General features: G+C 69.9%; 211 protein-coding genes, 3 tRNA genes and 2 pseudogenes (2 of these 216 only partly in view). 114 read left to right on the forward strand and 102 right to left on the reverse strand.

Translation table 11 applies throughout. The features are described 5' to 3' along the window. Nucleotides 1-1,308, forward strand: partial view of an aminopeptidase P family protein gene (locus tag ACSHXC_RS19145; RefSeq protein WP_438292719.1) — the 3' portion only. Its footprint begins 159 nt before the window's first position; only the last 1,308 of its 1,467 coding nucleotides appear in the window; its start codon lies beyond the left edge, outside the window; the stop codon is at nt 1,306-1,308. 33 nt (nt 1,309-1,341) lie between these two features. On the opposite strand, the gene ACSHXC_RS19150 is transcribed toward ACSHXC_RS19145, so the two are convergent. Next, nucleotides 1,342-1,800: an ATP-binding protein gene (locus ACSHXC_RS19150; RefSeq protein ID WP_438292720.1), complete on the reverse strand. Its 459-nt coding sequence runs from the start codon at nt 1,798-1,800 to the stop codon at nt 1,342-1,344. Nucleotides 1,801-2,050: 250 nt separating this feature from the next. On the opposite strand from ACSHXC_RS19150, the gene ACSHXC_RS19155 reads away from it, so the two are divergent. From ACSHXC_RS19155 to ACSHXC_RS19195, 9 genes are all read left to right on the forward strand, one after another. Next, complete coding sequence (locus ACSHXC_RS19155) at nt 2,051-2,893, forward strand: hypothetical protein (protein ID WP_438292721.1); 843 nt, start codon at nt 2,051-2,053, stop codon at nt 2,891-2,893. 107 nt (nt 2,894-3,000) lie between these two features. Then, entirely contained in the window at nt 3,001-3,726 is a 726-nt protein-coding gene (locus ACSHXC_RS19160) for a YcnI family copper-binding membrane protein (protein ID WP_438292722.1), read from the forward strand. Nucleotides 3,727-3,773: 47 nt separating this feature from the next. Continuing rightward, the gene (locus ACSHXC_RS19165) at nt 3,774-4,433 is read left to right on the forward strand and encodes an SCO family protein (RefSeq protein WP_386151687.1); all 660 of its coding nucleotides are present in this window, start codon (nt 3,774-3,776) and stop codon (nt 4,431-4,433) included. Next, entirely contained in the window at nt 4,430-4,900 is a 471-nt protein-coding gene (locus ACSHXC_RS19170) for a copper chaperone PCu(A)C (protein ID WP_438292723.1), read from the forward strand. Before ACSHXC_RS19165 ends, ACSHXC_RS19170 begins: the two co-directional genes overlap by 4 nt. 28 nt (nt 4,901-4,928) lie before the next feature. Further along, on the forward strand, nt 4,929-6,845 hold the full coding sequence (locus ACSHXC_RS19175; RefSeq protein ID WP_438292724.1) for a copper resistance CopC/CopD family protein: 1,917 nt from the start codon (nt 4,929-4,931) through the stop codon (nt 6,843-6,845). A gap of 11 nt (nt 6,846-6,856) precedes the next feature. Beyond that, entirely contained in the window at nt 6,857-8,137 is a 1,281-nt protein-coding gene (efeB, locus tag ACSHXC_RS19180) for an iron uptake transporter deferrochelatase/peroxidase subunit (protein WP_438292725.1), read from the forward strand. Between the two features lie 104 nt (nt 8,138-8,241). Next, a complete protein-coding gene (gene pheA, locus ACSHXC_RS19185; protein ID WP_438292726.1) occupies nt 8,242-9,177 on the forward strand; it encodes a prephenate dehydratase in 936 nt (311 codons plus the stop codon). A gap of 610 nt (nt 9,178-9,787) precedes the next feature. Next, nucleotides 9,788-11,071 carry a serine--tRNA ligase gene (serS, locus tag ACSHXC_RS19190; RefSeq protein WP_438292727.1) on the forward strand — a complete coding sequence of 428 codons (1,284 nt, stop codon included), beginning with the start codon at nt 9,788-9,790 and terminating at the stop codon, nt 11,069-11,071. Nucleotides 11,072-11,095: 24 nt separating this feature from the next. After that, nucleotides 11,096-11,917 (forward strand): HAD family hydrolase, encoded by an 822-nt coding sequence (locus tag ACSHXC_RS19195; RefSeq protein ID WP_438292728.1) that lies wholly within the window; start codon nt 11,096-11,098, stop codon nt 11,915-11,917. A 357-nt stretch (nt 11,918-12,274) separates the two neighbouring features. Here the strand turns inward: ACSHXC_RS19195 and ACSHXC_RS19200 are convergent, their stop codons facing one another. After that, a complete protein-coding gene (locus tag ACSHXC_RS19200; RefSeq protein ID WP_438292729.1) occupies nt 12,275-12,949 on the reverse strand; it encodes a rhomboid-like protein in 675 nt (224 codons plus the stop codon). Nucleotides 12,950-13,070: 121 nt separating this feature from the next. Here ACSHXC_RS19200 and ACSHXC_RS19205 point away from each other — a divergent pair, with 121 nt between their 5' ends. The 3 genes from ACSHXC_RS19205 to ACSHXC_RS19215 all read left to right on the forward strand — a co-directional run bounded on the left by ACSHXC_RS19205 (nt 13,071) and on the right by ACSHXC_RS19215 (nt 16,325). Then, nucleotides 13,071-13,754, forward strand: a complete 684-nt coding sequence (locus ACSHXC_RS19205; protein ID WP_438292730.1) for a FadR/GntR family transcriptional regulator — start codon at nt 13,071-13,073, stop codon at nt 13,752-13,754. A 167-nt stretch (nt 13,755-13,921) separates the two neighbouring features. Beyond that, nucleotides 13,922-15,196, forward strand: a complete 1,275-nt coding sequence (locus ACSHXC_RS19210; RefSeq protein ID WP_438292731.1) for a CynX/NimT family MFS transporter — start codon at nt 13,922-13,924, stop codon at nt 15,194-15,196. Between the two features lie 316 nt (nt 15,197-15,512). Next, the gene (locus tag ACSHXC_RS19215) at nt 15,513-16,325 is read left to right on the forward strand and encodes a hypothetical protein (protein WP_438292732.1); all 813 of its coding nucleotides are present in this window, start codon (nt 15,513-15,515) and stop codon (nt 16,323-16,325) included. 88 nt (nt 16,326-16,413) lie between these two features. On the opposite strand, the gene ACSHXC_RS19220 is transcribed toward ACSHXC_RS19215, so the two are convergent. Genes ACSHXC_RS19220 through ACSHXC_RS19235 form a run of 4 tightly spaced genes read right to left on the reverse strand, consistent with a single transcriptional unit; the run spans nt 16,414 to nt 19,968 of the window. Next, complete coding sequence (locus ACSHXC_RS19220) at nt 16,414-17,133, reverse strand: ABC transporter permease (protein ID WP_399484674.1); 720 nt, start codon at nt 17,131-17,133, stop codon at nt 16,414-16,416. A gap of 30 nt (nt 17,134-17,163) precedes the next feature. Continuing rightward, complete coding sequence (locus ACSHXC_RS19225) at nt 17,164-18,075, reverse strand: ABC transporter ATP-binding protein (RefSeq protein WP_438292733.1); 912 nt, start codon at nt 18,073-18,075, stop codon at nt 17,164-17,166. Beyond that, nucleotides 18,072-18,959 carry an ABC transporter permease subunit gene (locus ACSHXC_RS19230; protein ID WP_438292734.1) on the reverse strand — a complete coding sequence of 296 codons (888 nt, stop codon included), beginning with the start codon at nt 18,957-18,959 and terminating at the stop codon, nt 18,072-18,074. Before ACSHXC_RS19230 ends, ACSHXC_RS19225 begins: the two co-directional genes overlap by 4 nt. After that, nucleotides 18,949-19,968 carry an ABC transporter ATP-binding protein gene (locus tag ACSHXC_RS19235; protein ID WP_438296695.1) on the reverse strand — a complete coding sequence of 340 codons (1,020 nt, stop codon included), beginning with the start codon at nt 19,966-19,968 and terminating at the stop codon, nt 18,949-18,951. Before ACSHXC_RS19235 ends, ACSHXC_RS19230 begins: the two co-directional genes overlap by 11 nt. Before the next feature lie 257 nt (nt 19,969-20,225). On the opposite strand from ACSHXC_RS19235, the gene ACSHXC_RS19240 reads away from it, so the two are divergent. The 4 genes from ACSHXC_RS19240 to ACSHXC_RS19255 are packed head-to-tail and all read left to right on the forward strand — an operon-like array spanning nt 20,226 to nt 24,731. Continuing rightward, complete coding sequence (locus ACSHXC_RS19240; RefSeq protein WP_438292735.1) at nt 20,226-21,074, forward strand: M24 family metallopeptidase; 849 nt, start codon at nt 20,226-20,228, stop codon at nt 21,072-21,074. Nucleotides 21,075-21,076: 2 nt separating this feature from the next. Further along, entirely contained in the window at nt 21,077-22,837 is a 1,761-nt protein-coding gene (locus ACSHXC_RS19245; protein ID WP_438296697.1) for an SDR family oxidoreductase, read from the forward strand. After that, nucleotides 22,834-23,766, forward strand: a complete 933-nt coding sequence (locus ACSHXC_RS19250; protein WP_438292736.1) for a metal-dependent hydrolase — start codon at nt 22,834-22,836, stop codon at nt 23,764-23,766. The genes ACSHXC_RS19245 and ACSHXC_RS19250 overlap by 4 nt, the downstream gene beginning before the upstream one ends. 5 nt (nt 23,767-23,771) lie before the next feature. After that, nucleotides 23,772-24,731 (forward strand): MerR family transcriptional regulator, encoded by a 960-nt coding sequence (locus tag ACSHXC_RS19255; RefSeq protein WP_438292737.1) that lies wholly within the window; start codon nt 23,772-23,774, stop codon nt 24,729-24,731. 175 nt (nt 24,732-24,906) lie between these two features. On the opposite strand, the gene ACSHXC_RS19260 is transcribed toward ACSHXC_RS19255, so the two are convergent. The 3 genes and pseudogenes from ACSHXC_RS19260 to ACSHXC_RS19270 all read right to left on the reverse strand — a co-directional run bounded on the left by ACSHXC_RS19260 (nt 24,907) and on the right by ACSHXC_RS19270 (nt 26,149). Continuing rightward, nucleotides 24,907-25,308 (reverse strand): carotenoid oxygenase family protein, encoded by a 402-nt coding sequence (locus tag ACSHXC_RS19260; RefSeq protein WP_438292738.1) that lies wholly within the window; start codon nt 25,306-25,308, stop codon nt 24,907-24,909. Between the two features lie 101 nt (nt 25,309-25,409). After that, nucleotides 25,410-25,589, reverse strand: a pseudogene (locus ACSHXC_RS19265) (carotenoid oxygenase family protein); the annotation flags it as partial. Nucleotides 25,590-25,591: 2 nt separating this feature from the next. Further along, nucleotides 25,592-26,149: a hypothetical protein gene (locus tag ACSHXC_RS19270; RefSeq protein ID WP_438292739.1), complete on the reverse strand. Its 558-nt coding sequence runs from the start codon at nt 26,147-26,149 to the stop codon at nt 25,592-25,594. 113 nt (nt 26,150-26,262) lie between these two features. Between ACSHXC_RS19270 and ACSHXC_RS19275 the strand changes: the two genes are divergently transcribed. From ACSHXC_RS19275 to ACSHXC_RS19285, 3 genes are all read left to right on the forward strand, one after another. Further along, nucleotides 26,263-26,778: a PadR family transcriptional regulator gene (locus ACSHXC_RS19275; RefSeq protein WP_438292740.1), complete on the forward strand. Its 516-nt coding sequence runs from the start codon at nt 26,263-26,265 to the stop codon at nt 26,776-26,778. 77 nt (nt 26,779-26,855) lie between these two features. Continuing rightward, entirely contained in the window at nt 26,856-27,446 is a 591-nt protein-coding gene (locus tag ACSHXC_RS19280) for an RNA 2'-phosphotransferase (RefSeq protein ID WP_438292741.1), read from the forward strand. Between the two features lie 25 nt (nt 27,447-27,471). Further along, entirely contained in the window at nt 27,472-27,933 is a 462-nt protein-coding gene (locus ACSHXC_RS19285) for a hypothetical protein (RefSeq protein ID WP_438292742.1), read from the forward strand. Here ACSHXC_RS19285 and ACSHXC_RS19290 read toward each other — a convergent pair. Further along, entirely contained in the window at nt 27,930-28,829 is a 900-nt protein-coding gene (locus ACSHXC_RS19290) for an LLM class flavin-dependent oxidoreductase (RefSeq protein WP_438292743.1), read from the reverse strand. The two genes, ACSHXC_RS19285 and ACSHXC_RS19290, sit on opposite strands and share 4 nt — an antisense overlap. A gap of 172 nt (nt 28,830-29,001) precedes the next feature. On the opposite strand from ACSHXC_RS19290, the gene ACSHXC_RS19295 reads away from it, so the two are divergent. Continuing rightward, entirely contained in the window at nt 29,002-29,889 is an 888-nt protein-coding gene (locus ACSHXC_RS19295; RefSeq protein ID WP_438296699.1) for a Cof-type HAD-IIB family hydrolase, read from the forward strand. 106 nt (nt 29,890-29,995) lie between these two features. Here ACSHXC_RS19295 and ACSHXC_RS19300 read toward each other — a convergent pair whose 3' ends face one another. The 4 genes from ACSHXC_RS19300 to ACSHXC_RS19315 form a co-directional block, all read right to left on the reverse strand. Next, nucleotides 29,996-31,753, reverse strand: a complete 1,758-nt coding sequence (locus ACSHXC_RS19300) for a GAF domain-containing sensor histidine kinase (RefSeq protein WP_438292744.1) — start codon at nt 31,751-31,753, stop codon at nt 29,996-29,998. Between the two features lie 19 nt (nt 31,754-31,772). After that, nucleotides 31,773-35,300: a thiol reductant ABC exporter subunit CydD gene (gene cydD, locus ACSHXC_RS19305; RefSeq protein ID WP_438292745.1), complete on the reverse strand. Its 3,528-nt coding sequence runs from the start codon at nt 35,298-35,300 to the stop codon at nt 31,773-31,775. A gap of 84 nt (nt 35,301-35,384) precedes the next feature. Continuing rightward, on the reverse strand, nt 35,385-36,386 hold the full coding sequence (gene cydB / locus ACSHXC_RS19310) for a cytochrome d ubiquinol oxidase subunit II (RefSeq protein ID WP_438292746.1): 1,002 nt from the start codon (nt 36,384-36,386) through the stop codon (nt 35,385-35,387). Between the two features lie 18 nt (nt 36,387-36,404). Beyond that, on the reverse strand, nt 36,405-37,913 hold the full coding sequence (locus ACSHXC_RS19315) for a cytochrome ubiquinol oxidase subunit I (RefSeq protein ID WP_438292747.1): 1,509 nt from the start codon (nt 37,911-37,913) through the stop codon (nt 36,405-36,407). Nucleotides 37,914-38,152: 239 nt separating this feature from the next. Between ACSHXC_RS19315 and ACSHXC_RS19320 the strand changes: the two genes are divergently transcribed. Then, nucleotides 38,153-38,533, forward strand: a complete 381-nt coding sequence (locus ACSHXC_RS19320; protein ID WP_438292748.1) for a cyclophilin-like fold protein — start codon at nt 38,153-38,155, stop codon at nt 38,531-38,533. Nucleotides 38,534-38,586: 53 nt separating this feature from the next. Here ACSHXC_RS19320 and hisC read toward each other — a convergent pair whose 3' ends face one another. Then, nucleotides 38,587-39,666, reverse strand: a complete 1,080-nt coding sequence (gene hisC, locus ACSHXC_RS19325; RefSeq protein WP_438292749.1) for a histidinol-phosphate transaminase — start codon at nt 39,664-39,666, stop codon at nt 38,587-38,589. A 408-nt stretch (nt 39,667-40,074) separates the two neighbouring features. Here hisC and ACSHXC_RS19330 point away from each other — a divergent pair, with 408 nt between their 5' ends. From ACSHXC_RS19330 to ACSHXC_RS19340, 3 genes are all read left to right on the forward strand, one after another. Next, complete coding sequence (locus ACSHXC_RS19330) at nt 40,075-41,205, forward strand: LacI family DNA-binding transcriptional regulator (protein WP_344370972.1); 1,131 nt, start codon at nt 40,075-40,077, stop codon at nt 41,203-41,205. A 254-nt stretch (nt 41,206-41,459) separates the two neighbouring features. Beyond that, on the forward strand, nt 41,460-42,614 hold the full coding sequence (locus ACSHXC_RS19335; protein ID WP_438292750.1) for a metallophosphoesterase: 1,155 nt from the start codon (nt 41,460-41,462) through the stop codon (nt 42,612-42,614). 173 nt (nt 42,615-42,787) lie between these two features. After that, nucleotides 42,788-43,636: a hypothetical protein gene (locus ACSHXC_RS19340; RefSeq protein ID WP_438292751.1), complete on the forward strand. Its 849-nt coding sequence runs from the start codon at nt 42,788-42,790 to the stop codon at nt 43,634-43,636. Between the two features lie 66 nt (nt 43,637-43,702). Here the strand turns inward: ACSHXC_RS19340 and thiC are convergent, their stop codons facing one another. Continuing rightward, nucleotides 43,703-45,481 (reverse strand): phosphomethylpyrimidine synthase ThiC, encoded by a 1,779-nt coding sequence (gene thiC / locus ACSHXC_RS19345; RefSeq protein ID WP_438292752.1) that lies wholly within the window; start codon nt 45,479-45,481, stop codon nt 43,703-43,705. 198 nt (nt 45,482-45,679) lie between these two features. On the opposite strand from thiC, the gene ACSHXC_RS19350 reads away from it, so the two are divergent. Then, a complete protein-coding gene (locus ACSHXC_RS19350) occupies nt 45,680-47,026 on the forward strand; it encodes a YibE/F family protein (protein WP_438292753.1) in 1,347 nt (448 codons plus the stop codon). 4 nt (nt 47,027-47,030) lie between these two features. Here the strand turns inward: ACSHXC_RS19350 and ACSHXC_RS19355 are convergent, their stop codons facing one another. The 4 genes from ACSHXC_RS19355 to ACSHXC_RS19370 all read right to left on the reverse strand — a co-directional run bounded on the left by ACSHXC_RS19355 (nt 47,031) and on the right by ACSHXC_RS19370 (nt 49,343). Then, nucleotides 47,031-47,465 (reverse strand): SsgA family sporulation/cell division regulator, encoded by a 435-nt coding sequence (locus tag ACSHXC_RS19355; RefSeq protein WP_438292754.1) that lies wholly within the window; start codon nt 47,463-47,465, stop codon nt 47,031-47,033. Nucleotides 47,466-47,566: 101 nt separating this feature from the next. After that, entirely contained in the window at nt 47,567-48,337 is a 771-nt protein-coding gene (locus ACSHXC_RS19360; RefSeq protein WP_438292755.1) for an IclR family transcriptional regulator, read from the reverse strand. Nucleotides 48,338-48,652: 315 nt separating this feature from the next. After that, nucleotides 48,653-48,874: a DUF5326 family protein gene (locus ACSHXC_RS19365; protein ID WP_189965742.1), complete on the reverse strand. Its 222-nt coding sequence runs from the start codon at nt 48,872-48,874 to the stop codon at nt 48,653-48,655. A 151-nt stretch (nt 48,875-49,025) separates the two neighbouring features. After that, complete coding sequence (locus tag ACSHXC_RS19370; protein WP_189965740.1) at nt 49,026-49,343, reverse strand: cupin domain-containing protein; 318 nt, start codon at nt 49,341-49,343, stop codon at nt 49,026-49,028. Between the two features lie 49 nt (nt 49,344-49,392). On the opposite strand from ACSHXC_RS19370, the gene ACSHXC_RS19375 reads away from it, so the two are divergent. The 5 genes from ACSHXC_RS19375 to ACSHXC_RS19395 all read left to right on the forward strand — a co-directional run bounded on the left by ACSHXC_RS19375 (nt 49,393) and on the right by ACSHXC_RS19395 (nt 53,100). After that, nucleotides 49,393-49,773: a phage holin family protein gene (locus ACSHXC_RS19375; protein ID WP_344370957.1), complete on the forward strand. Its 381-nt coding sequence runs from the start codon at nt 49,393-49,395 to the stop codon at nt 49,771-49,773. A 3-nt stretch (nt 49,774-49,776) separates the two neighbouring features. Then, nucleotides 49,777-50,271 (forward strand): low molecular weight protein-tyrosine-phosphatase, encoded by a 495-nt coding sequence (locus tag ACSHXC_RS19380; protein WP_438292756.1) that lies wholly within the window; start codon nt 49,777-49,779, stop codon nt 50,269-50,271. Then, entirely contained in the window at nt 50,196-51,392 is a 1,197-nt protein-coding gene (locus ACSHXC_RS19385; RefSeq protein ID WP_438292757.1) for a cystathionine gamma-lyase, read from the forward strand. The genes ACSHXC_RS19380 and ACSHXC_RS19385 overlap by 76 nt, the downstream gene beginning before the upstream one ends. 269 nt (nt 51,393-51,661) lie before the next feature. After that, nucleotides 51,662-52,558 (forward strand): LysR family transcriptional regulator, encoded by an 897-nt coding sequence (locus tag ACSHXC_RS19390; protein ID WP_438292758.1) that lies wholly within the window; start codon nt 51,662-51,664, stop codon nt 52,556-52,558. A gap of 59 nt (nt 52,559-52,617) precedes the next feature. Then, nucleotides 52,618-53,100 carry an NUDIX domain-containing protein gene (locus tag ACSHXC_RS19395; protein WP_438292759.1) on the forward strand — a complete coding sequence of 161 codons (483 nt, stop codon included), beginning with the start codon at nt 52,618-52,620 and terminating at the stop codon, nt 53,098-53,100. Between the two features lie 9 nt (nt 53,101-53,109). On the opposite strand, the gene ACSHXC_RS19400 is transcribed toward ACSHXC_RS19395, so the two are convergent. Continuing rightward, entirely contained in the window at nt 53,110-53,742 is a 633-nt protein-coding gene (locus ACSHXC_RS19400; protein ID WP_438292760.1) for an HAD family hydrolase, read from the reverse strand. A gap of 131 nt (nt 53,743-53,873) precedes the next feature. Between ACSHXC_RS19400 and ACSHXC_RS19405 the strand changes: the two genes are divergently transcribed. Then, nucleotides 53,874-54,395, forward strand: coding sequence for a DUF2269 domain-containing protein (locus tag ACSHXC_RS19405; protein WP_438296701.1), 522 nt, complete (start codon nt 53,874-53,876; stop codon nt 54,393-54,395). Between the two features lie 5 nt (nt 54,396-54,400). Beyond that, a complete protein-coding gene (locus ACSHXC_RS19410) occupies nt 54,401-55,255 on the forward strand; it encodes a GNAT family N-acetyltransferase (RefSeq protein ID WP_438292761.1) in 855 nt (284 codons plus the stop codon). A gap of 76 nt (nt 55,256-55,331) precedes the next feature. On the opposite strand, the gene ACSHXC_RS19415 is transcribed toward ACSHXC_RS19410, so the two are convergent. After that, nucleotides 55,332-55,763 (reverse strand): GlcG/HbpS family heme-binding protein, encoded by a 432-nt coding sequence (locus ACSHXC_RS19415; RefSeq protein WP_438292762.1) that lies wholly within the window; start codon nt 55,761-55,763, stop codon nt 55,332-55,334. 35 nt (nt 55,764-55,798) lie between these two features. Then, entirely contained in the window at nt 55,799-57,010 is a 1,212-nt protein-coding gene (locus tag ACSHXC_RS19420; protein ID WP_438292763.1) for an MFS transporter, read from the reverse strand. A gap of 137 nt (nt 57,011-57,147) precedes the next feature. Between ACSHXC_RS19420 and ACSHXC_RS19425 the strand changes: the two genes are divergently transcribed. Continuing rightward, nucleotides 57,148-57,606 carry a MarR family winged helix-turn-helix transcriptional regulator gene (locus ACSHXC_RS19425; protein WP_189965721.1) on the forward strand — a complete coding sequence of 153 codons (459 nt, stop codon included), beginning with the start codon at nt 57,148-57,150 and terminating at the stop codon, nt 57,604-57,606. A 25-nt stretch (nt 57,607-57,631) separates the two neighbouring features. After that, nucleotides 57,632-58,084: an N-acetyltransferase family protein gene (locus ACSHXC_RS19430; protein ID WP_438292764.1), complete on the forward strand. Its 453-nt coding sequence runs from the start codon at nt 57,632-57,634 to the stop codon at nt 58,082-58,084. A gap of 70 nt (nt 58,085-58,154) precedes the next feature. On the opposite strand, the gene ACSHXC_RS19435 is transcribed toward ACSHXC_RS19430, so the two are convergent. The 3 genes from ACSHXC_RS19435 to dnaB form a co-directional block, all read right to left on the reverse strand. Continuing rightward, a complete protein-coding gene (locus ACSHXC_RS19435) occupies nt 58,155-59,558 on the reverse strand; it encodes a serine hydrolase domain-containing protein (RefSeq protein ID WP_438292765.1) in 1,404 nt (467 codons plus the stop codon). Nucleotides 59,559-59,728: 170 nt separating this feature from the next. Beyond that, entirely contained in the window at nt 59,729-60,385 is a 657-nt protein-coding gene (locus ACSHXC_RS19440) for a class I SAM-dependent DNA methyltransferase (protein ID WP_438292766.1), read from the reverse strand. A gap of 63 nt (nt 60,386-60,448) precedes the next feature. Then, complete coding sequence (gene dnaB, locus ACSHXC_RS19445; RefSeq protein ID WP_345260633.1) at nt 60,449-61,942, reverse strand: replicative DNA helicase; 1,494 nt, start codon at nt 61,940-61,942, stop codon at nt 60,449-60,451. A gap of 423 nt (nt 61,943-62,365) precedes the next feature. Here dnaB and ACSHXC_RS19450 point away from each other — a divergent pair, with 423 nt between their 5' ends. Beyond that, the gene (locus tag ACSHXC_RS19450) at nt 62,366-63,715 is read left to right on the forward strand and encodes an MATE family efflux transporter (protein ID WP_438292767.1); all 1,350 of its coding nucleotides are present in this window, start codon (nt 62,366-62,368) and stop codon (nt 63,713-63,715) included. 144 nt (nt 63,716-63,859) lie between these two features. Here the strand turns inward: ACSHXC_RS19450 and rplI are convergent, their stop codons facing one another. From rplI to rpsF, 4 genes are all read right to left on the reverse strand, one after another. Then, nucleotides 63,860-64,306: a 50S ribosomal protein L9 gene (rplI, locus tag ACSHXC_RS19455; protein WP_114038679.1), complete on the reverse strand. Its 447-nt coding sequence runs from the start codon at nt 64,304-64,306 to the stop codon at nt 63,860-63,862. Nucleotides 64,307-64,324: 18 nt separating this feature from the next. Beyond that, complete coding sequence (gene rpsR, locus ACSHXC_RS19460; RefSeq protein ID WP_005315025.1) at nt 64,325-64,561, reverse strand: 30S ribosomal protein S18; 237 nt, start codon at nt 64,559-64,561, stop codon at nt 64,325-64,327. Between the two features lie 44 nt (nt 64,562-64,605). Beyond that, complete coding sequence (locus tag ACSHXC_RS19465) at nt 64,606-65,196, reverse strand: single-stranded DNA-binding protein (protein ID WP_189969913.1); 591 nt, start codon at nt 65,194-65,196, stop codon at nt 64,606-64,608. A 74-nt stretch (nt 65,197-65,270) separates the two neighbouring features. Next, nucleotides 65,271-65,561, reverse strand: a complete 291-nt coding sequence (gene rpsF / locus ACSHXC_RS19470; protein ID WP_053724701.1) for a 30S ribosomal protein S6 — start codon at nt 65,559-65,561, stop codon at nt 65,271-65,273. A gap of 265 nt (nt 65,562-65,826) precedes the next feature. On the opposite strand from rpsF, the gene ACSHXC_RS19475 reads away from it, so the two are divergent. The 3 genes from ACSHXC_RS19475 (at nt 65,827) to ACSHXC_RS19485 (ending at nt 68,504) form a co-directional block, all read left to right on the forward strand. Then, nucleotides 65,827-66,141 carry a hypothetical protein gene (locus tag ACSHXC_RS19475; protein ID WP_189969911.1) on the forward strand — a complete coding sequence of 105 codons (315 nt, stop codon included), beginning with the start codon at nt 65,827-65,829 and terminating at the stop codon, nt 66,139-66,141. A 146-nt stretch (nt 66,142-66,287) separates the two neighbouring features. Next, nucleotides 66,288-67,406 (forward strand): lipid II:glycine glycyltransferase FemX, encoded by a 1,119-nt coding sequence (locus tag ACSHXC_RS19480; RefSeq protein WP_114038676.1) that lies wholly within the window; start codon nt 66,288-66,290, stop codon nt 67,404-67,406. A 66-nt stretch (nt 67,407-67,472) separates the two neighbouring features. Then, nucleotides 67,473-68,504, forward strand: coding sequence for an alanine racemase (locus ACSHXC_RS19485; protein ID WP_189969906.1), 1,032 nt, complete (start codon nt 67,473-67,475; stop codon nt 68,502-68,504). A gap of 90 nt (nt 68,505-68,594) precedes the next feature. Here the strand turns inward: ACSHXC_RS19485 and ACSHXC_RS19490 are convergent, their stop codons facing one another. Both ACSHXC_RS19490 and ACSHXC_RS19495 read right to left on the reverse strand, forming a co-directional pair. Beyond that, nucleotides 68,595-70,103, reverse strand: a complete 1,509-nt coding sequence (locus ACSHXC_RS19490) for a glycosyltransferase family 87 protein (RefSeq protein WP_438292768.1) — start codon at nt 70,101-70,103, stop codon at nt 68,595-68,597. A 134-nt stretch (nt 70,104-70,237) separates the two neighbouring features. Next, nucleotides 70,238-72,901 carry a transglycosylase domain-containing protein gene (locus tag ACSHXC_RS19495; RefSeq protein ID WP_438292769.1) on the reverse strand — a complete coding sequence of 888 codons (2,664 nt, stop codon included), beginning with the start codon at nt 72,899-72,901 and terminating at the stop codon, nt 70,238-70,240. Nucleotides 72,902-73,276: 375 nt separating this feature from the next. Here ACSHXC_RS19495 and ACSHXC_RS19500 point away from each other — a divergent pair, with 375 nt between their 5' ends. From ACSHXC_RS19500 to ACSHXC_RS19515, 4 genes are all read left to right on the forward strand, one after another. Continuing rightward, nucleotides 73,277-73,960 carry a PadR family transcriptional regulator gene (locus ACSHXC_RS19500; protein ID WP_399484521.1) on the forward strand — a complete coding sequence of 228 codons (684 nt, stop codon included), beginning with the start codon at nt 73,277-73,279 and terminating at the stop codon, nt 73,958-73,960. A gap of 50 nt (nt 73,961-74,010) precedes the next feature. Further along, nucleotides 74,011-75,093: an inositol-3-phosphate synthase gene (locus ACSHXC_RS19505; protein WP_114038671.1), complete on the forward strand. Its 1,083-nt coding sequence runs from the start codon at nt 74,011-74,013 to the stop codon at nt 75,091-75,093. A gap of 83 nt (nt 75,094-75,176) precedes the next feature. Further along, entirely contained in the window at nt 75,177-76,445 is a 1,269-nt protein-coding gene (locus ACSHXC_RS19510) for an MFS transporter (protein WP_438292770.1), read from the forward strand. 105 nt (nt 76,446-76,550) lie between these two features. After that, complete coding sequence (locus tag ACSHXC_RS19515) at nt 76,551-77,009, forward strand: LppU/SCO3897 family protein (RefSeq protein ID WP_438292771.1); 459 nt, start codon at nt 76,551-76,553, stop codon at nt 77,007-77,009. Between the two features lie 88 nt (nt 77,010-77,097). Here the strand turns inward: ACSHXC_RS19515 and ACSHXC_RS19520 are convergent, their stop codons facing one another. Continuing rightward, a complete protein-coding gene (locus ACSHXC_RS19520) occupies nt 77,098-78,540 on the reverse strand; it encodes a CCA tRNA nucleotidyltransferase (RefSeq protein ID WP_438292772.1) in 1,443 nt (480 codons plus the stop codon). Nucleotides 78,541-78,733: 193 nt separating this feature from the next. Here ACSHXC_RS19520 and ACSHXC_RS19525 point away from each other — a divergent pair, with 193 nt between their 5' ends. The 7 genes from ACSHXC_RS19525 (at nt 78,734) to trxA (ending at nt 88,304) form a co-directional block, all read left to right on the forward strand. Next, entirely contained in the window at nt 78,734-81,052 is a 2,319-nt protein-coding gene (locus tag ACSHXC_RS19525; protein ID WP_438292773.1) for a DUF6049 family protein, read from the forward strand. Nucleotides 81,053-81,097: 45 nt separating this feature from the next. Further along, a complete protein-coding gene (murJ, locus tag ACSHXC_RS19530; protein WP_438292774.1) occupies nt 81,098-83,266 on the forward strand; it encodes a murein biosynthesis integral membrane protein MurJ in 2,169 nt (722 codons plus the stop codon). 128 nt (nt 83,267-83,394) lie between these two features. Then, nucleotides 83,395-85,134: a protein kinase family protein gene (locus ACSHXC_RS19535; RefSeq protein WP_438292775.1), complete on the forward strand. Its 1,740-nt coding sequence runs from the start codon at nt 83,395-83,397 to the stop codon at nt 85,132-85,134. Between the two features lie 24 nt (nt 85,135-85,158). Continuing rightward, complete coding sequence (sigM, locus tag ACSHXC_RS19540; protein ID WP_438292776.1) at nt 85,159-85,863, forward strand: RNA polymerase sigma factor SigM; 705 nt, start codon at nt 85,159-85,161, stop codon at nt 85,861-85,863. Continuing rightward, a complete protein-coding gene (locus ACSHXC_RS19545; protein ID WP_438292777.1) occupies nt 85,860-86,816 on the forward strand; it encodes an anti-sigma factor family protein in 957 nt (318 codons plus the stop codon). The genes sigM and ACSHXC_RS19545 overlap by 4 nt, the downstream gene beginning before the upstream one ends. A 139-nt stretch (nt 86,817-86,955) precedes the next feature. Continuing rightward, entirely contained in the window at nt 86,956-87,915 is a 960-nt protein-coding gene (gene trxB / locus ACSHXC_RS19550) for a thioredoxin-disulfide reductase (protein ID WP_438292778.1), read from the forward strand. 53 nt (nt 87,916-87,968) lie between these two features. After that, a complete protein-coding gene (trxA, locus tag ACSHXC_RS19555; RefSeq protein WP_386033426.1) occupies nt 87,969-88,304 on the forward strand; it encodes a thioredoxin in 336 nt (111 codons plus the stop codon). 79 nt (nt 88,305-88,383) lie between these two features. On the opposite strand, the gene ACSHXC_RS19560 is transcribed toward trxA, so the two are convergent. From ACSHXC_RS19560 to rpmH, 9 genes are all read right to left on the reverse strand, one after another. Further along, nucleotides 88,384-89,001 (reverse strand): GNAT family N-acetyltransferase, encoded by a 618-nt coding sequence (locus tag ACSHXC_RS19560; RefSeq protein WP_438292779.1) that lies wholly within the window; start codon nt 88,999-89,001, stop codon nt 88,384-88,386. 307 nt (nt 89,002-89,308) lie between these two features. Continuing rightward, nucleotides 89,309-90,406, reverse strand: coding sequence for a ParB/RepB/Spo0J family partition protein (locus tag ACSHXC_RS19565; protein ID WP_438292780.1), 1,098 nt, complete (start codon nt 90,404-90,406; stop codon nt 89,309-89,311). Further along, a complete protein-coding gene (locus ACSHXC_RS19570; protein ID WP_189969878.1) occupies nt 90,403-91,479 on the reverse strand; it encodes an AAA family ATPase in 1,077 nt (358 codons plus the stop codon). Before ACSHXC_RS19570 ends, ACSHXC_RS19565 begins: the two co-directional genes overlap by 4 nt. Nucleotides 91,480-91,772: 293 nt before the next feature. Next, nucleotides 91,773-92,498 (reverse strand): 16S rRNA (guanine(527)-N(7))-methyltransferase RsmG, encoded by a 726-nt coding sequence (gene rsmG, locus ACSHXC_RS19575; RefSeq protein ID WP_438292781.1) that lies wholly within the window; start codon nt 92,496-92,498, stop codon nt 91,773-91,775. Nucleotides 92,499-92,607: 109 nt separating this feature from the next. Continuing rightward, nucleotides 92,608-93,120 carry a protein jag gene (locus tag ACSHXC_RS19580; RefSeq protein ID WP_344370897.1) on the reverse strand — a complete coding sequence of 171 codons (513 nt, stop codon included), beginning with the start codon at nt 93,118-93,120 and terminating at the stop codon, nt 92,608-92,610. A 14-nt stretch (nt 93,121-93,134) separates the two neighbouring features. Next, the gene (yidC, locus tag ACSHXC_RS19585; protein WP_438292782.1) at nt 93,135-94,421 is read right to left on the reverse strand and encodes a membrane protein insertase YidC; all 1,287 of its coding nucleotides are present in this window, start codon (nt 94,419-94,421) and stop codon (nt 93,135-93,137) included. A gap of 3 nt (nt 94,422-94,424) precedes the next feature. Continuing rightward, nucleotides 94,425-94,760, reverse strand: a complete 336-nt coding sequence (yidD, locus tag ACSHXC_RS19590; RefSeq protein ID WP_078966182.1) for a membrane protein insertion efficiency factor YidD — start codon at nt 94,758-94,760, stop codon at nt 94,425-94,427. Beyond that, a complete protein-coding gene (gene rnpA / locus ACSHXC_RS19595) occupies nt 94,757-95,128 on the reverse strand; it encodes a ribonuclease P protein component (protein WP_078966183.1) in 372 nt (123 codons plus the stop codon). The genes yidD and rnpA overlap by 4 nt, the downstream gene beginning before the upstream one ends. A 19-nt stretch (nt 95,129-95,147) precedes the next feature. Beyond that, the gene (rpmH, locus tag ACSHXC_RS19600; protein WP_006381191.1) at nt 95,148-95,285 is read right to left on the reverse strand and encodes a 50S ribosomal protein L34; all 138 of its coding nucleotides are present in this window, start codon (nt 95,283-95,285) and stop codon (nt 95,148-95,150) included. A 381-nt stretch (nt 95,286-95,666) separates the two neighbouring features. On the opposite strand from rpmH, the gene dnaA reads away from it, so the two are divergent. The 9 genes from dnaA (at nt 95,667) to ACSHXC_RS19645 (ending at nt 108,298) form a co-directional block, all read left to right on the forward strand. Next, nucleotides 95,667-97,490 carry a chromosomal replication initiator protein DnaA gene (gene dnaA, locus ACSHXC_RS19605; RefSeq protein WP_438292783.1) on the forward strand — a complete coding sequence of 608 codons (1,824 nt, stop codon included), beginning with the start codon at nt 95,667-95,669 and terminating at the stop codon, nt 97,488-97,490. A 936-nt stretch (nt 97,491-98,426) separates the two neighbouring features. After that, complete coding sequence (gene dnaN / locus ACSHXC_RS19610) at nt 98,427-99,557, forward strand: DNA polymerase III subunit beta (protein WP_053724723.1); 1,131 nt, start codon at nt 98,427-98,429, stop codon at nt 99,555-99,557. 132 nt (nt 99,558-99,689) lie between these two features. Further along, entirely contained in the window at nt 99,690-100,565 is an 876-nt protein-coding gene (gene gnd / locus ACSHXC_RS19615) for a phosphogluconate dehydrogenase (NAD(+)-dependent, decarboxylating) (RefSeq protein ID WP_438292784.1), read from the forward strand. A 42-nt stretch (nt 100,566-100,607) separates the two neighbouring features. Beyond that, a complete protein-coding gene (gene recF / locus ACSHXC_RS19620) occupies nt 100,608-101,729 on the forward strand; it encodes a DNA replication/repair protein RecF (RefSeq protein ID WP_438292785.1) in 1,122 nt (373 codons plus the stop codon). Continuing rightward, nucleotides 101,726-102,265: a DUF721 domain-containing protein gene (locus tag ACSHXC_RS19625; RefSeq protein ID WP_438292786.1), complete on the forward strand. Its 540-nt coding sequence runs from the start codon at nt 101,726-101,728 to the stop codon at nt 102,263-102,265. Before recF ends, ACSHXC_RS19625 begins: the two co-directional genes overlap by 4 nt. Nucleotides 102,266-102,782: 517 nt before the next feature. After that, the gene (gene gyrB / locus ACSHXC_RS19630) at nt 102,783-104,846 is read left to right on the forward strand and encodes a DNA topoisomerase (ATP-hydrolyzing) subunit B (protein WP_438292787.1); all 2,064 of its coding nucleotides are present in this window, start codon (nt 102,783-102,785) and stop codon (nt 104,844-104,846) included. 44 nt (nt 104,847-104,890) lie between these two features. Next, nucleotides 104,891-107,488, forward strand: a complete 2,598-nt coding sequence (gene gyrA / locus ACSHXC_RS19635; RefSeq protein WP_438292788.1) for a DNA gyrase subunit A — start codon at nt 104,891-104,893, stop codon at nt 107,486-107,488. 87 nt (nt 107,489-107,575) lie between these two features. Then, on the forward strand, nt 107,576-108,127 hold the full coding sequence (locus ACSHXC_RS19640; protein WP_438292789.1) for a DUF3566 domain-containing protein: 552 nt from the start codon (nt 107,576-107,578) through the stop codon (nt 108,125-108,127). Nucleotides 108,128-108,224: 97 nt separating this feature from the next. Next, nucleotides 108,225-108,298 (forward strand) — tRNA-Ile (locus tag ACSHXC_RS19645). A 404-nt stretch (nt 108,299-108,702) separates the two neighbouring features. Here ACSHXC_RS19645 and ACSHXC_RS19650 read toward each other — a convergent pair. The 5 genes from ACSHXC_RS19650 to ACSHXC_RS19670 form a co-directional block, all read right to left on the reverse strand. Next, complete coding sequence (locus ACSHXC_RS19650) at nt 108,703-112,710, reverse strand: nSTAND1 domain-containing NTPase (protein WP_438292790.1); 4,008 nt, start codon at nt 112,708-112,710, stop codon at nt 108,703-108,705. 744 nt (nt 112,711-113,454) lie between these two features. Further along, nucleotides 113,455-113,910: a hypothetical protein gene (locus ACSHXC_RS19655; RefSeq protein WP_438292791.1), complete on the reverse strand. Its 456-nt coding sequence runs from the start codon at nt 113,908-113,910 to the stop codon at nt 113,455-113,457. 158 nt (nt 113,911-114,068) lie between these two features. Continuing rightward, complete coding sequence (locus tag ACSHXC_RS19660) at nt 114,069-115,016, reverse strand: sporulation-delaying protein SdpB family protein (protein WP_438292792.1); 948 nt, start codon at nt 115,014-115,016, stop codon at nt 114,069-114,071. Continuing rightward, the gene (locus ACSHXC_RS19665; protein WP_438292793.1) at nt 115,013-115,612 is read right to left on the reverse strand and encodes an SdpA family antimicrobial peptide system protein; all 600 of its coding nucleotides are present in this window, start codon (nt 115,610-115,612) and stop codon (nt 115,013-115,015) included. Before ACSHXC_RS19665 ends, ACSHXC_RS19660 begins: the two co-directional genes overlap by 4 nt. 121 nt (nt 115,613-115,733) lie before the next feature. Beyond that, nucleotides 115,734-116,405: a hypothetical protein gene (locus ACSHXC_RS19670; RefSeq protein WP_438292794.1), complete on the reverse strand. Its 672-nt coding sequence runs from the start codon at nt 116,403-116,405 to the stop codon at nt 115,734-115,736. A gap of 194 nt (nt 116,406-116,599) precedes the next feature. Here ACSHXC_RS19670 and ACSHXC_RS19675 point away from each other — a divergent pair, with 194 nt between their 5' ends. Genes ACSHXC_RS19675 through ACSHXC_RS19685 form a run of 3 tightly spaced genes read left to right on the forward strand, consistent with a single transcriptional unit; the run spans nt 116,600 to nt 117,955 of the window. Continuing rightward, on the forward strand, nt 116,600-117,124 hold the full coding sequence (locus ACSHXC_RS19675) for a DUF1648 domain-containing protein (RefSeq protein ID WP_438292795.1): 525 nt from the start codon (nt 116,600-116,602) through the stop codon (nt 117,122-117,124). Continuing rightward, nucleotides 117,121-117,606, forward strand: a complete 486-nt coding sequence (locus ACSHXC_RS19680; protein ID WP_438292796.1) for a hypothetical protein — start codon at nt 117,121-117,123, stop codon at nt 117,604-117,606. Before ACSHXC_RS19675 ends, ACSHXC_RS19680 begins: the two co-directional genes overlap by 4 nt. Before the next feature lies 1 nt (nt 117,607). Continuing rightward, a complete protein-coding gene (locus ACSHXC_RS19685) occupies nt 117,608-117,955 on the forward strand; it encodes a GntR family transcriptional regulator (RefSeq protein WP_438292797.1) in 348 nt (115 codons plus the stop codon). Nucleotides 117,956-118,126: 171 nt separating this feature from the next. On the opposite strand, the gene ACSHXC_RS19690 is transcribed toward ACSHXC_RS19685, so the two are convergent. The 3 genes from ACSHXC_RS19690 to ACSHXC_RS19700 form a co-directional block, all read right to left on the reverse strand. Then, the gene (locus tag ACSHXC_RS19690) at nt 118,127-118,717 is read right to left on the reverse strand and encodes a hypothetical protein (protein WP_438292798.1); all 591 of its coding nucleotides are present in this window, start codon (nt 118,715-118,717) and stop codon (nt 118,127-118,129) included. A gap of 164 nt (nt 118,718-118,881) precedes the next feature. Then, nucleotides 118,882-119,436 (reverse strand): hypothetical protein, encoded by a 555-nt coding sequence (locus ACSHXC_RS19695; RefSeq protein ID WP_438292799.1) that lies wholly within the window; start codon nt 119,434-119,436, stop codon nt 118,882-118,884. A gap of 518 nt (nt 119,437-119,954) precedes the next feature. Continuing rightward, complete coding sequence (locus ACSHXC_RS19700; protein ID WP_438292800.1) at nt 119,955-120,404, reverse strand: DoxX family protein; 450 nt, start codon at nt 120,402-120,404, stop codon at nt 119,955-119,957. 176 nt (nt 120,405-120,580) lie between these two features. On the opposite strand from ACSHXC_RS19700, the gene ACSHXC_RS19705 reads away from it, so the two are divergent. Next, nucleotides 120,581-121,804 (forward strand): amidohydrolase family protein, encoded by a 1,224-nt coding sequence (locus tag ACSHXC_RS19705; protein WP_438296703.1) that lies wholly within the window; start codon nt 120,581-120,583, stop codon nt 121,802-121,804. Between the two features lie 128 nt (nt 121,805-121,932). Next, nucleotides 121,933-122,877, forward strand: coding sequence for an FkbM family methyltransferase (locus ACSHXC_RS19710; protein WP_438292801.1), 945 nt, complete (start codon nt 121,933-121,935; stop codon nt 122,875-122,877). A gap of 112 nt (nt 122,878-122,989) precedes the next feature. Here ACSHXC_RS19710 and ACSHXC_RS19715 read toward each other — a convergent pair whose 3' ends face one another. Both ACSHXC_RS19715 and ACSHXC_RS19720 read right to left on the reverse strand, forming a co-directional pair. Next, nucleotides 122,990-123,232 (reverse strand): hypothetical protein, encoded by a 243-nt coding sequence (locus ACSHXC_RS19715; RefSeq protein WP_438292802.1) that lies wholly within the window; start codon nt 123,230-123,232, stop codon nt 122,990-122,992. 24 nt (nt 123,233-123,256) lie between these two features. Beyond that, nucleotides 123,257-123,511, reverse strand: a complete 255-nt coding sequence (locus ACSHXC_RS19720) for a hypothetical protein (RefSeq protein ID WP_438297109.1) — start codon at nt 123,509-123,511, stop codon at nt 123,257-123,259. On the opposite strand from ACSHXC_RS19720, the pseudogene ACSHXC_RS19725 reads away from it, so the two are divergent. Further along, a pseudogene (locus ACSHXC_RS19725) lies at nt 123,482-124,054 on the forward strand (UTRA domain-containing protein); the annotation flags it as partial. The gene ACSHXC_RS19720 and the pseudogene ACSHXC_RS19725 sit on opposite strands and share 30 nt — an antisense overlap. Here ACSHXC_RS19725 and ACSHXC_RS19730 read toward each other — a convergent pair. From ACSHXC_RS19730 to ACSHXC_RS19740, 3 genes are all read right to left on the reverse strand, one after another. Further along, a complete protein-coding gene (locus tag ACSHXC_RS19730) occupies nt 124,041-124,802 on the reverse strand; it encodes a glycosyltransferase family 2 protein (RefSeq protein WP_438292803.1) in 762 nt (253 codons plus the stop codon). The pseudogene ACSHXC_RS19725 and the gene ACSHXC_RS19730 sit on opposite strands and share 14 nt — an antisense overlap. Before the next feature lie 3 nt (nt 124,803-124,805). Further along, nucleotides 124,806-125,594, reverse strand: a complete 789-nt coding sequence (locus ACSHXC_RS19735) for a GntR family transcriptional regulator (RefSeq protein ID WP_438292804.1) — start codon at nt 125,592-125,594, stop codon at nt 124,806-124,808. Between the two features lie 807 nt (nt 125,595-126,401). Continuing rightward, nucleotides 126,402-126,833 carry a DUF6344 domain-containing protein gene (locus tag ACSHXC_RS19740; protein ID WP_438292805.1) on the reverse strand — a complete coding sequence of 144 codons (432 nt, stop codon included), beginning with the start codon at nt 126,831-126,833 and terminating at the stop codon, nt 126,402-126,404. Nucleotides 126,834-127,055: 222 nt separating this feature from the next. Here ACSHXC_RS19740 and ACSHXC_RS19745 point away from each other — a divergent pair, with 222 nt between their 5' ends. Both ACSHXC_RS19745 and ACSHXC_RS19750 read left to right on the forward strand, forming a co-directional pair. After that, nucleotides 127,056-127,190, forward strand: a complete 135-nt coding sequence (locus tag ACSHXC_RS19745; protein ID WP_003958712.1) for a DLW-39 family protein — start codon at nt 127,056-127,058, stop codon at nt 127,188-127,190. Nucleotides 127,191-127,327: 137 nt separating this feature from the next. After that, nucleotides 127,328-128,626: a hypothetical protein gene (locus ACSHXC_RS19750; RefSeq protein ID WP_438292806.1), complete on the forward strand. Its 1,299-nt coding sequence runs from the start codon at nt 127,328-127,330 to the stop codon at nt 128,624-128,626. Between the two features lie 8 nt (nt 128,627-128,634). Here the strand turns inward: ACSHXC_RS19750 and ACSHXC_RS19755 are convergent, their stop codons facing one another. Then, nucleotides 128,635-129,969 (reverse strand): serine/threonine-protein kinase, encoded by a 1,335-nt coding sequence (locus ACSHXC_RS19755; RefSeq protein WP_438292807.1) that lies wholly within the window; start codon nt 129,967-129,969, stop codon nt 128,635-128,637. Between the two features lie 30 nt (nt 129,970-129,999). Beyond that, nucleotides 130,000-130,548 carry a helix-turn-helix domain-containing protein gene (locus ACSHXC_RS19760; RefSeq protein WP_189969852.1) on the reverse strand — a complete coding sequence of 183 codons (549 nt, stop codon included), beginning with the start codon at nt 130,546-130,548 and terminating at the stop codon, nt 130,000-130,002. Between the two features lie 152 nt (nt 130,549-130,700). On the opposite strand from ACSHXC_RS19760, the gene ACSHXC_RS19765 reads away from it, so the two are divergent. Together ACSHXC_RS19765 and ACSHXC_RS19770 are read left to right on the forward strand one after the other, a co-directional pair. Next, nucleotides 130,701-130,773, forward strand: a tRNA-Ala gene (locus ACSHXC_RS19765). A gap of 146 nt (nt 130,774-130,919) precedes the next feature. Next, the gene (locus tag ACSHXC_RS19770) at nt 130,920-131,141 is read left to right on the forward strand and encodes a hypothetical protein (protein ID WP_438292808.1); all 222 of its coding nucleotides are present in this window, start codon (nt 130,920-130,922) and stop codon (nt 131,139-131,141) included. 83 nt (nt 131,142-131,224) lie between these two features. Here the strand turns inward: ACSHXC_RS19770 and ACSHXC_RS19775 are convergent, their stop codons facing one another. Then, a complete protein-coding gene (locus ACSHXC_RS19775; RefSeq protein WP_438292809.1) occupies nt 131,225-131,977 on the reverse strand; it encodes a DUF5324 family protein in 753 nt (250 codons plus the stop codon). 258 nt (nt 131,978-132,235) lie between these two features. Here ACSHXC_RS19775 and ACSHXC_RS19780 point away from each other — a divergent pair, with 258 nt between their 5' ends. Next, the gene (locus tag ACSHXC_RS19780) at nt 132,236-132,769 is read left to right on the forward strand and encodes a peptidylprolyl isomerase (protein ID WP_438292810.1); all 534 of its coding nucleotides are present in this window, start codon (nt 132,236-132,238) and stop codon (nt 132,767-132,769) included. A gap of 85 nt (nt 132,770-132,854) precedes the next feature. After that, complete coding sequence (locus ACSHXC_RS19785) at nt 132,855-133,742, forward strand: rhomboid family intramembrane serine protease (protein WP_438292811.1); 888 nt, start codon at nt 132,855-132,857, stop codon at nt 133,740-133,742. Between the two features lie 277 nt (nt 133,743-134,019). Here the strand turns inward: ACSHXC_RS19785 and crgA are convergent, their stop codons facing one another. After that, a complete protein-coding gene (gene crgA, locus ACSHXC_RS19790) occupies nt 134,020-134,274 on the reverse strand; it encodes a cell division protein CrgA (protein WP_053724735.1) in 255 nt (84 codons plus the stop codon). A gap of 137 nt (nt 134,275-134,411) precedes the next feature. On the opposite strand from crgA, the gene ACSHXC_RS19795 reads away from it, so the two are divergent. From ACSHXC_RS19795 to ACSHXC_RS19820, 6 genes are all read left to right on the forward strand, one after another. Continuing rightward, nucleotides 134,412-135,191, forward strand: coding sequence for a DUF881 domain-containing protein (locus tag ACSHXC_RS19795; RefSeq protein ID WP_344370848.1), 780 nt, complete (start codon nt 134,412-134,414; stop codon nt 135,189-135,191). Nucleotides 135,192-135,213: 22 nt separating this feature from the next. Next, a complete protein-coding gene (locus ACSHXC_RS19800; RefSeq protein WP_438292812.1) occupies nt 135,214-135,897 on the forward strand; it encodes a class E sortase in 684 nt (227 codons plus the stop codon). Nucleotides 135,898-135,965: 68 nt separating this feature from the next. Beyond that, nucleotides 135,966-136,145, forward strand: coding sequence for a hypothetical protein (locus ACSHXC_RS19805; RefSeq protein ID WP_438292813.1), 180 nt, complete (start codon nt 135,966-135,968; stop codon nt 136,143-136,145). Then, nucleotides 136,142-136,780 carry an aminodeoxychorismate/anthranilate synthase component II gene (locus ACSHXC_RS19810; RefSeq protein WP_438292814.1) on the forward strand — a complete coding sequence of 213 codons (639 nt, stop codon included), beginning with the start codon at nt 136,142-136,144 and terminating at the stop codon, nt 136,778-136,780. The genes ACSHXC_RS19805 and ACSHXC_RS19810 overlap by 4 nt, the downstream gene beginning before the upstream one ends. Further along, nucleotides 136,777-137,943, forward strand: a complete 1,167-nt coding sequence (locus ACSHXC_RS19815; protein ID WP_438292815.1) for a class E sortase — start codon at nt 136,777-136,779, stop codon at nt 137,941-137,943. Before ACSHXC_RS19810 ends, ACSHXC_RS19815 begins: the two co-directional genes overlap by 4 nt. Further along, complete coding sequence (locus ACSHXC_RS19820; protein ID WP_438292816.1) at nt 137,940-138,710, forward strand: class E sortase; 771 nt, start codon at nt 137,940-137,942, stop codon at nt 138,708-138,710. Before ACSHXC_RS19815 ends, ACSHXC_RS19820 begins: the two co-directional genes overlap by 4 nt. Before the next feature lie 110 nt (nt 138,711-138,820). Here the strand turns inward: ACSHXC_RS19820 and pknB are convergent, their stop codons facing one another. From pknB to ACSHXC_RS19850, 6 genes are all read right to left on the reverse strand, one after another. Next, nucleotides 138,821-140,836 carry a Stk1 family PASTA domain-containing Ser/Thr kinase gene (pknB, locus tag ACSHXC_RS19825; RefSeq protein ID WP_438292817.1) on the reverse strand — a complete coding sequence of 672 codons (2,016 nt, stop codon included), beginning with the start codon at nt 140,834-140,836 and terminating at the stop codon, nt 138,821-138,823. A 188-nt stretch (nt 140,837-141,024) separates the two neighbouring features. Continuing rightward, nucleotides 141,025-142,485 carry a penicillin-binding transpeptidase domain-containing protein gene (locus tag ACSHXC_RS19830; RefSeq protein WP_438292818.1) on the reverse strand — a complete coding sequence of 487 codons (1,461 nt, stop codon included), beginning with the start codon at nt 142,483-142,485 and terminating at the stop codon, nt 141,025-141,027. Next, entirely contained in the window at nt 142,482-143,903 is a 1,422-nt protein-coding gene (locus ACSHXC_RS19835; protein ID WP_438292819.1) for an FtsW/RodA/SpoVE family cell cycle protein, read from the reverse strand. Before ACSHXC_RS19835 ends, ACSHXC_RS19830 begins: the two co-directional genes overlap by 4 nt. A 26-nt stretch (nt 143,904-143,929) precedes the next feature. Next, entirely contained in the window at nt 143,930-145,411 is a 1,482-nt protein-coding gene (locus tag ACSHXC_RS19840; protein ID WP_438292820.1) for a Stp1/IreP family PP2C-type Ser/Thr phosphatase, read from the reverse strand. Between the two features lie 129 nt (nt 145,412-145,540). Continuing rightward, entirely contained in the window at nt 145,541-146,077 is a 537-nt protein-coding gene (locus ACSHXC_RS19845) for an FHA domain-containing protein FhaB/FipA (RefSeq protein ID WP_161248201.1), read from the reverse strand. A 10-nt stretch (nt 146,078-146,087) separates the two neighbouring features. Continuing rightward, nucleotides 146,088-146,948 (reverse strand): FhaA domain-containing protein, encoded by an 861-nt coding sequence (locus tag ACSHXC_RS19850; protein WP_438292821.1) that lies wholly within the window; start codon nt 146,946-146,948, stop codon nt 146,088-146,090. A gap of 378 nt (nt 146,949-147,326) precedes the next feature. Here ACSHXC_RS19850 and ACSHXC_RS19855 point away from each other — a divergent pair. The 6 genes from ACSHXC_RS19855 (at nt 147,327) to ACSHXC_RS19880 (ending at nt 153,400) form a co-directional block, all read left to right on the forward strand. Continuing rightward, nucleotides 147,327-147,409 (forward strand) — tRNA-Leu (locus tag ACSHXC_RS19855). A 269-nt stretch (nt 147,410-147,678) separates the two neighbouring features. After that, nucleotides 147,679-149,373, forward strand: a complete 1,695-nt coding sequence (locus ACSHXC_RS19860; RefSeq protein ID WP_438292822.1) for a sensor histidine kinase — start codon at nt 147,679-147,681, stop codon at nt 149,371-149,373. A gap of 91 nt (nt 149,374-149,464) precedes the next feature. Then, nucleotides 149,465-150,124, forward strand: a complete 660-nt coding sequence (locus tag ACSHXC_RS19865) for a response regulator transcription factor (protein WP_398874448.1) — start codon at nt 149,465-149,467, stop codon at nt 150,122-150,124. A 255-nt stretch (nt 150,125-150,379) separates the two neighbouring features. Continuing rightward, nucleotides 150,380-151,846 (forward strand): DUF2252 domain-containing protein, encoded by a 1,467-nt coding sequence (locus tag ACSHXC_RS19870; protein ID WP_438292823.1) that lies wholly within the window; start codon nt 150,380-150,382, stop codon nt 151,844-151,846. Nucleotides 151,847-152,093: 247 nt separating this feature from the next. Further along, on the forward strand, nt 152,094-153,011 hold the full coding sequence (locus ACSHXC_RS19875; protein WP_438292824.1) for a hypothetical protein: 918 nt from the start codon (nt 152,094-152,096) through the stop codon (nt 153,009-153,011). Between the two features lie 44 nt (nt 153,012-153,055). Then, complete coding sequence (locus ACSHXC_RS19880; protein ID WP_438292825.1) at nt 153,056-153,400, forward strand: rhodanese-like domain-containing protein; 345 nt, start codon at nt 153,056-153,058, stop codon at nt 153,398-153,400. Between the two features lie 114 nt (nt 153,401-153,514). Here ACSHXC_RS19880 and ACSHXC_RS19885 read toward each other — a convergent pair whose 3' ends face one another. The 6 genes from ACSHXC_RS19885 to paaA form a co-directional block, all read right to left on the reverse strand. After that, nucleotides 153,515-154,657, reverse strand: a complete 1,143-nt coding sequence (locus ACSHXC_RS19885; protein WP_438296705.1) for an acyl-CoA dehydrogenase family protein — start codon at nt 154,655-154,657, stop codon at nt 153,515-153,517. Between the two features lie 281 nt (nt 154,658-154,938). Beyond that, the gene (locus ACSHXC_RS19890) at nt 154,939-155,991 is read right to left on the reverse strand and encodes a 2Fe-2S iron-sulfur cluster-binding protein (protein ID WP_438292826.1); all 1,053 of its coding nucleotides are present in this window, start codon (nt 155,989-155,991) and stop codon (nt 154,939-154,941) included. Then, the gene (paaD, locus tag ACSHXC_RS19895) at nt 155,992-156,495 is read right to left on the reverse strand and encodes a 1,2-phenylacetyl-CoA epoxidase subunit PaaD (RefSeq protein WP_438292827.1); all 504 of its coding nucleotides are present in this window, start codon (nt 156,493-156,495) and stop codon (nt 155,992-155,994) included. Next, the gene (paaC, locus tag ACSHXC_RS19900; RefSeq protein WP_438292828.1) at nt 156,489-157,208 is read right to left on the reverse strand and encodes a 1,2-phenylacetyl-CoA epoxidase subunit PaaC; all 720 of its coding nucleotides are present in this window, start codon (nt 157,206-157,208) and stop codon (nt 156,489-156,491) included. Before paaC ends, paaD begins: the two co-directional genes overlap by 7 nt. Beyond that, nucleotides 157,205-157,492 (reverse strand): 1,2-phenylacetyl-CoA epoxidase subunit PaaB, encoded by a 288-nt coding sequence (gene paaB / locus ACSHXC_RS19905; protein WP_053729227.1) that lies wholly within the window; start codon nt 157,490-157,492, stop codon nt 157,205-157,207. Before paaB ends, paaC begins: the two co-directional genes overlap by 4 nt. After that, on the reverse strand, nt 157,489-158,538 hold the full coding sequence (paaA, locus tag ACSHXC_RS19910; protein WP_438292829.1) for a 1,2-phenylacetyl-CoA epoxidase subunit PaaA: 1,050 nt from the start codon (nt 158,536-158,538) through the stop codon (nt 157,489-157,491). The genes paaB and paaA overlap by 4 nt, the downstream gene beginning before the upstream one ends. Nucleotides 158,539-159,039: 501 nt before the next feature. On the opposite strand from paaA, the gene ACSHXC_RS19915 reads away from it, so the two are divergent. From ACSHXC_RS19915 to ACSHXC_RS19925, 3 genes are all read left to right on the forward strand, one after another. After that, the gene (locus tag ACSHXC_RS19915) at nt 159,040-159,729 is read left to right on the forward strand and encodes a DUF5819 family protein (RefSeq protein ID WP_438292830.1); all 690 of its coding nucleotides are present in this window, start codon (nt 159,040-159,042) and stop codon (nt 159,727-159,729) included. Between the two features lie 182 nt (nt 159,730-159,911). Then, on the forward strand, nt 159,912-161,060 hold the full coding sequence (locus tag ACSHXC_RS19920) for an HTTM domain-containing protein (protein WP_438296707.1): 1,149 nt from the start codon (nt 159,912-159,914) through the stop codon (nt 161,058-161,060). Further along, nucleotides 161,057-161,758 carry a TrmH family RNA methyltransferase gene (locus tag ACSHXC_RS19925; protein ID WP_438292831.1) on the forward strand — a complete coding sequence of 234 codons (702 nt, stop codon included), beginning with the start codon at nt 161,057-161,059 and terminating at the stop codon, nt 161,756-161,758. The genes ACSHXC_RS19920 and ACSHXC_RS19925 overlap by 4 nt, the downstream gene beginning before the upstream one ends. Nucleotides 161,759-161,784: 26 nt before the next feature. On the opposite strand, the gene paaN is transcribed toward ACSHXC_RS19925, so the two are convergent. Continuing rightward, on the reverse strand, nt 161,785-163,449 hold the full coding sequence (paaN, locus tag ACSHXC_RS19930; RefSeq protein WP_438292832.1) for a phenylacetic acid degradation protein PaaN: 1,665 nt from the start codon (nt 163,447-163,449) through the stop codon (nt 161,785-161,787). 200 nt (nt 163,450-163,649) lie between these two features. Between paaN and ACSHXC_RS19935 the strand changes: the two genes are divergently transcribed. The 3 genes from ACSHXC_RS19935 to ACSHXC_RS19945 are packed head-to-tail and all read left to right on the forward strand — an operon-like array spanning nt 163,650 to nt 166,655. Continuing rightward, complete coding sequence (locus ACSHXC_RS19935; protein ID WP_438292833.1) at nt 163,650-165,203, forward strand: 3-hydroxyacyl-CoA dehydrogenase; 1,554 nt, start codon at nt 163,650-163,652, stop codon at nt 165,201-165,203. After that, nucleotides 165,200-165,793 (forward strand): TetR/AcrR family transcriptional regulator, encoded by a 594-nt coding sequence (locus tag ACSHXC_RS19940; protein WP_438292834.1) that lies wholly within the window; start codon nt 165,200-165,202, stop codon nt 165,791-165,793. The genes ACSHXC_RS19935 and ACSHXC_RS19940 overlap by 4 nt, the downstream gene beginning before the upstream one ends. A gap of 49 nt (nt 165,794-165,842) precedes the next feature. After that, on the forward strand, nt 165,843-166,655 hold the full coding sequence (locus tag ACSHXC_RS19945; RefSeq protein WP_438292835.1) for an alpha/beta hydrolase family protein: 813 nt from the start codon (nt 165,843-165,845) through the stop codon (nt 166,653-166,655). A 27-nt stretch (nt 166,656-166,682) separates the two neighbouring features. Here ACSHXC_RS19945 and ACSHXC_RS19950 read toward each other — a convergent pair whose 3' ends face one another. Beyond that, nucleotides 166,683-167,171, reverse strand: a complete 489-nt coding sequence (locus ACSHXC_RS19950) for an Lrp/AsnC family transcriptional regulator (RefSeq protein WP_438292836.1) — start codon at nt 167,169-167,171, stop codon at nt 166,683-166,685. A gap of 181 nt (nt 167,172-167,352) precedes the next feature. On the opposite strand from ACSHXC_RS19950, the gene pdhA (ACSHXC_RS19955) reads away from it, so the two are divergent. The 7 genes from pdhA (ACSHXC_RS19955) to ACSHXC_RS19985 all read left to right on the forward strand — a co-directional run bounded on the left by pdhA (ACSHXC_RS19955) (nt 167,353) and on the right by ACSHXC_RS19985 (nt 175,211). Then, the gene (gene pdhA, locus ACSHXC_RS19955; RefSeq protein WP_438292837.1) at nt 167,353-168,477 is read left to right on the forward strand and encodes a pyruvate dehydrogenase (acetyl-transferring) E1 component subunit alpha; all 1,125 of its coding nucleotides are present in this window, start codon (nt 167,353-167,355) and stop codon (nt 168,475-168,477) included. Further along, nucleotides 168,477-169,484, forward strand: coding sequence for an alpha-ketoacid dehydrogenase subunit beta (locus ACSHXC_RS19960; RefSeq protein WP_438292838.1), 1,008 nt, complete (start codon nt 168,477-168,479; stop codon nt 169,482-169,484). Before pdhA (ACSHXC_RS19955) ends, ACSHXC_RS19960 begins: the two co-directional genes overlap by 1 nt. Next, nucleotides 169,484-170,767 carry a dihydrolipoamide acetyltransferase family protein gene (locus tag ACSHXC_RS19965; RefSeq protein ID WP_438292839.1) on the forward strand — a complete coding sequence of 428 codons (1,284 nt, stop codon included), beginning with the start codon at nt 169,484-169,486 and terminating at the stop codon, nt 170,765-170,767. The genes ACSHXC_RS19960 and ACSHXC_RS19965 overlap by 1 nt, the downstream gene beginning before the upstream one ends. 69 nt (nt 170,768-170,836) lie before the next feature. After that, entirely contained in the window at nt 170,837-171,745 is a 909-nt protein-coding gene (locus ACSHXC_RS19970; protein WP_438292840.1) for an NTP transferase domain-containing protein, read from the forward strand. Further along, a complete protein-coding gene (locus ACSHXC_RS19975) occupies nt 171,742-173,094 on the forward strand; it encodes a molybdopterin molybdotransferase MoeA (RefSeq protein ID WP_438292841.1) in 1,353 nt (450 codons plus the stop codon). Before ACSHXC_RS19970 ends, ACSHXC_RS19975 begins: the two co-directional genes overlap by 4 nt. A gap of 49 nt (nt 173,095-173,143) precedes the next feature. Further along, on the forward strand, nt 173,144-174,223 hold the full coding sequence (locus tag ACSHXC_RS19980) for a potassium channel family protein (protein ID WP_438292842.1): 1,080 nt from the start codon (nt 173,144-173,146) through the stop codon (nt 174,221-174,223). 10 nt (nt 174,224-174,233) lie between these two features. Then, nucleotides 174,234-175,211: an NAD(P)H-quinone oxidoreductase gene (locus ACSHXC_RS19985; protein ID WP_438292843.1), complete on the forward strand. Its 978-nt coding sequence runs from the start codon at nt 174,234-174,236 to the stop codon at nt 175,209-175,211. Nucleotides 175,212-175,300: 89 nt separating this feature from the next. On the opposite strand, the gene ACSHXC_RS19990 is transcribed toward ACSHXC_RS19985, so the two are convergent. From ACSHXC_RS19990 to ACSHXC_RS20000, 3 genes are all read right to left on the reverse strand, one after another. After that, nucleotides 175,301-175,840, reverse strand: a complete 540-nt coding sequence (locus ACSHXC_RS19990) for a bacterial proteasome activator family protein (RefSeq protein WP_438292844.1) — start codon at nt 175,838-175,840, stop codon at nt 175,301-175,303. A gap of 139 nt (nt 175,841-175,979) precedes the next feature. Next, entirely contained in the window at nt 175,980-176,537 is a 558-nt protein-coding gene (locus ACSHXC_RS19995; protein WP_438292845.1) for a hypothetical protein, read from the reverse strand. A 199-nt stretch (nt 176,538-176,736) separates the two neighbouring features. Beyond that, complete coding sequence (locus ACSHXC_RS20000; protein ID WP_438292846.1) at nt 176,737-178,344, reverse strand: protein kinase domain-containing protein; 1,608 nt, start codon at nt 178,342-178,344, stop codon at nt 176,737-176,739. 323 nt (nt 178,345-178,667) lie between these two features. Between ACSHXC_RS20000 and ACSHXC_RS20005 the strand changes: the two genes are divergently transcribed. After that, complete coding sequence (locus ACSHXC_RS20005; protein WP_438292847.1) at nt 178,668-180,377, forward strand: protein kinase domain-containing protein; 1,710 nt, start codon at nt 178,668-178,670, stop codon at nt 180,375-180,377. A 13-nt stretch (nt 180,378-180,390) separates the two neighbouring features. Here ACSHXC_RS20005 and ACSHXC_RS20010 read toward each other — a convergent pair whose 3' ends face one another. The 3 genes from ACSHXC_RS20010 to ACSHXC_RS20020 all read right to left on the reverse strand — a co-directional run bounded on the left by ACSHXC_RS20010 (nt 180,391) and on the right by ACSHXC_RS20020 (nt 182,627). Continuing rightward, nucleotides 180,391-181,404, reverse strand: a complete 1,014-nt coding sequence (locus ACSHXC_RS20010) for a phosphotransferase (RefSeq protein ID WP_438292848.1) — start codon at nt 181,402-181,404, stop codon at nt 180,391-180,393. Between the two features lie 15 nt (nt 181,405-181,419). Next, nucleotides 181,420-181,836 carry a pyridoxamine 5'-phosphate oxidase family protein gene (locus tag ACSHXC_RS20015; protein WP_438292849.1) on the reverse strand — a complete coding sequence of 139 codons (417 nt, stop codon included), beginning with the start codon at nt 181,834-181,836 and terminating at the stop codon, nt 181,420-181,422. 128 nt (nt 181,837-181,964) lie between these two features. Next, the gene (locus ACSHXC_RS20020; protein WP_100575501.1) at nt 181,965-182,627 is read right to left on the reverse strand and encodes a response regulator; all 663 of its coding nucleotides are present in this window, start codon (nt 182,625-182,627) and stop codon (nt 181,965-181,967) included. 385 nt (nt 182,628-183,012) lie between these two features. Here ACSHXC_RS20020 and pdhA (ACSHXC_RS20025) point away from each other — a divergent pair, with 385 nt between their 5' ends. The 6 genes from pdhA (ACSHXC_RS20025) to ACSHXC_RS20050 all read left to right on the forward strand — a co-directional run bounded on the left by pdhA (ACSHXC_RS20025) (nt 183,013) and on the right by ACSHXC_RS20050 (nt 189,286). Beyond that, nucleotides 183,013-184,167 (forward strand): pyruvate dehydrogenase (acetyl-transferring) E1 component subunit alpha, encoded by a 1,155-nt coding sequence (pdhA, locus tag ACSHXC_RS20025; RefSeq protein ID WP_438292850.1) that lies wholly within the window; start codon nt 183,013-183,015, stop codon nt 184,165-184,167. Between the two features lie 2 nt (nt 184,168-184,169). Beyond that, nucleotides 184,170-185,150: an alpha-ketoacid dehydrogenase subunit beta gene (locus ACSHXC_RS20030; RefSeq protein WP_438292851.1), complete on the forward strand. Its 981-nt coding sequence runs from the start codon at nt 184,170-184,172 to the stop codon at nt 185,148-185,150. Nucleotide 185,151: 1 nt separating this feature from the next. Further along, nucleotides 185,152-186,558 (forward strand): dihydrolipoamide acetyltransferase family protein, encoded by a 1,407-nt coding sequence (locus ACSHXC_RS20035; protein ID WP_438292852.1) that lies wholly within the window; start codon nt 185,152-185,154, stop codon nt 186,556-186,558. A gap of 190 nt (nt 186,559-186,748) precedes the next feature. Continuing rightward, nucleotides 186,749-187,198 carry a hypothetical protein gene (locus ACSHXC_RS20040; protein ID WP_438292853.1) on the forward strand — a complete coding sequence of 150 codons (450 nt, stop codon included), beginning with the start codon at nt 186,749-186,751 and terminating at the stop codon, nt 187,196-187,198. A 130-nt stretch (nt 187,199-187,328) separates the two neighbouring features. After that, on the forward strand, nt 187,329-187,991 hold the full coding sequence (locus ACSHXC_RS20045) for a GntR family transcriptional regulator (RefSeq protein ID WP_438292854.1): 663 nt from the start codon (nt 187,329-187,331) through the stop codon (nt 187,989-187,991). Continuing rightward, nucleotides 187,988-189,286: an MFS transporter gene (locus tag ACSHXC_RS20050; protein ID WP_438292855.1), complete on the forward strand. Its 1,299-nt coding sequence runs from the start codon at nt 187,988-187,990 to the stop codon at nt 189,284-189,286. Before ACSHXC_RS20045 ends, ACSHXC_RS20050 begins: the two co-directional genes overlap by 4 nt. 76 nt (nt 189,287-189,362) lie before the next feature. Here the strand turns inward: ACSHXC_RS20050 and ACSHXC_RS20055 are convergent, their stop codons facing one another. Further along, nucleotides 189,363-190,187, reverse strand: a complete 825-nt coding sequence (locus ACSHXC_RS20055; protein WP_438292856.1) for a maleylpyruvate isomerase family mycothiol-dependent enzyme — start codon at nt 190,185-190,187, stop codon at nt 189,363-189,365. 196 nt (nt 190,188-190,383) lie between these two features. On the opposite strand from ACSHXC_RS20055, the gene ACSHXC_RS20060 reads away from it, so the two are divergent. Continuing rightward, complete coding sequence (locus ACSHXC_RS20060) at nt 190,384-191,178, forward strand: carbon-nitrogen family hydrolase (protein WP_438292857.1); 795 nt, start codon at nt 190,384-190,386, stop codon at nt 191,176-191,178. A 16-nt stretch (nt 191,179-191,194) separates the two neighbouring features. On the opposite strand, the gene ACSHXC_RS20065 is transcribed toward ACSHXC_RS20060, so the two are convergent. Next, on the reverse strand, nt 191,195-191,692 hold the full coding sequence (locus ACSHXC_RS20065; protein ID WP_438292858.1) for an LURP-one-related/scramblase family protein: 498 nt from the start codon (nt 191,690-191,692) through the stop codon (nt 191,195-191,197). A gap of 77 nt (nt 191,693-191,769) precedes the next feature. Between ACSHXC_RS20065 and ACSHXC_RS20070 the strand changes: the two genes are divergently transcribed. Further along, a complete protein-coding gene (locus tag ACSHXC_RS20070) occupies nt 191,770-193,590 on the forward strand; it encodes an NHL domain-containing thioredoxin family protein (protein ID WP_438292859.1) in 1,821 nt (606 codons plus the stop codon). A 45-nt stretch (nt 193,591-193,635) separates the two neighbouring features. On the opposite strand, the gene ACSHXC_RS20075 is transcribed toward ACSHXC_RS20070, so the two are convergent. The 6 genes from ACSHXC_RS20075 to ACSHXC_RS20100 all read right to left on the reverse strand — a co-directional run bounded on the left by ACSHXC_RS20075 (nt 193,636) and on the right by ACSHXC_RS20100 (nt 201,782). Next, nucleotides 193,636-194,421: a DUF4232 domain-containing protein gene (locus ACSHXC_RS20075; protein WP_438292861.1), complete on the reverse strand. Its 786-nt coding sequence runs from the start codon at nt 194,419-194,421 to the stop codon at nt 193,636-193,638. A 175-nt stretch (nt 194,422-194,596) separates the two neighbouring features. Then, a complete protein-coding gene (locus tag ACSHXC_RS20080) occupies nt 194,597-197,302 on the reverse strand; it encodes a BTAD domain-containing putative transcriptional regulator (protein ID WP_438292863.1) in 2,706 nt (901 codons plus the stop codon). Between the two features lie 157 nt (nt 197,303-197,459). Continuing rightward, nucleotides 197,460-197,678: a DUF6458 family protein gene (locus tag ACSHXC_RS20085; protein ID WP_438292864.1), complete on the reverse strand. Its 219-nt coding sequence runs from the start codon at nt 197,676-197,678 to the stop codon at nt 197,460-197,462. An 81-nt stretch (nt 197,679-197,759) separates the two neighbouring features. Further along, entirely contained in the window at nt 197,760-199,055 is a 1,296-nt protein-coding gene (locus tag ACSHXC_RS20090) for a M18 family aminopeptidase (RefSeq protein ID WP_438292865.1), read from the reverse strand. Between the two features lie 546 nt (nt 199,056-199,601). Continuing rightward, a complete protein-coding gene (locus ACSHXC_RS20095; RefSeq protein WP_438292866.1) occupies nt 199,602-201,431 on the reverse strand; it encodes an acyl-CoA dehydrogenase in 1,830 nt (609 codons plus the stop codon). A gap of 114 nt (nt 201,432-201,545) precedes the next feature. Next, nucleotides 201,546-201,782 (reverse strand): hypothetical protein, encoded by a 237-nt coding sequence (locus ACSHXC_RS20100; protein WP_344370751.1) that lies wholly within the window; start codon nt 201,780-201,782, stop codon nt 201,546-201,548. A 118-nt stretch (nt 201,783-201,900) separates the two neighbouring features. On the opposite strand from ACSHXC_RS20100, the gene ACSHXC_RS20105 reads away from it, so the two are divergent. The 5 genes from ACSHXC_RS20105 to ACSHXC_RS20125 all read left to right on the forward strand — a co-directional run bounded on the left by ACSHXC_RS20105 (nt 201,901) and on the right by ACSHXC_RS20125 (nt 205,896). After that, nucleotides 201,901-202,752 (forward strand): helix-turn-helix domain-containing protein, encoded by an 852-nt coding sequence (locus ACSHXC_RS20105; protein WP_438292868.1) that lies wholly within the window; start codon nt 201,901-201,903, stop codon nt 202,750-202,752. 1 nt (nt 202,753) lies between these two features. Next, the gene (locus ACSHXC_RS20110; protein ID WP_438292869.1) at nt 202,754-203,104 is read left to right on the forward strand and encodes a DUF397 domain-containing protein; all 351 of its coding nucleotides are present in this window, start codon (nt 202,754-202,756) and stop codon (nt 203,102-203,104) included. Between the two features lie 44 nt (nt 203,105-203,148). After that, nucleotides 203,149-203,607: an SseB family protein gene (locus ACSHXC_RS20115; RefSeq protein ID WP_344370746.1), complete on the forward strand. Its 459-nt coding sequence runs from the start codon at nt 203,149-203,151 to the stop codon at nt 203,605-203,607. A gap of 153 nt (nt 203,608-203,760) precedes the next feature. Further along, nucleotides 203,761-204,717 carry a pirin family protein gene (locus tag ACSHXC_RS20120; RefSeq protein WP_438292870.1) on the forward strand — a complete coding sequence of 319 codons (957 nt, stop codon included), beginning with the start codon at nt 203,761-203,763 and terminating at the stop codon, nt 204,715-204,717. Nucleotides 204,718-204,798: 81 nt separating this feature from the next. Next, nucleotides 204,799-205,896, forward strand: a complete 1,098-nt coding sequence (locus ACSHXC_RS20125) for an AI-2E family transporter (protein WP_438292872.1) — start codon at nt 204,799-204,801, stop codon at nt 205,894-205,896. On the opposite strand, the gene ACSHXC_RS20130 is transcribed toward ACSHXC_RS20125, so the two are convergent. Next, a complete protein-coding gene (locus tag ACSHXC_RS20130) occupies nt 205,827-208,007 on the reverse strand; it encodes a SpoIIE family protein phosphatase (protein WP_438292873.1) in 2,181 nt (726 codons plus the stop codon). The two genes, ACSHXC_RS20125 and ACSHXC_RS20130, sit on opposite strands and share 70 nt — an antisense overlap. Before the next feature lie 178 nt (nt 208,008-208,185). Between ACSHXC_RS20130 and aspS the strand changes: the two genes are divergently transcribed. After that, nucleotides 208,186-209,952: an aspartate--tRNA ligase gene (aspS, locus tag ACSHXC_RS20135; protein ID WP_399484915.1), complete on the forward strand. Its 1,767-nt coding sequence runs from the start codon at nt 208,186-208,188 to the stop codon at nt 209,950-209,952. A 186-nt stretch (nt 209,953-210,138) separates the two neighbouring features. Here the strand turns inward: aspS and ACSHXC_RS20140 are convergent, their stop codons facing one another. The 13 genes from ACSHXC_RS20140 to ACSHXC_RS20200 all read right to left on the reverse strand — a co-directional run bounded on the left by ACSHXC_RS20140 (nt 210,139) and on the right by ACSHXC_RS20200 (nt 224,294). Beyond that, nucleotides 210,139-211,032, reverse strand: a complete 894-nt coding sequence (locus ACSHXC_RS20140) for an NADase-type glycan-binding domain-containing protein (protein ID WP_438292875.1) — start codon at nt 211,030-211,032, stop codon at nt 210,139-210,141. A 510-nt stretch (nt 211,033-211,542) separates the two neighbouring features. Then, entirely contained in the window at nt 211,543-212,109 is a 567-nt protein-coding gene (locus ACSHXC_RS20145) for a phage tail protein (RefSeq protein WP_438292876.1), read from the reverse strand. Further along, entirely contained in the window at nt 212,106-214,052 is a 1,947-nt protein-coding gene (locus ACSHXC_RS20150; RefSeq protein ID WP_438292878.1) for a putative baseplate assembly protein, read from the reverse strand. Before ACSHXC_RS20150 ends, ACSHXC_RS20145 begins: the two co-directional genes overlap by 4 nt. Continuing rightward, nucleotides 214,052-214,492 carry a GPW/gp25 family protein gene (locus tag ACSHXC_RS20155; RefSeq protein WP_053724991.1) on the reverse strand — a complete coding sequence of 147 codons (441 nt, stop codon included), beginning with the start codon at nt 214,490-214,492 and terminating at the stop codon, nt 214,052-214,054. Before ACSHXC_RS20155 ends, ACSHXC_RS20150 begins: the two co-directional genes overlap by 1 nt. 10 nt (nt 214,493-214,502) lie before the next feature. Further along, nucleotides 214,503-216,431, reverse strand: a complete 1,929-nt coding sequence (locus ACSHXC_RS20160) for a VgrG-related protein (protein WP_438292880.1) — start codon at nt 216,429-216,431, stop codon at nt 214,503-214,505. Next, a complete protein-coding gene (locus ACSHXC_RS20165) occupies nt 216,428-217,150 on the reverse strand; it encodes a CIS tube protein (protein WP_438292881.1) in 723 nt (240 codons plus the stop codon). The genes ACSHXC_RS20160 and ACSHXC_RS20165 overlap by 4 nt, the downstream gene beginning before the upstream one ends. Before the next feature lie 2 nt (nt 217,151-217,152). Then, complete coding sequence (locus ACSHXC_RS20170) at nt 217,153-217,590, reverse strand: phage tail protein (protein WP_053724988.1); 438 nt, start codon at nt 217,588-217,590, stop codon at nt 217,153-217,155. A gap of 69 nt (nt 217,591-217,659) precedes the next feature. Continuing rightward, complete coding sequence (locus tag ACSHXC_RS20175) at nt 217,660-218,832, reverse strand: hypothetical protein (protein WP_438292882.1); 1,173 nt, start codon at nt 218,830-218,832, stop codon at nt 217,660-217,662. Nucleotides 218,833-221,127: 2,295 nt separating this feature from the next. Continuing rightward, complete coding sequence (locus ACSHXC_RS20180) at nt 221,128-221,286, reverse strand: DUF6760 family protein (RefSeq protein ID WP_162952566.1); 159 nt, start codon at nt 221,284-221,286, stop codon at nt 221,128-221,130. After that, nucleotides 221,283-221,732 (reverse strand): hypothetical protein, encoded by a 450-nt coding sequence (locus tag ACSHXC_RS20185; RefSeq protein ID WP_438292884.1) that lies wholly within the window; start codon nt 221,730-221,732, stop codon nt 221,283-221,285. The genes ACSHXC_RS20180 and ACSHXC_RS20185 overlap by 4 nt, the downstream gene beginning before the upstream one ends. Then, on the reverse strand, nt 221,732-222,175 hold the full coding sequence (locus ACSHXC_RS20190; RefSeq protein ID WP_385998882.1) for a phage tail protein: 444 nt from the start codon (nt 222,173-222,175) through the stop codon (nt 221,732-221,734). Before ACSHXC_RS20190 ends, ACSHXC_RS20185 begins: the two co-directional genes overlap by 1 nt. A gap of 60 nt (nt 222,176-222,235) precedes the next feature. Then, nucleotides 222,236-223,816 (reverse strand): phage tail sheath family protein, encoded by a 1,581-nt coding sequence (locus ACSHXC_RS20195; protein ID WP_438292885.1) that lies wholly within the window; start codon nt 223,814-223,816, stop codon nt 222,236-222,238. A 322-nt stretch (nt 223,817-224,138) separates the two neighbouring features. Then, nucleotides 224,139-224,294 (reverse strand): hypothetical protein, encoded by a 156-nt coding sequence (locus tag ACSHXC_RS20200; RefSeq protein WP_438292887.1) that lies wholly within the window; start codon nt 224,292-224,294, stop codon nt 224,139-224,141. Between the two features lie 186 nt (nt 224,295-224,480). Here ACSHXC_RS20200 and ACSHXC_RS20205 point away from each other — a divergent pair, with 186 nt between their 5' ends. Together ACSHXC_RS20205 and ACSHXC_RS20210 are read left to right on the forward strand one after the other, a co-directional pair. Next, complete coding sequence (locus tag ACSHXC_RS20205) at nt 224,481-225,314, forward strand: helix-turn-helix domain-containing protein (protein ID WP_438292888.1); 834 nt, start codon at nt 224,481-224,483, stop codon at nt 225,312-225,314. Continuing rightward, the gene (locus ACSHXC_RS20210; protein ID WP_438292889.1) at nt 225,304-225,528 is read left to right on the forward strand and encodes a DUF397 domain-containing protein; all 225 of its coding nucleotides are present in this window, start codon (nt 225,304-225,306) and stop codon (nt 225,526-225,528) included. The genes ACSHXC_RS20205 and ACSHXC_RS20210 overlap by 11 nt, the downstream gene beginning before the upstream one ends. A 6-nt stretch (nt 225,529-225,534) precedes the next feature. Here the strand turns inward: ACSHXC_RS20210 and ACSHXC_RS20215 are convergent, their stop codons facing one another. Continuing rightward, the gene (locus ACSHXC_RS20215) at nt 225,535-225,717 is read right to left on the reverse strand and encodes a hypothetical protein (protein ID WP_438292890.1); all 183 of its coding nucleotides are present in this window, start codon (nt 225,715-225,717) and stop codon (nt 225,535-225,537) included. A 372-nt stretch (nt 225,718-226,089) separates the two neighbouring features. Between ACSHXC_RS20215 and ACSHXC_RS20220 the strand changes: the two genes are divergently transcribed. After that, nucleotides 226,090-226,600, forward strand: partial view of an AfsR/SARP family transcriptional regulator gene (locus tag ACSHXC_RS20220; protein WP_438292892.1) — the 5' end (the start) only. It continues 2,720 nt past the right edge of the window; the window shows 511 of its 3,231 coding nt (coding positions 1-511); the start codon lies at nt 226,090-226,092; its stop codon lies beyond the right edge, outside the window.

Here is a 226,600-nt window from a genome sequence, read left to right on the forward strand (position 1 = left end):
CAGGCCGGCCACACCGCCGACCGCCGCGTGGCGCTCTCCAAGCGCTTCCCGGGCGAGCGTCTGGTGATCCCCGCGGGCAACCTGAAGACCCGCTCGAACGACACCGAGTACAGCTTCCGCGCGTCCACCGAGTACGCCTACCTGACCGGTGACCAGACCGAGGACGGCGTGCTCGTACTGGAGCCCGAGGGCGACGGGCACGAGGCGACGCTCTACCTGCTTCCGCGTTCAAACCGCGAGAACGGGGAATTCTGGCTGTCCGGCACGGGCGAGCTGTGGGTCGGCCGCCGGCACTCCCTGGCCGAGGCCGAGCAGCTGCTCGGGCTGCCCGCCAAGGACGTCCGCGAGCTGGCCGCCGCCCTCGCCGAGGCGACCGGCCCGGTCCGCAACGTACGCGGTCACGACGCCTCCATCGAGGCCGCGCTGACCGACAAGGTCACCGCCGAGCGCGACGAAGAGCTGCGCGTGTACCTCTCCGAGGCGCGCCTGGTGAAGGACGCGTTTGAAATCGCGGAGCTGCAGAAGGCGTGCGACTCGACCGCCCGCGGCTTCGAGGACGTCGTCAAGGTGCTCGACAAGGCCGAGGCGACCAGCGAGCGCTACATCGAGGGCACGTTCTTCCTGCGCGCCCGCGTCGAGGGCAACGACATCGGCTACGGCTCGATCTGCGCCGCGGGTCCGCACGCCACCACGCTGCACTGGGTGCGCAACAACGGCGAGGTCCGCTCCGGCGACCTGCTGCTCCTCGACGCCGGCGTCGAGACCAACGAGCTCTACACCGCCGACATCACCCGCACCCTGCCGATCAACGGCACGTTCTCGCCGCTCCAGCGCAAGATCTACGACGCGGTGTACGAGGCCCAGGAGGCCGGCATCGCGGCGGTCAAGCCCGGTGCCCCCTACCGCGACTTCCACGACGCCGCCCAGCGCGTGCTCGCCGAGAAGCTCGTCGAGTGGGGTCTGCTCGGCGACCTGGACGTGGACAAGGTCCTGGAGCTCGGCCTGCAGCGCCGCTGGACCCTGCACGGCACCGGCCACATGCTCGGCATGGACGTCCACGACTGCGCCGCCGCCCGCACCGAGACGTACGTCGGCGGCGAACTGGAGCCGGGCATGTGCCTGACCGTCGAGCCCGGTCTGTACTTCCAGGCGGACGACCTGACCGTGCCCGAGGAGTACCGCGGCATCGGCGTCCGGATCGAGGACGACATCCTGGTCACCGAGGACGGCAACGAGAACCTCTCCGCCGCACTGCCGCGCCGCGCGGACGAGGTCGAGGCGTGGATGGCCCGGGTCAAGCAGGCCTGATCCAGCACCGCTCACGCGCCCGGGGCGCGCCGCTCAGGACACCTTGAGCAGCGCGTCCTCGCGCCATTTCAGGATCTTGTCGAAGCTGATCACCGCGCCCCGGCCGGGCCGGTTCCTGAAGTGCACATGGTCGGCGAGCTGTTCAATCAGGCCGAGGCCCCTGCCGTGTTCGGCCAGGACGCCGGTTCTGACCGGGACCGCGGCGCGCCGGCCGCGTCGTACGGGAAAGCCCGGCCCCGAGTCCGCGACCTCGATGCGGCACTTCTCGCCGTCGAGGTAGGCGGTCACCCGGTAGGCCGCCGACGCGCTGCCCGACACGGCGTCCCCGCCGTGCTCGACCGCGTTCGCGCAGGCTTCGCTCAGCGCGACCGACAGGTCGTAGGAGATGTCGGGGTCGACCCCGGCGGTCTCCATGGTGCCGAGCAGAAGACGACGGGCGAGCGGAACGCTCGCAGCCTCGCGCCGCAAGTGGAGAGACCACCAGATGCTCATGCTCCAGCCTCCTGGCTGCGGCTCGACAAGCCCTTCTCTCTACGGGCGCAGTATTGCCGCAAGTCCCGCTCCGTAAGCGCGCTCTTGACGTGATGGCGCCCATTCGGCGGATGTACGCGCCCCTCACGCCGGTGTAAAGCACCCCGGAACCTTCGCATCCGCTTCACCGGAACCCCCGCCCCGTATCCAAAGGCGACCTTCCGGACCTGCCGTATGGAGCGGGTAAGGGCAGTGCGATGATGGCCCCGCCATGTCTACCCCCCACGCCCCAGCAGGCGCCGGTCTCCGGCTGCTCAGGGCCGCGGTGTTCGCCGCGGTCTGCGTCGTGCTGTCCGCGATGGGGCACGTCATGGCGGCCTGCGCGACCGTCCCCTGGTGGACGCTGCTCGCCGGTTTCCTCGGGGTGTTCGCGGTCGTGGCGCCGCTCGCCGGACGCGAGCGCACGCTGCCGTCCATCGCCGGCGCCCTCGCGGCCGGACAGCTCGGCCTGCACACGCTCTTCGGCATCGGCCAGCACACGGCGGCCGCCTCCGGCAGCGGATCCACCGGAGACCTCCCGCTGATCCAGTTCGCCGCGAAGCTGATCTGCGGCAGCGGCGTCGCCCCGCTCACCGCGGCCGACGCCCAGCGGATAGTGACCGACGCGGGCATCGACCCGTCCAGGGTCACCGACACGGGCCACGCCTCCATGGCCGGCATGCCCGGGATGACCGACATGATGTCCGGCATGGCGGGCAGCGGCCCGGGCTCGGCTTCGCTGGCCGCCTCGCTGCTGCCCACGCTCCCCATGCTGCTCTGCCACCTCCTCGCGGCGCTCGCCACCGGATGGCTGCTGCGGCGTGGCGAGATCGCCCTGTTCCGCGTGGTGCGCCTGGCCGCCGAGTCCGTCACGGCAGCGGCCGAAGCCACGTCCGTACGCTCGCTGCGCCGCGCCCTGGCGTTCGTGGCGGCCCTGTGCGCCGGGCTCCTGGCGGACGCCGACCCGAGCGTCCCCCTCGCGGACCGCCGCGAGGCTCCTCCCCTGTCCGGAGCGGCACTTCAGCACTCGGTGATCAGGCGCGGGCCGCCCGCGGCGTACGCCCTCGCAGCCTGAACGCGGCCCACTCCCCACACGTACCGCAGGGGTGGTGTCGCGGGTCCCCGCGCACCCGTGGCGCGGTGGACGTCCCCACCCTTCCTGCTCACTGGAGTGTCTCTGCCATGAACGCTGCCCGTTCGCGCACCCGCCTCGCCATCGTCGGTTCTGTTGCCGCAGGGTCCGTCCTGCTGCTCTCGGGAACGGCCTTCGCCCACGTCACCGTGCAGCCGGAGGGCGCGGCCGCCAAGGGCGGTTACGCCGTCGTCGACTTCAAGGTCCCCAACGAGCGCGACAACGCCAAGACGGTCAAGCTCGAGGTCAACTTCCCGGCCGACCACCCGCTGGCGTCCGTCATGCCGCAGCCGGTGCCGGGCTGGAACGTCGAGGTCACCAAGTCCAAGCTGGACAAGCCGCTGACCGTGCACGGCAAGCAGATCAACGAGGCCGTCACCAAGGTGACCTGGAGCGGCGGGACGATCGAGGCGGGCCAGTTCCAGAAGTTCCCGCTGTCCATCGGCTCGCTGCCCACCGACACCGACCAGCTCGTCTTCAAGGCGCTCCAGACGTACGACAACAACGAGGTCGTGCGCTGGATCCAGGAGACGCAGAAGGGCCAGCCCGAGCCCGCGAACCCGGCGCCGACGCTCAAGCTGACCGCCGCCGCAGCCGGCGGGGACGACGATGACGCGGCGCCCTCCGCCAACGCGAGCGCGGACGGCAAGAAGACCGAGGCCGCGTCCTCGTCGGACACCGACACCACCGCACGCATCCTGGGCGTCGTGGGCATCGTCGTCGGCATCGCCGGAGTGGCCTTCGGCGTGTTCGCCGGGCGACGCCGCTCCGCGTAACCCGCCTCCTGCACACCTTCAACCGGAAAAGACCGGAAAATCACCCCATGCGCAACAAGACCGCGCTGACTGCCGCCGCTCTGGCGGCGGCAGCGGCGCTCACCCTGACCGCGTGCGGAAGCAGCGGCGACAGCGGCTCCAAGAGCCCTGTCGCCGATGTCTCCGCCTCGGCGAAGACCCAGGCCGCGACGCTGCTCGACCGGCCGTTCACCAAGCCCGACCTCGTCCTGACGGACACCAACGGCAAGAAGTTCGACTTCCGTGCCGAGACCAAGGGCAAGCCGACGCTCATCTACTTCGGCTACACCAACTGCCCGGACGTCTGCCCGCTGACCATGGGCAACATCGCCGTCGCCAAGAAGGCGCTGCCCAAGGCCGACCAGGACAAGCTCCAGGTCGTCTTCGTGACGACCGACCCCGAGCGCGACACCCCCGCCTCGCTCGGCAAGTGGCTCAAGGGCCAGGACCCGTCCTTCATCGGCCTGACCGGCGACTTCCCCACCATTCAGGCAGGCGCCCGCCAGCTGGGCATCGGCATCGACCCGGCCACCAAGGACAAGGACGGCAAGGTCGTCTCGATGCACGGGGCGCAGGTCATCGCCTTCTCCCCGAAGACGGACCAGGGCTACGTCCTGTACGGCGAGGACGCGACCGTCGCCGACTACACCAAGGACCTGCCGAAGATCATCAAGGGGGAGAACCCGTGAACCGCCGCACCACCCACGCCGTCCGCTCGACCGTCGCCACCGTCATAGCCCTGTCGGCGGGACTGGCCCTCGCGGGCTGTTCCGACAGTGCCGACGCCAAGCCGAAGCTCCAGGTGAGCGACGCGTTCATGCCGGTGCCGACCAGTGACATGGCCGGCGGCTTCCTCACCGTCAAGAACGACAGCAAAACCGCCGACAAACTCACCAAGGTCACCAGCGACCTGTCGGACAACGTCACGATCCACGAGACGAAGAACCAGAAGATGCAGGAGGTGGCTTCCTTCGACATCCCCGCCAATGGCGAGCTGGACCTCGAACGCGGCGGCAGCCACATCATGTTCATGGGTCTCAAGACGAAGCCGAAGCAGGGCGAGAAGGTCACCGTCGAGCTGCACTTCGAGAAGGCCGACCCCATCAAGGTCGACCTCCCGGTGAAGGAAGCCACCTACAACCCGAAGCACCACTGAGGTAACCAGAGGGACTTGAGGGACTGACATGACGGCCACCGCCCCACGCCTTCGAACCGCCACGAGCCGAAGCCTGACCCGGCTGATGCTCGTCACGGTGGCGCTGCTCGGCGCGCTCTTCGCGGGCGCCGAGCCCGCGTCGGCACACGCCGCACTGACCGGCAGCGACCCGAAGGAGGGGGCGGTGGTCGCCACCGCCCCGGCCCAGGTCTCCCTCACCTTCTCCGAGGGCGTCGCCCTGGACGCCAACTCCATCCGGGTCCTGGACCCCACGGGCAAGCGCTCCGACACCGCCGAACTCGTCAACCTGTGCAGCGGCGACATCGTCAAGTACGGCGTCCGGCTGCGCACCGGCATCCCCAACGGCACCTACACGGTGGCCTGGCAGGCGATCTCCGCCGACAGCCACCCCGTCTCCGGCGCCTTCACCTTCTCGATCGGCGCGCCCTCGGAGACCTCCGCGGTCGTGCCCACCCAGGCGGTCGGCGGCGGCCTCGTCGGCGCCCTCTACGGCATCGCGCGGTACGCGGCGTACGGCGGTTTCGTGCTGCTCACCGGCGGCGCGGCCTTCGTGCTGGCGTGCTGGCGGCGCGGGGCGACCGTGGGCCCGGTGCAGCGGGTCGTCGTCGGCGGCTGGCTCACCATGACCGCGGCCACCCTCGCGATGCTGCTGCTCCGCACGCCCTACACCGGCTCCGGGAAGCTCTCGGACGCCTTCGACCTGAACGGCCTGCGGGCGGTCCTGGAGACCAAGCCGGGCGCGGCGCTCATCTCCCGGCTGCTGCTGCTCGGCGCCGCCGCCCTGTTCGTGTCGGTCCTTTTCGGCGCGTACGCCAAGCGGGAGGACGAGGCCGAGAAGAAGGACCTCACCTTCGGCCTGGCCATCGGCGGGGCCGTGGTCGCCGCCGGTCTCGCCGCGACCTGGGCGCTCGCCGAGCACGCCTCGACCGGGCTCCAGCCCGGCATCGCCATGCCCGTCGACGTGCTGCACCTGCTGGCCGTGGCGACCTGGCTCGGCGGGCTCGTCACCCTCCTCGTCGTCCTGTACCGCTCCCCTGGCATCGAGCGCGCGGCCGTGCTGCGGTTCTCGCGGATCGCGTTCTGGAGCGTGGCGGTGCTCGCCGCGACCGGGGTCTACCAGTCCTGGCGGCAGGTCGGCACCTGGTCGGCCCTGGTCGACACCGCCTATGGGCAGCTGCTGCTCGTCAAGGTCGGCCTGGTCGCGGTGCTGGTCGGGGCCGCCTCAGTCTCGCGGCGCTGGACCGCGCGCCTGTCCGAGCACACCGCGCCGGAGGCCGACGCCGCCCTGGTCGTCGAGCGGCAGGCGAGCGAGCCGGAGCCCGTCACCGTCCCCGACGACGGCAAGGACGCCAAGCGGGCCGCCCAACTCGCCCGCCAGCAGGCCGCCCTGAGCACCGCCCGGGAGAAGCGGATCCGGGACGCCGACCCCGAGCGGACCGGGCTGCGCCGCACCGTCCTCGCCGAGACCGGCATCGCCGTGGTGCTGCTCGCCGTGACGACCGTGCTGACCTCGACCGAGCCCGCCCGCACCCAGGAGGCGGTGGACAGGGCGAAGGCCGGGTCCCAGGTCGCCGTCGCGGACCGGCCCGTCGACATCCGGCTGCCGTTCGACACCGGCGGCCAGAACGGCAAGGGCACCGTCGAGCTCACCCTCGACCCGGGCCGCACCGGCTCCAACGACCTGCGGATCTCCCTGGAGGACCCGGCGGGCAAGCCCAAGGACGCCCCCGAGGTGAAGGTCTCCTTCACCCTGGCCGCCAAGTCGGTGGGACCGCTGCCCGTCGTGCCCGACCGCGTCGCCGCCGGACAGTGGAAGGCGAGCGGCGTCCAGATCCCGATGGCGGGCGACTGGCAGATCTCGGTGACCGTACGCACCTCGGAGATCGACGAGACCACCGTGGACAAGAACGTCAAGATCGGCTGAGTAGAACTGACATGAGCGAGACCAAGAACTCCGATCGGGCTCCGGCCGCCGCCACCGAGGCGACCCTCGACATCTCCCGCCGCAAGCTGCTCGGCACCGTCGGCGGAGTCGGCGTGGCCGGCCTGGCGCTGGGCGCCGCGGGCGGGGCCGGGGTGTACGCGGCCGTCGAATCCCCGGACGGCACAAGCCCGTTGACGTCGGTCGGTTCCACGGAGGTGATGTTTCACGGGAAACATCAAGCGGGGATCTCCACTCCGCTTCAGTCCACCGGCCATCTGATCGCCTTCGACCTGGCCCCGGGCGCCGGGCGCAAGGAGGCGGCCGCACTGATGCGGCGCTGGTCGGCGACGGCCGAGTCCCTGATGGCGGGCGAGCCCGCGAGCAGCGGCGACACCGGCGTGGCCCTGGACGCGGGCCCCTCCTCGCTGACCGTCACCTTCGGCTTCGGCGCCAGCTTCTTCGACCGTACGCAGCTGGCCGACCGGCGCCCCGCACAGCTGGACCCGCTGCCCGACTTCTCCTCCGATCAGCTCGACCCCAAGCGCTCGAACGGCGACCTGTGGGTGCAGATCGGCTCGGACGACGCCCTGGTCGCCTTCCACGCGCTGCGCGCGATCCAGCAGGACGCGGGCTCCGCGGCGAAGGTGCGCTGGCAGATGAACGGCTTCAACCGCACCCCGGGTGCCACCCGGAAGCCGATGACCGCCCGCAATCTGATGGGCCAGATCGACGGCACCGGCAACCCCAAGCCCTCCGACGCCGACTTCGAGCAGCGCATCTTCGTGCCGGACACCGCGCAGCCCGCCTGGATGGCGGGCGGCTCGTACGCGGTCGTGCGCCGGATCCGGATGCTCCTGGACACCTGGGAGAAGCTGCCGCTCACCGAGCAGGAGCAGGTGATCGGCCGCAAGAAGTCGAACGGCGCCCCTCTTTCGGGGGGCACGGAGACGACGAAGATGCAGCTCGACAAGTTCGGCCCGGACGGCAAGCTGGTCATCCCGGAGAACGCCCACGCCCGCATCGCCGCCCCCGAGCAGAACGGCGGAGCGGCCATGCTGCGGCGCGCCTTCTCGTACCACGACGGCATCGCGGCGGACGGGACCCCGGACGCGGGCCTGCTCTTCGTCGCCTGGCAGGCCGACCCGGTCAAGGGCTTCGTACCGGTGCAGCGCAAGCTCGACCGGGGGGACGCGCTGTCCGCGTTCCTGCGGCACGAGGCGAGCGGCCTGTTCGCGGTGCCGGGCGGGCCGCGGGCCGGCGAGTACGTGGGGCAGCGGCTGCTGGAGTCGTGAGCCGGCCCGCCCGGCGGAACGGTTCGCCGGGAGCGGGCCGCAGGGTGGGCCCGGTCGCCCCGAGCGGTGGGTGCCGGTGACTTCGGGCCATTAGTGTGACGTGCATGTCCGCCACGCGATACACCTATCTGGGGCCCGAGGGCACGTTCACCGAGGCCGCCCTGCGCACGCTCCCCGAGGCCGCGACCCGTGAACTGGTCCCGATGGTGTCCGTGCCGGCCGCCCTGGACGCGGTGCGCAGCGGGGAGGCGGCCGCGGCCCTCGTCCCGATCGAGAACTCGGTGGAGGGCGGCATCACCACCACCCTGGACGAGCTGGTCTCGGGCGAGCCGCTGATGATCTACCGCGAGGTGCTGCTCTCCATCAAGTTCGCGCTGCTCGTGCGCCCGGGGACGGCGCTGGCGGACATCAAGACGGTGACCGCGCACCCGGCCGCCCAGCCCCAGGTCCGCAACTGGCTGAAGGCCAATCTGCCGGAGGCGCTCTGGGAGTCGTCCGCCTCCAACGCGGACGGCGCCCGCCTCGTCCAGGAGGGACGTTACGACGCGGCGTTCGCGGGCGAGTTCGCGGCGGCGACGTACGGCCTGGAACCGCTGATCACCGACATCCACGACGCGGTCAACGCGCAGACCCGCTTCGTGCTCGTCGGCCGCCCGGCCCGCCCGGCTGCGCCGACCGGTGCGGACAAGACCTCGGTGGTCCTGTGGCAGCGCGAGGACCACCCGGGTGCCCTGCTTGAACTGCTCCAGGAGTTCTCGGTGCGCGGGGTCAACCTGATGCTGCTCCAGTCCCGGCCGACCGGCCAGGGCATCGGCAACTACTGCTTCGCCATCGACGCCGAGGGCCACATCTCGGAGCGCCGGGTGGGGGAGGCGCTGATGGGCCTGCGACGGATCTGCCCCGAGGTGCGCTTCCTCGGCTCGTACCCGCGCGCCGAGGTGACGCTCGACGACGTACGGGCGCTGCGGGCGGGGACCTCGGACGCGGAGTTCGTCGAGGCGGCGGAGTGGCTGGCCCGCTGCCAGGACGGCCGCGTGTAAGTCAGAGCCGCAAGGGGGCATGCGAGGGCACTGTCCCCAGCCCTTCACCCGGCCCGGCGGCCGGTCCTACCTGCTGATTTTCGTTGTCCACAAAGTTATCCACAGGCCTGCTTCTCGACCTGTGGGTAAGTCGACAACACAACCGGACACAGTCGACAAATCCCTGTAGTGACGACACATCAGTCCACAGGCCGCCAGGGCATCCTCTGTCACCTCAATTCCATTGATCAACTCTTTAGAGCGAGCAATTCCCACCCGAATGAGTGTGTGGAACGGGTTTGAGAGGGGAAACCTCGGTCCCGCATGCGGCTTTCGGAACGATCCCTTCCGCAGTCCACAGATCCACCGCACAGCCTGTGGATAAGTTTCCGGGGGTGTGCATTTCTGTGGACAACTCCTGTGCACGGCAAGGGAGTCGGTCAACGGCGGTCCAGAAAGCGCCTCTTTTAGGGGGATAGGGGCAATTTCATTGACACCCGCCGGAAGCCCGCCGCGGAAATCCTCGGACCAGATTTCCCAATTCGGCCAATTGGGACAAAGCGCCACGCTGGTGGCGGGCGCGAGGGATATCCGGTGGGGTGCCGGGAGTCCGCACCGGTAGCCTGGAGGGGTGATTGACCTTCGCCTGCTCCGTGAGGACCCCGACCGTGTTCGCGCCTCCCAGCGCGCCCGTGGAGAGGACGTCGCCCTCGTCGACGCCCTGCTCTCCGCCGACGAGCTGCGCAGGTCCTCGGGCCTCCGCTTCGACGAGCTGCGCTCCGAGCAGAAGTCGCTCGGCAAGCTCATTCCCAAGGCCACGCCGGACGAGCGCGCCGAGCTCCTGAAGAAGGCCGAGCAGCTCAAGACCGACGTCAAGGCCGCGGAGGCCGCGCAGAACGAGGCCGACGAGCAGGCCAAGCAGCTGCTCCTCCAGCTCGGCAACATCGTCCACACGGACGTGCCGGTCGGCGGCGAGGAGGACTTCGTCGTCCTGGAGACGCACGGCACCATCCGCGACTTCGGCGCCGAGGGCTTCGAGCCCAAGGACCACCTGGAGCTCGGCGAGGCGCTGGGCGCCATCGATGTCGAGCGCGGCGCCAAGGTGTCGGGCTCGCGCTTCTACTACCTGACCGGTGTCGGCGCGCTCCTGGAGCTCGCCCTGGTCAACGCGGCGATCGCGCAGGCCACCGAGGCCGGGTTCATCCCGATGCTGACGCCGGCCCTGGTCCGCCCACGCGCCATGGAGGGCACCGGCTTCCTCGGCCAGGCCGCCGAGAACGTGTACCACCTGGAGAAGGACGACTACTACCTGGTCGGCACCTCCGAGGTCCCGCTCGCGGCGTACCACATGGACGAGATCATCGACGCGGACAAGCTGCCGCTGCGCTACGCCGGCTTCTCGCCGTGCTTCCGCCGCGAGGCCGGTACGTACGGCAAGGACACCCGGGGCATCTTCCGGGTGCACCAGTTCGACAAGGTCGAGATGTTCTCCTACGTCCACCCGGACGACGCCGAGAACGAGCACAAGCGCCTCCTGGACTGGGAGAAGCAGTGGCTGACCGGCCTTGAGCTGCCCTTCCAGGTGATCGACGTCGCCACCGGTGACCTCGGCGCCTCGGCCTCGCGCAAGTTCGACTGCGAGGCGTGGATCCCGACCCAGGGCAAGTACCGCGAGCTGACCTCGGCGTCCAACTGCGACGGCTTCCAGGCGCGACGCCTGTCGGTCCGCATGCGCGACACCACCGACGGCAAGAGCAAGGTCGCCCCGCTGTCCACCCTGAACGGCACGCTGTGCGCGGTCCCGCGCACCATCGTGGCGATCCTGGAGAACCACCAGCAGGCCGACGGCTCGGTGCGGGTCCCGGCCATGCTCCGTCCCTACCTCGGCGGCCGAGCCGTCTTGGAACCGAAGTAAATGCAGTCTGGAGCCGATCTCCAAGTGAGCACCACCGTGGGGCGCCCGTTCCCGTACAAGCTGATCGCGACCGACCTGGACGGGACGCTGCTGCGCTCCGACGAGTCGGTCTCGCAGCGCACCCGTGACGCGCTGGCCGCGGCCACCGAGGCGGGCGCCGCGCACATCGTGGTGACCGGCCGGTCGGTTCCCTGGACCCGGCACATCCTCGACGACCTCGGCTACGAGGGCCTCGCGGTGTGCGGGCAGGGCGCGCAGGTCTACCACGCGGGGGAGCACCGGCTCCTTACGTCGGTGACGCTCGACCGCCAGCTCGCCGGGCTCGCGCTGTCCAAGGTCGAGGCGGAGATCGGCCCGCTGGCGCTCGCCGCGAGCCGCGACGGCATCGACGGCGAGGTCCTGGTCGGCCCCGGCTATCAGGTCCAGGAGGGCCCGCTGCCGGTCCGGTCCTTCGAGGACCTCGCCGAGCTGTGGTCGGCTCCGCTGAACAAGGTCTACATCCAGCACCCCGGGTACGACGACGACGCGCTGGCGGAGATCACGCGGCAAGTGGTCGGCAGCCTGGTGGACGTGGTCATGGCGGGCGCGGGCGTCGTGGAGCTGCTGCCGCTCGGCCTCAGCAAGGCGACCGGGCTGTCGCTGGCCGCGCGCCGGCTCGGCTGCAAGGCCGCGGACACGATCGCGTTCGGCGACATGCCGAACGACATCCCGATGTTCGGCTGGGCCCAGCACGGCGTGGCGATGGCCAACGCCCACGACGAACTGAAGGCCGTGGCCCACGAGATCACCGCGTCGAACGAGGACGACGGCATCGCAGTCGTCCTGGAGCAGCTGCTTCAGCGCTGAGGCCTTGAGACTTCGAAACTTTGAGCCTTTGGGGCTTTGAGCCCGGGGCTCTGGACACACGCGGTAAACGCCGCCCCTGGGGCGCGAGTTGGACATGGGTAAGGGGCGTCCGCCATTGCGGGCGCCCCTTACCCATGTGGGAGGGGCGGCCTCGCGCTGATGCGCGCTCGAAGCGGCCGCCCCGGCAGCCGCGCGCGGGTGGCCCGTCGGAGTCGTCGGTGCTGCTCCGATGCCCCGCGTGGCCCTGCCGGAAGCGCGACGGACTCGTTCGTACGGTCCTCTTCGGACCTGTACGAACCAGCTTCGTCGCGCTCTTTCCCCCGTCCGGCGGGCCCGCGTCTGCCGCGCGCGGCTGCCTCAACCACTGTGCCCGGCACGGTCGTTGGCCGCCACTGGTTTTCGCGTGGGCACGCCGCGAGTCAGCGGATAGCAGGCGAAGCCGATGAGGAGCGCGGTCGCATGGCCGAGGTCGGTGAACGTGCCGCCGGTGGTGAGCGGGATGCCGAAGAACGCGACCACCCCTACGAGGTATAGCCAGCGCCAGGGGTACGGCAGCCTGTAGACGAGGATGCCGGCCGACGCGGCGAGCCCGTAGCTGACCCCGATGTCCACGACGTGCGCGAGCCGCTTGGGCAGGTGCTGGTTCTGGATCGACCACAGCACGTACTCCTGGCTGATCAAGGTCGCCACCACATGCCCGACGACGACCGTGCACAGCCAGCGCAGCGTGCCGAGCCAGCGCTCCACCGTGCCGTGGACGACTTCGAAGAGCACCAGGTAGAGCAGGAGCGAGGACGGGTTCTCGATCCAGAACGCGCTGGTGAAGAGGGACTGCACGGGGTGCCGGGTCAGCTCGTGGATGTTGCTGCTGTTGCGGTGCAGCAGGAAGCGCTCCAGGCCCTGGGTGGAGAGCTGGATGACGAGGCTGGTGATGGCGATGATCAGCAGCCAGATGTGCGTCCCGGGGGTGGAGCGCAGCCAGGACCGGACCGGCCGCGAGCGCTCGGTGCCGCGGTGGAGCAAGGTCGTCATCCTTAGATGATGTCGCGAAACTCTGAGGATCAAGTGAGCGGCAGTTCCAGGACGACTGCGGGTTGGCTGGGTGAAGCCAGTTGTAGGATGACTGGGCAACCGGGTGAATGGAGTGGGCGACGTGGCTCTTCGTACGGCAGGGCGGCAGTCTCTGGTGGACACCGTGGTCGATCAGCTGAAGGCCCAGCTGACCAACGGCGAGTGGGCGGTCGACGACCGCATTCCGACCGAGCACGAACTCGCCGAGCAGCTGGCCGTCGGGCGCAACACGGTCCGCGAGGCGGTACGCGTCCTGGTGCACGCAGGGCTGCTCGAATCACGCCAGGGCAACGGCACGTTCGTACGCTCCACGGCCGACCCCTCCGCGGTCCTCCAGGGAATCCGGGCCGCCGACGCCCTTGACGTACTCGAACTCCGCGTCGCATTGGAGGCCGAGGCCGCCCGGCTCGCCGCCGAACGCCGGGACACCGCCGACATGGTGGCCCTGCGCGGCGCACTCCAGACCCTGCGCGAACACGGCGACCGCGCCGCCGACGCCGACATGGCGTTCCACATGGGCGTCGTACAGGCCACGCACAACCCGGCGTTCATCGAGGTCTACCGGTTCTTCTCGGTGCAGGTGCACGAAAGCCTGATCACCTCGCTGCGCGACGAGGAGATGCCCCCGATCGACCTCGACACGCACGAGGCGCTGGTCGACGCGATCGAGAGCGGGGACCCCTCAGCGGCCGAGCAGGCGGTACGCGAACTGCTGCGCAAGCCGCTGGAGGTGGTACGGGCGGTGGCGGCCCGGCGGAGCGGGTGAGGTTCTTCCGGGTGGCCGGGCCGGCGCCCGAAATCCGAAACCGCCGAGAGCCGAGGCCGTCTGAACTCGTCGAGATCTGCAGCCGTCGAGATCCCGATCCAAAACCGTCCGAATTCGTTGAGATCTGAACTCGCTGAGATCTTGAGTCGCTGAGAAAGGTGCTTGTTTTGTCACGCCCGGATGCTGATCGCCTGCTGTTGCCCGATGCCGAGGCCGATGTACGGCCATCGCCACAGGGCGCCGCCGCGCGACGGGCGCTGCTCGCGCATCCGGTGGTGCTGCTGGTCGGAATCGTGCTGGCGTCCGTGAACATGCGGGCCGCGCTGGCCAGCGTGTCGCCGCTGGTGAGCGAGATCAGCCAGTCGTTCGGCCTGTCCTCGACGGCGAGCAGCCTGGTCACCTCCGTGCCGGTGCTCTTTCTGGGGCTCGGCGCGCTGGTGGCACCCTGGCTGGCCCGCCGCTTCGGGAGCGAGCCGGTGCTGCTGTTCGCCCTGCTGCTCCTGGCCGTCGGGATCCTGGTGCGCGTCGCCCCGTCGGCGGTGGCGCTGTACGGCGGAGGCGTGCTCGTCGGCACGGCGATAGCCCTGCTCAACGTGCTGATGCCGGGCCTGATCAAGCGGGACTTCCCGGACAGGGCGGCGTCGATGACGTCGGTCTACACCGGCGCGATGATCGCGGGCGCGACGCTGGTGGCAGCCTCGTCGGTGCCGCTGGAGAAGGCGTTCGGCGGCAGCTGGGAGGCTTCCTTGGCGGTGTGGTCGCTGCTCGCGGTCCTCGCGGCGGTGGCCTGGCTGCCGCAGGTCCTGATCGCCCGCGGCCGTACGGGCCACGAGGTACGGACAGCGACGTCCTCGGCCTCCTCTCCCGCCGGGAAGAGCGTGTGGCGCTCGCCCCTCGCCTGGCAGGTCACCCTCTTCATGGGGCTCCAGTCGCTCTGGTCGTACGTGCTGATCGCCTGGATGCCGACGATCTTCACGGACCACGGGATGAGCCGCTCCACGGCGGGCGTGATCTTCGCGTTCAACAACCTGATCCAGGTGGCCGGCGCGTTCGGCGTGCCGCTCCTGGCCGGCCGGATGCGCAGCCAGCGCCCGCTGATCGTCCTGGTCACCTCGCTGGTAGCGGCCGGATACGCGGGCTTGATGGTCGCTCCGGTGAGCGGCGCCTGGCTGTGGGCAGCGGTCCTCGGCATCGGACAGGGCGGCGCGGTGGGCCTGGCGCTCACGCTGATCGTGCTGCGCTCGGGCGACGCGCGGACGGCGGCCCAGCTGTCCGGCATGGCCCAGACGATCGGCTACCTGCTGGCCGCGGCCGGCCCGATCGCAGCGGGCGCGGTCCACCAGGCGACGGGCGGCTGGACCGTACCGATCGCCCTGGTCCTCGGCGTGTGCGCGGCGGCCCTCACGGTAGGGCTCTTCGCGGCGCGGGACCGGACGGTCTAGGTGGGCTGGGTGATCCGGGCGGGCCGGGGCGGGCCAACCCGCTTGGCTCGGCCAGGCCCGGACGGCCTGGCGAAACGTCAGTTCCCAACACATGTTCCCCGGATGCGTGACCTGTACGAAAGTCCGCTCGTTGTCCACCGTGCGTGGAGGCAACTGGGGTTAGTGGCGTCGTAGCTTTCGTGAATTTGGGGATTGCCGGTCGCGGTACGAGAACCGGTCATTGAGTCAGTGGCGTAGATGAGCGGACCTCCACCCCTGCAGCCCGGGGACAGGGCGTCCAGCTCATGCACCGACGACCATGAACGGAAGGCCGACCATGCCATCCGAAGTCGCTCTACTCGAATCGCGCACCCTGCGCGCCGACCATCTGGGGCGCGTCGACGTCCTGGAGAAGGTCAAAGCATTGCAGCTGCTACCCGATGGGCTGCACGTGACCACCGAGGGGGTCGCCCAGTACTTCGTTGTCCACAGGGACGCTGTGCATAGCGTCGTCAAGCGGCACCGCGAAGAGCTGTCCAGCAACGGAATGATCACTCTCAGTGGCGATGACCTGCGCAGCGATGACGTGGCCAAAACGGCCACGTCATCCGATGCATCCGATGGCACCCCTGAGAGTTATCCACAGGGGCGGTCGCGCCTCCGGGTTTTCACCCGCCGAGCCGTCCTCAACATAGCCATGCTTCTTCGCGACAGCGAAGTTGCTCGGTGTGTACGTACCTATCTCCTCGAAACCGAGGAGACGGCTCGGACCGTCATCGCGAGCGATCCCCGCTACGACGGGCTGGACCTCCGGGTCACCAACCTGGAGGGTTCCATGGCCCAGATCGGGCCCGCGCTCCAGGAGCTCGGTCCGGTGCTGAGCCGCATGTCGGTGCGGCTGGAGTCGATGGACCATCGGATGGCAGCGATGGATCACCGCATGGAGACGATGGACCGTCGGCTCGAAGCTGTGGACCATCGCGTCGAATCCATGGACCGGCGGCTGGAATCCGTGGACCGTCGGCTCGACGCCACCAACCGCGTGGTCGGCGCCATGAGCGTCCGGCTCACGGATCTCTCCGAGGACGTCGCCGACATCCAGCGGCGGCTCCCGCATCCCCCGCACCCGGGTCGCAAGCGCCGGAGGTAGCCGGAAGTAACCGCCCCCGGCACACAACAGGCCGTGCCCGGCGACGAGTTGATGTCGCTGGGCACGGCCCCTGTCCGGGAAACCCCCGTCACTCCTCCCCGGCCAGTTTCAGGGTGCGCAGCTTCTGGCCCGCGTACCAGGTGGCTGCCACGGTCACGCCCACCAGGAGGACCACCGCGAGCGGCAGGCCCACGTCGGACGAGATCACGTCGTTCTCGCCGATCTTCTGGGCCAGGGCGAGCGACCACTGCTGGACGCTCAAGGTGCGCGCGCCCGGTACCAGGTTGCCGAACAGCGACTCCCAGACCAGCGCGTACACCAGGCCGAAGACCACGGCGTGCCGGGTGACGGTGCCGAGCAGCAGGAAGACCGCGGCGTACGCGATGGAGGCAACCAGGGCCGCCACGGTGTAGGCGATCGCGATCTGCTGGCCGTTGCCGTTCAGGATGAACCCGGCGATCAGCGTCGGGATCGCGGAGAACGCCATCGTCACGGCGATCGCGACGATCAGCTTGGTGAAGATGATCGTCGAGCGCTTCACCGGCTTGGCCAGCAGGTAGACGATCGAGCCGTCGTCGATCTCGGGGCCGATCGCGCCGGTGCCGGCGATGACACCGATCAGCGGCACCATCGTGGCCAGCGCGAAACTGCCGAGGAGGTCGGCGGTGACCTGGTCGTCGGCTCCACTGAAGGACCGTACGGCCACCGAGATCACGATCAGCAGGGCGGGCAGGACGAAGAGAATGGCGGCCCGGCGGCGGCCGAGCAGAGCCCGGTAGGTGAGCCGGGCGACGGTCGGGTTGTACATGGGAACGTCACCGCTCCTTTCTGGAGGCGCTCAGGCCGCTACGAGGTAGGAGAAGACGGATTCGAGGGACTCGTCGGAGGGCGAGACCGTCAGCAGGCGGATGCCGTTCGCCTTGGCCACCTGCGGGAGCAGCGTGGTGAACCGGCCGAAGTCGACGGCCTGGATGCGCAGCGCGCCCTCCTTGAGGTCCACCTCGATCCCGGCGGTCGACGGGTCGGCGATGAGCGCCGCGGCCAGCGCGCGGTCGTCGCTGGAGCGGATCAGATAGCGGTGCGGGCGGTCCGTCATGAGGCGGCGGATCTTGCGGAAGTCGCCGCTGGCCGCGTGCCGTCCGGCGACGATGACCTCGATGTGCGAGGCGAGCTGCTCGACCTCTTCGAGGATGTGCGAGGAGAACAGGACCGTGCGCCCCTCGGCTCCCATCCGCCGCAGCAGCTCCATGAGTTGCATGCGCTGGCGCGGGTCCATGCCGTTGAACGGCTCGTCCAGGAGCAGCACCGACGGGTTGTGCACGAGGGCGGAGGCCATCTTGACGCGCTGGCGCATGCCCTTGCTGTACGTCTGGATCTTGCGGTCCTGGGCGTACTCCATCTCGACCGTGGCCAGGGCCTGGCCGGCCTCGCGGGCGCCGAGGCCGTGCAACTCGGCGTTGGCGACGACGAATTCGCGGCCCGTGAGGAAGTCGTACATGGCTTCCCGCTCGGGGACGATGCCGATCTTCTTGTAGACGGACTCGTTGCGCCAGATCTGCTCGCCGTCGAGCGTGACCGTTCCCGTGGAGGGGGCGAGGAAACCGCCCATCATGTTGATGAGGGTGGACTTTCCGGCGCCGTTGGGGCCGAGCAGTCCGGTAACGCCGGGGCCGATCGTCATGGTGACGTCGTTGACCGCCACCACGTTGCCGAACCAGCGTGAGGTGTGGTCGATGTCGATGGTGGTCACAGCCCGACCTTCCGGTAGCGGCGCATCAGCACGGCGTACGAGCCGTAGATCAGCGCGAGGACGACGAGCAGGTAGACCGCTCCGGCCCCGGATCCCGGGCCGTTCCCGCCGGGGAAGGAGGAGCTGGCGCCGAGGAACGCGCTCTGCACGCCGTCGATGAGCGTTACGGGGGAGAACAGGCCGAGCCACGGGATCGCTCCGGTGGAGCCCTGGTGGAAGGCGATGCCCTGGACCGCGGAGACGGCTCCGTAGGAGACGGTCAGTACGGCGATGACGGCGGCCACTCCGAAGCCGCGGCGCGGCGTCAACGCGGCGATGACCAGGCCGAGTCCGGCGAACAGGAGGGAGAGCAGTGCCACTGAGACCAGCCCCTGGGCGAACCCCTTGGTCTGGTCCGCGAAGTCGAGTTTGGCGAGCAGAGCGCCGACATAGAGGATCACCAGCGGTGCGCCGGTGATGATGAACAGGGCCGAGGCCATGGCGGCGAACTTGGCCAGGACGTAGTCGAGGCGCTCGATCGGCCGCGAGAAGTACAGCGGCACCGTCTTGAAGCGCAGGTCGCGCGAGACGGTCTGGGGTGCCTGGGCCGCGATGAACAGGCCGATGACGGCCTGGAGGAAGATCGCGTACCGCGTGTACTGCACCGGCAGGTCGTTGGCCTTGGTGGCGACGGCGACCGCGACCATGATGGCCGCGGGGACGCACATCACCGCGAACAGCAGCATCGGCAGGACCTTGGACTTCGCGCTGCGGCCCAGGCCGTACGCCCCGCGCAGGGACTGCGAGAAGAGCGAGCGGCGGGCGTAGGCCCGGCCCAGACGCGGCCCGTCGTAGTTGCGGTAGCCGATGTTGTGGATCTGGGTCTGGGCGCTGTCAGTTGCCATCGCGGCCGCCTCCCTTCTGCTCGGCGCCGGCCGCGGTGGCTGCCCATGCGGCGGCGCGTTCGGAGACCGGCTCCTGCGCCGGGGTCTGGAACACCTCGGCGATGTGGTGACGGCGCTGTTCCATCCGTACGAGACCGAGGCCGAGGTGGGCCACGGTGTCGCGGACCGTGTCGTAGGTGTCCTCGCCGGTGGCCTCGATGAGGAGGATGTGGCCGGCGCCCGGCAGCCCGTCCTCGACGCCCGCGTGCAGCGTGAGCCCGGCCGCGGCGAGCGCCTTGCGGACCGTCTCCGTGCCGTCGGGGTGGGTGTCGGAGTCGGTGACCTCGACCGCGAGGGTGGTGGTGGTCTGGGTGAAGTCGCTGGTGGAGCTGGAGCGGAGCAACTGGCCGCCGTCGATGACCACTACGTGGTCGCAGGTGCGCTCCAGCTCGCCCAGGAGGTGCGAGGTGACCAGGACCGAGATGCCGAAGTCGGTGTGGATGCGGCGGATCAGGCCGAGCATCTCGTCGCGGCCGACCGGGTCCAGGCCGTTGGTCGGCTCGTCGAGCAGGACCAGCTGGGGGTCGTGGACGAGCGCCTGGGCGAGCTTGACCCGCTGCTTCATGCCGGTCGAGTAGCCGCCGATGGGCCGGTAGCGCTCCTCGTAGAGGCCCACGTGGCGCAGCGTGTCGGCGGTTCGCTCGCGGGCCGCGGTGGCCGGCAGGCCCGACATGCGCGCCATGTGCACGACGAACTCGGTGGCCGAGACGTCGGGCGGCAGGCAGTCGTGCTCCGGCATGTAGCCCACCCGCTCCCGGATGGCACTGCCGCTGGTGGCAACGTCCAGGCCGAGCACGGCGGCGGTGCCTTCCGTGGCGGGCGAGAGACCCAGAAGGATCTTGATCAACGTGGACTTGCCGGCTCCGTTGGCGCCCACCAGCCCGGTCACGCCGGGGCCGATGTCCAACGAGAGCCGGTCAAGCGCGGTCACCCTGGGGAACCGCTTGCTCAGGCTTTCGGTCGCGATCACAGTCACGTCATCGACGGTAGTGGCGCAGGCCACACGAATCGTCAGCCCAGACGGCTGGATCCATGTCCGACTCCAGAGGTACGGCCCCGTAGGGGAACCCGTACGTGAGGCTGACGGGGTCGCTGCCGCGAGGGACGGAGTTGTCCACAACGGGCCCGTTGTCCACAGCCTCGTGCAGGACCCTTGACGCAGCCGCCGGGCATTGTCACATTCATCAGTGTCAAGTTACGCACGCGTAGGGCGACAGGGGTGGACGGATGCCATCGGCACTGAAGGCTGAACCCGACACGCGGCTGCGCGGGTTCAGGGAAGTACAGAGCCTCGCGTACGAGTGCGCGGAGGCGGTGGCCGCGCAGCTCAAGCCGGGGGTGACCGAGCGGGAGGCCGCGCGGATGCAGCGGGACTGGCTGCGCGAGCGGGGTGTGCGGGACTGGTTCCACCTGCCGTTCGCCTGGTTCGGCGACCGCACGGCGTTCGTCAACTTCCGCATCCCGCTGCAGTTCTTCCCCACCAACCGGCGTCTGGAGGCGGGGATGCCCTTCATCCTCGACATGGCCCCGGTCTACAAGGGCTTCACCGCGGACATCGGCTACTCGGGCTGTCTCGGGCTGAACCCGGTGCACAACCGGCTGCTCGCCGACTTGGAGGCGCACCGCGAGCTGATCCTGCGCGAGGTGCGCGAGAAACGGCCGCTGCGCGAGATCTACGAGGACGTGGACCGGCTCATGGTCCGCCAGGGCTATGCCAACCGGCACCGCGCCTATCCGTTCGGCGTGATCGCCCACAAGGTCGACCGGGTGAAGGAGCGCCGCTGGTCGCCGAACGTGTTCGGGTTCGGCACGCAGGCGCTGAAGGGCCTGGCGAGCGACGCGGTGCACGGCCACCGGGACGGCTGGTCACCGCTGTGGTCCCCGTACAAGTTCTCCGACCACCCGCCACAGCCGGGGCTGTGGGCGGTCGAGCCGCACCTCGGCTTCCGGGGTACGGGCGCGAAGTTCGAGGAGATCCTGGTCGTCACGGACTCCAGGGACCCGGAACAGAGCGCGTTCTGGCTGGACGACGACCTGCCGCATGTGCGGCGCTGGGCCGAGGAGAAGGCGGCGTGAGCGTGAACATCGAGGGAGCGCGCGAGCGCTGGGTGCGGACCGGCGGCGTGGAGCTGTGCGTGGCGGAACTGGGCGACGAGTCCCAGCCGACCGTGCTCCTGGTGCACGGCTACCCGGACAGCAAGGAGGTGTGGTCAAAGGTCGCCGAGCGGCTGGCCGAGCGCTTCCACGTGGTGCTCTACGACGTCCGGGGGCACGGCCGCTCCACGGCGCCGGCCCCGCTGCGCGGCGGGTTCACGCTGGAGAAGCTGACGGACGACTTCCTGGCGGTCGCGGACGCGGTCAGTCCGGACCGGCCGGTCCATCTGGTCGGCCACGACTGGGGTTCGGTGCAGGGCTGGGAGTTCGCGACCGTCGAGCGCACCGAGGGCCGCATAGCGTCCTTCACCTCGATGTCCGGCCCCTCGCTCGACCACTTCGGGCACTGGATCAAGAACCGGATGAGCCGCCCGACCCCGCGCAAGGTGGGCCAGCTCCTGGGCCAGGGCGCCAAGTCCTGGTACGTGTACATGCTGCACACCCCGGTCCTGCCCGAGCTGGCCTGGCGCGGCCCGCTCGGCAAGCAGTGGCCCAAGATCCTCCAGCGCGTCGAGAAGGTGCCCGCCGACGGCTACCCCACGGCCTCCCTCGCGCAGGACGCGGCGCACGGCGCCTGGCTCTACCGGGACAACGTCCGCGCCCGGCTGCGCCGCCCGCGCCCCGACGCGTACGCCCATGTGCCCGTCCAGCTGATCACGCCGCTCGACGACGCCTTCCTGTCGCCGAAGCTGTATGCCGAACTGGAGCACTGGGCACCCCAGTTGATCCGCCGCACCCTCCCCGCCAAGCACTGGATACCGCGCACCAGGCCGGACCAACTGGCCGCCTGGATAGGCGACTTCGTACGCACCAACGAGGACGGCACACCAGCCAAGGACACCGTCGCGACCGGCCGGTACGCCGACCGGTTCGGCGGCCGGCTGGTGCTGGTCACGGGGGCGGCGAGCGGCATCGGCCGGGCCACGGCCTTCGCGTTCGCCGAGGCCGGGGCGCGGATCGTCGCCGTGGACCGGGACGCCGAGGGCGCGACACGGACCGCGGAGATGTCCCGGCTGATCGGCTCGCCCGAGGCGTGGGGCGAGGCCGTCGACGTCAGCGACGAGCAGGCGATGGAGAAGCTCGCCGAGAAGGTCGCCACCGAGTACGGCGTCGTCGATGTCCTGGTCAACAACGCCGGGATCGGGCTCTCGGGCTCCTTCTTCGACACCACGGCCGAGGACTGGAAGAAGGTCCTCGACGTCAATCTGTGGGGCGTCATCCACGGCTGCCGCATCTTCGGCAGGCAGATGGCCGAGCGCGGCCAGGGCGGCCACATCGTCAACACCGCGTCCGCCGCTGCCTATCAGCCGTCCCGGGCGCTGCCCGCGTACAGCACGTCGAAGGCCGCGGTGCTGATGCTCAGCGAGTGCCTGCGTGCCGAACTGGCAGGTCAGGGCATCGGCGTCTCGGCGATCTGCCCCGGCCTCGTCAACACCAACATCACCTCGACGACGCACTTCGCGGGCACCGACGCCAAGGAGGAGAAGCGCCTCCAGAAGAAGACCTCGCGTCTGTACGGGCTGCGCAACTTCCCCCCGGAGAAGGTCGCCTCGGCGATCCTGCGCGCCGTGGTGAAGAACCAGGCCGTGGTGCCGGTGACGCCCGAGGCGCGCGGCGCCCACCTCATGTCGCGCTTCACGCCGAGGGCGCTGCGCGCGATCGCCCGATTGGAGCCGCCGCTGTGAGTACGGAGCGCCGAGAAGGCACGAAAGGCGAGGAGCACTACCGGATATCCCCGCGCCGGGTCTCGTTCGACTGGGACGAGACGCCGCTGCACTGGATACCGGACGAGCCCACCGCCACCCATGTCATCAATGTGCTGCACCTGCTGCTCCCGGCGGGCGAGCGCTGGTTCGTGAAGGTGTTCAAGGAGGCCCTGCCGCTGGTCGACGACCCGGTGCTGCTCAAGGACGTCAAGGGGTTCATGGGCCAGGAGGCCACCCACAGCGTCCAACATGCCTATGTACTGGACCACTTGGCGTACCAGCGGCTCGACACCGAGGCCTACACCCGGCACGTCGACTTCCTCTTCGAGAAGCTGCTCGGCGAGGCGCCGCCGTTCGGGGCGCCGATACCGACCCAGGAGTGGCTGCGCTTCCGGCTCTCGCTGATCGCCGCGATCGAGCAGTTCACTGCGGTCCTCGGCAACTGGGTGCTGCACGCCGAGGGCCTGGACCGGGCCGGCGCGGACCCGGTCATGCTCGATCTGCTGCGCTGGCACGGCGCCGAGGAGGTCGAGCACCGGGCGGTGGCCTTCGACATGTACCAGCACTGCGGCGGCACGGGCCTGCCCCGCTACGCCCGCCGCGTCGAGGGCATGGCGGTCGTCGCCCCGGTGCTGCTGTGGCTGTGGGCGTGGGGCGCCTCCTATCTGATCCGGCACGACCCCCGGCTCGCGGGACGGATGCGCTACTCGCTGCGTGAGCACAACCGGGCCGTACGCGCCGGCCTGCTGCCCACCTGGAAGGAGCTGGGCTCGGCCATACCCCGCTACTTCCGCCGGTCGTACCATCCCTCGCAGGAGGGCTCCCTGCGCAAGGCCGTCGAATACCTCGCGACCTCGCCGGCGGCCCGAGCGGCGGCGGGCGCGGTGGGCCGCGCCGCCCTGGGGTAGAGGGAGTGGGTTTGTCCGGGCAGTCAGCACTTCAGCAGGTGGCGCCGGCGGCGACGCCGGCCGAGTACCGGATCGAGGACCTGGCGCACGCCAGCGGCGCCACGGTCCGCACCATCCGCGCCTACCAGGACCGGGGCCTGCTGCCCCGGCCCGAGCGGCGCGGCCGGTCCAATGTGTACGGCGACACCCACCTGGCCCGGCTGCACCAGATCGCCGACCTCCTGGACCGGGGCTACACCCTGGCCTCCATCAAGGAACTCCTGGAGGCCTGGGACGCGGGGCGAGGGCTCGGCGGCGTGCTCGGCCTGGTCGCCGAGGTCAACGGACCCTGGACGGACGAGGAGGCCGCCCGCATCTCCCGCGCCGATCTCGACGAGACCTTCGGCGGCAAACCCGACGACAAGGCCGTCGCCGAAGCAGTGGAGCTCGGCATCCTCGTGCGCATCCCGGACAACGACGCCGAGTTCCTCGTACCCAGCCCCCAAGAACTGGCGGTGGCAGCCGAGTTGCACGCCGCCGGGGTGCCTCTCGACGCCATCTCCGGGCATCTGCGCGAGCTGCGCGGCCAGGTCGAGCACATCGCGGCCCGCTTCCTCGACTTCACCACGGAACACGTCTTCGCCCGCTACCTGGGCCACCGCCCCCCGACCGACACCGAGGCCGCTGAGGCGGCCGATCTGGTGCGCCGCCTGCGCCCGCTGGCCCAGCAGACCGTGGATGCCGAACTCGCCCGTGCCATGCGCCTGTTCGCGACCCGCCACCTCCAGAAGCACCTGGGCGCCCCGGCCACCGCTCCTGCCGCCCCGGCCCCCGGGCCGGTGTCCCTCCCCGCCGAGACGGTTCGGGCGGTTCAGGACCTGGTGGGCCCCGACAATGTCGCCGCGTTCATCACAGCGGCCACCGAACGGGAGGTACAGGCCCGCACCTTGGACGCCCTGTCCCGCTCAACTCGGCATAGGGACTGATCACCCACACCCCCAAATGCCCCATATGGCAACCACTTTACCCAAACCCCCCTTATCGGACGCAAGTTGTCCACAGTGTCGTCAAATTGCCTGTGGATAACACGACTTCACTGTGGAACAAACCCAACTGGAGTCCTCAATAAGGTGATTGCTGTCACGCCCCGCTCGGTTTCTGTTACCGATCGGCGAGCCAGTTGCCGTGGAAGCCGAACGGCACGCGCCTCGGAAGACGGACCGTCGCGACCGGCGGTGCCGCGAGGTTGTCCGCGTCCAGGATGACGAGATCGCTGGCGTCCCGGGCGGCGTCGTACACATAGCTGAGCAGCCACCCCGGGCCGCCCGGCCGGTCGTCCGCCGGGGCGAATGCTGCCTCCGCCGGGACCTGCCCCGCCCCGAAGTCGTGCCGTGCCACCGCCCCCGTCCTCAGGTCGTACCGGAGCAGCGCCCCCGATACCGGCCCCGAGGACGGCGTCCGCGCCACCGTGACGTGCCCGAACCCGGCATCCAGGCCGGCCAGCCGGTCGTCGACCCGGGGGAACTCGCACGCCTGGTCGTCGAGCTGCTCCTCCCTGACCACACCCGTCGACAGGTCCAGCGCCCACTTCCACAGGGTGGCCTCGCGCGGGCCCTGCCGCCTTCGAGCCGGACGCCGTGCACCATTCCGTCGCCAAAGAACCAGTGAGCGGAAGCGGCGTCCTGCGGATTGGGCCCGTTGCGTACGTACCAGCCGGTCAGCTCGGGCGGTATGGAGCCGGTCACCTCCAGCCCGTGAGTGGTCAGTTCCTCGGCGACCGGGGCGAAGTTGCCCGCGAGGTGGGGGGCCGGCGGGGTCGCTGCGGCGGTGGGTGTGGCGGTCATCGTCAGGCGCCCTTCTGGACGGCGGCGCGGCGGGCGCGCTCGGGGTACTGGGCGGTGATCACGGCCGGGATGGCGAAGCCGGCGACCTGCATGGCTATCGAAGCGGTGCTGCCCAGCGACTCGGCGTCGATGACGGCGAGCGCGGTGGCGGTCAGGGTGAAGGCCAGGGCCCACACCGAGGTGAGCACCACGTTGATCCGGATGAACACCGGGTTGGTCCACACCTCACGCGGCGCCTGGCGCTTGGCTATCCCGGTGGTGAAGGGCTTGCGGACGGCCAGCGTGGCCCAGGCCGTCAGGGCGAGCCAGCCGGTGGCCAGCGCGCCGCCGTAGTCACGCAGCCCGCTGTCGGGAGCGGCGAAGGCGATGACGCTCAGCACGGCGAAGAAGGCGATCGTGGACTGCTCCAGGATCAGGGAGTCGGCGGACAGTCCACGCTTGCGGTCCATCGAGAAGAGATAGGCGCCGGCGGCGAGGGCGGCGAGCGCGCCCCACTGCCAGTGCGCGCTGCCGACGGCGGCGAAGACGATCCACGGGATGAATCCGCGCAGGTAGTTCATGGGAGTCCCCTCTGTTCCGAGCCCTCCGGCTCGGCTCCACATTCCAACTTCGACATGTCGAATGTAGAGTTTCCTCCTTTGACATGTCAAGAGTGGAATGTAGAGTGGGGCGCATGAGCCTCCGCCATGCAGTCCTGGGCCTCCTCACCAACCGTCCGGCCAGCGGTTACGACCTGATGAAGCTGTTCGAGACCTCGCTCGCCCACGTCTGGTCGGCGACACAGAGCCAGGTCTACGGGGAACTGGGCAAACTCGCCGAAGGCGGTCTGGTCGAGGTGTCCGCCGAGGGACCGCGGGGGCGCAAGGAGTACGCGATCACCGAGGCGGGAAGATCCGAACTGCACCGCTGGCTCACCGAGGTCGAGCCGGTCCGCACCCGCCGCAGCGACTCCCTCCTGCGCGTCTTCTTCCTCGGCGAGCTCACCCGGGTCGAGGCGAAGGCGTACCTCCTTACAGAGGCCGAGCGCTCGGCCCAGCAGCTCGCGGGCCTCAAAGAGGCGGAGTCAGCCATCGACTGGGGCGACGACCCGATCTCGGTGCACGGCCGGCTCGCCCTGGAGTACGGCAAGCGGCTCAGCGCGATGCACGAGGAGTGGGCCCGGTGGGCGGCGGAGCAGCTGGCTCCCTGACTCCCGGTTCCCTGACGGGGCGCGCCACCGGGGGAATGGGGATGCCGGGACCCCGTCCGGCCCGGCACCCTGGCGGTGTGAGAGAAACCCCGCCGGAGCCACCGCGCGACAGCGAGCGACCGCTCCCCGACTGCAGACGCACCGTCAAGGTGTCCAAATACCTGTCGAAGCACCTGCGCCATCAGCCCGAACGAATCGGCATCGCCCTCGGCCCGAACGGCTGGGTGGAGATCGACGTGCTGCTGAGGGCCGCCGCCGCGCACCGCTTCCCCATCACCCGAGCCGAGCTCGACCATGTCGTCGCCACCAACGACAAGCGGCGTTTCGCCGTGGAGGGCGGCCTAATCCGGGCCAGCCAGGGCCACACCGTGGCCGTCGACCTTGGCCTGCCGCCCGCCGAACCGCCCGCGTACCTCTACCACGGCACCGTGGCCCGCAACCTGAAGGCGATCCACGCCGAGGGCCTGCGCCCCATGGACCGGCAGCACGTGCACCTCTCGCCCGACCGCGAGACCGCCACCCGGGTCGGCGCCCGCCGCGGCCGACCGGTGATCCTGGGCGTGGACGCCGGCGCCCTGCACCGGTCGGGCCATGTCTTCCACGTCAGCGCCAACGGCGTCTGGCTCACGGACTCCGTACCGCCGGAGTATCTGCGGCTGCCCGGCTGAGCCGGCGCTTGGCATGATCGGTCCCATGACCCATCCCCACCTGCCCACCACCGAGTCCGTGGTCGCCGCGATCCGCGCGATCGCCGACGAGCAGCGGCTGGAGGTCGAGGTCACCGACGACATCGGCGCCGACCGCACCTCCCGCCGCACCTCGTCCGGGGTGTTCGCGGTGGTTGATCCGGACGGTTCGCTGCCGCACGAGGCGTACGTCGAACTCGGCGGCTCGCCTTCCGTGACCGTCCGGGTCTATCCCGAGGACGACGCCCAGGTCACCGTCGACGGCGTGCAGTTCGACGACGTGCCGCGCGATGCCGTGCCCGCCTTCCTGCGCTCCGTCTACGGCGGACTCGCCCACGTCAAGGGCCGGTTCTTCCCGCCGGGATGGTGGCTGGTCGTGCCACTGCCCGGCGACGAGACGTACAAGGAACTGGTCCTTGTCGGGCTCACCCCTTGGATGAGCGCGCGCGTCCGCAGCAAGAGGGGTTAACGGCCGAGCTGCGCGAGCCCCTCGGTCGCGATCTGCTCGAAGACCTTCGGATCGGCCGCGAAATCGGAGTCCGGGATCGGCGCGTGCAGAACGATCTCGGTGAAGCCGAGCTCGAAGTGGCGGCCTGCGAAGTCCACGAACGCGTCCAGGGACTCCAGCGGACGGCCGGGCTGCGGGGTGAAGCCGGTGAGCAGGATCTTGTCCAGCTCGTCGACGTCGCGCCCGATCTCGTCGCAGGCGGCGCCCAGCTTCTTGACCTGCTCGCGGATCGCCTCGACGGACTGCTCGGGCGTGCCGGTCTCGAACAGCTTCGGGTCGCCCGTGGTCACCCACGCCTGCCCGTGCTTCGCCGCCAGCTTGAGCCCGCGCGGGCCGGTCGCGGCCACCGCGAAGGGGATCCTGGGCCGCTGGACGCAGCCCGGGATGGTGCGCGCCTCGACCGCCGAGTAGAAGGTGCCGTCGTAGGTCACCGAGTCCTCGGTGAGCAGCCGGTCGAGCAGCGACACGAACTCGCCGAACCGGTCGGCCCGTTCACGCGGCGTCCACGCCTCCTGGCCCAGCGCGGTGGCGTCGAAGCCGTTGCCGCCCGCGCCGATCCCGAGGGTGATCCGGCCGTTCGACACGTCGTCGAGGGTGATCAGGTCCTTGGCGAGGGTCACCGGGTGCCGGAAGTTCGGCGAGGTGACCAGGGTGCCGAGCCGCAGCCTGGTGGTGGCGGCAGCGGCGGCCGTGAGCGTCGGGACCGCCCCGAACCACGGGCCGTCCCGGAATGTCCGCCAGGACAGATGGTCATACGTGTACGCGGTGTGGAAGCCCAGCTCCTCGGCCCGCAGCCACTCGTCGCGACCGCCGTCGTGCCAGCGGCGTACCGGAAGAATCACAGTGCTCAGACGCATACCCCGACCCTACGTCGGATACATGGGCCCCCGCAGACACCCAGGCCCACCAAGGAACACCGCGCGCCATCCCGCCCGGAGCCGCACAGGTGCCGCGTGCCCCCCTCTCGTGCCGAAGGTGCACCGGTCCGCCCACTCAGATGTGCGCCCTCTCGCACGCCCGTGCGCTTGTATACGGGACAATGGGCCGGTGACCTCTGCTACGGATCCCGCCCCGGCCACCCGCCCCGTACCGACCGCGCCGCGGCTCATCGCGACCGATCTGGACGGCACCCTGCTGCGTGACGACAAGTCCGTGTCGGACCGTACGATCGCGGCTCTGGCCGCCGCCGAGGAGGCGGGCATCGAGGTCTTCTTCGTCACCGGGCGCCCGGCCCGCTGGATGGACGTCGTCAGCGCCCATGTGCACGGCCATGGCCTGGCGATCTGCGGCAACGGCGCGGCCGTCGTCGATCTGCACGGCGACAGCGACGGCCACCGTTTCGTGAAGGTGCGACCACTGGAGCGGACGGCCGCCCTCGATGTCGTCACCCTGCTACGGGCGGCCGTACCCGGCACGTCCTTCGCGGTCGAGCGCACCCGCGGCTTCCACCACGAACTCGCCTATCCGCCCATGCACATGGACCCGGCGGCGAGCATCGCGCCCGCCGAGAAGCTGCTGGCCGAGGACTCCGACTCGGCGGGCCAGCCCGTGCTCAAGGTGCTCGCGTTCCACCCCGAACTGGCCCCGGACGACTTCCTCGCGCTGGCCCGCACGGCGGTCGGGGCGCGCGCCGAGATCACCCGGTCCAGCCCGACCGCGCTCCTGGAGATCAGCGGCGCGGGCGTCTCGAAGGCCTCCACGCTGGCCCTGTGCTGCGCCGAGCGCGGCATCTCGCCCGCCGAGGTGGTGGCCTTCGGGGACATGCCGAACGACATGGAGATGCTGAGCTGGGCCGGCACGTCATACGCCATGGGCAACGCCCACCCCGACGTCCTGGCCACCGCCTCCGGACGTACGGTCGCCAACAACGAGGACGGCGTGGCGGTCGTGATCGAGCAGATCCTCAAGACGCTCTGAGGGACTTCGGGTACGAGCCGGACCGGCGCGGAAGGTGGGGTTTCACGTGAAACAACCGCCGGCTGCGCAACGATCCGGCCCTGCCCTGCCGGCCTACCCCGGCTGATCAGAGCGGCGCTTCCCAGACGACGGTCGTGCCGCCTCCGGCGTCACCGAGCCCGGGGCCGTACGAGCTCGATCCGCCCAGCGCCTCCGCACGTCGCTGAAGGTTGCGCAGTCCGCTGCGGCGGCCGCCCGGGGGGATCCCGACCCCGTTGTCCGCGACCGTCAGGCGCACACCCGCGCTGCCGTCCGGCAGTTGCGCCGTGGCGTCGACGACGACCTCGATCCGGGACGCCTCGGCATGCCGGAAGGCGTTCGAGAGCGCCTCGCGCAGCGCCGCGATCAGGTTCTTGCCGGTCAGCTCACCGACCAGAGTGTCGACGGCACCGAGGAAGCGGTGGGCCGGCTTGAAGCCGAGCGGCACGGCGGCCATGTTGATCTCCCGCAGGACGCGCGTGCGCAGCCCGGAGGGCGCCTCGGCCGGGCCCTGCTGGAGCGCGAAGATCGCGGTGCGGATCTCCTGGATGGTGACATCGAGTTCGTCGACCGCCTTGCCGATGCCGCCCTGCACCTCCGGCACAACGGACTTGCGCTGGGCGCCCTCCAGCATCATCCCAGTGGCGAAGAGGCGCTGGATGACCAGGTCGTGCAGGTCGCGGGCGATTCGGTCGCGGTCCTCGTACACCGCGAGCCGCTCCCGGTCCCGCTGGGCCTCGGCCATCATCAGGGCGAGCGCGGCCTGCGAGGCGAACTGGCTGGCCAGTGTCCGCTCCGCCTCGGTGAACGGGCGCCCGCCGCGCACCCGGGGCGTGGCAAGAGCGCCGAGGACCCGGCCGCCGCTCTGCAACGGAAGCAGCATGCTCGGCCCGTACCGCTCCGACAGCTTGGTGATCATGCGGGGGTCCGTGGCGGCGTCGTCCACGAAGACCGCCTCGCCTTCGAGGAGTGTCGAGACGACCGGGCTCTCCGGCGGGATCACCACGCCGAGCGAGACGCGCGGGTTGTCGGCGGAGACCGCGACGATCTCCAGGCCGCCCTCGTCGGCGGGCAGGAGCACTATGCCCGCGTCGGAGACGGCGAGGTGGCGGGCCTGTTCGGCGACGACCTCCAGGGCATCGTCCGCGTCGCCTCCCGAGAGGAGGGCCGTGGTGACGGCGACCGAGCCGTCGATCCAGCGTTCGCGCTGGCGCGCCGCCTCGTAGAGCCGCGCGTTGCCGATGGCGATCCCGGCCTCGGTGGCGAGCACCCGCACCATGTGCAGGTCGTAGTCGTTGAACTCGCCCCCGTTGTGCTTCTCGGTCAGATAGAGATTGCCGAAGATCTCGCCCTGGACGCGGATGGGGACGCCGAGGAAGGTGCGCATCGGCGGATGGTTCGGGGGGAGCCCGGCCGAGCGCGGATCGGCCGAGATCTCGGCGAGCCGCAGCGGCTCGGGGTGGTGGATCAGCCAGCCGAGCAGCCCGCGGTGGCCGTCGGGCCGGTGCCCGATCGCCCGGGCCTCTTCGTCGCTGACGCCGTACGTCACGAAATCCGAGAGCCCCCGGCCCTCCTCGTTGACGACGCCGATCGCCGCGTACCGGGCGTCGGCGAGCTCGGCCGCCGTCTCGCAGATCCGGTCCAGCGTGGAGTGCAGCTCAAGGCCCGTCCCCACCGAGCGCATCGCCTCGAGGAGCTGCGGCACCCGCGCGGTCAGCTCGGTGGACAGGCCCTGCAGGCTGCGCGTGGCCCGGGTCGCCGCTTCGAGCGGATCCTGGTCCTGGCGGTCCAGGTCCTTGACGTCCTGGCGGTCCGTCGGTCTCTTCGGCACTGGCGGCACTGGCATGCCTTGAGACTAGTTAGTCCTATTTGGCTAGGAAAGTCGGGTACTGCGTGGCCTCGGTCTCGCGCTCCCTCTCCAGCATGCGCCGCAGGGGTCCGTCGACGAGCGCCAGATCTTCGTACGCGCCACGCTGCACGGTGCGCCCCTCGTCGAGGACGACCACTTCGTCGACGGCTTCGAGGCCCCGCAACCGGTGCGTGATCAGAACGGTCGTACGGCCTTCGGTGGCATTGAGCAGGTCCTCGGTGAGCGCGTCGGCGGTCGCCAGGTCCAGGTGCTCGGCCGGTTCGTCCAGGACGAGGACCGGGAAGTCCGCGAGCAGGGCCCGGGCTAGCGCGAGCCGCTGGCGCTGGCCGCCGGACAGCCGGGCGCCGTGCTCACCCACGAGGGTGCCGAGGCCTTCGGGCAGCCTGTCGACCCAGTCCAGAAGCCGGGCCCGCTCCAGAGCGGCGCGCAGGTCGTCGTCGGTGGCGTCGGTGCGGGCGAGCCGCAGGTTCTCCCGTACGGAGCTGTCGAAGAGGTGCGCGTCCTGGGCGCACAGGCCGACGAGCCTGCGCACGTCGTCGCCGCTGTGCCGGTTCGCATCGCTCCCGGCGATCTCGTACGCACCCTCCTGGGCGTCCAGGAACCGGAGCAGCACCTGGGCGAGGGTGGTCTTGCCGGATCCGGAGGCTCCCACGACGGCGACCCGCATGCCCCGGGTGAGGCGCAGCCCGAAGTCGTGCAACGCGTCCCGCTCCTGCCCGGCGTACCGGGCGCTGAGCCCGCGAAGCTCCAGCGGGAACGGCGAGGTGGGCGCGGCGACGGGCGCTTCCGGCTCCTGTACGGGGGCGGGCGCGTCGAGCACCTCGTAGACGCGCTCGGCGCTGCGCCGGACCCGCTGGCGGGACTGCACGGCAAGCGGCAGCCCGGTCACGGCCTCGAAGGCGGCGAGCGGGACCAGCACGACCACCGCCAGCTCGACCCCGCCGAGGCGGCCTGCGACGACCGCCTGGACGCCGACCAGTGCGGCGGCGGCCACGGTGAGTCCGCAGGTCAGCGCGGAGAGGCCGCCGCCGAGCGCGGTGGCGGCGGCGCCCCGCGAGGCGATCCGAGTCAGTGCCGAGTCGGCGTCCTTCACCTCACGGGTGCGGCGGCCGAGGGCTCCCGCCACGGTCAGCTCGCCGGTTCCGGTGAGCAGATCGGCCACCCGGGTGGCGAGCACCCCGCGGGCCGGGGCGAGCTGGCGCTCGGCCCGCCGCGCCAAAGCCCCGCTGACGACCGGGACCACGACGCCGGCGACGATAAGGCCCGCGGCGAGCACGCCACCGGCCTCGGGCAGCAGCCATGCGGTGAACCCGGCGCTCAGCACGGACACGACGACGGCGACCCCGGCCGGGAGCGCCCAGCGCAGCCAGTAGTCCTGGAGTTCGTCCACATCGGCGACGAGGCGGGACAGCAGGTCTCCGCGCCGGGTCTCGCGCAGTCCGGCGGGGGCGATCCGCTCCAGCTGCCGGTACACCGCGACCCGCAGTTCGGCGAGCATCCGCAGCACGGCGTCGTGCGAGACGAGGCGTTCGGCGTAGCGGAACACCGCGCGGCCGATTCCGAAGGCGCGAGTCGCAGTGACGGCCACCATCAGATAGAGCACCGGCGGCTGTTGCGAGGCCCGCGAGATGAGCCAGCCGGAAGTGGCCATGAGGCCCACGGCCGAGCCGAGCGCCAGCGCGCCGAGCAGCAGCGCGAGCACGATGCGGCCGCGCAGCCCACGGGCCGCGGCACGGACCCGGGCGAGCGGATTCCGGGCGGCGGCGGGTCCGCCCGCCGTGACAGCCTTCGCAGCGACGGACTCAACAGGCGCCTCTGTCTTGCCAGTTGAGGCCGAGACAGGCGCTCCCTGCACCGGGACGCAGGGCTGTGTTTCGGCGGGCCGCAGCTCCACCACCCGGTCCGCGACGGCGAGCAGCGCCGGGCGGTGCACAACGAGCAGGACCGTACGGCCCACCACCAGCCTGCGCACCGCATCCACGATGCCGGCCTCGGTCTCGCCGTCGAGCGCGGCCGTCGGCTCGTCGAGCAGCAGCACCGGCCGGTCGGCCAGGAAGGCGCGGGCCAGGGCGAGGCGTTGGCGCTGTCCGGCCGAGAGGCCCGCGCCGCCCTCGCCCAGAACCGTGGCCATGCGGTCCGGCAGCGCGGCCACGAAGTCGTACGCGCCCGCATCCCGCAGCGCGTCGAGCACGGCCGCGTCGTCCGCGTCCGGCCGGGCGAGGCGGACGTTCTCCGCGATCGTCCCGGCGAAGAGGTGCGGCCGCTGCGGCACCCAGGCGATCCGCTCACGCCAGTCGGCCAGGGACAGCGTGGCGAGATCGGTGCCGGAGACCAGGACCCGGCCGCCGTCCTGCGGATTCACGAAGCCGAGCACCGCGTTGAGGAGCGTGGACTTTCCGACGCCGCTCGGCCCGGTCAGCGCCACGGTCTCGCCCGGCTCCACCACCAGAGAGGTGGCCGCCAGGGACGGTTCCGTGCGGCCGGGGTGGCGCACCGTCACGCCGTCGAACTCGATGCGGACCGGGCCTGCGGGCACCTTGTCCTTGCCGTCCTCGGGCAGCGGGGTCTCCAGGACGTCGAAGATCTCCTCCGCGGCCGAGAGCCCCTCCGCCGCCGCGTGGTACTGGGCGCCGACCTGGCGCAGCGGCAGATAGGCCTCGGGGGCCAGGATCAGGATGACCAGGCCGGTGTAGAGGTCGAGGTCGCCGTGGACCAGGCGCATGCCGATGCCGACCGCGACCAGCGCCACCGAGATCGTCGCGAGCAGTTCGAGGGCGAAGGACGAGATGAAGGCGATCCGCAGGGTCTTCAGCGTCGCTCGGCGGTAGTCCGAGGTGATCGTCCTGATCGACTCGGCCTGCGCCTTGGCCCGGCCGAACACCTTCAGCGTCGGCAGCCCGGCGACCACGTCGAGGAAGTGCCCCGAAAGCCGGGACAGCAGCCGCCACTGACGGTCCATCTGCGACTGGGTGGCCCAGCCGATGAGCACCATGAACAGGGGGATGAGCGGCAGGGTGACGACGATGGTCGCCGCCGACACCCAGTCCTCGGTGACGATCCGCGCCAGTACCGCAATCGGCACCACTATGGCGAGACCGAGTTGCGGCAGGTAACGCGCGAAGTAGTCGTCGAGGGCGTCGACCCCGCGGGTGGCGAGCGCGACGAGCGACCCCGTGCGCTGACCGCTCAGCCACTCAGGGCCGAGCCCTGCCGCCCGGTCCAGGAGCCGGCCCCGCAGCTCCGACTTGACCGCCGCGCTCGCCCGGTTCGCGGCGAGTTCGGTGAGCCAGGAGACCAGGCCCCGGCCGACCGCGACCGCCGCGAGGAACAGTAGCGGCGTCCGTAGTCCGGCCGCGTCGTGGCCGTGCTGGAACGCCCCCACGACGACGACGGCGATGAGCATCGCCTGGGCGACGATCAGCCCCGCCCCGACCAGACCGAGGGCCACCACCGCCGCCAGGAAGAAGCGGGTGGCGCGGGCGTACCGGAGCAGACGCGGGTCGATCGGTTTCACGTGAAACATCCCCCAACCGGAAGGATCAGAGCGGGGCCGGAGGGGTGTGTTTCACGTGAAACACACCCCCGTTGAACCATGAGGACCGCGGGGTCAGTGCGCGTCGGCGATGTTCTTGGTGCCGATCCGCTTGCGGAACACCCAGTACGTCCAGCTCTGGTAGAGCAGCACGATCGGGGTCGCGACCCCCGCACACCAGGTCATGATCTTCAGCGTGTACGGGCTGGACGAGGCGTTGGTGACCGTGAGGTTCCAGGCGTCGTTCAGCGAGGACGGCATGACGTTCGGGAAGAGCGTCAGGAAGAGCATCGCCACCGCGGCCGCGATCGTGATGCCCGACAGCGCGAACGACCAGCCCTCGCGCCCGATCTTGATGGCCGCGATCGCCCCGACCAGCGCGAGTACGGCGACAGCCATCGCGACCAGACTCTTCGTGTCACCGCGCGAGGCCTGGGTCCAGATCAGGAAGCCGAGCGCGAGCACGGCCGTCGCCAGACCCAGCTTGAGCGCCAGCGCCCTCGACCTCTCGCGGATGTCGCCGAGCGTCTTGAGCGAGGCGAACACCGCGCCGTGGAAGGTGAAGAGGAAGAGGGTGACCAAGCCGCCCAGGATCGCGTACGGGTTGAGCAGATCCCAGAAGTTGCCCACGTACTCCATGTGGGCGTCGATCTTCACTCCGCGCACGATGTTGGCGAAGGCCACACCCCAGAGGAACGCCGGGATGAGCGAGGTCCAGAAGATGGCCTGCTCCCAGTTGCGCTGCCACTTCTCCTCCGGCCGCTTCGCCCGGTATTCGAAGGCGACACCGCGGACGATCAGGCAGACCAGGATGATCAGCAGCGGCAGGTAGAAGCCGGAGAAGAGCGTCGCGTACCACTCGGGGAAGGCGGCGAAGGTCGCGCCGCCGGCCGTGAGCAGCCACACCTCGTTGCCGTCCCAGACGGGTCCGATGGTGTTGATCAGGACGCGCTTCTCGGTGCGGTCCCTGGCCAGCAGCTTGGTCAGAACGCCGATCCCGAAGTCGAATCCCTCCAGGAAGAAGTAGCCGATCCACAGGACGGCGATGAGTACGAACCAGACGTCGTGGAGTTCCATGCCTCGATCTCCTCAGCCTCAGTACGAGAAGGCCATCGGCCGGTCGGGGTCACGGTCGTCCCCGCCGATCTTGGTGGGCGGGTTGAGGTCGTCCTCGGTGAGCTCGGGCGGCCCGGCCTTGACGTACTTGACGAGCAGCTTGACCTCGACCACGGCGAGTACGGCGTACAGCAACGTGAAGACGATCATCGAGGTGAGGACCTCGCCCTGCGAGACGCTGGGGGAGACCGCGTCCTTGGTGCGCAGCACGCCGTACACGACCCAGGGCTGACGGCCCATCTCGGTGAAGATCCAGCCCCACGAGTTGGCGATCAGCGGGAAGCCGAGCGTCCAGACGGCGGCGAACCAGTACCACTTGGTCAGGCGGGTGCCGAGTGCCTTGCTCTTGAAGAGCACCAGGTTCGGCACTTCGTCCTCACCGGTCCGCATCGCCGGCGCCAGCATGAACTTCTTGCGGGTGAGCCAGAGTCCGACCAGTCCGATGACGAAGGACGTCATGCCGAAGCCGATCATCCAGCGGAAGCCCCAGAAGGTGACCGGGATGTTGGGCCGGTAGTCACCGGGCCCGAACTTCTGCTGCTCCGACTTGTTCACGTCGTTGATGCCGGGGACGTACGAGGAGAAGTTGCTGTCGGCGAGGAAGGACAGTATTCCGGGCACCGAGATCTCGACGTCGTTGTGGCCCTTGGCCACGTCGCCGACAGCGAAGATCGAGAACGGTGCGGAGTTCTGGCCGTCCCACAGGGCCTCGGCGGCGGCCATCTTCATCGGCTGCTGCTTGAACATGACCTTGCCGAGTGAGTCTCCGCTGACGGCGGTGAGCAGCCCTCCTATCACCAGCGTGACCAGGCCGAGCCGCAGCGACGTACGCATCACCGGGATGTGCTTCTTGCGGCGCAGGTGGATGGCGGCGACGCCGACCATGAACGCGCCACCGGTGAGGAAGGCCGCGGTCAGCGTGTGGAAGACGACAACGAGGGTGGTGTCCTGGGTCAGGACGTGCCAGAAGTCGGTGAGCTCCGCGCGCCCGGTGGCCTTGTTGAGCTTGTAGCCGACCGGGTGCTGCATCCAGGAGTTGGCCGCCAGGATGAAGTAGGCGGACAGCATGGTGCCGATGGACACCATCCAGATGCAGGCGCAGTGGATCTTCTTCGGCAACTTGTCCCAGCCGAAGATCCACAGTCCGATGAAGGTTGACTCGAAGAAGAAGGCGATGAGCGCTTCGAAAGCAAGCGGGGCACCGAAGATGTCGCCGACGAACCGCGAGTAGTCGGACCAGTTCATGCCGAACTGGAATTCCTGGACGATGCCCGTGACCACACCCATCGCGATGTTGATCAGGAAGAGCTTGCCCCAGAACTTGGTCGCCTTGAGGTACTTGTCCTTGCCCGTTCGTACCCAGGCGGTCTCCAGGCCCGCGACCAGCGCCGCGAGCGAGATCGTCAGGGGGACGAAAAGGAAGTGGTAGACGGTGGTGATACCGAACTGCCATCGCGCCAGGGTTTCCGGCGCCAGAGCCAGGTCCACGTCGGCACTCTCCTTACATCGCCGTGGTCACAGCCGCAGCTTGCCCCTTTAATCCCACCGATCTCGGGATGAAGCGGGACACGCTTGTGAACGCGTTCACATTCACAAGCATTATGTCGCACTGTCTGTCGACACTCTTCAGGGGGGTCCCCTTTAAAGCGGGGCGGGGCGCGGCGGGCAGGGAGCGGGCGTGGACACCCCCTTCCCAAGGCTTTCAACATATTGTTGAATTCGGCGCCATGGAGAACCAGCTGCGCATTCGCATCTCATGGCCCGCGGGCAGCCTCACCGCGACGCTCGAAGAAACCCCCACGAGCAAGGCGCTCGCGGGGGCACTCCCGATCACCTCCACCGCCCACACCTGGGGCGAGGAGGTCTACTTCGACACCCCCGTCTCCCCCGCCCGGGAGGCGGACGCCCGCCAGGTGGTGGAGCCGGGGACGGTGGCGTTCTGGACCGACGGCGACGCGCTCGCGCTCCCGTACGGCCCCACGCCGATCTCGCGCGGCGACGAATGCCGACTCGCGAGCCCGTGCAACGTCCTCGGCCGGCTCGACGGCGACCCCCGGCTGCTCGCCACGGTTCGCTCCGGCGACCCGATCCGGGTCGACGCCATCTGAGACGTCCACCGAGGCGCCTGCTCAGGCCTCTCCCGAGAGGCCTTCCGGACGCCTCAGGCCTGCTTGCGGAAGCCCTCCGCGACCTTGAGGAACAGGTCGTTGGCCTCGCTCTCGCCGATCGTGACGCGCACGCCCTCGCCCGCGAACGGCCGGACCACCACGCCCGCCGCCTCGCACGCCGAGGCGAACTCGACCGTGCGCTCCCCCAGGCGCAGCCAGACGAAGTTCGCCTGCGTCTCGGGCACGGTCCAGCCCTGCTGCACCAGCCCCTCGTACACACGCTCCCGCTCGCAGACCAACGAGCCGACGCGGCCCATCAGTTCGTCCTCGGCCCGCAGTGAGGCAACCGCCGCGTCCTGGGCCAGCTGGCTGACGCCGAACGGCACGGCCGTCTTGCGCAGCGCCGCCGCGACCGGCTCATGGGCCACCGCGAAGCCGACTCGCAGCCCGGCGAGCCCGTATGCCTTGGAGAAGGTGCGCAGCACGGCCACGTTCGGCCGGTCGCGGTAGATCTCGATGCCGTCCGGCACCTCGACGTCGCGGATGAACTCCCGGTACGCCTCGTCGAGCACCACCAGAACGTCGGAGGGCACCCGGTCCAGGAACCGCTCCAGCTCGGCCCGGCGCACCACGGTGCCGGTCGGGTTGTTCGGGTTGCAGACGAAGATCAGCCGGGTCCGGTCGGTGATCGCCTCGGCCATCGCGTCAAGGTCGTGCACCTCGCCGGAGGTCAGCGGTACCCGGACGGACGTGGCTCCACTGATCTGGGTGATGATCGGGTACGCCTCGAAGGAGCGCCAGGCGTAAATGACCTCGTCACCGGGGCCGGAGGTGGACTGGATCAGCGACTGGGCCACGCCCACCGAGCCCGTGCCGGTGGCCAGATGCGTCAGGGGAACCCCGAAACGCTCGGCCAGCTCGTTCATCAATCCGGTGCATGCCATGTCCGGATAGCGGTTGAAGTTCCCCGCGGCCGCCATCGCGCTCTCCATCACGCCGGGGAGCGGCGGGTACGGGTTCTCGTTCGAGGAGAGCTTGTAGGCGACCGGGCCGTCGGACGCCGCGGGCTTGCCGGGCTTGTAGGTGGGGATGCCGTCCAGCTCGGCGCGCAGCTTGGGGCTCGTCTCGCTCACCGCAGGTCCTCCTCGACCGTTCCGTGCCGGTGTGGTGTCCGCCGCGGCGGACAGCTCCGTACACATCCAATACTCCTCACCTTATGAGGATTCGGCTCCCCTGCGAATAGCGGACGGGGAGCGGTTCCCGGCGGGCGTACGGGAAGGGGGGAGCGCTCCTGTTCCGTCCGCGCGCCGGTGGCCCACGCCGTGGCGCGCATCACCCGTGAAGGTGAGTTGAGACCTCTTCGAGACATCGGACAGTTGTCAGCCGCCCACGGGTCGACAAGCGCCACCACAACACCCGATCGCCCAACTCCCTTGCATCGCAAGGCCACTGATGCTTTTCGATCATGCAGAAACGTGCCTGTCAACGCGTGCATATGCACCCGGGCCAACCGCCCGTCATCGCCCTACTATCGGCTCGCCATGACAGCAGCAGGGAAGCACCAGGTGAGCCGGTCGACCGGTCGCCGGCTGGGGCGGGCGGGCATTCGGGACGTGGCCGCCGCCGCCGGTGTCTCCATCACGACCGTCTCCGACGCGCTCAACGGCAAGGGCCGGCTCCCCGACGCCACCCGCCGCCACGTCCGCGAGGTCGCAGACCGGCTGGGCTACCGCCCATCCGCAGCGGCCCGCACGCTCCGTACCGGAAAGTCGGGCCTCATCGGCCTGACCGTGACGACCTACGGGGATGAACCTTTCACCTTCACCGAATTCGCGTACTTCGCCGAGATGGCCAGAGCCGCGACGTCGGCCGCGCTGGCCCGCGGCTATGCCCTCGTCATCCTGCCCGCCACCTCACGCCGCAGCCCGGCGGACGTCTGGTCGAACGTCGCCCTCGACGGCACCGTCGTCATCGACCCCTCCGACCAGGACCCCGTCGTCACCGAACTCGTACGCCAGGGCCTTCCGGTCGTCTCCGACGGCCGCCCGGCGGGCTCCCTGCCCGTCACGGCCTGGGTGGACAACGACCACGAGGCTGCCGTACTCAGCCTGCTCGACCATCTCGCCGCCGCCGGCGCCCGCCGGATCGGCCTGCTCACCGGCACCACCACCGACACCTACACCCGGCTGTCCACCGAGGCCTATCTGACCTGGTGCGAACGCGTCGGCCAGGATCCGGTGTACGAGTCCTACCCGGCCCACGACCCGTGTGCGGGTGCCGTCGCAGCCGACCGGCTGCTCGCCCGCCCGGACCGGCCCGACGCCGTGTACGGCCTCTTCGACCCCAATGGCACCGACCTGCTCGCGGCCGCGCGGCGCTACGGACTGCGGGTACCCGAGGACCTGCTCCTCGTGTGCTGCAGCGAGTCCACCGTGTACGCCACCACCGAACCGCCCATCACCACCCTCTCGCTCAAACCGCGGCGCATCGGCACGGCCGTCGTCCAGCTCCTGATCGACGCGATCGAAGGGATCGACAACGGTCACCCGATCGAGCAGGTAATACCGACCGAACTGATCGTGCGGACCTCGTCCCAGCGGCGCCCGCCGCGTACCACGGTCAGCCCGCCCCGCTCGCCGGCCAAGGACCAGACCGGCCCCAACAAGGAGTGAACCTCCGGCCGGGCGAGGCTCCCCGGCCGGTTCACGTTGGACTCAAGATCATCCGAGCGGCAGAATCAGCCTGCACCTGATCACCACATTGGGGACATAAACACCCGCGAACACCGCTCGCACCCGGATTGACCACCCCTGGTGCGTCACACAGCATGAGGCGCATTCCTATGATGGGCGCACGACACCACGGATCCCCGCCCGACCTGGCGGCTCCCACGGTGTACGGCGGTGCGACGGTGGTGGAGGGGTCGATGACTCAGGGGGCCGGTCAGGGACCCGTGCGGACGGAGACGTTGCGTGACTTCCGGGTGCCGCCGTACGCGCAACAGACCCCCGTGCCACCGCCCGAGGAACCTCTCGCGCGGCCGGAGCCGGTGGTGCACGTCTTCCGCCAGGAGCCGCCCGCCGGTCACCCGGAAGCACCCGCACCCTTCGCGTCCGCTCCGGAGCCCGGCGCGACCACCTATTCGGATGACGAGCCCCCCGAGGGCTACACGCCGACCGCACGCGACCTCCCGGTGATCCACCGGGGGGACACCGTGAAGCTGCCGACGGTCGAACCCGTCGCCCCCGCGGTGTCCGAGGGCCCCGGCCCGCTGTACGTCGTCGGCGACGTACACGGCTACCTCGACGAACTCCTGGCCGCCCTGCGTGAGCAGCGCCTCATCGACGAGTCCGGCAACTGGGCCGCGGGCACCGCCCGCCTCTGGTTCCTCGGTGACTTCACCGACCGGGGCCCCGACGGCATCGGCGTCATCGACCTGGTCATGCGGCTCTCCGCGGAGGCCGCGGCCGCCGGCGGCTACTGCAAGGCCCTCATGGGCAACCACGAGCTGCTCCTCATCGGCGCCAAGCGGTTCGCGGACACCCCGGTCAACTCCGGTGCGGGCACCGCCACCTTCCAGGCCGCCTGGCTGCTCAACGGCGGCCAGAAGGCCGACATGGACCGCCTCCAGGACGTACACCTGCAGTGGATGTCCCGGCTCGACGCGATCGAGCACGAGGACGACCACCTCCTCATGCACTCCGACACAACCGCCTATCTGGATTACGGCGACTCCATCGAGGCGGTCAACGACACCGTCCACGCCATCCTCAACCGCAACGACGCCGACGAGTGCTGGGACCTGTTCCGCAAGTTCACCAAGCGCTTCGCCTTCCGCGACGAATCGGGCCCGCAGGCCGCCCGCGAGCTGCTCTCGGCGTACGGCGGGCAGCGGGTCGTGCACGGCCACAGCCCGATTCCATATCTGCTCGGCGAGGTCGGGACGGAGGACGGCGAGGAGGATTCGCGCCCGGTGGTCGAAGGTCCGCATGTGTACGCCGACGGTCTTGCCATCGCCATGGACGGCGGCGTGACCATGGCCGGAAAACTGCTGGTCCAGCAGCTTCCGTTGCATGACTGACGGTTGACCGGGAAGGCGTTCTGCAAAGCGCCGGGTATGCCATTTCCGGAAACACCCTGTCACCCCGTGCCGTAGCGGCTCTACCATCGGGTTATCCGTAGCAGGCTCTCCTCCGTTTCCGCCCAACTGCCCGTTCATCAGGCGGGCTTCCCGGCCCTACGGAGCATCGGGGGATGCACATGAACAGCGCTCCGCACCTGCTCGTCGAGGACCGCCCGGAGTTCGAGCGGATTCTCGACGAGGCACTGCGCACCGCGCATGAACGGCCCGAGCTGTCCGGTATCGGCGACCGCCTCAACGCCGTGCAATTGCGCACCATGGTGCTCGCCGCCGGCACGTTCGTCACCGAGCGGGCCGCCGCCGAGTACGAGAACTACGTCAAGGCACGCGAAGAGCTGCGCTCGCCTTCCACAACCGCCGCGCGCGATTCCGGCCTCACCGCCGCCGCCGACGGCGTGAGCCTGGAACCCTCGGGCGCGGGCATCGGCGCGGTCGTCGCCGTGCTCGCCCCCGTGCTCGCGGGGACCGCCGCCGCGATCTTTCTCCTTGTCGGCTACATCCTGAAGATGCTCAACCCGGTGCCGGCCTTCGCCGACACCATGCTGACGGCGGGCTGGTTCTTCGGCGCGCTGACCGCCGCCGCGATACTCGCCGCCGCCGTCGGGCTGCTGATCACCGCGGTGCGCAACGGCGCGACGCAGGTCGTGGCCATCGACGAGGACAGCGAGGCGGACGCCCCTGACGAGCGCACCCAGGAGTTCGCCCGCGCCCGCGAGGCCTGGCGCCACGCCCTGCTCGAACGCGGCATCTACCCGTTCCTGCGCGACGCGCTGGCCGACCCGAGCGTCGACCCCGGCGCCCCGGCCCCACGCCGCCCGATCGGCCGCATCCCCACCCTCGGCTACGACCGCCCGGGCTTCGACAGCCCCGACGAGGGCGGCTCCCCCACCAACCACCCCAGCTTCACCAGCCCGGACTTCACCAGCCCCGACTTCGGGGGGCCGGAGCACCAGCCGGACTGAACCGGCGGGCGCGGCGCCGCACCCGGGAGTGGTCCGCTCCCGGGGCAGCGCGAGGACCGCATCGCCTCAGTCGGCGATCGGCAGATAAACCCGGTTGCCCGCGTCCGCGAACTCCTTGGACTTCTCCGCCATCCCGGCCTCGATCTCGTCGGACCTCAGGTCGCCGCCGTGCTCGCGGCGGATGTCCTGGGAGATCTTCATCGAGCAGAACTTCGGACCGCACATCGAGCAGAAGTGCGCGGTCTTGGCCGGCTCCGCGGGCAGCGTCTCGTCGTGGAACTCCCGGGCGGTGTCCGGGTCGAGGGCCAGGTTGAACTGGTCCTCCCAGCGGAACTCGAACCGGGCGTCCGAGAGCGCGTCGTCCCACTCCTGCGCGCCCGGGTGCCCCTTGGCCAGGTCCGCCGCGTGTGCGGCGATCTTGTACGTGATGACGCCGGTCTTCACGTCATCGCGGTTGGGCAGGCCGAGGTGCTCCTTGGGTGTGACGTAGCAGAGCATCGCGGTGCCCCACCAGGCGATCATCGCCGCACCGATGCCGGAGGTGATGTGGTCGTAGGCGGGCGCCACATCGGTGGTCAGCGGCCCCAGGGTGTAGAACGGGGCCTCCTCGCAGATCTCCTGCTGGAGGTCGATGTTCTCCTTGATCTTGTGCATCGGGACGTGTCCCGGGCCCTCGATCATCGTCTGTACGTTGTGACGCTTGGCGATCGTGTTGAGTTCCCCGAGCGTGCGCAGCTCCGCGAACTGGGCCTCGTCGTTGGCGTCCGCGATGGAGCCGGGCCGCAGGCCGTCGCCGAGCGAGTACGTCACGTCGTACGCCGCGAGGATCTCGCAGAGCTCCTCGAAGTTCTCGTACAGGAACGATTCCTTGTGGTGCGCCAGGCACCAGGCAGCCATGATCGAGCCGCCGCGCGAGACGATGCCGGTCTTGCGGCGGGCGGTCAGCGGCACGTACCGCAGCAGCACGCCGGCGTGGACCGTCATGTAGTCGACGCCCTGCTCGGCCTGCTCGATGACCGTGTCCTTGTAGATGTCCCAGGTCAGTTCCTCGGCGCGGCCGTCGACCTTCTCCAGGGCCTGGTACAGCGGCACCGTGCCGATGGGGACGGGGGAGTTGCGCAGGACCCACTCACGGGTGGTGTGGATGTTGCGGCCCGTGGAGAGGTCCATGACCGTGTCCGCGCCCCACTGGGTGGCCCACGTCATCTTGTCGACCTCCTCCTCAATGGAGGAGGTGACCGCGGAGTTCCCGATGTTGGCGTTGACCTTCACCAGGAACCGCTTGCCGATGATCATCGGCTCGATCTCGGGGTGGTTGATGTTGGCGGGCAGCACGGCGCGGCCCGCCGCGATCTCCTCGCGCACGACCTCGGGGGAGACGTTCTCGCGGATCGCTACGTACTCCATCTCCGGGGTGATCTCGCCGCGGCGCGCGTACGCGAGCTGGGTGACGGCCTGGCCGCCGCGGCCCCGGCGGGGCTGGCGCGGGCGGCCCGGGAAGACCGCGTCGAGGTTCTTGAGGCCCCCGCGCGGCGAGGTGTGCTTGATGCCGTCGTCCTCGGGGCGGACCGGACGGCCCGCGTACTCCTCGGTGTCGCCGCGCCCGATGATCCAGTTCTCCCGGAGCGGGGCGAGGCCGCGACGGACGTCGGTCTCGATGTTCGGGTCGGTGTACGGCCCGGACGTGTCGTACAGCGTCACGGCCTTGCCGTTGGTGAGGTGCACCTGGCGGACCGGCACCCGGAGGTCGGGGCGCGAACCCTCCACGTACCCCTTGTGCCAGCCGATGGACTTCCCGCTCTCCTCAGTGCTGGAGGCAGGCGTGCGTGCGTCCTGAATGGTCATGAGACCTACTCCCTACGCCGGCATTACCCGGTAACAGGTTCGGCGGTCGGCGCAGCCGTTCCCGTACGGTTCGTACGGATTTCAGCGCCCTCTCAGCCCGGTGCTCCGAGCTCCCGCGTGTGCAAAGGTGTCACCACGCTAGCGCCATCACTGGCGCGCTGAACAGAGGGCCCCCTCGGTTCTTGCGATGATCGGGCGGTGACCTCACCAGAACCGCACCTTCCGCGCCAGCACGGCGGACACGGCCACGGGCACGGCCACTCGCACAGCCACGGACCCGCGGCCCCCGTCTCCAAGCACCTGCGCAAAGTCATCGCCGCTGTGCTGATTCCTTTCTCCACAGCGGTACTTGTGGGTCTCGTGGTGCTCTGGCCGGGTGGTGCCCCGGCGCACCAGCGCACCGGCGTCGGCTTCGACCGCCAGACCCAGCAGGCCAAGGTCATCAAAGTGGACAAGGTGGACTGCAAGTCGGTCAACGCCGGTCAGACCCCGTCGAACGGCGACACCTCCACCGCCGAGGGCCAGCAGGCCAGAAACGCTCAGCGGGGTCTGTGCGGAAAGGCCACCGTCGAGGTCACCTCGGGCAAGGAGAAGGGCCGCACCTTCACCGAGATCGTCCAGCCCGACTCGCCCCGCCAGTTGCACGCCGGCCAGGGCGTGATCGTCGCGTACGCCCCCGACGCACCCCATGACCTGCAGTATTCGGTGACGGACGTCAACCGCAGGCTCCCCATGGCGCTGCTCGCCGGGATCTTCGCGCTCGCCGTCGTGGTCGTCGGCCGGCTGCGCGGAGTGATGGCGCTGATCGCCCTGGTGGTCTCGTTCGCCGTGCTGACGCTGTTCATCCTCCCGGCGGTTCTGCAGGGATCCAATCCGCTGCTCGTGGCGGTGGTCGGGGCGAGCGCCATCATGCTGATCGCGCTCTACATGTGCCACGGCCTGTCCGCACGCACCTCCGTCGCCGTTCTCGGCACGCTCGTCTCACTGATGCTGATCGGCCTGCTCGGCTCGCTGTTCATCGGCTGGGCCTCGCTCACCGGCAACACCGACGACAACACCGGCCTGATCCACGGCCTCTACCCGAACATCGACATGTCCGGCCTGCTGCTCGCCGGCGTCATCATCGGCTCGCTCGGCGTGCTCGACGATGTGACGGTCACTCAGACCTCGGCGGTGTGGGAGCTGCACGAGGCCAACCCGACGATGGGCCCGCGCGGCCTGTACCGGGCGGGAATCCGGATCGGCCGCGACCACATCGCCTCGGTGGTGAACACGCTGGTGCTCGCCTACGCGGGCGCGGCGCTGCCCCTGTTGCTGCTGTTCTCGATCGCGCAGAGCAGCGTGGGCACGGTGGCCAACAGCGAGCTGGTCGCCGAGGAGATCGTCCGCACGCTGGTCGGGTCGATCGGCCTGGTCGCCTCGGTGCCGCTGACCACGGCGCTCGCCGCTCTGGTGGTCTCCGCCGACCGCCCGGCCACCGAGGCACGCACGGCGAAGCGTCCGAGTCCGGTACGCGGCGGAGGCGGCCACCGCCGCAAGAAGTAGCCGGTCAGCCGGCGTTCTCCTCGGCGAGGATGCGCCCGAGCGCGTCCTCCAGGTGCTCGTCGAACTCGCCGAGCGTCCACTCCTGGCCCAGCGGTACGAGCTTGTCGGTGCGGTCGAGGAAGGCCACCAGGGGCGCGGCGCCGGCCCGGAAGAGGGCGTGGTCGCCACCCACCTGGAGCCGGATGTGCACATCGGGAAGCTCCTCGGGCGCGCTGGGCTCGACCCGCACATCACCGTCCCCAGCAGGCCCGTTGATGCCGTCGAGCAGCAGCTCACGGCCAAATGCCCAGGTGACGGGTGCGTCGCCGGGAAGGTGGAAGGTCATGCGCACCGCGTAAGGATCCGTCGTGTCGTACGTCAGCTCCACCGGGATCCGGAAGGAAAGCTCCTCGGAGACGAGGAAACTCATCATGACTTCTGCCTGAACCGATTCACGCATCTCACGAACCCCGCTTTAGCTGAAACTGGCCAGGAATGTCCACCGTGACCCTCTTGACGCAATCGTGCTGGAAGCGGTAGCAGATCACAAGGAGTGAGTTTTCAGATACTGATAGAGAATGCGGGCGGACCAAGGAGGCTTCCCACTTCTCCACGCAGCCGCTCAATGGCCGGCAGCAAGCGTTCTTGCTGGTCAAGGGGTACGGAAATGGCCATGGTCGCGGCGCCGGAGCCGACCGCTACGGGGATGGCGGCGCAGACGGTACCCAGCGCGTATTCCTGCCGTTCGATTACGGGCCGCATACGCTCCGTAGCCGCCAGCCGGTCGGACAGGGCGCGCCGGTCCCGCACGGTGTAGGGCGTGATCGCCTCGACCGGATGCCGGTCCAGGTGGTCCTCGCGGGTGCGTTCGTCGAGCTGGCCGAGCAGGCACTGGCCGATCGCGTGGGCGTGCCCGGTCTCGCGGAAGTCGGCCCACTCCTCGACGGCGGGCGCGGAGGGGGTGTCGGCAACCCCGGCGATCTCGATCTCACCCTCGCGGTAGACGGCGAAGTAGACGGGCACCCCGATGGAGTCCCGCCAGCGGCCCAGCGAGTTTGCGATCTTGTTGCGACGATTCTGCCGGGCCCCGCCGTCCGCCAGCCGCTCGGCCGCCGGCCCGAAGACGAACACCCCGTTCTCGCGCCGCAGATAGCCCTCGTGGGTCAGGGTCCTCAGCAGGTGGTACGCGGTGGGCAGCGGCAGTCCGGCCTCGCGCGCCAGCTGCTTGGCGGGGGCGCCGTCCACGTGGGAGCCCACTGCTTCCAGCAGGCGCAGGGCCCGCTGGACCGAGCCGATCAGGGTAGGGACGGCGGCATTCGAAGCCGTGGCCACAGGTCACCCCCAGGCGTGCTGACGGGCAACACGCCCGCCCGCGGGGGCCGCCCCCGCGCGCCCGCCGTGATCCCGGGGGCGGCGAAACGGGCCGGTCGGACCGGTGTCGGATGCGGTCAGGACCCGTGGTTCCCAAGGGGCGGCAGAGACTTGCCACTCTAATGGCCGACCTCGTGGAGGAAGGGGGTTCGGCCAGGTCCGTTCCCCCGGCCGGGCTAATCCCCCGTGCGTCCACGAAGCGGCTCGCCGCATCCGTCCGGGCCCGGGTTCGGCCCGCGGGCTCCGGGCGGAGTTTCATGTTCCGCCCGGGCCCGGCTACCAGTCGCTGTGCGAGGAGGACGAGGAGGACATGAACCTCCGCACCAGGTAGATCACTCCGCCGACCAGGGCCACGAAGACCAGGACCTTGAAGAGCAGCCCGAACAGGAAGCCGACCACGCTCGCGATCAGGCCGCCGAACACGACCAGGGCGATGACGGGCACGGCGACCCACTTCACCCACCAGGGCATCCCCGCGAATATCTCCCGTGCCGCCATCGTCCCTACCTCTTTCTGTCGGTATTTCTGTCAGTTCACGAGTTCTGTGCTTTCGACACTCTCGATGCTAGGGGCGAGAAGGTACCCAGCGGGGCCCTCCCAGCCCTTGAACTCCCCTGACCGAACCCCTAGGGAGAATCGGGGGCGGCCCTCAGCTCTCAGGCGGAGAGAAGACGACCAGAACCCTCAGATCCTCGGTGATGTGGTGGAACTTGTGCGCCACCCCGGCCGGCACATAGACCACACTGCCCCGCGCGACCTGCGTCGTCTCCAGGCCCACGGTGATCGAGGCACGGCCGCTGACCACGAAGTAGATCTCGTCCTGGGCGTGCGGGGACTGAGGGTCGTGCGCGCCCGCGTCGAGGGCGTACAGCCCCGCCGACATGTTCCGCTCGCGCAGAAACTGCAGATACGCACCGTCGTTGGCGGCCCGCTCCGCCTCCAACTCGTCGAGCCGGAAATCTTTCATCGTCTCTGCCCCTGCGCTTGTGCCGATCAGGTCTGCCACGATCAGACCCATGAAGAATTTTGTAGTCAAGACGATCGCCAACGCGGCCGCCCTCGCGGTGGCCATCTGGCTGGTGAAGAACATCACCCTGACCGGTGACAACACCGGCAAGAAGGCGCTGACGCTGGTTCTGGTCGCGCTGGTCTTCGGCGTGGTGAACTTCGTCGTGAAGCCCGTCGTGAAGTTTCTGTCGTTCCCCCTCTTCATCCTCACGCTCGGCCTGATCACCTTGGTGATCAACGCGTTGATGCTGCTCCTCACCTCGTGGCTCGCCGACAAGCTGAACCTCAGCTTCCACGTCGAGGGCTTCTGGACCGCCGTGGTCGGCGCCCTGATCATCTCGATCGTGTCCTGGGCGATGCACGTCGTCCTGCCCGACGGCAAGGACTGAGTGTTGGCCACCCCCTATTCCGTCTGCTTCGTCTGCACGGGCAACATCTGCCGATCGCCGATCGCCGAGTCCGTCTTCCGGGCCCGGGTGGCGGAGGCCGGGCTCGCCGGCCTGGTTGTGGTGGAGAGCGCGGGCACCGGAGGCTGGCACGAGGGCGACCCCGCCGACCCGCGCACCGTCTCGGTGCTCGACGAGCACGGTTATGAAACGTCCCACACGGCACGGCAGTTCCACGCTTCCTGGTTCTCCCGGCTCGATCTGTTGATCGCGCTCGACGAGGGCCATCTGCGGGAGCTGCGGCGCCTCGCACCGAACCGGGCCGAGGCCGCCAAGGTGAGGCTGCTGCGCTCGTACGACCCCAATGCCGTCGGGGACCTGGAAGTTCCCGATCCGTACTACGGCGGTCGTGAGGGTTTCGAGGAATGTCTGGCGATGGCGGAGGCGGCGAGCGAGGGCCTCCTCGCCGCCGTCCGCAACGAACTGGAGCGTGTGGCATGACAGGTGACGGCACGCGATCCGTACGCGCCGGGCTTCCCGAGCCGGTGGCCTTCGAGCCCACCCTGCCCGGACCGGTGTTCGCCGCCCACTTCCATCTGCCCGGCGAGGCGGCCGGACCGTACACCTACGGCCGCGACACCAACCCGACGTGGACCCATCTGGAGCGGGCCGTGGCCGAGCTGGAGTCCCCCGACGAGAGCGCGGAGGCGATCGTGTTCGCCTCCGGGATGGCGGCGATCTCGGCCGTGCTGCTCTCCCAGGCACGCTCCGGCGACACGGTGGTCCTGCCGGACGACGGTTATCAGGCCCTTCCCTTGGTCCGCGAGCAGTTGGAGGCGTACGGCATCGAGGTGCGCACCGCGCCGACCGCCGCCGATGCCCAACTGGCCCACCTGGACGGCGCGAAGCTGCTGTGGATCGAGACCCCCTCCAATCCGGGGCTCGATGTGTGCGACGTACGGCGCCTCGCACGGGCCGCGCACGACGCGGGCGCGCTGGTGGCGGTCGACAACACGCTGGCCACGCCGCTCGGGCAGCGTCCCCTCGAACTCGGCGCGGACTTCGCGGTCGCCAGCGGCACGAAGGGCCTGACCGGACACGGCGACCTTCTGCTCGGCTATGTGGTGTGCCGCGATCCAAACCTCGCCGCACGGGTACGCAAGTGGCGCAAGGTCGTCGGTGCGATCCCGGGCCCGATGGAGGCGTGGCTGGCCCACCGCTCCCTCGCGACGCTGCATCTGCGCGCCGACCGGCAGGCCGCGAACGCCCTGGCCCTGGCCGAGGCGCTGGCCAAGCGCGCCGAGGTGACGGGCCTGCGCTACCCGGGCCTGCCCTCGGACCCCTCCTACCGCCTGGCCTCGGCACAGATGCGGCGCTTCGGCTGCGTGGTCTCCTTCGACCTGCCCGACCGCGCCTTCGCCGAACGCTTCCTGGAATCACTGAGTCTGGTCGACGACGCCACGAGCTTCGGCAGCGTGCGCTCCACCGCCGAACGCCGCGGCCGCTGGGGCGGCGATGCGGTGTCGGAGGGCTTCATCCGCTTCTCGGCCGGCGCGGAGGACGCCCCGGACCTGATCGCGGACGTGGAACGCGCACTGGACGAGGCAGGGGCGGCGGGCTGAGGCAGGGGCGTCCGAGGCCGTCCGCGTTCATGCACGCGGCGGTCCCAAGGAGCGGCTCAAGCCAGAAGCCATACGTAAGACGGACGGTCCGAGCCTCCCCCCTCATGGCTCGGACCGCCCCCGGTTCTCGCGCGCCAAGAACCGCTCGGACAAGGCTAGTTGACTCTGCGTCAGTGTCCAATCACGGTAGCGACAGAGACCTATCGACATATTTATAGTTGTGTCCGGCCGGGGACGTCGTGAGGCAGTTCAGGACGGGAGGGCACAGCATGGATCTTGCCCTGCTGCGTACGTTCGTCACCGTGCACCGGGCCGGCTCCTTCACCCGCGCCGCGGCCTTGCTCGGGCTCTCGCAGCCCGCGGTGACCAGCCAGATACGCACCCTGGAGCGGCAGTTGGGCCGCCCCCTCTTCCTGCGCCAAGCACGCGGGGTGACCCCGACGACCATCGGCGATGAACTGGCCCAGCGGGCCGCGCCGCACCTGGACGCGCTCGTCGAGATCACCGAGGCCGGCCTCAGCGAGGAGCCGGGCCTGCGGACCCTGCACCTGGCCGGGCCGCCGGAGTTCACCTCGCTGCGCGCCCTGCCCGCACTCACCCGGCTCCTCCCGCACGGCCTCACGCTGCGGGCTTCCTTCGGCAATGCCGAGGAGACCCTGGAGGGCCTGGCCGCCGGGCACCACGATCTGGCCATCACCACCGCCCGTCCACGCGGCCGGCTGCTGTCCTCGACTCCGCTGTGCGACGAGGAACACGTGCTGGTCGCCGGGGTGCGCTGGGCGGCACGGCTCGGTCCTGGCGTGCTGCGCCACGGCGGGCCCGAGGTCCTGGAGCCCATACCCGTGGTCGAGGTCCACGAGTCGCTGCCGCTGGTGACGCGCTACTGGGCGTCGGTGTTCGACGCCAAACCGGCCGCCGCGGGCGCGGTCGTCGCCCCCGACCTGCGGGCGGTCCTCGCCGCAGTGGCGGCCGGAGCGGGCCTGGCCGTGCTGCCCCGCTATCTGTGCGAGACAGCCCTGGAGGAGGGCCAGGTGGTGGCGCTGCTCGACCCTCCGGTGCCGCCGCTGCGCACGTACTTCCTCGCGGTGCGCACCGGCACACTCGGCTTCGCGCACATCGCGCGGGCGCAGGAATGGCTGCTGCGCGCTGCGGTCGACTGGGGCTGAGGAGCTGCGGGGGAGGCCCGGGGAGTTTCGCAGGGGTCCCTTCGGGCCACATTTCTCCCATGACCGTACGTCCAGTGGTCAAGCGCACCGCACGAGCCGTTCTGCTCGACGGCGACGACCTGATTCTGATCAAGCGCACCAAGCCCGGCATGGATCCTTACTGGCTCACCCCAGGTGGCGGCGTCGAACCCGAGGACTCCACCGTCGTCGAGGCCCTGCACCGCGAGGTGTACGAGGAGCTCGGCGCGAAGATCACCGACGTGGTGCCCTGCTTCGTCGACACCGTCGAGCACATCGGGGCCGACGGCGGCGCGACCGGCGTGAAGGTGCAGCACTTCTTCGTCTGCCGCCTCGACTCGATGGACCCCTCGCTGCGGCACGGCCCTGAGATCGAGGAGCCCTGCGGGGAGTACGAGATCGTCCGCATCCCGTTCACCCGCGTCGGCATCGCCTCGGTGCACCTTGTCCCGCTGTCCCTCAGGCACTACCTGGACGGCAACATCGAGGGCGTGCGGGCCATGCACGCACCCGATCTGGGCTAGCCGGGCCGCTCATCCAGCGGCGCCAACCAGCGCGTAGGCCTCACGCAGGTCGCCGCCCGTGTATGTGTGGGTGGCGAGTCCCGCGAGATGGTGGTCCGCGTTCACCGCGACCGACACGGGCACCGCCGCGAAGAGGTCCACGTCGGACATCGAGTCCCCGTATGCCACACAGTTCCGAGGGCCGACACCGAACTCGGCGCACAGCCGGTTCATGACGCCCACCTTGGCCGCCGGGCTGAGGATCCCGGCAGGGTCCACCGGCCGCGTGAAGGGCACGTCCGGGAAGACAGAGCCGTGGGCGGCATGGGCGCCCCAGGCGAGCAGCCGTTCCACGAAGAAGGACGGGGAGAGCGAGATGACGGCGCAGTAGTCGCCCCGCTCACGGATCTCCCGCCAGACGTCCTGGATCCCGGCGAGCCAGGGAGCGGTCGCGAAGGCAGTCGCCACATGCGCCTCGGTGAGCCCGGACCACAAGGCATGCACCCGCACCGCGTAGTCGGGCGGCCCGATCCGGCCCGTGGACAGCTCCCGCTCCAGCTCGCCTATTTCGTTGAGCAGTCCGAGCTGCCGGGATATCTCGACCGGTGCGGCGGAGCCCCGTATGAGCGTTCCGTCGAGGTCGAAGAGATGAAGTCTCGCCATGTACGCCGAGGCTAGTACGTGGGGTTACTCCCCCTGTCGGACGCCTGGCGTGAGCCCTCACCGGCACGCTGTTTCACGTGAAACATCCTTCTCGCCCCGCATCCGGTCGCACGAGCCGCACGCCGTTTCACGTGAAACATCTACGACGGCCCGTCCGTCGCGGCTGGCTGGTGGCTCATGTCGCCGTGTCGGTGAGCTGGCTGGGGCTGACCATCGGGCTGCTCGCTCTCGGCATCACTGCCTACACAACGGATTCCGCCTTCATGACCGAGGCCGCGTACCGCGCCATGAAGGTCTTCGGTGACTGGCTGGTGGTGCCCATCGCCGTGGTGACGCTGGGCACCGGCGTTGTGCTGTCGCTGGGCACCCCGTGGGGGCTCGCCCGGCATCGCTGGGTCTGGATCAAGTTCTGGCTGACCCTGATCACACTCTGTCTGTCGGCCTTCTTGCTGCGACCCGAGATCAACAGCGCTGTCGCGGCCGGAGTCCCCGACACGAGCCTGGTGGGCGCCCCGGTCGTCTCCTCCAGCGCGTACTTCTTCATGACGGCGATCTCCGTGCTCAAGCCGTGGGGGCTGACAAAGCGTGGCCGGAAGTACCGTGCCGAGAGCCGGAAAGTGGTGGACGACGCGCCGGTGCGTCAGACAACCTGACCCTCATGCCCTCACCGCTCGCCGAGCTCCCCCTGCGCCGCCTGACCACCGAAGACCTGATCGCCTGTGCCGACCTCTCCGAGGACCGGGGCTGGCCGCGCGAGGAGCACAAGTGGGGACTCCTACTCGCGGCGGGCACCGGATACGGGATCGACGCCCCCGACGGCAAGGGCCTGGTCACCGCCTGCGTCGTCACCTCGTACAGTCCGGGTCTCGCGGCCATCGGCATGGTTCTGGTGGCCGAGCGCTACGCCCGGCAGGGCGTCGGACGCCGTCTGATGAAGCACGTACTGCGGGAGCTGGAGGGCACTCCACTCACCCTGCACGCCACGCCGAACGGGCGACTGCTGTACGAGGAACTCGGCTTCGAGACGACCGGCCGCGCCGAGATGGTCAAGGGCCACTTCCGGCCGTCCGGCCCGGCTCCCACGGTGGCGACCCGCCCCGCGACCGCCGACGACCTTCCCAGGATCCTGCGGCTCGACGCCGAAGTCTTCGGGCAGGACCGCACACACATGATCACCCGCTTGCCGGCCTTCTGCGACCAGTTGCGGGTCTCGGAGGACTCGGCCGGCCTGACCGGATTCGCGGCTGCCTGGCCCAACATGAACACCCACGTGGTGGGCCCGCTGATCGCCCGCGACACGGAGACCGCAAAGGCCCTGGTCGCCTCGCTCGCGGCCGGCACGGAGCGCCCGCTGCGCACGGATGTCGACGTACGCCATGAAGAGCTGCTGACCTGGCTGAAGGCCTCCGGCATGGAGCCCGTCGCCTTCAACGCGGTGATGACCTACGGCATCCCGGCTCTGCCGGGCGACTGGACCCGCCGCTTCGCGCCCCTGACAGTGGCCGCGGGCTAGCCGCCTGCGCCTGGGTATGAGTGTCCGTCCCCATGTGCCGTGATTCCACGGGCACTTGAGGACGAACACGGGACGGTCAGCGCCGGGCCAGGGCCTCCACAGCCGCGTTCGCGAACCCGTGGTCCTGGTCGGGGGCACCGCCACCCACGCCGATCGCGCCGATCAGACGACCGTCACGGTGGACGGGGACACCGCCTGCGATGAACAGGAGCGGCCGGTCCAGGGCCGTCGGCAGGGTGTGGAACAGGCCGCCCGGCTGGACTGCGTCCACCAGGTCGGCGGTCGGTGCGTTCAGCTGGAGCGCCGTGTACGCCTTGCGGGTGCTGGTCTCCCCGGCGATCAGCACGGCCCGGTCGTCCCGGCGGAAAGCGAGCAGATGGCCGCCCGCGTCGAGGACCGTGACCGCGACGGTGACTCCGGCCGCCTCCGCGGCGGAACGGGCTGCTTCGACGAGGGCCTCCGCATCCTGGGTGGTGAGCGGGGCTACGGCGACGGTGGTGGTGCTCATGAGGGGTAACTCCTTGATGGTGCTGGACGGTTGATTCAGTGGTGCGCGGCAGAGGCCCGCACCGGCTCGGGAACGGCGCCCGCGACGATCCGGCTGCCCGCGTTCGTACGCCGCTCCAGTGCGCTGGAGATGACGGCGAGCACGACAGCGGACGCGGCGAGTACGGCACCGACCCAGTTGGGGGCGGTGTAGCCGAGGCCGGCCGCGATGACGATGCCGCCGAGCCAGGCGGAGAGCGCGTTGCCGAGGTTGAAAGCGCCGATGTTGACGGCGGACGCCAGGGTGGGTGCGCCCGCGGCCTGGTCGAGGACGCGCTTCTGCAGCGGGGGCACGGTCGCGAAGCCCAACGCGCCGATGAGGAAGACCATGACGGCGGACGCGGCCTTGTCATGGGCGGCCACCGTGAACAGCGCCAGGACCAGGGCAAGCCCGGACAGGGACACGTAGAGCAGCGGCATGAGCGCGCGGTCGGCGAACCGGCCGCCAATGAGGTTTCCGGTGACCATGCCGAGGCCGAAGAGGACAAGCAGCCAGGTGACGGAGGTGTCGGCATAGCCGGCGACGTTCGTCATCATCGGAGTGATGTAGGTGATCGCGGCGAACACTCCGCCGAAGCCGAGCACGGTCATCGCCATGGCGAGCAGCACCTGGACGTTGCGGAACGCGGCGATCTCGTGCCGCAGCCGTACGCCCTCGGCCTTCGGCATGTCCGGGACGAGCTTGGCGACGCCGAGCAGGCCCAGCACCCCGAGTGCGGCGACGACGAAGAACGTCGCACGCCAGCCGACCTGCTGCCCGATGAGCGTGCCGATGGGCACTCCCACCACGTTGGCGACGGTCAGGCCGGTGAACATCATCGCGATCGCCCCGGCCTTCTTCTCGGGGGCGACCAGATCGGCCGCGACGACCGAGCCGATTCCGAAGAACGCGCCGTGCGCGAGGGAGGCGACGACCCGCCCGGCCAGCATCAGTCCGAAGACGGGCGCGACCGCGGAGAGCACGTTGCCGACGATGAAGAGGCCCATCAGCAGCATCAGCATCCGCTTGCGACTGACCTTGGTGCCCAGGATGGTCATCAGCGGAGCGCCGAGCATGACGCCGACGGCATAACCGCTGACGAGGTACCCGGCGGTGGGGATGGAGACGTCGAAGGTTCCGGCGACCTCGGGGAGCAGCCCCATGATCACAAATTCTGTGGTGCCGATACCGAACGCCCCGATGGCGAGGGCTAGGAGCGCGAGTGGCATGGGATGACCTTCCAGGAGATTGCGTGGGCCCCTTACAGGCGTACACAATAATTGCAGACGCCTATTAATTGCAAGCGCGGGCTATTGCAGTCGTGGACTATCCTGATGGCAAGCCGCTCCGGACGGAGGACAGACGCATGACCGCGACGGACCCCGCACTCACCGCCCTCTCCCAGGGCTGGTGCGCGCTCTCCCTGCTGCACGGCAAGATCGACGCCCATATCGAGCGCGCCCTCCAATCGGGGCATGACCTCAGCGTGCGCGAGTACTCCCTGCTCGATGTCCTCAGCCGCCAGCACAGCGGCCCGGGCGGCCACCTCCAGATGAAGCAGGTCGCCGACGCCGTGGTCCTCAGCCAGTCGGCCACCACCCGCCTGGTCACCCGGCTCGAAGACCGCGGCCTGCTGACCCGGTACCTCTGCGACACCGACCGGCGAGGCATCTACACCGACGTCACCGAATCCGGTCTGGCCCTGCTCGCCGAAGCCCGGCCCACCAACGACAGGGCCCTGCGTGAGGCGCTGGACGAAGCGGCGAAGAACCCTGAACTGGCACCCCTAGTCCGCACGGTCGAGGAGCTCCACGTCCCCGCATAGGGCAGCCGGGCGTACGCTCCGGGCCATGAGCGATCTTGTGATCAGGCCTGCCACGCCCGAGGACATCCCGGCGATCGTGGCCATGCTCGCGGACGACCCGCTGGGCGCCCAGCGGGAGTCGCCGGACGACCTCGCTCCCTACCGCACGGCTTTCGACCGGCTCGCGGGCGACCCGAACCAGCATCTGGTGGTCGCGGAACGCGGCGGCGAGGTCGTCGGCACCCTCCAGCTGACCGTCATCCCCGGACTCTCCCGGCGCGGATCGACCCGCTCGATCATCGAGGGTGTACGCGTTCACAGTGCCGAGCGCGGCAGGGGGCTCGGCACCCGGCTCATCGAATGGGCCGTCGACGAATCGGGGCGCCAGGGGTGTCAGTTGGTCCAGCTGACATCGGACGCCACTCGGACCGATGCTCACCGCTTCTATGAGCGGCTGGGGTTCGACGCCTCACATGTGGGATTCAAGAAGCCTCTGTAGGCCGTGTTTCACGTGAAACACGGCCTACAGAGACCCGCAGAGCCCTACGCGGGCCGTTTCACGTGAAACGTCAGACCCCGCGCCAGCCCTCGGGGTCCACACCACCCGGCACCGCCGTGGCCTCCGGTCCGTACGGCTCACGGGTGAACACAAACGACCCGAGGTCGAGGTGGCTCACCGAGCCGTCCGGCCGCCGAACCGCACGGAGCGTCTCGCCCCGGTGATAGCCATCGAGGCCGACCCAGGTGCCATCGGCGGCAGCTTTGAACCGGGAAGCCCGGCCGGTGCCACGGAGCGGTTCGAGAGCCACCCCACGGTCGGCGGTCAGTCGCAGTCCATAGGCGGTCGTGCCCCAGTACCAAGGCCCGGTGAGTCCAAGAAGCTGCTCATTCGCCTCGGGAAGCGGGCGCCAGGGCTCCGGGAACCGCGGTTCGGCCTCCGCCACGATCCGTACGAGATCGGCCGCCAGCGTGCCGCACATCGGGCCTGAGGTCGCATTGGCGAGTGCGACGGCGGCCACCCCGTCCGCCACGCTCACCCACAGGCCCGCCACGAATCCGGGCAACGAGCCGGTGTGTCCGGCGAGTTCACGGCCGTCGGAGCGAGCGAGCTGCAGGCCGAGCCCGTATCCGCCGTCCCAGCCGCCGGCCTCCGGCGCCACGGCGGGGGTGCGCATCTCCGCCACCGATTCGGCGCTCAGCACCCGCTCGTCGCCCTCGGCAAGGAAGACGGCAAAACGGCAGAGGTCGGCAGCGGTTGACCAGAGCTGTCCGGCGGAGGCCATCAGGCCGAGGTCCTCGGACGGTTCGGGCAGCAGCACATCGGCCCACGGGTGCACGGCCCAGCCCCCGGCGTGGGGATGCACCGGCTGCGTGGTCGTGCGGTCGAGCCCCAGCGGTTCGAGGATCTCGGTGCGCAGCGCCTCCTCCCAGGGCACTCCGCGCACCGCCTCCACCAGGGAACCGAGCAGCGTGTAGCCCGGGTTGGAGTAGTGGTGCAGTCGGCCCGCGGGATGCAGCTGCGGCTGATCCCCCAGCACATCGGCGAGCTCCGGGCGCAGACTGCCAGGCGTCCGTTCCCACCACGGCGCGGGCGACTCGGCAGCCAACCCGGCGGTGTGGGACAGGAGTTGGGCGATGGTCACTCCGCCCGCCGCAGTGCCCGGGAGGTGCTTCTCCAGCGGGTCGCCGAGGTCGAGCAGCCCCTCGTCGCGCAGCCTTAGGACCAGTACGGCGGTGAAGGTCTTGCTGATGGAGCCGATGCGGTACTGGACGTCGGCGTCCGGGCCGTGGCCGTCGACAGAGGTGCGCGACCCGGACCAGAGCATCCGGCCGTCCCGCACCACGGCCGCGACGAGGGAGGGCGCCCTCCCTCGGGACTGCTCGACCGCGATGCGGTGCACGAGGGCGCGCCGTGTGGCGGGCAGCAGCTCCTCGAAGGGGGACGGCGATGCGGGGGAACTCGATGAGGTCATGGAGCAAGGTCTAGCCGCGCACCCGCGTCCAGTCGACCGCTTTTCGCGGGAGTCGTCCTCTCTGGCTCATCGCCTCCCCCAGTCCGGAACCTCCGGGGTCGGCAGACGGGGCGAACTCACCTGATTACAGAGGCAGTTGATGAATCGGGACGTCAGTGAACGAGCCCCGTCTACTCCTGGCTGTCAGGCCGGCGGCGCGCGAAAACAATTCCGCCGAGCGGGCTCTCGGCCGAGCTGAGCGTCGTCTGCGCCTCGACCGTGAAGCCCGCATCATCGAGCCAGGCGGACACTTGGGCCGGCTGACGACGATGCACGTGGACCTTCATCGCGTGGCCTCCGTAGCCCTGAGTCTTCAACCGTGACTCGTCTCCCACGTGGAAGCCGAGCAGCACCAGCCCGCCGGTCCGCACCACCCGCCGGAAGTGGGCGAAGACCGGCCCGACCTCGTCGTCGGGGACGTGGATCAGGGAGTACCAGGCCACCAGGCCCGCCACCGAGGCATCGGCGAGGTCCAGGTCCGTCATGGAACCGACCTCGAATCGCAGGCCGGGGTGCTCACGCCGGGCCGTCTCGACCATCGCAGGCGACAGGTCGATCCCGAACGCGTCCACGTCGAGGTCTCGCAGACGGGCCGTGATCCTCCCCGACCCGCACCCCACGTCCGCAACAGGCCCCCCGCCGGTGCCTTGCACAAGCTCGGCGAACAGCGCCAGGACCGAGCGTTCGTACGGCGTCTCGTCCAGGAGGTCACGCACCTGATCCGCGTAGCTGGTGGCGACGGTGTCGTAGGACGTGCGGGTGTCGGCCAGCCATCCTTCGGTGCTCATGCCCGGAGACGGTAGTTCACCGGCCGAGGCAGTTGAACCCGCCCGGGCGCCTGCCGAGCGGGATCAGGTCGCTGCCATGTCCACGAAGCGCGAGTAGTGGCCCTGGAAGGCCACGGTGATGGTCGCCGTCGGGCCGTTACGGTGCTTGGCCACGATCAGGTCCGCCTCGCCCGCGCGGGGCGACTCCTTCTCGTAGGCATCCTCACGGTGCAGCAGGATGACCATGTCCGCGTCCTGCTCGATGGAGCCGGATTCACGCAGGTCGGACACCATCGGCTTCTTGTCGGTGCGCTGCTCGGGGCCACGGTTCAGCTGCGAGAGCGCGATCACCGGCAGCTGGAGCTCCTTGGCGAGGAGCTTCAGGTTTCGCGACATGTCCGAGACTTCCTGCTGACGGCTCTCGGCGCGCTTCGAACCGCCGGACTGCATCAGCTGCAGGTAGTCGATGACGACGAGGCGGAGGTCGTTGCGCTGCTTCAGGCGGCGGCACTTGGCGCGGATTTCCATCATCGACAAGTTTGGCGAGTCGTCGATGTAGAGCGGCGCCTGGGAGACGTCGGGCATGCGGCGGGCCAGGCGTGTCCAGTCGTCGTCGGTCATGGTGCCGGAACGCATGTGGTGGAGCGCTACCCGGGCCTCGGCCGACAGCAGACGCATCGCGATCTCGTTGCGCCCCATTTCGAGCGAGAAGATCACGCTGGGCAGGTTGTGCTTGATCGAACAGGCCCGCGCGAAGTCCAGCGCCAGCGTGGACTTACCCATCGCGGGACGGGCGGCGATGACGACCATCTGGCCGGGGTGCAGGCCGTTGGTGAGCGAGTCGAAGTCGGTGAACCCGGTCGGCACTCCGGTCATCTCGCCGCTGCGCGAGCCGATCGCCTCGATCTCGTCGAGCGCGCCTTCCATGATGTCGCCGAGCGGCAGGTAGTCCTCGCTCGTGCGCTGCTCGGTGACCGCGTAGATCTCGGCCTGCGCGGAGTTGACGATGTCGTCGACATCGCCGTCCGCCGCGTATCCCATCTGCGTGATCTTGGTGCCCGCCTCGACGAGCCTGCGGAGGACCGCCCGCTCGTGGACGATCTCCGCGTAGTACGAGGCGTTGGCCGCCGTCGGCACCGACTGGACCAGCGTGTGCAGATACGAGGCACCGCCGACCCGGGTGATCTCGCCACGCTTGACCAGCTCGGCGGCGACCGTGATGGGGTCGGCGGGCTCGCCCTTGGCGTAGAGGTCGAGGATCGCCGTGTAAACGGTCTCGTGGGCGGGCTTGTAGAAGTCGTGGCCCTTGATGATCTCCACGACGTCCGCGATGGCGTCCTTGGAGAGCAGCATGCCACCGAGGACGGACTGTTCGGCATCGATGTCCTGGGGGGGCACCCGCTCGAAGCCGGAGGACCCGCCGTCCCAGTCGTCCTGACCCCGGTCGTGCTGGTCGTCACGGCCCCTGCCGCGACCACGGCCTCGGCCCTCACTGTCGCCGCGCTGGCGGGAAACAGGCAGACGGTCACTTGGACCGGTGTCGGCCCAGGGCTCGTCCAACGGCTCGGGAATGCTCACCGGGCCACCTCCTCCCGTCCGCTCCGCGGACCTAGCCGTGCCACTCTTTCTACGGCACGACACTGACAAAACGAGAAGCCCGACTCCGGTTCCGGCGCGTCGGGCGCCGGACCACGTTAGGCCCGCCGGCGGCGTCAGCCAATCTGGTTATCCACAGGGCATGTGGACGAACGACCGGATGCTGTGGAGAAGTCTTCTGAACCTGTGCACGGACCAGGGGACAGCACTGTGGACAAAGTCATAGCCCTGCGACGATGACCACTCTGACCTGCAGTTTCTCCATCCACCGGCTGTGGGGGAGAAAAACTTTCCCGACTGGCTCAAGATCTCGGCAAACGGCCCGCACAAGAAGCGGACTCCACCTCCGAAGTAAGGATCACAGATGCATTGCATCCATTACCTGTGGAAGATTAGATTGACCCCATGAAACAGGCCCCCGCGATACCGGAGAGCGACCGGCGCAGCTCCCGGCGCCGCCACGATCGCGAGATCGTGGCCCTCGCCGTTCCCGCCTTCGGAGCCCTCGTCGCCGAGCCGCTCTTCCTGATGGCCGACAGCGCGATCGTGGGCCACCTCGGTACTCCGCAACTGGCCGGTTTGGGTATTGCCTCACCCTTGCTCACCACCGCCGTGAGCATCTTCGTCTTCCTCGCATATGCCGCCACCGCAGCCGTCTCCCGCAGGGTCGGCGCCGGCGATCTGCGGGCCGCGATCCGCCAGGGCATGGACGGCATCTGGCTCGCGCTGCTCCTGGGCGCCGCGGTCGTCGTCGCCGTACTGCCCACCGCCCCCTGGCTGGTCGGCCTCCTCGGCGCCTCGGACACCGCCGCCCCGTACGCCACCACCTATCTCCGCGTCTCCTCCCTCGGCATCCCCGCGATGCTCGTGGTGCTCGCCTCGACCGGTGTACTGCGCGGCCTCCAGAACACTAGGACGCCCCTGTACGTCGCAATGGGCGGCTTCGCAGCCAACGGTGTGCTGAACCTGGGCCTTGTCTACGGCGCCGGGCTCGGCATCGCCGGGTCGGCGTGGGGCACCGTCATCGCCCAGTTCGGTATGGCCGCCGTCTATCTCACCGTGGTGGTGCGCGGGGCCCGACGCCACGGTGCCTCTCTCCGGCCGGACAACGCAGGCATCAGGAACAGTGCCCAGGCCGGCGTACCGCTCCTGGTCCGTACGCTCTCGCTGCGTGCCGTCCTGATGATCGCCACCGCTGTCGCCGCTCGCCTGGGCGACGTCGACATCGCTGCCCACCAGATCATCCTGTCCTTGTGGAACCTGATGGCCTTCGCCCTCGACGCGATCGCCATCGCGGGTCAGGCGATCATCGGCCGCTATCTGGGCGCCGACGACGCCAAGGGCGCCAAGCAGGCCTGCCGCCGCATGGTGGAGTGGGGCGTCGCCTTCGGAGTGGTACTCGGCGTGCTCATGGTGGCGGCCCGCCCGCTGTTCATCCCGCTCTTCACCAGTGACAGGACCGTCCAGGACACCCTGCTGCCGGCTCTGCTCGTGGTTGCCCTCATCCAGCCGGTCGCCGGCGTCGTCTTCGTACTCGACGGCGTACTCATGGGCGCGGGTGACGGTCCCTATCTCGCCCGGGCCATGCTGGTGACTCTGATCGTCTTCGCCCCGGTCGCCCTGCTCGTACCAGCCCTCGGCGGTGGGCTGACCACGCTCTGGTGGGCCATGGCCCTGATGATGACGGTCCGCATGCTGACCCTCGGCTGGCGGGCCCGCTCCGGACGCTGGCTGGTCACCGGCGCGACGCGCTGACCGCGGCGCCCGTGAAACACCCAGCACGGCGTTTCACGTGAAACGCAGTCCTCAGCCCTCTCCGGCCGCTGTGTTTCACGTGAAACACAGCGGAAAGGGCCGCACCCCGAGGGGTACGGCCCTTTCTGCTGTGCTGTGCAGCGCTTAGGCGGCGATGACCTCGACGCCAAGCTTCGCGACAACGTCGGCGTGCAGACGCACGGACACCTGGTGGGCACCCAGGGTCTTGATCGGCGCACCGAGCTCGACGCGGCGCTTGTCCACGTCCGGGCCACCGGCAGCCTTGATCGCCGCAGCGACGTCGGCCTGGGTGACGGAGCCGAAGAGACGGCCGGCGTCGCCGGAGCGAACAGCCAGACGCACCTTCACGCCCTCGAGCTGGGCCTTGACCTCGTTGGCCTGCTCGATGGTCGCGATCTCGTGGATCTTGCGCGCACGACGGATCTGCGCGACGTCCTTCTCGCCACCCTTGGTCCAGCGGATCGCGAAACCACGCGGGACCAGGTAGTTGCGAGCGTAGCCGTCCTTGACGTCAACGACGTCGCCGGCAGTGCCGAGGCCAGAGACCTCGTGGGTGAGGATGATCTTCATTTTTCGGTCACCCTTCCCTTATCGCGCGGTGGACGTGTAGGGCAGCAGCGCCATCTCACGGCTGTTCTTGACGGCCGTGGCGACGTCACGCTGGTGCTGCGTGCAGTTGCCGGTCACGCGGCGGGCACGGATCTTGCCGCGGTCGGAAATGAACTTCCGCAGCATGTTCGTGTCCTTGTAGTCCACGTAAGCGGTCTTGTCCTTGCAGAACGCGCAGACCTTCTTCTTAGGCTTGCGCACAGGCGGCTTCGCCATGGTGTTTCTCCTGTGTGATCAAGAAGTGGGAGTTACGAGCTGCCCTAGAAGGGCGGCTCGTCCGAGTAGCCGCCGCCGGAGCTTCCGCCCCAGCCGCCACCGCCGCCGCTGCCACCCTGCGGCTGTCCGCCGCCGGTCGGCGCGCTGGAGGCCCAGGGGTCGTCGGCGGGAGCACCGCCGCCGCCCTGCTGGCCACCGCTGGGGGCTCCGCCCCAGTTGCCGCCGCCCTGCTGCTGACCGCCTCCGCCGTACCCACCCTGGCCACCGCGACCGGTGGTCTTGGTGACCTTGGCCGTGGCGTTCTTGAGGCTGGGGCCGACTTCCTCGACGTCCAGCTCGTAGACCGTGCGCTTGATGCCCTCGCGGTCCTCGTAGGACCGCTGCTTCAGCCGGCCCTGCACGACGACGCGCATGCCTCGCTGGAGCGACTCGGCGACGTTCTCCGCCGCCTGACGCCAGACCGAGCAGGTCAGGAACAGGCCTTCGCCGTCCTTCCACTCATTGGTCTGACGATCGAAGGTGCGGGGAGTCGACGCGACACGGAACTTCGCGACGGCCGCACCCGAGGGGGTGAAGCGCAGCTCGGGGTCGTCGACGAGATTGCCGACGACCGTGATGACGGTCTCGCCTGCCATGGATGAACCTCTCGGCGGGGATTGCTGCTGGCTGCTGTGTTGCTACTCGGACCCGATTACCTCTGAGCGGAAGCTCAGTGGGTCTCGGGACGGAGGACCTTGGTCCGGAGGACCGACTCGTTCAGGTTCATCTGACGGTCGAGCTCCTTGACGACCGCAGGCTCGGCCTGAAGGTCGATGACCGTGTAGATGCCCTCGGGCTTCTTCTTGATCTCGTAGGCGAGACGACGACGGCCCCAGGTGTCGACCTTCTCAACCTTTCCGTTGCCCTCGCGGACGACGGAGAGGAAGTTCTCGATCAGGGGAGAGACAGCGCGCTCCTCCAGATCGGGGTCGAGGATGACCATCACCTCGTAGTGACGCATGTGGAACCCACCTCCTTTGGACTCAGCGGCCACGGTCGTTCCGTGGCAGGAGGGTCGTGATGCGTAAGCAACGGTATCCGCCCCCACTGACAATCCCCCTCCGAGAGGAACGGGACGGCATGCGGGCACGGCTGACACCGGTGCAGACCGTCCAGAGTACCTGTTGACCCGCTTCCGGTTGAAATCCAGTGGGCAGGGGACGCAATCTGTACACATCGGGTGTGTGCGGCGTCACCCTTCGCCGCCTTCCGCCAGGAGGTGCCTCATGGCACAAGCAGTGCGACCGAACGCCGTCTCCCTCTTCGCCACCGATGGCAAACCCCATCCGCTCCAGGACACGTTCGCGGCCGTCACGGTCGTCCTGGGTGTGCTGGCCTTCACCACGGCCTGGTTCTACAACCTCCACCTGGTCAGCTCGTGGGCCGGCCTCGTCGGCATCCTCACGGGCGCGTACGGCCAGTTCATCTCGGCGACGACGCGCGAACGATTCCTGTTGATCCTCGGCCTCGGCGCATCCGCTGTCGGCTTCTTCCTCGGCATGGCCCACGGCGGCCTCTTCGGCGGTGTCGTCGGCGGCTGACCGACGCTCGGCACCCGCCACCAACGGATGGCCGTACAGCCCATCGCCGTACGGCCATCCGGGGCGCTCCTGTGGCCCAGTAGGCTTCGGCACGAGAGCCGGAGCCCCTGTACCCATGGGGACACACCTGCCGAGGAGCGCCCCGCATGAGCCTGACCCTGAGGACCATCAGCCGTGAGCAGCATCTGGCGTACATCCAGAGCCTGCCCGCGGCGAGCCACTGCCAGGTCCCGGCGTGGGCTGACGTCAAGACGGAATGGCGTTCGGAGAGCCTCGGCTGGTTCGACAAGAACGGCGAGCTGGTAGGCGCCGGTCTGGTCCTCTACCGCCAGCTCCCCAAGGTCAAGCGCTACTTGGCTTACCTGCCCGAGGGCCCGGTCATCAACTGGTACGCGCCCAATCTGGACGAGTGGCTGAAGCCGATGCTCGCGCACCTCAAGCAGCAGGGCGCGTTCTCGGTGAAGATGGGCCCGCCGGTCGTCATCCGCCGCTGGGACTCGACGGCCATCAAGTCCGGCATCCAGGACCCCGACGTGAAGCGTCTGCGCGATGTCGAGGCCACCCACATCGAGCCCCGTGCCTTCGAAGTCGCCGACCGGCTGCGGAAGATGGGCTGGCAGCAGGGCGAGGACGGCGGTGCCGGGTTCGGCGACGTCCAGCCGCGCTACGTCTTCCAGGTTCCGCTGGCCAACCGCTCGCTGGACGACGTCCTCAAGGGCTTCAACCAGCTGTGGCGCCGCAACATCAAGAAGGCCGAGAAGGCCGGCGTCGAGGTCGTCCAGGGCGGCTACGAGGACCTCGCCGAGTGGCAGCGCCTGTATGAGATCACCGCGGTGCGCGACCACTTCCGGCCGCGTCCCCTGTCGTACTTCCAGCGCATGTGGACGGTCCTCAACTCCGAGGACCCCAACCGCATGCGGCTCTACTTCGCGCGCCACAACGGAGTGAACCTCTCGGCCGCGACAATGCTCGTCGTCGGTGGCCACGTCTGGTACTCCTACGGCGCCTCCGACAACATCGGCCGCGAGGTGCGGCCCTCCAACGCGATGCAGTGGCGGATGCTCCGCGACGCCTACGCGATGGGCGCGACGGTCTACGACCTGCGCGGCATCTCCGACTCCCTGGACGAGACCGACCACCTCTTCGGCCTCATCCAGTTCAAGGTGGGCACCGGCGGTGAGGCGGCCGAGTACCTCGGCGAGTGGGACTTCCCGCTCAACAAGCTGCTCCACAAGGCGCTGGACATGTATATGTCGCGCCGCTGACCGGTTGCGTAACCTCGTTCTTCGTACCTCCGACACATCGCAGCCATCAGAAAGGTCCGGACGGCCATGGCGCTCACCCTCTATGTCGACTCCGCTCGCTGGCGGGCGCACCAGAAGTCCGTGATCGACCAGTTCCCGGGCATCGTCCCGGTCTGCAAGGGCAACGGCTACGGCTTCGGCCACGAGCGGCTCGCGGACGAGGTGTCCCGCTTCGGCTCGGACATCCTGGCGGTCGGCACCACCTACGAGGCCGCCAGTATCAAGGACTGGTTCAGCGGCGATCTGCTCGTCCTGACGCCGTTCCGGCGCGGCGAGGAGCCGGTGCCGCTGCCCGACCGCGTCATTCGCTCGGTCTCCTCGGTGGACGGTGTGCACGCCCTGGTGGGCGCCCGCGTGGTCATCGAGTGCATGAGCTCGATGAAGCGGCACGGCGTGAAGGAGGAGGAGCTCGGCATGCTCCGCTCCGCCATCGAGGACGTACGGCTCGAAGGCTTTGCGCTGCACCTTCCGCTGGACCGCACCGACGGCTCGGACGCCGTCGAGGAGGTCATCGCGTGGATGGACCGGCTGCGCGCAGCCCGGTTGCCGCTGCACACCATGTTCGTCAGCCATCTGCGCGCCGAGGAGCAGGCCCGGCTGCAGCAGCAGTTCCCGCAGACCCGCTTTCGGGCCCGCATCGGTACGCGGCTGTGGCTCGGCGACCACGAGGCGACCGAGTACCGCGGCTCCGTCCTCGACGTCACCCGGGTCGCCAAGGGCGATCGGTTCGGTTACCGCCAGCAGAAGGTCGCCTCCGACGGCTGGCTGGTCGTGGTCGCCGGCGGTACCTCGCACGGTGTGGGCCTGGAGGCCCCCAAGGCCCTGCACGGCGTGATGCCGCGGGCCAAGGGCGTCGCCCGCGCGGGGCTCGCCACCGTCAACCGCAACCTGTCCCCGTTCGTCTGGGCGGGCAAGCAGCGCTGGTTCGCGGAGCCGCCGCACATGCAGGTGTCGATCCTCTTCGTGCCGTCGGACTCTCAGGAGCCGCACGTGGGCGACGAGTTGGTGGCTCACCTGCGCCACACCACCACGCAGTTCGACCGCCTGGTCGAGCGCTAGGCAGGACCGCCCGCGGGGCGCTCAAGACATCGGGCCCCTGGCCGACGACAGCCGCCGTCGGCCAGGGGCCCGAGCCTTTTCTACGAGCCTTCAGGACGCGGGGGTTCTCGTACCCCACTCGACCCGCGGCCCCTCTTCGAGCGTCGCCGCGTGCCGCGGGGGATGCGCCGCCTGTCCCAGCACGAACACGTCCTCGGCCCGGTCCAGAACCCCGCCCGACGGGTCGTCCGAGCCGTCCCGCCGTACGACGTCCCGCTCCGGCATCAGGATGTCGCGCACCACGACGGCGCACAGGTACAGCGTGGTCAACAGGTGGGCGGTGATGGCCAGTTGATAGCCCTCGGGCGGCAGGCCCTGGTGCTTGTCGCCGCTCATCGTGTAGGCGAGGTACAGCCAGATCCCTAGGAAGTAGACGACCTCGCCGGCCTGCCAGATCAGGAAGTCCCGCCAGCGCGGACGGGCGAGCGCGGCCAGCGGGATCAGCCACAGGACGTACTGCGGCGAGTAGACCTTGTTGGTGATGATGAACGCGGCGACGACCAGGAAGGCGAGCTGCGCGAAGCGCGGTCGGCGCGGTGCGGTGAGTGTGAGCACCGCGATTCCCGCGCAGGCGAGGACCATCAGGAGCGCGGCAAGAGTGTTGACCATGTCAGTGTCCAGGCCTTTGCCCGTACGCTGCGAAATGATCAGCCAGAACGAACCGAAGTCAACGGACCGCTCCTGGCTGAAGGTGTAGAACTTCTTCCACCCCTCGGGGGCGAGCATCATCACCGGCAGGTTCACGACCAGCCAGGCACCAGCGGCGCCCAGCGCTGCGGCCCCGAGCTCCCGCCATTTCCCGGCCCGCCAGCACAGCACGAGCAGCGGCCCGAGGATCAGTACGGGGTAGAGCTTCGCGGCCGTCGCCAGGCCGATCAGGATGCCGAAGGCGAGCGTCCGGCCGCGCGACCACATCAGCATGGCGGCCGCGGTCAGCGCGACGGCGAACAGGTCCCAGTTGATGGTGGCCGTGAGCGCGAAGGCGGGGGCCAGCGCGACGAGGAGGGCGTCCCAGGGGCGGCGGCGGTGCGTGCGCGTGACGCAGACGGCGATGACGGCCGTGCAGGCCATCAGCATCCCCGCGTTGACCATCCAGTACATCTGCTCGCGGTGCTGCATGTCGCCGCTGCCCGGCGTCAGCCAGGAGGCGACCTCCATGAACAGGCCGGTCAGCACCGGGTACTCGAGGTAGTTCATGTCGCCGTTGAGGCGGTCGAAGTACGGCACCAGATTGTCGGCGAAGCCGCGGAGTGAGTACAGGTGCGGGATGTCCGAGTAGCAGGCGTGCGTGTACTGCGAATTGGCGCCGCGGAACCAGGCCCAGTCGTAGCACGGCAGCTTCTGGGCCATGCCCAGGGCGAACATCCCGATCGCGACGAGCACCACGATTCTGATCGGAGTGAGCCAGTGGTAGCCGGGCCTGGCCCAGCGGCCGAGCGGGCCGCCGATCAGCTGGCTGCCGGCCGCGGCGACCTCGTCCTGTTCCGTGGGGCGCACGACGGGTTCCGCGGAGTCTCCGCGCCGGTCCTCGTACACACGGGGGCTCGTCTCGCTCGTCATGCCCGACATCCTGCCGTACACCGCTGTGGATACGGGGAGCGGCCGTGTTTCACGTGAAACGGAGACGCAGTTTCACGTGAAACGAGGGGTGGTGTTTCACGTGAAACACCACCCCTCGTCTTCAGTCGGCGCGTCTAGCCGTTGGCTCCTGCGATCCAGCCGCCGGGGCCATGACCGGGTTTCGATTTGCTGGGGGTCGGGCTGGGACTGATCCCGCCGTCTGCCCCACCGGTCGTCGGGCCCTGATCGGTGCCGCCCGTGTCGTTACAGGTCCAGTCCCACTTGCTGCAGGAACTGCTCGGACTGGGGGACGGGGACATCGACGGAGTACTGGAGGGCTTACCCGACGGGGATTGCGAGGGCGAGGGGCTCAAGGACGGGGGTGCGCTGGGGGCGGGCGACATACCGCCGCCGTAGACCTTGTCGCCGATCTTCTCGGGAGCCGGGAAGGACTCGGCGGGGGAGTCGCCGAGCGCCTGCTCCATGTAGTCGTGCCAGATGGTCGACGGGAACGACGCGCCGTGGATCTTCTCCTGGCCGCCCGTCCCGAACATCTTGAGGAACTCGCGCTTCTTGCTGGTCTCGTTGTCGTCGAGGCGGTACATGCCGACGGCGGTCGAGTACTGCGGGGTATAGCCGACGAACCACGCCGACCGGTTGCCGTCGGTGGTACCGGTCTTGCCCGCCACCTGGCGCCCGCTGAGCTTGGCGTTCGTGCCGGTGCCCTTGTCGACGACGCCCTTCAGCACGTCCGTGACGTTGTTGGCCACGGCGGCGGGGAAGGCGCTCTTGGCCTGGTCCTCGTGCTGGTAGATGACCTTCCCGTCCTTCTTCACCGACGTCACGGAGAACGGGTCGCGCTGGGTGCCGCTGGCGGCGAAGGTGGCGTACGCACCGGCCATCCGGATCGCGCTGGGCGACGACGTACCGATGGAGAACGACGGCACGCTGGAGGAGGCCATACTGGTCTTGCTGTCGCGCAGACCCGCGGCCATGGCGGCCTGCTTCACCTTGTCGGTGCCTACGTCCATGCCGAGCTGGACGTAGGGAGTGTTCACCGACTCCTGCATGGCGTAGCGGAGGTCGATGGCGTAGCTCGGCGGGTTGTAGGACTCGTCACCATCATTGGTCTGCAGCCACTCGCCGCCGTTCTGGTCCTTCCAGATGGTCCCGTCGTAGTTCTTGATCTTCAGTTTGTTCTTGCCGCTGTAGATGCTGTCCGGCGAGACGGGCGTCCGGGACGAGTCGCTCTGCGACGCCGGCTTGTTCGGGTCGCGCTTTCCGTACTCCATCCCGGCCGCGAGGACGAACGGCTTGAAGGTCGAGCCGACCTGGGCACCGGTTTCGTCGGCGTTGTTGGTGAAGTGCTTGGTGGCGTCGTCACCGCCGTAGATGGCCACGATGGCCCCGGTCTTCACATCCACCGAAGCGCCGCCGAACTGGACGAACGTGTCGTACTGAGGTCGCTTCTTCGGGTCGATGTTCTTGTCCCGGACCTTCTTGACCACGCTCTCCATCTCCTGGACCTTCTTCTTGTCGAAGGTCGTGTAGATCTGGTAGCCGCCCTTGGCCATGTCGATGTCCGGGTTGTTGTTCTTCGCGGACGCCTGGGCGAGAGACACGAGGTAGCCGATCTGGCCGCCCAGGTTCGCGTTCTTCTTCGGCTTGTCGGGCATCGGGAAGATCTTGTACTTCGCGCGCTCGGCCGCGTCCATGTGCTTGTCCTTGACCTCCTGGTCGAGGATCCAGCCCCAGCGCTCGGTGGCGTTCTTGGTGTTCTGCTGGGCGGTGGCCGCCGGGTCGATCTCCGGTGCGCCGGCCGGGTCGAAGTAGGTCGCGCCCTTGAGGAGCGAGGCGAGGAAGGCGCACTGGCTCGGGTCGAGGTCCTTGGCGTCCTTGCTGTAATACGTGCGGGCCGCGGCCTGCAGCCCGTAGGCGCCACGGCCGTAGTACGCGGTGTTCAGGTACCCGGCCATGATTTCGCTCTTCTGCCTGGTCGCGCCGACCTTGATGGAGATGAAGAGCTCTTTGAACTTACGGGTGATGGTCTGCGACTGGTCGTTGAGCTGGGCGTTCTTCACGTACTGCTGCGTGATGGTCGAGCCGCCCTGGGTCTGGCCACCCTTGGCCATGTTCAGCAGGGCGCGGGCGATGCCCTGGGGGTCGACACCGCTGTCGGTCTCGAATGTCTTGTTCTCGGCCGAGATGACTGCGTACCGCATCGCCGCCGGAATCTGCTCGTACGGGATGATCTGGCGGTTGACCTCGCCGCCGGTGGCGACCATCTGCGAGCCGTCGGCCCAGTAGTAGACGTTGTTCTGTGCTTTCGCCGCCTGAGCCACATCGGGGATGGCCACCATGTAGTAGGCCACTCCGATGACGGCGATCAGCACACCGAAACAGCCCAGGCAGCAGGCGCTGACGAGCTTCCAGGACGGCACCCAGCGCCGCCAGCCCCGCTTGCCGTAGCGCGGGTAGTCGATGAACCGCTTCTTGGGCGGCCGGCCGCCGGCCGCACCGGCCCGGCGCCCCGGCCCGCCCGGAGGTCCCGCGCCGTCGGAGCCGCGCCTGCGGCCGCCTCCGCGCTGGGCCCGGCGGGCCTCGGCCCGGCCACCGTGGCTGGACTCCGCATGCGGGTCCGACGGCGATCTGTACGAACCGGACGGTGAGTGGGCCGCAGCGTCCGGAGATCCGGCCGGCCGGGCCGGCCTGCGACCGGAGGGCTGTTGCGCGGCGCGCCGGGCCGCGGCACGTCCACCGCCCTGGGGCTGCGGCGGTTTGCGACGGTGCTCGCTCATCGAACGACTACTCCTCGGGCAGGCGAGAGCGCCTGGAAACGGCAGCTGAGTTCCTGTCCCCCCGGCGTGGGCGGCTACCCCGTGAAGGGCACTGCCACGCCACAGCCCATGTGCCGATGGCGCTGGACACGCCGACGCCCCCTGACGTCACTCGGCACACAGTGATCTGCATGGCGCACAGACTACGCACGCTCAAAACCGCCCTAGGGCCGAAGTTCACCCCAAATCAGGCATGTTGCTGGCTATGAATTGAGGATGTGACGCCGTTCACCATGACCCCTCTTGTCGCAGCTGCGACACCGCTCTATCGTGCTGATGTATCGAGTCGATACATCAGCACGGCATAAAGGTTCCGGAAGGCCGAGGAGGCGAAGGATGAGCAGGCGCTCCGGCATCCTCGAATTCGCCGTACTCGGGCTGCTCCGCGAGGCTCCGATGCACGGTTACGAGCTGCGCAAGCGGCTCAACACCTCGCTGGGGATCTTCCGGGCCTTCAGTTACGGGACCCTCTATCCCTGCCTCAAGACGCTGGTCGCCAACGGCTGGTTGATCGAGGAGCCGGGCAGCGCTCCCGAGGACGCGCTCGCCGCTTCACTCGCAGGGCGCCGCGCCAAGATCGTCTACCGGTTGACGGCGGAAGGTAAGGAGCACTTCGAGGAGCTGCTCTCCCACACCGGCCCCGACACCTGGGAGGACGAGCACTTCGCCGCCCGTTTCGCCTTCTTCGGCCAGACAGAGCGAGAGGTGCGGATGCGCGTGCTGGAAGGTCGTCGCAGCCGCCTGGAGGAGCGCCTTGAGAAGATGCGCGCCTCCCTGGCTCGTACGCGCGAGCGCCTGGACGACTACACGCTCGAGCTGCAGCGCCACGGCATGGAGTCCGTGGAGCGCGAAGTGCGCTGGCTGAACGAGCTCATCGAGAGCGAGCGGGCGGGACGGGATCAGCGATCCGGCCCCGCCACCGGCTCGGCTCAGCAGGACCACACATCAGGAGAGACGGGCGGCCTGCCCCGGAACCGGGACAGCACCCGGCCGGATCCGTCCGAGGACACCGCCAACTGAAGACCCTGCGCACGCAGGACTTCGAAGAGATCACACAGGGAGCAACCGGAATGGGTTCGGTTCGTGTAGCCATCGTCGGCGTGGGCAACTGCGCCGCCTCGCTGGTGCAGGGCGTCGAGTACTACAAGGACGCCGACCCGGCCACCAAGGTCCCGGGTCTGATGCACGTCCAGTTCGGCGACTACCACGTCGGTGACGTGGAGTTCGTCGCCGCGTTCGACGTCGACGCCAAGAAGGTCGGCCTCGACCTCTCGGACGCCATCGGCGCCAGCGAGAACAACACCATCAAGATCTGCGACGTCCCGAACAAGGGCGTCACGGTCCAGCGCGGCCACACCCTGGACGGTCTCGGCAAGTACTACCGCATGACCATCGAGGAGTCCGCCGAGGCTCCGGTCGACGTCGTCCAGGTCCTCAAGGACAAGCAGGTCGACGTTCTGGTCTGCTACCTGCCGGTCGGTTCCGAGGACGCCGCGAAGTTCTACGCGCAGTGCGCCATCGACGCCAAGGTCGCGTTCGTCAACGCTCTCCCGGTCTTCATCGCCGGCACCAAGGAGTGGGCGGACAAGTTCACCGAGGCGGGCGTCCCGATCGTCGGCGACGACATCAAGTCGCAGGTCGGCGCCACCATCACGCACCGCGTGATGGCGAAGCTGTTCGAGGACCGCGGTGTCCGTCTTGAGCGCACCATGCAGCTCAACGTCGGCGGCAACATGGACTTCAAGAACATGCTGGAGCGCGACCGCCTCGAGTCCAAGAAGATCTCGAAGACGCAGGCCGTCACCTCGCAGATCCCCGACCGCGACCTGGGCGAGAAGAACGTCCACATCGGTCCGTCGGACTACGTGGCCTGGCTGGACGACCGCAAGTGGGCGTACGTGCGCCTCGAAGGCCGTGCCTTCGGTGACGTTCCGCTGAACCTGGAGTACAAGCTCGAGGTCTGGGACTCCCCGAACTCGGCGGGTGTCATCATCGACGCCCTGCGCGCCGCGAAGATCGCCAAGGACCGCGGTATCGGCGGCCCGATCCTGTCGGCGTCGAGCTACTTCATGAAGTCCCCGCCGGTGCAGTACTTCGACGACGAGGCCTTCGCCAACGTCGAGAAGTTCATCAAGGGCGAGGTCGAGCGCTAGAGCTCGCACCCCTGAGGACTGCCGAAGGGTCCCCGTGCGACATGTGCGCCCGGGGACCCTTCGGATATGTGACGCTTGCTCACATGCCCGTCGTACGTGATCTCCGCGTGCTCCTGCGCCTGAAGCATTTCCGGCATCTGCTGGCCGTACGACTGCTGTCCCAGGCCGCGGACGGCGTCTACCAGGTCGCCCTCGCCACGTACGTCGTCTTCTCCCCCGAAAAGCAGGCCTCGCCCGGCGCGATCGCCTCCGCCATGGCCGTCCTGCTCCTCCCGTACTCGCTCGTCGGCCCCTTCGCGGGAGTGCTGCTCGACCGCTGGCGACGGCGCCAGGTCTTTCTGTACGGCAATCTCCTGCGGGCCGCACTGGCCGGCGGCACCGCGCTGCTCGTCCTCGGGTCCGCGCCGGACTGGCTCTTCTACGCCTCCGCGCTCGCCGTGACGGCCGTCAACCGCTTCGTCCTGGCCGGGCTCTCGGCCTCGTTGCCCCGGGTGGTGGACGCCGAACGGCTCGTCATGGCCAACTCGCTCTCCCCGACCGCGGGGACGCTGGCCGCCACCGCCGGCGGCGGGCTGGCCTTCGCGTTGCGTCTCGTGATCGACGCGGATGTCGCGACCGTCATTCTGGGCGCCGTCCTCTATCTCTGCGCGTCCCTGGCCTCCCTGCGCCTGCCTCCCGGCCTGCTCGGGCCGGACCCCACGGCCTCCCACCCCGGCCTTGCCGCGGTGATCCGCTCTACGGCACGCGGACTGGCCGACGGCGTACGGCACTTGAACAAGCGCAGGCCTGCCGCCCGAGTCCTCACCGCGATGACGCTCATGCGGTTCTGCTACGGGGCACTGACCGTGATGCTCCTGATGCTCTGCCGGTACGCCTGGGCCGATGGGCCCGGAAACGACGCTGGGGCCGATGGTCTCGCCCTGCTCGGGCTCGCCGTGGGCATCTCGGGAGCGGGTTTCTTCGCGGCGGCCGTCATGACCCCTTGGGCAGTGGCGCGGCTCGGCCAGTACCGCTGGATCGTGGTGTGCTCGGCGACCGCCGCGGTCCTCGAACCGGCACTCGGCCTGCCGTTCGCCCCCGCACCGATGCTGGTCGCCGCCTTCGTCCTCGGCCTCGTTACCCAGGGCGCGAAGATCACCACGGACACGGTGATCCAGTCCACGGTGGACGACTCGTTCCGGGGCCGGATCTTCTCCCTCTACGACGTCCTCTTCAACATGGCGTTCGTCGGCGCCGCCGCGATCGCCGCCCTGATGCTCCCTCCGGACGGCCGCTCGCCCTCCCTCGTCATCACGGTGTCCCTCATCTATGCAGCGGTAGCAGCGTTTATGACCCGGTTTCCGCACGCGTGAGTGTCACATCGGGGCCACAGAGTGGGCCGCGGTATCGGCGTTGACCTGGGGGCCCGCTAACTTACGGGCGTCATACATCGCCATCTTCATAGGGGGACCCTCTCCGTGACCACGCCGCCCCAGGGCCAGAACCCGTACGCCCAGAACCCCAACGCACCGTACGGGCAGCCCGGCTTCCCGCCGCAGGGCGCGCCCTACCAGGGCGTTCCGATGGCCCCGCAGGGCACCCCGACCCGCGGTGGCGCCAAGAATGCACTCAAGGCGATCGGCATCGTCGTCGCCCTGATCGTCATAGGCGTCGGCTGGTATCTCAACAAGGACAGCAACGAAGACGCCAAGCAACTGGCCGTCGGCGACTGCCTGTACAACAAAGGCACCGACAGCAGCCCCGACATCCAGCAGGTGAGCTGCACGGACAGCAAGGCGACCAACAAGGTGCTCAAGAAGAGCCCCGGCGCCAGCGTTCCTCAGCTGACCTGTCAGAACGTCACCGGAACCACGGCAGCCTTTACGTGGAAGGAAAGGGGTAACTCCTTCACGCTCTGCCTGGGTGACACCAAGTAGCACCCTCATACGCGGGGGCGGTGTTTCACGTGAAACACCGCCCCCGCGTCATGCCCTCACCCGGTCATGTTTCACGTGAAACACGACCTCAGCCCTGCGCCGCCCACCATTCCTTCAGCGCCGCGACCGCCGCATCGTGCTCCATCGGCCCGTTCTCCAGGCGGAGTTCCAGCAGATGCTTGTACGCCTGACCGATCGCCGGGCCCGGGCCGATGCCCAGGATCTCCATGATCTGGTTGCCGTCCAGGTCGGGTCGGATCGAGTCCAGCTCCTCCTGCTGCTGAAGCTCCTCGATCCGCTCTTCGAGGCCGTCGTAGGCTCGCGACAGCGCGCTCGCCTTGCGCTTGTTGCGCGTGGTGCAGTCCGAGCGGGTCAGCTTGTGCAGCCGCTCAAGGAGCGGGCCCGCGTCGCGGACGTAGCGGCGCACCGCGGAGTCGGTCCATTCCCCCGTGCCGTAGCCGTGGAAGCGCAGATGCAGTTCCACGAGCTTCGAGACGTCCTTGACCATGTCGTTCGAGTACTTCAGCGCGGTCATCCGCTTCTTGGTCATCTTCGCGCCGACCACCTCGTGGTGGTGGAAGGAGACCCGCCCGTCCGACTCGAAACGCCGCGTCCTCGGCTTGCCGATGTCGTGCAGCAGCGCCGCGAGCCGCAGCACCAGGTCCGGCCCGTCCTGCTCCAGGTCGATCGCCTGGTCCAGCACCGTCAGCGAGTGCTCGTAGACGTCCTTGTGCCGGTGGTGTTCGTCACTCTCCAGCCTCAGGGCCGGCAGCTCCGGCAGTACGTGTTCGGCGAGTCCGGTGTCGACGAGGAGCCGCAGCCCCTTCTTCGGGTGGGCCGAAATCAGCAGCTTGTTCAGCTCGTCCCGCACGCGCTCCGCGGACACGATCTCGATGCGGCCCGACATTTCCGTCATGGCCGTGACGACCTCGGGGGCCACCTCGAAGTCCAGCTGGGCGGCGAAGCGCGCGGCACGCATCATCCGCAGCGGGTCGTCGGAGAAGGACTCCTCGGGCGTCCCGGGCGTGCGGAGCACCCGCGCGGCCAGGTCCTCGAGGCCCCCGTGCGGGTCGACGAACTCCTTCTGAGGCAGTGCCACCGCCATCGCGTTGACCGTGAAGTCGCGGCGGACGAGGTCTTCCTCGATGGAGTCGCCGTAGGACACCTCGGGCTTGCGTGACGTCCGGTCGTACGCCTCGGAGCGGTAGGTCGTGACCTCGATCTGGTAGCCGTCCTTCTGGCAGCCCACCGTCCCGAAGGCGATCCCGACCTCCCAGACCGCGTCCGCCCACGGCCGCACGATCTTCAGCACGTCCTCGGGCCGGGCATCGGTTGTGAAGTCCAGGTCGTTGCCGAGCCGCCCGAGCAGTGCGTCCCTGACCGAGCCGCCCACGAGGGCAAGCGAGAACCCGGCCTCCTCGAATCGGATGGCGAGGTCGTCCGCGACTGGGGACACCCGCAGCAATTCGGTCACCGCGCGGCGCTGCACCTGGCTCAGTGCACTGGGATTGTCTTCGTTGGCGTTCGGCACAACAGAAAAGGGTACGTGGCCCGGCCGACCGGGGCGTCACCGTTTATGACCGGCCCCGGTACGCACGCGCCCTCGCCGGTACGGCAATCTTCCGATCATGTGGAGCAGTCCGCGGCACTTCGCCACAGTCCGCATCGTTACCATGCGTGGACGCAGCAACCGACAGCGACGACAGCGAGGGACGGGCGAGCGCGTGGCCGAGGCGGCAGATTCCCAGGGGATGACTCCCTCTCCTGCCCGCCGGTGGTTGCGCCGCACAGCGGCGCTGCTCGTCGGCGCCCCTTTGTTCGCGGGCCTGCTGTCCGCCACGGCCGCCCCTGCGGCGCAGGCGGCCGAGGACGCGGTGGGCGGCCAGAGCGTCCAGGTGTCCCTCGACTCAGTGGCCCCCAAGGCCCCGGTCAAGAGCGACACGCTGACGATCTCCGGCACGGTGACCAACAAGGGCAAGCAGGCCGTCACCAGCGCCCATGTGGGGCTCCGGGTGGGGTCGAAACTGTCCGGACGCAGCGGGATCGACGAGACAGCCGGCCGCACCGGCTACGCGCCGGGTACCGACGCCGCGGAGGTCGCCGACGGCCCCACGGTCAAATTCGCCAAGCTGGAGGCGGGCGTCAGCCAGGAGTTCACGCTCTCCGTGCCAGTCTCCAAGCTAGGCCTGAGCGATGACGGGGTGTACCCGCTCGGCGTCTCGCTGTCCGGCCAGACCGCGACCCAGCAGTACGACCAGGTGCTCGGCATCCAGCGCACGTACCTGCCCTGGCAGCCGGACGCCATCGAGGGCAAGAAAAGCCAGCTCACCTTCCTGTGGCCGCTGATCTCGTCGTCCCACCTCACCGCCCAGACGGGCTCGGACGCCCAGCAGACGCCGGTGTTCGCCGACGACTCCCTGGCCAGGGACATCGGCCCCGGCGGCAGGCTGGAGCAGATGGTCTCGCTCGGCAAGCAGCTGCCCATCACCTGGGTGATCGACCCCGATCTGCTGGCCACCGTCGACGCGATGACCCGCAACTACAAGATCAAGGTCGGCGACAACCTGGTCAACGGCACCAGCCAGGACGTGGCCAAGGCGTGGCTGAGTTCGCTGGAGGCCGCGGTCCAGGGCGAGAAGGTCGTCGCGCTGCCGTTCGCCGACCCCGACCTGGCCTCGCTCGCCCACCACGGCCGGGACGTCCCGGGCTCGCTGGGGCATCTGCAGAGCGCCACCGAGGTCGCGCAGAAGACCATCGACACGATCCTGCACGTGACCCCGTCGGTCGACTACTCCTGGCCCGTGGACGGTGCCGTCGACCCGTCGATCGTCGATGTGGCCACGTCGGCCGGCGCGCACAACGTGATCGCCCGCGGCGACAGCCTGCGGGACACGCTCGCGTACTCGCCCACCGCGACCAGGCCGATCGGCGGCGGCGTCAACGCCATCGTCGCCGACGCCCGGCTCTCCACCGCCTTCCAGGGCGATATGTCCATGGCGGACACCTCGGCCCTGGCCGAGCAGCGGTTCCTCGCACAGACCCTCTCGATCACGCTGCAGGACACCGACAAGCAGCGCAGCATCGTCGTCGCCCCCCAGCGGATGCCGTCCGTCAGCCAGGCGCAGACGATGGCCGCCGCTCTGCACGCGCTGGATCCGCAGCGCTGGACCCAGCCCCTCGACCTGTCCGCGGCGGCCACGGCCAAGCCCGACCCGCTCGCCACCACGAAGGTGCCCGGCGCGGGCGCGTACCCGGACGCGCTGCGCCAGCAGGAACTGCCGCTCAACGCCTTCCAGGACATGAAGAACACCCAGGGCACCCTGGACCGGTTCAAGGTCATCCTTAGCGCGCCCGACAGGGTGGTCACGCCCTTCGGCAACGCGATCAACCGGGAGATGTCGACGTCCTGGCGCGGCGACTCGGGCGGCGCCCAGAACTACCGGGCCGGCGTTCAGCTCTACCTGGACGGCCTGGCCGACCAGGTCCACCTCATCCAGAAGTCGACGGCCACGATGTCGGGGCGCAGCGCCACCATCGCCGTCACCGTGCAGAACAAGCTGGTGCAGGGCGTCGACCATCTGGTGCTGAGACTCCAGCCGAAGAGTCCCACCCGCCTGCAGCTGGGCGAGGACGGCAACGCGATCGGCGAACAGCCGGTCAAGGTGGACGGCGACCGCAGCCAGTCGGTGAAGTTCACCGCCATCGCCAACGCCAACGGCCCCGTTCCGGTGACCGCCCGGCTCTACACCGAGGACGGCACGCCGTACGGTGAGCCGATGGAGTTCACCGTCCAGGTCTCCGAGATCACTCCGACGGTGATGCTGGTCATCGCCGGCGGTGTCCTGCTCCTGGTGCTCGCCGGCATCAGGATGTACACCCACCGCAAGCGCTCCATGGCTCGCGAGGAGTCCGACGGCGACGACGACCCCGGTCGGTCGAACGGTTCGGCAGACGCCGATCCCGAGCAGCCGAGTGACCCGACACCGGACACCGGTCCGGAAAGCGGGGCCGCACCCGGCCCGGGTGAGAAAGTGGACCATTGAGCTATGTCGTGGCCGGTCGGCCGGGGACGATGAGGTGGGGTAACCATGAACGCGCCGTACGACGGTGACCGTGGGCAGGGCGGTGGCAGCGGTGCCGCGCCCTCCGGGGGCATGCCCCCGGCACCCGCCCAGCCGGGCCAGGTCCCGCCGCCGCAGTCCGCCCCCGACCCGTACGTCCAGGACGCCTACACCTACGACCCCTACCGGTCGCAGGACCTCTCCGCCCAGGACCCGGTGGCCGAGGCGCTCTACGACCGCGCCGCGCACCCGCCGCCGCCCCCGGGCACCTACGCCGAGCAGCCGCCGCTCTACCAGCAGCCCGCCGCCCAGCAGTACGCGCCCGACCCGCGGATCTGGGCGCAGACCCCGCCGCCCGAGCCCGAGGGCCCCTCGCGCCATCTGCCCTACGGCGACGACGCGAGGACCACGCAGTTCGTGGGCGTCGACGACCTGGTCACCCAGGCGGGTGAGGAGCTGCCCGAGCAGGACGCGTTCGCCCACCTCTACCGGGACCAGCAGCAGGCGGGCCAGCCCCCGGCGCCCTCAGCGCCGGAACAGGCACCCGAGCCGCCTCCGAAGCCGGCCGGCCGAGCCTCCAGCCTGATGAAGTCCAGCGCCGTGATGGCGGCGGGCACCCTCGTGTCCCGCCTCACGGGCTTCGTGCGCAGCCTGGTGATCACCGCGGCGCTGGGTGCCGCGCTGCTCGGTGACACGTTCACCATCGCGCTCACCCTGCCGACGATGATCTACATCCTCACCGTCGGCGGCGGTCTGAACTCGGTGTTCGTGCCCCAGCTGGTCCGCTCCATGAAGGACGACGAGGACGGCGGCGAGGCCTACGCCAACCGTCTCCTCACCCTCGTCATGGTGGCGCTCGGCACCATCGTCGCGCTCGCCGTCATCGGGGCGCCGCTGCTGATCCAGCTGATGTCGCCGACCATCGGCAACGACGCGGCCGCCAACAGCGTCGCCGTCACGTTCGCCCGCTACTGCCTGCCCACGATCTTCTTCATGGGCGTGCACGTGGTGATGGGCCAGATCCTCAACGCCCGCGGCAAGTTCGGCGCGATGATGTGGACCCCGGTCCTCAACAACATCGTGATGATCTGCACGTTCGGCCTGTTCATCTGGGTGTACGGCACCTCCGCCGAGTCCCACATGGGCGTCCAGACGATTCCGCACGACGGTGTCCGGCTGCTCGGCATCGGTACCCTGCTCGGCCTGGTCGTGCAGGCTCTGGCGATGCTTCCCTACCTCCGCGAGACCGGCTTCCGCTTCCGGCCGCGCTTCGACTGGAAGGGCCACGGGCTCGGCAAGACGGTCAAGCTCGCCAAGTGGACCGTGATGTTCGTGCTCGCCAACCAGGCCGGAGTCATCGTCGTCACGCGGTTCGCCACGGCTGCCGGCAAGGAATCGGGGCGCTCCGGCGCCGGCTTCCTCGCCTACTCCAACGCCCAGCTGATCTGGGGCATGCCGCAGGCCATCATCACCGTCTCGGTCATGGCCGCGCTGCTGCCGCGCATCTCGCGTGCCGCGCACGACAACGACCCAGGCGCGGTCCGCGACGACATCTCGCAGGGCCTGCGGAACTCGGCGGTCGCGATTGTGCCGGTCGCCTTCGCTTTCCTCGCACTGGGCGTCCCCATGTGCACCCTGCTGTACGCGTCCAGCGGCGTCCAGGCCGCCCAGTCCATGGGCTTCATCCTGATGGCGTTCGCGCTCGGCCTGATCCCCTACTCCGTGCAGTACGTCGTCCTGCGCGGCTTCTACGCGTACGAGGACACCCGCACGCCCTTCTACAACACGGTCATCGTGGCTGCCGTCAACGCGGCCGCCTCGGCCGTTTGCTACGTAGTGCTGCCCGCCCGATGGGCGGTCGTGGGCATGGCTGCCGCATACGGCCTGGCCTACGCCGTGGGCGTCGGGGTGGCCTGGCGGCGACTGCGCAACCGGCTGGGCGGCGACCTGGACGGTGCGCACGTCCTGCGTACGTACGCCCGGCTCTGCCTCGCCGCGGTGCCGGCCGCGGTGGCCGGTGGCGCGGTCGGCTTCGGCCTGCTGAAGTTCCTGGGCGAGGGCGCGGGAGGATCGGTCGTGGCGCTGGTCGTCGGCGGTGCCGTACTGCTCGGCGTCTTCTTCGTCGCGGCCAAGCGGATGCGCATCGAAGAGCTCAACGCCATGGTCGGAATGGTGCGCGGGCGGCTCGGCCGCTGAGGCCGGAGCCCGCGCACAACCATCGTCGGCCACCGCGTGTCGTGCATAGTGCCGGACTGTGGGCACAATTGGCATGACTTTGCATGGCTGGCCTACAGCACGCAACGGATGGGGAGGCAGGAGCGACGGTGGCGGAACGTAGCACGGCTGCCGTCGACGTGGCCGACAACAGCGGCGACAACCCGCTGACCGCCAAGGCGGACAAGGCGACGACCGACGGGGTGACGGAGTCCATCGACACGGCAGACACGGCTGAGCAGAGCACGAACGGCACCGGCGGCGAGCGCAAGGCCACCGAGCCGACGATCGCGACGCCCGAACTGCACAGCGGCCACAAGCTGGCCAGACGCTACCGTCTCGAGGAGTGCGTCACCCGTCTGGACGGTTTCAGCAGCTGGCGTGCCGTCGACGAGAAACTCCGCCGGGCCGTCGGCGTCCACCTGCTGCCCGCCGACCACCCGCGAGCGCGCTCCGTGCTGGCCGCCGCCCGCTCCTCCGCACTGCTCGGCGACCCCCGCTTCGTGCAGGTCCTGGACGCCGTCGAGGAGAACGACCTCGTTTACGTCGTGCACGAGTGGCTGCCCGACGCCACCGAGCTGACCGCCCTGCTGGCGCTCGGCCCGCTGGAGGCGCACGACGCCTACCAGATGGTCACGCAGGTCTCCCAGGCCATGGCGGCCGCCCACCGCGAGGGCCTCGCCCACCTCAGGCTCACCCCGAGCGCGGTCCTGCGGACCTCGACGGGGCAGTACCGCATCCGCGGCCTGGCCGTCGCCGCCGCGCTGCGCGGCATCAGCTCCGACACCCCGCAGCGAAGCGACACCGAGGCCATCGGCGCCCTCCTGTACGCCGTCCTCACCCAGCGGTGGCCGTACGAGAGCGATGCTTACGGTCTGCACGGGCTGCCCAAGGGCGTCGGCCTGATCGCCCCCGACCAGGTACGGGCGGGCGTCCACCGGGGCCTCTCGGAGCTCGCGATGCGGGCGCTGGTCAACGACGGGGCCACCGCGTCCCGCCAGGACCCGCCCTGCACCACCCCTGACGAGCTGGTCAAGGCCGTCGGGGAGATGCCGCGCATCCGCCCGCCGGAGCCCGCGTTCACCGCGCCGCCCGAGTACCAGCGCACCACCTACCAGCAGGGGACGTACGGCCGCCCGACCGCAGGCCCCGGCCCCTCCGTCACCCAGCCCGTGACGCCTCCGCCCCCGGCACTACAGGGCCGCACCGGCAAGGCCCTCAAGTGGGCCGTCTCCGCACTCCTGATCGCCGCACTGGGCCTCGGCAGCTGGCAGCTGGCCGACGCCCTCCTCCACCGCGACAAGGGCGGCTCCAACGAGACGGGCAACACCCAGACCACGGACCATGGCAACGGGGACGGAGACAAGCCGAAGGCTCCCGTGCCGATCAAGATCCAGGACGCCGAGGAGTACGCACCGGACGGGTCACCGCAGAACGCGGCCGAGGTGAAGAACACGTACGACGGCAGTACGACGAGCTACTGGCGCACCAAGAGCTTCAAGCAGGGCCCTGACCTGGTGCCCTCGGTGAAGACCGGCGTCGGCATCGTCTACGACCTCGGCTCGGCCAAGGACATCTCGACCGCGTCGATACTGTTGCGCTACGGCGGAGACCACACCACGATCACGCTATACGCGACGGACTCTCTTTCTCCGTCAACACCGGTCAGCTCGATGAAACAGATCGCCACCATCAAGACCAGTGACACCAAGGCCGACCTGAAGGCGAGCACCCCGGTCAAGTCGCAGTACGTGCTGCTCTGGATGACGGCGATGCCGGAATCGCCCGAGGACAACTACAGCGGCGAGGGCCATAAACAGGGCATCACCGACGTTAAGTTCGCCGGCTGACCGAACGGCAGGGGAGGCTCACCGTTGGACGAGGCCACACTGGGCGACATGAGCGACCAGGACCTCCTGGCCCGCCACGTCGTCGGCGCCCCCGACGCCTTCGGTGAGATCGTGCGGCGTCACCGCGACCGGCTCTGGGCGGTGGCGCTGCGCACGCTGGGGGACCGCGAGGAGGCCGCTGACGCCGTCCAGGACGCCCTCGTCTCTGCCTATCGGGCCGCCCATACCTTCCGCGGTCAGTCGGCCGTCACCACGTGGCTGCACCGCATCACGGTGAACGCCTGCCTCGACCGGGCCCGCAAGGCAGCCTCCCGCAAGACGTCCCCGGTCGACGACACCGAGCGCCTGGACCAGCTCCTCGAGCCGCACGAGTCGGCCGAGGCCCCCGCCGAACGGCAGGATCTGCACCGGCAGCTCATGGAGGCCCTGGGCACCCTCCCGCCGGACCAGCGCGCCGCACTCGTACTCGTCGACATGCAGGGGTACCCCGTGGCGGAGGCGGCCCGCTTGCTCGATGTCCCCACAGGGACGGTGAAGAGCCGGTGTGCTCGGGGGCGGGCACGGCTGTTGCCGCTGCTCACTCATCTGCGCGCTGACGCGGGGGGTAGTGGTGAGTCTGGTGGGGGAAGGAACCGGACGCCGGGGACATCCGTCCCACCGGCGTCGGGCACAAACGATGCAGGACCGAGCGATTCGGCTGCCGTGAAGGGCGGAGGTGGGCGCGCGTGACATCCACGACCGGAACGACACAACACCCGGACGTCTCGGAGATCTCCGAACTCACCGAGGGCCTTTTGCCTCCATCGCGCACGGCGGACGTCCGTCGGCACTTGGAAGACTGCGCACTCTGCGCCGATGTACGGGCCTCTCTCGAAGAGATCCGTGATCTGCTCGGCACGCTTCCCGGGCCGCAGCGCATGCCCGCCGACGTGGCCGGACGCATCGATGCGGCGCTCGCCGCGGAAGCACTGCTGAACGCTACGGCCCCCGACGAACTCGCCCGTGAAACCACGCATGTTTCACGTGAAACGGCGGCTGCCGCGACCGAACCGGCAGGCGACACCACCCCTGTCTCCGCCAGTGCCGGCCTCCCGCCGGCCGACCGGCCCGCCGGGCACAGCCGCGCCGCCACGGGTCCCGGTCGCGCCGCCAAGACACGCCGACGCCGTGCGACCGTGCTCAGCGCGGTGCTCGGCGCCGCGGCCATCGGCGCGGGGATCTTCTTCGTGCAGAACAGCCAGTCGCCCACGTCGTCCTCTCATGCCGACCACACCGCGTCCGGCACGCCCGTGCCCGGCGGCACCGTCTACTCCTCGGGCATGCTCGAAGGACGGGTCCAGTCACTTCTTGCGGCCCAGCACGGCCAGACCGCCCAGAACGCGCCCTCGGCGAAGATCGCGCCGTCAACGAAGAATGCGCCCAGCGACGAGAACTCTTCGGACAGCGTGCGCTCCGCCGTCAGTGTCCCCGCCTGTGTCCAGGCAGCGACCGGGCAGACCTCTCAGGCGCCCCTGGCAGCCGAGCAGGGCACGTACGAGGGAGCCAAGGTGTATCTCGTCGTGCTGCCCGACCAGGCGAATCCCGCCAACGTGGAGGCGTACATCGTCGATGCGGCCTGCGAGAGCCTCGCCCCCTCGGCCCAGGGGAAGCTGTTGCTGACGCACTCCTACCCGCGCCGCTGAGACCTCGCGAAGGCCGCGTCTCCGCGCTGCCCGTCCGGCTCGGGAATGCATCCCCCGTAGGATCCGTTGGGTGGGGTGAGAGTCCTGGACCGGGGCCCCGACAGGCAGTAGGCAGTCCGCAGAGACGAGGAAGAAACCCGTGAGCGACGTCCGTAACGTGATCATCATTGGCTCGGGCCCGGCCGGATACACAGCCGCGCTGTACACCGCACGTGCGTCGCTGAAGCCGCTGGTGTTCGAGGGCGCCGTCACCGCCGGTGGCGCCCTGATGAACACCACCGAGGTGGAGAACTTCCCGGGCTTCCAGGACGGCATCATGGGCCCGGAGCTCATGGACAACATGCGCGGCCAGGCCGAGCGCTTCGGCGCCGAGCTGGTCCCCGACGATGTCGTCGCCGTCGACCTGACCGGTGAGATCAAGACCGTCACGGACACCGCGGGCACGGTCCACCGCGCCAAGGCCGTCATCGTCACCACCGGCTCGCAGCACCGCAAGCTGGGCCTGGCCAACGAGGACAAGCTGTCCGGCCGCGGTGTCTCGTGGTGCGCCACGTGCGACGGCTTCTTCTTCAAGGACCAGGACATCGCCGTCGTCGGCGGCGGCGACACCGCGATGGAGGAGGCGACCTTCCTCTCGCGCTTCGCCAAGTCGGTCACGATCATCCACCGCCGCGACAGCCTGCGCGCCTCCAAGGCGATGCAGGAGCGTGCCTTCGCCGACGAGAAGATCAAGTTCGCGTGGGACAGCGAGGTCGCCGAGATCCACGGCGACCAGAAGCTCGCCGGTCTGACGCTGCGCAACACCAAGACCGGCGCCACCTCCGAGCTGCCGGTGACGGGTCTCTTCATCGCCGTGGGCCACGACCCGCGCACCGAGCTCTTCAAGGGCCAGCTCAACCTGGACGACGAGGGCTACCTGAAGGTCGACGCCCCGTCGACGCGCACCAACCTGACGGGTGTCTTCGGCGCCGGCGACGTCGTCGACCACACCTACCGGCAGGCCATCACGGCCGCCGGCACCGGCTGCTCCGCCGCCCTCGACGCCGAGCGCTTCCTCGCCGCCCTGGCCGACAGCGAGAAGGCCGCAGCCGGCGTCTGATCCGCCCGTTCCAGCTTCCCCCCTCTCCCCCCAACACCCCTTAGGAGACTGCCGTGGCCGGCACCCTGAAGCACGTGACCGACGCCGACTTCGACGAGGTCGTCCTCAAGAGCGACAAGCCCGTCCTCGTGGACTTCTGGGCCGAGTGGTGCGGCCCGTGCCGCCAGATCGCCCCGTCGCTGGAGGCCATTGCCGCCGAGCACGGCGACCAGATCGAAATCGTCAAGCTCAACATCGACGAGAACCCGACGACCGCCGCCAAGTACGGCGTGATGTCGATTCCGACGCTCAACGTCTACCAGGGCGGCGAGGTCGCCAAGACGATCGTCGGCGCCAAGCCGAAGGCCGCGCTGCTGCGTGACCTCGACGTCTTCATCGCCGAGCAGTAAGCCTCGACGCACTCGTTGTTTCACGTGAAACGGGCCAGCTCCCTGATGGGGGCGGGCCCGTTTCTCATGGAAAACTCTTCTACAGCGGCCTGAGGGCCGGCTCCTTCTGGACTGCGCCGAGCAGCCGGTCCAGGGCCAGCTCGACATCTTCCTTCCAGGACAGCGTCGTTCGCAGTTCGAGCCGCATCCGCGGATATCTCGGGTGGTGCCGTACGGTCTTGAAGCCGACCGCCAGCAGATGATCAGCGGGCAGCACACAAGCGGGCTCCCGCCAACGGGCGTCCCCGAACGCCTCGATGGCCTTGAAATTACGGCGCAGCAGGTCTTTGGCGACCGTCTGCACCAGCACTCTCCCCAACCCCTGCCCCTGATAGCCCGGCATGATCCACCCCGTCATCAGCTGTACGGCGTCGGCAGACATCGGGCTGGTGGGAAACGCGGTGGATCGGGGCACGTAGGCCGGGGGCGCGTAGAGCACATAGCCGACCGGGATGTCGTCGACGTAGACGACCCGGCCGCAGGAGCCCCATTCCAGGAGCACTCCCGAGATCCAGGCCTCTTTCTCCAGCTCGGGTCTGCCCGCCTTTACCGCGGCTTCTCCGCTGACCGGATCGAGTTCCCAGAAGACGCAGCCTCGGCATCGCTTGGGGAGGTCCGGAAGGTTGTCCAGCGTGAGCGGTACGAGCCGACGCCCCATGGAGGCTGTTCCTCACTTCCCTCGCCTGCCGCACTCTGCGCGGCCGACAGCGCGCTCCACTCCCGGAGCAGGCTGCCGACGAACCCGCCGACCGCCCCGAGACCGAGCCCCGCCGTCACCAGTTGAGTGCGGCTCACCGTTCGCATGGCCCCCGCCCTCCCTAGAGGATGGATCAAGGTGGATGTGCCATACCAGAACGCATCGTATCCAGCGCATCACGGCGGGGATACCGTCCGCATGCAAAGGGCGGGCCGTGTTCCGGTATGAACCGGCACACGGCCCGCCCCTCAAGCGAAGCCGAACGGACTCAGCTGTCGTCGTCTTCCGAGGCGTCCTCGGCGAGGCCCTTCTCCAGGACCCGTCCCTCGCCCGGGGCAAGGGTGCCGAGAATCCTCTCCAGATCGTCCATCGAGGCGAACTCGACGACGATCTTTCCCTTCTTCTGGCCCAGGTCGACCTTCACCCTCGTCTCGAAGCGGTCCGAGAGCCGGGTCGCCAGGTCGGAGAGCGCCGGAGACAGACGCGTCCCCGCCCTCGGCCCCTTGGCCTTGGGAGCAGCCTGGGGCTCCGAGGACATCAGGCTGACGATCTCCTCGACCGCCCGCACCGAGAGCCCCTCGGCCACGATGCGGTGGGCGAGCCGGTCCTGCTCCCCGGTGTCCTCCACCGAGAGCAGCGCCCTGGCGTGGCCCGCCGAGATGACACCGGCGGCGACCCGGCGCTGCACAGGAGCCGAAAGACGCAGCAGACGCAGCGTGTTGGAGACCTGCGGTCGCGAGCGGCCAATGCGGTCCGCCAGCTGGTCATGGGTGCATTTGAAGTCCCTGAGCAACTGGTCGTAGGCGGCGGCCTCTTCCAGCGGGTTCAGCTGGGCCCGGTGGAGGTTCTCCAGGAGGGCATCGAGCAGAAGCTTCTCGTCGTCCGTCTCCCGGACGATCGCGGGGATCCGCTCAAGACCGGCCTCGCGGCAGGACCTCCAGCGCCGCTCGCCCATGATGAGCTCGTAGCGCTCGGAGCCGGCCTGCCGGACGACGACGGGCTGGAGCAGGCCGACTTCCTTGATGGAGGTGACCAGTTCGGACAGAGCGTCCTCGTCGAACACCTCACGCGGCTGACGCGGGTTGGGCGTGATCGAGTCGATCGGCAGCTCGGCGAAGAACGCACCGGCCGGGGTAACCGGCTCCGGTACGGACTCCGGCTCGGGCTCCGGAGCTGTTTCACGTGAAACAGGAGCCGACGGCAACGTCGTCACCTTGGCGGCCGCCACCCCTCGCTCCGCCGTCAGAACCGGCACCGCCGACGGGGACGTGGAAGCCGTCCCCACCGAGGAGCCCGGCTTCTCCTGCGTGGCGGACGGGATCAGCGCACCGAGCCCACGCCCCAATCCTCTGCGTCGCTCGCTCACTGGATCCCCTCCGACATGCTGTGCTGGTTGTTCTGGTTGACCACATGCGAGTGCGTGGGGTCGTACTGCACTCCGACACCGCGCAGGGCGATCTCGCGGGCAGCTTCGAGATACGAGAGCGAGCCGCTGGAGCCCGGGTCATAGGTGAGCACCGTCTGCCCGTAGCTCGGCGCCTCGGAGATGCGGACCGAGCGCGGAATGCTGGTCCTCAGCACCTCCTTGCCGAAGTGGCTGCGCACCTCGTCGGCCACCTGCGAGGCGAGCCGGGTCCTGCCGTCGTACATGGTGAGCAGGATCGTCGACACATGCAATGCCGGGTTGAGGTGGCCGCGTACGAGATCGACGTTCCTCAGGAGCTGGCCCAGGCCCTCCAATGCGTAGTACTCGCACTGGATCGGGATCAGGACCTCGGCCCCCGCGACCAGCGCGTTGACCGTCAGCAGGCCCAGCGAGGGCGGGCAGTCGATGAGGATGTAGTCCAGCGGCTGCTCGTACGCCTGGATGGCGCGCTGCAGCCGGCTCTCCCGGGCCACCAGGGACACGAGCTCGATCTCCGCACCGGCGAGATCGATCGTGGCTGGTGCGCAGAAGAGACCCTCGACGTCCGGGACGGGCTGGACCACTTCGGCGAGCGGCCTGCTCTCGACCAGGACGTCATAGATCGATGGGACTTCGGCGTGGTGGTCGATACCCAGCGCCGTCGAGGCGTTGCCCTGCGGATCGAGGTCGACGACCAGGACCCGTGCGCCGTGCAGCGCGAGGGAAGCGGCGAGGTTGACCGTGGTGGTGGTCTTTCCTACGCCGCCCTTCTGGTTGGCAACGACCATGATTCGGGTCTGCTCCGGCCGGGGCAGACCCTCGCCGGCACGGCCGAGAGCTTCCACCGCCAGCTGGGCAGCGCGACCGATGGGGGTGTCGTCCATCGGGGGCGGTGTTTCACGTGAAACATCCTCCCCCACCGATTCGGTTCGGGGACCGGGGACCGGATCGGTCATCGGTCCCGCGATGTTGGCGTCGGACCGCAAGGATTCACTCTCCTCGACTTCAGGCTCGCAATGCACAGAGCCTCCCATGTCTTCGGGGTCGTGAACCAGCGAGGCCCGGTCTTCTGTGGATGAATCCACCTCTGTGGACAACTCCGTAGCCCCCGCGGGGGACTCAGGGCCCCCTGCGAACGGCCTACGGTCGCGCGGCGAGGAAGCCGCACGGCCGCGGCTGATGATTCCGTGCAGCAGTGAGCGACGTTTCACGTGAAACACGATGCATCCGCGCTACCAGGAGACCGTTACGACACTCCGAAATGCGTACGTATGCCGCCTTCTATGGAGCATTCATCCACTGAACGCCCCGGCCGGGGGCGTTCAGCTCAGCGGCGACGCCGGGTGCGGCTGGTCCTGGCGGCCCTGGCGCGCTTCGCGGCGAACCGCACACCGCCGGGGCTCTCGCCGACCTCGACCCGTACGACCGTGGACAGCGGGTCCACAATGCCCTCACCCACGTGAAGCACCGTGGTCTCCACCACACCGAGCTTGCTCAGCGCGGCACGCGCACCCACGATCTCCTCCTCGGCCGTGTCGCCCTTGAGCGCGAGCATCTCGCCGTACGGACGCAGCAGCGGCACGCCCCAGCCGGCCAGCCGGTCCAGCGGTGCCACCGCGCGGGCGGTCACCACGTGCACCGGTGCGACCTTGCCCAGCATCTCCTCGGCACGGCCGCGCACCACGGTGACATGGTCGAGGCCCAGGAGCTCCACGGCTTCCTGGAGGAAGTTGGTGCGCCGCAGCAGCGGCTCAAGCAGCGTGATCTTCAGGTCCGGGCGCACCAGCGCCAGCGGGATACCGGGCAGCCCCGCACCCGAGCCGACGTCGCAGACCGTGACGCCCTCCGGGACGACCTCGGAGAGCACCGCGCAGTTGAGCAGATGCCGCTCCCACAGACGCGGCACCTCACGCGGCCCGATGAGGCCTCGCTTGACCCCCGCATCCGCGAGCAGCTCCGCATACCGCACGGCCTCCGGGAAGAACTCACCGAAAACCGCCCGCGCCTCTTCGGGCGCCGGGGGAAGCTCCGCTGCTGCCTCTGCCTCCGTCACGGGGACCGTCCTTCCCTACCTCGCGTTAACGCACTGTGGTGGCTGACTATCAGGCTGACAAAGATCGGCCCCGCCTGCGAACAGACGGGGCCGAGAAAGCAATGACCGCTCAGGCGGGCAGCACGACGACGAAGCGCTGCGGCTCCTCGCCCTCCGACTCGCTGCGCAGCCCCGCCGCCGCGACGGCGTCGTGCACGACCTTGCGCTCGAACGGCGTCATCGGGTCCAGCTTCACCGGCGCGCCGGTGCTCTTCACCTCGTCCGCCGCCTTGGCACCCAGCGCGGCGAGCTCCGTGCGCTTCTTGGCCCGGTAGCCGCCGATGTCCAGCATCAGCCGACTGCGGTCTCCGGTCTCACGGTGTACCGCGAGGCGCGTGAGCTCCTGGAGCGCCTCCAGCACCTCGCCGTCCCGGCCGACGAGCTTCTGCAGGTCACGGCTGCTGCTGTCACTGATGATCGAGACCGCGGCCCGGTCCGCCTCGACGTCCATGTCGATGTCGCCGTCGAGATCGGCGATGTCGAGCAGGCCCTCGAGGTAATCGGCGGCGATCTCCCCTTCCTGCTCCAGGCGGGAGAGGGTGTCGACGCCCTCAGCGGCCGGGGAGGTGGTGCCTTCCGTCACGGATGGACTCCTTCTTACTTCTTGGACGGGTGCTTGGGCCGCTGCTGACCCTTGCGCTGACCCGACTTGGCTCGTGCCTGGCCGGCGGTGGGCTTGCCCTGCTTCGGCTTGGCATCCTGCTTGGGCTTCGCGTCCTGCGGCTCGGCCTTCTTCTCGACGGCGTCCGAGGTCTCGGAGGAGTCCTTCGACAGCGAGGTCTTCGCGGCGGCCTCGTCCTGCTGAGCCGCACCCGCCTGCCGCTGTGCCTTGGTCTGCCGCTTGGGCTGCTGGCGCTTGGGAGCCGCCGCGCCCTCGGCCTCTGCGGCCGCCGGGTCGCTCTTCACCACGGAGCCGTCGGCCTGGGCCGCGAAGCCCTGCTTGGAGAGCGTGGTGACGAACTTGCGCTCGTTGTCGTTGCGGTCCGGGCCCTTGGCCACGATGGCCTGGACGACGGCGCGGCGCCGCTTGCCGCGGACCTCGCCATGCGCGGAAACGCTCTTGACCAGGCGGTCCAGGTAGTGCGCCTGGGCCTTGGAACCCGGCGTCGGGTTCTGGTTGATGACGTACATCTGCTGGCCCATGGTCCACACGTTGGTGGTCAGCCAGTAGACGAGGACACCGACGGGGAAGTTGATGCCCATCACGGCGAACATGACGGGGAAGACGTACATCAGCATCTTCTGCTGCTGCATGAACGGCGTCTTGACCGTGAGGTCGACGTTCTTCGTCATCAGCTGGCGCTGGGTGAAGAACTGCGAGGCCGACATCAGCACGATCATGATCGCGGTGATGATCCGGACGTCGGTCAGCGAAGCGCCGAGGCCCTCGACCTTGGAGGCGCTGTCCATGAACTTCGCCGCCAGCGGGGCACCGAAGATGTGGGCCTTCTGGGCGCTCTCGAGCAGCGGCTGGTTGATGACGCCGATGGTCTTGCCGTTGGCGATGCCGGCGAGCACGTGGTAGAGCGCGAAGAAGAACGGCGACTGAGCGAGGATCGGAAGGCACGAGGAGAGCGGGTTGGTGCCCGTCTCCTTGTACAGCTTCATCATCTCTTCGGACTGACGCTGCTTGTCGCTCTTGTACCGCTCCTGGATCGCCTTCATCTTCGGCTGGAGCGCCTGCATGTTCCGGGTCGACTTGATCTGCTTCACGAACAGCGGGATCAGGCAGATACGGATCAGCACCACAAGGGACACGATCGACAGGCCCCAGGCCCAACCCGTGTCCGGCCCGAAGATCGCGCCGTACAACTTGTGGAACTGGACGATGACCCAGGAAACAGGCCAGGTGATGAAGCTGAACAGACTGGCAATCGTGTCCACTAATCAGGCTCCTTGAGCATTGGGCGGGGTCTCTGCGGCCGGGCTTGTCTCGGTCTCAGCGGCGGACTGCCCGCCCTTGTCGCCGCGCCAGGCAGCGCGCAGCGCCTCGTGCCATCGAGGCCGCTTGCGCTCCGGTACGTAGTCCACACCGCCCGGCGACCACGGATTGCACCGCAGAATGCGCCAGGCGGTCAGGGCCGTGCCTTTGACGGCACCGTGCCGGTCGATCGCCGTATATCCATAGTGGGAACACGACGGGTAGTACCTGCAGACGGGCCCCAGAAGTGGGCTGATCGTCCACTGGTACAGCTTGATCAGGGCCAGCAGCGGGTACTTCATCGCGCGCCCCCTCCCAGCAGCCGCGCGAGGGCGGCGTCCAGGTCTCGGGCCAGCTGTGCATGGTCTGCATCACCCGCACCGGGCAATGCCCGTACGACCACCAGGCTACCGGCGGGCAACTGGGGCAGCCGTTCGCGCATCAGATGGCGAAGCCTGCGCTTCACCAGATTGCGGACGACAGCCACGCCGACGGCCTTGCTGACAACGAAACCCGCACGCGTCGGGGGAGCGCTCTCCCCAGGCGCGTGCGGGTCCGTTGTACCGCTGCGTAGATGGACGACGAGGAGCGGGCGGCCGGCCCGGCGTCCTCGGCGTACCGCGGTCGCGAAGTCCTCGCGCCGCCTCAGCCGATTCTCGGTAGGCAGCACGTCATGACCTGTTAGCTGATTACGCGGACAGGCTGGCGCGACCCTTGCCACGGCGGTTCGCGAGAATCGCGCGGCCGGCGCGGGTACGCATCCGCAGGCGGAAGCCGTGGGTCTTGGCGCGGCGACGGTTGTTCGGCTGGAAGGTGCGCTTGCTCACTCGGGGGCTCCAGAAATGATTCGTTGGCGGCGGGACATCGCCTGGCTGTCACCGTGCGCCCACGAGTAGCTCGCGTATACGCCCGTGTGCACCGCTTCACGATCACAGATCGTGATCTTTGCCCATCGGAGGCAGGCGGCAGCAGCCATCGACAACTCGACCTGGTTACGGTACGCGCGGCTACGCCATCCGGTCAAACCGGCGTCCGACCGGGTCCCGGTATGCACAGGCTGTGGACAACAACTTGAACCACGTCAGTGGGCCCGACTACCGTGGCTGAACTCCGAATCTTTTCCCCATCTGTCCTTGCCTGTCTGTCTATGCCAACCCATACCGTCCCGAGAACCACACATTCGTGGGACCTGCGAGAGAGCGTGCCCTGTGGCTGACGTACCTGCCGATCTTGCCGCAGTGTGGCCACGAGTGCTGGAGCATCTCCTCGGGGAGGGGCAGCAGGGCATCGAGCCCAAGGACAAGCAGTGGATCGAGCGCTGCCAGCCGCTCGCGCTGGTGGCCGACACCGCGCTGCTCGCCGTGCCCAACGAGTGGGGCAAGCGCGTCCTGGAGGGCCGGCTCGCCCCGCTGATCAGTGAAACGCTGAGCCGGGAGTGCGGCCGCACCATCCGGATCGCGATCACCGTCGACGACTCGGTGGGCGAGCCCACGCCGCCCGCCCCGCAGCAGCCCTCCCAGCAACAGCAGCAGCCGCGCTACCAGGACGACCCCTACGCCCGGCCCGCCGACGACGGCCTGCCCACCGCGCGCCCCGCCTACCCCGGCGAGTACCAGCAGCGCTCCGAGCCGGGCTCCTGGCCGCGCGCCCAGGAGGACCTCTGGCAGCAGCCCCGCCTCGGCGGTTTCCAGGACCGCGACTCCTCGGGCGAGCAGTGGCGCGAGCCCTACGGCGGCGCCCGCCCGCATCAGCCCCAGCACGACTACCGCTCGCAGCAGCTGCCCGAGCGCGGCCAGTACGACCAGGACCGCGGGCAGTACGAGCAGGGCCGCCCCTCCTATGACCAGCCCAAGGCGCAGCCGTTCGAGCAGCAGCGCCACGAGCAGCGGTCCGAGCGGCGCGAGCTGCCGGACGCGCAGCCCCCGCAGCGCGGCGGCTCCGGCCACCTCGCGCCGTCCCCGTCCGGCGGCTCGCCCGCGCAGGGCGGCCCGGGCGAGCCGCACGCGCGGCTCAACCCGAAGTACCTCTTCGACACCTTCGTCATCGGCTCGTCGAACCGGTTCGCGCACGCCGCGGCCGTCGCGGTCGCCGAGGCGCCGGCGAAGGCGTACAACCCCCTCTTCATCTATGGGGAGTCGGGCCTCGGCAAGACCCATCTGCTGCACGCGATCGGGCACTACGCCCGCAGCCTGTACCCCGGCACGCGGGTGCGGTACGTGAGCTCCGAGGAGTTCACCAACGAGTTCATCAACTCGATCCGCGACGGCAAGGGCGACACCTTCCGCAAGCGCTACCGCGATGTCGACATCCTGCTGGTCGACGACATCCAGTTCCTGGCGAGCAAGGAGTCGACGCAGGAGGAGTTCTTCCACACCTTCAACACGCTCCACAACGCCAACAAGCAGATCGTGCTGTCCTCGGACCGGCCGCCCAAGCAGCTGATGACCCTGGAGGACCGGCTGCGGAACCGTTTCGAGTGGGGCCTCACCACCGATGTGCAGCCGCCCGAGCTGGAGACGCGTATCGCGATCCTCCGTAAGAAGGCGGTGCAGGAGCAGCTCAACGCCCCGCCGGAGGTGCTCGAGTTCATCGCGTCCCGCATCTCGCGGAACATCCGCGAGCTGGAGGGCGCGCTGATCCGGGTGACGGCGTTCGCCTCGCTGAACCGGCAGCCGGTGGACCTGGGGCTCACCGAGATCGTGCTCAAGGACCTGATCCCCGGCGGCGAGGACTCGGCGCCCGAGATCACCGCGAGCGCCATCATGGCGGCGACCGCCGACTACTTCGGCCTGACGGTCGAGGACCTCTGCGGATCCTCGCGCAGCCGCGTCCTGGTGACGGCCCGCCAGATCGCCATGTACCTGTGCCGCGAGCTCACCGACCTCTCCCTGCCCAAGATCGGGGCCCAGTTCGGCGGCCGCGACCATACAACGGTGATGCACGCCGACCGCAAGATCCGCGCGCTGATGGCCGAGCGCCGCTCCATCTACAACCAGGTCACCGAGCTCACCAACCGCATCAAGAACGGCTGACGAAGCCGGTACGGACACCCCGAAGGGCGCCCAGGGATCCATTCCCCGGGCGCCCTTCGGCGTTCCCGGCCCCCGATCGGACCCCGGTCCGGGCCCGCCCGGACGTCTGAGGGGCCTCCGAAACCCCTCCGCAAGGCCCCTCGATACGTGCGTACGACGCCGAAGGAAGCGTGTGTACGAGTCCGCCGGAGCTCCTGGCGTTCGAATACCGGCTGGTCAGAGGCGGTTCTCCACAGATCTGGGGGCTTCCCTCCGTCCACACCCTGGGGACTGTGAAGTTGTCCAGATTGCTTCCACAGGCGCGGCGCCTGATACTCCATCACCCCAGGTCAACAGCCTGTGGATTTGTGGGCATCCCTGCTCCACAGCTTGTGGACGAATCCTCTGTCCACAGCCTGTGGGTTCAGTTGTCCACCGGCGACCCACAGGTCTTGATCCGTTGTCCCCAGCTTCTCCACACCCCTGTCCACTGTTCGGCAACGAAACACCCGGGATCACCGGACCGAGTGAAAGCCGTCACACGAAGGGGACGGGTTGGCCTGTGGGGAACCTGGGTAAAGCTGGGGACAGCGTTGGGGAGAAGTACCCCTGTCCTGTGCATTGGATGTGCAGAACTTTCGGGCGTCCACAGAAACCATGAGTTGTCCACTGGCTCCACCCACAGGGGCAGTGGACAAAAAAGTGGGCGTGACCTGCGCAAACGGGGTTATCCACGGTTTCCACAGCCCCTACTACTACTCCCACATAGAGTTAGCTCGGAATCCGTTTCGAAGTGGGGCCTGTGCACAACTGGCCGCCGGAGCTCCTGGCGCCGCTCGACGCGACTTGACCCCGACTCGCACCGACTGTCAGCGGCGTACGTCAGACTGGTCCCCGGCGATACAGCCGACGACGAAAGCCAGCAGGGCGAGCCAGCAACAGCAGGAGGCGGTTCCGGTGAAGATCCGGGTGGAGCGCGATGTACTCGCGGAGGCGGTGGCCTGGGTGGCCCGCAGCCTCCCGGCCCGTCCGCCCGCGCCCGTACTCGCGGGCCTTCTTCTGAAGGCGGAGGACGGCGCACTCAGCTTCTCCAGCTTCGACTACGAGGTCTCGGCGCGGGTCTCGGTGGACGCAGAGGTCGACGAGGACGGCACGGTGCTCGTCTCCGGCCGCCTTCTTGCCGACATCTGCCGCGCCCTGCCCAACCGCCCGGTGGAGATTTCCACAGACGGTGTACGGGCGACCGTGGTCTGCGGCTCCTCGCGATTCACACTCCACACCCTTCCTGTGGAGGAGTACCCGGCGCTGCCGCAGATGCCGACCGCCACGGGCACCGTTCCCGGTGAGGTCTTCGCCTCCGCCGCCGCCCAGGTCGCCATCGCGGCCGGCCGTGACGACACGCTGCCCGTCCTGACCGGTGTGCGCATCGAGATCGAGGGCGACACGGTCACCCTGGCCTCCACCGACCGCTACCGCTTCGCGGTCCGCGAGTTCCTGTGGAAGCCGGAGAACCCGGAGGCCTCCGCGGTCGCCCTGGTGCCCGCCAAGACGCTCCTGGACACCGCCAAGGCGCTCACGAGCGGCGACACGGTCACCCTGGCGCTGTCGGGCTCCGGTGCCGGTGAGGGCCTGATCGGCTTCGAGGGCGCCGGCCGTCGCACGACCACACGCCTTCTCGAGGGCGACCTGCCGAAGTACCGGACTCTTTTCCCCACCGAGTTCAACTCGGTCGCGGTGATCGAGACCGCTCCGTTCGTCGAGGCCGTCAAGCGCGTGTCCCTGGTGGCCGAGCGCAACACCCCGGTGCGGCTGAGCTTCGAGCAGGGCGTCCTCATCCTGGAGGCCGGTTCCAGCGACGACGCACAGGCTGTGGAAAGGGTCGACGCCAACCTGGAGGGCGACGACATCTCGATCGCCTTCAACCCGACCTTCCTGCTCGACGGCCTGAGCGCCATCGACTCGCCGGTCGCCCAGCTCGCGTTCACCACCTCGACCAAGCCGGCGCTGCTCAGCGGCAAGCCCGCCCTGGACGCCGAGGCGGACGACGCGTACAAGTACCTGATCATGCCGGTGCGCCTTTCCGGCTGAGTGGCTTGAAGACCTACGCCCCGGGCCTCCCGGGGCGTACGTCTGAGCGGCTGACCCCGCAGGTGTGTACCAAGGCCCCGGCGTAGGCTCGGACGCGGGTACGAAAACGCCACAACGTCAAAGGATCATGTGATGGAGCTCGGTCTCGTCGGCCTCGGCAAGATGGGCGGCAACATGCGCGAGCGCATCCGCCGCGCAGGCCACACCGTCATCGGTTACGACCGCAACCCGGACGTCGCCGATGTCCACAGCCTCAAGGAGCTTGTGGACAGTCTCAAGGGCCCGCGGGTCGTATGGGTGATGGTCCCGGCGGGCGCCGCGACGCAGTCCACCATCGACGAGCTCGCCGAGCTCCTGTCGCCCGGCGACATCGTCGTGGACGGCGGCAACTCCCGCTGGACGGACGACGAGAAGCACGCCGTCGAGCTGGGCATCAAGGGCATCGGCTTCGTCGACTGCGGCGTCTCCGGCGGCGTCTGGGGCCTTGAGAACGGCTACGCGCTGATGTACGGCGGCGACGCCGAGAACATCGCGAAGGTCCAGCCGATCTTCGACGCGCTGAAGCCCGAGGGCGACTTCGGCGCGGTGCACGCGGGCAAGGTCGGCGCCGGCCACTTCTCGAAGATGGTCCACAACGGCATCGAGTACGCCATGATGCAGGCCTACGCCGAGGGCTGGGAGCTCCTGGAGAAGGTCAACTCGGTCACCGACGTCCGCGAGGTTTTCCGCAGCTGGCAGGAGGGCACGGTCATCCGTTCCTGGCTGCTGGACCTGGCCGTCAACGCGCTGGACGACGACGAGCACCTCGACAAGCTCAAGGGCTTCGCGCAGGACTCCGGCGAGGGCCGGTGGACCGTGGAGGCCGCCATCGACAACGCCGTGCCGCTGCCCGCGATCACCGCTTCGCTGTTCGCGCGCTTCGCGTCCCGGCAGGACGACTCGCCGCAGATGAAGATGATCGCCGCGCTGCGCAACCAGTTCGGCGGCCACGCGGTCGAGTCCAAGTAGCTGTACAGAGCAGTAGGTAAGCCGGGGGAGGTCGGCGACACCATGCACGTCACGCATCTCTCGCTGGCCGACTTCCGCTCGTACGCCCGGGTCGAGGTTCCGCTCGATCCGGGCGTCACCGCTTTCGTGGGGGCGAACGGGCAGGGCAAGACCAACCTCGTCGAGGCCGTGGGCTATCTCGCCTCGCTCGGCAGCCACCGTGTGTCCTCGGACGCGCCACTGGTGCGCATGGGCGCCGAGCGCGCAGTGATCCGCGCGGCCGTCACCCAGGGCGAGCGCTCCCAGTTGATCGAGCTCGAACTGAACCCGGGCCGCGCCAACCGGGCCCGTATCAACAGGTCCTCGCAGGTCAGGCCGCGCGATATGCTGGGGATCGTACGCACCGTGCTGTTCGCGCCGGAGGATCTGGCGCTGGTCAAGGGCGATCCCGGGGAGCGGCGCCGGTTCCTGGATGAGCTGATCACCGCGCGCTCGCCGCGCATGGCGGCCGTACGGTCCGACTACGACCGCGTCCTCAAGCAGCGCAACACCCTCCTGAAGTCCGCCGCGATGGCGCGTCGGCACGGCGGCCGTGGCATGGACCTGTCGACCCTCGACGTGTGGGACCAGCACCTGGCTCAGGCCGGCGCCGAGCTCCTCGCCCAGCGCCTCGACCTGATCGCCGCGCTCCAGCCCCTCGCGGACAAGGCGTACGAGCAACTCGCCCCGGGCGGCGGCCCGTTGACGCTGGAGTACAAGCCGTCGGCGCCCGGCCCCGGGCACACCCGCGAGGAGCTGTACGGCCAGCTCATCGCGGCCTTCGCGGACGTACGCAAGCAGGAGATCGAGCGGGGTGTGACGCTGGCGGGGCCGCACCGCGACGACCTGGTGCTGCGCCTGGGCGAGCTGCCGGCCAAGGGGTACGCGAGCCACGGCGAGTCCTGGTCGTACGCCCTTGCACTGCGGCTCGCCTCGTACGACCTGCTGCGGGCCGAGGGCAACGAGCCGGTGCTCGTGCTCGACGACGTGTTCGCGGAGCTGGACGCCAGGCGCCGTGAGCGGCTCGCGGAGCTGGTGGCCCCGGGCGAGCAGGTCCTGGTGACAGCGGCGGTGGACGACGACGTTCCGGGGATCCTCGCGGGCGTCCGGTACGAGGTGGCGGCGGGCGAGGTGACGCGGGTATGAGCGAGGAATCCGGACCGGCCGAGCAGCCGAAGGTGCCCGAAGCCTCCGGCATCGACCTGGCGCGGGTCGCGCTGCGCGCGGCAAAGGAGCAGGCCAGGGCGCGGGGCCAGGCCGCGCAGGACAGGAAGCAGGCTCGGCGGGGCGGACTGCGCTCGGGCGCCCGCGCGGACGGGCGCGATCCGCTGCCGCTCGGCTCCGCGATCAACGGGCTGATCAGGGAGAAAGCCTGGGAGACGCCGACCGCGGTGGCCGGAGTGCTTGGCCGCTGGCCGGAGATCGTCGGCGAGGAACTCGCCAAGCACACGGAGCCCGGCCCGCACGACGCCGAGGAGGGGATCCTCGTCGTGCGGTGCGACTCGACGTCCTGGGCGACCCAGCTGCGGCTGCTCGCGCCCCAGCTGGTGGCGCGCATCAACGCCGACCTGGGCCACGGCACGGTCCGGCTGATCAAGGTCTACGGCCCCAGCGGGCCGCCGCAGCGCTACGGCAAGCTGCGCGCGCCCGGGAGCACCGGGCCCGGCGACACCTACGGGTGAGCCGCCCCGGCGTGCCCCCGGCCGGGCCGGGCGGCCGGGCCTCTTGGCGCCCACCTCATTCAAGGCCCGTGCCCGCCTCTTTGAAGGAGGGCATCGCGCCCGCCTCTGTAGGAGGCGGGCGTTCGCGCTTTCCGGAGGTCTCCCACGCTCCTCCCTGGCACCCCCTGTGACGTGCAGAAACGGGGTCCGAGAGGGCTCTGGAAACCGGTGGGGAACATGAGGCGTCCCTCACGGTAGTCGGAGGTTGACAGGCCGAAGCGCTGAAAGCCCGTGTGAGGCTCTTGGGGCCCCTCCCCGAATATGGGGAGTCGGTCGGCGCCCGCTCAGGGCGGCACATGCGGACTCAGGTACCGGCAAACCCCCATTCATGTCGGCGCTACCGGTAGACTGGTCAATAATCCCGCCGTCCTCGCGGGACCCACCGAAAGACGCGATCGGACGCTTGCCCCCTCGGCAACGCCCGACGCTGACCATCGCTGAACGACGCAGCCGCTCCTGCCTGTACAGGGGAAGGCTTGTGCTGTGCCAGAAAGGGCGCTTCGTGGCCGATTCCGGCAACCCCAACGAGAACTCCCCGTCCACTGTCGTCGGCGAGAACGGCGAGGTCACCGCCTCGTACGACGCCAGCGCGATCACCGTCCTCGAAGGTCTGGACGCGGTCCGCAAGCGACCCGGCATGTACATCGGCTCGACCGGTGAGCGGGGTCTGCACCACCTGGTGCAGGAGGTCGTCGACAACTCCGTCGACGAGGCCCTCGCCGGTCATGCGGACACGATCGACGTCACGATCCTGCCGGACGGCGGCGTGCGCGTGGTCGACAACGGGCGAGGCATCCCCGTGGGCATCATCCCCTCCGAGGGGAAGCCCGCCGTCGAGGTCGTCCTCACCGTCCTGCACGCGGGCGGCAAGTTCGGCGGCGGCGGTTACGCCGTCTCCGGCGGTCTGCACGGCGTCGGTGTGTCCGTCGTGAACGCGCTGTCCACGAAGGTCGCGGTCGAGGTCAAGACCGACGGCTACCGCTGGACCCAGGACTACAAGCTCGGTGTCGCGACGGCGCCCCTCCTGCGCAACGAAGCCACCGAGGAGACCGGCACCTCGGTCACCTTCTGGGCCGACGGCGACATCTTCGAGACCACCGAGTACTCCTTCGAGACGCTCGCCCGGCGTTTCCAGGAGATGGCCTTCCTCAACAAGGGCCTGACGATCAAGCTGACCGACGAACGCGAGTCGGCGAAGGCGGTCTCGGGCGCGGACTCCGCGGAGGAGGCCGAGGAGCAGCAGCCCCTCTCGGTGACGTACTTCTACGAGGGCGGCATCGTCGACTTCGTGACGTACCTCAACTCGCGCAAGGGCGAGCTGATCCACCCGACCGTGATCGACATCGAGGCCGAGGACAAGGAGCGACTTCTCTCGGCCGAGATCGCGATGCAGTGGAACTCTCAGTACAGCGAGGGCGTTTACTCCTTTGCGAACACCATCCACACGCATGAGGGGGGTACGCATGAGGAGGGATTCCGCGCCGCGCTCACGGGCCTGGTCAACCGGTACGCCCGTGACAAGAAGCTGCTGCGCGAGAAGGACGACAACCTCTCGGGCGAGGATATCCGCGAGGGTCTGACGGCGATCATCTCCGTCAAGCTGGGCGAGCCGCAGTTCGAGGGCCAGACCAAGACCAAGCTGGGCAACACCGAGGCGAAGACGTTCGTCCAGAAGGTGGTGCACGAGCACCTCACCGACTGGTTCGACCGCAATCCCAACGAGGCCGCGGACATCATCCGCAAGTCCATCCAGGCGCAGACGGCCCGCGTCGCCGCCCGCAAGGCGCGTGACCTGACCCGCCGCAAGGGGCTCCTCGAATCGGCGTCGCTGCCCGGCAAGCTCTCGGACTGCCAGTCCAACGACCCCACCAAGTGCGAGATCTTCATCGTCGAGGGTGACTCCGCCGGTGGTTCGGCGAAGTCCGGCCGCAACCCGATGTACCAGGCGATCCTGCCCATCCGAGGCAAGATCCTGAACGTCGAGAAGGCGCGGATCGACAAGATTCTGCAGAACACCGAGGTCCAGGCGCTGATCTCGGCGTTCGGTACCGGGGTCCACGAGGACTTCGACATCGAGAAGCTCCGCTATCACAAGATCATCCTGATGGCGGACGCCGACGTCGACGGCCAGCACATCAACACCCTGCTGCTGACCTTCCTGTTCCGCTTCATGCGGCCGCTGGTCGAGGCCGGGCACGTCTACCTGTCGCGCCCGCCGCTCTACAAGATCAAGTGGGGCCGGGACGACTTCGAGTACGCGTACTCGGACCGCGAGCGCGACGCGCTCACCGAGCTCGGCAAGCAGAACGGCAAGCGGATCCGCGAGGACTCGATCCAGCGCTTCAAGGGTCTGGGCGAGATGAACGCCGAGGAGCTGCGCGTCACCACCATGGACACCGAGCACCGGGTGCTCGGCCAGGTAACCCTGGACGACGCGGCCCAGGCCGACGACCTGTTCTCGGTGCTGATGGGCGAGGACGTCGAGGCACGCCGCTCGTTCATCCAGCGCAACGCGCGGGACGTCCGCTTCCTCGACATCTGACTCGGTCTGTCGCTGACCGCTTCGAAAGGACTTGAGAACCAGCAATGGCCGACGAGAACACTCCTACGCCCACTGAAGCCACCGAGGAAGGCCCTGTTCTGCGCATCGAGCCCGTCGGGCTCGAGACGGAGATGCAGCGCTCCTACCTCGACTACGCGATGTCCGTCATCGTCTCGCGTGCGCTGCCGGACGTACGGGACGGTCTGAAGCCCGTCCACCGCCGCGTCCTGTACGCCATGTACGACGGCGGGTACCGGCCCGAGAAGGGCTTCTACAAGTGCGCCCGCGTCGTCGGTGACGTCATGGGTACGTACCACCCGCACGGCGACACCTCGATCTACGACGCCCTCGTGCGCCTCGCCCAGCACTGGTCGATGCGCATGCCGCTGGTGGACTCCAACGGCAACTTCGGCTCCCCCGGCAACGACCCGGCCGCCGCCATGCGGTACACCGAGTGCAAGCTCATGCCGCTGGCCATGGAGATGGTCCGGGACATCGACGAGGAGACCGTCGACTTCCAGGACAACTACGACGGCCGCAACCAGGAGCCGACGGTCCTGCCGGCGCGCTTCCCGAACCTCCTGGTCAACGGCTCGGCCGGCATCGCGGTGGGCATGGCCACCAACATCCCGCCGCACAACCTGCGCGAGGTCGCCGAGGGCGCCCAGTGGTACCTGGCGAACCCGGAGGCCTCCCACGAGGAGCTTCTGGACGCGCTGATCGAGCGCATCAAGGGCCCCGACTTCCCGACCGGCGCGCTGGTCGTGGGCCGCAAGGGCATCGAGGAGGCGTACCGCACCGGGCGCGGCTCCATCACGATGCGGGCGGTCGTCGCGGTCGAGGAGATCCAGAACCGCCAGTGCCTGGTGGTCACGGAGCTGCCCTACCAGGTCAACCCGGACAACCTCGCGCAGAAGATCGCCGACCTGGTCAAGGACGGCAAGGTCGGCGGCATCGCGGACGTCCGCGACGAGACCTCCTCGCGCACCGGCCAGCGCCTGGTGATCGTGTTGAAGCGGGACGCGGTCGCCAAGGTCGTCCTGAACAACCTGTACAAGCACACCGACCTGCAGACCAACTTCGGCGCCAACATGCTGGCGCTGGTCGACGGCGTGCCGCGCACGCTCTCGATCGACGCGTTCATCCGCCACTGGGTGACGCACCAGATCGAGGTCATCGTCCGGCGTACGAAGTTCCGGCTGCGCAAGGCCGAGGAGCGGGCCCACATCCTGCGCGGCCTGCTCAAGGCGCTCGACGCCATCGACGAGGTCATCGCGCTGATCCGGCGCAGCGACACCGTCGACGTCGCGCGCGAGGGCCTGATGGGCCTGCTCTCCATCGACGAGATCCAGGCCAACGCCATCCTTGAGATGCAGCTGCGCCGCCTCGCCGCCCTGGAGCGTCAGAAGATCGTCGCCGAGCACGACGAGCTCCAGGCGAAGATCAACGAGTACAACGCGATCCTCGCCTCGCCCGAGAAGCAGCGGGCGATCGTCAGCGAGGAACTGGCCGCGATCGTCGACAAGTTCGGTGACGACCGGCGCTCGGCCCTCGTGCCGTTCGACGGCGACATGTCCATCGAGGACCTGATCGCCGAAGAGGACATCGTCGTCACCATCACCAACGGCGGCTACGTCAAGCGCACCAAGACCGAGGACTACCGCTCGCAGAAGCGCGGCGGCAAGGGCGTACGCGGCACCAAGCTGAAGCAGGACGACATCGTCGACCACTTCTTCGTGTCCACCACGCACCACTGGCTGCTGTTCTTCACCAACAAGGGCCGCGTCTACCGCGCCAAGGCGTACGAACTGCCGGACGCCGGACGTGACGCGCGCGGCCAGCACGTCGCCAACCTGCTGGCGTTCCAGCCGGACGAGAAGATCGCCCAGATCCTCGCGATCCGCGACTACGACGCGGCGCCCTATCTGATCCTGGCCACCAAGGCCGGCCTGGTGAAGAAAACGCCGTTGAAGGATTACGACTCGCCCCGTTCGGGTGGTGTCATCGCCATCAATCTGCGGGAGACCGCGGACGGCGGCGACGACGAACTGATCGGCGCGGAGCTCGTGTCGGCCGAGGACGATCTGCTGCTCGTCAGCAAGAAGGCGCAGTCCATCCGCTTCACGGCGACGGACGACGCGCTGCGCCCGATGGGCCGCGCGACGTCCGGCGTCAAGGGGATGAGTTTCCGCGAGGGAGACGAACTGCTCTCGATGAATGTCGTCCGGCCCGGTACGTTCGTCTTCACCGCAACCGATGGCGGGTACGCGAAGCGCACTCCCGTCGACGAGTACCGCGTCCAGGGTCGCGGCGGCCTCGGCATCAAGGCCGCCAAGATCGTGGAAGACCGGGGCTCGCTGGTCGGCGCGCTGGTGGTCGAGGAAACGGACGAGATCCTCGCCATCACGCTCGGCGGCGGTGTGATTCGTACGCGAGTCAACGAGGTCAGGGAGACGGGCCGTGACACCATGGGCGTCCAACTGATCAACCTGGGCAAGCGCGATGCCGTGGTCGGCATCGCCCGTAACGCCGAGGCGGGCAGCGAGGCCGAAGAGGTCGACGGGGCCGACGACGCCGAGGGCGCTACTGCCGAGGCTGCTGCCGAGGGCGCCCAGCCCTCGGCCGGGGAGCACGAGGAGTAAAGCGTGAGTGGAGCCACGGGCGCCGGAGCGGCCGCTTCCGGAGCGAACGGTGCCCGTGGCCCTGCCGCGGACTCCCAGGGGGTAACGGTGACGGACACCCGGGGCCCTCAGGGCCGGGCGGAGTACGAGGCCGGGGCGCTGCCCGGCGAGCGCGAGAAGCCGATCGGCGGGCAGCAGCAGCCCTATCACCCGCCGCAGGCGTATCCCGCGCCACAGCGAGGCGCCGAGGGCGTGCGCAGGCCGCGCACCGGGGCACGTACGGCGCCCCGTACGCGCAAGGCGCGCCTGCGGGTGTCCAAGGCCGACCCGTGGTCGGTGATGAAGGTCAGCTTCCTGCTGTCCATCGCGCTCGGCATCTGCACGGTGATCGCGGCCGCGGTGCTGTGGATGGTCATGGACGCCATGGGCGTGTTCTCCACGGTCGGCGGCACGATCAGCGAGGCCACGGGCTCGAACGAGTCCAACGGCTTCGACCTCCAGTCCTTCCTGTCGCTGCCGCGGGTGCTGCTCTTCACGTCGGTCATCGCGGTGATCGACGTGGTGCTCGCCACCGCGCTCGCGACGCTCGGCGCGTTCATCTACAACCTCTCGGCCGGATTCGTGGGCGGTATCGAGCTCACGCTCGCCGAGGACGAGTAGCCGCAGTTCACAGCCGCTCGGCTATCGATTTTGGGACTGGCCGTCCCGTGCGCTAATCTTCAGAGGTCAGCGCGCGGGACATCCCGCAAAGCGCGGCGGGGCTATAGCTCAGTTGGTTAGAGCGCATCCCTGATAAGGATGAGGCCACAGGTTCAAATCCTGTTAGCCCCACAGAAGCAGTACCAGTAGAGAGGGCGTCTCCCCAGGTGGGAGGCGCCCTCTCTTTGTTTTGGGCCAGTGTCGGGTGTTGGTCTGCGTTGGTCTGGCGCGGCATTGCCTGGGGTGGCGCCAGATGATCGTCTCCCAGATTTCTCCCACGCACCCGGCCGCAGGCCCTGTGCGCCTCGGAGGGGCGTCATCGCTGCCCCGCGGGTCTGGGGGTGCCGGACGGTGCGGCGAGGATCTCCTGCGCCCGACCGACTCGGCGACTGAGGGGCATAGAAATGCCCGACCGCTGGCGACGGGGGATGCACCAGCGGTCGGGCTGTGGGTAACACTAACAACGCTGCTTGTGAGGCGGGAAGCTGACTACTCGTCTACAAACACGATTTGTGACTGGGATCACGCCTGCTCGGTCACTGGTCGCAAGGTGGCGCGTATGAGAGGCGAGGCAGATTCTCGTGCCACTTCTCCGGTGTCAGGACGCCCCGAGTGGTTGAGCAAATGCGGCTGATGGCCTCGCTGGCGTCCAAGTTCCACAGCCGGACGGTGTCGCTGCCGCTCGACACTCCGAGCATGTGGTTTTTGGGGCTGAACGACAGGAAATTTCCCGTCTTGGCGTTGGGGCTCATCGATTGGCCGATCGGCGAGGCCGTGGACGGGCGGGCGATGTCCCAGAGCCGGACCGTGTTGTCGTTGCCGCCACTTGCCAGGGTGCGGCCGTCCTGGCTGAACGTCAGTGACACGACCGCTTCGGTGTGGCCGGTGAGCGGGGAGCCCAACCGGTTGGCCTTGGACGGATGGGTGATGTTCCAGAGCCGGACGGTGTCGTCGTCGCTGCCGCTGGCCAGCGTCTTGCCGTCCGGACTGTAGGAGAGCGTGTTGACGGGGCCGAGGTGCCCCGTGAGAGGTGACCCGAGCAGTACCGCGTGGTGCGGGTCGGCGACGTTCCAGAGCCGGATGGTGTCGTCCGCACTGCCACTGGCGAGAGTTCGGCCGTCCGGGCTGAAGACAAGGGAGTTGACGTAGCCCTTGTGGCCGGTAAGCGGCGTGCCGAGCGGAACATGGTGGGACGGGTTGCTGACGTCCCACAGCTGTATGGTGCGGTCGTCGTAGTCGGTTGCCAGCGTGCGCCCGTCCGGACTGAAGGCCAGCGAATCGGCTCCCGAGAATCGGGTCCGCAACTCGATGGGCGGCCCGTAGGAGATGGGCCGAGTCGGATCGGAGACATTCCACAGCCGCACCGACTGGCTTCCCATCAGCACCGCGAGCGTGCGGCCGTCGGGGGAGAACACCAGCGAACGCGCGTCACCCTCCCCGGGCGTGAACGGTTTGCTCAGCGGCACAGGCCGGCCCGGAGTATCCACGTTCCACAGGCGAACCCTGTCGTCGCGCGCGGCCGTCGCGAGGACCCGGCCATCCGGGCGGAACGCTCCGACTCGGCCGATCATGTCCGACGCCGGTATCGACCACAGGCGGACCTTACTGTCGCCACTTCCCGTGGCGAGGGTTCGGCCATCGGGGCTGAAGGCCAAGGCGTACATCTCGCCGCTGCTCCCCGCGAGAGGCTCGCCGACCTGCGATGGGTAGGCCGGATCGCTGACGTTCCACAGGCTCGCCGTGCTGTCCGCGCTGCCGGCGGCGAGCATGGTCCCGTCAGGGCTGAAGGCCACTGACCAGATGGGACCGGTGTGGCCGGTGAGCGGCGAACCGATCGGCACCGCGTGGCGCGGGTCGGCCACATTCCAGAGCCGGACGGTGTCGTCCTTGCCCCCGCTGGCGAGGGTGTGGCCGTCGGGGCTGAAGGCTACGGAGTGCACCGTGCTCGTGTGGCCGGTCAGTACCGTGTCGAGCGGCACCGGATGACCCGGATCGGCCATGTCCCACAGCCTGACCGAACCGTTGTCGCAACCCGCTGCCAGCGTCCGTCCGTCGGGGCTGAACGCCACGGAGCGTACGGCAGCGGTGGGGCCCGCCAGGACACCACGATCCTTGGGTTGGCGGGGGTCGGCCACGTCCCACAGGCGAACGGTGTGATCTTCAGTGGCGCTGGCCAGCGTGTGTCCGTCCGGGCTGAACGCGAGGAGGTAGATCGTGCCGTCATGACCGGTCACGGGTGCGCCGAGCGGTTGCGGCTGGCTGGGATCCCGTACGTCCCACAGTCGAATCGTGCCGTCGTCCGAAGCGCTGGCGAGGGTCTGGCCGTCAGGGCTGAAGACCGCGGTGCTCACCCAGCTCGTGTGGCCGATGAGAGGCTTGCCCAGCGGCTTGGGGCGAGCAGAGTCCGCCACATCCCACAACCGGACGGTCCGGTCGTAGCTGGCGGTGGCCAGGATCCGTCCGTTCGGGCTGAACGAGGTGAGGTAGACGGCGCCGGTATGGCCAAGGAGTGGGGTGGCCAGCGGCGCGTTCACTATCGAGATGAGCCGGTTGTTCGCGCCCTCGTCGTCCGGCCGCAAGTTGTGTGCCACCAGGGCGAGCTGGGCTGACAGCGACGGGTCCGTGTGCTGGACGCGATCGGCTTCGGCGACGACCTGCTCGAACACGGCATCGTCCCGCTGCTGCCATGCGACCACCGCCGCACCGACAGCCAGCATCGCCAGGACGACCAGAGCCGAAACAGCACCGCGCATGATCCAGACCGTGCGCTTGCGCAGCTTGACCGAAGCAGCCAGAAACTCCACCGCGGCCCGGGTCAGAAAGGTGTCGCCGGCAGACTTTGCCCAGGCACGGGCCTGTTCCAGACGCGAACCCCGGTAGAGCAGGGACGTGTCACGGTGGGATTCCTCCCAGGCCCTGCCGTCCTCCTCCAGCCGCTGGCGCAGCAGGTTGCCGGCCCGGTCCTCGTCGATCCAGTCACGCAGGCGAGGCCAGGCGTGGAGCAGCGCTTCATGAGTGATCTCCACGGTCTCCGCGTCGAGCGTCACCAATCGGGCGCGAACCAGCGCTTCGAGCGATTCCTCCGTCTTGTTGGAGTCCGTCGACTCCTCCGCCAGCTGGCGGCGCGTCCCGCGCCTGCGGGTGGCCTGGGTGTCCTCGCCCAGCCTGACCAGCCTGAGGAGGAGCAGCCTCGCGGCCGTGCGTGCAGCCGGGTCGAGGTCGGACCAGGCGCGCTCGGCAGTCGCCGCCACCGCCCCCTGGATTCCGCCCGCCGCGCGGTAGCCGGCCAGCGTCAGCCTTCCCCCCTTCCGGCGTTGCCAGGTGGCGAGCAGGGCGTGGGAGAGGAGCGGCAGTGCACCCGCACTCTGTCCCCCACGGGGGCCGTCGGTGCTCACTTCCCGGACGATCAACTCGGTCAGTCCGGGTTCGAGTTCCATGCCCACGGCCTTGGCCGGGCCGGTCACCGCTTCACGCAGCTCCGCGCTGGTCAGGGGGCCGAGCACCATGTGCCGGTGCTGCAGAGCGTCGGCCAGTTCCGGATACGAGAGGCATTGCTCGTAGAAGTCGGCGCGTATGCCGAGGACGACAAGCACGGGGGCGGGGCTACCCGAGTCGGCGGGCGTGCAGGCCGCATGGAGGAGCTGGATGAACTGGCGCTTGTTCGCCTCGTCGGAGCAGAGGGTGAACGCTTCCTCGAACTGGTCCACGATGATGACCGGAGGAGCGGCAGAAGATGTCTGGCGTTCCACCCAGGCCGCGACAGCCTGCCGTACCGCACGCCCGAATTGCTGCGTGCTGGGCGCCTCGGCGGCTGGGCCCCCCGCGGCAGAGACGACAGCAGCAAGCTCAGGGATCCGGTGGGTCAGCTCCCCGACAGGATCGACTCCCGGTACGAGCTGGAGCACCTCCCGCGCCTGACCGTTCTCGCCGCTCGGAGCGCCGTCCTGCAGTGTGGGCACCAAGCCGGCGTTCAGCAGGGACGATTTTCCTGCTCCTGAGGCGCCCACGAGCATGACCAGGCCCCCGGTCTTCTCCACTGCGTGGAGCTGAGCGACGAGGGCATCCGTGCTCCGCTCTCGGCCGAAGAACCACCGGGCGTCTTGCTGACGGTACGAAGCCAGGCCTCTGTACGGACACACGCCACCAGGGACAGCCGGGGCTTCGGCCGGGGGCTGTTCCTTCTCTTCCGTGGATGGCACGGGGCGGTCGCCGATCGGATCGGCAACCGCGCGCTCCCACAGGAGCTGCCACTGAGCCAGGTCGTACAGACCCGCGGATACGGGGGCGGGCCGCGAGCGCCGTGCTTCGGGTATCAGGATGTGCAGTACCACTGCGAGGGTGGCGAACTGGGCAGGCACGTTCTTGGCCCGTCGCCAGTCGCTGATCCGCTGAGCGGACACCCTCACGGGTCGCCCTCGTTCGTCGACCCGCTGAAGCCGGACGACCCCCTCAGCGACGCGCTTGAGCGGAGGGTCGCCAGCCTCCTGGTACAGCAGCGCGAGACGTTCCGCGAAAGCCGTGCGTGCCCCTGAGCCTGAACTCAAGGTCTCCTCCACCTCTCACTAGCCCCCGCACCTGGCACAAGCATCCGGACCGGAAAACTCACCCTATCGGGCTGACCTGCGGCTAAGCCGCTAGCGCGATGTCCGGACCTCCCCGCCCGAAGCCGTACCTGGCAGGATCTCGCTGTAGCAGGGAAGCGACAGGGCGTAACCCGGTGAGGCCACCGGCTCGGTGCTCGGAGAGGCCAATCATGACGTGGCATGTTCTCGGTCGACTTACGTCGGAGTAACGAGATGGCGGCGACGATGTCGTCGTGTGGGCCTGAGGATCCGGAGACACAGTCCGATGCGGACTGCTGTGGTGTCGACCACGAGTCCGGCCTCTTCTTGATCCGTGCCGCACTGGCGCGGATCGGCGTTGCCCGTGTGGTGCGGCACCGGTCCCAACAGGGGAGGGACCGGCGCCGCAGCATACGGGTGGGAATGCAGCGGGTGGCCGCAGATGACGCTGACCGTAGCCGACGTAGAAATAGACGAGGCGGCTCTCTCAGAGAGCCGCCTCGTCTGCGTTTGCCGGGACGAGACCTCGGCCGCCGTACCCGGTGACGCACCGCGAAGGTCCTGTAACCGCCGCGCTGTCGTCGACAGGGCGAACGTTGCCTGATGAGGGGCGTTGGCGGCCAGTTCTAAGATCGCCATCAGCAGTGGAGTTGGAGCCCGCGGGGCTGTTCCGAAGTGATCAAGGCTGTGGATACCGCGGTTGTGCTAAGGCACGGAAAGTGCGGCCTACTGGACCGCGCTCACGGCCCCGGTCGGCCAGCTGGTGATGTATTCGCGGGCGCCGCAGTCTGTCGGGCGTTCCGTTCCCTTGCATATGAAGACCGTGCCTGTTGTCGTCGGCTGGTAACTCTGCGATAGGTGGATGTCTGTGGTTCCTGATCCGCACAGCTGTGCCTGCTTGAAGGCGGGAAGGGGGGCGAGGTCGAAGGTGAACTGGGTCCACACGGAGTAGCAGCCCTCACCGGAATTCGTCAGCTTGCCGCTGACCACGAGGTCGCTGGAGAAGGGCGATTCTGTCTTTTGCAGCCAGCGCTGACCGTCAGAGTGTGCTGTTCCGTAGCTGGCAGCCCAACTGACGGTGTTTGTGGTCGGGGCGGGGGTAGCTGCTCCGGCGGGAGCGGCGGCGAGGCTGAGGAGGGCACCAGCGGTGGCGGTTGCCCAGGCCCATGTGCGAGCAGACATCAAGCGGTTCCTTAATTGGTTGTCGGGTGGAGGCTTCGGACGTGGAAGCGGCAGCGCGCACCCCGTCGATGACGAGGGGCGGGCGGTTGGGGTGGAGGGGGGATTTCGCGATCGCAGGGTGCTGGCAGCAGCGTTGTGCGCGAAGCACGACGACGTACTCAGCGGTTGGTGAGGGTCTTCTGCTCAGCAAGGTCCTGCTGGTCGCCGCTGGAGCCGCCGGGGCTGGCGAGGGTGGGCCGCACGTGAATGGTGGAGCCGAGTGGCAAGCACAGCAGGAGGATTCCGCCCGACATGGCCAGCGCGAAGCTCCACAGACCCATCATGAGGGCGATGCACAGGTGGAAGACGAGGCCGGCTCCCATGGTCCACCAGCGCAGTCGCTGTGGAAGCAGCAACGAGAGCGCCAAGGAAGCCTCGATGACCAGGGGGAGCCAGGTCATCATCGCCACCCCCAGCGCACTGCTGATGACCGGCGCGACGAGGGTGTCGAGCCATGGGGCGGGGCCGAAGTCGAGGTTGCTGCCCCAGTACCACATCGCGGTGCCGTCCTGCCATTCAGTGTGGGGCAGCTTGGCAACCACCGCCTGGAGGTAGACGACGACCATCTGCAGCCGCAGCATGATCAGTCCGCTGGTGCCGATGAGCGCGAGCGCCCGGGCGCTGGGCGTCTGGGGTATCTCCTCTTCGGGCTGCTCCCAGTGCCAGCGGCGCCTGTCTCCGACGGCCGGGAGCACGAAGAGAACGGAGAGGATCAGGGCGATCTGGTCGCCGCCGTCGACGATGGCGATGCCGGAGAAGACGCTGTAGTTGATGTAGGCGTGCGGTAGTGCGGTGAACCGGGGCCGCCAGCCCGAGGCGATCACCAACAGGGTGGCGACGCATGCCCACTTGAGCCAGGTCAGGTGGCTGTAGTTGTCGGGCGCGAGACAGAAGAGGCTGGCCGCGGTGGTGGAGTTGCAGAGCGGGTAGTCGCCGACGGTGGCCACCGGCCGGAAGAGGGTTTCGGCGCTGGACGCGGCCAGGGTTCCAGCGGTGCCCAGCGCTACGAGGGTTCGGGCGAGCCCGTAGACGTTGGTCCAGGGCGCCGGGAAGCGGTAGTGGTTCACGGGCACTTCACATCCCAGACGACGACGCGTTCAGGGGTGTGCCGTTCGGGGGAGAGATTTCGCCAGGCCCAGGGGGTGGGCCGCATCTCTGCCACGGCGGCGCGTCCGCACAGGGTGGGAGCCGGCGACGGGTTGGTCGTCTTGATCGCCTGCGCGGCGGCGCGGGTCAGGCAGTCCGTCAGTGAGGGAGTTTCTTCGCACGACGTCCACTTGGCGTTGTCCTGGTGCAGGAGCAGGGCTATCTCGATGCCCTGGGACCTGGAAGCGCGGTCGAGACCAAAGGCGTTCGAGGTTCTGGAGTGCGGGGTGAGCGCGGCGCTCTGCCACTTGCCGTCATTGACGCGATAGGGGGCGTACTGGGCGTCCTTCGCGGACTTGGTGAAGAAGGCCCAGCCCTGGGGGGCCACGACCGTGGCCGCTTTGCGGGTGTTGTCTTGCCAGGGAAGCGAGATGACGTTGTGCGGCAGGAAGCTCTGGGCTACGTACAGGCACGCGATGACCCAGGCGACGATCGTCGCCGTGGCCCAGGACCGGGGCACCGCAACCGTGTGGCCGGGGGCGGGAGAACGCAGCTGGATTCTGTCAGTGAGACGCATGGGAAGGGATGCCCTTGACTGTCGGAAAGCGCGGGAACCCGCGTGAGTGAGCGGGGGACCAAAGGGAGTGGCGGGCCGACCGCCAGGCGCCTTGGCGCAAGGCCCGCCACCCCGAGAGCGCTTAGGCCGCCAGGACCTGCGTCAGCTGGGCAATCTGCTCATCCTTGGTCAGGGATCCTTCGCCCTTGGCGGGCGCGGAGGACCAGAAGTTGAGCGCGTTCACGATGTTTCCGGCTGCCTGGATGTTGACGGCGACCGAGACGTTGACCGCTCCGCCCAGGTTCACGGCGACCAGGACGTTGACGGCGAGTACGACGGTGGCGCACTGCGCCACGCCAGCGCCGGTGTCGTTGGCCTTGGTGACCGCCGTGGTCGACTGCGACTTCAAGACCTCGCCGGCTTCGGCGACACCGCTTGCCACCTGCCGGGGGTCCCCGGAGCGCAGCTTGGTCGAGAAAGAGCTGAAGAACTGCGGCCGCTCCTTCTGGATCTTGTCGAGCACTCCGGCGACGGCCTGCCTCTGCTCGGTGGTGCTGTTCTTCTCCCGGAGGGCAGCGATATCCACGAACTTGCCCGAGTCTGCGAGCTTCTTCGCGACGGAGCCCTGAGCGAAGGCCAGGCCCTCGAAGAGCGAACGCCCGTCCCGGGTCGCGTCGGCCTTCGAGACGGAACCCGAGGTTAACGACGAAGCGGCGTGGGGTGCTGCGGGTGTGGCCACGGCCTGCTGGGCCACAACACCACCGAGACCGAGGACGGTGACGGCGGCGATAGCGACGCTGGCGCGTCTGTGCATGGGTAGCTCCCTGTTGCCTTGCGAGAGACCAGTGGTCACTCAGCGCGACCAATGATCGTGAACGAGTAAAAACTTACAAACGTTCGAATGAAGGTCAACGTAATTGCGGGGTAACGCCACGTGAACAAGCCAAACCGGCGCAGCGCCGTATACGAGGTCGCGGCACGGGGTATGTGGATCATCGAACGCTATAGTTGCTCTACTCCGATGCGAACAACTTCGGTGACGTGACTCACAGGAAGAACGCCGTACTCATGTCCGCGAACCGCACAGCACCTACCAGCCTTGCCCGCCGGATAGCGATAGTGTCCGCACCCTTCGCCGGCGGGGCATTAGCCACCCTCATCGCGTTCCTGCTGTTCAGGGGCTCGTTCCCCGACAAAGTGGCTACCCACTTCACGCTCGGCGGCACCGCCGACGGCTACAGCTCGCCCGGCGCAGTAGTTGGCCAATACATGCTGGTGTTCCTCGTCGAAGCCGCCGGCACCGCCGCTGCCGGCTTCTCCCCCCGGTCGGCCCTGACCACCACCAGGGCGCTCTGCGCCTTCTCCGTAGGCTTGGCTGCCGCCACCGCCTACTTCCTCATCGCCGTCATGTGGAGCGTCAGCACCTCCGACGGGCACAGCGCGCAACTCCCCCTCCTGCAACTGCCAGTGGCTGTCGTCGTGGGAGTCGCCCTGGGCGCAGCCGCCTGGTTCATCTCCAGGAGGCAGGCATGAGCCAGGACCCGACCTCGACCACCGTGACGGTCTGGCACCGCCACCTCACCAGCGGCTGGATGCTCGCCACGGGCCTTGTCTCAGCGGTCGGCCTTCTCGTCATCGCAGCCGTCGACCGGCCGCACCGGGCCATCGCCCTGTGGCTCCTGATCGTCTCCGTCGCCTTCCTCATCACCGGCGCCATCCGCGTCACCGTGTCCCACGACGGCGTCACCGCCGGATCAGCTCTCCTTCCCTTCCTGCGGCGCCGATTCCCACTCGACCGCATCAAGCACGCCTCAGCCCGCTGGACCCGGCCCACCGAGATCGGGGGATGGGGATACCGGTGGAACGCGGGGCTCAGCGCCATCTCACTGCGGGAGGGCGACGCCCTGTGGCTCACCCTCACCAACGGGAACCAATTCGTGATCACCATCGACGACGCCGACACGGCAGCCCAGCTCACCAACCAACTGCTGGCCCGCGGACACAAAGGTCCCTGACATGCTGGTCACCCTCGACCACTCCTCGCCCCTGAGCCTCGCGGAGCAGATCGCCGCCTCCGTACGCCGCGACATGGCCGACGGCAAACTCCACAAAGGCGATCGCCTTCCCCCGACCCGAGGTCTGGCCCGCGCCCTGGACGTCAACATGCACACCGTCCTGCGCGGCTACCAGATCCTCAAAGACGAACACCTCATCGAACTCCGCCCCGGACGAGGGGCAGTCGTCACCGCCGACACCCCTGCGAAAGCCCTGGTCAGCGAAGCCTGCCAACACTTCATTCAACTCGCGCGGAAATCAGGCATGACCAGCAACGACATTCTCCAACTCGTCAGCGAACGCCTCTAACCATGACCCGTCTCTGACGCCTCCTGGATGCCTTCGGCGGCGATGTCCTGGAGCTGCGTGGCGCCAGCGGCCTGGGCAGAGGAGGTGGGGCTTCTTCTGCTGGCCCTTTCACGCACCGCTCCACGGTGCGCTGCGAGATCCCGAGCAACTGCGCGGCCGCCTCCTCACTCGTCAGAAGTGCATCATCGCCATCACGTCAGCGCTCCGGGTGCCGGTTGAGACCTCCTGAATCTGCTCCCCCGGGCGTATCCAGCCGGCGGCCTCGGCGGCTGCAACGGCAGCTTTCTCGGCCGCGTCCGCCTCGGCGTTCAGGGTCTCGTTCTCGCCCAGGGCCCCCGCTACCGCAGCGGCCCCGGCGACTTGGGCCGCCTTGACGGCAGCTCGGGCGGCTGCAGCGGAAAGCTCGCTGCCGTCGTCGTGGAGTTGGCCCATCTGGGCGGCCTGAGAGGCCGCCGCAGCGGCGTTCCTCGCGCAGCGGGAGTCCGCTGCAGGATTGGGTTGGCTTTCGGACAGAACGGCGAGAGCTTGAGCGGCTACGCGGGCAGCGTGGGTGGCCTTGAAGAGGATCTCCGCCTTTGCAGCCCCGTCAGGGTGCTTCTCGTCATCACCAGTGCCTTCGATGTGGTGGAAGACGGCGGCAGCACGGGCGGCAGCGCTCTGAGCGCGAGCCATGTGGCTTGTCCTGAGAGGGTTTGCCGTCTCCTGATGTTCGCTACCTTCGGTCGGCGTGCCCACTTCTTGGTCGTGGTTCTGCTCGCTCATTGCCTTCTCCTCGTCGACCAGGACGACAGTGCGGGTGACGCTCTCCGCCTGCGGATCACGTCGGAGAGCGAACGATGCCGGGCAGGGTGGCATGTTGGGCATGAACAGACCAGGGATGCGCAGCGACTGATCCGTTACGCGCGGCAATCTGGCCGAGCGTCACGTCATGAGTCGGAGCGAGGAGGCGGAAGCAGGAGATCGCGCTCCGGATGCTGTTCGCCGGTCACGCTGCCGCTGACGCCGAGGTCTGCACGAGCGGCTTCGTGGAACGAGTTGATCGACCGGAAGACGGCACGGTTGCGGTCTCGCCAGTCCTCCAGGCTTCCGGCGGCTTTTCCGGTCGCCTGCCAGTCGACTTGGAGCCCTGCGGCGTTGAGGTCGTGTGCCGCCTCAACTACGTCGTCCCCGCCGAGCAGCATGACCCGTTCGAAGGCTCGCCCCCGCAAATGGCCGGCCTCTTTCATCTCCGCCAGGATCTCGGCGTCAGGCTGCTCGCGTTCGCGGAGACCTTCCTTCGTCTCGTAGAGCTGGACCGCGAGGAATATGCAGGAGCGGACTCTGTCGACGTACCCGTCGTAGGCATCGAGCTTCTTGTCGTCCCAGCGCGTCGTGAGCTGGTACTTCATACGGTTCCGCTCCATGAGGTGGTTCGTGACATGCGTCGTCACCGCACCCAGCAGCACCGCGGCGATCGTCACGAGCTGCTCGCCGGTGCCCACGAAATCCCCCTACCCCGAGGCTCACTCCTAAAGAGGTCTGGACGATCTTAGGAGTGCGGGTCGACATGGGGTAGGGGCTTGGCTGAAACAGGGGGTGTCACGACTCGTCACGGTCGGCTGCGCGCTGGTTGTGGGGCGCGTGACGTTGTGACTGGTGTGACACCCCTACTGTTTCAGCCTCTCTTTGAGCGGTCCGCTCGAACTCTGAGGCCGCCGAAGAGGGGCGATCACATCAGTCCCCGCCTGGTTGTCCACCCGACAGTGGGTACCTGGCTCGCAGATCTACGTTGCGTACAGCGGAGCGGCCACCCGCTACCTCCTACGGCTTGTCCGCAGAAGCCGAGGGTGAAGCCGCGGTTTGGCTGCGGTGTACTGGTGCCTGCGCAGGCGTGCAGGTGCTCGTACTCCGGGCGTACCCTCCACGCGCCGCGCCGTTGTGCGCTGTCGGGCGCCCCACCAGCCGACGAGGTGCTCCGCAGAGGCTGTGGGGACCCGGAGGAGAACAGCGAGCGCCAGGGCTACACGAATAGCCCAAGCAGTGCATCAACAGACCAGGCCTGCCACCCCAGCCCGAACAGCAACACGCCTGACATCAGCGCCATCATGAGGTTCTGGCCCAGCTCGGCCACGTCGTGGATCATGAGCACGAGATAGATCAGGTTGAGTACGAGCCCGCCCACGAGGGCGATCGGTGTCAGCACGCCGAAGATGAGGCCAAGCCCGAGGGCCAGTTCCGCGTACGCGACGATGTACGCCATCAACCGTGGGCGCGGCTTGACCACGAGGACGAAGCCTGACTGAACGAGCTGCCAGCGGTGTTTCTCGGCGATGCTGGCGGCCCACGCAATGCCACCGCCCCGGAACCAGTCCTCCTTGTCCTTGTGGCGCCAGCTTTCCAGCCACCAGAGGCCGAGACCGATCCGTAGGACGGCGAGCCATTCGGCCCCGCTGAGCCACATCGTTTGCATCAGGTCATCCCTCCAGGCAGCTGAACTGACGGCACGTCAGTTCAGCGGATGCGTCCTGATCCCGCAAGAGCCAAGTTCGGTGCTGCCGCTTGCCGTTGGGTCCGTCGCGCCCATACGCTGAATCTGATGGACCGTCAGAAACAGTCGTGAACCGGCAGGCAGTAGGGGGCAATCGCGTGGTCAGCAACGAAGCCAGCACCAAGGAACTCCCCCGGGTCATCAGCGTGGATGACCACGTGATCGAACCCGCGCACCTCTTTGACCGGTGGCTCCCGAGCAAGTACCGGGACCGAGGCCCGAAGCCCTTCACCGCGGGCATCGGCGAGCTGGCGTACATCGGAGGGAAGTACAAGTTCACGACGGACCCGGAAGGCCAGATCACCGACTGGTGGGAGTACGAGGGTTCGATCTTCCCCTACAAGCGCATCATCGCGGCCGTCGGCTTCTCCCGTGACGAGATGACGCTTGACGGCATCACGCGCGAGCAGATGCGCCGAGGCTGCTGGGACCCGAAGGCCCGCCTAGAGGACATGGACCTGAACCACGTCGAGGCCTCGCTCTGCTTCCCGACCTTCCCCCGCTTCTGCGGGCAGACCTTCGCCGAGGCCCAGGACAAGGAGGTCGGGCTCGCCTGCGTGCGGGCGTACAACGACTGGATGGTGGAGGAGTGGTGCGGCGACAGCGGGGGCCGGCTGATTCCGCTGTGCCTCATTCCGCTGTGGGACATCGACCTCGCCGTTGCCGAGATCAAGCGCAACGCTGCTCGTGGCGTGCGCGCAGTGACGTTCTCCGAGATCCCGACGTACCTCGGCCTCCCGTCGATCCACTCCGGCTACTGGGATCCATTCTTCGCGGCCTGCGAGGAGACGGGGACCGTGGTGAACATGCACATCGGCTCGTCGTCGCAGATGCCCGCAGCATCACCCGATGCCCCTCCGGCGGTTCAAGCTGCGCTCAGCTTCAACAACGCCATGGCTTCGATGATGGACTTCCTCTTCTCTGGGGTCCTGGTGAAGTTCCCGCGCCTGAAGCTTGCCTACAGCGAGGGGCAGATGGGGTGGATTCCGTATGCCTTGGAACGTGCCGACGATGTATGGGAAGAGCACCGGGCTTGGGGCGGCGTGAAGGACCTGATCCCGGAACCGCCGTCCTCGTACTACTACCGGCAGATCTTCTGCTGCTTCTTCCGCGATAAGCACGGCATCGAGGCCATCGAGACCGTGGGTGTGAACAACGCGACCTTTGAGACGGACTATCCGCACGTCGACTCGACATGGCCGCATACGAAGCAGGTGGCGGCCGAGCACATGGCAGGACTGCCTGATGATGTGGCGTACAAGTTGCTGCGCGGGAACGCCATCAGAATGTTGGATCTCCCTCTCGACCAAGGGCGGGTTTGATCCGGGTGGATCAGCCAGGAGTACTTCCCGCACAGCGGGCCGGAGCTTATTCGGCCTCGATGCCCTGAGCCGTGTCCGAGGTCTGTGCCGGGGGTTACGGTGACTCGGGATCCACGGAAGGCGAGCGCATGGCTACCCCTCTCGCAGATGTTCTGGTCACCCTCGGCCGCAGGTACGTTCGTCATGCTCCGGGCACCGTTGGCAAGGCAGAGCTGGCTGAGCGGTTTCTGAACTCGTACCTCCGCGATCACCCACGGCAACGGGTGGTCGAGGACCGGTCCGGCGCCCGGTTCGCCGTCGACACCACGGATCTGATTCAGCGGTTCCTGTATCTCTTCGGGGCGTGGGAGCCCCACATGACCGTATGGCTGCAGAGTCGGCTGCGCCCCGGCGACGTGTTCGTGGACGTCGGCGCCAACATCGGGGTGTTCGCCGTGCTTGGCTCCCGCCTCGTGGGCAGTACGGGGCGGGCAGTGGCGATCGAGGCATCGCCTGCCTTCCACCGCAGGGTGCTGCAGCACGCGGCGCTCAATCAGTGCGACAACATCCGCGCGGTCAACACCGCTGTGTCGGACGAGCGCAAGACGCTGACGTTCGTACTCGCCAGTTCACGCAACATGGGCGCGAACTCGATCGTCCCGTACGACGGTCCGGCGGAGTCCACGTTCGACATGGAGGCGTTCCCGCTTCCGGAGGTCCTGCAGTCGGACGAGGTGGCCAGAGCCCGCGTGATCAAGATTGATGTGGAGGGGGCGGAGGGCGGAGTCGTCCGTGGCCTCGCTCCTCTACTTGATCAGCTTCGACCGGATGCGGAGATCGCCGTGGAGGTGACCCCGGATCGCATGGCGCAACTTGGCGACTCGGTAGAGCAGTTGATGGAGACCATGCAGAAGCACGGGTTCCATGCCTACCGGTTGCCCACCGACTACTCGCCGGCGAGCTACCCGCGAGCGATGCGGCACCCCGTGGCGCCGATCCGCTGGCGTGGGCCGATCGAAGGGGAGACAGAGCTAGTTTTCTCGCGCATCGATGCCGAGGAACTGACTGCTCTCCCAGGACCGCCGCAGGCTTGAGGGCGGCTTTCCCAGCAGCGGGCACGCTCACGGATCGGACTTCCTGGTGCGGTGGGCGTGCCCCGCTGATCAGGCGCCCTGACCGATATCTCTTGGTCGGCCAGGGCGGTGCTCACGAAGCCTTCGTCTCGCTGCCTTGCTCGTCCGTGCGGGCCTGGCGGCGGAGCTCGACATGAGCGGCAGACAGTCGACCGGTCGCGTTGCCCCAATACGGGTGTCGGGCGATGCGAGAGGACAGCAGCTGTAGGCGGCGCCGGAGCACCGTCCGGAAGGGGCTGTGGGCGAGGGCTTCGTAGGTGCGGTACCAGTCGCGCTGAGCCTGGACCAGGTCGTGGGGGAAGGGTGTCTGCGCCATTTCGAAATTCAAGCACGTGTTCGATTAGTGGCGCATCTTCTGTGCTCCAGACACGCGGGGCCGTACGTGGATGTCTGCGCCCAAGGGGTTGCTGATGACGCTGTGGGCTGGGATGACGCGGGTCGGGGGAATCGTGGTGCCGCTGTTGAGCTGGCTGTGGCGGCCGATGGCGACGCCGGGGCCGAGGGCGATGCTGTTGCCGGTCTGGAGGTGGTCCCCCAGGAGGGCGCCGAACTGAGGCGTGCCGCCCGATCTGGAGCCGGCACGTACGTCGCTCACCCGCGGAACCGGCTGCTGATGGTCCGAGGGCAGGAGCGGGAGCAGCAGGAATCGCCGTTCCGCGCGGACATGGCCGCGCTCGGCCTCAAGGGCACGTGGGAGTCCCGCAGCGAGGCGATGATCCCGGCGCCTGCAGATATCGCCGCTCGCCTCGGCGTCCCGGAGGGCGACTACTGCGTACGGACCTCGTACGAGTACCTCGCGGACGGCAAGCCTTCGCATCTGTCGACGAGTTGGGAGCCGTACAGCCTGACTGGCGGAACGCTCGTCGTCATGCCGGAAGGCGGCCCTCTCGCGGGGAAGGGTGTTGTGCGCCGGATGGCCGAGATCGGCATCACGGTCAGTCGGGCGACGGAGCGGCCCGAGTCCGGACACGCAAACGCCGAGGAGGCTGTCCTCCTCGGCGTTCAACGCGGTGCGCTGGTCACTCGTATCGCGCGCACCTATTACAGCGACGAAGGCCGTGCGGTCGAGACCGCGGACATCGTGGTGCCCACTGCCGGGTGCGCGATCGAGTACGAGGTCCCGATCAGTTCCCGGTGATCGGGTAGCGCCACTGGAAGTAGTCCAGTGCGCGCGCCCGTGCTTCCACAATGGCCATGCGCGCGTCCCGCTCCGTAGAGTCGGTGTGCGCGGCCTGGCCGGTGGCCTGCCCCTCCCACTTGCGGTAGAGGAGCCCCACCTCGGACGAGAACCAACCCCGCGCCACGGCGTTCAGCGCGAGGAGAAGACCTGTGTCCTCGGAGGCCGGGAGCGCCATCCAGCCTCCGAGTGCAACCAGCAGATCGCGGCGGATGAAAAGCGTTGCCGGGTGCACCGGAGCCCGGTAGTCGTGCGTTGCCCAGTAGTCGAGCACGGCCTTGCGCTCGATCGGTCCGTGGTCGGGGTCGCCGGGGAAGCCGGCCGTCGAACCGTCGGGGAGAAGGTCGAGCACGCGGGACGTCGCCCACCCGAGGGACGGGTCGCCTTCGAGCGCCGCGAGGTCACGGGCGAGTGCTCCCGGGGGGAGCTGGTCGTCGGCGTCCAGGACCTTCACGTACTCGCCGTCAGCGCGGGCGAGGGCGATGGTGCGCGCGACTCCGGGGCCGCCACGACGCCCTTGCCGGAACGAGATCCGCTCGTCGTTGGGGACGTGAGGGGTGACGTCGTCGCCCATGCCGTCCTCCTGGATGAGCCACTGCCACTCCCACCCTTCGGGGAGCTCCTGCTCACAGAGCGACTTGTAGGCGTCGGCCAGGAAGTGCGCCGACGGGGCGTGAACAGCCGTGACGATGATGATGCGCCGACTCACGGCTCACCACCTTTCCAAGTGAGTCGTGAAGAGCATTTCCGTGCGGTCGCCGGGAAGCGTGACGTCGGAGACGTCCGCAACGCGGCCCTCGGTGTCGTAAGAGGTCTTCCTGAGGATCAGCACCGATGTGCCGGGCGGGAGGTCGAGCTCCTCCGCCTCCTCCGCCGTCGGCGGTCGAGCGGTCACGCGCTCCTCCACGCGATCGATCTCGATGCCCACGGTATGGAGCTGGTTCCAGGTGCCGCCCGGCCAGGGCTCCTTGGTCTCGTCCAGGAGGTCCGGGTTGCTCTCGACCCGCTCGCGGATCAGATACGAAGTGACCAAGGTGAACGGCGCGCGCTCGGCGCTGTACCTCGTGCGATACGTGCGCTCAAGCAGAACGGTGCCCTCGGGCACTCCCATTGCCTCGGCGAGATCCTTGGGCGCCTTGATCTCGCGGTACGAGGCATGAAACACAAGGTCGTTGACTCCGAGGCCGGTGTCCCGCTCGGTGGCGCCGGTCTGGACTCGTTGCTCCTCTGGCTTGCGCGCGCGGTCCTTCTCCCACTGATGCCGGCTGTTTATGCGCTGCACCAGCGTGCGCGGGCGACGGACGAAGGAACCGCGACCGTGCTGCTTGTCGATCAGCCCTTCGGTCTGCAGTACGCGGAGGGCTTCTCGGATCGTCACGTGGCTCTTGCCGAAGCGCTCAACTAGCGCCGACTCGGCGGGCAGGCGGTCGCCGGGCTTCAGCTGACCTGCGCGAATCTCCGCGCGGAGCTCGTCCGCGATCCGCTCGTATGCCTTTGCCATGGGTGCTCACCGATCCGTTGTCCGACGCGACTCAGCATACGACTCCTAAAGAGGTCTTGACGAGTGGAGGTGTGGAGGGCCATGGTCATGGCAACTCCTAAAGGGGACTAGAGGACAGGATCTCTTTAGGGGTTGGCTGCGGACCGGCTCCTGCCTACTCCCGAAAGGGGGCTTCGATGCGCCTCGCTGTTGGCGACGTCGTCCGTGATCGCAGCGACATGGCGATCGGGACCGTCGCGAGCCTCGACAGCTGCAACACACGCCTGGTCGTGGTGAGCGTGCCGGGCGGCACCCTGCGCGTGACCTCCGGAAGGGACTTGGAGCTCGTACGCCGGTGCTCTCCGCCGATGACCACCATGCACCGCCTGGTGGCGCTGCTCATCGTGGTGGCCGGCGTCTTCGTCGCGTACGTCGCGGAGTTCGAGGAGTTGGCTTACGGGGCCGGTGACGGCTTCCGGGAGCTCTTCCTCGGTCTGCCCGGTGAGACCGACGAGCAGCGGGCGGAAGCCTGGGGGTCTTCGGCGTTTGCGGGGACGGGACCGTGGCTGCTCAGGGGGCGTGGTGGTGGTTCCGGCTGGACGTGGCGGTTTCCGACTGCGGGCGAGTTGCGGACCGTACGACTGTGGTGTGCGCCGGGACCGGGTGGTGTGCACCGGGGCCGGCTGTGTCGGGTGGCGCATGACGAAGGCCCCGGGACCGGGGTCTTGGACAGTGAGGTGTCCGTACGGCGCAGGGCTCCCAGGACACCGAAGAGCCCGGCAACTCGGGTGAGTTGCCGGGCTCGCAGCTCGGGCGGAGCGGGGTGGGTCAGCGGGAAGGGCCCTCGGCCCCGGCCGAGTCGTCGGGGCCCTCCGCGGAGGTGCCGCCTGCGGGCGCCGACGGGCTCTCGGGGGCTTCCACAGCGGTGTCGCCGCCGGGCACCGACGGGTCGTAGGACGGGTCGTCGGCCGAGTCGCGGTCGTCGGCGCGGTGGCGCGAGGAGGGCGAGGCGCCGTGGGCCTCGGCGCGGATGCGCTGCTTCATGGTGGGCGGCAGGGCGGACGCGGCAGGCACGGCCCAGTGCACGCCCGGCGCAACGGGGGTGTCGGGTTCGCTGCGGTTGTACGTCGCGTTGTGCTGAGGTACGGAAGCCGCGGGGGCGGCGGCGGTGGCCTGGCCGGCCAGCCCGAGGGAGGCGAAGAGGGCGACGAGCGCCCCGATGAGTGCGGTCCACCAGGTCGTGAGCTTGCTGGTTGCCATGACTTCCTCGCTTCTTCCGTGAGCAGCGTGTGCTGATGGGTTGCCCGAATTGCGTTGTATCCGATGATGTGCGGGGGGCATGGGGGAGGCGAGGAACGACGCACCGTATCGGTGGATGTTCCGATGAACTACACACGGATGGAGCATCACCGATTGATATCGATCGGTGTGTATAGTCGGGCGGCAGAGGTCCCCTACGTCAAGGAAAGACGAGGTCGCGCGGTGAAGAAGCTTCTCCTGGTCGCACTGGCCGCCATCGGCGGGCTCCTCGTGTACCGCCAGATCCAGGCGGATCGCGCCGAGCAGGATCTGTGGACGGAGGCGACCGACTCCGTGCCCGCAGGTTCGGGTGTGTGAGACCGAAAGACCCGGTTGCGAAGCCCCGGCCACTGAGGTGGCCGGGGCTTCGTGCTGTCCCGGGGGATGCCCCGGGCACGGTTGAGTTCACGTGAGCAAATAGTTGACTTGCGAGGGCAAAGGTGGGGCGGGGCGACGTGAGGACGAGGCACAGCAGGTTCCGGCGGGCGGCACTGAGGATCGGAGCGGCGGTGGCCGCGCTCGGCGCGCTCCTGGCGGCGCCGGGGCCCGTGCACGCGGCCGGGCAACCGCCTTCGTACCGTTTTCCCGACGGCGTACAGGATGTGTCCGGGGGCGCGAGCAGCACCGACGGGCCGGTGCTGAAGGCCGACACCGCCTATAGGTCGGTCATCAAGCCCGGCGGCAAGGTCTATTTCCGGCTGGTTCTGGACGGCGAGAACGACGCCTACGCGTCGGCGGTCGCCCTGCCGGGGCCGGCGGGCGCGAAGCTCGCCTACGGCGACTCCATCAAGGTGTCGCTCCAGGACGCCAACGGCGAGGACTGCGACTCCCAGCGCCGTTCGATCGGCTCGGCGCAGTACCCGCACCCCATCGCCGCGTACGCCTACCGAGCCGTGCGCAAGAGCCTGTCGACCTGTCAGGAACCCGGCACCTACTCCATGGTGGTGGAGCGTCAGAGCGACGCGGCCTCCACGCCCTCGGACTGGGGGCTCGACCTGCGCTACACGACCGAGCCCACCCGCAGCGGGGCCGGACCGAGCACGGCGCCCTCCGGCTGGTCCTCCGCGTCACCGGCCCCGCAGACGGGAACCCCGCGCCCAGCCCACGGCGGCACCGGCTTCCACGACGCGACCGAGCTGTCCCCGGGACAGTGGAAGGACACCATCCGGCCGGGCGAGACCCTCTTCTACCGGGTGCCGCTCGACTGGGGCCGGCAGCTCTTCGCCGGCGGAGGTTTGGGCAGCCTCCCGTCCGCCAAGGACGGCTACATCGGCACCGCCCTCTCCCTGCAGCTCTACAACCCCGCGCGGGGCTTCGTCTCCGGGGCGTCGGCGCCGTACGACGGAAAGCAGAAGGAGGCCGCGCTCGACCCCCTCGCGCCGGTCGCCTACGAGAACCGCTACTCGACCACCGACGAGACCTCGGCGATGCGGGTCAGCGGCTCCTACTACCTGGCCGTCTCCCTCAGCCCCGAGGTCGGGCAGACCTTCGGGAACGCGCCGTACGACCTGACGCTGCGGCTGACCGTGCGGGGCGACACGACGGCAGGCCCGGCCTACGCGGGCCACGCGCCCGACTTCGGGGCGGGCGGCTCCTCTGCCGGTGACAGCTCGATGAAACTTCTCGCGGCCCTCGGAATCGGCACCGGCACGGTGCTGGTGGCCGGGCTCGCGGTGTGGACGCTGGTGGCCCGCAGGCGCGCGGCCGCGGCCGCCCCGGGTCCGCAGGGCTTCGGGCCGCCCAGCGCCTGGTAGCGGGGCCCTCAGGTCTGCGTCAGCGCCCAGAACCCGACCGCGAAACACACCAGCGCCACCAGGAGCACCGGCACCGCGACCTTGGCGGGCGGCCCGGGCCGCGGCCGGGGCGCGGAAGCCACGAAAGAGGTTCCCCGGACGGGAACTTGGGGCGGCACGGCCGCATTGGGGTACGGCGCCGTGTACGGGGTCGTCGCGGGCGTGGGCGGCGTCTGCTCGTACTGCGGAGGAAGGACGTACGCGGGAGCTGCAGTGGGAGGGGTGGGGGGCTGTTGCGGGGGTGGGGGGATGGTGCCGGGGGCGGGGAGCGAGGGTGCCTGGCCGGATGCCGAGGGGCCGGAGGTGAACTCCTGCGACTGCCCGGTCTGTTGGAGCCGTCCCTGCTCCATATGCCCGGCCATGTCCGGCTGCTGTACGCCCTCCCTCCTGGAGGAGGTGGACGTTTCCGGGGCCGGGGACGGGTTTTCGGGGCCCTCTTCGGCGAAGCCGGGGGGCAGGGGGCCGATCTGGTCGAAGACTTCGACGGGTTCCTCGTCCGGGTCCCGCTCGGGCAGCAGCTCCACGGCCGAGGCCAGCGCCTTGCGCGCCCCCGTGGCCGTGCGGAACCGGTTCTGCGGGTTCGGCTGGAGCAGTCCCGCCAGAACCTGCCAGAGGGGCTCGGGGATGCCCTGAGGGGCCCCAGGAGTGCCGTGGGCGGCGAAGTACTCGACGAGGGCCCGCGCGTCCGGCTTGCTGCCCTCCAGGAGGTAGAGCGCGACCAGGCCGACGGCGAACAGGTCGGCCGGGAAGTCGGGCTCGGCGCCCATCATCTGCTCGGGCGCGAAGTAACCCGGCGTCCCCACCACGTAGTTGGTCTCCGTGAGGCGGGGCTCGTCCTTGCGCATCGAGATGCCGAAGTCGGACAGCCGCAGATGCGGGCGGCCGCTTCCGGTGGCCTCCAGAAGGATGTTGGCCGGTTTGATGTCGCGGTGCACGACGCCCTCCGCGTGGACCGCGGCCAGGCCGGCGAGGAGCTGGTCGAGCAGGGTGCACACGAACCGGGGCGGCAACGGCCCGTAGTCGCCGATCAGATGGGCCAGCGAGCCGCCGCCGACCAGGTCCATGGTGAACAGGACCTGGTCGTCGTCGGCGGCCCAGCTGGCCGGTGCGAGCACATGCGGGTGGTCGATCCTGAGGGCTTGCTCGCGGACGAACCGCAGCAGGGTGTGGGCATCGCTCTGCTGGAGCACCTTCGCCGCCACATAGCGGCGCCGGCGCCGGTCCCAGGCGCGCCAGACGGCTCCCGCCCCGCCCCGCCCGACCGGGTCGACCAGCTCGTACCGACCGGCGAAGACCTCGCCCACCCGATGCCCCCAGGATCGATCCGACCGTTGTCAGCTCTGGTGCGACTCGTAGTGCGAGACCGCCTCGGCGGTGCGCCCCGCGCCGTACACCCGGAGGAACTCTGCCAGCTCGGGGTGGGCCGGGGCGAGGGTGTCGGCGGCGTCGATGATGTCGCCCGCGGCCGCCACGGAACGCAGCAGCGACTGGATCTCGCGCACCACGCGACGTACCGTCGGGGCGCCCGAACTGGACGTCGTCTGGCCGGTGTTGGTCAGCACCGAGCCTCCCTGGGACTTCTTGATCTCTTCCATCCGGTCGGTGGCCTCCACGGCGCTCACGCTGCCGTCGGCGACCTGCCCCGCCAGGTCCTGGAGTGCCTGGACGCGCTGCACCACGGCCGGATTGCCGATCTTGGCCCGCTGCCCGCTCATCAGCTGCGACAGCATGGGCGCCGAGAGCCCCAGAACAGCGGCGAGCCGGGCCTGATTGAGCCCGAGATCGTCTATCAGCCGTCGGAAGAGTGCCCCCAGTGGCTCCCCGTACCAGCTCCGCTGAAGCTCCCTGGCTCTGGCGGTCGCTTCCTGCTGTGCTGTGTCCATTGCGCGTCTCCCCATCGCTTCCCCATTGAGGCCGCTTCACGGGTGCGAACCTCGACGAGCATCTTACGGAGAGTGGTCGTTCACCGGGAGTCCCAATCCTTTTGCGAGATCCCCGGTTCCACCCGGTACTCTGGTCCCGCAACACCTCATCCGGGGCCTTAGCTCAGTTGGTAGAGCGCTGCCTTTGCAAGGCAGATGTCAGGAGTTCGAATCTCCTAGGCTCCACCCCTCAGAGGCTCCCTGACCTGCGGAAACGCTGGACAGGGAGCCTTTTTCACGCCCGGAACGATCTTGGACGCCGAGGGGAGACGTAGCCTGGCAGTGGCGTGGAGGCAGACGCCGAACCCCTACGTGGCGAAGGCGAGTTGAGGATGGGAAGCGAGCGGAGCGCGGCCGGCCGGGCTGCCTGGGGCGTCGGCGGGGCCGCCTTGATCGTTCTGGGCGGCGTGCTGATCTGGATCACTCAGGCCAGGGCCGCCGGTCTGCCCGAGGACCTCGGCCTGATGGCGAGCCTGGCGGTCCGCTCGGTGACGTTCGTGTTCATCGGCGGCGGCGCCTGGTGCCTGGTGCGGGCCGGAAAGCAGCGGGCCTGAGCAGGGAAGACCGACGCCCGGCAGCCTGGTGAGGCTGCCGGGCGTCCGCCGCGTTCGTGCCGATCAGTGTCGCCCAGCGCCGCTCAGCGCCGTTCGTCCCGCTCCGCGGCCTCTTCCGCGGCCTGTTTGGCCTGGACCTCGGGGTCGAGTGCGTCGGTCGTGCTGCCGTCCACGGAGGTGAGCGGGGGGCGGTCGGCGACTTCGGTCGGCTCCGGGGGCTCGACCAGCCAGTCCGGGTTGGCCTGCTTGTCCCACCAGCGCCATGCGGCGAACGCGCCGCCCGCGAGGATGCCGAGGATCAGGAAGCCCTTGGCGGCGCGGGCAGCCCTGGCCTGGCGCTGGTGCTTGCGCGCGAGCTTCTCGATCTCCTGCGTCGTCACCTGCCCGCGCAGCGCGGCCAGCGCCGCCGCCGAGCGTGCCATGGCCTCTTCGCGCAGCGGCTGGGCGGCGGCGACCGCCTGTTCCACGCGCGGAGCGGCGTATTCGGCGGCCTGCCGGGCGGCCCGGCGCGAGCGCTCCGCCGCCTGGTGGGCCACCTCGTCCACCCTCGACGGGACGCGCGGCGCGAGGTGGACGTCGTACTGCTGCCGGGCTTGGCTGCGGGCGTGCGCCGCGGCCTTCGACACCTTCGGCGCGACACGTACGCGCGCTTCCTGGGCGTAGTGCTGGGCATACTGTGCGGCCTGCTGCCTGGCCGAGTCGGCGTAGGGCGCCACCACTTCCGCGGCGTGCAGCACGCTCTCCTTCGCCGTTCCGGTCGCGGCGCGCACGCTCTCCATGCGGGTCACGTGATCCTCCTCCTTGGTGGCGGTTCGGTATGTCGCCTTTCCACCCATCTCGAAATCATGCCTGTCCTGCGGGTACCCGGCATGTGCTCCAAGGCATCCGGGTGGGCATCGAGTGTTTGAAGCACCTGGGGGGCGCGGGTGCGGGGCGCAGTGCTGGAGGGAGCCTGCGCTCGACAATGCCACGGTTGCGGGCAGTACGGCACCGTTCAGCGGGTATCTGTCGGTAACCGGGCGAATTCCCGTTCGCCGGTGCGGTCCGTGCGAGGATCGTGGGACGTCAGTGCAGACCTCTAAGGAAGGCAGATCGTGGCCGAGCAGCTTTACGCCACCCTGAAGACCAACCAGGGCGACATCGAGATTCGGCTCCTGCCGAACCACGCACCCAAGACGGTCAAGAACTTCGTGGAGCTTGCCCAGGGCGAGCGCGAGTGGACGAACCCGGCGACCGGCCAGAAGAGCACGGACCGGCTGTACGACGGCACCGTCTTCCACCGCGTGATCAGCGGTTTCATGATCCAGGGCGGCGACCCGCTGGGCAACGGCACCGGCGGCCCGGGCTACGAATTCGCCGACGAGTTCCACCCGGACCTCGCCTTCGACAAGCCGTACCTGCTCGCCATGGCCAACGCCGGCCCGGCCACCAACGGCTCGCAGTTCTTCATCACGGTGTCGCCCACCGCGTGGCTGACCCGCAAGCACACGATCTTCGGCGAGGTCTCGAACGACGCGGGCCGCAAGGTCGTGGACGCCATCGCGGCGACCCAGACCAACCCGCGCACCGACCGCCCGGTCAACGACGTGGTCATCGAGTCGGTCGTCGTGGAGTCCCGCGAAGGCTGATCTCCGGCTCCGCAGGGAACCTTTCCGCCCCGCCCGTCCGTATGACGAGCGGGGCGGAGCTGCTGCACGAGGACGAGGGAGCCCGATGAACCAGGAAGAGGATCAGGCGCGGCAGGCCGGCCTGCCCGGCTGCTACCGGCACCCCGGGGTGCACACCGGCATCCGCTGTGTCCGCTGCGAGCGCCCGATCTGCCCCGAGTGCATGATCAGCGCGTCCGTCGGCTTCCAGTGCCCCGACTGCGTGCGCTCCGGCTCCGGCACCGGCCATGCGCGTACGGCGAATCAGCCGCGCACGCTGGCGGGCGGGGTCCTGGCGGCGGGCGACCCGCAGCTGCTCACCAAGATCCTCATCGGGATCAACGTCGCCGTGTTCTTGGTGCAGCAGACGGTCGGCGTGCGGTTCGAAGACGCGTTCTTCCTGCTCGGCAGGGCCGGCATCCCGGGCTTCGACGGCGTGCAGGGCGTCGCCGAGGGCCAGTGGTACCGGCTGCTGACCTCGATGTTCCTGCACGGCGGCATCGCCCACATCGCCTTCAACATGCTCAGCCTGTGGTGGCTGGGCGGCCCTCTGGAGGCGGCGCTCGGCCGGGCCCGCTATCTGGCGCTCTACTTCGTGTCGGGCCTGGCGGGTGGCGCACTGACGTATCTGCTCGCCGCTTCCAACGAGCCCTCGCTCGGCGCGTCCGGCGCGATCTTCGGCCTGTTCGGTGCCATGGCGGTGCTGATGCGGCGGATGAAGTACGACATGCGGCCGGTCATCGGGCTGCTCGTGGTCAACCTGATCATCACGTTCGCGTGGTCGGGCATTGCCTGGCAGGCCCATGTGGGCGGTCTGGTGGCCGGTGTTCTGGTCGGCGTCGGCATGGTCCACGCCCCGGCGGAGCGGCGCGGCCCGGTGCAGTGGGGGACTTGTGCGCTGGTGCTCGCGGTCTCGGTCGTCATCGTGCTGATCCGCACCGCGCAGCTCACCTGACCACAGCGGGTACGAGCTTTCCCCAGAGTTGTCCACAGAGGGTGCCCGAACTTGTGCACCGGGTGGGGAACACCTGCGCCCCTCGCTCCTGACCTGGGTCTTTCCAGGCGGGGCAAGGGGCGCATGGGGTGTGGTGGTCGGCGGAACCAGTCACACCGGCGTCAACGTTCCGGAAGTTATCCACAGATCGTCTGAGTTATCCACTCCCCGTGGATAGCGCTGTGGATAACTGGGGGCAGAGCTTGCTTTCGCCGCTTCCGCCCCTATGCGAACAGCGCTACTTCCACTGCGTGGAGACGCCGAAGCCGCCCGCGATGAAGCCGAAGCCGACGACGATGTTCCAGTTGCCGAGCGCCTTGAGCGGCAGGTCGCCCTCGGTCACATAGAAGAGGACGATCCAGGCGAGCCCGATGAGGAAGAACGCCAGCATCACCGGGGCCACCCAGCCGCGGCTGCCCAGTTTGATGGCGGTCGCCTGCTTCGCGGGCGGCGGCGTGAAATCGGCCTTCTTGCGGATACGTGACTTCGGCACGAGGAACTCTCCTGTCGATGCGCTGCGTGACCGCGCAGGGAACTGTGGCGGCGCCGGGGGACGGGACTGCGGGGGAAGCCTCCCCCAAGCGTCCGTTAGCGTAGTGCTTCCGTGGCGCCGAAGGAGATAAGGGTACGTTGAGCAATTCTGCCGACTCCCCCGACCGGGTCCCCGAGCAGCCCCGGCGCCGCCTGCGCGCCCGCCCCGTACGGCTGCTCTCCGCCGCCGTGTTCGCGCTCGCCGGCCTCATCTTCGTCACCAGCTTCAACACGGCCAAGGGCACCAACATCCGTACCGACGCGTCGCTCCTGAAGCTGTCGGACCTGATCAAGCAGCGCGACCACAAGAACAAGGAGCTCGGCGACTCCACCGCGGCCCTGCGCGGCGACGTCGACGCGCTCGCCCAGCGCGACGACGGCTCCACCAAGGCCCAGGACCAGCTCCTCAACGGCCTCAAGGACGCCTCGGGCACCGCGCCGGTCTCCGGCAAGGGCCTGACCGTCACGCTCAACGACGCCCCGCCCAACGCCACCGCCGCCCCCGGCTACCCCGCCCCGCAGGCCAATGACCTCGTCATCCACCAGCAGGACCTGCAGGCCGTGGTCAACGCGCTGTGGCAGGGCGGCGCCCAGGGCATCCAGGTCATGGACCAGCGCCTGATCGCCACCAGCGCGGTGCGCTGTGTCGGCAACACCCTGATCCTCCAGGGCCGCGTCTACTCGCCTCCGTACAAGATCACGGCGGTCGGGGACACCGGGAAGCTGCGCGGGGCGCTGAACGCCTCCAAGGCGATCCAGAACTACCAGCTGTACGTGAAGGCCTACGGGCTCGGCTGGAAAGTCGACGAGCACAAGACGATGACTCTCGCCGCCTACTCGGGCACAGTGGATCTCCACTACGCGAAACCGGTGAAGTAGCGCGCGGGAGGGGGCATCTCCGATGTCCGTGCGGATCGTCGTGAGGACCTTCAGCGAACTGTGCCTCACCGTCGGCACCCTGATCGTCCTGTTCGTCGTGTACCTCCTGTACTGGACGGGCGTGAAGGCCGACAACGCCGCGAGCGACCAGATATCCGGCCTGCGGCAGCAGTGGGAGCAGTCCCGGCCGCCCCGCCCGGCCGCGCCGCAGAAGGCCGCCCCGCCGCCCGCGTACAGCGAAGGCCGCTCCTTCGCCGTCATGTACATCCCCCGGCTCGGCAAGGAGTGGCACAAGCCCGTCCTCGAAGGCACCGCTGTCAAGGACCTCCAGAAGGGCCTCGGCCACTACGCCAACACCGGGCAGCTCGGCCAGCAGGGCAACTTCTCCGTCGCCGGCCACCGGCGCACCTACGGCGACCCGTTCAAGGACTTCCCCGAACTGCGGCCCGGCGACGCGGTCGTCCTGCGCGACGACACCACCTGGTACACCTACCGCATCGACGACAAGCCGTACCGGACCGTGCCCAGCGACGTCGGCGTCATCGACCCCGTCCCCGCCAAGTCGCCGTTCCGCTCACCGGGCCGCTATCTGACCCTGACCACCTGCGACCCGGAATGGGGCAGCAGCCACCGGCTGATCGTCTGGGGGCACCTCGACTCCACGCTGCCTGTGACGCAGGGCAAACCCACAGCTTTGGACGGCTGACCCCCAACCACAGCCCGGCCCCTTAGTCTGGTGCCGTAACGATCGTCGGAAGGGACAGCGGGGACAGCATGTACGGCTGGATCTGGCGGCATCTGCCGGGCAACGCGTGGCTGCGGGCGGTCATCTCGCTCGCGATGGTGCTCTTGATCGTCTACGTGCTCTTCCAGTACGTCTTCCCGTGGGCGGAGCCGCTGCTCCCGTTCAACGACGTGACGGTGGACCAGGGGATGGGGACGGCAGCCCGGTGAGCGCGCGCATTCTCGTAGTCGACAACTACGACAGCTTCGTCTTCAACCTGGTCCAGTACCTGTACCAGCTCGGCGCCGAGTGCGAGGTCGTCCGCAACGACGAGGTGTCCCTCGAACATGCCCAGGACGGCTTCGACGGCGTCCTGCTCTCCCCCGGCCCCGGCGCGCCCGAACAGGCGGGCGTCTGCGTCGACATGGTGCGCCACTGCGCCGCAACCGGCGTCCCCGTCTTCGGCGTCTGTCTCGGTATGCAGTCGATGATGGTCGCGTACGGCGGCGTCGTGGGCCGGGCTCCCGAGCTGCTGCACGGCAAGACGTCGCCGGTGCTGCACCAGGGCACAGGCGTTTTTGCGGGGCTCCCCTCTCCTTTCACGGCGACCCGCTACCACTCGCTGGCCGCCGAGCCGGCGACCCTGCCGGGCGAGCTCGAAGTCACCGCCCGCACCGAGGACGGCATCATCATGGGGCTGCGCCACCGTGAACTGCCGGTCGAGGGCGTCCAGTTCCACCCCGAGTCGGTCCTGACCGAGCACGGCCACCGCATGCTGGCCAACTGGCTGGTCCGATGCGGGGACGCGGGGGCCGTCGAGCGGTCGGCGGGGCTCGCGCCGGTGGTGGGCAAGGCCGTGGCGTGACTGCGGTGCGTCCGGAGCACGAGTACGACCCGCTGACGGACCCGCTGCCACCGGGCGGGCACGGATCGCCCTGGTTCCGGGCCGACAACCTGCCACCCGATGCTTCAGCCCCCGTACAGGAGCCCGTATCCGGCCATGTGGCCGAGCATGTGGCTGAGCCTTTGGGGGCGCCTGCTCCCGAGACGCTGACGGAGCCTCAGGAGTGGTACGAGCCGGGCCCCGTGGCCCATCAGCAGGACTGGTATCCGGCACAAGAGCCGATAGCCGAGCCGGTCGCACCGGAATTCCAGCACGCGACGCCCGGGATACCCGCCCCGGAGCCGATATCCGTCGCGCCGGCCGGCACGGTTCCGCCGGCCACCGGAGGGCGGGCCGAGCGGCGCAGGGCCGCCAAGGGCAAGGGACGCGCGGCCCCCGGCCCCACCCCCGCTCCCGATCCGGATGGGCGGCGGCTCACCCGGGCCGAGGCGCGCAGGGCGGCCAAGGCGCGCAAGGACAGCGCGGCGGTGATCGCCAGCCGGATCCTGGGCGAAGCCTTCATCACGCTGGGCGTGGTGATGCTCCTGTTCGTGACGTACCAGCTGTGGTGGACGAACGTCCGCGCACACCAGGAGGCAGGCAGCGCCGCCAAGAAGATCGCGCAGGACTGGGCGGACGGCCGCAAGCCCGGCACGTTCGCACCCGGCCAGGGCTTCGCCATCATGCACATCCCCAAGCTGGACGTCGTCGCCCCGATCGCGCAGGGCACCAGCAAGGCGAAGGTCCTCGACAAGGGCATGATCGGCCACTACGACGAAGGCTCCCTCAAGACTGCCATGCCGGGGGACAAGACCGGCAACTTCGCGGTCGCCGCCCACCGCAACACCCATGGCGAGCCCTTCCGGTACATCAACCGGCTGAAGGCGGGCGACAAGGTCGTCGTCGAGACGCAGGACGCGTACTACACCTACGAGATCACCAGCGAACTTCCTCAGACGTCGCCGGCGAACGTGTCTGTGCTCAAGCCGATCCCCGCCGGATCCGGATTCACCAAGCCCGGCCGCTATCTGACGCTGACGACCTGTACGCCGGAATTCACGAGTACCTACCGGCTGATCGTGTGGGGCAAGATGGTCGACGACCGACCGCGCAGCAAGGGCAAGCCCGACGCGCTCGTGGAATGACCGAACGGACAGCAGGGGCGGGTGCGGTGGCGACAGGAACCGACCACGAGGAGCGGACCGGCACGCCCGAACCGGCTCCGGCCCGGCGCGGCCGCGGCGTCGTCGCCGGCGTCATCAGCGTCTTCGGTGAACTCCTCATCACCGCGGGCCTGGTGCTCGGCCTGTTCGTCGTCTACTCGCTGTGGTGGACGAACGTCATGGCCGACCGCGAGGCGTCCGCACAGGGCGACAGCGTGCGCCGCGACTGGGCGGCCTCCACCGGACCGGGCGCCCTCGACACCAAGGGCGGCATCGGCTTCCTGCACGTGCCGGCGATGAAGAACGGCGAGGTGCTCGTCAAGAAGGGCACCGACACCGACGTCCTCAACGGCGGTGTGGCCGGCTACTACACGGACCCGGTCAAGGCGGCGCTGCCCGGCGCGGGCAAGAGCGGCAACTTCACGCTCGCCGCCCACCGGGACGGCCACGGCGCCAAGTTCCACAACATCGATAAGGTGAAGACCGGCGATCCGGTCGTCTTCGAGACCAAGGACACCTGGTACGTCTACAAGGTGTTCGCGGAGCTGACGGAGACGTCGAAGTACAACGTCGACGTCCTGCAGCCGGTCCCGAAGGAGTCGGGCGCCAAGAAGCCCGGCCAGTACATCACCCTGACGACCTGCACCCCGGTCTACACCTCGAAGTACCGCTACATCGTGTGGGGCGAACTGGTGCGCACCGAGAAGGTCGACGCCAAGCGCACCCCGCCGGCCGAACTGCGCAAGTAGTACGCCGAGTTGCCACAGCACCGCTCGTACGGTGCTGAGACCGAGCCAGTACGCCACTGAGCCCCGGCACCCTGTGAGGGGGCCGGGGCTCAGTGCTGAGCGCGGTGGGACTAACCCAGGCCGGAGGGCCCGCCGAACGGGAAGCTGCCGCCGCCCCCGCCGCCCATCGTGGTCAGCGTGACCGGCTGGTTCGGGTCGGCCATGGTGCCCGAGCCGGGTGTGACGATCGCGACGCGTGCCTTGTCGTCGTCCGAACTGCCCGGCGTGAACTGGATGTTGCTGAAGCCCGCGTCGTTCAGCACCTGCTCGGCCTTCTTCACGGTCTGGCCGACCAGACCCTGCGGAATGGCGACCTGGCCGCCGGGCGGAGTCTGGCTCTGCGGGCCCTTGGAGACCTTCAGGACGATCTGGACGTCCTTGGTCTGGTTGGTGTTGCCGGTCGGGGTCATCGAGACGACCTGGTTGAGCGGCTTGTCCGCGGAGTCCACGTCCTGGCGGGACACGTTCGTGAAGCCGAGAGCGTTGAGCTGCTGGACCGCGGTGTTGTAGTCCGAACCCGTCACATCGGGCATCTTCGTGGTCTGCTTCTTGGCGATCTCAAGCGTGACCGTCGAGTTCTTCTCCGCCTGCGAGCCGCCCGTCGGGTCCTGGGTGACGACCGTGCCCGGCGTCGAGCTGGACTCGACCTCCTTGGTCTTCACCTGGAAGCCCTTGTTCTGGAGCAGCTGCGTGGCGCTGTCCTTGTCCTTCTGCGTGACGTCCGGAACCTCGATCTTGGGCGCGCCCGTGGAGACGGTGACCGAGACGGTCTCGCCCTTCTTCATGTTGCCGTTCGCCGGGTTCTGGGTGCAGATGTTGCCCTTGGGCTGGTCGGCGCACGGCTCGTTCTTGGTCACGGACATCTTGACGCCGGCGTTGGTCGCCAATTTCTCCGCGTCGCCCTGGCTGCTGCCGACGAGGTTGGGCACGTTCACCGAGGTGCTGTCGGCCTTGCCGCTGAAGACGGACCTGCCGATCAGGATCGCACCGACCAGCACCAGGACACCCGCCAGGATCAGCAGGACCGTCGAGGTGTGGGACTTCTTCTGGCGGCGCCGGGCGGGGCGGTCGTCGTAGCCGTAGCCGCCGTCGTCCGGATTGACCGGCGGCAGCATCGAGGTCTGGCCCGCGCCCGGGTCGGCCGGGCGCAGCGCGGTGGTCGGCTGATCGTTGTTGTAGCCGTTGTTGTAGCCGTCGTACCCGTTGCCGTAGCCGACCGCGCCCAGGGTGGCGGTCGCGGCGACCGGCTGACCGTCCAGGTAGGCCTCGATGTCGGCGCGCATCTCGTCGGCCGACTGGTAGCGGTAATCGGGGTCCTTGACCAGCGCCTTCAGGACGATGGCGTCCATCTCGGGCGTGATCTCGGAGTCGAAGTTCGAGGGAGGCTGCGGCTCCTCGCGTACGTGCTGGTAAGCCACGGCGACCGGCGAGTCCCCGACGAAGGGGGGCCGGACGGTGAGCAGCTCGTACAGCAGGCAGCCCGTCGAGTACAGGTCGCTTCGCGCGTCGACCTGCTCGCCCTTGGCCTGCTCCGGGGAGAGGTACTGGGCGGTGCCGATCACGGCGGCGGTCTGCGTCATCGTCATGCCGGAGTCGCCCATGGCGCGGGCGATGCCGAAGTCCATGACCTTGACCTGGCCGGTGCGCGTCAGCATGACGTTCGCCGGCTTGATGTCGCGGTGGACGATCCCGTTGCGGTGCGAGTACTCAAGCGCCTGGAGGATGCCGATGGTCATTTCCAGGGTGCGCTCGGGCAGCAGCTTGCGCCCGGAGTGCAGCAGCTCACGCAGGGTCGAACCGTCGACGTACTCCATCACGATGTACGGGATGGAGACGTTGTCGACGTAGTCCTCGCCGGTGTCGTAGACAGCGACGATCGCCGGGTGGTTGAGCGAGGCGGCCGACTGGGCCTCACGGCGGAACCGGGCCTGGAAGGACGGGTCGCGGGCGAGGTCGGCCCGCAGCGTCTTCACGGCGACGGTGCGGCCGAGCCGGGTGTCGTGCGCGAGGTAGACCTCCGCCATGCCACCACGGCCGAGCACCTGGCCCAGCTCGTACCGGCCGCCGAGGCGACGCGGCTCTTCCATAGCTAATCCAGCCCTCTCCGTCTGTCCCGACCGTACCCATGGGTGGTCCGGCGGTGTGCTGTTCGCGCATACGCTACCGGGCACCGCAAGCCGATCAGCTCGCGACCGCCACCTGATACCGGACCGGTACAGGGAGCGTGTGATGTTTCACGTGAAACGAGCGACCGTTTCACGTGAAACGGCCCGGATCACTTCTTGCTGTCGAGCACCGCCTTCATCACGTTCTTGGCGATGGGGGCCGCGAGCTTGCCGCCCGCGATGTCGTCACGGGTCGTGTCGGAGCCCTCGATCACCACGGCGACCGCGACCGGGGAGCCGTCCCCGGACTTGGCGTAGGAGATGAACCAGGCGTACGGGTTGCCGTTGTTGTCGACGCCGTGCTGGGCGGTACCGGTCTTGCCGCCGACGGTCACGCCGGGGATCTGGGCGTTGGTGCCGGTGCCGTCGGTGACCACGAACTCCATCATCTTCTGGAGCTTCTGGGCGTTGGCGGCCGACAGCGGCTGGCTCATCTGCTCCGGCTGGGTCTTGGAGAGCACGTCCACGTTGGGCGCCTGGAGCTGGTCGACCATGTACGGCTTCATCAGCTTGCCGTCATTGGCGACGGCGGCGGCGACCATGGCCATCTGGAGCGGGGTCGCACGGTTGGACGCCTGCCCGATGCCCGCCATCGCGTTCTGCGGACGGTCGTCCTTCGGGTAGACGCTGGCGTCCGTGCGGACCGGGTTGAAGATCTGCTTGTTGAAGCCGAACTTCTCGGCCTCGGCCTTCATCTTGTCGTTGCCGAGATCGTCGCTGATCTTGCCGAAGACCGTGTTGCAGGAGTACTGGAGAGCCACCTTGAGCGTGGCGTTCTCGCAGGGGATGTTGCCCTCGTTGTCCAGGTTCTTGGTGGACAGCGGCAGCTTGAACGGCATCGGCGAGCGCGTCGGCGCCTCGATGTCGGAGTACAGGCCGTTCTCCAGGGCCGCAGCCGCAGTGACCACCTTGAAGGTGGAGCCCGGCGGGTAGGTCTGGCGCAGTGCCCGGTTCAGCATGGGCTGGTTCTTGTCGTCGAGCAGCGTCTTGTAGGCGCTGCCGTCCTTGTTGCTGCTGCCCGCGAACACCGAGGGGTCGTACGAGGGCGTCGAGGCCAGCGCGAGGATGGCGCCGGTCTGCGGGTTGATCGCCGCGACCGCGCCCTTCTTGTCGCCGAGGCCCTGGAACGCGGCCTTCTGGGCGGCGCTGTTCAGGGTGGTGACGACGTTGCCGCCCTGCTTCTTCTCGCCGGTGAACATCGACAGCGTGCGGTCGAAGAAGAGCCGGTTGTCGGTGCCGGACAGGATGCCGTCCTCGATCTTCTCCAGCTGGGTGGCGTCGAAGATCTGCGAGGCGTATCCGGTGACCGGCGACCACATGGCGCCGTCCTTCCAGACCCGCTTGTACTTGAAGTCGGTGCCCGAGGTCTCCGTGGAGCCGGTGATCGTCTGGCCGTCGGCCGTGATGATGTTGCCGCGCTCGTGGGCGAACCGCTCGATCTGGACGCGGCGGTTGAAGTCGCTCGCGTTCAGCTCGTCGGCCCGGACGTACTGGAGCCAGTTGTCGCGGATCATCAGCGAGAGGATGAGCAGCCCGCAGAAGATCGCGATCCTGCGCAGGGGCTTGTTCACGGTCGGACCACCTGGGTCATCTCGGCGTCGGGGGACGGGGCGGGGGCCGGCGCGGGGCGGCGCGCGGTGTCGCTGATCCGGATCAGGATGCCGATCAGGGCCCAGTTGGCGATGACGGACGAACCGCCCTGCGCGAGGAACGGCATCGTCATACCCGTGAGCGGGATGAGGCCCATCACACCGCCGGCCACGACGAAGACCTGGAGCGCGAAGGCGCCGGAGAGGCCGATCGCGAGGAGCTTGCCGAACGGGTCGCGGGCGGCGAGCGCGGTGCGCACGCCGCGCTCCACGATCAGGCCGTAGATCAGCAGCAGCGCCATCATTCCGGCCAGGCCCAGCTCCTCGCCGACGGTGGAGAGGATGAAGTCGGCGTTGGCGGCGAAGCCGATGAGGTCGGAGTTGCCCTGGCCGAGTCCGGTGCCGAGGGTGCCGCCGGAGCCGAACGACAAGATCGCGTCGCCGATCTGCTGGCAGGCGCCGGTCTTGTCGGTCTTGTAGCAGGCGAACGGGTCGAGCCAGGCGTTCACTCGCGACTGGACGTGGGGCTCGAAGGAGGCCACCGCCACCGCGCCGACCGCCGACATCAGCAGACCGAACACGATCCAGCTGGTCCGCTCGGTGGCGACGTACAGCATGACGACGAACAGGCCGAAGAACAGCAGCGAGGTGCCGAGGTCGGTCTCGAAGACGAGGATCAGGATCGACAGCGCCCAGATGACCAGGATCGGGCCGAGGTCACGGCCGCGCGGCAGGTACAGGCCCATGAAGCGGCGGCTGGCCAGCGCGAGCGCGTCCCGCTTCACCATCAGATAGCCGGAGAAGAAGATCGCGATGATGATCTTCGCGAACTCGCCGGGCTGGATGGTGCCCAGGCCTGGAATCGAGATCCAGATCTTGGCGCCGTTGACGGCTGGGAAAAACATCGGAACGACCAGCAGGAACAGCGCGACCGCCATCGAGATGTACGTGTAGCGCTGCAGGATGCGGTGGTCCTTGAGCAGCAGCAGCACGCCGATGAACAGGGCGACACCGATCGCCGTGAACAGCAGCTGGTGGGGGGCGTCGGGCGAGAACTTGCCCCATGCGCTCTTCGCGCGCTGGATCAGCCGCGGCGACTGGTCGAGGCGCCAGATCAGCACCAGGCCGAGCCCGTTGAGCAGCGTCGCCAGCGGCAGCAGCAGAGGGTCGGCATACTTGGCGAACTTGCGCACCACCAAGTGCGCCACACCCGCCATCAGGCCCAGACCCAGACCGTATCCGAGCATGCCGGAGGGAAGCTTGCCGGTCATGGCAAGCCCCACATTGGCGTACGCGAACACCGGGATGGCCACCGCGAAGATCAGCAGGGCCAGCTCGGTGTTGCGGCGGCTCGGTGCTTCGATCGCGCCAATGGTGGTCGTGTTGGTGACAACGCTCATGGTGTGGAAAGGCCCCCTACGGCTGCCTACTGCTTACCGCACTGCGAGACCAGCTTCTGCTCGTCCTCCGAGAGGCTGGGGCCGGGTGTGGGAGATGCGGTGGTGGTGGGTTTGCTGGACGGGGCGCCGGTGGCACCCGTGCCGGGCTTCGAGGCGTTGTCGCTCTCGGCGGCGCGGCGCGCCTCCTCCTTCTTGCAGGCGGACGCCTGTGTCGCGAACTCCGTGATCTTGGCCTGCGCCTTGTCGAGGCTGCTCGCGGTGATCGTCGAGTCGATCTGGTTGCGCTGGTACTGCGGGAGGTACTTGAGTTCGATCTCGGGGTGATCGGTCTGCACCTTGGAGAGCTTCACCCACGCCAGGTCCTGGCTGATGCCCCGGTACAGCGCCACGTGCGGCGTGCCGTCGCTGTTGGTGCCGATGTAGTACTGCGTCTGCGTCCAGCGGTAGCCGCCGTACAGACCGCCGCCGACGACCGCCAGGGCCAGCACGATGTACAGGGACCGGCGGATCCACCGGCCCTTGCCGCGCCGGCGCGGCTTGACGAAGTCCTCGTCGGTGTACGAGCCGAAGGCGCCCTCGGGCGGACTGCCGTAGCCGCCGCCGTCCTCACCGCTGCCGGGCGGGCCGAAGCCGCCCGGGGGCGAGGGTGCGGGACGGCCGAGCCCGGAGGCGCGGCCGGCCGGGGTCTGCATGGCGCCGCCGTCGTTCAGCTGCAGCTGGTTCTCGGCGACCGCGCCCACGATGACCGGGGTGTCGTTGAGCTGCCCCGCCAGGGTGTCCCCGGAGTCGACGTCGAGCACATCGGCGATGATCACCGTGATGTTGTCGGGGCCGCCGCCGCGCAGCGCGAGCTGGATCAGCTCCTGCACCGTCTCCTGCGGGCCCTGGTAGCTGGCGAGGGTCTCCTCCATCGTCTGGTGCGAGACAACGCCCGACAGGCCGTCGGAACAGATCAAGTACCGGTCGCCGGCCCGCACTTCACGGATCGAGAGATCGGGCTCGACATGGTCGCCGCTGCCCAGCGCGCGCATCAGGAGCGAGCGCTGCGGATGGGTGGTGGCCTCTTCCTCGGTGATGCGGCCCTCGTCGACCAGCCGCTGCACCCAGGTGTGGTCCTGGGTGATCTGGGTGAGGACGCCGTCGCGCAGCAGATAGGCGCGCGAGTCGCCGACGTGCACGAGGCCGAGGCGCTGACCCGTCCACAGCAGAGCGGTGAGCGTGGTGCCCATCCCCTCCAGCTGGGGGTCCTCCTCGACCATCATGCGCAGCTGGTCGTTGGCCCGCTGCACGGCGGTGCCCAGCGAGGTGAGGATGTCCGAGCCGGGTACGTCGTCGTCGAGCGTGACAAGGGTGGAGATCACCTCGGAGGAGGCGACCTCACCGGCGGCCTGACCGCCCATGCCGTCGGCGATGGCGAGGAGACGGGGACCGGCGTAACCGGAGTCCTCGTTCCCCTCGCGGATCATGCCTTTGTGCGATCCGGCGGCGAAACGCAGGGAGAGAGTCATGCGCACCTCGCCTGTCGGCTCGGGGTACAGCCGGTCATGTCGAGCCACACTGCCCACCCTCCGGTCGGGAGCCCGTCCCGGTCCCTGGGGACCGCCGCGGCTCGCTCGCTCCGCTCGCTCATTGTCGTACTACTTCCGCAGCTCGATGACGGTCTTGCCGATGCGGATCGGCGCGCCCAGCGGAATCGGGGTCGGGGTGGTGAGCCGGGTCCGGTCCAGATAGGTGCCGTTGGTGGACCCGAGATCCTCGACGATCCAATTGCCGTCCCGGTCCGGGTAGATCCTGGCATGGCGGCTCGATGCGTAGTCGTCGTCCAGGACGATCGTCGAATCGTGCGCCCGGCCCAGCGTCACGGTCTGGCCCTGGAGCGCGACCGTGGTGCCGGTGAGGGTGCCCTCGGAGACGACCAGCTTGGTGGGGGCGCCACGGCGCTGCCGTCCGCCGCCACCCTGCTGCTGGCCGCGCTGGGGCGGTGGTGCGGCGGCCGCGGCGGCCTGCCTGCCGGTCTGCTGCTGCCGGTTCGCGTCATTGCCCCGGCGCGAACCGCGCTGGGTGACGCGCGTACCGAACAGGTCGCTGCGAATGACCTGGACGGCCACGATGACGAACAGCCACAGTACGGCGAGGAAACCCAACCGCATGACCGTGAGGGTCAGCTCTGACATTGCCCCCGCTTCACCCTTCGGCTTGCCGGTAAACGATGGTGGTGCTGCCCACGACGATCCGCGAGCCGTCGCGGAGCGTAGCGCGGGTGGTGTGCTGCCCGTCCACCACGATGCCGTTGGTGGACCCGAGATCCTGGATCGTCGGGGGCGTTCCGGTCCGGATCTCACAGTGCCGGCGCGAGACGCCGGGATCGTCGATCCTCACATCCGCATCGGTGCTGCGGCCAAGGACCAGAGTCGGGCGGGAGATCTGGTGGCGGGTGCCATTGATCTCGATCCAGCGTCGCACCTGGCCGTGCCCGCCCGGCATCGGCCCCGGAGCCGCCGGACGGCGGTCGCCGGGCGAGGTGCCAGGGCGGCCCGGAGGCGGCGCCGCGGGCATGGGCGGGGCGGCGGCCGGCGGGTAGCCGTAGCCCCCACGGCCGCCCTGAGGGGCCGCGGGCGCGGGACGCTGCGGGGCACCGGGGCCGGGGCCCTGGGGACCCTGCTGGTCGGTGCTGGACGCGAGTGTGCGGCTGCGCACCCGGTACAGACCCGTGTCGAGGTCCTCGGCCTTCTCCAGGTGCACCTTGATCGGGCCCATGAAGCTGTAGCGCTGCTGCTTCGCGTAGTCGCGCACCAGGCCGGACAGCTCGTCGCCGAGCTGGCCCGAGTACGGGCTGAGCCGCTCGAAGTCCGGAGCGCTCAGCTCGACGATGAAGTCATTGGGGACGACCGTGCGGTCCCGGTTCCAGATCGACGCGTTGTTGTCGCACTCGCGCTGGAGCGCGCCGGCGATCTCGACGGGCTGGACCTCGGACTTGAAGACCTTCGCGAAGGTGCCGTTGACCAGGCCTTCGAGACGCTGCTCGAAACGCTTCAGGACTCCCATGGGGCACCTCCTCCGTCGTTGCCGTCCTGGTGTTGCTGCCGGTTCTGCTCCGGGTCGCTCTCTTGGTACTGCTTACTGATCGTATCCACGCGTCGGGAAATCGGCTGGTTCCCCTTCTGTGCCTTGTGGACGAGTGTCACCTCTCACACGCACCTCTCGTACGGATCGTAGAGGTGGCTTCCCGACAGTGTCCCGCACCCGGGGTGCACTCAGGAGGAGCGGGTAACGATGCCGGGGGTTGCCTCTCTCCTGATCTGCTCCTCTCCACCAGGGTCGCCGGAAACAACGGATGTGAATCCACCCTGCGCAGCGTGCTAATCTTCTCGACGTCGCCAGGCAATCGCACCGAACAGTGAGAGAGCCCAGCACACCACTCTTGCGCGAGTGGCGGAACGGCAGACGCGCTGGCTTCAGGTGCCAGTGTCCTTCGGGACGTGGGGGTTCAAATCCCCCCTCGCGCACAAGTCGGAAGCCCCGCAGATCCCCGGATCTGCGGGGCTTCCTTCGTATGTCCAGGCCCTGTGCGGATGCGCACTCTCCAGGCTCCGTCTCACCATGCTCTGTCTCACGCGCCCGTCCCTTCCTCTGTTTCTTCTGTGTCATATGTCGCGTTCCGGAGCGGGCAAACCCCCGAGGGGCTCGGTGTGCCCTGAACAGATCGACTTTTGTCGCGGCGAGGCGCGACGAAAGAGAGCCGTCCCCGAGGGGGCGCGCTGCCTAGGGTGCGGGCGTGGATGTGTCATCGAGGGTCCGTAGCGGATGGCGCCTGCTGAAGGGGCCCGAGCCCTGGACGCGGCGCCGGATCACCGGCGAGGCCGCGCTCGCGCTCGTACTGGCCCTGATGGCGGGCGGAATCGGGCTGCTCACCGGAGGACCCCTGAGAGCCGCGGCCGTCGCCCTCGGCGTGGCGGTGCTGTCGCTGCTGCGCCGCTCCCTGCCCGCGAGCGTGCTGCTCGCGGCGGCCGCCCTGTCCATGGCGGCCGGCGAAACCGCCCCGCTCCTGATGGTCGCGGCCTGGTCCGCGGGGCGTCGCATCGTCGGCGCGGGACGTGCCCTCGCCGCTTTCACCGTCGCCTTCGCCATCTACCAGGCGCTCGGCGTCATCACGCTGTGGCCCATCGCACAGCCCATCCTCATGGGCGTCTTCAGCACCCTGTTCTTCCTGGCCGTGGCCGTCGTACCCGGCCTCACCAGCCGGTACTGGTCCCAGCGGCGCACCCTGCTGAGCGCCGTGCGGGAACACAACGCCCAGCTGCTCCGCGAACGCGCCATGGTCGCGGGCCAGGCCCGGCTGCGCGAACGTCAGCGCATCGCCCAGGACATGCACGACAGCCTCGGCCACCAGCTCGCCCTCATCTCCGTGCACACCGGCGCCCTCGAGGTCGACCCCGAACTGACCGGCCGCCAGCGCGAGGCCGTCGGCGTGCTGCGGCAGGCCTCGGTCGCCGCCATGCACGAACTGCGCGAGGTCGTCGGCATCCTGCGCGACGGCATCGAAGCCCCCGCCGCACCCGACGGAGCCCAGCCCGCCGCCCGCGGCACCGCAGGAATCCAGGCGCTCGTGGCGGCCGCACGCGCCGCAGGGAACACCGTGGAACTGCGCGCCGGCGGCGAGCCCCGGCCCCTGGCCGCCGCCGGCGACCATGCGGCGTACAGGATCGTCCAGGAGGCCCTCACCAACGCGTACAAGCACGCACCCGGCGCTCCGATCACCGTGGAACTGCGCTACGAACCGGACTCCTTCGTCGTCGAGGTCGTCAATGGCGTCGTCGACCGCGCGGCCGTCGACCAGGCAGGCGAAGTGGTCAGCGGAGGCCAGGGCCTCACCGGGCTGCACGAGCGGGCCCGGCTCGTCGGCGGCATGGTGCACACCGGCCCCACCGACGACGGCGGCTTCCGCGTCGCGGGCGTGCTGCCCTACGGGGCGGCCGAGGCCGCGACGTTCGTCGACGCCCCCGACGACTTCCGACAGCAGTCACCCGACCTGCCGCTCGGCGACGGTGGTCCGGTCGTGGACTGGAACATCGCGGAGAAGGAGCTGGGCATGGGCGGCAGGAACAGGGCCGGAGGCGTCGCACTGGGCTGCGGAATCGCCGTAGGGGCGGTGGTGCTGCTCGCGATCGCGGCCGGGGTGGGCCTCTTCTTCCTCGCCGGATCGGCCGAGAAAGGCATGATCGACCCGTCCGAGTACGAAAGGATCAAGGTCGGCACGCCCGAGGCGGAGGTCCGCCGCGAGCTGCCGAGCGGCGATACCGTGCTGACCTCCGGCCTCGCCGGAAAGGGCCCCGCCGAACCGGAAGGCTCCCAGTGCCTGGTCCTGATGTCCTCCGACACCGGAGAGGGCCTCAAGACCGAGCCGGTGTTCCGGTTCTGCTTCAAGGACGGCAAGCTGATCGAGAAGAAGTCGTACGAAGTGGCGCGCTAGCGGCGACGCGGGGCGGCCGGGGGCCGACTGGGCAGGCTCGCTCGGGTGCGGCCCGGCGGCGCACAGAACAGGATCAGGACAGGATTTGGGTGTGACGGGACCACGCATCAGGGTCGTGATCGCCGACGACGAGCCCCTCATTCGGGCCGGCATCCGCATGATCCTCACCTCGGACGCGGCGATCGACGTCGTCGCGGAAGCCACCAACGGCCGCGAAGCCGTCGAACTCGCCCGCTCCCACGCCGTGGACGTGGTGCTGCTCGACATCCAGATGCCCGAGATGGACGGGCTGAGCGCCCTGGCCGAGCTGCGCCGGACCGTCCCTGCGGCGCGAGTGATCATCCTCACCACGTTCGGGGAGCGGGAGAACGTCCTGCGCGCCCTGGAACACGGCGGCGCCGGATTCCTCCTCAAGGACACCGCGCCCGCCGAACTGATCCGCGCGGTACGCGCCGCGGCCGCGGGCGACGCCTACCTCTCGCCCGCCGCCACCCGGCACGTCGTCGACCAGCTCGCCACGGGCCGGGCCGCGGCCCGCGCCGACGAAGCCCGGCGCCGGGTCGGCGTGCTGTCCGAGCGCGAGCGGGACGTCCTGGCTCTGCTGGGTGAGGGGCTGTCCAACGCGGATGCCGGCAAGCGGCTCCACATGAGCGAGGCCACGGTGAAGACGTACGTCAGCCGCATCCTGGCGAAGCTGGACTGCGAGAACCGGGTCCAGGCGGCACTGCTGGCACGGGACGCGGGGTTGTAGGGGGGGCTGGGGCTGGGGCTGGGTTGGGCTCCGCTGTTTCACGTGAAACGACGGGACGTGCGGCCGTCAAGAGGAGTGCTGGTGAGCTCCTGTACCGAGGCGGTCGATGCAAGCGGAGTCCGGGCATCCGCAGAGTTGTCCACAGGGGGAGACGGGCTCTCGCCAGCGCCTGTACCGTCAGGAGCAGTTGAGCTCTTGACGGTGTACGAGAGCGCTGCACAAGGACGTTGTACGAGACGGGGGAGGCGGCACGCCATGGGCGAGGTCGACATGGTGGGTCCGGCACAGCGGGCCGGGGTGGAGGACGGGCGGGGCCGGATCCCCGAGGTCCCCGGATTCGCCCGGCGCCCGCAGGCACCGGGAACCGGAAAACGACGGGCGCAGGGATCGCTGAAGGCCGAGGGGAAGGCGCTGCGGGACCGGTTCCCGCGCGCCTCGCACGACTCGCTGGTGCTCTCCGCCGACCGGCCGGACGCCGTCCGCGCCGTGGAGGAATCCAATGCGGGCCGGGTGCCCGAGCTCACGCCGATACGTGTGGGCCGCATGGCCGCCAGCCCCTTCGCGTTCCTGCGCGGCTCGGCCGGGCTGATGGCACACGACCTGGTCGGCACGCCCGTCACCGGTGTGGGCGCGCAGATATGCGGCGATGCGCACGCGGCCAACTTCGGCCTGTACGGCGACGCACGCGGCAGCCTCGTCATCGACCTGAACGACTTCGACGAGACCGTGACCGGCCCTTGGGAATGGGACGTCAAACGGCTGGCTGCCTCGCTGGTCCTGGCGGGCCGGGAGGCCGGCGCCGACGAGGCCACCTGCCGGGCAGCTGCGTTCGACGCGGTCGGGGCCTACCGACGCACCATGCGCCTGCTCGCCAAACTGCCGGTCCTCGACGCGTGGAACGCGATAGCCGACGAGGAACTCGTCTCCCACGCCGACGCCCACGACCTGCTCGGCACCCTGGAACGAGTCTCCGAAAAGGCCCGCAACAACACCAGCGCGCGCTTCGCCACCAAGGCGACCGAGCAGGGCGAAGACGGCAGTCGGCACTTCGTCGACGCACTGCCGGTGCTGCGCCGCGTGACCGACGCCGAGGCGGCAACGGTCGCCGCCTCGCTGGAGCAGTACCTGGGCACCCTGTCCGAGGACCGGCTGCCGCTGCTCGCCCGGTACGCGATCCACGACGTGGCCTTCCGGGTGGTCGGCACGGGGAGCGTCGGAACACGGTCGTATGTGGTGCTGCTGCTCGACCACCGGGGCGAGCCGCTCGTGCTCCAGGTCAAGGAGGCCAGGCCTTCGGCGCTGCTGCCGCATCTGGCGGAAGTGGGGTTCAAGACGCCCGACGTCGGGCACGAAGGGCGCCGCGTGGTGCTCGGGCAGAAGCGGATGCAGGTGGTCAGCGACATCCTGCTCGGCTGGACGACCGTGGATGAACGGCCTTTCCAAGTACGGCAGTTCAGGAACCGCAAGGGCAGTGTGGACCCCGCCGCGCTCGCCGCCGACCAACTCGACGACTACGGGCGCATGACGGGCGCGCTGCTCGCCCGGGCGCATGCGCACAGCGTCGACCCGCGGCTCATAGCCGGGTACTGCGGAAAGAACGAGGAGCTCGACGAAGCGGTGGCCGCCTTCGCGGTGACCTACGCCGACCGCACGGAGGCCGACCACGCGGTGCTGACCGCAGCCGTACGGGCCGGGCGGATCGCGGCAGAGCTGGGGGTCTGAGCGGGGGGCGGATGCTGGGCTGCTGAGGAGGCGGCTGGAGGTCTGTACCGGGCCAGGCCTGTGCGGGCGTGGGGCCGGGGCGCCTGGGCTGAGTCCGTGGCGGGCTTCTCGGGCCGTGCCGGGCTGTGGCCGGGTCGGGGCATGCGCTGAGGCGTGAGTGGGGGCTGGGCGGGCTGGGGGTGGGGAGGGTGGGGGTCGGGGGGAGGGGGAGGGCCCCCGCCCCCCGACCCGCCCGTACGCTGGAGCGGTGACGGACGAAGCTGCCGGCGGTACGACTGCCCGGAACGAGGACCCGCTGACCACCCCGGCTTCGGGGGGCGAGCCGGGCACGCCGTTGGGTGAGGGCGCCGGGGGTGGTACGGCGCAGGCGAGCCCGCCGGGCGGCGGGGGTGAGCGGCCCGAGGCTCGGCTTGAGCGGGCGGTGCGGGCGGCCGAGCAGGCGCTGATCGAGTTCGAGATCGCGGTGGAGACCTTCCGGGTCGAGGTGGAGAACTTTTCCCGGCTGCACCATCAGAAGCTCGGCCCGATGTATGCCCGGCTCGATGAGCTGGATGCGCAGATCGCCGAGGCCAGGGCCGTACAGAGCGGTGATCCCGAGGATCTGCGCAGGGCGCAGGAGGCGCGGGCGGCGGTCATGCCCATGCCGGGGGTCGACGAGCTGTTCCACGACTGGATGGACTCCGACGGCCTCTCCCCCGAGGCCGCCTCGATGCTCACCGGCCAGCCGGTGCGGCCGCCCAAGCGGGTCCGGCCGAGCGAGGAGGTGCGCAGGCTGTATCGGGAGCTGGCCCGCAAGGCGCACCCGGATCTGGCGCAGGACGAGGCGGAGCGGGAGCGGCGGGACGAGTTCATCGCCCGGGTCAATGCCGCGTACGGACGTGGTGACGAGGCGCTGCTGCGGGAGCTGGCCGAGGAATGGGCGGCGGGTCCGGTGCCGGCCGAGGTGCGGCCCAGCGAGAGCGAGGAACTGTACGCGCGTCTTGAGTGGCTGAGCCGGCGCAAGGAGTTGCTCGCGCTGCTGGCCCGGGAGCTGGAGGACAGCGCGATCGGTTCGATGCTGCGGATGGCGCCGGACGATCCGGACCGGCTCCTTGAGGAGATCGCCGAGCAGTTGCTGGCCGAGGTGGCCGGTCGTGAGGCTGAGCTCGCGAAGCTGGTGCAGTAGCGTTCGGGGGACCTGCCGGGTTCGTACGAGAGAAGGCATGACCCATGAATTTCGCCCAGCTGCCCTCGGTGGATGTCGCTGAGGTGCCGGCCGACGCCCTGGTGCTCGATGTCCGGAAGGACGACGAGTGGGCGGCGGGGCATGCCGAGGGCGCGCTGCATGTGCCGATGAGTGACTTCGTGGCCCGCTTCGGCGAGGTGACCGAGGCGGTCGCGGACGGGCGCCGGGCATATGTGGTGTGCCGGGTCGGCGGACGGTCGGCGCAGGTCACGCAGTATCTGGTGCAGCAGGGGATCGACGCGGTGAACGTTGACGGCGGCATGCAGGTGTGGGAGGCCTCCGGCCGCGAGGTCGTCGACAACCAGGGCGCGCCGGGCACGGTCATCTAGCCCGCAGCCCGCAGCCCGCAGCCCGCAGCCCGCAGCCCGCAGCCCGCAGCCCGCAGCCCGCAGCCCGCAGCCCGCAGCCCGCAGCCCGCAGCCTCCGGGACGCAGTTGGTCTGGTTATGCGCTCTGGCTGAGCGGGTGCGCGGCGAGGAGGTCGCCGAGGGCTTCCTCATGGGCGGCGGCCGGGCCGAGCGCGAGTTCCAGTTGCTTGGCCCAGGCGTGGTAGCGGTGCAGCGCGTAGTCGGTGTCGGCGCCGAAGCCGCCGTGCAGGTGCTGGGCGGTCTGCACGACGCGGCGTACGCCTTCGGAGGCCCAGATCTTGGCGACCGAGACGTCTCCGGCGACGGGCAGTGCGCTCTGGGCGCCGGTGCTGATGCGCCAGGCCGCCTGCCATAGGGTCGCTTCCATGGCGCGCAGGTCGATGTAGCGGTCGGCGGCTTGGACGGCGACGGCCTGGAATGTGGCGACCGGATGCCCGAACTGCTCGCGTTTTCCGGTGTATTGGCTGGTCATGGTGAGGACGGCTTCGCCGAGGCCCAGGGCCAGGGCGCAGGTTCCGGTGGCGAGCAGGTTGCGCAGCCATTCCCAGGCGCCGTCCGCGTCGATGACCGCGGATGCGTCGATGCGTACGGCTTCGAGGTGGAGCTCGGCGAAGCGTTCGCCGGTGGTGGAGATCTGCTCGGCGAGGGTGACGCCGGTGTGAGCGCGGGGGACCAGTGCCAGTACGGTGCGGCCGTCGGTGCTGTGGGCGGGTACGGCGATGCGGTCGCAGGTCTGGGCCCAGGGCACGCCGGTCTGGGCGCCGTCGAGTACCCAGGCGTCGCCGTCTCGGCGGGCGGTGACGGCGAGTTCGGCGCCGTCGTGGCCGGTGCGGCCGTTGGCGGCGACGGTCAGGACGAGTGCGCCCCGGCCGATCGCGGGCAGCAGTTCCCGGCTCAACTCGGCCCGGCCGTACCGCTGTACGGCCATGGCGACCGCGCTGGTCTCCAGGAGCGGCAGCCGGGCGAGGACCTTGGCCGATTCGCGCAGGACCAGGCACAGGGCGATCGGGTCGAGGCCCGCGCCGCCGAACTCGGCGTCCAGGACCAGACCCAGCAGGTCCGACGCGGCGAGCTTTGCCCACAGCGGGCGGTCGAAGTCGTCCGCGACGGCGCCCGCCGTGAGGGCGGGGCTGGGTACCGCGTCGGGTGCGACGCCGGAGAAGACCGCCTTGGCCGCCTCGACGGCTGCCTGCTGTTCCTCGGTGAAGGTGAAGTCCACGGCCTTGTCCTCCCGCACGCCCCGGCTCTGTCCGGACCGGGCGTCGCGAGATGAACCGCGCGCCGCCCGACCCGATCTGACGGATCGTCAAGATAGAACAGGTTCTACGGGATGGGAATGGGCACGCGGCCGACAGGAGGGGAAGGGACGCACCGACCGCCCATGGCCCGGCGCGGGGTTCCTTGAAAGCGCCCAGGGAAATGCCCCAGGGAGAGCCACCTGGGAAACCTCTCGGGCCCGGCTCGCCTTCGGCCCCTCATCCCCGGCGGTCACTCACCACCTCACCGGTCGAAGTCCAGCTCCACCTCCCCCGTCGCGGGGTGCGACTGGCAGGCCAGGACGTAGCCCGCCTCCGTCTCCTCCGGCTCCAGCGCGAAGTTGCGCTCCATCCGTACCTCGCCCTTGACCAGGAACGCCCGGCACGTCCCGCACACCCCGCCCTTGCAGGCGTACGGGGCGTCCGCGCGGGCGCGCAGCACCGTTTCCAGGAGGGACTCGCCCTCCTTCACCGGCCAGTTGCCGGAGCGGCCGTCCAGGGTCGCGGTGAGCGTGGCGTGCGCCGGGGCGGCGGCGGTGGCCAGGGGTGCCGGTGCCGCGTCGACGTGGAAAATTTCCTGGTGGATGCGGTTGCGGTCGACGCCGAGCCCGCGCAGGGCCTGCTCGGCGCCCTGGACCAGGCCGAAGGGGCCGCACAGGAACCAGCTGTCGATGTCCGTCACCGGGAGCAGCGCGGGCAGCAGGCCGGCCAGGCGCTCGCGGTCGAGCCGGCCCGAGGGCAGGCCGGACTGCTGCTCCTCCCGGGACAGCACGGTGACCAGCTGGAACCGTTCGGGGTAGCGGTCCTTCAGGTCGGCCGTCTCCTCGAGGAACATCGTGGAGGCGGCGCTGCGGTCGCTGCGTATCAGGCAGAACCTCGCCTCTGGCTCGCGGGCGAGCAGGGTTGCCGCGATCGACAGGACCGGGGTGATGCCGCTGCCGCCGACGATCGCCGCGAAGTGCCCGGGGCGCGGGTCCAGGACGAAGCGGCCCATCGGCTCCATGACGTCGACGGTGTCGCCGACGGCCAGTTCCTTGAAGGCGTACGTCGAGAAGGTGCCGCCCTCCACCAGGCGGATGCCGACCCGGAGGACCGGCTCGTCCGGTGCCTCGACTGCGGGCGCGCAGATCGAGTAGGTACGGCGGATCTCCTCACCTCCCACGCTGCGGCGCAGGGCGAGATGCTGGCCGGGGAGGTGCCGGTAGGCCTCGCGGAGCTCGGGCGGCACGGCGAAGGTGACGGCCACCGAGTCGTCCGTGAGCTGCTCGACCTCGCTGACCCGGAGCGGATGGAACATCTACAACTCCTTGAAGTGGTCGAACGGTTCACGGCACGACATGCAGCGGCGCAGCGCCTTGCACGCGGTGGAGGAGAAGCGGCTGAGCAGCTCGGTGTCGGTGGATCCGCAGTGCGGGCAGCGCACCGACAGGGTGAGCGCGACCGGGCCCTCGGCGGTGTGCGGGCGCGGCGGAGCTATGCCGAACTCGGCGAGCTTGCGGCGGCCTTCCGCGCTGATGTCGTCGGTCGACCAGGCGGGGGACAGCACCCGTACGACCGAGACGTGCGGTATTCCGTGGTCGTGGAGGACGCGCTCGATGTCCGAGGACATGGCTTCCACGGCGGGGCAGCCGGTGTAGGTGGGGGTGAGCTCGACGCGTACCCGGCCCGGCGCTTCGACGTGCACATCGCGCAGCACGCCGAGCTCTTCGAGGGTGAGGACGGGCAGCTCGGGGTCGGGGACGGAGCCGGCGAGGCGGCGCAGCTCGGTCTCCAGGGGGGTGGGAGCGGTGTCGGTCACCATGACGCCCCCGGGTGGCTGCGGTGCAGGTGCTGCATTTCGGCGAGCATCCGCCCGAAGGATTCGGTGTGCAGTCCCTGCCGGCCCGCGCCCGCCGCCCAGGCGCCGGTGCGGGGGCCTTCGGGAACGGTCAGGGTCGCCCGGTCCAGGACCGAGGTCACCGACGTCGTCCACCGTGATTCGAGGTCGGCCCGGTTGAGGTCGAGGCCCGGGACCGGCTGGAACATCTCGCCGGTGAAGCGCCACAGCGCCTCGCAGGCCCGCTGCATCCGGCCGTGGCTCTCCTCGGTGCCGTCGCCGAGCCGCAGGGTCCACTGCTCGGCGTGGTCGCGGTGGTATTCGACCTCCTTGACCGCCTTCGCCGCGAGCGCCGTGAACTCGCCTTCTCCTGCCGCCAGTTCGCCGTACAGCAGGTGCTGGTACGTCGAGAAGTACAGCTGGCGGGCGATGGTGTGGGCGAAATCGCCATTGGGCTGTTCGACGAGCTGGAGGTTGCGGAAGGCCCGCTCTTCGCGGAGGTAGGCCAGCTCGTCCTCGTCGCCGACCTGCGAGAGCAGTACCCGGGCCTGGCCGAGCAGGTCGAGGGCGATGTTCGCCAGGGCGACCTCCTCTTCGAGGACCGGGGCGTGGCCCGCCCACTCCCCCAGCCGGTGCGACAGCACCAGGGCGTCGTCGCCGAGGGCGAGGGCGGCGTCGGCCGAGACGATGGCGGTCACAGGTGCTTCACCCCTTCCGGGATCTCGTAGAACGTCGGGTGGCGGTAGGGCTTGTCGGCGGCCGGGTCGAAGAAGGAGTCCTTCTCGTCCGGCGAGGACGCGCTGATCGCCGCGGACGGCACGACCCAGATCGAGATGCCCTCTGACCTGCGGGTGTACAGGTCCCGGGCGTTGCGCAGCGCCATCTCGGCGTCCGGCGCGTGCAGGCTTCCCGCGTGGGTGTGGGAGAGTCCGCGGCGCGAGCGCACGAACACCTCCCAGAGCGGCCAGTCGTGCGTGCTCATGCCGTTGCCTCTCCGTTCGGGTGCTGCGCCGGGGCGGCGGCGGTCGTCGCCTGCTGGGTCTGCTGGGCGGGCTGTGTCTGCTGCGTCGCCTGCTGTTTCGTGGCGTAGGCGGCGGCCGCGTCCCGTACCCAGGCGCCTTCTTCGTGGGCCCGGCGGCGCTGGGTGATCCGCTGTTCGTTGCAGGGGCCGTTGCCCTTGAGGACCTCCCAGAACTCCGTCCAGTCGATCTCGCCGAAGTCGTGGTGGCCGCGCTCCTCGTTCCAGCGCAGTTCGGGGTCGGGCAGGGTGAGGCCGAGGCCTTCGGCCTGGCCGACCGCTATGTCCACGAAGCGCTGGCGCAGCTCGTCGTTGGAGTGCCGCTTGATCTTCCAGGTCATCGACTGTGCGGAGTGCGCCGACTCGTCGTCGGGCGGGCCGAACATCATCAGCGAGGGCCACCACCAGCGGTTCACCGCGTCCTGCGCCATCGCGTGCTGTTCGGGCGTCCCCTTGGACAGGGTGAGCAGCAGCTCGTATCCCTGGCGCTGGTGGAAGGACTCCTCCTTGCAGATGCGGACCATCGCCCGGGCGTACGGGCCGTAGGAGCAGCGGCACAGGGGGACCTGGTTGGTGATCGCCGCGCCGTCCACCAGCCAGCCGATCGCGCCGACGTCGGCCCAGGTCAGGGTGGGGTAGTTGAAGATCGACGAGTACTTCTGGCGGCCCGAGTGGAGTTTGTCGAGGAGCTCGTCGCGGCCGGTGCCGAGCGTTTCGGCCGCGCTGTAGAGATAGAGGCCGTGGCCCGCTTCGTCCTGAACCTTGGCCATCAGGATGGCTTTGCGGCGCAAGGACGGGGCGCGTGTGATCCAGTTCGCCTCCGGCTGCATGCCGATGATCTCGGAATGGGCGTGCTGCGCCATCTGGCGGACCAGCGAGGAGCGGTACGCCTCGGGCATCCAGTCGCGTGGCTCGATCCGCTCGTCCGCGGCGACGGCCGCGTCGAACACCGCCAGGTACGAGGCGTCCGTCCCTGCGGCTGCCGTGGCTGTCGCGGTCACTCCGGTCATTCCGGCCCCCTGCCGAGCTGCTGTGCGGCCGTCCACCAACCGACCGATCGTTCGGTTCAATGACTTCAATGGTGAGTCGGCGGCCCGTAGGGTGTCAACCCTGTGGATAACTCAGTGGGTGCCGATCGGGGCGGGATGGATTCGTACAAGGACGGGACCGGAGCCGGGGGCAAGGCCGACGGAGCGGGATCTGGGCAGGTCAGAGCCCCTTCGGTCGAGTCCGGCGCCCCTGCTGCGAGCGCTCCGGAATCCTCGGCCGGACGGAGTCCGGCCCGGGAAACCGCCGCTGCTTCAGGCCCGGGTGATGACGCCGTTTTCGATTCTTCGGCGGCTCCGGACCGAAATTCCGCCACGCGGGCGACAGCGGATCCGGCCCGGGACTCCGCCCCGCACCTGGATCCCGTTGCCGTCCCGGACCCCGTTTCCAGCCCCACAGGCGGCTCCGGTCCCACCGCCGTCCCTGGTCCCGCCGACTCCGGCCGCGCCGACGAACCCGGGCCCATGGGCCCCGGCGGCGGGGACGCGGCCTCCCGCGGGATCGCCGGGCTGCCCTTCCGGTTCCAGGTCGTGGCCGCCCTCGCGCTCGCGGTGATCGGCGTGATCGCCTGTGTCCAGATCGGGATGGTCTTCCTGCACGTCGCACCGTCCAACACGGTCAGCAAGGAGTACGGGAAGGCCGTCGACGACTGGATCTATCCCGAGTTCGAGCAGAACTGGAAGCTCTTCGCGCCCAATCCGCTGCAGCAGAACATCAATGTCCAGGCGCGCGCCGAGATCAAGATGCCGGGCGGCACGGTCAAGACCACCGACTGGATCGACTTCTCGGCCCAGGACGGTGCCGCGATCCAGCACAACCCGCTGCCCAGCCACACCGAGCAGAACGAATTGCGCCGCGGCTGGGACTTCTTCGTCGGTTCGCACACCGACGACAACAAGCCGAACGGCCTGCGCGGTGAGCTCTCCGAGCAGTACCTGCGCCGCATCGTGATGCTCCGGCTCGGCGCGCACCGCGACGGCGGCACCGTCGACCGGATCCAGGTCAGGTCCATGACCACATCCGTCAAGGGCCCCTCGTGGAGCGACGAGAAGACCGACACCCGGCCGTCCTACCGGGAGGTGCCGTGGTGGACGGTGACCCCGGCCGACCTGCCCGGGGGCGTCGGTGACGCACGTACGGAGGCGAAGCGGTGAGCACGTACGACCACGACGGCCCGGCCGCCCGCCCGGCGGAAAGCCCCGCCGCCCGCACGGCGAACGGCCGGCATCCCGGGGCAGCGGCCGACGCCCTGCCGGAAGCCCCCAAGGCCTCCGACAGGACCTCCGAAGCCCCCCGCGCGACCGAGGCCGCAGCCGAGACCCGGGCCGCGCGCGCCGTGCGCCTCGTCTCGGCCGCGGCCCTCGGCCCGTACCAGAGCGCGGTCGTCCGGATCGGGTTCTCCGCGACCTGGCTGTTCTTCCTGCTGCGCGAACTGCCCAACCGCCGCGAGCTGTACGGCCCCGACGGCCCCTGGAGCTGGGACCTCGGCAACCGTCTGGTCTCCGGCAACCACGCGTTCACCGCGTTGCTGTGGACCGACAGCACGGTCTGGTTCGAGATCGTGTACGCGCTGGCCATCGTGTCCAGTGCGCTCCTGATGCTGGGCTGGCGCACGCGCACCATGTCCGTCGTCTTCATGATCGGTGTGCTCTCTCTGCAGAATCGGTCCGTCTTCATGGGGGACGGTGGTGACAACGTCATCCACCTGATGGCGATCTATCTGGTCTTCACGCGGTGTGCGCAGGTCTGGTCCCTCGACGCGCGGCGCGCCGCGCGCGGGGTGCGCCAGGACCGGGTCGGCCCGGTGCTGTGGGCGGTGTGCGGCCTCGGGCTGCTCGTCGGCACCTGGCGCACGTCCGGGTCCGGTGTCTTCGGCGGCGGCGAGTGGTGGCTGTGGGTCGTGTTCTGGGGCATGTGGGCCGTGCAGGGGCTGTGGTGGGCGGTGGGCAGGTTCGCCGACGGCGACTCACGGGCGCTGCTCGACGTCCTCGGCAACCTTGCCCACAACGCGGCCATGGTCGTGATCATGGCGGAGGTCTGCCTGGTCTACGCGACCGCCGGCTGGTACAAGATCCAGGGCAGCCGCTGGCAGGACGGGACCGCGCTGTTCTACCCGCTGAAGCTCGACTACTTCTCGCCGTGGCCCGAACTCTCCTCCCTGCTGGGCACGAGCGGGGTGATCGTGATGCTGCTCACTTATGGAACGGTCATGGTCCAAGTGGCGTTCCCGTTCACGCTGTTCAATCGGCGGGTCAAGAACGTGCTGCTCGTGGCGATGATGCTGGAGCACGCCGGGATCGCCGTCCTGCTCGGACTGCCGTTCTTCTCGCTGGCGATGATCGCCGCGGACGCCGTGTTCCTGCCGACGTCCTTCCTGCGCAGGGTGGGCGCGTACGCGGGCCGGCTGCGGCCGGGCGCGCGCCTTCCCGAGCAGCGCCGGGAGCGGGCGGAGCAGGCCGAGCGGGCACGTACGCTCGTGGGGTGAGCAGCACCGAACAGCCGGCCCCGGCCGAGGACGCCCCGGCCGGCGACCCCATTCAGGGCGACCCCATCCAGTACGACGAAGGCTTCGGCCCGGCCGAGGTCGGCGTGGGCCCGCACCCGCGGCCCTGGCCCGAGGGCGACCGGTACGACCCGGAGCTGCTCGCGCACGGCGACCGGCGCAATGTCGTCGACGCCTACCGGTACTGGACGCGCGAGGCGATCGTCGCCGACCTCGACACCCGGCGGCACGACTTCCATGTGGCCGTCGAGAACTGGGGCCACGACTTCAACATCGGCTCCGTGGTGCGGACCGCGAACGCGTTCCTGGCCAAGGAGATCCACATCGTCGGGCGGCGCCGCTGGAACCGGCGCGGGGCCATGGTCACCGACCGCTACCAGCACGTCCGCCACCACCCGGACACCGAGTCGCTGACCGCGTGGGCCCTCGCGGAGGGCGTGCCGATCATCGGCATCGACAATCTGCCCGGCGCGGTGCCGCTGGAGCGGACCGAGCTGCCGCGCCGGTGTGTGCTGCTCTTCGGCCAGGAGGGCCCGGGGCTCACCGAAGAGGCCCGTAAGCACGCCCATATGGTGTGCTCCATCGCGCAGTTCGGCTCCACGCGCTCCATCAACGCGGGGGCCGCGGCGGCCATCGCGATGCACTCCTGGGTGCAGAGGCACGCCGTCGTTCCCGACTGACGAGCCTCCGCTCCCGAAGGCCGTGCTCAGGCCTGCCTGCGGACTTCCACCACGCGGAACCGGTTGGCCACGAACGCCCCGTCGCACAGGGCCGCGTTGGCCGCCGGGTTGCCGCCCGAACCGTGGAAGTCGGAGAAGGCGGCCGTCTGGTTGACGTACACCCCGCCCGTCAGGTTCAGCGACAGCTGGGCCGACTCGTCCAGGCAGACGTCCTCCACCGCGCGCTCCACCTCCGGGGAGGTGGTGTACGCGCCGACCGTCATCGCACCCTTGTCGCGGACCGTGCGGCGCAGCAGCTCGACCGCGTCCGCCGTGGAGTCGACGGCGACGGCGAAGGAGACCGGGCCGAAGCACTCCGAGAGGTAGACGGCCTCCGCGTCCGGCTTGGCGCCGTCCAGCTTGACGATCACCGGGGTGCGGACCACCGCGTCCGGGAACTCGGGGTTGGCCACCTCCCTTGAGGGCAGGGCGACTTCGCCGAGTCCGGGGGCGGCGTCCAGGCGGGTCTTCACGTCCGGGTTGACCAGGGCGCCGAGCAGCGCGTTGGCCCGGGCGTCGTCGCCGAGGAGGCCGCCGACGGCGCCCGCGAGGTCGCCGACGACCTCGTCGTACGACTTCTTGCCCGCGTCCGTGGTGATGCCGTCGCGGGGGATCAGCAGGTTCTGCGGGGTGGTGCACATCTGGCCGCTGTACAGGGACAGCGAGAAGGACAGGTTGGCGAGCATGCCCTTGTAGTTGTCGGTGGAGTCGATGACCACCGTGTTGACGCCGGCCTTCTCCGTGTAGACCTGCGCCTGGCGGGCGTTGGCCTCCAGCCAGTCGCCGAAGGCGGAGGAGCCCGTGTAGTCGATGATCTTGATCTCGGGGCGGACCGCGAGGGTCTTGGCGATGCCCTCGCCGGGCCGCTCGGCCGCGAGCGCCACCAGGTTGGGGTCGAAGCCCGCCTCGGCGAGCACCTCGCGCGCCACCTTCACCGTCATCGCCAGCGGCAGGACCGCGCGCGGGTGCGGCTTGACCAGGACCGGGTTTCCGGTGGCCAGCGAGGCGAACAGGCCCGGGTAGCCGTTCCACGTCGGGAACGTGTTGCAGCCGATCAGCAGGGCGATGCCGCGCCCGGCCGGCGTGAACGTCTTGGCGAGCTCCAGGGGCTCGCGCTTGCCCTGCGGCTTGGACCAGGCGGCGCTGCCCGCCGGGGTGCGGGTCTGCTCCTGGTAGGCGTACGCGACGGCCTCCAGGCCGCGGTCCTGGGCGTGCGGGCCGCCCGCCTGGAACGCCATCATGAAGGCCTGGCCGCTGGTGTGCATGACCGCGTGCGCGAACTCGTGGGTGCGCGCGCCGATCCGGGCCAGGATCTCGATGCAGACCAGGGCCCGCGTCTCGGGGCCCGCGGCCCGCCAGCCGGCCATGCCGGCCCGCATCGCGGGGAGCAGCACGTCGAGGTCCGGGTGCGGGTACTGGACGCCCAACTCGATGCCGTAGGGCGAGACTTCGGTGCCCGTCCAGTCGTCGGTGCCCGGCTGGTCGAGGTCGAAGCGACGGTTCAGGAGCCCGTCGAAGGCCGCCTTGCCGTCCTCCGCGCCCGTCTCTCCGTAGGCCTTGGGGTGCTCCGGATGCGGCGACCAGTACGCACGCGTGCGGATCGCCTCCAGGGCCCCGTCCAGGGTGGGCCTGTGCTTCTCGGTCAGCTGCATGGCGAGCAACTCCTCGTCGAGTCTTCGAGCTGGGCAGGGAGAGCCGGACACCGTTAGAGTAACCGAACGATCGGTCGGGACAAGAGGGTCCGCGGAAACCTGTGGACAACTACCGGCCACGCCCGCCGCGGCCCCGCTCGTGCGGGCCCGGAAGGGGGCCTGCCGGGCCCGTGGGCAAGCCGTAGGGGAGGATCGTGTTCATGACCGAAACCGCCAGCGCCTCAGCGATCGCGCCGAGCCGTACCGTCGCCGTCGTCGGCACCGGAACCATGGGCCAGGGCATCGCCCAGGTGGCCCTCGTCGCCGGACACCCCGTACGGCTCTACGACGCCGTGCCGGGCCGCGCGCGCGAGGCCGCCGACGCCCTGGCCGGACGACTGGACCGGCTGGTCGAGAAGGGCCGCCTGGACGCCGAAGGGCGCGACGCGGCGCTGGCCCGCCTGTACCCGGCCGAGGAGCTCGCCGAGCTCGCGGACTCCGCGCTCGTCGTCGAGGCCGTCCTGGAACAACTCCCCGTCAAACAGGAGCTGTTCGGCGCTCTGGAGGGCGTGGTCGGTGAGGACTGCCTGCTCGCCACCAACACCTCCTCGCTGTCGGTGACCGCGATCGCGGGGGCGCTGCGCCACCCCGGCCGCTTCGTCGGCCTGCACTTCTTCAACCCGGCGCCGCTGCTCCCGCTGGTCGAGGTCGTCAGCGGCTTCGCCACCGACGAGGCGGCCGCGACCAGGGCGTACGAGACGGCGAAGGCCTGGGGCAAGACGCCGGTGCGCTGCACCGACACCCCCGGCTTCATCGTCAACCGCATCGCCCGCCCCTTCTACGCCGAGGCCTTCGCGGTGTACGAGGAGCGCGGCGCGGACCCGGCCACCATCGACGCCGTGCTGCGCGAGTGCGGCGGGTTCCGGATGGGGCCGTTCGAGCTGACCGACCTCATCGGGCAGGACGTCAACGAGGCGGTGACGCGCTCGGTCTGGGAATCCTTCTTCCAGAGCCCCAAGTTCACGCCGTCCCTGGCCCAGCGCCGCCTGGTCGAGTCCGGCCTGCACGGCCGCAAGAGCGGACGCGGCTGGTACGCGTACGAGACGCCCGGCGCGCCCGGCACGTCCTCAAAGGAGGCCGTGCGTTCAGAGCCGCACACCGCGCCGCCCGCGCAGGCCCCGGCGGCCGTCACCGTCGTCGGTGACCTGGGCCCGGCCCGCGAACTCGTCGCGATGATGACCGAGGCCGGCATCGACGTGAAGACCGTCAACGAGGGCGGTCCCTACATCGAGCTTCCGGGGGATGGACAGCTCGTCCCGGCCGACGGCAAGACGTCCGTCGAATTCGCGGACGTCGTCTACTTCGACCTCGCCCTCGACTACCGGGGCGCCACCCGGATCGCGCTCTCCGCGAGCGAGGACACCTCCGAGCGCGCCGTCACCGAGGCCGTCGGCCTGTTCCAGAAGCTCGGCAAGGAGGTCAGCGTCATCGGCGACGTGCCGGGCATGATCGTGGCCCGTACCGTCGCGATGCTCGTCGACTTCGCCGCCGACGCCGTCGCCAAGGGCGTCGCCTCGCCCGAGGACATCGACACCGCGATGCGGCTCGGCGTCAACTACCCGCTGGGGCCCGTCGAATGGAACCGGCGCCTGGGCCAGGACTGGGCGTACGACCTGCTCTCGGCGCTGCACGAGCGCTGTCCCACCGGCCGTTACGCCCCCTCGCTCGCGCTCTTCCGGCAGGCGTATGCGGGCGACGAGGAGACCGGCTCATGACGACCCCCAAGCGCGACACCTACACGCCCGAGACGCTGCTCACGGTCGCCGTGCGGGTCTTCAACGAGCGTGGCTACGACGGCACTTCGATGGAGCACCTGTCCAAGGCGGCCGGGATCTCCAAGTCGTCGATCTACCACCATGTCGCCGGCAAGGAGGAGCTTCTGCGCCGGGCGGTGAGCCGCGCCATAGACGGCCTCTTCGGCGTCCTGGACGAGCCGGGCGCCCAGCGCGGCCGTTCGATTGAGCGAGTTGAATACGTCACTCGACGTACCGTCGAAGTCCTCATGGCCGAGCTTCCCTACGTCACTCTGCTGTTGCGCGTCCGCGGCAACACCAAGACCGAACGCTGGGCGATGGAGCGCCGCAGGGAGTTCGACCAGCGGGTCTCCGATCTCCTGAAGTCGGCCGTCGCGGACGGCGACCTCCGCGCCGACCTGGACATTCGCCTTGCCACCCGGCTGCTCTTCGGCATGGTCAACTCGCTGGTGGAGTGGTACCGGCCGCAGCGCGAGGGCGAGGCGGACGGCGACCAGGTGGCGGACACCGTGGTCAGGATGGCCTTCGAGGGGTTGCGGACCGGCCATTGAGTCCCGGGCCCGTTGACTGAGGCACCGAAGCGGATCAACATCCACGGTCATGGCTGCCTCGCGAACTCCTGCGCCCTTTGTGTCCGTCTGCGCCATGGTGCTGCTCGTGGGTCTGACGCTGGCCGGGTGCAGTGGTGAGGGCGGCAGAAACGATGCGGCGACCAAGTCGCCGGACGCGAGAGCCGCGGTCAAGAAGGCCGATGCCCAGCCCGCCGCACCGGCGCCGCCCGTCAAGGGCGACGACTTCGGCTGTCTGGCACCCGAGCAGGCCAAGGCGGGCTCGATCGTCTTCAAGAGCGCGACGGGATCGCCCACTGGCGGCTTTCTGACCGGTAGTGGCAATACCGGGATCGTTCTCGCCCACCAGTCGGACGGGAATGTCTGTCAGTGGAAGGACAAGGCCGTCGAGCTCGGCAGGGCGGGCTTCCGCGTGCTCGCGGTCAACAACACGACCGGTGACGCGGCCGACGAGATCGAGGGCGCGGCCACCGTGCTGCGCACCGAGGGCGCCTGGAAGCTGCTCCTCATGGGCGCGTCCAAGGGCGGCACCGCGACCCTGGAGGCGGCCGCCCACATGCCGCTGAAGCCGGACGCGGTGGTCGCGCTGTCCGCCCCCACGACGTACGGGCCGATGGACGCGCTGGCCGCCGCCAAGACCCTTACCGTGCCGGTGCTCTACATGGCCGGCGACCAGGACGGCACGTTCGCCACGGCCGCGCGGGAGCTGAGCGCGGTGAGCACCAAGGCCCCGGAGGACCGGCTGGTCCCCGTCAAGGGATCGGCTTCCCACGGAGTGGCTCTGCTCGCAGCCCCGGACAACTGGGAGACCGTCCTCGCCTTCCTGAAGAAGTACTGCACCTGAGCGGTGAGTACCGCGCGGGCCAGGGCCCTACGAGGGGTCCAGGTCCGTCTCCTCGAACACCAGCAGGGTGCGCGTCGACAGGACCTCCGGGATGGACTGGATCCGGGTCAGGACCAGCTCGCGCAGCGCCCTGTTGTCGGGTGTGTGCACCAGGAGCAGGACGTCGAAATCCCCGCTCACCAGGGCGATGTGGGCGGCTCCGGGCAGTTCCTTGAGCTGTGCGCGGACCGTGCGCCACGAGTTCTGCACGATCTTGAGCGTGATGTACGCGGCCGCGCCCTGGCCCGCCCTCTCGTGGTCCACGCGCGCGGTGAAGCCCTGGATCACGTTGTCCTCGACGAGCCGGTTGATCCGCGCATAGGCGTTGGCGCGCGAGACGTGCACCCGCTCGGCCACGGAGCGTATCGAGGCCCGGCCGTCCGTCTGCAGAATCCGCAGGATGTCGTGGTCGATCTCGTCCAGCGGGCGCGGCGGCACCGGCCGGATCTCGCCGGTGGCCATTTGTTCAGCTGCCATGTCCCACCGCCTTCCTGTTGTGGACGACCTGTTCCCATCCCAGGCTGTGGAGAACCGTTTGTCCACAGGCTGAAGGTGGCTGTAGCCAAAATGCGTCCACGACCGAACAATCGGTAGGTGAGGGGCGTCACACTCACGCCCCTCCCACGGATGTCCGCTCCCCACAAGGAGGTGCATTGGCATGACGGTCCAAGAGCTCCCCGGCGCCGCCGCATACCGGCCGACCCCTCCGCCCGCCTGGAGGCCGCGCACCGACCCCGCGCCGCTCCTCCCGGACCCCGAGCCCCTCCGGGTCCTGGGGACCGGCGCCGAGCTCGACCGTGCGCTGATGCTGAAGCTGTACGCGGAGCTGGTGCGCGGCCGCCGCTTCAACGCGCAGGCCACCGCCCTCACCAAGCAGGGCCGCCTCGCCGTGTACCCGTCCTCGACCGGCCAGGAGGCCTGCGAGGTCGCCGCCGCCCTCGCCCTGGAGGAGCGCGACTGGCTGTTCCCGAGCTACCGCGACACGCTCGCCGCCGTCGCCCGGGGCCTGGACCCCGTACAGGCGCTGACGCTGCTCCGCGGCGACTGGCACACCGGCTACGACCCGCGCGAGCACCGCATCGCGCCGCTGTGCACCCCCCTCGCCACCCAGCTCCCGCACGCGGTGGGCCTCGCCCACGCCGCCCGCCTCAAGGGCGACGACGTCGTGGCGCTCGCCCTGGTCGGCGACGGCGGCACCAGCGAGGGCGACTTCCACGAGGCGCTGAACTTCGCGGCCGTATGGCAGGCCCCGGTTGTCTTCCTGGTCCAGAACAACGGCTTCGCGATCTCCGTGCCGCTCGCCAAGCAGACCGCCGCTCCCTCCCTGGCCCACAAGGCCGTCGGGTACGGAATGCCGGGCCGCCTGGTCGACGGCAATGACGCGCCCGCCGTGCACCAGGTGCTGTCCGAGGCCGTCGCCCGGGCCCGGCGCGGCGGCGGCCCCACCCTGATCGAGGCCGTCACGTACCGGATGGAGGCGCACACCAATGCCGACGACGCGACGCGTTACCGGGGCTCCGCCGAGGTCGACGCCTGGCGCGACCACGACCCGATCCGGCTCCTGGAGGGCGAGCTGACCGCCCGCGGCATCCTCGACGAGGACGGCATACGCACCGCCGCCGAGACCGCCGAGACCATGGCCGCGGCGCTGCGCGACCGGATGAACGCCGACCCGGTCCTGGACCCCATGGACCTCTTCGCCGAGGTCTACGCCGAGAAGAACGGCCAACTGCGCGAGCAGGCCGCCCAGTTGCGCGCCGAGCTGGAAGCCGAGGCCCGCTGATGGCCACCGCCACCGACAAGAAGCCCGCCACCATGGCGCAGGCCCTGCAGCGCGCGATGCGCGACGCCATGGCCGAGGACCCCACCGTGCACGTCCTCGGCGAGGACGTCGGCACCCTGGGCGGCGTGTTCCGGGTCACCGACGGGCTCGCCAAGGAGTTCGGCGAGGACCGCTGCACCGACACCCCGCTCGCCGAGGCCGGCATCCTCGGCACGGCCGTCGGCATGGCGATGTACGGGCTGCGGCCGGTCGTCGAGATGCAGTTCGACGCCTTCGCCTACCCCGCGTTCGAGCAGCTCATCAGCCATGTCGCCAAGATGCGCAACCGCACCCGCGGCGCCATGGCGATGCCCCTGGTGGTGCGCGTGCCCTACGGCGGCGGCATCGGCGGCGTCGAGCACCACAGCGATTCCAGCGAGGCCTACTACATGGCGACGCCCGGCCTCCAGGTCGTCACCCCGGCCACCGTGGAGGACGCGTACGGCCTGCTCAGGGCCGCCATCGCAGCCGACGACCCGGTCGTCTTCCTGGAGCCCAAGCGGCTGTACTGGTCGAAGTCCGACTGGTCGCCCGAGGCCCCGGCAGCCGTGGAACCCATCGGCAAGGCCGTCGTGCGGCGCGCCGGGCGCAGCGCCACGCTCATCACCTACGGGCCGTCCGTGCCGGTGTGCATGGAGGCGGCCGAGGCAGCCCGCGAGGAGGGCTGGGACCTCGAAGTCGTCGACCTGCGCTCCCTGGTGCCGTTCGACGACGAGACGGTGTGCGCGTCGGTGCGCCGCACCGGGCGTGCCGTGGTCGTCCACGAGTCGGCGGGATTCGGCGGCCCCGGCGGGGAGATCGCCGCGCGCATCACCGAGCGCTGCTTCCACCACCTGGAGGCGCCCGTGCTGCGGGTCGCCGGCTTCGACATCCCCTACCCGCCGCCGATGCTGGAGAAGCACCATCTGCCGGGTGTGGACCGGGTCCTTGACGCGGTGGCGCGGCTGCAGTGGGAGGCGGAGCACTGATGGCGAAGGTGCTTGAGTTCAAGCTGCCCGACCTCGGCGAGGGGCTCACCGAGGCGGAGATCGTGCGCTGGCTCGTCGCGGTCGGCGACGTGGTGGCCGTGGACCAGCCGGTGGTCGAGGTGGAGACGGCCAAGGCGATGGTCGAGGTGCCCTGCCCGTACGGTGGCGTGGTCACCGCCCGCTTCGGCGAGGAGGGCACCGAACTGCCGGTCGGCGCGCCCCTGTTGACGGTCGCCGTCGGCTCTGCGCAGGAGGAGGACGCCGTCGAGGAGGCGGAGTCCTCCGAGTACTCGGGCAACGTCCTGGTCGGCTACGGGACGGCCGCGGCCACCACCCGCCGCCGCTCCCGTGTGCGGCCCATGACTCCGGCCACTGTCCCGGCCGCGCCGCCCGCCCCGGTCGAGGCGGCCGGACCCGTGCCGGTCATCTCCCCGCTGGTGCGCAGGCTGGCCCGTGAACACGGCCTCGATCTGCGGGAGTTGCGGGGAAGCGGGCCCCAGGGCCTGATCCTGCGTGCCGATGTGGAGTCGGCGATGCGGACACCGGCGGCGGCTCCCGCGCCCGTCGCGCCCGCGACCCCGTCTCCCGCCCCGGCCGGTGAGCGCATCGCCCTGAAGGGCATCCGGGGCGCGGTCGCCGACAAGCTCAGCCGCAGCCGTACCGAAATCCCCGACGCCACCTGCTGGGTGGACGCCGACGCCACCGAGCTGATGGCGGCCCGCGCCGCCATGAACGCCGCGGGCGGCCCCAAGGTGTCCGTCCTCGCGCTGCTCGCCCGGATCTGCACGGCGGCCCTCGCCCGCTTCCCCGAGCTCAACTCGACGGTCGACATGGCGGCCCGCGAGATCGTGCGGCTGCCCGAGGTGCACCTGGGCTTCGCGGCCCAGACCGAGCGCGGCCTGGTCGTCCCGGTCGTCCGCGACGCGCACACCCGCAACGTGGACTCGCTCGGCGCGGAGCTCGCCCGGCTCACCGAGGCGGCCCGCACGGGCACGCTGACCCCGGCCCAGCTCACCGGCGGCACCTTCACCCTCAACAACTACGGGGTGTTCGGCGTCGACGGCTCCACGCCGATCATCAACCACCCCGAGGCGGCGATGCTGGGCGTGGGCCGCATCATCCCCAAGCCGTGGGTGTACGAGGGCGAGCTCGCGGTGCGCCACGTGGTCCAGCTGTCCCTCACCTTCGACCACCGGGTGTGCGACGGCGGCACCGCGGGCGGCTTCCTGCGCTACGTCGCGGACTGCGTGGAGCACCCGGCGGTGCTGCTGCGCACGCTGTGACGAACGGCCCCGCGAACTCGGGACGTTCGCGGGGGTGGCGGTGATCGTCCGGCGGCCCATACTCGGGAGATGACCGCGTATGACGCCGCAGCACGCGCGCATGAGGCCGCAGCATCCGCACCGTATGACGCCGTAGTACTCGCCGGAGGCGCCGCCAAGCGGCTGGGCGGCGCCGACAAACCCGGGCTCAGCGTGGGCGGCCGGCCCCTGCTCGACCGGGTGCTCACCGCCTGCGCGGGTGCCGCGACCACCGTGGTGGTGGGTGGGCGGCGGCCCACCGTACGGCCCGTGGAGTGGACGCGGGAGGAACCGGCCGGCGGCGGACCGCTGGCCGCTCTGGACGCCGGGCTGCGCCGTACCTCGGCCGAGAGCGTGCTCGTGCTCTCGGCCGATCTGCCGTTCCTGGCCGCGCCGACCGTCGACGCCCTCCTCGACGAGCTGCGGCGCACCGGCCGCGAAGGCGCGCTCTGTACCGACGCCGACGGCCGCGACCAGCCGCTGGTCGCCGCCTACCGTGCCGAACCACTGCGCCGCGAGCTCGCGCTGCTCGCCACCGAGCACGGCTCGCTCGCCGGGCTCCCGCTGCGGCTGCTGACCCGCGAACTCGGCCTCGCCCGCATCACCGCGGACCCGCTCGCCTCCTTCGACTGCGACACCTGGGAGGACCTCGCCGCTGCCCGGGCCCGGATCAGGGACCATGGGGGCGTGCTGGACGAATGGATCACCGCAGTCAAGGACGAACTCGGCATCGAGCTGGACGTCGACACCGGCGTCCTGCTGGACCTCGCCAGGGACGCCGCCTACGGCGTCGCCCGGCCCGCCGCGCCGCTCACCACCTTCCTGGTCGGCTACGCCGCCGCGAAGGCGGGCGGCGAGGGCAAGGACGTGGTGGAGGCGGCCCGTAAGGCTGCCGCGCTCGCCAACCGCTGGGCTGCCGAGACCGAGGCAGCCGACGGCCCGAAGAACGACGCCGGATGACCGCCCGGAGCCCGGCGGCGGACGACGGATCCGACGAGGCCCTCGCCCTGCTGCGCGACGCCCGGCCGGCGCCGGGCCCGCCCGGGGAGAGCCGGCCGCAGGGCCAGGACCGCGCCGAGCCCGCCGCCCGCCCGGCCCCGCGCCACCGGGCCTCCGCCTGGGCCGATGCCCGGAACGTGGCCGCCCGGGCAGGCCGGGCCGCACCCGCCCGCTCCCACCGGGTGCCGCTGGACCAGGCCCTGGGCGAGATCCTCACCGAGCCGCTCACCGCGCTCACCGACCTGCCGTCCTTCGACACCTCCGCCATGGACGGCTGGGCCGTCGCCGGGCCCGGCCCCTGGGAGGTGCAGGACGGCGGCGTCCTCGCCGGACACGCCGCGCCCGGCGCCCTCGCCGACGGCGAGGCCGTACGCATCGCCACCGGGGCCCGCATCCCCGCCGGTGCCACTGCGGTGATCCGCAGCGAGCACGCCCGCACCGACGAGGCCCGCACCCAGCTCCAGGCCGACCGTGTGGTGCTGCACGGCCAGGACATCCGCCCGCGCGGCCAGGAGTGCCGCTCGGGCGACGTTCTGCTGCCCGCGACCGCGCTGGTCACCCCGGCCGTGCTCGGCCTCGCCGCGGCCGCCGGATACGACGAGCTCGCCACCGTCCCCCGGCCCCGCGTCGAGATCCTGGTGCTCGGCGACGAACTCCTCACCCGGGGTCTCCCCCACGACGGGCTGATCCGGGACGCGCTCGGCCCGATGCTTGGGTTCTGGCTGCGCGCGCTCGGAGCCGAGGTCATCGGGACCCGGCGGCTGAAGGACGACGCGGGCGCGCTGCTCGCCGCCGTCACCGGCTCCTCGGCCGACCTCGTGATCACGACGGGCGGCACGGCGTCCGGACCGGTCGACCACGTCCACCCCGTGCTGCACAAGGCCGGCGCCGAGCTCCTGGTCGACGGGGTCGCCGTGCGGCCCGGCCATCCCATGCTCCTTGCACAGATCGGGGTGACAAAGCACTTGGTCGGACTGCCCGGCAACCCGCTCGCCGCGGTGTCGGGACTGCTCACCCTGGCCGAGCCGCTGCTGCGTGAACTCGCGCACCGGGCAAGGGCGGTGACGTACACCGCGCCGCTGCGCAACGAGGTGCAGGGGCATCCGCACGACACCCGGCTCGTGCCGGTGGTGCACCGCGCGGAGCGGGTCGTGCCGTTGCACTACAACGGGCCGGCGATGCTGCGCGGGATCGCCGCCGCCGACGGGCTCGCCGTGGTGCCGCCCGGCGGGGCGCGGGCGGGCCAGGAGGTCGAGATCCTCGATCTGCCGTGGGCTCAAGCAGGCCCGGGCGAGGGGTGTTTCACGTGAAACAGCGTGCTCGCATCCCCAACTCCCGCCTGGGTAAAGGGTGTTTCACGTGAAACTGCCCGGCCATGACGCGATCGCACGCCAGGCGGGCGAGAATCTGATCACTCGGCGGGTGAAGCTGCCCCGCCGGGTCGTCGACCGGCCGTTGCGCCAGGTCGCCAAGCGGCTCCTCATGGCGCTCGCCGTGCTGATACTGACGACCCTCATCGTCTGGATCGACCGCGACGGTTATCACGACAACGCCAACGGCAAGGTCGACTTCCTCGACGCCGTCTACTACGCCACCGTCACGCTCTCCACGACGGGCTACGGCGACATCGTCCCCTACAGCGACAGTGCCCGGCTCACCAACATCCTGCTGGTCACACCGCTGCGCGTGCTGTTCCTGATCATCCTCGTCGGAACCACTCTCGAAGTCCTCACCGAACGGACCCGCGAAGAGTGGCGGCTCAACCGCTGGAAGGCTCAATTGCGAGAGCACACCGTCATCGTGGGCTTCGGGACGAAGGGCCGGTCGGCGATCCAGACCCTGTGCGCGACGGGCCTGAAGAAGGAGCAGGTCGTGATCGTCGACCCGAGCGCGAAGGTGATCGAGACCGCCAACGCGGAGGGCTTCGTCGGCGTCATCGGCGATGCCACCCGCAGCGACGTGCTGCTGCGGGCCGAACTGCAAAAGGCCCGCCAGGTCGTCATCGCCACCCAGCGCGACGACACCGCGGTCCTGGTCACGCTGACGGCCCGCCAGCTCAACCGGGGTGCGAAGATCGTCGCCGCGGTGCGGGAGGAGGAGAACGCGCCTCTGCTGCGCCAGTCCGGCGCGGACGCCGTCATCACCAGCGCCAGCGCGGCCGGCCGGCTGCTCGGCCTCTCCGTGCTCAGCCCGAGCGCGGGCACAGTGATGGAGGACCTGATCCAGCAGGGCAGCGGGCTCGACATGGTGGAGCGGCCCGTGAAGAAGAGCGAGGTCGGCCGCGGGGTGCGGGAGACCGAGGACCTGGTGGTGAGCGTGCTGCGCGGCCACCGGCTGCTCGCGTACGACGACGCCAAGGCGAGCCCGCTCCAGCTCACCGACCGGCTCATCACGATCGTACGAGCCGGTGGCACGCCGGTTGACGGTCAGCCGGAGTAGCGTCGCCCGCATGTATGCGATCACGATTCCTGAGCCGGGCGGTCCCGAGGCGCTGGTCTGGGCCGAGGTACCCGATCCCGTACCGGGCGAGGGCGAGGTCCTCGTCGAGGTGGCCGCGGCCGCCGTCAACCGTGCCGATGTGCTCCAGCGCCAGGGCTTCTACAACCCGCCGCCCGGGGCGTCCCCGTACCCGGGCCTGGAGTGCTCCGGGCGGATTGCCGCGCTGGGGCCCGGAGTGTCCGGGTGGAGCGTCGGCGACGAGGTGTGCGCGCTGCTGAGCGGCGGAGGCTACGCCGAGAAGGTGGCCGTGCCGATCGGCCAGCTGCTGCCCGTGCCCGACGGCGTGGACCTGGCCCAGGCAGCGGCCCTGCCCGAGGTCGTCTGCACCGTGTGGTCCAACGTGTTCATGGTTTCCCACCTGCGGCCCGGCGAGACGCTCCTGGTGCACGGCGGGGCGAGCGGCATCGGCACGATGGCGATCCAGCTCGGCAAGGCGATCGGCGCCAGGGTCGCGGTCACGGCCGGCGGTCCCGACAAGCTGGCGCGCTGCGCCGAGCTGGGCGCGGACATCCTCGTCGACTACCGCGAACAGGACTTCGTGGACGAGGTGTTGAAGGCCACGGACGGCGTCGGCGCCGACGTCATCCTCGACATCATGGGCGCCAAGTACCTGGAGCGGAACGTGCGGGCGCTCGCCGTGAACGGGCGGCTCGCGGTGATCGGCCTCCAAGGCGGTGCCAAGGGCGAGCTGAACCTGGGCGCGCTGCTCACCAAGCGGGCCGCCGTCACCGCGACGTCGCTGCGGGGCCGGCCCGCCGCCGAGAAGGCGGCGATCGTGGCGGCCGTGCGCGAGCACGTGTGGCCGCTGATCGCGGGCGGCCGGGTGCGGCCCGTGGTGGACCGGACGCTGCCGCTGTCGGACGCCGCCGAGGGCCACCGGGTGCTCGAAGCCTCCACCCATGTGGGCAAGGTGCTGCTGACGGTCTGACGGCCTGGTGAACGCGGAGAGGGGGCGCCGGGAAGGCGCCCCCTCTCACTGCTCGATATGACGGGCCGGCGAGGCCGGCGAGGGCCGGGTTACAGGTACGGGCCCGAGCGGGCGCCCGCGTGCGGGGCGTCGTCGTCCTCGTCGTCGTGCGAGACACCGGGCGGCAGCGCGCGGCGCATCTGCTCCAGCTGGGCGCGGGCCGCCATCTGCTGGGCGAACAGGGCCGTCTGGATCCCGTGGAAGAGGCCTTCGAGCCAGCCGACCAACTGGGCCTGTGCGATGCGGAGTTCGGCCTCCGAGGGGATCGCCTCGTCGGTGAACGGCAGGGAGAGCCGCTCCAGTTCCTCGACCAGCTCCGGCGCCAGGCCGTCTTCCAGTTCCTTCACGGACGAGGCGTGGATGTCCTTGAGGCGTACTCGGCTCGCCTCGTCGAGAGGAGCCGCGCGGACTTCCTCAAGGAGCTGCTTGATCATGCTGCCGATACGCATGACTTTTGCCGGCTGTTCGACCATCTCCGTCACCGGGACCTCGCGGGACTCGTCGTCTCCACCGCCGATGGCCATACCGTCCTGGCCTACGACCAGGATGTGGGGGCTGTCCGGCGACTTATCGTTCCTCGGCATCTCCATGCCGCCCATTCTCTCGCACACGTGCCTCACATCACGTTGTGCCCCCGGGAAGGGGTGATCCACCGCCCGCCGGGCGACGATTCCCGCCGGACGAGGGTGGTTTCACGTGAAACAGCCGCCCGCTTTCCCGGCACCTCTTTCACGGCCGCCGGAGCCGCAGGGCCAGGAATCCGAGCCCCAGGCCGGTCAATGCCAGGCCCGCCCCCAGTGAGAGGACGTGGACGCGCAGGTCGTCATCGGCGGACACGGCCTGCGGCGCCTGATGGTGCCGGGCCGGGGGGAGGATGCCGCCGGTCGTGGGGGTGGGCGTGAGCGTGGGCGCCGGGGGCAGAACCTGCTCCGGGGTCTGCGGGGCCGCCCCGACCTGGGCCGGTGCCATCTCGTCGGAGTCCGCCGTGTCGGGGGCGTACGGCAGGAAGTGGTACGCCGGATCCACCCGGCCCGGCCGGATCCGGCCCTCGCCCGCCCGGCTGCCCGCCAGGTGCTGGTCCTCGGAGACGGCCCGGGAGGCGGTGGTACGGGGTGAGGCCCGCGAGGGTTCGCTGTGGGGCGAGGCCTGCGCCGTGCCGGAGGGGGGCGAGGTCGGGAGCAGGCCGGGTGACGGGGTGGCGGCGGCGAGGGCGTACGGCAGGGGCGTCAGGAGCAGCGCCCCCGTCAGCGATGCGGCCGCGGTGAGCGACCGGATCCCTGGAGCCATGACAGGGCCCCTTCCCGAAGGGACGTGCAGGATCGCCTGGGGTGACCGAATCAGCGTCACACGGGGCGAGTTGTGCGGCATCCCGGGAGCTGCCCGGCGTGCGCCGAATGGGACGGGCGGCGCCGACCGCCGCAACCCTGGTACGCGCGAAAGCCCGGCACCAGGAGTGCCGGGCCTTGTCCGAACGAACGGCGCGCGGTTACTGCGCGGGCGCGTTGCCCGACGAGATCGTCAGCGTGAACTGGGCGTTCTTCTTGTCCACGTCCACACCGGCGGCGGGGAACTGGGTGATCACCACATCCTGGCCCCACTGGCCGTTGTCGGCGGTCTCGGTGTTCACCTTCCAGCCCGCGGCTTGGATGCAGGACTTCGCCGACAGGATGTCCTTGTAGGTGAAGTCCGGCGCCTGGACCTTGCCCGGGTCCACCGTGGAGGTCTGCGGCGAGGTGCACTTCTCGGTGTTCATCGTGCGGTCGCGCTCCGGGCCCTTGTGGCCCGCGGCCGGCGCCGAGCTGCTGGCCTTGGCGCCGCCGCCGGTGCCGCCCGAGTCGTCCTTGTTCATCATCACCGCGGTGATGAGGCCGCCGACCGCGAGCAGGGCCACCGCGATCGCGCCCACGATCACGGGGGTGTTCCGCTTCGAACCGCCGGAGGCGGCCGGAGCGGCCTGGGGGGAGATCGTGTACGGCGGAGGTGTCTGGGCTGCCATCGGGGCGGGCTGCGGGGCCTGCTGCGGGTACCCGTACGAGGGCTGCGGGGTCGGCGCCGGGGTCGGCGGACCGTAGGGGCCCGGCTGGTACGGCGTCTGCACATTGCCCTGGAGGCCGGGCGCGGCCTGCGAGTCGAGCGGCGGGAAGACCGTCGCGCCGACACCCGCGCCGCTGGCAGGCGGGGCGCCGCCGGTGATGACCGGGGCCGCGCCCATCTGGCCCGCGTTGGCGATCCGCAGGATCTCGTCGTGCATGGCCTGGGCGCTCGGGAAGCGCTCGTTCGGGTTCTTCTTCAGCGCGCGGGCGACCAGTGCGTCCACGGCCGGGGTGATCGACCGGTTCACCGAGGAGGGCGCGACCGGCTCCTCCTGGACATGTGCGTACGCGATCGCCAGCGGCGAGTCCGCGTCGAAGGGGATGCGTCCGGTCAGCAGCTGGAAGAGCATGATGCCGACCGAGTACAGGTCGGAGCGGGCGTCCACGCCGCGGCCAAGGGCCTGCTCGGGGGACAGGTACTGGGGGGTGCCGACGACCATGCCGGTCTGCGTCATGGAGGTGACGCCGGACTGCATGGCGCGGGCGATGCCGAAGTCCATGACCTTGACGACGCCGCGCTTGGTCATCATGACGTTGCCCGGCTTGATGTCCCGGTGGACCAGGCCCATCTCGTGGCTGACCTCAAGGGCGGCGAGCACGTCGGCGGTCACCTTGAGGGCCTTGTCGGCGGGCATCGCGCCGTACTGCTGGATGTCGCGGTGCAGCGTCGAGCCGAGCGGCTCGCCCTCCACGTACTCCATGACGATGTACGGCATCAGCGCGCCACCGAGCTCGTCCTCGCCGGTGTCGAAGACGGAGACGATGTTGGTGTGCTGCAGCTTGGCGACGGCCTGGGCCTCGCGGCGGAACCGCTCGCGGAACGACTGTTCCCGGCCGAGTTCCGTGTGCAGCGTCTTGATGGCGACCTGGCGGTCCAGAGCGGAGTCGTACGCGAGGTACACCGAGGCCATGCCGCCCTCGCCGAGGAGGTCGCGCAGCTGGTAGCGCCCGCCCGCGATGGATCCGCCCGCATAGCGGCCGTGTGCGCCGTCCTGGCTCATGACTGTGCATCCCCCTTGGCGCGGTGGCCAGTGCTGATCCTCGATTTTTCAGGCCAAGTCTGCCCGAGGGGTCACCCACGTCAAGCCGGGTGCCCGTTCCGTGACCGTACGCACTGGAAGAGTCTCGCAAGCGTTACAGGACCGGCATCGAAAACGTACGGGATTTGCATGGGTACACGCGGAACCGATTGGATGGCCGGTCCATCCCGGACCGGCGCCCCGTGTTGACGCTGTAGCGTGCACTACTGCACAACCAGCGGAAGAGCACGACGGAAGACCGTAAGGAAGACCGCGGACGCGGCCAGATACGACGGCGAGGACTGATGGCACCCGAACCCGACGGAAACGGCGCCGGGATGGCCGATGCGCAGGACCACGAGTCGTGGGTCGGCGGACTCGTCGGCGACGGCCGTTACCGCCTCACCCACCGGCTGGGGCGTGGCGGTATGGCGGAGGTGTTCGCCGCCGAGGACGTGCGCCTGGGCCGTACCGTTGCCGTGAAGCTGCTGCGTGCGGATCTTGCCGAGGACCCGGTGTCCAAGGCGCGGTTCACGCGTGAGGCGCAGTCGGTGGCGGGGCTGAACCACCATGCGGTGGTGGCGGTGTACGACTCCGGTGAGGATTTCGTGGGCGGTCAGACCGTCCCGTACATCGTGATGGAGCTCGTCGAGGGCCGCACGATCCGCGACCTCCTGGTGGACGCGGACGCGCCGCCGCCGGAGCAGGCGCTGATCATCGTCTCCGGTGTGCTTGAGGCGCTGGCGTACTCGCACCAGCACGGGATCGTGCACCGTGACATCAAGCCCGCCAACGTGATCATCACGGACACGGGCGCGGTCAAGGTGATGGACTTCGGCATCGCGCGGGCGCTGCACGGCGCCCAGTCGACGATGACGCAGACCGGCATGGTCATGGGCACCCCGCAGTACCTGTCGCCCGAGCAGGCGCTGGGCAAGGCCGTCGACCACCGCTCCGACCTGTACGCGACCGGCTGCCTGCTGTACGAACTCCTGGCGCTGCGGCCCCCGTTCGTGGGCGAGACGCCGCTGAGCGTGGTCTACCAGCACGTCCAGGACATGCCGGTGCCGCCGTCGCAGGTGACCCATGTCGCGCCGCCGGAACTCGACGGCCTGGTCATGCGTTCTCTCGCCAAGGACCCGGACGACCGTTTCCAGTCCGCCGAGGAGATGCGCGGCCTGGTCCAGTACGGCCTGCAGATGCTCCAGGCGCAGGGCGGCCACACCGGCACCTGGAACACCGGCCCGGTCGAGCTGATGCACGAGGGCGCCCACACCCCGGCGATGGGCACCACCGGCGCGACGGCGGCCATGGGCCACCCCGTGCACGGGGACACCTCGCAGTTCGGCGGGCCGATCCTGCCGCCGATGAACCCGGACGACGGCGGTTACGACGGCTACGGACACGGCGGTCACAAGCAGGGCGGCGGCCGCGGCGGCAAGATGGTGCTGTTCGTGGTGCTCGCGATCGTCGCGATCGCGGTGGGTGTCGCCTTCGCCCTGAAGGCCACGAACACCTCGGGTGGCGGTGGCGGCGGGAGCACCAACTCGCCGACGCCGAAGACCTCGCCGTCGGTCTCCCAGTCGGACACCCCGTCGACGCAGGACACCCCGGGCACCAGCCAGGGCCCGTCCTACGGCAGCAGCTCGAACGGCAACGGCGAGTCGCCCTCGACGCACCGCTCGCGCTCCTCCTCGCCGACACCGAGCAAGTCGCACTCCTCGCACTCGCCGGGCACCGACCAGGGCACGACGTCCGGCACGAGCCAGGGCACCGACCAGGGCACCAGCTCCGGGAACGAGGGCACCAGCTCGGGGAACACCGGCACCTCCAGTGGCAACACGGGGACGTCGGCCGGGAACACGGGCACCACCCAGGGCACCAGCTCGGGGAACACCGGCACCTCCAGTGGCAACACGGGGACGTCGGCCGGGAACACGGGCACCACCCAGGGCACCAGCGCCGGGAACACCGGCACCTCCGCCGGCCCCGGTGGCACCAAGCCGACCCCCTGACCGGAGCCGAAGCTCACCCCGCGAAGGCCTCGCACACCGCCTCGTACTCGCGGGTCCACCAGACCGCCAGGGCCGACGCCGCAGGAAACTGCGGGTCGGCCCTTCGGTCGTGCAGCTGGTAGCGCCAGCGCAGGATCCAGAAGTCGTTGAGCCGCTCCCACCACACCCGGTGCACCGCGGCCGCGAGCTCCTCGGCATCCGCCCCGGCGGCCCGCCGGTAGGCCCGCGCGTACGCCCGTACCTTGGACAGCTCCAGCTCGCCCGAGGGGCGTACGAAGAAGATCGCGGCGGCCCGGACCGCCTCCTCGGCGCGCGGCTGGACGCCGAGCCGGTCCCAGTCGACGATCGCGGCGGGTTCGGCCGAGCGGCCCTCGCCCCGGTACAGCAGGTTCAGCGGATGGAAGTCGCCGTGCACCCAGGTGCCGGTGACCGGGGCGGCCGGGCGGCGGTGGGCGTGCTGGCCGAGCAGCACCCGCCGCTCCAGGAGCCGGTGTTCGGCGAGTTCGTCGAAGACGTCCCGGGGCCGGTGCCTGCGGGCCCGCGCCACCAGGTCGTCGATGAGCGCGAAAGTGTCCGCGGGGTCGGCGCTGAGATGCTCGGCCTGCGGCACGTCGGGCTCCATGACCTGGGCCAGGCACGTGTGCACGAGCCCGAGCAGCGCCCCGAGCCGGCGGGACTCCATGGCACACAGCTGGGCGCCGTCGCGGTGGCGGCCGTGCACCCAGGGGTGCAGGGCGTAGCAGTGGCCGCCGATCACCGCGACGGTGTCGCCGGCGGCGTCCGGTACGGGCGGGGCGACGGGCACGCCGAGGGCCTGGAGGCGTTCGGTGGCCCGGTGCTGGCGGGCGATGGCCTCGTGGTCGCCGTCCAGGTGGTGCTTGAGGAAGTAGTCGCCGCGGGTGGTGGCGAGCCGGTAGCCGCGGTTCAGCAGGCCCTGGGCGACCCGTTCGCAGGAGAGCGGCTCACCGGGGGACTCGTAGCGGCGCAGGAGGTCGCCCACGGGTGGAGTTGCAGATGAGCGCGGCACTCTTCAGATGTTAGATCACGCCACGTACTTGAGTTGTCGCTCTTTGGAGTAGTCCAGCGAATGGACGGTCACGAACTGAGGTTCGATTCGCATGTACACGGGATCGAAGGGCTCCCCGTCGACCGCGCGGGGGTCGTCGCCGAACAGCGCCAGCTCCCCGGCGGTCGGCTCGAAGGGCTCGGCGGTGCCGGTGAACTGCACCGACCACACGTCGACCTCGCCCGAGCCGAGGTTGTCCGCGCCGTACGCGACCACGCTGCCCAGGCACGCGTGGTGGTAGCCGAGCCCCGCGTGCAGCCGCAGCAGGACGCAGCCGTCGACCACGATGTGGCGGGCCGGGGCCACGAACGGCAGCGCTCGCATGCTGGTCGCGACGCGGCCGTACGGAACGCGGCCGAGCAGCTCGATGGCGCGGGCTTCCTCGGAGGACATGCCCCCACCTTTGCGGCCCGCGGCGGCCGGTGAAAGAGCCCGGGGCCCCGCGCATCCGGGCCCGGGGCCCCGCGCATCCGGGCCCTAGGTCCCGAATGACCGGCCCGGGCCCCGTCGGTGAGAGGTGCTCAGTGGTTCTTCTCGGCCTGGATCCGGGCCACGTACGCGGCGGCCTGGGAGCGGCGCTCCATGCCGAGCTTGGACAGGAGCGAGGAGACGTAGTTCTTGATCGTCTTCTCCGCGAGGTGCAGGCGCTCGCCGATCACGCGGTTGGTGAGGCCCTCGCCGATCAGGTCGAGGATCTTGCGTTCCTGCTCGGTGAGGTTGGCCAGGCGGTCGTCGCCCTTGCTCTTGCCGCCGTCGCGCAGCCGCTCCAGGACGCGGGCGGTGGCCACGGGGTCGAGCAGCGACTTGCCGGCCGCCACGTCACGTACGGCCGTCAGGAGTTCGCTCCCGCGGATCGCCTTGAGGACGTATCCGGAGGCCCCGGCCATGATCGCGTCGAAGAGGGCCTCGTCGTCCGCGAACGAGGTGAGCATCAGGCATTTGATGTCCTCGTTCTGCGAACGGATCTCGCGGCAGACCTCGACTCCGCTGCCGTCCGGGAGCCGGACGTCGAGCACGGCGACGTCGGGGCGGGTGGCGGGAATCCTGACCAGGGCGTCGGCGGCGGTGCCTGCCTCGCCGACCACTTCGATGTCGTCCTCGACGGAAAGCATTTCGTGGACGCCGCGACGGACCACCTCGTGGTCGTCGAGCAGGAATACGGTGATTTTGCCTGTTTCGCGCACGGAATCAGTCTCACACATTCATCCGAAGGCCGCCGGAGAGTGCCATAAGTGACCCCTTCCCGAACCTGCGTGACCGGGATAACGTGCCGTTGTTCCGGCGGCCTGCAAGGCTGTGACCAGCAACTGTTCCCTGCTTTCTCGATTTACTTGGAAATCCAAGCAAAATCGCAGGTCAAGTGGGGTTTCGCAGTAATGCGCAGCACTGGGTAACGTGCCTTTGGCAGGGCGCTCGCCGGGGCACCTGTCACGCCTGATCCCCGGCCGAGCGCGCACACCCCCGTGCACTTGAGACGGACAGGCGAGCCTCCCCCAAGCTCTGGACGAGCCGGGGGACCCCCAGGCTCACCGGCGAACCCGGGAGCCGGACAGACGGAGGAGCACGCACGTGACCGTGGAGAGCACTGCCGCGCGCAAACCGCGACGCAGCAGCAAGCGCACCGCAGGCGCCGGCGCAAGGAAGACGGCCGCCGAGCCCGAGCTCGTACAGCTGCTGACGCCCGAGGGCGAGCGGGTCGAGCACCCTGATTACGACGTCGACCTGAGCCCCGAAGAGCTGCGCGGTCTCTACCGCGACATGGTGCTGACCCGGCGCTTCGACTCCGAAGCCACGTCCCTGCAGCGCCAGGGCGAGCTGGGCCTGTGGGCCTCGCTGCTCGGCCAGGAGGCCGCCCAGATCGGCTCCGGGCGTGCGCTGCGGGACGACGACTACGTCTTCCCGACCTACCGCGAGCACGGCGTCGCCTGGTGCCGCGGCGTCGACCCGACGAACCTGCTGGGCATGTTCCGCGGCGTCAACCACGGTGGCTGGGACCCCAACAGCAACAATTTCCACCTCTACACGATCGTCATCGGCTCGCAGACGCTGCACGCGACCGGTTACGCGATGGGCATCACCAAGGACGGCGCGGACAGCGCCGTGGTCGCCTACTTCGGAGACGGTGCCTCCAGCCAGGGCGACGTCGCGGAGGCCTTCACCTTCTCCGCCGTCTACAACGCCCCGGTCGTGTTCTTCTGCCAGAACAACCAGTGGGCGATCTCCGAGCCCACCGAGAAGCAGACGCGCGTGCCGCTCTACCAGCGCGCACAGGGCTTCGGCTTCCCCGGTGTCCGGGTCGACGGCAACGATGTGCTGGCCTGCCTGGCCGTGACGAAGTCCGCCCTGGAGCGGGCCCGCCGGGGCGAAGGCCCCACCCTGGTCGAGGCGTTCACCTACCGGATGGGCGCGCACACCACCTCCGACGACCCGACGAAGTACCGGGCCGACGAGGAGCGCGAGGCGTGGGAGGCCAAGGACCCGATCCTGCGCCTTCGCACCTACCTGGAGAGCGCGGGTCACGCGGACGCCGCGTTCTTCGAGGAGCTGGAGACCGAGTCGGAGACGCTGGGCAAGCGGGTGCGCGAGGCGGTCCGTGCCATGCCCGACCCCGAGCCCATGGCGATCTTCGAGAACATCTACGCCGACGGCCACGCGCTGGTCGACGAGGAGCGAGCCCAGTTCGCCGCCTACCAGGCATCGTTCGCGGACGGAGAGGGCAACTAGCCATGACCGTACAGAAGTTGCCGATCGCCAAGGCGATCAACGAGTCGCTGGGCAAGGCGATGGAGACCGACCCCAAGGTCCTGGTCATGGGCGAGGACGTCGGCAAGCTCGGCGGTGTCTTCCGCGTCACCGACGGCCTGTTCAAGGACTTCGGCGAGGACCGGGTGATCGACACCCCGCTCGCCGAGTCCGGCATCGTCGGCACCGCGATCGGCCTGGCCCTGCGCGGCTACCGGCCCGTCGTGGAGATCCAGTTCGACGGCTTCGTCTTCCCGGCGTACGACCAGATCGTCACCCAGCTCGCGAAGATGCACGCCCGTGCGCTCGGCAAGATCAAGCTGCCGGTCGTCGTGCGCATCCCCTACGGCGGCGGCATCGGCGCGGTCGAGCACCACAGCGAGTCGCCCGAGGCGCTGTTCGCGCACGTGGCGGGCCTGAAGGTGGTCAGCCCCTCGAACGCGTCGGACGCGTACTGGATGATGCAGCAGGCCATCCAGTCCGACGACCCGGTGATCTTCTTCGAGCCCAAGCGCCGCTACTGGGACAAGGGCGAGGTCGACACGGAGGCCATCCCGGCCCCGCTGCACAAGGCCCGTACGGTACGCGCCGGTTCGGACCTCACGCTGGTCGCCTACGGCCCGATGGTGAAGGTCTGCCTCGAAGCGGCCGCCGCCGCCCAGGAAGAGGGCAAGTCGATCGAGGTCGTGGACCTGCGCTCGATGTCCCCGATCGACTTCGACGCCGTCCAGGCCTCGGTCGAGCGGACCGGCCGCCTGGTCGTCGTCCACGAGGCACCGGTCTTCTACGGCGCCGGAGCGGAGATTGCCGCGCGGATCACCGAGCGGTGCTTCTACCACCTGGAGGCCCCGGTGCTCCGGGTCGGCGGCTACCACGCCCCGTACCCGCCGGCGCGCCTGGAGGAGGAGTACCTGCCGGGTCTCGACCGGGTGCTCGACGCCGTCGACCGCTCGCTGGCGTACTGAGGTGACGACCATGACTGAGAACGCTGCCCGCTACCGCGAGTTCAAGATGCCGGACGTCGGCGAGGGGCTCACCGAGGCGGAGATCCTCAAGTGGTACGTCCAGCCCGGCGACACCGTCACCGACGGCCAGGTGGTGTGTGAGGTCGAGACCGCGAAGGCGGCCGTCGAACTCCCCATCCCCTACGACGGCGTGGTGCAGAAGCTGCACTTCGAAGAGGGCGTGACGGTGGACGTCGGCACGGCCATCATCACCGTCGACGTGGCCCCCGACAGCGGGTACGCCCCGTTCGCCGAGGCCACGGAAGCAGCCGAGGCCGCATCGGCCGCCCCTGCCGAGCTCGCAGAGGACGAGGCGCCCAAGGGCCGCCAGCCCGTCCTGGTCGGCTACGGCGTCTCCGAGGCCTCGACCAAGCGCCGCCCGCGCAAGGGGGTTTCGGTCCCCGAGCAGGCCCCGGCCGAGGCCCTGCGCGCCGTGCAGACCGAGCTGAACGGACAGGCTCCGGCCCCGGTCCGCCCGCTCGCCAAGCCCCCGGTCCGCAAGCTCGCCAAGGACCTTGGTATCGACCTCGCCACCGTGGTGCCGACCGGCCCCGGCGGCATCGTCACCCGCGAGGACGTGCACGCCGCTGCCGCGCCCGTGGCTGAGCCCGCGCCTGTTTCACGTGAAACAACTCCCGCTCCGGCGGCGGCCGTTCAGGCCTCCGACGCCCGTGAGACGCGGATCCCCGTCAAGGGCGTACGCAAGGCGACCGCTCAGGCCATGATCGGCTCGGCGTTCACCGCGCCGCACGTCACGGAGTTCGTGACGGTCGACGTGACACGGACGATGAAGCTGGTCGAGCAGCTGAAGTCCGACAAGGACATGGCGGGCCTGCGGGTCAACCCGCTGCTCCTGATCGCCAAGGCGCTTCTGGTCGCGATCAAGCGCAACCCGGACGTCAACGCCTCCTGGGACGAGGTGAACCAGGAGATCGTCCTCAAGCACTATGTGAACCTGGGCATCGCGGCGGCGACCCCGCGCGGTCTGATCGTCCCGAACATCAAGGACGCCCACACCAAGACGCTGCCGCAACTGGCCGAGTCCCTGGGTGAGTTGGTGTCGACCGCCCGCGAGGGCAAGACGTCGCCGGCGGCGATGTCGGGCGGCACGGTGACCATTACCAACGTCGGCGTGTTCGGCGTGGACACCGGCACCCCGATCCTCAATCCGGGCGAGTCCGCGATCCTCGCGGTCGGTGCGATCAAGCTTCAGCCGTGGGTCCACAAGGGCAAGGTCAAGCCGCGCCAGGTCACCACGCTCGCGCTCTCCTTCGACCACCGCCTGGTCGACGGCGAGCTCGGCTCCAAGGTCCTCGCCGATGTGGCGGCGGTCCTGGAACAGCCGAAGCGGCTCATCACCTGGGGCTAATGCGCCCCGCTCGGCCCCCGGCGCGCATCCGTACGCCGGGGGCCGAGGCATGTCGGGGTGGACAGGGCTGCGGGCAGGGCGGAAGGTGAGAGGAAGGGCGGCTTCGGCCGTCCGCACCGCGCCCCGGGCACCCTGCCGTGACCGGGCGCAACGTTGTGACCTGGGCAGACGAGGCTGAGGGGAGTCATTCATGCGGATGTACGCCCGCGCCGTGCTCGGCGCCGCGATCGCCACGGCGGCTCTCAACGGAGCGCTGCTCGCCTCGACGGCCGCCGCCCCGGAGGACCGGGCTCCGGCCGCCTTCGCCACCGCTCCGGGCCGGGCCCCCGCCTCCAAGGCCTGCATCGCCTCCCTGGAGGCCGACATCGGCGCCGGCACCTCAGCGGTCTTGACCCTGAGCACGAGCGGCCCGACGGTCACCTTCAAGGACGGCCCCGGCCACCCGATCCCGAGCCTCGGCAAGCTCGACCGCAAGCACCCCAAGATGCCCGCCTCGGCCGGCATCTACGCCGAGATCCTCAAGCCGTACGGCACCGCACCGCAGCTCAGGACCAAGGTCGAGGGCGGCCCCCATGCTCAGTACCAGGTGCGGGACTTCCCCAAGCTGCCCAAGGGCTGCAAGGTGACCGGCACCAAGTAGGCGCCCAAAAGCGGGTGAATCACCCACCGGCGTGGGTTCGCCCGTGTGAGCCCGCCCGCGCCCCCGTGCCCCTGTCCCACGATCCGGACGCCGCTTTCTGATGCACCCCTGTTGTATCTATCCTGTGCGCATGTCTCCCGCCCCGGCCCCCGCCACCAAGCAGCCCCCCGCCGCCGACCGCGTCTACATGCACGTCAAGCAGGCGGTGCTCGACCGCCGCTACGAGGGCGGCACGCTGCTCACCGAGGGCGAACTGGCCGAGGCGGTCGGGGTTTCGCGGACGCCCGTGCGCGAAGCGCTGCTCAAGCTCGAAGTCGAAGGGCTGCTCAAGCTCTACCCGAAGAAGGGCGCGCTCGTGCTCGCCGTCTCCGCGCAGGAGACCGCCGACGTGGTCGAAACCCGGCTGCTCGTCGAGGAGTTCGCGGTGCGCAGAGCCGTACCCGCGCCGGAGCGCCTGATCGGGCGCCTCCAGGAACTCCTGGCCGAGCAGAAGGCGCACGCCGCCGCCGGGGACCTGGCGGCCGTCGCCGTCAGCGACCGCTGCTTCCACGCCGAGATCGTGCGCAACGCCGGGAACGAGATCCTGGCCCGGCTCTACGACCAGATGCGGGACCGCCAGCTGCGCATGGGGGTGGCCGTCATGCACGCCCAGCCCGACCGCATCGCCAAGAACATCGCCGAGCACGAGGAGATGCTCGACGCCATCAGGGACGGCGACGGGGAGCGGGCCGCGCACTGTGTGCGCCAGCACCTCAGCTGGGTCAAGGTCCTGGTCAGGGGGGACGATCGATGAGTTCGGCCACACTGCCCGCGCCACAGCCGCTGGGCGGGCGCCGGGCCGCGTTCGTGTGGGGCATCGGCGTCGGCGTCTACTTCGTCGCCGTCATCTTCCGCACCTCGCTCGGCGTCGCGGGCCTGGACGCGGCCGCCCGCTTCCACGTCAACGCCTCGGCGCTTTCCACCTTCTCCATACTCCAGCTGCTCGTGTACGCGGGGATGCAGATACCCGTCGGCCTCATGGTCGACCGGCTCGGCACCAAGAAGGTCCTGGTGCTCGGGACCGTCCTGTTCACCGCCGGCCAGCTCGGCTTCGCCCTGTCGCCCTCGTACGCCACCGCGCTCGGCTCCCGCGCGCTGCTCGGCTGCGGCGACGCGATGACCTTCATCAGCGTGCTGCGGCTCGGCTCGCGCTGGTTCCCCGCCAAGCACGGGCCCATGATCGGACAGGTCGCCGCGCTGTTCGGGATGGCCGGCAACCTGGTGTCCACCCTCGTCATCGCCCGCGCCCTGCACGGCGTCGGCTGGACGGGGACCTTCGCGGGCAGCTCGCTCGCCGGCGTCGCCGTCCTGGTCCTGGTCCTGCTCTTCCTGCGCGACCACCCCGAGGGCCACGAGCCGCCGCCCGCGCACCACGCCGGGGCCGCGTTCGTACGCCGCCAGATCGCCGAGTCGTGGCGCGAGCCCGGCACCCGACTCGGGATGTGGGTGCACTTCACGACGCAGTTCCCCGCGATGGTGTTCCTGCTGCTGTGGGGGATGCCGTTCCTCGTCGAGGCGCAGGGCCTCGACCGGGGCACGGCGGGCGGACTGCTGACCCTTGTGGTGCTGTCCAACATGGTCGTCGGCCTCGTATATGGCCAGCTCATCGCCCGCCACCACGCGGCCCGGCTGCCGCTGGCCCTCGGCACCGTAGGGGCGACCGCACTCATATGGGCCGCCACCATCGCCTATCCCGCGCCGCACGCGCCGATGTGGCTGCTCGTCACACTGTGCCTGGTGCTCGGTGCGTGCGGACCGGCCTCGATGATCGGCTTCGACTTCTCGCGCCCCGCGAACCCGCCGGAGCGCCAGGGCACCGCGTCCGGCATCACCAACATGGGCGGCTTCATCGCCTCCATGACGACGCTGCTCGCGGTGGGCGTGCTGCTCGACGCGACCGGCGACAACTACCGGATCGCGTTCTCGTCGGTGTTCTTCCTGGAGGCGCTCGGCCTGGTCCAGATTCTGCGGCTGAGCGCGCGGGCACAGCGCCGCGAGCGGGAACACCTGGTGGCGAGCAGGGTGGAGGCGGTGCACGTCCCCGTGTAGCCGGCACCCTGGTTCCCGGTGTAGCCGGGACCTCCTCGGGCTTCCCGGCGGGTGCGACCGACAACGCCGTAATCGCTTACGGGGTGACCGCGAACTCCCGCAGGATCGCGTCCGCCAGCGCCTGGTCGCCCTCCGCCTTGATCCGGTCGGCGACGGCGTGCGGGCGGACCCGGCCGCAGGCGAGCCGCAGGAACGTCTCCCAGTCCATGGCCAGGGTGACCAGCGGGCCCAGCGAGGGCGCGCCGTCGACGGTGCCGTGGCCGTCCGCGTCGACCCGTACCGTGCGCAGGAACTCCACCGGCCCGTGGATGTCGAAGACGACCGCCGAGCTCGGCGGCGCGCCCGCGTCCTTCGCGACGACCCGGGGCAGCGTGTGCAGCAGGATGTCCCGGGCCACGTACGCGCCCGGAGAGTCCAGGTTCCCCGGCTTGTTGAGGGCCCAGCGCAGATCCTGCTCGTGCACCCACACATCGAACGCCCGCATCCGCAGCGCGAGTTCCAGGGTCTGCTCGGCGCCGAGCGGGGCGCGCACCTTGGTGTCGGGATCCCGGTTCTCGTTGCGCAGCTGACGCGCCCGGCGAATGATCGTGTACTCCAGCTCGGAGGTCATCTCCGGCGCCGTATGGTGCCGGCGCACATCGACCTGCATCTCCATATAGCGAGCGAGCTCGGTCTGTACGTGGAAGATGTCGCGCGGCAGGGTGTGGATCGGCCTCGGATCGCCCAGCTGCTCGCACTCCATGCCGATGATGTGCGACACGATGTCCCGCACCGACCAGTTGGGGCACGGCGTCGCACGGTTCCACTCACCCTCGACGAGCGGCTGCACCAGCTCCGATATCGCCTCGATGGAGTGGGTCCAGGCATCGGCGTAGGTCTGAAGGCTGGGATGGACGGTCACGGGACCCCTCGGCGGTTCTTTTGTACGCGGGCTGGACTGCGGGACTGCGTGGGAGGATTGGTGGCTAGGGGGGTCCGGGGGTTTCCCCCGGAAAGTCACAGTACGCTGCCGGGCAGCACCCCGGCAGTGCTTTCGTATGACGATCGTAGGCTGTTTCCCATAGTGCTGACGGCTCGAAAGCCAGGACGGTGGTACCGTGCGCGCCTCGCTCATTCAGATCGATGTAAACCCGTATGAATCCGTCAATTCCCGCCGCGAGCGGGTGGGTTCGCTGATCCGGGAGCTGCGGAGCAGCGATCTGGTCGTGCTGCCCGAGCTGTGGACGGTCGGGGCGTTCGCGTACGAACTCTTCGAGGACGAGGCGGAGACGCTGCGCGGCGCCACGGCCCGGGCGATGTCCGAGGCGGCCAGGGACGCCGGGATCTGGCTGCACGCCGGGTCGATTCCTGAGCGGGGCGAGGACGGCGCGCTCTACAACACCTCCCTCGTCTTCTCGCCCGACGGCGAACTCGCGCACAGCTACCGGAAGATCCACCGCTTCGGCTTCGACAAGGGCGAGGCCGTGCTGATGGGGGCGGGCTCGGAGCTGGTCACCGTCCCGCTGCCGGACCTCACGTTCGGCCTGGCCACCTGCTACGACCTCCGCTTCCCCGAACTGTTCCGGGGCCTCGTCGACGCGGGCGCCCACGCCTTCGTGATCCCGGCCGGCTGGCCCGAGCGCCGCCGCGCCCACTGGACCCTTCTCGCAAGGGCCCGAGCGGTCGAGAACCAGGCGTACGTGCTGGCCTGCGGCACGGCGGGGACCCACGCGGGGGTCGAGCAGGCGGGCCACAGCATCGTGGTGGACCCCTGGGGCGAGGTCCTCGCGGAGGCCGGCCCCGGTGAGGAGATCCTGACCGTGGATCTCGACCCGGCGAAGGTCTTCGACACCCGCGAGGCGTTTCCGGCCCTGAAGGACAGGGTGCTGGGGCTGGACACGCCCAAGGGGTGAGCCTCCAGAGGCCCGCTCAGTCCTCGTGACCGCGCTCCTTCTCGTCCATGCGGATCACGCAGATCACCACCGCGAGCAGCAGGGCCGCGTCCGCGTCCTCCCGTACTACGTTCACCGCGTACGTCTCGCGGACGTGGAACCACTTGCGCGAGACGTGGGCCAGCAGCTCCCCGTCGTACTCGACGGTGAACTCGCGGTCCAGGATCTTGCCCGTCACGTCGAGCTCGGTGCCCTCGACCAGGCTGACCCGGTAGTGGTTGCGCAGCAGGGAGAGGCGCTTGCGGCGGACCTTCGCGAGGATCTGGTCGTCCCGCTCGATGGTCATCGCGTCCCGCAGACTGAACATCTTCTCCCGCAGCGTGATCAGCACCCGCCCCGACGGGTCCTTCAGCTCCAGGGTGTCGCGCAGCCGCAGCGCCTTGCCGTCGGCGAGGAAGGCGTGCCGGCCGTCCTCGGTGTCGATCCAGTAGTCGTCACCGATGGCGAAGATCTTGTCCCGCACGAGGTATTTCATGGGTACACCCCTGCCCCCGCCGGGGCCCCGCCGAACGGCGACACAGGGTGTTCATACCGGGATGGCAAGCTTGAACCATGAACGATGCCGCCCCGGCGCCCACCCCCGCGCCCGCCCCCCGTCGTGCCCGTGTCCGCGCCCCCGAGCTGATCGGCAAGGGCGGCTGGCTGAACACGGGCGGGAAGGATCTGAGCCTCGCCGAGCTGCGCGGGCGCACAGTGATCCTCGACTTCTGGACCTTCTGCTGCATCAACTGCCTCCACGTCCTCGACGAGCTCCGCGAGCTGGAGGAGAAGCACCGGGACACCGTCGTGATCGTCGGGGTGCACTCGCCGAAGTTCGTGCACGAGGCCGAGCACCAGGCCGTCGTCGATGCCGTGGAGCGGTACGGGGTGGAGCACCCGGTGCTCGACGATCCCGAGCTGGCGACCTGGAAGCAGTACGCGGTGCGGGCCTGGCCCACGCTCGTGGTGATCGACCCCGAGGGGTACATCGTCGCCCAGCACGCCGGTGAGGGCCATGCCCATGCCATTGAGCGGCTCGTCGAGGAGCTGGAGTCCGAGCACGGGGCGAAGGGGACGCTGCGGCGCGGGGACGGGCCGTACGTGGCGCCGGAGCCCGTCGCCACCGACCTGCGCTTCCCCGGCAAGGCGATCGTGCTGCCCAGCGGGAACTTCCTGGTGTCCGACACCACCCGCCACCAGCTGGTCGAGCTCGCCGCGGACGGGGAGAGCGTCGTACGGCGCATCGGCGGGGACGGTCAGTTCAAGGAGCCCCAGGGGCTGGCGCTGCTCCCGGACGGGAGGGTGGTTGTCGCCGACACCGTGCATCACGCGCTGCGCGCCTTCGACCCGGTCAGTGGCGGGATCGAGTTGCTTGCCGGGACCGGAAGGCAGTGGTGGCAGGGGCAGCCGACCTCCGGGCCCGCCCTTGAGGTGGACCTGTCCTCGCCGTGGGACGTCGCCTGGTGGCGGGGCAAGGTCTGGATCGCCATGGCCGGTGTGCACCAGCTGTGGACGTACGACCCCGGGACGAAGACCGTCGAGGTCGCGGCCGGGACCACCAACGAGGGGCTCGTCGACGGGCCCGGTGCCGAGGCCTGGTTCGCGCAGCCGTCCGGGCTCGCAGCCACCGAGGACCGGCTCTGGGTCGCCGACTCGGAGACCTCGGCGCTGCGATACGTCGACACGGAGGGCGCGGTGCACACCGCCGTCGGGACCGGGCTCTTCGACTTCGGTCACCGGGACGGGGACGCCGCGCAGGCGCTGCTCCAGCACCCGCTCGGGGTCACCGCGCTGCCGGACGGCTCGGTCGCCGTCGCGGACACGTACAACCACGCACTGCGCCGCTACGACCCGGCCCAAGGTCAAGTGACCACGCTGGCAACGGACTTGAGGGAGCCGAGCGATGCGGTCCTCGTCGGGGACGACATCGTCGTCGTCGAGTCGGCGCGGCACCGGCTGACCCGGCTGCGGCTGCCCGAGGAGGCCGTACGGGTCGAAGCCGTGGCGCACCGCACCCAGCGTTCGGCGACCGAAGTCGCCCCGGGCAGGCTCAAGTTGGACGTCGTGTTCCAGGCGCCCGCCGGGCAGAAGCTGGACACCCGGTACGGTCCCTCGACCCGGCTGCTCGTCTCCTCCACCCCGCCCGAGCTGCTGCTCGCGGGCGAGGGCACCGGCACCGACCTCGCGCGCGAGCTCAGCCTGAACCCGGAGGTCGCGGAGGGCGTGCTGCACGTGTCGGCGATGGCGGCCTCCTGCGACGACGACCCGGCGAACGAGTACCCGGCCTGCCACGTCCACCAGCAGGACTGGGGCGTGCCCGTACGCCTCGTCGAGGGCGGCGCCGGCAGGCTGCCGCTGGTGCTCGCCGGGATGGATGCGGAGGGGGCCCAGTAGCCGGAGCCGGGACCGACCGAAGCCCGGCCGCAGCCGGGCCCGGTCCTACCCGAAGCCCGGCTTGAACGGGCCGGTGCGCGGGGCCGGGCCGCACAGGGCCAGTGCGGCCGGGCGGCCGTGGCCGTCCAGGACCGGCAGGGTGTTCACCGTGTCGGAGCCGGGCAGCGTCACGCGCACCGTCGAGCCCCGGGCCGGGCAGCCGCGGAGCGGGGTGTAGTGCACCTTGGCGACCCCGTTCGCCCCGGGGTGCAGGGCGAAGGGCTTCGCGAATGGCTTGGCCGGGGTCGAGACGAGCGGCGCGGCCCGGCCGCTGTCGTCCAGGACGGTCAGTGTCGGGGCGCCGTGCAGGACGCAGGTGTGGCCGGAGGTGTTGCGGACCAGCAGGACCGCGTCGCTCCCGCCGCGCACGTCCGCGCCGGCCCGGGAGCCGGTACCGCCGCGGGCGTCGCCCCCGGTGCGGAAGGTGAGGGACAGCGCGCTGGGCGAGCAGAAGACGCGGGCGTCCTCGCCGCCGTCGTCGAACGGGCCCGTGCGGGTGTCCGTGCCGGGGACGGACGGCGGCGGGCTGATCGAGGGCGGGACGGCCGGGGTCGCGGAACCGGCACCGGGCCGCGGGCTCTGCTCGGCTGTGCTGCGGCCGGTCGCGGGGGCGGACGGGCCGGGCCGCTCCTGCTGCGGAGTGCCGGACCGGGGCGCGGGGGAGCCGTTCGACACCGTTGTCGTGCCGGTGCCGGGAGCGGCGGCGGGCACGCGGTCCGTACAGGCCGTCAGCGCGCCGAGCAGCACGGCGAGGCCGACTATGGCCGCCCCCCTGCCCCGGGCCCTGCGCATCGCGTCCCCCACTCCGAATCAATCAAGCAAGCAATCAAGCCATCTGTACATGTGCCGTGTCAGCCTCGTGGGCGTCCCTATCGTTTGGCTAACGCGCCGGTGAAGGCAAGACGTTCGGCACGAGGCGGCGCGTCGTTGTGAGGCGGCGCGTTGTTGTGACGTGAGCAGGCCAAGGCTACGCGGGCGGCAGGGCCTCCGGGTCGGCGAGGTTCGCCAGGCCGGCGCGGGCCGCCGCCGCGCCCTCCTCGTAGCCGTGGTCGTCGGCCTCGCGGGCCGCGGTCGCGAGCTCGTGGCGGGCTTCCTCCGTGCGGCCGAGGCCGGCCAGGGCCTCGCCGTAGCTGGTGCGCAGCAGCACCCGGCGGGGGACCGCCTCCGGCGAGGGGCCGAGTTCGAGGCCGCGCCGGGAGTGCTCCATGGCGAGGTCATAGGCGCGGGCGGTGAGGAAGTGCCGGGCCAGGTGCTGGTGGGCGAGCATCTCGGTGGAGCGGTCGCGGGCCCGGCCGGCCAGGGTCAGGGCGTGCCCGAGCAGGTCGCCGGCGCGGTCGACCTCGCCGTACTGGGTGAGGATGAGCGCGAGGTTCATGCGGGCGATGGCCTCGCTGGTGACGTCGCCGGCCTGGCGGGCCAGGTCGGGGGCCTTCTCCAGCTGAGCGAGGGCCTCGTCGTAGCGGCCCTCCTCGTGCAGGACCCAGCCGAGCAGGGCGCGGGTGCGTGACTGCGCGTCGAGCTCCTGCTCCAACTCGGTTGATTCCAGGGCCTGTTCGAGGAGCGGGACCCAGCCGTCGCGGACCCGCCACAGGATGAGCGGCCACTGGAGGAGTACGAGCCGCCAAACGCGGTCGTGCAGGCCGGCGGCGACGGCGGCGGCGACCGCCCCGCGCAGGGTGGCCCGTTCGGCCTCGTACCAGGCGAGCGCGGCCTGGCGGTCCTCGAACTCGCGTACCGCGGCGGGGCGCCGGGCCCCGGGCGGCAGTGTGAAGCAGGGCTGGCTGCCGGGCTCGGCGGTGGCGGTCGCGACGAGGCCGGTGTGCAGATAGTGGTCCAGAAGGCGGGCGAGGCCGTCCGGGTCGGCCTCGGGGGCGAGCGCGCGGGCGTAGAGGCGCACCAGGTCGTGGAGGGTGTACGAGTCCGGCCGGGTGCGCGGGTCGGGGCCGTGCGGGCCCGACTCGACCACGAGGTGGGCGGCGGCGAGCCGGTCGAGGGCGGCGGCGGCCTGGTCGGGGGTGCACCCGGCGAGGGCGGCGGCGGTGTAGCGGTCGAGTTCGGAGCCGGTGTGCAGGCCGAGCGCGCGGAACATCCGGCGGGCCTGCTCGGGCAGCTGCTGCACGGTCAGGCGCAGGGCGGCGGCGACCCCGGTGTCCTCGACGCGGAGCAGGCCCAACCGGCGCTGTTCGTCGGCGAGTTCGCAGGCCAGGGCGGCCAGCGTCCACTGGGGACGGGCGGCGAGGCGGGCCGCGGTGACGCGCAGGGCGAGCGGGAGGCCGTCGCAGAGCGCGGCCAGATGGGCGGCCGCTTCGGGTTCGGCGGCGACCCGGTCCTCGCCGAGCACGGCGGCGAGCAGGGCGGTGCAGTCGGCGGCGGGCAGCTCGTCCAGGCGGACCGGGCGCGCTGCGTCGGAGGCGACGAGGCCGCCGAGCCGGTCGCGGCTGGTGACGAGGGTGACGCAGTGGTCGCCGCCCGGCAGCAGTGGGCGGACCTGCTCGGAGTCGCGGGCGTTGTCGAGGACGACCAGCATCCGGCGGTCGGCGGTCAGCGAGCGGTAGAGCGCTCCCATGCCGGCCTCGGTCTCGGGTATGCGCTGCACGGGCACGCCGAGCGCGAGCAGGAACTCCCCCAGGACGACGGTGACTTGGCGGGCCGGGGTGTCGCTGTAGCCGCACAGGTCGGCGAAGAGGCGGCCGTCGGGGAAGTCGCTCTGGCGCTCGTGGGCCCAGTGCACGGCGAGCGCGGTCTTGCCGACGCCGGCGCCGCCGGTGACAAGGGCGATGGCGCCGCACTCTCCGGCGGCGGCCAGGCCGAGTGCGGTCAGCTCGGCGTGCCGGCCGGTGAAGCCGCGGGGTCTGCGCGGCAGCAACTCCGGTACGGCGGCTACGGCCAGTTCGGGCTCGTCCGGGGTCGGCACGGGCGGGGTGAGGGGGGTGGCGGTGCGCAGGATCTCGGCGTACGCCTCGGAGAGTGCGGGGCCCGGGTCCACGCCGAGCTCGTCGGCGAGCAGGCGGCGGGTGCGGTGGAACCATTCGAGGGCGTCGGACTGGCGGCCCGAGCGGCTCAGGGCCAGCATCAGCGCGGCCGAGAGGGGCTCGCGCAGGGGGTGGGCGACGGCTTCGGTGCGCAGCACCGCGGCGGCCCGGCCGTGCTCGCCGAGCTCCCCGTACGCCTCGGCGAGCGCCTCCACCGAGGCGAGTCTGAGCTCTTCAAGGGTGTGGGACGCGGCTTGCAGGGGCGGGCTGGGGACGGTGCCGGTGAGGGCGGGGCCCTGCCACAGGGCGAGCGCCTCGCGCAGCATGAGCACCGCGTCGCCGGGGCTGCGCTGGCCGCGGGCGAGGGTGACGAGCTCCTCGAAGCGGTGCGCGTCGATGAGGGTCTCGGGGAGCCTGAGGACGTACGCCGGTCCCTGTGTGGCCAGTTCGATGCCGTACGCCTCGGCGCCGTGCTCGGCGAGCAGGGCACGCAGCCGTGAGACGTGGCCCTGTAGGACGGTGCGGGAGTGCAGGGGCGGTTCTTCGTCCCACAGCGCCTCGGTGAGGCGGTCCACGGGTACGGCGATGTTGGGCTGGAGCAGGAGCATGGCCAGCAGGCTGCGGCGTTTGGCGGGGCCGAGCGCGAGGAACGCGCCGTCCTCCGTCGCCACGGCCACCGTTCCCAGGACGCGGAACTCCACGGTGGCGGTACCCCCTTGCTCCCCGTTCCCGGCTTCCCCCGGACCTGGTCAGGGCCCGGACAGTCGAGGATACGCGGGGTCGAAGGGGGTGGCCCCACCTCCTGGGGCGCAGGTGGCGCGGCTCACGTGAGGCGGTCGACACAGCTGCCCGCGGGGGTCAGGTCAGGCGGTCGCGGCGCTCCTCCTCGATGATGGTCGCCCCGGGTACGACGCGCCGCCTGCGCAGCACGCTGGTGAAGACGGCCACGCCGATGATGCCGACGGACATCAGGATCAGGCCCACGACGTCGAGGTTCACACCCTTGGCGTGCCAATCCGTCGCGAACGTGAGGATCGCCCCTGCCGCGATGAGGATGATGCATCCGCCCAGTCCCATGAATCTCGCCTCCGTACAAGAAGGTTGGCCGTCCGGGTACCCGGGCTCGGGACGGCCAACCCCCTTGCGCAGTGCGGTGGTTCAGCCCGCCAGGAACGCGGTGAGGGCGTTCGCGAGCAGGTGCGGGTCGTCGGCGCCGCACAGTTCTCGGGCGCTGTGCATCGACAGGATGGCCACGCCGATGTCGACGGTCTGGATGCCGTGCCGGGCCGCGGTGATCGGGCCGATCGTCGTGCCGCAGGGCATCGCGTTGTTGGAGACGAAGGTCTGCCACGGGACCCCGGCGCGCTCGCAGGCCGCCGCGAACACGGCGCGCCCCGCGCCGTCGGTGGCGTACCGGGCGTTCACGTTGACCTTGAGGATGGGGCCGCCGTTGGCGCGCGGGTGGTGCGTGGGGTCGTGCCGCTCGGCGTAGTTGGGGTGCACGGCGTGGCCGGTGTCGGAGGAGAGGCAGATCGTTCCTGCGAAGGCGCGGGCCCGGTCCTCGTAGGTGCCGCCGCGCGCGAACACCGAGCGCTCCATGACGTTGCCGAGCAGCGGGCCGTCCGCGCCGGTGTCGGCCTGCGAGCCGTCCTCCTCGTGGTCGAAGGCGGCGAACACGGGGATGAAGGGGAGGTCCTCACAGCCGGACACCGCGGCGAGGGCGGCCGCCCCGGCGTGCACGGAGAGCAGGTTGTCCATGCGGGGCCCGGCCACGAGCTCCCGGTCGCGGCCGAGGTAGGCGGGCGCCTCGACGGAGTGCAGCATCAGGTCCCAGCCGGCCACCTCGCCCTCGTCGAGCTCGGCCTCCTGCTCCAGGAAGCGGATCAGATCGCCTTCCTGTACGTCGTCGCCGAGGCCCCAGACCGGCTGGAGGTGGCGCTGGCGGTCGAGCTTGAGCCCGTCGGTGTTGACCGAGCGGTCCAGGTGCACGGCCAGCTGCGGTACGCGAAGCAGCGGGCGGTCCACGTTGACCAGGCGGTGGCTGCCGTCCCGCAGGGTGAGGCGGCCCGCGATGCCGAGGTCGCGGTCGAGCCAGGTGTTGAGCAGCGTCCCGCCGTAGACCTCGACGGCGACCTGCCGCCAGCCGTACGCCCCCGAGTCGGGCTGCGGCTTCACGCGCAGGTTCGGGGAGTCGGTGTGGGCGCCGACGATCCGGTACGGGGTGTGGGGCTCGGCGTCCTCGGGGACGTACCAGGCCACGATGGCGCCGCCGCGCAGCACGTACTTTCCGCCGTACGTGCCGTCCCAGGCGTCCGTCTCCTGGACCTGCCGGAACCCGGCCTTCTCCAGGCGTGCGGCCGCGTTGGCCACGGCGTGGTACTGCGACGGGCTCGCCGCGAGGAAGGTCATCAGGTCGTCGGTGTGGCCGCGGTCGAAGCGGGGCGGTGTGCTCATGCGGCCACCCTAGCGGCGGGGCGGATTGCACTCCGGGCTCTGCAGCATGCCTGAGGCTCCGCCCCAGACCCCGGGGGTGTTCGCCCACCCACCCGCCCGTGCAGGGGGTTGGATGGTCCCGCCCCTGGGGCTCCGCCCCAGACCCCGTTGGGCCCCGCCCCGCCCCTTCCCTAAACCCGCCGGGGGATGTCTTTCGGCTGCGGGCCGTGGGTGGCTGGTCGCGCAGTTCCCCGCGCCCCTAGCGGCGTCGATGCTGGCAGGGGCGAGCATCTTCAGCCCGTCCGGCGTTTGAGGACGAGCGCCCTTAAGGCGCGATACGGGGTCTGGGGCGGAGCCCCAGGAAATCCAGCTTCCCTTTCCCATCCCCCGGCGGGTTTCGGGAAGGGGTGGGGTGGGGAAAAAACCGCCCGGCCCCCGGCGCACCCTTGCCTCCCCGTACGGGGAACGCTGCTCCCCCGCACACGCGGAACGGGGGCTTCCGGGCAGCGGAAAGGGGCCCGGGGTCCGACCACCCCGAGCCCCCGGTTCCGCAGGGACCGGATAGGGCTAGAACGCCGCCTCGTCCAGGTCCATCAGGGAGCCGTCCACCGTCTCGGCCAGGGCGCGAGCCGTGCCGACGCCCGGCAGAACGTTCGCGGCGAAGAACTTCGCGGCCGCGATCTTGCCCGTGTAGAAGGGGACGTCCTTCGCCGAGGCCGAGGACAGCTTCTCGGCGGCGACCGCGGCACCCTTCAGGAGCAGGTAGCCGACCACGACGTCGCCCGAAGCCATCAGCAGGCGGGTCGTGTTGAGGCCGACCTTGTAGATGTTCTTGACGTCCTCGCCGGTCGCCGTCAGGTCGGTGATCATCGTGCCGACGATCGCCTCCAGGTCGACGGCCGCCGTGGCGAGCGCGTCGAGCGCGCCGCCCAGCGCCTCGTTGCCGTTCTGCTCGGCGAGGAACTTCTTGATCTCCTCGGAGAGGGCGTTCAGGGACGCGCCCTGGTCACGGACGATCTTCCGGAAGAAGAAGTCCTGGCCCTGGATCGCGGTCGTGCCCTCGTACAGCGTGTCGATCTTGGCGTCACGGATGTACTGCTCGATCGGGTACTCCTGGAGGTACCCGGAGCCGCCGAAGGTCTGCAGGGACTCGGCCGACAGCTTCTCGTACGACTTCTCCGAGCCGTAGCCCTTCACGATGGGCAGCAGGAGGTCGTTCAGGCCGACGAGCGCCTTGGCGTCCTCGCCCGCCGCCTCCTTCACCTGGATCGCGTCCTGGATGGAGGCGGTGTAGAGGACGAGCGAGCGCATGCCCTCGGCGTACGCCTTCTGCGTCATCAACGAGCGGCGCACGTCCGGGTGGTGAGTGATCGTCACCTTCGGCGCGGTCTTGTCCATGAACTGCGAGAGGTCGCTGCCCTGGACGCGCTCCTTGGCGTACTCAAGGGCGTTCAGGTAACCCGTCGACAGCGTCGCGATCGCCTTCGTGCCGACCATCATGCGGGCGAACTCGATGATCATGAACATCTGGCGGATGCCGTCGTGCTTGTCGCCGATCAGCCAGCCCTTGGCGGGGTGCTGGTCGCCGAACGTCATCTCGCACGTGTTGGACGCCTTCAGGCCCATCTTGTGCTCGACGTTCGTGGCGTACACACCGTTGCGCTCGCCCAGCTCGCCGGTCTCCCAGTCGAAGTGGAACTTCGGGACCAGGAAGAGGGAGAGGCCCTTGGTGCCGGGGCCGTGGCCCTCGGGACGGGCGAGGACGTAGTGGAGGATGTTCTCCTCCATGTCGTGCTCACCGGAGGTGATGAAGCGCTTCACGCCCTCGATGTGCCAGGAGCCGTCGTCCTGCTGGACGGCCTTGGTGCGGCCGGCGCCGACGTCCGAACCGGCGTCCGGCTCGGTCAGGACCATCGTGGAGCCCCAGCGCTTCTCGACCGCTATCTCGGCGACCTTCTTCTGCGCCTCGTTGCCCTCGGCGAAGAGGATGCCGGCGAACGCCGGGCCGGAGGAGTACATCCAGATCGCCGGGTTCGAGCCGAGGAGCAGCTCGGCGTACGCCCAGATCAGGGAGCGCGGCGAAACGGTGCCGCCGATCTCCTCGGGCAGGCCAAGGCGCCAGTACTCGGAGTCCATGAACGCCTTGTACGAGCTCTTGAAGGACTCCGGGACCGGAGCGGTGTTGGTCGCCGGGTCGAAGACCGGCGGGTTGCGGTCGGCGTCCGCGAAGGAGTCGGCCAGCTCGTTCTCGGCGAGACGGGCGATCTCCTCCAGGATCGACTTGGCGGTGTCGACGTCCATCTCCCCGAACGGGCCGGTGCCGTACAGCTTGTCGCGTCCGAGCACCTCGAAGAGGTTGAACTCGATGTCGCGGAGATTCGACTTGTAGTGCCCCATGGCGACGGCTCCGTAAGCAGGGTGTCGGTTACATCTACCAGCAAGTAGCTCAGTACCTCGATGATGCTACCCACCGGTAATAACGCGCAACCTCTGGCCGAGAACTGTGACGTGTCAGGCAGAGAAACTCCGCTGGGCCGCGTGGTCCCGCTGGGGTGAGCCCCCCAGCGCCGCCGCGAGCGCCCGCGCGGTGGCCGTATTGCAGTTCCCGAGGATGACGAGCGGGGGCGTCCCGAAGTCCCGCCCGAGCGAGGGCAGCGTGATGCCGTGCCCGGCGAGCGCGGCCCGCAGCTCCATGACGACCTTGTACGTGTCGTCCTGGCGGGGCGGGAGGGGGGTGGACGCGGTCATGTGGGTGCCTCCTGCGAGTGCGGTGCGTGACGAATCCCTCACAGAGTGCCGCCGAGTCCTTTACCTTCGGAAGTGGTTCGCGTTACGCCCGGCAACTGGCAAATGGTGGTGGTGAGTTGTGCCCTCTCGTAAGGAACCTGACGCGTCGGCGAACGTCCCGTCCTTCTACGGCGCCGAGTTGCGTTACAAGAGGGAGGCCGCGGGCCTCACGCTCGAACAGTTGGCGGACGGCAGCTTCAGAGGCATCCCGTTCCTGAGCCAGATCGAGCGCGGCGAACGCCGGATGCCCCTGGACTTGGCCCAGCATGTGGACGAGAAGCTGGGGACCGACGGCTTTTTCGAGCGGCGCTGTGAAGACGCGCGGAAGGCGAAGCAGTCCGGGCATGCGGAGTACTTCGCTGATGTTGCGGAGATGGAACGGCATGCGGAGACGATCGAGGACTGGGCGCCCACGCTCATCCCGGGCCTGCTGCAGACGGAGGCGTACGTCCGGAAGGTCATTCAGAGCGGGGCCCCATGGCTGCGTCCAGCAGATGTCGAGAAGCAGGTGCAGGCCCGGCTGGAGCGCGCAAAGCTCTGGGAGTGCGAGGACCGCCCAGCGTTCTGGGGCGTCCTGCACGAGTCGCTGATCCGCAACCCGCTGCTGCCGCCCGGGGAGATGGCGGAGCAGTCGGACCACATCGCCCACGTGGTCCGTTCCACGCAAAGCGTTCTGCAGATCCTTCCGGAAACCGCCGGTGCCCATCCGTTGATGATGGGTGTCATCAAGGTTATGACCTTTCCTGATGCTCCACCGGTGGTCTACATCGAGAGTCAGCACAGCGGCCAACTGATCGACTATCCGGCCCTCGTGAAGGACTACCGCAGGTCGTACGATCTGCTCAGGGCCGCGGCGCTACCGCCGGAGACGTCCCTGGCCATGATCGAGCAAGCGGCGAAGGGCTACCGAAATGGCAAGCACAGAGCTTGACTTGAGCACCGCCCTGTGGCGAAAGAGCAGCTACAGCAACGCGACCGGTGGCGACTGCGTCGAGGTGGCCGAGGGCTTCCTCGGCGCGGCCCGCTGGCGGAAGAGCACCTACAGCAACGGCAGCGGCGGCGACTGCGTAGAGGTGGCCGAGGGTTTCCTTGGCGCGGCCCGCTGGCGTAAGAGCACCTACAGCAACGGCGATGGCGGCGAGTGCGTCGAGGTCGCCGACAACCTCCCCGGGGTCGTCCCCGTCCGGGACAGCAAGGTCACGGGCGGGCCCGCGCTGATCATCGCGGCCAGCGCCTGGGCGCCCTTCGTCGAGGCGGTCAAGGGCGCGGCGCTTCGCGCCTGAGACGCGGTGTTCGGCGCGAGCCCGCGTCGGTAGGCTGTGGCCCCATGTACGGCTACGACCAGAACCCGGGTGCCCAGCAGCAGTACGCCCCGCCCCAGCAGATGCAGGGCGGGTACGGGGAGCAGCCGCTGTACCCCGAGCCGTCGCCGCCCTCGCTCGCCGACGCGGTGCGGGCGTTCACGACCGGGTCGCTCTCGGCCGAGGACTTCCAGCAGATCTTCGCCTCGTCCAAGGTGTACTGCCCGCGCGGCGACAACCCCGGGTTCCTGGCGCTGCACAACACCCAGCAGCCGGTCATCCCGATGTTCACCTCGCTCAAGGAACTGCGCCGGTACGCGGGCAAGGAGTCGAAGTACTTCGTCATCACCGGCGCCGAGGTGATCGACCTGCTGCCCACCGGGTACGGCTTCGTGCTCGACATGGAGGGCGACCACCGGATGGTCTTCGACGCGAAGGCCGTGGAGCAGATGGTCGACTTCGCGATGCGGCGGATGTACGGGTAGCTCCTGGTTCTGAACGGCCTTGCTTTCGGGCCCGTACCCCTCGGGGTGCGGGCCCGAAGTGCGTCCGGGGCCGGGCGGGAATGAGATCGCCTTGCAGACTGTTCACCATTCAACTACTTTGGATGTAGAGCATCCTGCAAGGAGGGCCGTCCCATGCCTGCTGTGACCGTCGAAAACCCGCTGACCCTGCCGCGCGTATCCGCGCCGGAGGGTGCCTCGGCGCGGCCCGTCCTTGCGGTGACCACCGCGCCCCAGGGGTTCGAGGGGGAGGGATTCCCGGTGCGCCGCGCGTTCGCCGGGATCAACTACAAGTACCTCGACCCGTTCATCATGATGGACCAGATGGGTGAGGTGGAGTACGCGCCGGGCGAGCCCAAGGGCACGCCGTGGCACCCGCACCGGGGCTTCGAGACGGTCACGTACCTGATCGACGGCACTTTCGTGCACCAGGACTCCAACGGTGGCGGCGGCACCATCACCGACGGCGACACCCAGTGGATGACGGCGGGCTCCGGGCTGCTGCACATCGAGGCGCCGCCGGAGTCGCTCGTCATGTCCGGCGGGCTCTTCCACGGGCTCCAGCTGTGGGTCAACCTGCCGGCCGCCGACAAGATGAAGGACCCCCGCTACCAGGACATCCGGGGCGGCCAGGTCCAGCTGCTCACCTCTGCCGACGGGGGCGCGCTGCTCCGGGTCATCGCGGGTTCGCTCGACGGGCACGAGGGGCCGGGCATCACGCACACCCCGATCACGATGGTGCACGCCACGCTGCGGCCGGGCGCGTCCGTCACGCTGCCGTGGCGCTCCGACTTCAACGGGCTCGCGTACGTGCTGGCCGGGCGCGGCTCTGTCGGGGCGGAGGGCCGTCCCGTCCACATGGGCCAGACCGCGGTGTTCGGGGACGGCGGGTCGCTGACCGTACGGGCCGATGAGCGCCAGGACGGGCACGCTCCCGACCTGGAGGTCGTGCTGCTCGGAGGGCGCCCGATCCGCGAGCCGATGGCCCACTACGGGCCGTTCGTGATGAACACGCGGGCCGAGCTTGAGCAGGCCTTCGAGGACTTCCAGAAGGGCCGCCTCGGCACGATCCCGGCAGTCCACGGCATGTAGTCCCGCCACGACCTGACGGGGTGTCACCCGGCTGGGTGCTCACCCCGGGCGGGGCCGGGCGGGGCGTGGTCCGCTGGCAGGGTGGACACGCGCACCCTGCTTCCCGAACCCGCCCGGCGGATCGGCGCGTGGTGCGCCGTCGTGCTGCTCGTCGCCGGGGTCGTGGGCGTCGGCGCCTGGCTCTGCGTCGTGTTCAAGACCGCCGTCACCCCCGTGCTGCTCGCCCTGCTCGGGACCGCGCTGCTCGGGCCCGTGCACCGGTGGCTGATCCGGATGGGGGTGCGGCGGTCGCTCGCCGCCGCGCTCACCTGTGTCGCGCTCGTCGGGGTGGTCGGCGGCGCCGGATACGTGGTCGTCAGTGCGCTCATCGACACCGGGGACCAGATCGTCGCCTCGCTCAAGCAGGCCGGGCAGTGGGTGGCCGATCACTTCGGGGTGGCCGGCGGGGACGGCGTCACCAACCTCGCCGACAACGCCAAACGGCTGCTCTCCAGGTTCGGGGCGGGCGCCGCCAGCGGGGTCCTCGAAGGGCTCAGCCTGCTCGGCTCGCTGCTCGCCACCAGCGTTCTCGCGCTCCTGCTCACCTTCTTCTTCCTCAAGGACTCCGACCGGGCCGTCGGCCTCGCCCACTCCCTCGCCCCGCGCGGCGCCGGCGACACCGTCGAGGCCATGGCCCGCCGTGCCTTCGAAGCGGTCGAAGGGTTCATGCGGGGGACCACCTTCATCGCCTTCATCGACGCCGTCTGCATCACCGTCGGGCTGCTCGTCCTTCGCGTGCCCGGCGCCATCGGGCTCGGCGCGCTCGTCTTCATCGGGGCGTACATCCCCTACCTCGGCGCCTTCGTCTCCGGGGCCGTCGCCGTGCTCGTCGCGCTCGCCGACCGCGGGTTCGCCGTCGCGCTGTGGACCCTCGGGATCGTCCTCGCGGTGCAGCAGCTCGAAGGGCACATTCTGCAACCGGTGATCCAGAGCCGGACCGTCCAGATGCATCCAGCGATGATCATGATTGCGCTGACCGCGGGCGCCAGCGTCGCGGGGCTGATCGGGATGCTGCTCGCCGTGCCGGTCGCGGCGGCCGCCTTCGCCGTGCTCGGGGAGCTGCGGAAGCGTTACTCCGGGGACGGCTCGGCAGGGCCTGCATCGGATGTACCCGGCGACCCCGCCGCACCCGGCTCGTAGAGCTCGAACCAGATCGACTTCCCGTCGCCCCTCGGGTCCACCCCCCACGCGTCCGCCAGCATCTCCATCAGGATCAGACCGCGGCCGCTGGAGGCCATTTCGCCGGGGCGGCGGCGGTGCGGGAGTTCGTCGCTCGCGTCGGCCACCTCGACGCGCAGGCGGCGGGTGCCGAGTTCGCCCCGCGCCTCGGCCACGAGGAGGGCGTCGCCGTCCGTGTGGACCAGGACGTTGGTGACCATCTCGGAGATCATCAGGACCGCCGAGTCGACCTGCTCGTCGTCCGCCCAGTCGTGCAGGAACTCGCGCAGCTGGCGGCGGGCGCCCGCGATGCGCTCGGGTTCGGCCTGGGCGATGGTCAGCGCGGTGCGGCGGACCGCGGCGGGCGGGGCGGCCCCCACGCCGCCGGCGACGTTGCGGCGGAGCAGCAGCAGCGCGATGTCGTCCTCGCGGCGGTCGACCAGCGGGCCCGTGGTGTGGTGAGAGGACGGGCCGTGCACGGCCTGGACGAGTTCGTCGGCGAGCTGCTCCAGGCTGTCGCCGGTGTGCTTCTCCAGGACCGGGCGCAGCCGCGTCCAGCCGCTGGCCATGTCGTGGCCGCCGGTCTCGATCAGGCCGTCCGTGCAGATCATGATCGTCTCGTCGGGGTCCAGGACGAGCCGGGTCGTGGGGTAGTCGGAGTCGGCCTCGATGCCGAGCGGGAGGCCGCCCGCGGTGGGGCGGATCAGGGCGGTGCCGTCGGCGGTGCGGATCACCGGGTCGGGGTGGCCGGCCCGCGCGATGTCGAGGGTGCCGGTGGCCGGGTCGACCTCGATGTACAGGCAGGTCGCGAAGCGCGGCGCGTAGTCCTCGTACCCGTCGCCGTAGGGGTCGGGCACCCCGTACGACTCGGTGATCCCGTACAGGAAGCGGGAGGCCCGCGAGAGGACCGCGTCGGGGCTGTGACCCTCGCTCGCGTACGCCCTGAGCGCGATGCGCAGCTGGCCCATGAGCCCGGCGGCCCGCACGTCGTGGCCCTGTACGTCGCCGATGACCAGCGCGAACCGGCCTGCGCCGGCCCCCGTACGGGAGCCGGGCAGCGGGATCATGTCGTACCAGTCGCCGCCGACCTGGAGGCCGCCGCCGGTCGGTACGTAGCGGGCGGCGACCGTCATGCCGGGGATCTCGGGGCCGAGCGTCGGCATCATCGAGCGCTGCAGGCCGAGCGAGAGCTCGCGTTCGCTCTCCGCCTCGCCCGCGCGGGCCAGGGCCTGCGCCAGCATGCGGGCCACCGTGGTGAGGACCGAGCGCTCGTCGGGGGTGAAGGCGACGGGGTGCTTGAACGCGGCCATCCAGGCGCCGATGGTGCGTCCGGCGACGATCAGCGGCACGAACGCCCAGGACTGGCGGTCGAAGCGCTGGGCGAGGGGCCAGGTGGCGGGGAAGCGGCGCCGGTACTCCTGCGGCGTCGGCAGATAGATCGCCCGTCCGTGGCGTACGACGTCGGCGGCCGGATAGTCCATGTCGAGCGCCATGTCCGCGAACGGGCCGTCGTCCCCGGGGTTGTGCCCGTGGTGCCCGATGATCGTGAGGCGGTCGCCGGCCACCCCGAACACCGCGAGGCCGTCCGGGGAGAAGCCCGGCATGGACAGCGAGGCGGCGACCCGGAGGACCTCGGAGGTGGAGCGGGCCTCGGCGAGCGCGCGGCCGGCGTCCAGGAGGAAGGCTTCGCGCGAGCGGCGCCAGTCGCCGGTGATGGAGGGGTGGGCGGCGGTGGTGCCGGGCTGCGGCTCGGCCACCTCCTGGATGGTGCCGACCAGGACGTAGCTCTCGCCGCTGATGATGGGCTTGGAGCGGCTGCGTACGGTGCGCAGGACCCGGCCGCTCTCGTCCATGATCCGCAGCCGGACCTCGGCGAGGGTGCCCTCGGCGACGGCGAGGTTCACGATGCCGTCGACCTCGTTCCAGTCGACGGGGTGGAAGCGGGAGCGTACGGCGGCCTCGCTCAGGGTGGCCGGCTGTGCGGGCAGACCGAGGAGCCGGGCGGCCTCTGCGTCGAGGGTGACCGTCCCGGATGCGTTGTCCCAGCGCCACAGGCCAGTCGCGATCGCGGCCAGGACGTCCTCTGTGCGCATTGACCCTATTTAAGAAGATCCGCGGACCGGCCGCCACCGAGCGTGGCCGCCCGGGACCCCGTCGCCACCGAGACCGGTCTCCAGGACCGGGCGGTAACCTGGACTGGTTGATTCCCGCCTGTCTCGCGAAGAATCTCGCGAAGATCGCGGCCACGGTTCGCGAAGAATTGGATGAATGATGCACCGGTACCGGTCCCACACCTGCGGCGAGCTCCGCGCCTCCGACGTCGGCAGCGACGTCCGGCTGAGCGGCTGGCTGCACAATCGCCGAGACCTGGGCGGCATTCTCTTCATCGACCTGCGGGACCACTACGGCATCACGCAGTTGGTCGCCCGGCCCGGCACGGCCGGCGCGGAGGCCCTGGACAAGCTGTCCAAGGAGACCGTCGTACGCGTCGACGGCAAGGTCGTCTCGCGCGGCGCCGAGAACGTGAACGGTGAGCTGGCGACCGGCGAGATCGAGATCGAGGTCGGCGAGGTCGAGGTGCTCGGCGCCGCCGCCCCGCTGCCCTTCACGATCAACGCCGAGGACGGCGTCAACGAGGAGCGGCGCCTGGAGTACCGCTTCCTGGACCTGCGCCGCGAGCGCATGCACCGCAACATCATGCTGCGCAGCGCCGTGATCGCCTCGATCCGCTCGAAGATGGTCGCGCTGGGCTTCAACGAGATGGCCACCCCGATCCTGGCGGCCACCTCCCCCGAGGGCGCGCGCGACTTCGTGGTGCCGTCCCGGCTGAACCCGGGCAAGTTCTACGCGCTGCCGCAGGCCCCGCAGCAGTTCAAGCAGCTGCTGATGATCTCCGGCTTCGACCGGTACTTCCAGATCGCGCCCTGCTTCCGCGACGAGGACGCCCGCGCCGACCGCTCGCCGGGCGAGTTCTACCAGCTCGACGTCGAGATGAGCTTCGTCGAGCAGGAGGACGTGTTCCAGCCCATCGAGAAGCTCATGACCGAGCTCTTCGAGGAGTTCGGGGGCGGCCGCCACGTCACGTCGCCGTTCCCGCGGATCCCGTTCCGCGAGTCGATGCTGAAGTACGGCAACGACAAGCCCGACCTGCGCGCCAAGCTCGAACTCGCCGACATCACCGATGTGTTCGAGGGCTCGGAGTTCAAGGCGTTCGCCGGCAAGCACGTGCGCGCGCTGCCCGTGCCGGACGTGGCGGGCCAGTCCCGGAAGTTCTTCGACGGGCTCGGCGAGTACGCCGTCTCGCTCGGCGCGCAGGGCCTGGCCTGGGTGCGGGTCGGCGAGGACGGTTCGCTGTCCGGCCCGATCGCGAAGTTCCTGACCGACGAGAACGTCAAGGTGCTCACCGAGCGCCTCGGCCTCGTTCCCGGGCACGCGGTGTTCTTCGGCGCGGGCGAGTTCGACGAGGTCTCCAAGATCATGTCGGGCGTGCGTGTCGAAGCCGCCAAGCGCGCCGGGCACTTCGAGGAGGGCGTGTTCCGGTTCTGCTGGATCGTCGACTTCCCGATGTACGAGAAGGACGAGGAGACCGGCAAGATCGACTTCTCGCACAACCCGTTCTCGATGCCGCAGGGCGGCCTGGAGGCTCTGGAGACCCAGGACCCGCTGGACGTCCTGGGCTGGCAGTACGACATCGTCTGCAACGGCATCGAGCTGTCGTCGGGCGCGATCCGCAACCACGAGCCCGACATCATGTTCAAGGCGTTCGAGATCGCGGGGTACGACCGGGAGACCGTGGAGCGCGAGTTCGGCGGCATGCTCAAGGCGTTCCGCCTCGGCGCCCCGCCGCACGGTGGCATCGCGCCGGGCGTCGACCGCATGGTGATGCTGCTCGCGGACGAGCCGAACATCCGGGAGACGATCGCGTTCCCGCTGAACGGCAACGCGCAGGACCTGATGATGGGCGCGCCGACGGAGCTGGACGAGTCCCGCCTGCGCGAGCTGAACATCGCGCTGCGCAAGCCGGTGTCGGAGAAGTAAGGGACCGGGTCCCTTTCCAACCCCCTGGGCTGCGGCTCGGGGGGTTGGTTCGTTTTCCCCTACCCGCCCCTTCCCTAGACCCTCCGGGGGTGAGGGTGAGGGTGAGGGGAGGGAGGGGGGCGGAAGAGGGTTTCCCGGGGCTCCGCCCCGGACCCCGGGGGATTGTGTTCCGGGGTCCGGTGAGGGCTAGTTCTTCGAACGGGCGAAGAACTCCACCTCTGCTATTGCCACTTGCTTGTCCTTCGCCGCGCCGAATGCCGAGCGCAGGATGATGCGGACCGAGGCCGCGTCTCGTACGCGGACGTCCACGCGCTGCACTCCGCCGTCGTTGAGGGTGCGGTGCGACGTGTGCTGCTTGCCGCTGGAGTCGGTCACCACCAGGTCGAATTCCTGGGGGCGGGCCTGTTCCGACTGCTGGCCCTGGCGCTTCGACGTGCCCGGGGTGATCAGCAGGGCCAGGAGGTCGGTCGGCTGGCCGAACGTCGCTTCCAGGTACGTGCCCGCCGCGTCGTTCGCGTAGCCCGTGCCCCACCACGTGTTGGAGTAGCTGTCGCCCGCCAGCTCCGCCTTGTGGTTCGGGTCCTCGTGGGAGGCCGCCCACTTCGTCGGGTGTACGGCCACTCGCTTCGCGAAGTGGTCCTGGACCGCCCTTGCCGCCGGGGGGCCGCCTACGACCCCTCCTACGACGACGGCTACAACCGCCGCTGCCACCAGCGCCCTTGCTATCCAGCGCTTCCTGTCCCTGTGCAGCGGGGGGCGCTGGCCCGCGTACGGGCCCGTCGCGTTGTCCTCGCGGCGCGGGGTCAGCGGGGTCGCGCAGCTTCGGCAGAAGTTGCGGTGCTGGTGGTTCGGGGTGCCGCAGGCGGGGCAGGGGGCGCCGCTCTCCTCCTGCGGGGCGGCTGCCGTACGGACCTTGGGGCGGGCTGCCTCCGGGCGGCCGGGGAGGACTGATCCCGGGGCCTCGGGGGGCTGGGCTGCGCTTGGTTCCTGTACGGGGACGAGGAGGGCCCTTGCGGCGTCTGTTGCTGAGGTTGCGCGTACCTCGGGGAGGGGGGTGGTGGTTCCTGCGTCGTCCGCCACGGCGGGGATGGGGGTCGTTACGGCTTCCGGGTTTGCCGGTGCCGCGGGGGTGGCGGGGTGCGCCTGCGCCGGGTTCGCCGGTTCGGCGGGGTTTGCGGCGGCCGGTGCGGCGGGGTCGGGCGCGGTGTCCGGGGTTCCGGCGGGCGGGGTTCGCTGTGCCCCCCCTTCCCCAAGGTCTCGGCTCCGCTCGACCAGGGGAGACCCCGATCGCCCTGCGGAACGATTGCCCACAGCGGGGGTGTCTTGCGGCTCGGTTGCGCCCGCTACGGGGGTGGCCGGGGCAGTATCCGCCGACGGGGTCGACGTACCCGGGGTCGCATCCCCCGACGGAGCCGAAGCACCCGGGGCCGCGTCCCCCGAAGGGGGCTGGTCTGACGACGGAGTGGGCGGGGGCGTCGGGGCCGTCCAGCGGAGGAAGGCTCCGCAGGAGTCGCAGAACGATTGGCCCGTGGCTCGGGCCGGGGTGCCGCAGTCGGGGCAGGGGACCATGGCCGGGGTGGACATGAAAGGTCAATTCCCTTCGTGGGTAAGGGTTTTAGCGGATACCTCGGCCGTGAAAGGGAGGTGGGCGGGGCGGGCCGCCGCCACCACCGCCTGGAGGCGGTGAGGGTCGACGGAGGACGGGTCGGAGACCCGGAGGGTGACGCGGAGGGACGGCCTCGGGGCGCCCGGGAACGGGCCAAGGGGGCGGGCCGACCAGGTCGCTCCGCCGCTCTCGGTGATCTCGGGGCGTACCCCGAAGGCCAGTTGGACCGCCCGTGCCAGGCCCTGGGCCGTGCCCCGGACCCGGTGCAGGGACACCGCCGTCGCCACGGCATGGCGCCGGATCTCCAGCGGCTCCGTGCCGTCGAGCTCCGTGCCGACCCAGCCCGTCAGCCAGTCCACGAAGTCCTCGGGGGCCAGCGCCGGGTCGAAGTACGCCTCAAGGCAGTCCAGGACGTTGAACAGCGGGGCCAGGACCACGTCCAGGCCCTCGACGAAACGCTGCGCGAAGTCGTCGTCCGCGTACACCGCGGGCAGCTCGCCGCCCAGCGGGTGCGACGAGCCGAGCCCCTCCACCGATCCCCGCGCGCTCATCGCGCCTCGATCACGCGCACGCGGTGGTCGAAGGGGAAGAGGAGGGCCGAGGGGGAGAGTTCGATCCTGTCGGTGGCGTCTCCTCGGCGGCCTGTCAGGGGGTCTGCGGGGTGCAGCAGCACCTCGTCCACCAGTTCCACGCCCGGCACCCTCTGCAGTGCCGCGAAGATCTCTCCCGCCCTCAGCGGGCGGCCGAACGGCCAGCCCGTGCCGTGGGCGCCGCCCGTCAGCGGGTCCAGGTAGGAGTACAGGGCGTTCAGCGCGTCGTCGCGTACGTGGTCCGCCTTCGCCGCACGGAACGAGTGCAAGGTGGCCACCACGGTCACGCCCTGGTAGAACGGCGGGCCCACCGCCAGGCGGGTGCCCAGGGGGCGGCGCTCGTCGAGGAAGGTCGTCACACGGCCCAACAGCTCGTCGCCGGGGACCAGTTGCTCGAAGCGGAGGCGTCCGCCCCGGTCGGGGACGGCCTGCGGGACGACCAGGACGCGTACCGCGTTGTCGCCCGACTCGGCCGCGTCCGCCGCCAGGCACGCGATGCGGGCGGTCTCGGGGGCGGCCCGGCGGGCCAGCTCCTCGTAGTCACGGGCGGTCACCGCGCGCTCCTGGGCGCGCAGCGCGATCGGCGCGCGGGTCTTCGCCTCCTCGACGGTCTCGCCGTCGACGCCGCCGCGCGCCGCCTCCCGGTTCTCCACGCGGGAGATGTACGGAATGGAGCTGCGCAGGACCTGGATGGAACCCCGGGCGACGTTGCCGGAGCGGCCGCCGCCGGTGCCGTAGCGGGAGGCGCGGATGGCCGCGCCCTTGATGGGCACGGCGCCGAACTGCCGTACCGTGCCGTCCGGTTGGCGCACGGAGGGGCCGAAGGCGATCTCGCCCGTCGCCGCGTCCAGGGTGAAGTGGCGGTCGAAGGGGCCGGAGGAGGCGAAGTCGTCCACGGCCTCCCACTCCTCCCAGCCCTCGCCCGCCGAGATCTCCAGGCGTGCGCCGCCGACGACCGGCGCGTTCGCCAGCATCAGCCGCTGGCCCGGGACGCCCTCGGAGTCGCCGAGGGACTCGTCCCGTACGGTCTCGGCGTGCGAGACCCGGGTGGTGCCGCCGATGGTGAACGCGGAGGCGCTGCGTACGGTCGGCGAGACGCTGTAGAACGGCTGGCCGGGGGCGGCCTCGACGACGCGGCAGCGCAGCCAGCCCGCGTCCAGGCGGCCCATCCGGGACACCGCGTGCGCGGCCGGCATGTGCAGGACGACCTCGCCGGGGCGGTTGAGACCACCCGTGGTGTCCTCGGCGACCTCGCACTCGGTCCAGCCGTCGGCCGTCCACGCCTCCCACACCAGCGGCGGCTGGCGCGGGTCGACGCCGACACCGTCGACGCGGCTCTCCATGCGCACCGCGGCGGTGCAGTTGGGCAGGGCCGCCGACAGGCCGAAGAGCAGCACGTCGCCGGGGAGCGGGCTCGGGCTGAACACCGAGACGTCGGTGCCGCCGAGCACGTCCTGCGAACAGTCCTCGGGGGCCGAGCCCGTGGGCTGGCGCAGTACGTGACTGAGGCTGCAGGGCACGATCGTCAGATCGTCCTCGGTCGCGAAGACCACCGCCTCCTCGGTCTCGGTGCGGCCGGTGGCGACCTCGGTGCCCCGGGGCAGCAGGACCGGTTCGTTCTGCGGCGCGGACAGCCAGAACGTCACGGACGCTCTGGCCGCCGACGGCGGGAACAGGGTCACGCCGAGCAGGTCGAGGAAGGCGAGCTGGTTCTTCTCGGGGACCCGGTTGAGCCGGTACACCAGCTGGTCGGCCATGTGCGCGACGGCTTCGATGAGGGTGACACCCGGGTCGGAGACGTTGTGGTCGCTCCACTCGGGGCAGCGCTGCTGGATGTAGCGCTTGGCGTCGTCGACGAACTGCTGGAAGCGGCGGTCGTCGAGATGGGGTGCGGGCAGGGCCATCAGTGTCGTTCGCTTTCGCCGGCCGTCGGGCCTGGCTGGTCGCCGCCCTCGGAGGGAATCACATAGAAGGGGAAGACGAGGCTGCGCGGGTTGTTGGTGCCGCGCACCGAGTACCGCACGTCGATGTGCAGCACGGTCGGCTCGTCGGGCGCCGGGGTCACCGTGACCTCCTCGACCTCGATCCTGGGCTCCCAGCGGTCGAGCGAGGTGCGCACCTCGTAGCGGATGCGCCCGGCGGTGGCGTCGTTGACGGGCGCGAACACCAGGTCGTGCACCGCGCAGCCGAACTCGGGGCGCATGGGACGTTCGCCCGGCGCGGTGGCGAGCACCAGGCGCATGGACTCCTCGATCTCGCGGTCGCGCCGGGCCAGGGCGATGCCGCCGCCAGGGTCGGTGCGCATCGGGAACGCCCAGCCGGCCCCGACGAAGTGTTCGCTCATCTCAACTCTCCTAGATGATCGGCATGCCGTTGGACAGCGGGGCCGGAGACGTCAGCTCGATGGCGGCCGCTCCGCTGATGGCGACGGTCGCCGCGGTGATGCTGGCGTTGGCGATCGCGGTGATGGCCGCCTCGCCGGCCGCGTTCAGCGACACCGCGCCTCCCGCGACGACGGACGCCTCGCCGCCGGCCTTCACGTCGAAGGCGAGGCCCGCCTTGACGTTGACGGCCATGCCGGCGTCGATCTCGATACCGGCGCCCGCCTTTATGCTCAGCAGGCCGCCGGCCTTCAGGGACAGGTTGCCGCCCGCCTCGATGTCGACACCCCGGGTGCCCTTGATCTCGACGGTGCCGTCGCTGTTGATGGTGAGGGAGGTGCGGGCCTCGTTCAGCTGGATGTGCAGCCGTCCCTTGCCGGTGCGCAGCCGGATGCCGCTGGACAGGCGGGCCGCACCGCCCTCTTCGAGCAGCTCGACGGTGTGGCCGCTGCGGGCGGTCAGGGAGCGCCAGTTGATCTGCCCGCTGGTCGGGTCGACGACGGGGATGTTGTCGGGCTCGCGGGTGTGCTTGTCGACGCCGTTGTAGAGCCCGGCGATGACGTACGGGTGCTCCAGGGAGCCCCGGTCGAACGCGCAGAGCACCTCGTCGTTGACGTCGGGCAGGAGCAGCCCGCCGCCGCCCTTGCCGCCGAACTGGGCGACCCGGCACCAGTCGCTCTCGTACGTCTCGGACAGCCACGGGAAGCGCAGCCGGACCCGGCCGAGCCGCAGCGGGTCCTTGGTGTTGGTGACCAGGGCGATGGCGACGCCCGGCATCGGGGGCGCCTGGTCGGTGCCGCCCGCGGCGAGCCCGTACAGCGAACGGAACTGGCGGCCCGAGACGTTGAGCCAGGTCGTGTACTGCTCGCCGGACGCGAAGACATGGCGTACGCCGGTGGCCGTGTACTTGCCCTCGAAGGGGAAGCCCGCGCCCTTCACCGCGATGGGGGTGCCGGGCTTGAGGTCGGGGTTGCCGGTGACGGCGACCTCCAGCTCGGCGAACGCGCCGGTGACGTCGTCGGCCAGCGCCTTCGCCGCGTTGGTGACCTCGGACAGCGTGGTGTACGGGATCTGCGTGGCGGTGAGCTCGGCCGCGCCGAACGGGGTGGTCACCGTGGCCGGGGTGATGTCGGCGACGATGTCCTTGCTGGTGACGGCCGGTGCGGGCGCGGCGAGCTGGCGCTTGGTGCGCATGTCCCAGCCGCGCACGTTGACCTTCTTGACCTGCCCGGCCGACGTCATCGCGATCCGGCTGTGCAGGGTGTTGGTGCCGAAGTCGAGGACGTACGGGCTCTGCGCGGCCGGGGTGGTGTCGGACGGCGCGCCGGAGGCGGGCTTCAGCTCGGCGAAGTTGAGCTTGCCCATGTTGTCGAAGGACAGCCGGACGTCGTTCTCGGCGGCGAGGCGGGCCAGGAAGTCCCAGTCGGTGATGTTGGGCTGGGTCGCCAGGTCGTACACCGTCGGCGTCGAGTCGATCTTGCCGATCGCGAGGCCGTTGAGCCCGGCGATGCGGCGCACGATGTCGGACGCGGTCATGCTCGGGTAGCCCTCGACGCGGCGGTTGCGCAGCAGCCGGTGGCCGGGGTCGTAGCCGCGCACGACGAGCTGGCGGCCGGTGCCGGGCTCGGCGTCGACCTCCAGGGCGGTGATCTCGCCGGTCAGCATCGGGTCGCCGCGCCGGCTGTCGGTGAACGGGCTGAGCACCACCTTCGCGCCGATCTTCAGCATCGGGTACTTGGTGGTGACGACGCCGTCCTTGTCGCTGAAGGTCAGCTGGAAGGTGGAGGGGACGTTGACGGACGCGTCCACCCAGCCCTCGATGAGGCGCACGGCCAGCGGGTCGGGCAGGACCGCCCCGTTGATCTGGACGTGCAGGACGGTGGTGAAGGTCTTCTCGCTCACGCGGCACCCTCCGAGGAAGCGGGCAGGAGCAGCTCGGTGCCGGGGCGCAGCCGCATCGGGTCGTCGATCTCGTTGGCCTCGGCGATGACCCGCCAGCGGGTGGCGTCGCCGTACTCGCGCCAGGCGAGCGAGGCCAGGGTGTCCCCGGCGACCGTGCGGTGCACGCGGCGCGCGGAGAGGGCGCCCGAGGTCGGGTTCTGGCCCTTGGTGTTGGTCGCGACCTCGGTGAGCGACAGGTTGCAAGTGGCGCGCAGCGGCGTGCCGTTGGGGCTGAACAGGGTGTAGTTGGCGTTCACGCTCGTGACGTACGCCGTGAACTCGACGGTCGAGAACGAGCCCCAGCTGAACTTCACGAACGGCGGCGAGGGCGCCTTGGAGGCCACGCTCTGCGGGGTGACCTCGCAGCACGAGAGCAGCAGGTCGACCTGCTTCTGCACGGTGTTGGAGCTGGGCGTGCCCGACGCGTCGAGGAACACCTCCAGCTGGAGGGCCGCGGGCTGCGCGCCGGTGAACTTGGCGGGCGCGCCCCGGGTGTAGGCGATGGCCGGCATGACGACCCAGGTCGACGAGCGGCCCAGCTGCACCTGCGAGGGGTTGAACTGGAACTTGACCTCGCCCATGAGCCCGCCCACCGCACCACCGAGGTCGGTGGGCGGCTGGTGGATGGCGAGGGTGGCGCGGGACAGACCCGCGGCCTTTCCTCCGGTCGGAGCGGCCATGCTCAGGCACCCCCTGCGTCGGTGAAGCCGTGGTGGGCGATCTCCAGCGTCTCGGTGGCCACGCTCGGGCTCGCCGGGTCGAGGCTCGGGCCCGTCCAGCGGACCGGCAGCACCTCGATGAGGCCCCACTGCGCGACGATCGAGCCGTCGGCGCGCAGGGCCGCGATCTGCGCGGTGGGCCGGGTGATGCCGGAGGCGAGCGAGGAGATCCAGGACGCGACCTTGGAGGTGTCGGCGGTCAGCGGGCGGGTCAGCCGGATCGTGGAGAACGTGACCCGGGTGGGCAGCTGCCACACGAACCCGTTGTTGCCGCCCTCCTGGCGCTGCTCCACCTCGACCTCGGACGCGAGACCGTCACAGCCGTTGAACAGGCCGAGGTTCTGGCCGTCGATGGTCAGCTTGAAGAAGACGGTGGAGCCGGGGTCAAGGGTGGAGGGCATGGGGGTCTTCCGTCGGTAGGAGTTGTCAGGGGCCGGTTACGGGTGTGGGGGCGGGTGCTTCGTCTCGGGTCAGCGGTCGCGCAGGCGCCCGATCCGTTCGCGGTCCCCGCGGAGTTCGGCGCGGAGCAGGCGCGAGAGCGGGGCGACCAGGCGTCGGGCCAGGGCGTCGATGTCGGGGGCCTGTTCGGTGGGCCCGGTCGCCGACTGGGGGCCGGTGGCCGGGGCGGCGGCCGTGGTGGCGGGCGGGGCCTGGGTGGTGGCCTTCCGTTGCACGGGCGGCCCGGGCTGCCGTTGTACGGGTGGCGGCGGTGCGGGTGCCGGTGCGGCCGCCGGGGTCGGTGCCGGGTTGTTCCGTCGTACGGGGATGACGGGCTGCGGGGTCGGCTCCGCGGCCCGCTGGATGGAGGGCTGCGTCATGCCGCGGGGGGCCGCGGGGCGGTGCAGGGGGACGACGACCTGGCGGGTGTCGGTGGTGGGGGGTGCCTGCCTGAGGGGGGTGGGTGCGGGTGAGGGCGCGGCGGTGGGCGTGCCGGTGGCCGTACCGGCCGGGGCTGCTTGGTGCCGGGTCGTGAGGGGGCGGGACGAGGCGAGCGGGGGGCCGGTGACTGCCGCTCGCTGCAAGGGAGTCGGGGCGGGGAGGCGGACCTTGCGGAGGGGGGTGGGCGGGGTTGCCGGTACCGCCGGGCGTGCGGGGGTGGCCGGGGTCACCGGGGTTGCCGGGGCGGCGGCGGCGGGGGTGGCGGCGCGCTGGATGGCGGGCTGGGCCGGGGCGGCGGGAGTGGGCGCGGTGGCGGGGGTTCCGGCGAGCGGGGTGCGCTGGGCGTTGGCCGGCGCGGTCGCGCCTGGGGCGGCGGTCCGGGAGACGCTCGGAGGCATGCCAGGGGTGCCCGGGGCGGCGGTGGGCGTGGGGTTCGGGGTTATGGGGGCGCCGATCAAGGGGCGGCGGCGGGCCGCGTCCGGGGCGGTGTTCTGGACGCGGCTCACCCGGCGGACCATCGGCTTGCGCTGCACCGGGGGTGCCGCCGGGGGCGGGGTAGGGGTCCCCGCATCGGCGGGGGAAACCGACGCGGAGACGTTGGAGGGGCCGTCGGGGGTGACGGCGGGTGCGGGCGCGGGTGCGGGCGCCTCGGGGGCCGGGCGCACCACGCCTACGGGGTCGAGGTGGTGGGAGGGGCGTACCGGACGCGGGGCGGAGGTCAGGGAACGCCGGGTGGGCGCGGTGGCCGCTCGCTGAACCGGCATGGGAGCCGCGTCCGGGCCGGGGCGGCTCGGCGTGGCCCTGACCACCCGCGGCGCCACGGGAGTCGACCCGGGTGCGGTACGGGGGGTTTCCGCCGAGCGGGGTCCCGTCGGGCCGGACGGGGGCACGGCGGCGCGCCGAGTCGAGCGGGGCGCGGCCTCGGCGGGGTTGCCCGACGGGGCGCTCGGCGAGGTGGCAGCCCGCTGCACGGCCGGGGGCGCCTGCCGGACACCGGGGGCAACCGGGGTGGGGTCGCCGACCGCGCGCTGGATCGGGGGGCCGACGGGGGTGGCCGGGACGGGCCTGTCCGGACGGGGGCTGTCCGCCGCCGACGGGCTGGTCTGGGTTGCCGTTGCCCGGCCGGGCTTGGGGGTTCCGCCACGTACGGGCATGGCGGGAGGTGCCTCGGAAGCGGTCGGCGTCACTGGCGCAACTGCCCGCTGTACAGGGGTAGTTGTGTCAGGGGTGGCCGGGGTGGCCGGGGTGGCCTGGGTGGGCGCCGCCGGGGCGGGGTTGCCGGCTGTGGGGTGCTGGGTCGTTGCGGGCGTGCCCGGGGTGCTCGTCGTGCTGCGCACGGGCATGGCGGGCGGCGCGCTGGGCTCGGTCGTGGCCGCGCGCTGTACGGGGGGTGCCGGTGCTGCGGGTGCCGCTGATCCCGGTGCCGGGGCGGGGTTCTTCGGCTCGGGGCGTGCGGGGGTGGTGGCCCGTTGTACGGCGGGGGTCGGACCGGGTGCGGGCGGAGAAGCGGGTTCCGGCGAGCGGCGTTCGCTGTGCCCACCCTTCCCCAAGGTCTCGGCTTCGCTCGACCGGGGGAGACCCCTGTCGCGCGCCTGGCGGGGTTGCGCCGACTGCACGGGGCGAGCCGCGCGGGGCGCCGCCGAGTTCGTCGGCGCCGAACCAGTTGCAGGCCCAACTGCTCGCTGTACGGCCTCGGTTGAGCCGGGAGCAACCGGTCGAGGCGTCGCGGCGGGGTTGCCCGACGGCGTACGCGGAGGTGTGGCCGCGCGCCGCACGGCGGGAGCAGCACCGGGCTCGGACGGGTTGTTCGTAGAGCCGACCGCAGGCTTGACGGCCCGCTGCACGGCAGGAGCCGCACTGACCGGAGCCGAACCAGCCGCCTCCGGAGCCGCGCCCGGGTTGTTCGCAGGGCTGGCCGCAGGCTTGGGCGCCCGCTGTACAGCCGGCGCAGTCCCAGGCGTGACCGAGCTCGTCGTAGGCTCAACAGCTCGCTGCACAGCGGGAGTTGAACCAGTCCTGGCCGGGGCAACCGCCCCCGGTGCTGTGCCCGGCCCGCTCGCAGGAGCAACCGCCCGCCGCACCGGACCCGCAGCCGGAGCCGACGGCTGAGCCGCAGCCGGGGCTGCTGCAGAAGCTGTCCGCTGCACCGAACCTTCAGCCGGGGCCGATGCGGAAGGCGACTGCTGCACCGGAGTCGGAATCGCAGCCGGGAGGGGCGCAGCAGCTGCTCGCTGCACCGGGGTCGATGCGGAGGCCGACGGCTGAACAGGAGCCGGAGCCGGGGCCGATGCGGAAGCCGATCGCTGTACCGGGGTCGACGCAGAAGGCGACTGCTGCCGAACCGGAGTCGGAATCGCAGTCGGGGTCGGGGCCTGCGCAGAAGCCGTCCGCTGCACCGGACCCGCACCTGGGGCCGATCCGGAAGGCGACTGCTCAACCGGAGCCGGAGCCGGAGTCGAAGCCGATGCGGAGGCCGATCGCTGTACCGGGGTCGACGCAGAAGCCGACTGCTGCCGAACCGGAGTCGGAGCCGGGGCTGGGGCCGGGGCCGATGCGGAGGCCGACCTCTGCACCGGCGTCGACGCAGAAGCCGTCCGCTGCGCCGGAGTCGGACCCGCGCCCGGGGCCGGCGCAGAAGACGCCCGCTGAATCGCACCCGGCGTCGCCGCCGCAGGACCCGGCTCCTCCGGGCCTCCCGCCGGCTCCCTCCCCGCCACCGGCAGCCGTAGCAGCGGAAGCGGTAGGGGGGACGGTGAACCCGTAACCGGGGTCAGGGCGTTGTGGAGGACTCCGTGGGGGGCCGTCGGGGAGACCGCGTGGGTCAGGGGGCGGACCACGGAGAGGTCCTGGTGGGCGGCCAGGGTGGAGCCGAAGGAGCGCTCCGCCGTGAGGCGGGGGGCGGTCAGGGCGCGCTGCATCGGGGGCGCGGCGGCCCAGCCCCCGTCGCCCTGGGCGGGGACGGGGGCAGGGGAGGGCTCGGGGGTCGCGGAGGCGGGGGCCGAAACCCCTTCGCTTCCCGCCGGCCGGTTACGCCGGCGCTTGAACAGGCCCATCCCCCGTCACCGCTCCCCTTCGCCTTGTTCCACCAGTGCCGCCACCCGCCGTACGTACGCCCGCCGGTCCGCATGCTCCAGGTCGAGGATGGAGTCCATGTCCCAGTGGAAGTGGTAGGCGAGGTACGCGGTCTCCTCCTCGATCCGGTCGGCCGCGTACGTCACGATTCCCCCAGGCGGCTCCCGGCCAGCTCGACCTCGAAGGACTGCTCGCAGTGCGGGCAGGCCACGGCCGCGCGGGTGTGCCCCTCGGCGTTGATCTGCCGGTAGAAGTCCTGGAGGAAGGCAAGGTCGGAGGCGAACATGTTCTCCACCGTGCCGTCGTGGACGTCACCGAGCGTGCCGAGCCGGGTGATGACCCGGCCGAGCAGGACCACCGACAGGTACGCCGGGTTCTCGCGGACCCGTACGTCCCGCAGCGGGACCAGCTCGTCGCGGGCCGTGGCGAGCCGCATCGCGCCGCGCCGGTGCACGGTGCCCGCCTCGTCCACGTACCCGCGCGGCAGCTCGAACTCGAACTCGGTGCGCAGGGTCTCCCGCACACCGGTGCCAGAGGCGGACGGGGCCTCTACCCCGGGAGCTCCGGCAACTCCAGGACCTTCGCGGCGCATTACTCGATGACCAGCTCTTCGAAGGTGATGGAGACCTGCTCCGTCATGGCGGAGGCGTCGCCGGCCTTGACCGAGCTGATCTCGACCTTGTTGCACCAGGCGTTGCGCAGGTGGTAGCGCTTCACCGGGTTGTCCATGTAGTCCATCATGATGATCGAGGCGTTCTTGCGGGCCGAGCCCATGTTTCCGTCGATGGACTGCTTGATCCACTCGGAGAACGTGGCGGACTGCGTGGCACCGCGCGTCACCGTGCACTCGCCGGCCTTCTTGACGCCGGGCAGCTTCTTGATGATCGGCTTGCCGTCGGCCGAGACCTGCTGGTACTCGATGACGTCCTGCTCCATCGAGAGGCTGCTGACCTCTTGCAGGTACTCGACCATGATGCCGTCGATCTGCAGGCCGAAGTTGTGTGTGGTGAGCGCATCACCGGGCTGAAGCGACATGCTGGGTTACTCCTGTTCGTGCGAAAACGGCGGGTACGGATACGAGTGGGAGCAGCTCTGCTACTCCTCCAGCTCGCCGCCGCCGCCCGAGAACTGGGCGAGCCGGAACACGACGAACTCGGCGGGCTTGACGGGCGCGATGCCGATCTCGCAGACCACGCGGCCGAGGTCGACCGACTCCGGCGGGTTGGTCTCCTCGTCGCACTTCACGTAGAAGGCGTCCTCGGGGCGCTGGCCGAACAGGGCGCCGTTGCGCCACTCGTTGACCAGGAAGGCGGAGATGTTGCGGCGGATCCGGGCCCACAGCGCGTGGTCGTTCGGCTCGAACACGACCCACTGGGTGCCGACCAGGATCGACTCTTCCAGGTAGTTGAAGTACCGGCGCACGTTCAGGTAGCGCCAGGCCGGGTCGGAGGCCAGCGTGCGGGCGCCCCAGACGCGGATGCCGCGGCCCGGGAAGGCGCGGATGCAGTTCACGCCGATCGGGTTGAGGAGGTCCTGCTCGCCGCGGGTGATCTGGAGTTCCAGGTCGACGGCGCCGCGCACGATCTCGTTCGCGGGGGCCTTGTGGACGCCGCGCTCGGCGTCGTTGCGGGCCCAGATGCCGGCCATGTGCCCGGACGGCGGCACGATCCTGGTCTGGCCGGTGGAGGGGTCGAAGGACTTGATCCAGGGGTAGTACAGGGCGGCGTACCGGGAGTCGTAACCGGCGCCCTCCATCCGCCACTTGCGGATGTCGCGGGCGTTGAGCCCGGGCGGCGGGTCGAGGACGGCCATGCGGTCGCCCATCAGCTCGCAGTGCGCGACCAGGCCGAGCTGGACGGCCTTGACCTGCTCCAGGTCGATCAGGCCCTGCTGGTAGGCGGCCATCAGGTCGGGCACTGCGACCATGTTGATCTCGTCGAGGGCCTCCAGGCCGCCGAAGCCGGTGCGGTCGGCGGAGTCGCCGATGAACTGGCCGGACTCGATCCGGGCGAGGGTGCCGCCGGCCGGAGCCGGGGCGGGTGCGGCGGCCGGCGGCGCCAGGGTGACGGCCTGCGCGTCCGGCTTGGCCAGCTGGGCGCCGGCGACGGCCTCCTCGACGGTGATCGTCTTGGAGCGCTGCTTGACCTGCGTCACGACGAAGTTGCGCGCCGACTTCTTCGCGCTGACGTCGAAGTTCTCGACGACGGTGTCGCCGTCCTTGACGACCAGCTTGAAGCGGTCCGCGTCCTTCTCGTCGGAGTCCTGCACCTCGACGGTCAGCGCGCCGCCGTTGGAGCCCGCCGTGATCGCGGAGACCTTGAACGTGCCGAGCGCCACGGCCTCACCGGCGGTGATCGCCTGCGGCGCGGCGGCGGCCGCGGCCTGCGGGGCGGCCTGCCCGGCGCCGTTCTCGGAGCCGCCGACGCGCACGACGTAGGCGGCCGTACCGCCGTTGTTGAAGAAGCCGTAGACGGAGTGCGCCAGGTAGTACCCGTCCGTGAACTCGCCGAACTCGGCGACGTACTGGGACCAGTTGGTCACCAGCGTCGGCTCGTTGAGCGGCCCCACGGGCGCGAGCCCGACGAAGGCGGCCACCGAGGTGCCGACCCCTTCGATGGGGCGGGATCCGCTGGCGACTTCCTCGACGTAGACGCCGGGGGACAGGTAGTTGGGCACGGGAAGCTGCTCCTTGTTACTGGGTGTACGGAGATATGGGCCAGCGCCCGGAGACTGCGGGGCCTAGCTGAGCGCGGGGCGGACGGCTCACTCCGAATCCGAGCTGCATGCGGTTGTCCCGCCCCCCGAAACGCTGCTACCGGCCAATTACCCCTCAAGCCTCGCGCGGCCCGGCCTGCGCGGGGAGGGGAGAAGGTGCGTGGGCGGGGGCAGCACAAGCTGCCCTTCCGGTCATCGGCGCGGGTTCTCCCGGCCGGATCGGGTACGGCAGCCGTCGTACCCGGGCCCGGGGCCCGAACGCAGAGGTCCGGAAGGGGACGGGTCAGGCCTCGTCCTCGTCCTCGGCCGGCAGGACCGGCCCCGGCGGCGGGCAAGGCCGGCCGGTGCTCAGCCGGTTCGCCTCGCGCACCTTCTCCAACAGCTCCTCCCTCCGCCGGGCGTCCTCGGCCGCCTGCTGTTCCGCACTGCTGTCACCCATGGCGCGCACCCCCTAGGCACGTATGCCGACTCCGTCCACGCCGCCCCAGTCCGTGATCGTGCAGTAGCTGTCCGTACACCCAGCAGCGTGCTCCCCCGACGGCTAGCCTGAACAGTGGGCGTGGCTCTCCAACTCCTTTGTACGGAAGCGTCGTTGGTTGGATGTGTACGGAAGGGGGTGTTTTCGGTGACCGGTCGGGGACGCGCCGAGCAGGTCCAGTCGCCGCGCGAGTTCTACGGCGAGGAGCTGCGGCTGCGGCGCGAGGCCGCGGGGCTGACCCAGAGCGAGCTCGGCGAGCGCGTCATCTGCTCCGGCTCGCTGATCGCGCACTTCGAGGCGGGCCGGCGCAAGCCGCGCCCGGATCTCGCGGAACGCCTCGACGCGGCGCTCGGCACCGAGGGCTTCTTCGTGCGGATGCTGCGCACCCTGGACACGTTCCGCTTCGCCGATCACTTCGCGGCGGCCGCCGACGCCGAGCAACTGGCCACCGTCATCGAGGAGTACGCGCCGATCCTGGTGCCCGGCATCCTCCAGACGGAGGCGTACGCGCGCGCCGTCTTCCGTGCCTATCAGCCGCAGGCCCACCCCGACGAGCTGGAGACCAAGGTCGTCAACCGGCTGCGCCGGGCCGACATCCTGACCGACCACGCCAGCCCCCACGTGTGGGTGATCCTTGGCGAAAACGTTCTGGGCACGGCGGTCGGCGGCCCGGCCGTGATGGCCCAACAGCTGCGGCACGTGGCCGCCCTGGGGCGCTCGGGCCGGGTCCTGACGCAGGTCGTGCCGCGTTCGGTGGGCGCGCACGGGGCGATGGGCAGCATGCTCAGCCTGATGCGGTTCGCGGACGAACCGGACCTCGCCTATGTCGAGGGCATCCACACCGGGGTGCTGCACGACGATCCGGCGGTGGTCGGCCGCTGCCGGTATGCCTACGATCTGGCACGGGCCGCCGCGTTGCCGCCGGAGGCGTCCCTGGCTCTGCTCGAAACGGCGGCGGAGGAATACGACCATGAGCACTGAGCGCACCCCGGGCCCGGCCCCGGCCGCCGGCCCCACCGGCTGGCGGAAGTCGAGCCACAGCGCGGGTGACAACGGCAGCTGCCTGGAGGTCGCCGAGTCCGGCTTCGCCTCCCGCCTCCTCGTCCCCGTACGCGACAGCAAGCGGCCGGGCGGCCCGGCCCTGTTCTTCCCGGCACGTGCCTGGACGGCGTTCATCGAGGGGATCAAGGCCTGAACTCCCCTACTGCGCGATTGCGTCGGGCCCGGCCGGCGGGCGGGCGACCCGCAGCGTCATGGGGTTGTCGAAGTAGCCCGAGGCCGCCTGCTGCTCGTGGAAGCTCTCGCCGGGGCCGCCGTAGCCGCGGAAGAACCAGGAGCGGCAGGTGTGGTCCTCGAAGTCCTGCCGGAGCTGGAGGCGCGGCATGCCCCTCCTGCGTGACCCGCACGGTAAGTGCACACTCCCCTCGTTCGCTGCCTCGCGATTCTTGACACCTCCGATACGGAACGCAGGAGGCACAGGGCCCGTCTTGGGGGCAGGGAGGGTGCCCTTTCGACTGGTTACTCGCGGGATACAAGGGTGAGTTCAAGCCAACTCCCTCTGCGACAGATGTGCTGATGGGGGCCCGCGGAAGGTCCTGGCGTAGCGTTTCGGTGGACCGGACGGACAGCATCCGGTGGGCCGAAAGGGCAAACGTCGGGGGACGGACCGGCCGGGCGAGTTGAGGGGAAGAGGCGGCGGCGCGTGGCGGAATCCGGCGGAACGGGCGACGGCGGCACAACAAGCGGCATAGGCAGCATGACGACTGGGCTGCGCTTCCGGATGCTCGGGCCCGTCGAGGGCGACCTCGGTGGCCGGCCCCTGCGGCTCGGGCCGCCCCAGCAGCGGGCCCTGCTCGCCGTGCTGCTCCTGCGCGAGGGCCGGCCGGTCTCCATGCCGGAACTCCTCGACGCGATCTGGGGCGAACGGCTGCCCCCGCGCGGGGTCGGCACCCTGCGCACCTACGTGTCGCGGCTGCGCACCCTGCTTGAGCCGTCCCGGCCCGCGCGCACCCCGGCCAGGCTCCTCGTCTCGGCCGACGACGGATACGCCCTGCGGGTGCCCTCCGCCGCGCTCGACACCGCGGTCTTCGAGGCGCGGCTCGCCGAGGCCGCCCGGCTGCGCGGCGCGGGCGACACCGCGGCCGCCCACCGCGAACTGACCGGGGCGCTCGCCCTGTGGGGCGGCAGCCCCCTCGCCGGCCTGCCCGGCCCGCACGCCGAGCGCCAGCGCGACCGCCTCACCGAACTGTGGCTCTCCGCCCGCGAGG

This window comes from Streptomyces sp. HUAS TT7 (assembly GCF_051550175.1).
In the GTDB taxonomy this organism is placed as follows: domain Bacteria; phylum Actinomycetota; class Actinomycetes; order Streptomycetales; family Streptomycetaceae; genus Streptomyces.

Coding starts and splice junctions, on each gene's coding strand:
- ACSHXC_RS19150 (WP_438292720.1), bottom strand. CDS start 1,800: ATGAGCATCTGGTGGTCTCTCCACTTGCGGCGCGAGGCTGCGAGCGTT.
- ACSHXC_RS19155 (WP_438292721.1), top strand. CDS start 2,051: ATGTCTACCCCCCACGCCCCAGCAGGCGCCGGTCTCCGGCTGCTCAGG.
- ACSHXC_RS19160 (WP_438292722.1), top strand. CDS start 3,001: ATGAACGCTGCCCGTTCGCGCACCCGCCTCGCCATCGTCGGTTCTGTT.
- ACSHXC_RS19165 (WP_386151687.1), top strand. CDS start 3,774: ATGCGCAACAAGACCGCGCTGACTGCCGCCGCTCTGGCGGCGGCAGCG.
- ACSHXC_RS19175 (WP_438292724.1), top strand. CDS start 4,929: ATGACGGCCACCGCCCCACGCCTTCGAACCGCCACGAGCCGAAGCCTG.
- efeB (WP_438292725.1), top strand. CDS start 6,857: ATGAGCGAGACCAAGAACTCCGATCGGGCTCCGGCCGCCGCCACCGAG.
- pheA (WP_438292726.1), top strand. CDS start 8,242: ATGTCCGCCACGCGATACACCTATCTGGGGCCCGAGGGCACGTTCACC.
- ACSHXC_RS19200 (WP_438292729.1), bottom strand. CDS start 12,949: ATGACGACCTTGCTCCACCGCGGCACCGAGCGCTCGCGGCCGGTCCGG.
- ACSHXC_RS19215 (WP_438292732.1), top strand. CDS start 15,513: ATGCCATCCGAAGTCGCTCTACTCGAATCGCGCACCCTGCGCGCCGAC.
- ACSHXC_RS19220 (WP_399484674.1), bottom strand. CDS start 17,133: ATGTACAACCCGACCGTCGCCCGGCTCACCTACCGGGCTCTGCTCGGC.
- ACSHXC_RS19230 (WP_438292734.1), bottom strand. CDS start 18,959: ATGGCAACTGACAGCGCCCAGACCCAGATCCACAACATCGGCTACCGC.
- ACSHXC_RS19240 (WP_438292735.1), top strand. CDS start 20,226: ATGCCATCGGCACTGAAGGCTGAACCCGACACGCGGCTGCGCGGGTTC.
- ACSHXC_RS19270 (WP_438292739.1), bottom strand. CDS start 26,149: ATGAACTACCTGCGCGGATTCATCCCGTGGATCGTCTTCGCCGCCGTC.
- ACSHXC_RS19275 (WP_438292740.1), top strand. CDS start 26,263: ATGAGCCTCCGCCATGCAGTCCTGGGCCTCCTCACCAACCGTCCGGCC.
- ACSHXC_RS19285 (WP_438292742.1), top strand. CDS start 27,472: ATGACCCATCCCCACCTGCCCACCACCGAGTCCGTGGTCGCCGCGATC.
- ACSHXC_RS19290 (WP_438292743.1), bottom strand. CDS start 28,829: ATGCGTCTGAGCACTGTGATTCTTCCGGTACGCCGCTGGCACGACGGC.
- ACSHXC_RS19300 (WP_438292744.1), bottom strand. CDS start 31,753: ATGCCAGTGCCGCCAGTGCCGAAGAGACCGACGGACCGCCAGGACGTC.
- cydD (WP_438292745.1), bottom strand. CDS start 35,300: ATGTTTCACGTGAAACCGATCGACCCGCGTCTGCTCCGGTACGCCCGC.
- cydB (WP_438292746.1), bottom strand. CDS start 36,386: ATGGAACTCCACGACGTCTGGTTCGTACTCATCGCCGTCCTGTGGATC.
- ACSHXC_RS19320 (WP_438292748.1), top strand. CDS start 38,153: ATGGAGAACCAGCTGCGCATTCGCATCTCATGGCCCGCGGGCAGCCTC.
- ACSHXC_RS19330 (WP_344370972.1), top strand. CDS start 40,075: ATGACAGCAGCAGGGAAGCACCAGGTGAGCCGGTCGACCGGTCGCCGG.
- ACSHXC_RS19335 (WP_438292750.1), top strand. CDS start 41,460: ATGACTCAGGGGGCCGGTCAGGGACCCGTGCGGACGGAGACGTTGCGT.
- ACSHXC_RS19340 (WP_438292751.1), top strand. CDS start 42,788: ATGCACATGAACAGCGCTCCGCACCTGCTCGTCGAGGACCGCCCGGAG.
- thiC (WP_438292752.1), bottom strand. CDS start 45,481: ATGACCATTCAGGACGCACGCACGCCTGCCTCCAGCACTGAGGAGAGC.
- ACSHXC_RS19355 (WP_438292754.1), bottom strand. CDS start 47,465: ATGCGTGAATCGGTTCAGGCAGAAGTCATGATGAGTTTCCTCGTCTCC.
- ACSHXC_RS19365 (WP_189965742.1), bottom strand. CDS start 48,874: ATGGCGGCACGGGAGATATTCGCGGGGATGCCCTGGTGGGTGAAGTGG.
- ACSHXC_RS19370 (WP_189965740.1), bottom strand. CDS start 49,343: ATGAAAGATTTCCGGCTCGACGAGTTGGAGGCGGAGCGGGCCGCCAAC.
- ACSHXC_RS19375 (WP_344370957.1), top strand. CDS start 49,393: ATGAAGAATTTTGTAGTCAAGACGATCGCCAACGCGGCCGCCCTCGCG.
- ACSHXC_RS19385 (WP_438292757.1), top strand. CDS start 50,196: ATGTCTGGCGATGGCGGAGGCGGCGAGCGAGGGCCTCCTCGCCGCCGT.
- ACSHXC_RS19390 (WP_438292758.1), top strand. CDS start 51,662: ATGGATCTTGCCCTGCTGCGTACGTTCGTCACCGTGCACCGGGCCGGC.
- ACSHXC_RS19395 (WP_438292759.1), top strand. CDS start 52,618: ATGACCGTACGTCCAGTGGTCAAGCGCACCGCACGAGCCGTTCTGCTC.
- ACSHXC_RS19400 (WP_438292760.1), bottom strand. CDS start 53,742: ATGGCGAGACTTCATCTCTTCGACCTCGACGGAACGCTCATACGGGGC.
- ACSHXC_RS19410 (WP_438292761.1), top strand. CDS start 54,401: ATGCCCTCACCGCTCGCCGAGCTCCCCCTGCGCCGCCTGACCACCGAA.
- ACSHXC_RS19415 (WP_438292762.1), bottom strand. CDS start 55,763: ATGAGCACCACCACCGTCGCCGTAGCCCCGCTCACCACCCAGGATGCG.
- ACSHXC_RS19420 (WP_438292763.1), bottom strand. CDS start 57,010: ATGCCACTCGCGCTCCTAGCCCTCGCCATCGGGGCGTTCGGTATCGGC.
- ACSHXC_RS19425 (WP_189965721.1), top strand. CDS start 57,148: ATGACCGCGACGGACCCCGCACTCACCGCCCTCTCCCAGGGCTGGTGC.
- ACSHXC_RS19430 (WP_438292764.1), top strand. CDS start 57,632: ATGAGCGATCTTGTGATCAGGCCTGCCACGCCCGAGGACATCCCGGCG.
- ACSHXC_RS19435 (WP_438292765.1), bottom strand. CDS start 59,558: ATGACCTCATCGAGTTCCCCCGCATCGCCGTCCCCCTTCGAGGAGCTG.
- ACSHXC_RS19440 (WP_438292766.1), bottom strand. CDS start 60,385: ATGAGCACCGAAGGATGGCTGGCCGACACCCGCACGTCCTACGACACC.
- ACSHXC_RS19450 (WP_438292767.1), top strand. CDS start 62,366: ATGAAACAGGCCCCCGCGATACCGGAGAGCGACCGGCGCAGCTCCCGG.
- rplI (WP_114038679.1), bottom strand. CDS start 64,306: ATGAAGATCATCCTCACCCACGAGGTCTCTGGCCTCGGCACTGCCGGC.
- rpsR (WP_005315025.1), bottom strand. CDS start 64,561: ATGGCGAAGCCGCCTGTGCGCAAGCCTAAGAAGAAGGTCTGCGCGTTC.
- ACSHXC_RS19465 (WP_189969913.1), bottom strand. CDS start 65,196: ATGGCAGGCGAGACCGTCATCACGGTCGTCGGCAATCTCGTCGACGAC.
- rpsF (WP_053724701.1), bottom strand. CDS start 65,561: ATGCGTCACTACGAGGTGATGGTCATCCTCGACCCCGATCTGGAGGAG.
- ACSHXC_RS19475 (WP_189969911.1), top strand. CDS start 65,827: ATGGCACAAGCAGTGCGACCGAACGCCGTCTCCCTCTTCGCCACCGAT.
- ACSHXC_RS19480 (WP_114038676.1), top strand. CDS start 66,288: ATGAGCCTGACCCTGAGGACCATCAGCCGTGAGCAGCATCTGGCGTAC.
- ACSHXC_RS19485 (WP_189969906.1), top strand. CDS start 67,473: ATGGCGCTCACCCTCTATGTCGACTCCGCTCGCTGGCGGGCGCACCAG.
- ACSHXC_RS19490 (WP_438292768.1), bottom strand. CDS start 70,103: ATGACGAGCGAGACGAGCCCCCGTGTGTACGAGGACCGGCGCGGAGAC.
- ACSHXC_RS19495 (WP_438292769.1), bottom strand. CDS start 72,901: ATGAGCGAGCACCGTCGCAAACCGCCGCAGCCCCAGGGCGGTGGACGT.
- ACSHXC_RS19500 (WP_399484521.1), top strand. CDS start 73,277: ATGAGCAGGCGCTCCGGCATCCTCGAATTCGCCGTACTCGGGCTGCTC.
- ACSHXC_RS19505 (WP_114038671.1), top strand. CDS start 74,011: ATGGGTTCGGTTCGTGTAGCCATCGTCGGCGTGGGCAACTGCGCCGCC.
- ACSHXC_RS19510 (WP_438292770.1), top strand. CDS start 75,177: ATGCCCGTCGTACGTGATCTCCGCGTGCTCCTGCGCCTGAAGCATTTC.
- murJ (WP_438292774.1), top strand. CDS start 81,098: ATGAACGCGCCGTACGACGGTGACCGTGGGCAGGGCGGTGGCAGCGGT.
- ACSHXC_RS19560 (WP_438292779.1), bottom strand. CDS start 89,001: ATGGGGCGTCGGCTCGTACCGCTCACGCTGGACAACCTTCCGGACCTC.
- ACSHXC_RS19570 (WP_189969878.1), bottom strand. CDS start 91,479: ATGGGAGGCTCTGTGCATTGCGAGCCTGAAGTCGAGGAGAGTGAATCC.
- yidD (WP_078966182.1), bottom strand. CDS start 94,760: ATGAAGTACCCGCTGCTGGCCCTGATCAAGCTGTACCAGTGGACGATC.
- gnd (WP_438292784.1), top strand. CDS start 99,690: ATGGAGCTCGGTCTCGTCGGCCTCGGCAAGATGGGCGGCAACATGCGC.
- recF (WP_438292785.1), top strand. CDS start 100,608: ATGCACGTCACGCATCTCTCGCTGGCCGACTTCCGCTCGTACGCCCGG.
- ACSHXC_RS19625 (WP_438292786.1), top strand. CDS start 101,726: ATGAGCGAGGAATCCGGACCGGCCGAGCAGCCGAAGGTGCCCGAAGCC.
- gyrA (WP_438292788.1), top strand. CDS start 104,891: ATGGCCGACGAGAACACTCCTACGCCCACTGAAGCCACCGAGGAAGGC.
- ACSHXC_RS19655 (WP_438292791.1), bottom strand. CDS start 113,910: ATGTCTGCTCGCACATGGGCCTGGGCAACCGCCACCGCTGGTGCCCTC.
- ACSHXC_RS19665 (WP_438292793.1), bottom strand. CDS start 115,612: ATGCGTCTCACTGACAGAATCCAGCTGCGTTCTCCCGCCCCCGGCCAC.
- ACSHXC_RS19670 (WP_438292794.1), bottom strand. CDS start 116,405: ATGCACAGACGCGCCAGCGTCGCTATCGCCGCCGTCACCGTCCTCGGT.
- ACSHXC_RS19680 (WP_438292796.1), top strand. CDS start 117,121: ATGAGCCAGGACCCGACCTCGACCACCGTGACGGTCTGGCACCGCCAC.
- ACSHXC_RS19685 (WP_438292797.1), top strand. CDS start 117,608: ATGCTGGTCACCCTCGACCACTCCTCGCCCCTGAGCCTCGCGGAGCAG.
- ACSHXC_RS19690 (WP_438292798.1), bottom strand. CDS start 118,717: ATGAGCGAGCAGAACCACGACCAAGAAGTGGGCACGCCGACCGAAGGT.
- ACSHXC_RS19700 (WP_438292800.1), bottom strand. CDS start 120,404: ATGCAAACGATGTGGCTCAGCGGGGCCGAATGGCTCGCCGTCCTACGG.
- ACSHXC_RS19710 (WP_438292801.1), top strand. CDS start 121,933: ATGGCTACCCCTCTCGCAGATGTTCTGGTCACCCTCGGCCGCAGGTAC.
- ACSHXC_RS19715 (WP_438292802.1), bottom strand. CDS start 123,232: ATGGCGCAGACACCCTTCCCCCACGACCTGGTCCAGGCTCAGCGCGAC.
- ACSHXC_RS19735 (WP_438292804.1), bottom strand. CDS start 125,594: ATGGCAAAGGCATACGAGCGGATCGCGGACGAGCTCCGCGCGGAGATT.
- ACSHXC_RS19740 (WP_438292805.1), bottom strand. CDS start 126,833: ATGGCAACCAGCAAGCTCACGACCTGGTGGACCGCACTCATCGGGGCG.
- ACSHXC_RS19760 (WP_189969852.1), bottom strand. CDS start 130,548: ATGGACACAGCACAGCAGGAAGCGACCGCCAGAGCCAGGGAGCTTCAG.
- ACSHXC_RS19770 (WP_438292808.1), top strand. CDS start 130,920: ATGGGAAGCGAGCGGAGCGCGGCCGGCCGGGCTGCCTGGGGCGTCGGC.
- ACSHXC_RS19775 (WP_438292809.1), bottom strand. CDS start 131,977: ATGGGTGGAAAGGCGACATACCGAACCGCCACCAAGGAGGAGGATCAC.
- ACSHXC_RS19785 (WP_438292811.1), top strand. CDS start 132,855: ATGAACCAGGAAGAGGATCAGGCGCGGCAGGCCGGCCTGCCCGGCTGC.
- ACSHXC_RS19800 (WP_438292812.1), top strand. CDS start 135,214: ATGTCCGTGCGGATCGTCGTGAGGACCTTCAGCGAACTGTGCCTCACC.
- ACSHXC_RS19805 (WP_438292813.1), top strand. CDS start 135,966: ATGTACGGCTGGATCTGGCGGCATCTGCCGGGCAACGCGTGGCTGCGG.
- ACSHXC_RS19820 (WP_438292816.1), top strand. CDS start 137,940: ATGACCGAACGGACAGCAGGGGCGGGTGCGGTGGCGACAGGAACCGAC.
- pknB (WP_438292817.1), bottom strand. CDS start 140,836: ATGGAAGAGCCGCGTCGCCTCGGCGGCCGGTACGAGCTGGGCCAGGTG.
- ACSHXC_RS19835 (WP_438292819.1), bottom strand. CDS start 143,903: ATGAGCGTTGTCACCAACACGACCACCATTGGCGCGATCGAAGCACCG.
- ACSHXC_RS19840 (WP_438292820.1), bottom strand. CDS start 145,411: ATGACTCTCTCCCTGCGTTTCGCCGCCGGATCGCACAAAGGCATGATC.
- ACSHXC_RS19845 (WP_161248201.1), bottom strand. CDS start 146,077: ATGTCAGAGCTGACCCTCACGGTCATGCGGTTGGGTTTCCTCGCCGTA.
- ACSHXC_RS19850 (WP_438292821.1), bottom strand. CDS start 146,948: ATGGGAGTCCTGAAGCGTTTCGAGCAGCGTCTCGAAGGCCTGGTCAAC.
- ACSHXC_RS19870 (WP_438292823.1), top strand. CDS start 150,380: ATGGGCGAGGTCGACATGGTGGGTCCGGCACAGCGGGCCGGGGTGGAG.
- ACSHXC_RS19880 (WP_438292825.1), top strand. CDS start 153,056: ATGAATTTCGCCCAGCTGCCCTCGGTGGATGTCGCTGAGGTGCCGGCC.
- ACSHXC_RS19890 (WP_438292826.1), bottom strand. CDS start 155,991: ATGTTCCATCCGCTCCGGGTCAGCGAGGTCGAGCAGCTCACGGACGAC.
- paaD (WP_438292827.1), bottom strand. CDS start 156,495: ATGGTGACCGACACCGCTCCCACCCCCCTGGAGACCGAGCTGCGCCGC.
- paaB (WP_053729227.1), bottom strand. CDS start 157,492: ATGAGCACGCACGACTGGCCGCTCTGGGAGGTGTTCGTGCGCTCGCGC.
- paaA (WP_438292829.1), bottom strand. CDS start 158,538: ATGACCGGAGTGACCGCGACAGCCACGGCAGCCGCAGGGACGGACGCC.
- ACSHXC_RS19915 (WP_438292830.1), top strand. CDS start 159,040: ATGGGCCCCGGCGGCGGGGACGCGGCCTCCCGCGGGATCGCCGGGCTG.
- paaN (WP_438292832.1), bottom strand. CDS start 163,449: ATGCAGCTGACCGAGAAGCACAGGCCCACCCTGGACGGGGCCCTGGAG.
- ACSHXC_RS19935 (WP_438292833.1), top strand. CDS start 163,650: ATGACCGAAACCGCCAGCGCCTCAGCGATCGCGCCGAGCCGTACCGTC.
- ACSHXC_RS19940 (WP_438292834.1), top strand. CDS start 165,200: ATGACGACCCCCAAGCGCGACACCTACACGCCCGAGACGCTGCTCACG.
- ACSHXC_RS19945 (WP_438292835.1), top strand. CDS start 165,843: ATGGCTGCCTCGCGAACTCCTGCGCCCTTTGTGTCCGTCTGCGCCATG.
- ACSHXC_RS19950 (WP_438292836.1), bottom strand. CDS start 167,171: ATGGCAGCTGAACAAATGGCCACCGGCGAGATCCGGCCGGTGCCGCCG.
- pdhA (WP_438292837.1), top strand. CDS start 167,353: ATGACGGTCCAAGAGCTCCCCGGCGCCGCCGCATACCGGCCGACCCCT.
- ACSHXC_RS19960 (WP_438292838.1), top strand. CDS start 168,477: ATGGCCACCGCCACCGACAAGAAGCCCGCCACCATGGCGCAGGCCCTG.
- ACSHXC_RS19965 (WP_438292839.1), top strand. CDS start 169,484: ATGGCGAAGGTGCTTGAGTTCAAGCTGCCCGACCTCGGCGAGGGGCTC.
- ACSHXC_RS19970 (WP_438292840.1), top strand. CDS start 170,837: ATGACCGCGTATGACGCCGCAGCACGCGCGCATGAGGCCGCAGCATCC.
- ACSHXC_RS19975 (WP_438292841.1), top strand. CDS start 171,742: ATGACCGCCCGGAGCCCGGCGGCGGACGACGGATCCGACGAGGCCCTC.
- ACSHXC_RS19985 (WP_438292843.1), top strand. CDS start 174,234: ATGTATGCGATCACGATTCCTGAGCCGGGCGGTCCCGAGGCGCTGGTC.
- ACSHXC_RS19990 (WP_438292844.1), bottom strand. CDS start 175,840: ATGGAGATGCCGAGGAACGATAAGTCGCCGGACAGCCCCCACATCCTG.
- ACSHXC_RS19995 (WP_438292845.1), bottom strand. CDS start 176,537: ATGGCTCCAGGGATCCGGTCGCTCACCGCGGCCGCATCGCTGACGGGG.
- ACSHXC_RS20000 (WP_438292846.1), bottom strand. CDS start 178,344: ATGAGCCAGGACGGCGCACACGGCCGCTATGCGGGCGGATCCATCGCG.
- ACSHXC_RS20005 (WP_438292847.1), top strand. CDS start 178,668: ATGGCACCCGAACCCGACGGAAACGGCGCCGGGATGGCCGATGCGCAG.
- ACSHXC_RS20015 (WP_438292849.1), bottom strand. CDS start 181,836: ATGTCCTCCGAGGAAGCCCGCGCCATCGAGCTGCTCGGCCGCGTTCCG.
- ACSHXC_RS20030 (WP_438292851.1), top strand. CDS start 184,170: ATGACCGTACAGAAGTTGCCGATCGCCAAGGCGATCAACGAGTCGCTG.
- ACSHXC_RS20040 (WP_438292853.1), top strand. CDS start 186,749: ATGCGGATGTACGCCCGCGCCGTGCTCGGCGCCGCGATCGCCACGGCG.
- ACSHXC_RS20045 (WP_438292854.1), top strand. CDS start 187,329: ATGTCTCCCGCCCCGGCCCCCGCCACCAAGCAGCCCCCCGCCGCCGAC.
- ACSHXC_RS20050 (WP_438292855.1), top strand. CDS start 187,988: ATGAGTTCGGCCACACTGCCCGCGCCACAGCCGCTGGGCGGGCGCCGG.
- ACSHXC_RS20065 (WP_438292858.1), bottom strand. CDS start 191,692: ATGAAATACCTCGTGCGGGACAAGATCTTCGCCATCGGTGACGACTAC.
- ACSHXC_RS20070 (WP_438292859.1), top strand. CDS start 191,770: ATGAACGATGCCGCCCCGGCGCCCACCCCCGCGCCCGCCCCCCGTCGT.
- ACSHXC_RS20075 (WP_438292861.1), bottom strand. CDS start 194,421: ATGCGCAGGGCCCGGGGCAGGGGGGCGGCCATAGTCGGCCTCGCCGTG.
- ACSHXC_RS20085 (WP_438292864.1), bottom strand. CDS start 197,678: ATGGGACTGGGCGGATGCATCATCCTCATCGCGGCAGGGGCGATCCTC.
- ACSHXC_RS20090 (WP_438292865.1), bottom strand. CDS start 199,055: ATGAGCACACCGCCCCGCTTCGACCGCGGCCACACCGACGACCTGATG.
- ACSHXC_RS20095 (WP_438292866.1), bottom strand. CDS start 201,431: ATGGGGCACTACAAGTCGAATCTCCGCGACATCGAGTTCAACCTCTTC.
- ACSHXC_RS20100 (WP_344370751.1), bottom strand. CDS start 201,782: ATGACCGCGTCCACCCCCCTCCCGCCCCGCCAGGACGACACGTACAAG.
- ACSHXC_RS20115 (WP_344370746.1), top strand. CDS start 203,149: ATGTACGGCTACGACCAGAACCCGGGTGCCCAGCAGCAGTACGCCCCG.
- ACSHXC_RS20120 (WP_438292870.1), top strand. CDS start 203,761: ATGCCTGCTGTGACCGTCGAAAACCCGCTGACCCTGCCGCGCGTATCC.
- ACSHXC_RS20130 (WP_438292873.1), bottom strand. CDS start 208,007: ATGCGCACAGAGGACGTCCTGGCCGCGATCGCGACTGGCCTGTGGCGC.
- aspS (WP_399484915.1), top strand. CDS start 208,186: ATGCACCGGTACCGGTCCCACACCTGCGGCGAGCTCCGCGCCTCCGAC.
- ACSHXC_RS20145 (WP_438292876.1), bottom strand. CDS start 212,109: ATGAGCGCGCGGGGATCGGTGGAGGGGCTCGGCTCGTCGCACCCGCTG.
- ACSHXC_RS20150 (WP_438292878.1), bottom strand. CDS start 214,052: ATGGCCCTGCCCGCACCCCATCTCGACGACCGCCGCTTCCAGCAGTTC.
- ACSHXC_RS20155 (WP_053724991.1), bottom strand. CDS start 214,492: ATGAGCGAACACTTCGTCGGGGCCGGCTGGGCGTTCCCGATGCGCACC.
- ACSHXC_RS20165 (WP_438292881.1), bottom strand. CDS start 217,150: ATGGCCGCTCCGACCGGAGGAAAGGCCGCGGGTCTGTCCCGCGCCACC.
- ACSHXC_RS20170 (WP_053724988.1), bottom strand. CDS start 217,590: ATGCCCTCCACCCTTGACCCCGGCTCCACCGTCTTCTTCAAGCTGACC.
- ACSHXC_RS20175 (WP_438292882.1), bottom strand. CDS start 218,832: ATGCCGGTTCAGCGAGCGGCCACCGCGCCCACCCGGCGTTCCCTGACC.
- ACSHXC_RS20185 (WP_438292884.1), bottom strand. CDS start 221,732: ATGCGCCGCGAAGGTCCTGGAGTTGCCGGAGCTCCCGGGGTAGAGGCC.
- ACSHXC_RS20190 (WP_385998882.1), bottom strand. CDS start 222,175: ATGTCGCTTCAGCCCGGTGATGCGCTCACCACACACAACTTCGGCCTG.
- ACSHXC_RS20200 (WP_438292887.1), bottom strand. CDS start 224,294: ATGGGTGACAGCAGTGCGGAACAGCAGGCGGCCGAGGACGCCCGGCGG.
- ACSHXC_RS20210 (WP_438292889.1), top strand. CDS start 225,304: ATGAGCACTGAGCGCACCCCGGGCCCGGCCCCGGCCGCCGGCCCCACC.
- ACSHXC_RS20215 (WP_438292890.1), bottom strand. CDS start 225,717: ATGCCGCGCCTCCAGCTCCGGCAGGACTTCGAGGACCACACCTGCCGC.